At 72.9% G+C, this 230,686-nt stretch carries 179 protein-coding genes, 1 tRNA gene, 1 pseudogene and 1 riboswitch (1 of these 182 cut by a window edge); of the genes and pseudogenes, 76 read left to right on the top strand and 105 right to left on the bottom strand.

All coding sequences use genetic code 11. The features are described 5' to 3' along the window. Together ACIBTV_RS12075 and ACIBTV_RS12080 are read left to right on the top strand one after the other, a co-directional pair. Positions 1 to 353: transposase (locus ACIBTV_RS12075; RefSeq protein ID WP_396704035.1), on the top strand; the 353-nt coding region annotated here is incomplete at its 5' end. Positions 354 to 358: 5 nt separating this feature from the next. After that, on the top strand, positions 359 to 1,072 hold the full coding sequence (locus ACIBTV_RS12080) for a replication-relaxation family protein (RefSeq protein ID WP_396704036.1): 714 nt from the start codon (positions 359 to 361) through the stop codon (positions 1,070 to 1,072). 81 nt (positions 1,073 to 1,153) lie between these two features. Here ACIBTV_RS12080 and ACIBTV_RS12085 read toward each other — a convergent pair whose 3' ends face one another. From ACIBTV_RS12085 to ACIBTV_RS12095, 3 genes are read right to left on the bottom strand one after another with little or no spacing between them, the layout of a single operon-like run. Then, entirely contained in the window at positions 1,154 to 2,383 is a 1,230-nt protein-coding gene (locus ACIBTV_RS12085; protein ID WP_396704037.1) for a protein kinase, read from the bottom strand. Positions 2,384 to 2,434: 51 nt separating this feature from the next. After that, the gene (locus tag ACIBTV_RS12090) at positions 2,435 to 4,618 is read right to left on the bottom strand and encodes a UvrD-helicase domain-containing protein (RefSeq protein WP_396704038.1); all 2,184 of its coding nucleotides are present in this window, start codon (positions 4,616 to 4,618) and stop codon (positions 2,435 to 2,437) included. After that, entirely contained in the window at positions 4,615 to 11,043 is a 6,429-nt protein-coding gene (locus tag ACIBTV_RS12095) for a DEAD/DEAH box helicase (RefSeq protein ID WP_396704039.1), read from the bottom strand. Before ACIBTV_RS12095 ends, ACIBTV_RS12090 begins: the two co-directional genes overlap by 4 nt. A gap of 159 nt (positions 11,044 to 11,202) precedes the next feature. On the opposite strand from ACIBTV_RS12095, the gene ACIBTV_RS12100 reads away from it, so the two are divergent. Then, on the top strand, positions 11,203 to 11,757 hold the full coding sequence (locus ACIBTV_RS12100; protein ID WP_396704040.1) for a Uma2 family endonuclease: 555 nt from the start codon (positions 11,203 to 11,205) through the stop codon (positions 11,755 to 11,757). A gap of 310 nt (positions 11,758 to 12,067) precedes the next feature. Here ACIBTV_RS12100 and ACIBTV_RS12105 read toward each other — a convergent pair whose 3' ends face one another. From ACIBTV_RS12105 to ACIBTV_RS12130, 6 genes are all read right to left on the bottom strand, one after another. Continuing rightward, positions 12,068 to 14,134 (bottom strand): DUF262 domain-containing protein, encoded by a 2,067-nt coding sequence (locus tag ACIBTV_RS12105; RefSeq protein ID WP_396704041.1) that lies wholly within the window; start codon positions 14,132 to 14,134, stop codon positions 12,068 to 12,070. Between the two features lie 253 nt (positions 14,135 to 14,387). Then, on the bottom strand, positions 14,388 to 14,828 hold the full coding sequence (locus ACIBTV_RS12110) for an NUDIX domain-containing protein (protein WP_396704042.1): 441 nt from the start codon (positions 14,826 to 14,828) through the stop codon (positions 14,388 to 14,390). Between the two features lie 27 nt (positions 14,829 to 14,855). Next, on the bottom strand, positions 14,856 to 15,656 hold the full coding sequence (locus tag ACIBTV_RS12115; protein ID WP_396704043.1) for a protein phosphatase 2C domain-containing protein: 801 nt from the start codon (positions 15,654 to 15,656) through the stop codon (positions 14,856 to 14,858). Between the two features lie 14 nt (positions 15,657 to 15,670). Continuing rightward, entirely contained in the window at positions 15,671 to 16,672 is a 1,002-nt protein-coding gene (locus tag ACIBTV_RS12120) for a hypothetical protein (protein WP_396704044.1), read from the bottom strand. Between the two features lie 13 nt (positions 16,673 to 16,685). Then, complete coding sequence (locus tag ACIBTV_RS12125) at positions 16,686 to 17,408, bottom strand: TauD/TfdA family dioxygenase (protein WP_396704045.1); 723 nt, start codon at positions 17,406 to 17,408, stop codon at positions 16,686 to 16,688. A gap of 33 nt (positions 17,409 to 17,441) precedes the next feature. Then, the gene (locus ACIBTV_RS12130; RefSeq protein ID WP_396704046.1) at positions 17,442 to 17,801 is read right to left on the bottom strand and encodes a hypothetical protein; all 360 of its coding nucleotides are present in this window, start codon (positions 17,799 to 17,801) and stop codon (positions 17,442 to 17,444) included. Positions 17,802 to 18,063: 262 nt separating this feature from the next. Between ACIBTV_RS12130 and ACIBTV_RS12135 the strand changes: the two genes are divergently transcribed. The 4 genes from ACIBTV_RS12135 to ACIBTV_RS12150 all read left to right on the top strand — a co-directional run bounded on the left by ACIBTV_RS12135 (position 18,064) and on the right by ACIBTV_RS12150 (position 22,553). Beyond that, positions 18,064 to 19,488 (top strand): hypothetical protein, encoded by a 1,425-nt coding sequence (locus tag ACIBTV_RS12135; RefSeq protein ID WP_396704047.1) that lies wholly within the window; start codon positions 18,064 to 18,066, stop codon positions 19,486 to 19,488. A gap of 291 nt (positions 19,489 to 19,779) precedes the next feature. Next, a complete protein-coding gene (locus ACIBTV_RS12140) occupies positions 19,780 to 21,096 on the top strand; it encodes a hypothetical protein (protein WP_396704048.1) in 1,317 nt (438 codons plus the stop codon). A 388-nt stretch (positions 21,097 to 21,484) separates the two neighbouring features. Then, on the top strand, positions 21,485 to 22,366 hold the full coding sequence (locus ACIBTV_RS12145) for a helix-turn-helix domain-containing protein (RefSeq protein WP_396704049.1): 882 nt from the start codon (positions 21,485 to 21,487) through the stop codon (positions 22,364 to 22,366). Beyond that, positions 22,359 to 22,553, top strand: a complete 195-nt coding sequence (locus ACIBTV_RS12150; RefSeq protein ID WP_396704050.1) for a DUF397 domain-containing protein — start codon at positions 22,359 to 22,361, stop codon at positions 22,551 to 22,553. The genes ACIBTV_RS12145 and ACIBTV_RS12150 overlap by 8 nt, the downstream gene beginning before the upstream one ends. 61 nt (positions 22,554 to 22,614) lie before the next feature. Here the strand turns inward: ACIBTV_RS12150 and ACIBTV_RS12155 are convergent, their stop codons facing one another. From ACIBTV_RS12155 to ACIBTV_RS12175, 5 genes are all read right to left on the bottom strand, one after another. Continuing rightward, the gene (locus ACIBTV_RS12155; RefSeq protein WP_396704051.1) at positions 22,615 to 22,863 is read right to left on the bottom strand and encodes a hypothetical protein; all 249 of its coding nucleotides are present in this window, start codon (positions 22,861 to 22,863) and stop codon (positions 22,615 to 22,617) included. Positions 22,864 to 22,897: 34 nt separating this feature from the next. After that, positions 22,898 to 27,811 carry a class I SAM-dependent DNA methyltransferase gene (locus ACIBTV_RS12160; RefSeq protein WP_396704052.1) on the bottom strand — a complete coding sequence of 1,638 codons (4,914 nt, stop codon included), beginning with the start codon at positions 27,809 to 27,811 and terminating at the stop codon, positions 22,898 to 22,900. Then, positions 27,808 to 30,618: a helicase-related protein gene (locus ACIBTV_RS12165; protein ID WP_396704053.1), complete on the bottom strand. Its 2,811-nt coding sequence runs from the start codon at positions 30,616 to 30,618 to the stop codon at positions 27,808 to 27,810. The genes ACIBTV_RS12160 and ACIBTV_RS12165 overlap by 4 nt, the downstream gene beginning before the upstream one ends. A gap of 13 nt (positions 30,619 to 30,631) precedes the next feature. Further along, positions 30,632 to 31,696 (bottom strand): serine/threonine-protein kinase, encoded by a 1,065-nt coding sequence (locus ACIBTV_RS12170; RefSeq protein ID WP_396704054.1) that lies wholly within the window; start codon positions 31,694 to 31,696, stop codon positions 30,632 to 30,634. 145 nt (positions 31,697 to 31,841) lie between these two features. Further along, a complete protein-coding gene (locus ACIBTV_RS12175; protein WP_396704055.1) occupies positions 31,842 to 33,764 on the bottom strand; it encodes an N-6 DNA methylase in 1,923 nt (640 codons plus the stop codon). Positions 33,765 to 33,863: 99 nt separating this feature from the next. On the opposite strand from ACIBTV_RS12175, the gene ACIBTV_RS12180 reads away from it, so the two are divergent. The 10 genes from ACIBTV_RS12180 (at position 33,864) to ACIBTV_RS12225 (ending at position 43,631) form a co-directional block, all read left to right on the top strand. Then, complete coding sequence (locus ACIBTV_RS12180) at positions 33,864 to 34,412, top strand: DUF4352 domain-containing protein (RefSeq protein ID WP_396704056.1); 549 nt, start codon at positions 33,864 to 33,866, stop codon at positions 34,410 to 34,412. Between the two features lie 95 nt (positions 34,413 to 34,507). Further along, a complete protein-coding gene (locus tag ACIBTV_RS12185) occupies positions 34,508 to 36,283 on the top strand; it encodes a DUF6119 family protein (protein ID WP_396704057.1) in 1,776 nt (591 codons plus the stop codon). 90 nt (positions 36,284 to 36,373) lie between these two features. Next, entirely contained in the window at positions 36,374 to 36,949 is a 576-nt protein-coding gene (locus ACIBTV_RS12190) for a hypothetical protein (protein WP_396704058.1), read from the top strand. A 10-nt stretch (positions 36,950 to 36,959) separates the two neighbouring features. Beyond that, complete coding sequence (locus ACIBTV_RS12195) at positions 36,960 to 37,769, top strand: hypothetical protein (protein WP_396704059.1); 810 nt, start codon at positions 36,960 to 36,962, stop codon at positions 37,767 to 37,769. A gap of 42 nt (positions 37,770 to 37,811) precedes the next feature. Then, positions 37,812 to 40,412, top strand: coding sequence for an AAA family ATPase (locus ACIBTV_RS12200; protein ID WP_396704060.1), 2,601 nt, complete (start codon positions 37,812 to 37,814; stop codon positions 40,410 to 40,412). Further along, positions 40,409 to 40,825 carry a hypothetical protein gene (locus tag ACIBTV_RS12205; protein ID WP_396704061.1) on the top strand — a complete coding sequence of 139 codons (417 nt, stop codon included), beginning with the start codon at positions 40,409 to 40,411 and terminating at the stop codon, positions 40,823 to 40,825. Before ACIBTV_RS12200 ends, ACIBTV_RS12205 begins: the two co-directional genes overlap by 4 nt. Positions 40,826 to 40,857: 32 nt before the next feature. Further along, entirely contained in the window at positions 40,858 to 41,253 is a 396-nt protein-coding gene (locus ACIBTV_RS12210) for a DUF4190 domain-containing protein (RefSeq protein ID WP_396704062.1), read from the top strand. A gap of 320 nt (positions 41,254 to 41,573) precedes the next feature. Continuing rightward, complete coding sequence (locus ACIBTV_RS12215) at positions 41,574 to 42,539, top strand: esterase-like activity of phytase family protein (protein WP_396704065.1); 966 nt, start codon at positions 41,574 to 41,576, stop codon at positions 42,537 to 42,539. Positions 42,540 to 42,768: 229 nt separating this feature from the next. After that, on the top strand, positions 42,769 to 42,972 hold the full coding sequence (locus tag ACIBTV_RS12220) for a hypothetical protein (protein ID WP_396704067.1): 204 nt from the start codon (positions 42,769 to 42,771) through the stop codon (positions 42,970 to 42,972). A 59-nt stretch (positions 42,973 to 43,031) separates the two neighbouring features. Beyond that, a complete protein-coding gene (locus tag ACIBTV_RS12225; RefSeq protein WP_396704069.1) occupies positions 43,032 to 43,631 on the top strand; it encodes a DUF488 family protein in 600 nt (199 codons plus the stop codon). Here ACIBTV_RS12225 and ACIBTV_RS12230 read toward each other — a convergent pair. Further along, positions 43,616 to 44,263, bottom strand: a complete 648-nt coding sequence (locus ACIBTV_RS12230) for an ArsR/SmtB family transcription factor (RefSeq protein WP_396704071.1) — start codon at positions 44,261 to 44,263, stop codon at positions 43,616 to 43,618. The genes ACIBTV_RS12225 and ACIBTV_RS12230 overlap by 16 nt on opposite strands. Positions 44,264 to 44,327: 64 nt before the next feature. On the opposite strand from ACIBTV_RS12230, the gene ACIBTV_RS12235 reads away from it, so the two are divergent. The 3 genes from ACIBTV_RS12235 to ACIBTV_RS12245 all read left to right on the top strand — a co-directional run bounded on the left by ACIBTV_RS12235 (position 44,328) and on the right by ACIBTV_RS12245 (position 47,237). Then, the gene (locus ACIBTV_RS12235; RefSeq protein WP_396704073.1) at positions 44,328 to 44,915 is read left to right on the top strand and encodes a dienelactone hydrolase family protein; all 588 of its coding nucleotides are present in this window, start codon (positions 44,328 to 44,330) and stop codon (positions 44,913 to 44,915) included. Positions 44,916 to 45,084: 169 nt separating this feature from the next. Then, positions 45,085 to 45,921 (top strand): aldo/keto reductase, encoded by an 837-nt coding sequence (locus tag ACIBTV_RS12240; RefSeq protein ID WP_396704075.1) that lies wholly within the window; start codon positions 45,085 to 45,087, stop codon positions 45,919 to 45,921. 59 nt (positions 45,922 to 45,980) lie between these two features. Then, entirely contained in the window at positions 45,981 to 47,237 is a 1,257-nt protein-coding gene (locus ACIBTV_RS12245) for a hypothetical protein (protein ID WP_396704076.1), read from the top strand. Positions 47,238 to 47,365: 128 nt separating this feature from the next. On the opposite strand, the gene ACIBTV_RS12250 is transcribed toward ACIBTV_RS12245, so the two are convergent. Beyond that, positions 47,366 to 48,058, bottom strand: a complete 693-nt coding sequence (locus ACIBTV_RS12250) for an alpha/beta fold hydrolase (RefSeq protein WP_396704078.1) — start codon at positions 48,056 to 48,058, stop codon at positions 47,366 to 47,368. Between ACIBTV_RS12250 and ACIBTV_RS12255 the strand changes: the two genes are divergently transcribed. Beyond that, positions 48,043 to 48,765 (top strand): helix-turn-helix domain-containing protein, encoded by a 723-nt coding sequence (locus ACIBTV_RS12255; RefSeq protein ID WP_396704079.1) that lies wholly within the window; start codon positions 48,043 to 48,045, stop codon positions 48,763 to 48,765. The two genes, ACIBTV_RS12250 and ACIBTV_RS12255, sit on opposite strands and share 16 nt — an antisense overlap. A gap of 39 nt (positions 48,766 to 48,804) precedes the next feature. Here the strand turns inward: ACIBTV_RS12255 and ACIBTV_RS12260 are convergent, their stop codons facing one another. Next, positions 48,805 to 49,143, bottom strand: coding sequence for a TIGR04076 family protein (locus ACIBTV_RS12260; RefSeq protein ID WP_396704081.1), 339 nt, complete (start codon positions 49,141 to 49,143; stop codon positions 48,805 to 48,807). A gap of 226 nt (positions 49,144 to 49,369) precedes the next feature. Between ACIBTV_RS12260 and ACIBTV_RS12265 the strand changes: the two genes are divergently transcribed. The 3 genes from ACIBTV_RS12265 (at position 49,370) to ACIBTV_RS12275 (ending at position 52,783) form a co-directional block, all read left to right on the top strand. Then, a complete protein-coding gene (locus ACIBTV_RS12265) occupies positions 49,370 to 51,265 on the top strand; it encodes a sigma-70 family RNA polymerase sigma factor (protein WP_396704083.1) in 1,896 nt (631 codons plus the stop codon). A 23-nt stretch (positions 51,266 to 51,288) separates the two neighbouring features. After that, positions 51,289 to 51,951 (top strand): DUF305 domain-containing protein, encoded by a 663-nt coding sequence (locus ACIBTV_RS12270; protein WP_396704084.1) that lies wholly within the window; start codon positions 51,289 to 51,291, stop codon positions 51,949 to 51,951. A 271-nt stretch (positions 51,952 to 52,222) separates the two neighbouring features. Beyond that, entirely contained in the window at positions 52,223 to 52,783 is a 561-nt protein-coding gene (locus ACIBTV_RS12275) for a hypothetical protein (RefSeq protein WP_396704085.1), read from the top strand. A 4-nt stretch (positions 52,784 to 52,787) separates the two neighbouring features. Here the strand turns inward: ACIBTV_RS12275 and ACIBTV_RS12280 are convergent, their stop codons facing one another. The 15 genes from ACIBTV_RS12280 to ACIBTV_RS12350 form a co-directional block, all read right to left on the bottom strand. Next, the gene (locus ACIBTV_RS12280; RefSeq protein WP_396704087.1) at positions 52,788 to 53,831 is read right to left on the bottom strand and encodes an ABC transporter ATP-binding protein; all 1,044 of its coding nucleotides are present in this window, start codon (positions 53,829 to 53,831) and stop codon (positions 52,788 to 52,790) included. Between the two features lie 11 nt (positions 53,832 to 53,842). After that, complete coding sequence (locus tag ACIBTV_RS12285) at positions 53,843 to 54,985, bottom strand: ABC transporter ATP-binding protein (RefSeq protein WP_396704088.1); 1,143 nt, start codon at positions 54,983 to 54,985, stop codon at positions 53,843 to 53,845. After that, a complete protein-coding gene (locus ACIBTV_RS12290) occupies positions 54,982 to 55,959 on the bottom strand; it encodes an ABC transporter permease (protein ID WP_396704089.1) in 978 nt (325 codons plus the stop codon). Before ACIBTV_RS12290 ends, ACIBTV_RS12285 begins: the two co-directional genes overlap by 4 nt. 127 nt (positions 55,960 to 56,086) lie before the next feature. After that, complete coding sequence (locus ACIBTV_RS12295) at positions 56,087 to 57,826, bottom strand: ABC transporter substrate-binding protein (protein ID WP_396704091.1); 1,740 nt, start codon at positions 57,824 to 57,826, stop codon at positions 56,087 to 56,089. A 79-nt stretch (positions 57,827 to 57,905) separates the two neighbouring features. Continuing rightward, the gene (locus ACIBTV_RS12300) at positions 57,906 to 58,919 is read right to left on the bottom strand and encodes an ABC transporter permease (protein ID WP_396704431.1); all 1,014 of its coding nucleotides are present in this window, start codon (positions 58,917 to 58,919) and stop codon (positions 57,906 to 57,908) included. A gap of 918 nt (positions 58,920 to 59,837) precedes the next feature. Beyond that, complete coding sequence (locus tag ACIBTV_RS12305; protein WP_396704093.1) at positions 59,838 to 60,275, bottom strand: hypothetical protein; 438 nt, start codon at positions 60,273 to 60,275, stop codon at positions 59,838 to 59,840. A gap of 192 nt (positions 60,276 to 60,467) precedes the next feature. Then, complete coding sequence (locus ACIBTV_RS12310; protein ID WP_396704095.1) at positions 60,468 to 61,466, bottom strand: LLM class flavin-dependent oxidoreductase; 999 nt, start codon at positions 61,464 to 61,466, stop codon at positions 60,468 to 60,470. A gap of 49 nt (positions 61,467 to 61,515) precedes the next feature. Further along, a complete protein-coding gene (locus ACIBTV_RS12315) occupies positions 61,516 to 61,887 on the bottom strand; it encodes a nuclear transport factor 2 family protein (RefSeq protein WP_396704097.1) in 372 nt (123 codons plus the stop codon). A gap of 5 nt (positions 61,888 to 61,892) precedes the next feature. Then, entirely contained in the window at positions 61,893 to 63,572 is a 1,680-nt protein-coding gene (locus tag ACIBTV_RS12320) for a DUF885 domain-containing protein (protein WP_396704099.1), read from the bottom strand. Next, positions 63,569 to 64,807: an amidohydrolase family protein gene (locus ACIBTV_RS12325; RefSeq protein WP_396704101.1), complete on the bottom strand. Its 1,239-nt coding sequence runs from the start codon at positions 64,805 to 64,807 to the stop codon at positions 63,569 to 63,571. The genes ACIBTV_RS12320 and ACIBTV_RS12325 overlap by 4 nt, the downstream gene beginning before the upstream one ends. Positions 64,808 to 64,817: 10 nt before the next feature. After that, complete coding sequence (locus ACIBTV_RS12330) at positions 64,818 to 65,786, bottom strand: ABC transporter ATP-binding protein (protein ID WP_396704103.1); 969 nt, start codon at positions 65,784 to 65,786, stop codon at positions 64,818 to 64,820. Next, a complete protein-coding gene (locus ACIBTV_RS12335) occupies positions 65,783 to 66,760 on the bottom strand; it encodes an ABC transporter ATP-binding protein (RefSeq protein WP_396704105.1) in 978 nt (325 codons plus the stop codon). The genes ACIBTV_RS12330 and ACIBTV_RS12335 overlap by 4 nt, the downstream gene beginning before the upstream one ends. Position 66,761: 1 nt before the next feature. Continuing rightward, positions 66,762 to 67,679, bottom strand: a complete 918-nt coding sequence (locus ACIBTV_RS12340; protein ID WP_396704107.1) for an ABC transporter permease — start codon at positions 67,677 to 67,679, stop codon at positions 66,762 to 66,764. Then, positions 67,676 to 68,770: an ABC transporter permease gene (locus ACIBTV_RS12345; protein WP_396704109.1), complete on the bottom strand. Its 1,095-nt coding sequence runs from the start codon at positions 68,768 to 68,770 to the stop codon at positions 67,676 to 67,678. Before ACIBTV_RS12345 ends, ACIBTV_RS12340 begins: the two co-directional genes overlap by 4 nt. Positions 68,771 to 68,773: 3 nt before the next feature. Then, a complete protein-coding gene (locus ACIBTV_RS12350; protein ID WP_396704111.1) occupies positions 68,774 to 70,378 on the bottom strand; it encodes an ABC transporter substrate-binding protein in 1,605 nt (534 codons plus the stop codon). Between the two features lie 256 nt (positions 70,379 to 70,634). Between ACIBTV_RS12350 and ACIBTV_RS12355 the strand changes: the two genes are divergently transcribed. Together ACIBTV_RS12355 and sthA are read left to right on the top strand one after the other, a co-directional pair. Further along, positions 70,635 to 71,171, top strand: a complete 537-nt coding sequence (locus ACIBTV_RS12355) for a cupin domain-containing protein (RefSeq protein ID WP_396704113.1) — start codon at positions 70,635 to 70,637, stop codon at positions 71,169 to 71,171. Between the two features lie 117 nt (positions 71,172 to 71,288). Beyond that, positions 71,289 to 72,692: a Si-specific NAD(P)(+) transhydrogenase gene (gene sthA, locus ACIBTV_RS12360; protein WP_396704115.1), complete on the top strand. Its 1,404-nt coding sequence runs from the start codon at positions 71,289 to 71,291 to the stop codon at positions 72,690 to 72,692. Between the two features lie 13 nt (positions 72,693 to 72,705). On the opposite strand, the gene ACIBTV_RS12365 is transcribed toward sthA, so the two are convergent. After that, positions 72,706 to 73,974 (bottom strand): MFS transporter, encoded by a 1,269-nt coding sequence (locus tag ACIBTV_RS12365; RefSeq protein WP_396704117.1) that lies wholly within the window; start codon positions 73,972 to 73,974, stop codon positions 72,706 to 72,708. Between the two features lie 151 nt (positions 73,975 to 74,125). On the opposite strand from ACIBTV_RS12365, the gene ACIBTV_RS12370 reads away from it, so the two are divergent. The 3 genes from ACIBTV_RS12370 to ACIBTV_RS12380 all read left to right on the top strand — a co-directional run bounded on the left by ACIBTV_RS12370 (position 74,126) and on the right by ACIBTV_RS12380 (position 80,302). Beyond that, the gene (locus tag ACIBTV_RS12370) at positions 74,126 to 74,986 is read left to right on the top strand and encodes a LysR family transcriptional regulator (protein WP_396704119.1); all 861 of its coding nucleotides are present in this window, start codon (positions 74,126 to 74,128) and stop codon (positions 74,984 to 74,986) included. 109 nt (positions 74,987 to 75,095) lie between these two features. Further along, complete coding sequence (locus tag ACIBTV_RS12375; RefSeq protein ID WP_396704121.1) at positions 75,096 to 76,145, top strand: SEC-C domain-containing protein; 1,050 nt, start codon at positions 75,096 to 75,098, stop codon at positions 76,143 to 76,145. Positions 76,146 to 76,426: 281 nt separating this feature from the next. After that, complete coding sequence (locus ACIBTV_RS12380; RefSeq protein WP_396704123.1) at positions 76,427 to 80,302, top strand: S8 family serine peptidase; 3,876 nt, start codon at positions 76,427 to 76,429, stop codon at positions 80,300 to 80,302. Positions 80,303 to 80,354: 52 nt separating this feature from the next. Here the strand turns inward: ACIBTV_RS12380 and ACIBTV_RS12385 are convergent, their stop codons facing one another. Beyond that, positions 80,355 to 81,320 carry a helix-turn-helix domain-containing protein gene (locus ACIBTV_RS12385; RefSeq protein ID WP_396704125.1) on the bottom strand — a complete coding sequence of 322 codons (966 nt, stop codon included), beginning with the start codon at positions 81,318 to 81,320 and terminating at the stop codon, positions 80,355 to 80,357. Positions 81,321 to 81,600: 280 nt separating this feature from the next. Here ACIBTV_RS12385 and ACIBTV_RS12390 point away from each other — a divergent pair, with 280 nt between their 5' ends. Continuing rightward, positions 81,601 to 82,428, top strand: a complete 828-nt coding sequence (locus tag ACIBTV_RS12390) for a DUF72 domain-containing protein (protein ID WP_396704433.1) — start codon at positions 81,601 to 81,603, stop codon at positions 82,426 to 82,428. A gap of 155 nt (positions 82,429 to 82,583) precedes the next feature. Next, the gene (locus tag ACIBTV_RS12395) at positions 82,584 to 83,990 is read left to right on the top strand and encodes a carboxylesterase family protein (RefSeq protein WP_396704127.1); all 1,407 of its coding nucleotides are present in this window, start codon (positions 82,584 to 82,586) and stop codon (positions 83,988 to 83,990) included. Between the two features lie 66 nt (positions 83,991 to 84,056). Here the strand turns inward: ACIBTV_RS12395 and ACIBTV_RS12400 are convergent, their stop codons facing one another. Continuing rightward, positions 84,057 to 84,689 carry a transglycosylase family protein gene (locus tag ACIBTV_RS12400; protein WP_396704129.1) on the bottom strand — a complete coding sequence of 211 codons (633 nt, stop codon included), beginning with the start codon at positions 84,687 to 84,689 and terminating at the stop codon, positions 84,057 to 84,059. A 2-nt stretch (positions 84,690 to 84,691) separates the two neighbouring features. Beyond that, positions 84,692 to 84,877, bottom strand: a riboswitch (cyclic di-AMP (ydaO/yuaA leader). Between the two features lie 207 nt (positions 84,878 to 85,084). On the opposite strand from ACIBTV_RS12400, the gene ACIBTV_RS12405 reads away from it, so the two are divergent. The 5 genes from ACIBTV_RS12405 to ACIBTV_RS12425 all read left to right on the top strand — a co-directional run bounded on the left by ACIBTV_RS12405 (position 85,085) and on the right by ACIBTV_RS12425 (position 90,081). Then, on the top strand, positions 85,085 to 85,546 hold the full coding sequence (locus ACIBTV_RS12405; protein WP_396704131.1) for a TlpA family protein disulfide reductase: 462 nt from the start codon (positions 85,085 to 85,087) through the stop codon (positions 85,544 to 85,546). Between the two features lie 158 nt (positions 85,547 to 85,704). Next, positions 85,705 to 86,160, top strand: coding sequence for a DUF4395 domain-containing protein (locus ACIBTV_RS12410; RefSeq protein ID WP_396704133.1), 456 nt, complete (start codon positions 85,705 to 85,707; stop codon positions 86,158 to 86,160). A gap of 293 nt (positions 86,161 to 86,453) precedes the next feature. After that, positions 86,454 to 86,765 carry a hypothetical protein gene (locus tag ACIBTV_RS12415; RefSeq protein ID WP_396704135.1) on the top strand — a complete coding sequence of 104 codons (312 nt, stop codon included), beginning with the start codon at positions 86,454 to 86,456 and terminating at the stop codon, positions 86,763 to 86,765. Between the two features lie 169 nt (positions 86,766 to 86,934). Further along, the gene (locus tag ACIBTV_RS12420; RefSeq protein ID WP_396704137.1) at positions 86,935 to 87,678 is read left to right on the top strand and encodes an N-acetyltransferase; all 744 of its coding nucleotides are present in this window, start codon (positions 86,935 to 86,937) and stop codon (positions 87,676 to 87,678) included. Between the two features lie 204 nt (positions 87,679 to 87,882). Then, complete coding sequence (locus ACIBTV_RS12425; RefSeq protein ID WP_396704139.1) at positions 87,883 to 90,081, top strand: FUSC family protein; 2,199 nt, start codon at positions 87,883 to 87,885, stop codon at positions 90,079 to 90,081. Here the strand turns inward: ACIBTV_RS12425 and ACIBTV_RS12430 are convergent. The 3 genes from ACIBTV_RS12430 to ACIBTV_RS12440 form a co-directional block, all read right to left on the bottom strand. Beyond that, positions 90,078 to 90,701, bottom strand: coding sequence for an L-threonylcarbamoyladenylate synthase (locus ACIBTV_RS12430; RefSeq protein WP_396704141.1), 624 nt, complete (start codon positions 90,699 to 90,701; stop codon positions 90,078 to 90,080). The genes ACIBTV_RS12425 and ACIBTV_RS12430 overlap by 4 nt on opposite strands. A gap of 70 nt (positions 90,702 to 90,771) precedes the next feature. Then, positions 90,772 to 91,971, bottom strand: coding sequence for a hypothetical protein (locus ACIBTV_RS12435; protein ID WP_396704143.1), 1,200 nt, complete (start codon positions 91,969 to 91,971; stop codon positions 90,772 to 90,774). 198 nt (positions 91,972 to 92,169) lie between these two features. Next, entirely contained in the window at positions 92,170 to 93,396 is a 1,227-nt protein-coding gene (locus ACIBTV_RS12440) for a low temperature requirement protein A (RefSeq protein ID WP_396704145.1), read from the bottom strand. A 251-nt stretch (positions 93,397 to 93,647) separates the two neighbouring features. Here ACIBTV_RS12440 and ACIBTV_RS12445 point away from each other — a divergent pair, with 251 nt between their 5' ends. Together ACIBTV_RS12445 and ACIBTV_RS12450 are read left to right on the top strand one after the other, a co-directional pair. Further along, a complete protein-coding gene (locus ACIBTV_RS12445) occupies positions 93,648 to 94,340 on the top strand; it encodes an alpha/beta hydrolase (RefSeq protein WP_396704147.1) in 693 nt (230 codons plus the stop codon). A gap of 270 nt (positions 94,341 to 94,610) precedes the next feature. Next, on the top strand, positions 94,611 to 95,840 hold the full coding sequence (locus ACIBTV_RS12450; RefSeq protein WP_396704149.1) for a PucR family transcriptional regulator: 1,230 nt from the start codon (positions 94,611 to 94,613) through the stop codon (positions 95,838 to 95,840). Positions 95,841 to 95,886: 46 nt separating this feature from the next. Here ACIBTV_RS12450 and ACIBTV_RS12455 read toward each other — a convergent pair whose 3' ends face one another. After that, the gene (locus tag ACIBTV_RS12455) at positions 95,887 to 97,800 is read right to left on the bottom strand and encodes a Xaa-Pro dipeptidyl-peptidase (protein ID WP_396704151.1); all 1,914 of its coding nucleotides are present in this window, start codon (positions 97,798 to 97,800) and stop codon (positions 95,887 to 95,889) included. Between the two features lie 200 nt (positions 97,801 to 98,000). On the opposite strand from ACIBTV_RS12455, the gene ACIBTV_RS12460 reads away from it, so the two are divergent. Then, positions 98,001 to 98,840, top strand: a complete 840-nt coding sequence (locus ACIBTV_RS12460) for an alpha/beta fold hydrolase (RefSeq protein WP_396704153.1) — start codon at positions 98,001 to 98,003, stop codon at positions 98,838 to 98,840. Positions 98,841 to 98,927: 87 nt separating this feature from the next. Here ACIBTV_RS12460 and ACIBTV_RS12465 read toward each other — a convergent pair whose 3' ends face one another. Beyond that, complete coding sequence (locus ACIBTV_RS12465; RefSeq protein ID WP_396704155.1) at positions 98,928 to 101,357, bottom strand: M14 family zinc carboxypeptidase; 2,430 nt, start codon at positions 101,355 to 101,357, stop codon at positions 98,928 to 98,930. A 398-nt stretch (positions 101,358 to 101,755) separates the two neighbouring features. Between ACIBTV_RS12465 and ACIBTV_RS12470 the strand changes: the two genes are divergently transcribed. Continuing rightward, the gene (locus tag ACIBTV_RS12470; protein ID WP_396704157.1) at positions 101,756 to 102,763 is read left to right on the top strand and encodes a hypothetical protein; all 1,008 of its coding nucleotides are present in this window, start codon (positions 101,756 to 101,758) and stop codon (positions 102,761 to 102,763) included. 178 nt (positions 102,764 to 102,941) lie between these two features. Further along, positions 102,942 to 103,376, top strand: coding sequence for a hypothetical protein (locus ACIBTV_RS12475; RefSeq protein ID WP_396704158.1), 435 nt, complete (start codon positions 102,942 to 102,944; stop codon positions 103,374 to 103,376). A gap of 21 nt (positions 103,377 to 103,397) precedes the next feature. Here ACIBTV_RS12475 and ACIBTV_RS12480 read toward each other — a convergent pair whose 3' ends face one another. Further along, a complete protein-coding gene (locus ACIBTV_RS12480; RefSeq protein WP_396704160.1) occupies positions 103,398 to 104,330 on the bottom strand; it encodes a diacylglycerol/lipid kinase family protein in 933 nt (310 codons plus the stop codon). Between the two features lie 76 nt (positions 104,331 to 104,406). Beyond that, positions 104,407 to 106,320, bottom strand: a complete 1,914-nt coding sequence (gene htpG, locus ACIBTV_RS12485; RefSeq protein WP_396704434.1) for a molecular chaperone HtpG — start codon at positions 106,318 to 106,320, stop codon at positions 104,407 to 104,409. A 165-nt stretch (positions 106,321 to 106,485) separates the two neighbouring features. On the opposite strand from htpG, the gene ACIBTV_RS12490 reads away from it, so the two are divergent. Both ACIBTV_RS12490 and ACIBTV_RS12495 read left to right on the top strand, forming a co-directional pair. Continuing rightward, entirely contained in the window at positions 106,486 to 106,971 is a 486-nt protein-coding gene (locus ACIBTV_RS12490) for a winged helix-turn-helix transcriptional regulator (protein ID WP_396704162.1), read from the top strand. Positions 106,972 to 107,031: 60 nt separating this feature from the next. Then, positions 107,032 to 107,733 carry an SDR family oxidoreductase gene (locus ACIBTV_RS12495; RefSeq protein WP_396704164.1) on the top strand — a complete coding sequence of 234 codons (702 nt, stop codon included), beginning with the start codon at positions 107,032 to 107,034 and terminating at the stop codon, positions 107,731 to 107,733. 99 nt (positions 107,734 to 107,832) lie between these two features. Here the strand turns inward: ACIBTV_RS12495 and ACIBTV_RS12500 are convergent, their stop codons facing one another. Then, entirely contained in the window at positions 107,833 to 109,785 is a 1,953-nt protein-coding gene (locus ACIBTV_RS12500; protein ID WP_396704166.1) for a M28 family peptidase, read from the bottom strand. Positions 109,786 to 110,844: 1,059 nt separating this feature from the next. Here ACIBTV_RS12500 and ACIBTV_RS12505 point away from each other — a divergent pair. The 3 genes from ACIBTV_RS12505 (at position 110,845) to ACIBTV_RS12515 (ending at position 113,429) form a co-directional block, all read left to right on the top strand. Next, positions 110,845 to 111,498 carry a C39 family peptidase gene (locus ACIBTV_RS12505; protein ID WP_396704167.1) on the top strand — a complete coding sequence of 218 codons (654 nt, stop codon included), beginning with the start codon at positions 110,845 to 110,847 and terminating at the stop codon, positions 111,496 to 111,498. 327 nt (positions 111,499 to 111,825) lie between these two features. Beyond that, positions 111,826 to 112,719 carry a DUF1996 domain-containing protein gene (locus tag ACIBTV_RS12510; RefSeq protein WP_396704169.1) on the top strand — a complete coding sequence of 298 codons (894 nt, stop codon included), beginning with the start codon at positions 111,826 to 111,828 and terminating at the stop codon, positions 112,717 to 112,719. 32 nt (positions 112,720 to 112,751) lie between these two features. Then, the gene (locus ACIBTV_RS12515) at positions 112,752 to 113,429 is read left to right on the top strand and encodes a DUF305 domain-containing protein (RefSeq protein WP_396704171.1); all 678 of its coding nucleotides are present in this window, start codon (positions 112,752 to 112,754) and stop codon (positions 113,427 to 113,429) included. 167 nt (positions 113,430 to 113,596) lie between these two features. Here the strand turns inward: ACIBTV_RS12515 and ACIBTV_RS12520 are convergent, their stop codons facing one another. The 12 genes from ACIBTV_RS12520 to ACIBTV_RS12575 form a co-directional block, all read right to left on the bottom strand. After that, the gene (locus ACIBTV_RS12520; protein ID WP_396704173.1) at positions 113,597 to 114,418 is read right to left on the bottom strand and encodes an HpcH/HpaI aldolase/citrate lyase family protein; all 822 of its coding nucleotides are present in this window, start codon (positions 114,416 to 114,418) and stop codon (positions 113,597 to 113,599) included. Next, positions 114,418 to 115,620, bottom strand: a complete 1,203-nt coding sequence (locus ACIBTV_RS12525; protein ID WP_396704175.1) for a CaiB/BaiF CoA transferase family protein — start codon at positions 115,618 to 115,620, stop codon at positions 114,418 to 114,420. Before ACIBTV_RS12525 ends, ACIBTV_RS12520 begins: the two co-directional genes overlap by 1 nt. After that, complete coding sequence (locus tag ACIBTV_RS12530; protein ID WP_396704177.1) at positions 115,617 to 117,779, bottom strand: alpha/beta hydrolase; 2,163 nt, start codon at positions 117,777 to 117,779, stop codon at positions 115,617 to 115,619. The genes ACIBTV_RS12525 and ACIBTV_RS12530 overlap by 4 nt, the downstream gene beginning before the upstream one ends. Before the next feature lie 4 nt (positions 117,780 to 117,783). After that, the gene (locus ACIBTV_RS12535; protein WP_396704179.1) at positions 117,784 to 119,733 is read right to left on the bottom strand and encodes an SUMF1/EgtB/PvdO family nonheme iron enzyme; all 1,950 of its coding nucleotides are present in this window, start codon (positions 119,731 to 119,733) and stop codon (positions 117,784 to 117,786) included. Continuing rightward, positions 119,730 to 120,668: a ribokinase gene (locus tag ACIBTV_RS12540; RefSeq protein ID WP_396704181.1), complete on the bottom strand. Its 939-nt coding sequence runs from the start codon at positions 120,666 to 120,668 to the stop codon at positions 119,730 to 119,732. The genes ACIBTV_RS12535 and ACIBTV_RS12540 overlap by 4 nt, the downstream gene beginning before the upstream one ends. A gap of 28 nt (positions 120,669 to 120,696) precedes the next feature. Next, on the bottom strand, positions 120,697 to 122,049 hold the full coding sequence (locus tag ACIBTV_RS12545) for an ADP-ribosylglycohydrolase family protein (protein WP_396704183.1): 1,353 nt from the start codon (positions 122,047 to 122,049) through the stop codon (positions 120,697 to 120,699). After that, positions 122,046 to 123,209, bottom strand: coding sequence for an ADP-ribosylglycohydrolase family protein (locus ACIBTV_RS12550; RefSeq protein WP_396704185.1), 1,164 nt, complete (start codon positions 123,207 to 123,209; stop codon positions 122,046 to 122,048). The genes ACIBTV_RS12545 and ACIBTV_RS12550 overlap by 4 nt, the downstream gene beginning before the upstream one ends. A 4-nt stretch (positions 123,210 to 123,213) precedes the next feature. After that, complete coding sequence (locus ACIBTV_RS12555; protein ID WP_396704186.1) at positions 123,214 to 124,503, bottom strand: ABC transporter substrate-binding protein; 1,290 nt, start codon at positions 124,501 to 124,503, stop codon at positions 123,214 to 123,216. A gap of 36 nt (positions 124,504 to 124,539) precedes the next feature. Beyond that, positions 124,540 to 125,379: a carbohydrate ABC transporter permease gene (locus ACIBTV_RS12560; RefSeq protein WP_396704188.1), complete on the bottom strand. Its 840-nt coding sequence runs from the start codon at positions 125,377 to 125,379 to the stop codon at positions 124,540 to 124,542. 55 nt (positions 125,380 to 125,434) lie between these two features. Continuing rightward, the gene (locus ACIBTV_RS12565; protein ID WP_396704190.1) at positions 125,435 to 126,370 is read right to left on the bottom strand and encodes a carbohydrate ABC transporter permease; all 936 of its coding nucleotides are present in this window, start codon (positions 126,368 to 126,370) and stop codon (positions 125,435 to 125,437) included. Next, positions 126,367 to 127,563: a LacI family DNA-binding transcriptional regulator gene (locus ACIBTV_RS12570; protein ID WP_396704192.1), complete on the bottom strand. Its 1,197-nt coding sequence runs from the start codon at positions 127,561 to 127,563 to the stop codon at positions 126,367 to 126,369. The genes ACIBTV_RS12565 and ACIBTV_RS12570 overlap by 4 nt, the downstream gene beginning before the upstream one ends. A 664-nt stretch (positions 127,564 to 128,227) precedes the next feature. After that, complete coding sequence (locus ACIBTV_RS12575; protein ID WP_396704194.1) at positions 128,228 to 128,944, bottom strand: hypothetical protein; 717 nt, start codon at positions 128,942 to 128,944, stop codon at positions 128,228 to 128,230. 203 nt (positions 128,945 to 129,147) lie between these two features. Between ACIBTV_RS12575 and ACIBTV_RS12580 the strand changes: the two genes are divergently transcribed. The 6 genes from ACIBTV_RS12580 to ACIBTV_RS12605 all read left to right on the top strand — a co-directional run bounded on the left by ACIBTV_RS12580 (position 129,148) and on the right by ACIBTV_RS12605 (position 135,080). After that, the gene (locus ACIBTV_RS12580) at positions 129,148 to 129,744 is read left to right on the top strand and encodes a hypothetical protein (RefSeq protein WP_396704196.1); all 597 of its coding nucleotides are present in this window, start codon (positions 129,148 to 129,150) and stop codon (positions 129,742 to 129,744) included. Positions 129,745 to 129,842: 98 nt separating this feature from the next. Beyond that, a complete protein-coding gene (locus ACIBTV_RS12585; RefSeq protein WP_396704198.1) occupies positions 129,843 to 130,523 on the top strand; it encodes a response regulator in 681 nt (226 codons plus the stop codon). Positions 130,524 to 130,533: 10 nt separating this feature from the next. Next, on the top strand, positions 130,534 to 131,976 hold the full coding sequence (locus ACIBTV_RS12590) for an ATP-binding protein (RefSeq protein WP_396704199.1): 1,443 nt from the start codon (positions 130,534 to 130,536) through the stop codon (positions 131,974 to 131,976). Further along, a complete protein-coding gene (locus ACIBTV_RS12595; RefSeq protein ID WP_396704201.1) occupies positions 131,973 to 132,866 on the top strand; it encodes a Gmad2 immunoglobulin-like domain-containing protein in 894 nt (297 codons plus the stop codon). Before ACIBTV_RS12590 ends, ACIBTV_RS12595 begins: the two co-directional genes overlap by 4 nt. A gap of 156 nt (positions 132,867 to 133,022) precedes the next feature. Continuing rightward, entirely contained in the window at positions 133,023 to 134,522 is a 1,500-nt protein-coding gene (locus ACIBTV_RS12600; RefSeq protein ID WP_396704203.1) for an MFS transporter, read from the top strand. Between the two features lie 42 nt (positions 134,523 to 134,564). Further along, a complete protein-coding gene (locus tag ACIBTV_RS12605; protein WP_396704205.1) occupies positions 134,565 to 135,080 on the top strand; it encodes a pyridoxamine 5'-phosphate oxidase family protein in 516 nt (171 codons plus the stop codon). A gap of 264 nt (positions 135,081 to 135,344) precedes the next feature. Here ACIBTV_RS12605 and ACIBTV_RS12610 read toward each other — a convergent pair whose 3' ends face one another. After that, positions 135,345 to 135,872 (bottom strand): SDR family oxidoreductase, encoded by a 528-nt coding sequence (locus ACIBTV_RS12610; RefSeq protein WP_396704207.1) that lies wholly within the window; start codon positions 135,870 to 135,872, stop codon positions 135,345 to 135,347. Here ACIBTV_RS12610 and ACIBTV_RS12615 point away from each other — a divergent pair. Then, the gene (locus ACIBTV_RS12615; protein ID WP_396704209.1) at positions 135,811 to 136,080 is read left to right on the top strand and encodes a hypothetical protein; all 270 of its coding nucleotides are present in this window, start codon (positions 135,811 to 135,813) and stop codon (positions 136,078 to 136,080) included. The two genes, ACIBTV_RS12610 and ACIBTV_RS12615, sit on opposite strands and share 62 nt — an antisense overlap. A gap of 67 nt (positions 136,081 to 136,147) precedes the next feature. Here ACIBTV_RS12615 and ACIBTV_RS12620 read toward each other — a convergent pair whose 3' ends face one another. Then, complete coding sequence (locus tag ACIBTV_RS12620) at positions 136,148 to 137,347, bottom strand: RtcB family protein (protein ID WP_396704211.1); 1,200 nt, start codon at positions 137,345 to 137,347, stop codon at positions 136,148 to 136,150. A gap of 34 nt (positions 137,348 to 137,381) precedes the next feature. Continuing rightward, positions 137,382 to 137,455: transfer RNA gene (locus ACIBTV_RS12625), tRNA-Gly, on the bottom strand. Positions 137,456 to 137,875: 420 nt separating this feature from the next. On the opposite strand from ACIBTV_RS12625, the gene ACIBTV_RS12630 reads away from it, so the two are divergent. Next, positions 137,876 to 138,505, top strand: coding sequence for a helix-turn-helix transcriptional regulator (locus ACIBTV_RS12630; RefSeq protein ID WP_396704212.1), 630 nt, complete (start codon positions 137,876 to 137,878; stop codon positions 138,503 to 138,505). 67 nt (positions 138,506 to 138,572) lie between these two features. Here the strand turns inward: ACIBTV_RS12630 and ACIBTV_RS12635 are convergent, their stop codons facing one another. The 7 genes from ACIBTV_RS12635 to ACIBTV_RS12665 all read right to left on the bottom strand — a co-directional run bounded on the left by ACIBTV_RS12635 (position 138,573) and on the right by ACIBTV_RS12665 (position 146,731). Next, entirely contained in the window at positions 138,573 to 139,079 is a 507-nt protein-coding gene (locus ACIBTV_RS12635; RefSeq protein ID WP_396704214.1) for a DinB family protein, read from the bottom strand. Between the two features lie 82 nt (positions 139,080 to 139,161). After that, positions 139,162 to 140,082 (bottom strand): M15 family metallopeptidase, encoded by a 921-nt coding sequence (locus ACIBTV_RS12640; RefSeq protein WP_396704216.1) that lies wholly within the window; start codon positions 140,080 to 140,082, stop codon positions 139,162 to 139,164. A 12-nt stretch (positions 140,083 to 140,094) separates the two neighbouring features. After that, positions 140,095 to 141,087 (bottom strand): acetylxylan esterase, encoded by a 993-nt coding sequence (locus tag ACIBTV_RS12645; RefSeq protein ID WP_396704218.1) that lies wholly within the window; start codon positions 141,085 to 141,087, stop codon positions 140,095 to 140,097. A gap of 6 nt (positions 141,088 to 141,093) precedes the next feature. Beyond that, entirely contained in the window at positions 141,094 to 143,472 is a 2,379-nt protein-coding gene (locus ACIBTV_RS12650; protein ID WP_396704220.1) for a glycoside hydrolase family 3 N-terminal domain-containing protein, read from the bottom strand. A gap of 94 nt (positions 143,473 to 143,566) precedes the next feature. Then, on the bottom strand, positions 143,567 to 144,427 hold the full coding sequence (locus ACIBTV_RS12655; RefSeq protein ID WP_396704222.1) for a carbohydrate ABC transporter permease: 861 nt from the start codon (positions 144,425 to 144,427) through the stop codon (positions 143,567 to 143,569). Position 144,428: 1 nt separating this feature from the next. Further along, a complete protein-coding gene (locus ACIBTV_RS12660) occupies positions 144,429 to 145,427 on the bottom strand; it encodes a carbohydrate ABC transporter permease (RefSeq protein WP_396704224.1) in 999 nt (332 codons plus the stop codon). Beyond that, positions 145,424 to 146,731, bottom strand: coding sequence for an ABC transporter substrate-binding protein (locus ACIBTV_RS12665; protein ID WP_396704226.1), 1,308 nt, complete (start codon positions 146,729 to 146,731; stop codon positions 145,424 to 145,426). Before ACIBTV_RS12665 ends, ACIBTV_RS12660 begins: the two co-directional genes overlap by 4 nt. Positions 146,732 to 146,868: 137 nt before the next feature. On the opposite strand from ACIBTV_RS12665, the gene ACIBTV_RS12670 reads away from it, so the two are divergent. Then, positions 146,869 to 147,927 carry a LacI family DNA-binding transcriptional regulator gene (locus tag ACIBTV_RS12670; protein ID WP_396704228.1) on the top strand — a complete coding sequence of 353 codons (1,059 nt, stop codon included), beginning with the start codon at positions 146,869 to 146,871 and terminating at the stop codon, positions 147,925 to 147,927. 223 nt (positions 147,928 to 148,150) lie between these two features. Here ACIBTV_RS12670 and ACIBTV_RS12675 read toward each other — a convergent pair whose 3' ends face one another. Next, positions 148,151 to 148,561, bottom strand: coding sequence for a hypothetical protein (locus ACIBTV_RS12675; RefSeq protein ID WP_396704230.1), 411 nt, complete (start codon positions 148,559 to 148,561; stop codon positions 148,151 to 148,153). A 396-nt stretch (positions 148,562 to 148,957) separates the two neighbouring features. On the opposite strand from ACIBTV_RS12675, the gene ACIBTV_RS12680 reads away from it, so the two are divergent. After that, a complete protein-coding gene (locus ACIBTV_RS12680; protein ID WP_396704231.1) occupies positions 148,958 to 149,989 on the top strand; it encodes a LacI family DNA-binding transcriptional regulator in 1,032 nt (343 codons plus the stop codon). 62 nt (positions 149,990 to 150,051) lie between these two features. Here the strand turns inward: ACIBTV_RS12680 and ACIBTV_RS12685 are convergent, their stop codons facing one another. Next, positions 150,052 to 150,873, bottom strand: coding sequence for a peptidylprolyl isomerase (locus tag ACIBTV_RS12685; protein WP_396704233.1), 822 nt, complete (start codon positions 150,871 to 150,873; stop codon positions 150,052 to 150,054). A 208-nt stretch (positions 150,874 to 151,081) separates the two neighbouring features. Continuing rightward, positions 151,082 to 152,344, bottom strand: a complete 1,263-nt coding sequence (locus ACIBTV_RS12690; RefSeq protein ID WP_396704437.1) for a D-alanyl-D-alanine carboxypeptidase family protein — start codon at positions 152,342 to 152,344, stop codon at positions 151,082 to 151,084. Positions 152,345 to 152,550: 206 nt separating this feature from the next. Between ACIBTV_RS12690 and ACIBTV_RS12695 the strand changes: the two genes are divergently transcribed. Both ACIBTV_RS12695 and ACIBTV_RS12700 read left to right on the top strand, forming a co-directional pair. Further along, complete coding sequence (locus tag ACIBTV_RS12695) at positions 152,551 to 153,126, top strand: SUKH-4 family immunity protein (protein ID WP_396704235.1); 576 nt, start codon at positions 152,551 to 152,553, stop codon at positions 153,124 to 153,126. Between the two features lie 127 nt (positions 153,127 to 153,253). Further along, the gene (locus ACIBTV_RS12700) at positions 153,254 to 153,979 is read left to right on the top strand and encodes a class I SAM-dependent methyltransferase (RefSeq protein ID WP_396704439.1); all 726 of its coding nucleotides are present in this window, start codon (positions 153,254 to 153,256) and stop codon (positions 153,977 to 153,979) included. A gap of 199 nt (positions 153,980 to 154,178) precedes the next feature. Here the strand turns inward: ACIBTV_RS12700 and ACIBTV_RS12705 are convergent, their stop codons facing one another. The 3 genes from ACIBTV_RS12705 to ACIBTV_RS12715 all read right to left on the bottom strand — a co-directional run bounded on the left by ACIBTV_RS12705 (position 154,179) and on the right by ACIBTV_RS12715 (position 157,566). Continuing rightward, positions 154,179 to 154,598: a protein-tyrosine phosphatase family protein gene (locus ACIBTV_RS12705; RefSeq protein ID WP_396704237.1), complete on the bottom strand. Its 420-nt coding sequence runs from the start codon at positions 154,596 to 154,598 to the stop codon at positions 154,179 to 154,181. 481 nt (positions 154,599 to 155,079) lie between these two features. Further along, positions 155,080 to 155,667, bottom strand: coding sequence for a hypothetical protein (locus ACIBTV_RS12710; protein ID WP_396704239.1), 588 nt, complete (start codon positions 155,665 to 155,667; stop codon positions 155,080 to 155,082). A gap of 1,092 nt (positions 155,668 to 156,759) precedes the next feature. Next, positions 156,760 to 157,566, bottom strand: a complete 807-nt coding sequence (locus tag ACIBTV_RS12715) for a DedA family protein (RefSeq protein ID WP_396704241.1) — start codon at positions 157,564 to 157,566, stop codon at positions 156,760 to 156,762. A gap of 55 nt (positions 157,567 to 157,621) precedes the next feature. On the opposite strand from ACIBTV_RS12715, the gene ACIBTV_RS12720 reads away from it, so the two are divergent. Then, positions 157,622 to 158,347: a carbon-nitrogen hydrolase family protein gene (locus tag ACIBTV_RS12720; protein WP_396704242.1), complete on the top strand. Its 726-nt coding sequence runs from the start codon at positions 157,622 to 157,624 to the stop codon at positions 158,345 to 158,347. A gap of 235 nt (positions 158,348 to 158,582) precedes the next feature. Here ACIBTV_RS12720 and ACIBTV_RS12725 read toward each other — a convergent pair whose 3' ends face one another. The 5 genes from ACIBTV_RS12725 to ACIBTV_RS12745 all read right to left on the bottom strand — a co-directional run bounded on the left by ACIBTV_RS12725 (position 158,583) and on the right by ACIBTV_RS12745 (position 163,091). Beyond that, the gene (locus ACIBTV_RS12725) at positions 158,583 to 160,385 is read right to left on the bottom strand and encodes a protein kinase (RefSeq protein WP_396704244.1); all 1,803 of its coding nucleotides are present in this window, start codon (positions 160,383 to 160,385) and stop codon (positions 158,583 to 158,585) included. Between the two features lie 101 nt (positions 160,386 to 160,486). Further along, entirely contained in the window at positions 160,487 to 160,684 is a 198-nt protein-coding gene (locus tag ACIBTV_RS12730) for a hypothetical protein (RefSeq protein WP_396704245.1), read from the bottom strand. A gap of 2 nt (positions 160,685 to 160,686) precedes the next feature. Next, on the bottom strand, positions 160,687 to 161,742 hold the full coding sequence (locus ACIBTV_RS12735; protein WP_396704247.1) for a LacI family DNA-binding transcriptional regulator: 1,056 nt from the start codon (positions 161,740 to 161,742) through the stop codon (positions 160,687 to 160,689). A 98-nt stretch (positions 161,743 to 161,840) separates the two neighbouring features. Continuing rightward, positions 161,841 to 162,722 (bottom strand): helix-turn-helix domain-containing protein, encoded by an 882-nt coding sequence (locus ACIBTV_RS12740; protein ID WP_396704441.1) that lies wholly within the window; start codon positions 162,720 to 162,722, stop codon positions 161,841 to 161,843. 129 nt (positions 162,723 to 162,851) lie between these two features. Then, entirely contained in the window at positions 162,852 to 163,091 is a 240-nt protein-coding gene (locus tag ACIBTV_RS12745; RefSeq protein ID WP_396704249.1) for a DUF397 domain-containing protein, read from the bottom strand. A 257-nt stretch (positions 163,092 to 163,348) separates the two neighbouring features. Between ACIBTV_RS12745 and ACIBTV_RS12750 the strand changes: the two genes are divergently transcribed. From ACIBTV_RS12750 to ACIBTV_RS12760, 3 genes are all read left to right on the top strand, one after another. Further along, complete coding sequence (locus ACIBTV_RS12750; RefSeq protein WP_396704251.1) at positions 163,349 to 163,996, top strand: GGDEF domain-containing protein; 648 nt, start codon at positions 163,349 to 163,351, stop codon at positions 163,994 to 163,996. Positions 163,997 to 164,228: 232 nt separating this feature from the next. Then, positions 164,229 to 164,810 carry a hypothetical protein gene (locus tag ACIBTV_RS12755; protein ID WP_396704252.1) on the top strand — a complete coding sequence of 194 codons (582 nt, stop codon included), beginning with the start codon at positions 164,229 to 164,231 and terminating at the stop codon, positions 164,808 to 164,810. Further along, positions 164,807 to 168,130 (top strand): glycosyltransferase, encoded by a 3,324-nt coding sequence (locus ACIBTV_RS12760; protein WP_396704254.1) that lies wholly within the window; start codon positions 164,807 to 164,809, stop codon positions 168,128 to 168,130. Before ACIBTV_RS12755 ends, ACIBTV_RS12760 begins: the two co-directional genes overlap by 4 nt. A gap of 75 nt (positions 168,131 to 168,205) precedes the next feature. On the opposite strand, the gene ACIBTV_RS12765 is transcribed toward ACIBTV_RS12760, so the two are convergent. Both ACIBTV_RS12765 and ACIBTV_RS12770 read right to left on the bottom strand, forming a co-directional pair. Then, positions 168,206 to 168,475, bottom strand: coding sequence for a hypothetical protein (locus ACIBTV_RS12765; protein ID WP_396704257.1), 270 nt, complete (start codon positions 168,473 to 168,475; stop codon positions 168,206 to 168,208). A gap of 146 nt (positions 168,476 to 168,621) precedes the next feature. Beyond that, the gene (locus ACIBTV_RS12770) at positions 168,622 to 169,113 is read right to left on the bottom strand and encodes a type II toxin-antitoxin system PemK/MazF family toxin (RefSeq protein ID WP_396704259.1); all 492 of its coding nucleotides are present in this window, start codon (positions 169,111 to 169,113) and stop codon (positions 168,622 to 168,624) included. A gap of 134 nt (positions 169,114 to 169,247) precedes the next feature. Between ACIBTV_RS12770 and ACIBTV_RS12775 the strand changes: the two genes are divergently transcribed. The 3 genes from ACIBTV_RS12775 to ACIBTV_RS12785 all read left to right on the top strand — a co-directional run bounded on the left by ACIBTV_RS12775 (position 169,248) and on the right by ACIBTV_RS12785 (position 171,703). Continuing rightward, the gene (locus tag ACIBTV_RS12775) at positions 169,248 to 169,685 is read left to right on the top strand and encodes an OsmC family protein (protein WP_396704262.1); all 438 of its coding nucleotides are present in this window, start codon (positions 169,248 to 169,250) and stop codon (positions 169,683 to 169,685) included. Between the two features lie 42 nt (positions 169,686 to 169,727). Then, positions 169,728 to 170,252: an NUDIX hydrolase gene (locus ACIBTV_RS12780; protein WP_396704265.1), complete on the top strand. Its 525-nt coding sequence runs from the start codon at positions 169,728 to 169,730 to the stop codon at positions 170,250 to 170,252. A 209-nt stretch (positions 170,253 to 170,461) separates the two neighbouring features. Continuing rightward, positions 170,462 to 171,703, top strand: coding sequence for a hypothetical protein (locus tag ACIBTV_RS12785; RefSeq protein WP_396704267.1), 1,242 nt, complete (start codon positions 170,462 to 170,464; stop codon positions 171,701 to 171,703). 192 nt (positions 171,704 to 171,895) lie between these two features. Here the strand turns inward: ACIBTV_RS12785 and ACIBTV_RS12790 are convergent, their stop codons facing one another. From ACIBTV_RS12790 to ACIBTV_RS12835, 10 genes are all read right to left on the bottom strand, one after another. Next, on the bottom strand, positions 171,896 to 177,478 hold the full coding sequence (locus ACIBTV_RS12790) for an amino acid adenylation domain-containing protein (protein ID WP_396704269.1): 5,583 nt from the start codon (positions 177,476 to 177,478) through the stop codon (positions 171,896 to 171,898). Next, positions 177,478 to 180,597 carry an amino acid adenylation domain-containing protein gene (locus ACIBTV_RS12795; protein ID WP_396704271.1) on the bottom strand — a complete coding sequence of 1,040 codons (3,120 nt, stop codon included), beginning with the start codon at positions 180,595 to 180,597 and terminating at the stop codon, positions 177,478 to 177,480. Before ACIBTV_RS12795 ends, ACIBTV_RS12790 begins: the two co-directional genes overlap by 1 nt. Continuing rightward, the gene (locus ACIBTV_RS12800; protein WP_091589545.1) at positions 180,594 to 180,782 is read right to left on the bottom strand and encodes an MbtH family NRPS accessory protein; all 189 of its coding nucleotides are present in this window, start codon (positions 180,780 to 180,782) and stop codon (positions 180,594 to 180,596) included. The genes ACIBTV_RS12795 and ACIBTV_RS12800 overlap by 4 nt, the downstream gene beginning before the upstream one ends. After that, positions 180,782 to 181,735 carry a TauD/TfdA family dioxygenase gene (locus ACIBTV_RS12805; RefSeq protein WP_396704274.1) on the bottom strand — a complete coding sequence of 318 codons (954 nt, stop codon included), beginning with the start codon at positions 181,733 to 181,735 and terminating at the stop codon, positions 180,782 to 180,784. Before ACIBTV_RS12805 ends, ACIBTV_RS12800 begins: the two co-directional genes overlap by 1 nt. A gap of 25 nt (positions 181,736 to 181,760) precedes the next feature. Continuing rightward, positions 181,761 to 187,223 carry an SDR family NAD(P)-dependent oxidoreductase gene (locus ACIBTV_RS12810; protein WP_396704276.1) on the bottom strand — a complete coding sequence of 1,821 codons (5,463 nt, stop codon included), beginning with the start codon at positions 187,221 to 187,223 and terminating at the stop codon, positions 181,761 to 181,763. Positions 187,224 to 187,233: 10 nt separating this feature from the next. Beyond that, positions 187,234 to 190,761, bottom strand: a complete 3,528-nt coding sequence (locus ACIBTV_RS12815) for an amino acid adenylation domain-containing protein (protein WP_396704277.1) — start codon at positions 190,759 to 190,761, stop codon at positions 187,234 to 187,236. Continuing rightward, positions 190,758 to 193,067, bottom strand: a complete 2,310-nt coding sequence (locus ACIBTV_RS12820) for a lantibiotic dehydratase (protein ID WP_396704279.1) — start codon at positions 193,065 to 193,067, stop codon at positions 190,758 to 190,760. The genes ACIBTV_RS12815 and ACIBTV_RS12820 overlap by 4 nt, the downstream gene beginning before the upstream one ends. Beyond that, on the bottom strand, positions 193,064 to 196,252 hold the full coding sequence (locus ACIBTV_RS12825; protein WP_396704281.1) for a thioesterase domain-containing protein: 3,189 nt from the start codon (positions 196,250 to 196,252) through the stop codon (positions 193,064 to 193,066). The genes ACIBTV_RS12820 and ACIBTV_RS12825 overlap by 4 nt, the downstream gene beginning before the upstream one ends. Continuing rightward, entirely contained in the window at positions 196,249 to 199,716 is a 3,468-nt protein-coding gene (locus tag ACIBTV_RS12830; protein ID WP_396704283.1) for an AMP-binding protein, read from the bottom strand. The genes ACIBTV_RS12825 and ACIBTV_RS12830 overlap by 4 nt, the downstream gene beginning before the upstream one ends. Positions 199,717 to 200,039: 323 nt before the next feature. Next, positions 200,040 to 200,438 (bottom strand): DUF2267 domain-containing protein, encoded by a 399-nt coding sequence (locus tag ACIBTV_RS12835; protein ID WP_396704284.1) that lies wholly within the window; start codon positions 200,436 to 200,438, stop codon positions 200,040 to 200,042. A gap of 297 nt (positions 200,439 to 200,735) precedes the next feature. Between ACIBTV_RS12835 and ACIBTV_RS12840 the strand changes: the two genes are divergently transcribed. Next, positions 200,736 to 201,350, top strand: coding sequence for a methyltransferase domain-containing protein (locus ACIBTV_RS12840; RefSeq protein WP_396704286.1), 615 nt, complete (start codon positions 200,736 to 200,738; stop codon positions 201,348 to 201,350). Positions 201,351 to 201,380: 30 nt separating this feature from the next. After that, on the top strand, positions 201,381 to 201,986 hold the full coding sequence (locus tag ACIBTV_RS12845; RefSeq protein WP_396704288.1) for a class I SAM-dependent methyltransferase: 606 nt from the start codon (positions 201,381 to 201,383) through the stop codon (positions 201,984 to 201,986). A gap of 233 nt (positions 201,987 to 202,219) precedes the next feature. On the opposite strand, the gene eccB is transcribed toward ACIBTV_RS12845, so the two are convergent. Both eccB and ACIBTV_RS12855 read right to left on the bottom strand, forming a co-directional pair. Next, positions 202,220 to 203,623, bottom strand: a complete 1,404-nt coding sequence (eccB, locus tag ACIBTV_RS12850) for a type VII secretion protein EccB (protein ID WP_396704290.1) — start codon at positions 203,621 to 203,623, stop codon at positions 202,220 to 202,222. A gap of 152 nt (positions 203,624 to 203,775) precedes the next feature. Then, positions 203,776 to 204,411: a flavin reductase family protein gene (locus ACIBTV_RS12855; RefSeq protein ID WP_396704292.1), complete on the bottom strand. Its 636-nt coding sequence runs from the start codon at positions 204,409 to 204,411 to the stop codon at positions 203,776 to 203,778. Between the two features lie 316 nt (positions 204,412 to 204,727). Here ACIBTV_RS12855 and ACIBTV_RS12860 point away from each other — a divergent pair, with 316 nt between their 5' ends. Then, the gene (locus ACIBTV_RS12860) at positions 204,728 to 205,480 is read left to right on the top strand and encodes a spermidine synthase (protein ID WP_396704294.1); all 753 of its coding nucleotides are present in this window, start codon (positions 204,728 to 204,730) and stop codon (positions 205,478 to 205,480) included. A 115-nt stretch (positions 205,481 to 205,595) separates the two neighbouring features. Next, entirely contained in the window at positions 205,596 to 207,278 is a 1,683-nt protein-coding gene (locus ACIBTV_RS12865) for a long-chain-fatty-acid--CoA ligase (RefSeq protein ID WP_396704296.1), read from the top strand. A gap of 74 nt (positions 207,279 to 207,352) precedes the next feature. Here the strand turns inward: ACIBTV_RS12865 and ACIBTV_RS12870 are convergent, their stop codons facing one another. Further along, positions 207,353 to 208,105, bottom strand: coding sequence for a dienelactone hydrolase family protein (locus ACIBTV_RS12870; RefSeq protein WP_396704298.1), 753 nt, complete (start codon positions 208,103 to 208,105; stop codon positions 207,353 to 207,355). A 132-nt stretch (positions 208,106 to 208,237) separates the two neighbouring features. Beyond that, a complete protein-coding gene (locus tag ACIBTV_RS12875) occupies positions 208,238 to 208,921 on the bottom strand; it encodes a TetR/AcrR family transcriptional regulator (RefSeq protein ID WP_396704300.1) in 684 nt (227 codons plus the stop codon). Between the two features lie 60 nt (positions 208,922 to 208,981). Between ACIBTV_RS12875 and ACIBTV_RS12880 the strand changes: the two genes are divergently transcribed. Next, entirely contained in the window at positions 208,982 to 209,818 is an 837-nt protein-coding gene (locus ACIBTV_RS12880; RefSeq protein WP_396704302.1) for an alpha/beta fold hydrolase, read from the top strand. 97 nt (positions 209,819 to 209,915) lie between these two features. Here ACIBTV_RS12880 and ACIBTV_RS12885 read toward each other — a convergent pair whose 3' ends face one another. Together ACIBTV_RS12885 and ACIBTV_RS12890 are read right to left on the bottom strand one after the other, a co-directional pair. Beyond that, positions 209,916 to 211,799: a Xaa-Pro dipeptidyl-peptidase gene (locus ACIBTV_RS12885; RefSeq protein WP_396704304.1), complete on the bottom strand. Its 1,884-nt coding sequence runs from the start codon at positions 211,797 to 211,799 to the stop codon at positions 209,916 to 209,918. Between the two features lie 145 nt (positions 211,800 to 211,944). Next, positions 211,945 to 212,484, bottom strand: a complete 540-nt coding sequence (locus ACIBTV_RS12890) for an orotate phosphoribosyltransferase (RefSeq protein ID WP_396704306.1) — start codon at positions 212,482 to 212,484, stop codon at positions 211,945 to 211,947. 146 nt (positions 212,485 to 212,630) lie between these two features. Here ACIBTV_RS12890 and ACIBTV_RS12895 point away from each other — a divergent pair, with 146 nt between their 5' ends. Together ACIBTV_RS12895 and ACIBTV_RS12900 are read left to right on the top strand one after the other, a co-directional pair. Continuing rightward, positions 212,631 to 213,863 carry an epoxide hydrolase family protein gene (locus tag ACIBTV_RS12895; protein ID WP_396704308.1) on the top strand — a complete coding sequence of 411 codons (1,233 nt, stop codon included), beginning with the start codon at positions 212,631 to 212,633 and terminating at the stop codon, positions 213,861 to 213,863. A gap of 6 nt (positions 213,864 to 213,869) precedes the next feature. Continuing rightward, a complete protein-coding gene (locus ACIBTV_RS12900) occupies positions 213,870 to 214,814 on the top strand; it encodes a redoxin family protein (RefSeq protein WP_396704310.1) in 945 nt (314 codons plus the stop codon). A gap of 50 nt (positions 214,815 to 214,864) precedes the next feature. On the opposite strand, the gene ACIBTV_RS12905 is transcribed toward ACIBTV_RS12900, so the two are convergent. Then, the gene (locus tag ACIBTV_RS12905) at positions 214,865 to 215,248 is read right to left on the bottom strand and encodes a hypothetical protein (RefSeq protein WP_396704311.1); all 384 of its coding nucleotides are present in this window, start codon (positions 215,246 to 215,248) and stop codon (positions 214,865 to 214,867) included. A 274-nt stretch (positions 215,249 to 215,522) separates the two neighbouring features. Between ACIBTV_RS12905 and ACIBTV_RS12910 the strand changes: the two genes are divergently transcribed. Next, positions 215,523 to 215,990, top strand: a complete 468-nt coding sequence (locus ACIBTV_RS12910; protein ID WP_396704313.1) for a hypothetical protein — start codon at positions 215,523 to 215,525, stop codon at positions 215,988 to 215,990. 68 nt (positions 215,991 to 216,058) lie between these two features. Here the strand turns inward: ACIBTV_RS12910 and ACIBTV_RS12915 are convergent, their stop codons facing one another. Continuing rightward, positions 216,059 to 216,412: an HAD family hydrolase gene (locus ACIBTV_RS12915; protein ID WP_396704315.1), complete on the bottom strand. Its 354-nt coding sequence runs from the start codon at positions 216,410 to 216,412 to the stop codon at positions 216,059 to 216,061. Positions 216,413 to 216,556: 144 nt separating this feature from the next. Between ACIBTV_RS12915 and ACIBTV_RS12920 the strand changes: the two genes are divergently transcribed. Both ACIBTV_RS12920 and ACIBTV_RS12925 read left to right on the top strand, forming a co-directional pair. Next, a complete protein-coding gene (locus ACIBTV_RS12920; RefSeq protein ID WP_396704317.1) occupies positions 216,557 to 217,132 on the top strand; it encodes a hypothetical protein in 576 nt (191 codons plus the stop codon). A gap of 412 nt (positions 217,133 to 217,544) precedes the next feature. After that, positions 217,545 to 218,471: an alpha/beta fold hydrolase gene (locus ACIBTV_RS12925; protein WP_396704319.1), complete on the top strand. Its 927-nt coding sequence runs from the start codon at positions 217,545 to 217,547 to the stop codon at positions 218,469 to 218,471. Between the two features lie 67 nt (positions 218,472 to 218,538). On the opposite strand, the gene fxsT is transcribed toward ACIBTV_RS12925, so the two are convergent. From fxsT to ACIBTV_RS12965, 8 genes are all read right to left on the bottom strand, one after another. Beyond that, on the bottom strand, positions 218,539 to 222,423 hold the full coding sequence (gene fxsT / locus ACIBTV_RS12930; RefSeq protein ID WP_396704321.1) for an FxSxx-COOH system tetratricopeptide repeat protein: 3,885 nt from the start codon (positions 222,421 to 222,423) through the stop codon (positions 218,539 to 218,541). After that, the gene (locus ACIBTV_RS12935) at positions 222,416 to 223,660 is read right to left on the bottom strand and encodes a TIR-like protein FxsC (RefSeq protein ID WP_396704323.1); all 1,245 of its coding nucleotides are present in this window, start codon (positions 223,658 to 223,660) and stop codon (positions 222,416 to 222,418) included. Before ACIBTV_RS12935 ends, fxsT begins: the two co-directional genes overlap by 8 nt. Further along, positions 223,657 to 224,313, bottom strand: a complete 657-nt coding sequence (locus ACIBTV_RS12940) for a TIR-like protein FxsC (protein ID WP_396704325.1) — start codon at positions 224,311 to 224,313, stop codon at positions 223,657 to 223,659. The genes ACIBTV_RS12935 and ACIBTV_RS12940 overlap by 4 nt, the downstream gene beginning before the upstream one ends. Before the next feature lie 86 nt (positions 224,314 to 224,399). Further along, positions 224,400 to 225,242, bottom strand: coding sequence for an aminoglycoside N(3)-acetyltransferase (locus ACIBTV_RS12945; RefSeq protein WP_396704327.1), 843 nt, complete (start codon positions 225,240 to 225,242; stop codon positions 224,400 to 224,402). After that, positions 225,229 to 227,601 carry an FxsB family cyclophane-forming radical SAM/SPASM peptide maturase gene (locus ACIBTV_RS12950; RefSeq protein WP_396704329.1) on the bottom strand — a complete coding sequence of 791 codons (2,373 nt, stop codon included), beginning with the start codon at positions 227,599 to 227,601 and terminating at the stop codon, positions 225,229 to 225,231. The genes ACIBTV_RS12945 and ACIBTV_RS12950 overlap by 14 nt, the downstream gene beginning before the upstream one ends. A gap of 3 nt (positions 227,602 to 227,604) precedes the next feature. Next, positions 227,605 to 227,781, bottom strand: a complete 177-nt coding sequence (locus ACIBTV_RS12955) for a hypothetical protein (RefSeq protein ID WP_396704331.1) — start codon at positions 227,779 to 227,781, stop codon at positions 227,605 to 227,607. 194 nt (positions 227,782 to 227,975) lie between these two features. Beyond that, a complete protein-coding gene (locus ACIBTV_RS12960) occupies positions 227,976 to 228,266 on the bottom strand; it encodes a hypothetical protein (protein WP_396704333.1) in 291 nt (96 codons plus the stop codon). Between the two features lie 551 nt (positions 228,267 to 228,817). Further along, the gene (locus tag ACIBTV_RS12965; protein ID WP_396704335.1) at positions 228,818 to 229,294 is read right to left on the bottom strand and encodes a hypothetical protein; all 477 of its coding nucleotides are present in this window, start codon (positions 229,292 to 229,294) and stop codon (positions 228,818 to 228,820) included. A gap of 103 nt (positions 229,295 to 229,397) precedes the next feature. Here ACIBTV_RS12965 and ACIBTV_RS12970 point away from each other — a divergent pair, with 103 nt between their 5' ends. Further along, positions 229,398 to 230,018, top strand: coding sequence for a TetR/AcrR family transcriptional regulator (locus ACIBTV_RS12970; RefSeq protein WP_396704337.1), 621 nt, complete (start codon positions 229,398 to 229,400; stop codon positions 230,016 to 230,018). 95 nt (positions 230,019 to 230,113) lie between these two features. On the opposite strand, the pseudogene ACIBTV_RS12975 reads toward ACIBTV_RS12970, so the two are convergent. Continuing rightward, a pseudogene (locus ACIBTV_RS12975) lies at positions 230,114 to 230,686 on the bottom strand (IS630 family transposase) (its annotated part continues 26 nt past the right edge of the window); the annotation flags it as partial.

The following is a 230,686-nucleotide window of genomic DNA, read 5'->3' on the forward strand; positions in this document are numbered from 1 at the left end:
AGCGGACCCGGGGCAGCCTGCACGGGGCGATCATGCACACGGACCACGGCGCTCAATACACCTCCCGGGCCTTCGCCGCCGAATGCCAGGCCGCCGGAGTCCGGCAGTCGATGAGCGCGGTCGGTAGCTCCGCCGACAACGCCGCTGCGGAGTCGTTCAACGCCACCTTCAAACGCGAGACCCTGCAAGGCCGCCGCGCTTTCACCGACGAGCGCGAAGCACGGCTGACCGCGTTCCGTTGGCTGCACCGCTACAACACCGTCCGACGCCACTCCCGGCTCGGACAGCAGTCACCGATCACCTACGAGAAGAGCACCCGGCCAGCGCCAGCTACGCTGGCCCCGGCCGCATAACCCCCGTGTCCAGGATCAGGGGTCAAGCCCCCCGGGCCTACGGCGGCTCCTACCCCTACCACTACGTCCTGGACCAGCTCGGCTACCACCACGTTCACGCCCAACGCGGACTTGCCGCACCCCGCCGGGACCAGGCACGCCGCCGCAAACAGTCCCTGACATCGCGGCGAGACCTGCCACATCTGCTCGGCGGCAACCAGGTCTTCATCGACCTCGCCGCTCACGCCCGCACCCACCCCCACACCAGCCTGGACCGATGGCAGCCCGCTTCGGCCTTTCACAGCCCCGGAGTGTGGTACCGGGTCGGGGACGACCCACGGATGATGTCGCGCGGGCCAACAGGACTTCCTCGCCCCGACGGGGCCGGCGTCTGGACCGGTCACGGACGGACCGTGCCGTTCTTCCTCGAGTACGACACCGGCGGAGAATGCCTCGACATCCTCGTCGAGAAGGTCGCCAAGTACGAACGGTTGTACTCGATGACTACCTGGGCTTGGCCGGTCCTGTTCCACCTACCGTCCGCGCGACGGGAGGCGAACCTGCACCGTCGCCTCGCCGCCATCGCACCCGAGGCGACCATCGCCACCACCAGCGTCGAACTCCGCGCGGTACTCGGCGCCAGTCCAGCCGAGCCGGTCTGGCAAATCCGGGGCAGCGCCAGTCGGGTCCGGCTGATCGATCTGCCGCACACCGCAGACGATCGCGACACCGCATTCTGAGCCCCGCGCCTCACGGCTTACATGGCCGTGAGGCGCGGGCCCGCTGGGCGGTCAGCCCGGGCGTACCGCCGTATCTGCTGGCTACTCGCCGAGCTCCGTCTGGCAGAGCCGAGCCTGCTCCTGGCAGTGCTGCACCACGCTCTGGTCGCCGCCTGACCGCTGCAGCAACCGGGCCAGCTCGGTGAAGTCGTCCCGGGCGGCCCGATAATCTCCCGTCAGCATTCGGAGGTTCGCCAGGTCGAGTCGGATCGCCACACCCTGCGCGGCGTGTTCCGTTGGGCTCGTAGGCGCCGACGGCAGTAGTCGTTCGAGGAGCTCGATGGCTTGGGTGAAGCGCTCCTCCTCGGCGAGCGCCTGCGCGTACTGGTGCAGTTCGGCGAGGTCGCGATCCGAGCGGTGGAGGGGCGGCTGGGGCGGTGAGGTTTGCGACCGTCCCTCGGTTCCGCCGATTCCCCGGGCCGGTGTCGTGCGCTCATCGTGCCGGAACGGCGCGAGCAGGTGCGCGACCCTTTCGGCGGTTTCCGGCCGGTCCGACGGCTGCTTACCGAGCAGGCAGAAGATCAGGTGTCCGAGGTCGTCGGGGACGTCGGGGCGGTACTCGGTAAGGATGGGGATCGGTGAGTGCATGTGCTGGCGGAGCATGTCGGGCGCGTTCCTGGCCTCGTACGGTGGCTTGCCGGTGAGCATCTCGAAGAGGATGCAGCCGAGGGCGTAGAGGTCTGCCGCGGGCCCGGTGGCGGCGCCGGAGGCTTGCTCCGGCGCGATGTAGGCGGGCGTGCCCAACGTATGCCCCGTGGCGGTGAGACGGGACTGCTCGGCTGGACCGAGCAGCGCGGCGACACCGAAGTCGAGAACCTTCACCGATCCCGATGGCGTGATCATGATGTTCTGTGGCTTGAGGTCACGGTGCACCAGCGAGGTGGCGTGCGCCGCGGCGAGCACGGAGCAGACCTGTGTGGCGATCGAGACGGCTTCCCCGACGGTCAGTTGCTCCTGCTCGGCGATGAGGTCGGCCAACGGATATCCCCTGACGAGCTGCATGACGATGTAGAGGTCGTCGCCGTGCTCACCCAGGTCATGCACGGCTGGCACACCAGGGTGCTCGAGCCCCGCGGTCAGCCGGGCCTCGCGCCGGAAACGTTTGACCGCGACCTCTCGCTCGTTCTCCGGCACCTCCCGATGCCGGAGAAACTTGACCGCGACGGGCCTGTCGAGCCGCTCGTCGTAGCCGGCCCAGACCTGCCCCATCCCTCCGCGGCCGATCGGGTACGTCAGCTCGTACCTGTCGCCGATACGATCCCGCGCCTGCACCTACAGCCTCCCCCGGTCACACGCTGACCCCTGCTGAGCAGGGGCCGGCACTCAGGCTAGCTGTCGCTGTACGAGGCGCCCGGTCAGGAAGGGGCTGGGCGTGCCGTGCCAGAAGACCGCAAGTTCGTCGCGTGCACGGGTGGCCGCGACGAAGAGCAGGGAGCGGTCCCGCTGGCGCTCGCGCTGGTACCGCTTGGGGTCGGTGTCTCGGTACCGGCTGATCATCTGTCGCGGCACCAGGCCGTCACTGACTCCGGCGATGATCATGCGCTGGTACTCAAGCCCCTTGAACCGGTGCATCGTGCCGACGTGGACGCCGTCAGGTCGCTTCGGGCCGTCCGGGCCGATCTCCACCACCGACAACCCGTCGGCCTCCAGCCGGCTGATGACGTCCGCAGCCAGGTCCTTTGTCGGCACGCAGATGGCCACCGACCCGTCGGTCGGGTTACCCCAACGGTGCAACTGATCGACGATCAGGTCCCGCTCCTGCGCCCACGTCGCCGCGCCGTGGAAGACCGGGTGACCGCCGCGCAGCAGCGACCGGTAGCCGGCCAGGTCTTCCTCGCCGCCGTCGAGGTCGTCGTACACCTCCCCGGTCATGATCTGCAAGGCATCCGCGAGGATCTGCCGGGTGGTGCGGTAGCTCAGCGTGAGCCGCGAGGACCGACCGCGGATGTTGACGCCGAGGCTGCTCAACGTGACGTGGTTGTCGTAGATGCGCTGGTGGGTGTCGCCGGTGAGGAACATGTCGTCCGGGCCCGGGGCGACCATGGCGCGCAGCATCTTCCAGTGGGCGGCGCTCAGGTCCTGCGCCTCGTCGACCACCACGTGGCGGTAGCGCGGCCGGTAGAACCCGCCGGACGACTCTCCGGCGACGTCGGAGCTGTGCGCCGTGCGGTCCATCTCCAGACGGGCGGCGCGTTGTGCCACCTGGCGCCAGGTCCAGACGCCGCGGTTGTCCAGCCAGGTGGTGAAGCGTTCGGTCAGCTGCCAGATCTGGTCTCGCTCGATCCGGGTGAGACTGCGGCCGCGGTTGGGGCGACGGGCCTTGAAGTACTCCGTCCGCGAGTTGAGCACCTGGCCGAGAATCACCTGGTTCCACTCGGCGGCGAGGAACTCCGCCTCCCAGGCGGTCTCCCCCGTCTCGATGAGGAACTCGTCCCACAGCTCAGCGACGCGGCTGTCATCGACGACGCGCCGGCTGCCGCCCGCCTTCGCCTCGGCCACCACCCTGCTGGCCAGCCGGTCGATGTTCACGATGTCGACGCGGGCCACCAGGTCCTGCCCACCGAGTGCCATCAGTCGGGTGCGGAGATCAGCGGCGAGGTTCCGGTTGAAGGTGGTGAGCAGGATCGGCTTGTCCACCCCCGGCGGCAACTGCCGGGCAAGGTGCGCCACCCGGTGCAGGGCGACAATGGTCTTGCCGGTGCCCGGTCCGCCACCGACCCGGGCCGGTCCGTTGTAACGGCGCTCGACCAGCTTGCGCTGGGTGGGGTGCAGGAAGATCTGCCACCGCTCGAAGGCTTCGCCGAGCATCGCCTGCAGGGCCTCGTCGTCGGAGGTCACCTGGGTGGCGGGCCGCTCGACGGCGGCCTCGAAGTCCTCGAGATCGACCGGGTCGTCGGCGCGGACCGGGTCGGTGACCTGCCGGAGCACGTCGTCGTACGGGGTGCCGTCGAAGAGCGCGAAGAGCACGTCGGTGGTGAGCTGCGGTGCCCGGTCGAGCAGTTCCAGCAGCTCGACCTCGGTGGTCAGGTCCCGGATCTGCGGCAGCAACGGCTCGGAGACGCCGAGCTCCAGCAGTTGGGCGTCGGTGTACGCCTGGAACAGCGGCTTCTGCGCGGGCTCCGGCTCGACATCCGGCGGTATAACCCGGCCGATGATGCTGTCGCCGACGGGCGCCATGTCGATGACCTCGATGCCGCCGGTGACCCGGTTGATGCGGTACGCGTACCGGGTGAGGTCGTCATACACCTCACCGCGGTGCTTGACTGCGACGAGCAGGTAGTCGCCGCCGGTGATGTGCAGCAGCAGGGCGCGGTAGTCCTTGTTGACCCGGGCGGACATGAGCCGGGAGTCGCTGTTGAGCGCCTTCAGGTTGAGCCCGGGGTTGTCCGGGTTCTGCCGGAACTTGTGCATGAACTCGTAGACCGCACCGATGTCGGCGCGGCTGAGCTTCATGACCTCCTTGTCGGCGCGGGCCAGCATCCGCAGGGTTGTTGCTCCGGTGCTCATCGACGTTCTCCCCCGCTCGTCGCCTTGATTCTGGCCGCCAACTCGTCAGCCGACCATTCCCGAGCGGTACGGGCGTGCCAGCCCGCCTGCGCGTACGCCCTGTCGCGGTCTTCGGTCTCCGGGTCGTCGGAGGGGCCGGTGAGCACGATGGCGATCCGTCGCTCGGGCCAGGCCAGTTCGGCCTGCCAGCCCTGATCACCCAGCTCGTAGCCGACGACCGGTGCGGGCACGTCCTGCCGGGCCAGCTGCTGGACCAGCTGTTCCAGGGTGTTCTCGTCCGGGTCCAGGTAGCGCAGAATGTCCCGCCACGGTGATTCCTCGGCGAGGGTTTCGGGTTCGGCGCTCACCGGCTGCGCCGCGACGCCGAGCCACGTTGCCGTCTCCTCGTCCAGTGGCAGCGCACGCTGGGCGAGCACGAGCCCGGTGCCTTCGGTGACCGCCATCGAGGCCGGTTCGAAGACATCGAGGGTGGAGACGGCGAGTTGGCCGGCGTCACCGCCGCCACAGCCGAGGAACTGGATGACGTTGCCCCAGGCCAGCCACGCGGCCCAGCGGTCCTTGTGGCCTGCCCCAGCCACGGCGGCCGGTAGGTCGTCGAGGACGGCCAGCGCCGACCACGTCGGCAGGGGCTTGCTGCGCCCGTCGACGACGACGGTCAGCGGGCAGTCGGCGTTGTCCCGGGCCCGCGCGATCATGATGTGGCGGGCGTTCGGCTCGGGAAGCGGCTCTCCGCGCAGTGCGGCCAACAGCCGCTGCGCCACGCCGCCGGAGTCGGTGGCCGTGTTGTCCCGGGCCTGCTTGAGCAGGCCCGCCAGGGTCGCTTCGGCCCGTCGCTGCCATCGGGTCAGATCGGGGTCTGCCAGGAAGCGCATCAACTGCTCGATCGGGTTGACCCACACGGTCGCCTCGAGCTCGTCCGGGTCGGCGCCGGGAAGGAACGTGCGGTAGTTCTCCCGGGCGGCCTGCCTGCTGACGCCGCCGTACGGGGTCCACCGTCCCTGCCCGTCGGTGCTGCCCCAGGTTTTGACGTCGTCCCAGGTGGCGGCGAAGACGAGGTAGCCGTGCGCGCGCAGTCGGGCGCGCTTCTCCGCGTCGTCCGCGAGCCGGTTGTACTGGGAGGAGGCGTGGTATTTGAAGCCGTCGAGGTAGACGGCCACCTCGGGCGATGGCGCGTCGAGGCGCCTGAAGTGGACGTCGGGGCGCGTGCCGCGAACGGTGTTCTGCAGCTTCATCTGCCAGTGGGTGATGCTCTGACCGTTGTCGCGGATGAACCTCAGGTCGGCGATCCGGGCGCCGTCGTGGTCGGTGCGGCGGTCGATGCGCAGGCCCGAGTCGGGTGTCTCGCCGAGTGCGAGGAGCTTGGTGAGGAACCGCATCTCCAGCTCGCTCTCCACCTGGTGGATCAGCGAGATCTCGTCCGTTCGGGTGCCCTCCTCGACGTCCCAGCTGTCGAGGAGCTTGTCCAGCATGCCCAGCGCCTCATCACGGCTCATCAGGGCGAAGTGCTCGTTGCTGGCGTAGCGCAAGAGACAGCGGTGGCACACCGCCCTGCCTTCGTGTCGGCAGACGCAGTCGGCGATCCGCTGCCGGGCCAGCTCCAGGATCGCGCGGAACTCCTCGGGCTTGGCGAGGCGGTGCAGATAGCCGGTGCCCTGCGGCTGGGTGTCGAAGACGACCACGAAGTTGCGCGTCCCGTCGCTCTGCCCGTCCGGCATGGTGGCCGACTCGACCTGCAGGTGCGCGGGATCGCCGCCGTACTGGGCGGCGATACCGAGACGGATGGCGGCGGCGAACGACACGACGCGCTCCTGCACGACGGCGGTCGCCGCGGGGATGAGGATGCGCAGCGCCTCGGTCTGCAACTCGTGGGCCAGGATCAGGTCCACGTGGGTGTCCGGCGCGGCCGGTGAGCGGCGGTACGGGCACCAGGGGCGGTGGTGCTCGGCGCCCTGCACGACGGTCGAACCGGAGGCCTGCGCGGCGAGGTGTTGGCTCATCGCGGGCGCGCCGTCGACGGTGGTCCCACCGCAGGAGGTGCAGGTGTGGAACCGGTTGATGCGCACCTCGTCGCCGGCGAAGAGCTCCGCTGCCCGGTCGTAGCGCTGGGCGCCGAGGTTGAAGTGGCGGATCATCGCGTGCCGGCTGTAGTCGACGCCGAAGGTGTCGTGCGCATGCCGCCACGAGGAATCGACCTTGGCCGGGTCGATGTCGACCGCGATGGTGGTGGCGTAGAAGCGCCGGTCCCGGTCGTCGCTGTCGTCGCGGATGCGGGCGTCGTCGCGCTTGTCGCGGCTGAGCACCCGAGTCGGTTGCAGGACGTGGAACAGCCGCCCGTGATCGGCGATGCCCGGATCCGCACAGCGCGGGCACGGGCTGGTGTCCTCCTTGGCCAGGTGGGTGCGCACGTAGCCGCACTGGGCGCAGACACGCCACTGCTCGTAGGCCGGACGGTCCGCGGGGCCGACGTCGAGCCCCGAGATCTCATGTTTGTAGCCCCGCACGTAGTAGCTGTTGCCGGGGGCGATCTCAACCAGCGCCTGACGGGCGGGGCGGGCGTACTCGCGCAGCTCGCTGTGGAACCGGCGGTCGCCGTCGGTCTTGTCCTCCCAGGTCAGGGTGGCTTCCAGGTCGGTACGCGTGTCGATGAGCGCGTAGTTCGGCAGCAGGCCGAACTCGACGAGGGTGCCGTGCGCGGCGGCCGCGCTGACCTCCCGCAGCCGGCGACGGACCGCGCCCTCCTCGGCCTTCAACATTTTGATCTCGCGCGCGTGGTCGGGGTCGCTGGGCACCAGCGTGCCGCGGGCGGTGGCGAGTTCCTGGAGTCGGCGACGCAGGTCGGCCAGCCGGGCTTCCCAAATCTCGTCGGCTTCCTTGACCCGGTGGACGATGCCGTCCACCGCGAACTCACGCAGCTGGTCGGCGGCGGCCCGCAGGACCTTGTCGCCGAAGAGGATCAGAAAGTCCTCCACCAGCCGGGCGCCGTCGCGACGGCCCGCTTCGGCGAGGCCGGTCAGCCAACCGCTCGCACCGAACAGCACGTGCGCCCGCCGTGGCATCGGCAGCACTCCGGCGAGGCGGCCGCGAGCGGCCAGGTCGATCAGGTGGGCGAGGTACTGACGGCGCAGGATCTCCACGGCGGAGAGGAAACAGCCGGGGGGAACGATCTGACCGGCGATCATGTCGCGCGGATCGGCCAGGTAGTAGCGGTCCCGTTCGGTCCTCCCGACCAGGGTCAGCACCAGTGCGTTGCCGCTCTTGCGGCCGGCACGGCCGGCCCGCTGCACGTAGTTGGCCGGGCCGTGCGGCAGGGACGCCAGCACCACCGCCGAGAGGGCGCCGATGTCGATGCCCATCTCCAGGGTGGGTGTGCAGGAGAGCACGTTCGGGTCGGTGTAGCGCTCGCCGTCGCGGAACTGCTTCTCCACGGTTTCGCGCTGGGCCCGGGTGAGCATGCCGGTGTGTTCGCCGGTGACCACTCGAAAGACCGGGCTGTCCAGGTAGAGCCGCCGGTAGTAGTCGTCGGCGGCGGTGTCGTCCTGGGCGGCCTGGAGCCGACCTCGGCAGCGGTACTGCCGGCAGGGCTGACCGACCCAGTCGGCCACCCGGTCGGGGTGCTCGGTCTGCTGCCAGTGGCAGGTGTCGCAGCCGACCCCGGCCGCCGCGGCGGCCACGTCGTCGAGGCGGGTCACCCGCAGGTGACCGGGCATCAGCCCGTACACCGTGTTGCCGTCGTCGGTGTCGCCGACGGCGACCACGTCGGCGGCAGCGAGGGCCGGCAGCAGCCGGCTGAGGTAGCCAGCGGCGTCGCCGGGGTCGAGGCCGAGGCAGCGCGACGTCCAGTCCTGGTACCAGTTGCCACGCGCGGTGATCACGTCGAACTCCGAGCGGGCCTTCGGCGCCGCGAGCAGGAACGCGGGCGCGGACAGACCCCTCGGGAACGCGGGCATGCCGGCGGGGCGACCGCCCCAGACCTGCCATCGGGTGCCGCCGCGCTTCAGGTAGGGCACAAGCCACTCGTGGTACACCGCGCCGCGGGTGCGCAGCCGTTCCAGCAGACCCCGCAGGAAGGCGAGGTAGCGGGCCTCGTCCGGCGGCGTCCCGCCGATCTGGCCTGGGCCGGTGAGGTGCACGTCCCGGCAGATCGCGGCGGCTCGCGCCGGATCGCCGAGGGCGACCTCGACGGCGACGCTGCGGGTCAGCTCCAGGGTGCGGCCCTGGCGGGAGCGCAGCCCGGTCTCCATCACGGTGGCGAAGACGAGCCGTTCGCTGATCAGCTCCCAGGTCTCCCGGCTGCCGGTGTGCTCACCGGCGAGCAGGCTGTCGACACCGGGCTGGTCGTGCAGGTCCGGCGGTACGACGGTGGAGAGGATCTCCGGCTTGGCTGCCTCCTCAATCATTTTGACGAAGAGGTCGTCGAGCCCGATCGACTCACCGGCGGTCAGCCGGCCGGCGAGCAGGGAGCGCAGGGAGAACGAGTAGGACCGGTTGGCGACGAAACCGGCCCGGTGGGCGGCGTCCTGGACCGAGTCGTTGAACAGCAGCGTCTTCTTCTCGGCCTCGTCGAGCTCACCGCCGGTGAAGAGTTGGGTGATCGCCACCGAGGCGAGGGTGGCCAGGCCGGCGCCGAGGAAGCGGATGCCGTGGTCCAGCTCGCAGGAGGGGCAGCGATCCTTCTCGGCGCCGTCGATGTCGAGAACGTCGCCGAGCACGACGATCGCGTCGTCGGTGGGCTCCCGGTCGCGCTGCTCGTCGAAGGGGCGCACCCGACGGCCGTACTCCAGGACCAGCAGCCCCCGGGAGCGCTGGCGTACCTCGTCCTCGGTCGCGGCGATCAGCGCGCGGACCCGACGCTTGTCCCGACCGACGCTGGCCCGGTAGATCTTGTCCGGGTCGGTCTCCAGCTCCTGCGGGTCCTTCTCCGGCGACAGCGCCATCCAGCCGGAGCGGCCGCAGTGCCGGCAGTAGATCGCCGGCAACCGGGGGTAGCGGTTGTCGGCAACGACCACGTCCGCGTCGGTGGCGTACGGGTCCAGCTCGCGCGGCGCTTCGCCGTACCAGCCGAAGGCAGCCTGGTGCGAGGTGCCGCGCAGCAGGCGGGAGACGGCGCGTACCCACAGGTGGGTCTCGATGTTGAGCAGCGGGCGGCCGGGAGCATCCGGGTTCTGCGCGACCGAGAGCAGACCGACGAACCGGGTGAGGGCCCTGGCGGTGATCTCAGGCGGCGTCTTCATCACGCTGCCCCAGCCGGTGGCGTTCTTGCGCGGCAGCACGTCAATGATCTCGTCGAGGGTGCACGGGCGCGCCTGGAGCGAGTCGAGCACCGCCTTCGTCAACGGGTGCTGGCGCAGCAGCTCGCCGAGGCGGGTCGGGTCATCGAGGCAGCGCTCGCCGACGACCAGCTCGGCGACCTCGGCCATCATCAGCTCAGGGTTGCGGTCGTCGACCGCGGCAAGCTGCTCCGGACTGGGCAGCGGCAGGCTGAAGTCCTGGCGGGCGACGAACTCGCCGGCCTCGTAGCGGTCCTCCCCCACCAGCGAGTCGGCGTCGAAGGCGACGCCGAAGACCTGCTCGGCGACCTCACGGATCGCGGTACGACCGTCGCGGCCGCCGCCCTCACCGAGCGTGGCGGAGGTGGCGACGGGGCAGATCGGCCCGAGTGGCCGCTCCGGCTCGTCGAGGTCGAGCGCGGCGGCGAGCCGACGCAGCAGCATCGCCACGTCGGTGCCCTGCGCGCCGTCGTAGGTGTGGAACTCGTCGAGCACTACATACGCCGGCTCGGCGCCCTCCCAGAGCGGCAGGTCGTCGGCGCGCTGGAGCAGCAGGTCCAACATCTTGTAGTTGGTGATCAAGATGTCCGGCGGGGTGCGGCGCATCTCCGAGCGCTTGGTGAACACGTGCGCGTACTCGATGGCGGCGACGTCGCCGATGTAGAGACCGGCGGTGACCTGGCTGAGCGCCGGGTCGGCGAGCAGCTCATTGATGCGCTGGGTCTGGTCGGTCGCCAGGGCGTTCATCGGGTAGAGCAGGATCGCCTTGATCCCGGTTCTGCCCTGCTGCTTCTGCCGCCGGCAGTGGTCCAGCACCGGGATCAGGAACGACTCGGTCTTGCCCGAGCCGGTGCCGGTGGTGATCAGGGTCGGCTCGGCCGCCTTGCCCTTCGTCGACAACCGGGCGAACGCGTTCGCCTGGTGCAGGTAGGGGGTGAAGGAGGTCGGTGCCCAGTCCAGGTGCGCCCGCCAATCCCCTTCCGCCGGGCGGAAGGGGGTGCGAATCCGCAGGTACGGGCCGCGGAAGATGCCCTGCTCCGGGTGGGAGAGGAAGCCCTCCAGGCCGTGGCGGACGCCGTCCTCGGTCAGACCGAAGGTGGTGGTCAGGTACTGGGTGAGGGTCCGACGCAGGGTGTCGGCGGCGATGGTCGGCCTCATGAGCGGATCACTGCCGAATGCTACTGCACCCTCTACCAGCGCAGGGTCGACCGACAAGGCATGATCAGACAGCGAGTCGGCCTAGCGACACCCTCCGTAGCGGCGAACGGTCGCTCGCCGCAGCAGGATGCTGGCCTGCAGAGCCGGTAGGATGCGCAAATGGGCTCAGAGGCGGTTGGCAGGTACATGCCCCCTGTCGTGACGCTCGATGACCTCACCGCGATGATGGCCGAAGACGAGAACCACGGGTATGAGATCAGCCCCGAGGGAGTCGTCTCGATTCTGCCACCGCCGGGATATGCCCACGCGATCATCGCGAGCCGGCTCCTAGTGTGGCTCGCCCAGGGCGGTGTCCCGGGGGACAGGGTCGCCCAGGCGGTCGGGCTCCGCATCCCCGGTCGGGACGGCGGCGTTGGTGGACGCATCCCGGACCTGGTCGTGTGGAGCAAGGCTCAGGCAGACGGCGTCTGGCTGCCGGTCGCCGACGTGCTCCTCGTGATCGAGATCGTCTCGCCCGGCTCCGAGGGCGTCGACACGGTGATAAAGCGCAATGAATACGCCGCGGCAGGCATCCCCCAGTACTGGGTAGTCGACCGAGATACGGCGCAGACCGTCACCCTGCACCGCCTGAACGGCGGTGAGTACGTCGCCCGCGCGACCCTGCCGCTCGCCTGGGTCCTCAACACCGGCCTGGAGGAACACGACCTCGGCTGAGGGCGCTTAAACATCTCCTTCGTAATATTCACTGTCAGCGATGGCTACTGAATCCGTCTCGGGATTCTTTGGCTCACTGGATGCCCTTCCCGGGGGCGGAGCAACGTTCGGCGTCCTGAGCACTCGCACCCAGCGCGCCGAGACCGGACGAGCTCGCCAGCCATGAGACGGCACAGGCTGACCGCATCAGGAACGACCAGCTCGCCGACCCACGGAAGTGATTAGCAATCGCGGCCCAAGTCCGGCGGCGGGACGACAGCGAGTTGCGTCTAACCGTCGGTCGTGAGAGAGCACGCCATTCCGCGCGACTTCAGGCTCGGTTCTCCTCGTCCCTGTCGTCGCTGGTGTCTAGGCCAACCTCTCGCGCTAATTCGCTGGCGGTCATCCGTTGATCCGCTGCCGCGCGGCCGGCATGGTCGAAGCGCACACCTTCAGCTTCCAAGACGACCTTTGGATCGTCACGGCGTTGCGGGTCGGGCCAGCGGAAGTCAGCGGAGATCGCGCCGTCGATCTTCAGCACCCGGTGGGCGTTCGGGACCTGGACGCTGGCAAGTCGGCCGGCGACGGCACGATGGAACACGCCCACGACCTCCGCAATGTCCGAATAACTGGTCCAGCGACCAGCCGGAATACTGGCGAGCGCCTGGTTCATCAGTGACCAGCGAGGGCTGGGCGGGGTGGCCGCGGCTGATTCGTCGGGCCCCGGCCAGATGGCGAGGATCCGGTCGGCGAGGGCTCGGCCACGCGCAAGGATCTCCGCGCGACCCCAGCGCGGCGCATCAGCGATTTCACGGTTCATCGCCAAGCCACTGTCACGGAGAATCTTCTTCTTCGCCTCGAAGTTGTCGTTAGCCAGCTTGGGGTTGTAGGCGGTCAGGCTGAGATTTCCAAGGGTGTGCACCAGGGAGCTGTGCAGCTCCTCGACAGTCTCGTCGTTCTCCAGGTCGGGGTGAAGCATCTCCCGCCAGTCGTCCGTTAGAGACTGCGGCAGCACGTGTTCGATAGTGACCTTCGCGGTGTCGAAGTTGATGGGTTCCTTGTGCTCGAGGTCCTCCTCGATACAGCGCAGCACGTAGCTGCGCTGCGGGCCCCGACCCAGCCAGTAAAAGCTGTTAACCAACACGGCCTCCCGGATGTACTGGTCGGTGGGGAACTTCTTCCTCACCCCGGAAAGCGCTCGAGTAATCGCCTTGGCCGACGGGAGCTGCTCGCCCAGATCCTTGACAAGTGACATCAGGACCCGATTGGTGTTGGCGCTTGCGATGCCGGCGATCATGCGACGGACAAGGTAGCTCTCAACGACACGCAATGCATCAGCTGTCTCGGTGGAGCTGAGGCGACCGGCCTCATGTGCCAGGAGGACATGAAGTGCGATGGGGTGAACTACCGCCGCGCCCCAGCGGTCAAGTCGGTCCAACGCGCGCCGCAGGATTGGATCACTCACCTCGCTCGGCACCAAAATCATACGGAGCAATCGAGCCTTGTGATGGAGGTCAATGATCCACTCTTCGATCGCACTCTCGCCGGACAGTTGGCCGAGTCGCTGCTGCTGAGACTGGTAGATCGCCTCCTGAGTGGCACGATCGTCACCACGGAGCACGAGATCCAACCAGACCAGGTCTTCAAGCTGCTTGTCGGTGAGCAGTTCCTGAAGCGGCAGCCAGTGCCGTTCGTAGACGTGATCACCACGAGCAGGCAGGCGCATAAATAGGTAGTTCCGCAGCAGGTCCGCCTGGGTGAGCGGCTGGCCGGTGTAGTTAAGAGACTCGAAGATCCGGTGGACGTTGTCATCCGGATGCGCGGCGATCTCCACCAAACTCAGCCGTGCCGCCACCGCCTGCTCGATCCGGATGAGATCATGGTCGTCGTCTGGGTCATCGGCTTGCACGAGCGCAGCTCGAAAGAAGCGATATGCCTCTCCGATGCGGTCTTCACCGCCAGCACCCGGATCCCGTTCCACAAGCGCCAGCCAGGCCGCTCGGTCTGCCTTGGTGGGCAGCAGCGTGTACCGCTCCATTCCCGACGCGTACTTGTTGAACAGATACATATCGTCGATCTTGGCGGCCAGTTGCGCATCCGACTCATAGACGTGATCGCGAATCGCGCACAGGAGGATACTCAAGGTAGTCAGCCGCTGCTGGCCATCCACCACCAGCCAACTCTGCACGCCGGTTGGCGTATTGGCCGGACTGGGCGCCAGCACTACCGAGCCGAGGAAGTGCGTGGTGTTGTCGCCCACCTCCGTCACCCGCATCACATCGGCCCACACCTGCGCAAGGTCTCGACGCTTCCAGCTGTAGCGGCGCTGGTAGAGGGGAACGACGTACTGCTTCTCGCCCTGCAGCAGGTTACGGACGGTCGTCTCATTCGCCTTCAACTGTTCTCCCCCGGGGCCGGCACGGCGATGCAGTTCAACGATGCGGGCGCGAGCCGTGTACATACTGCTACCGCCCGGCTGCAAACGATGTCAACCGATCGAACAGAGGTGTCTACACCTTCCGCAGTAGAAGCGTCCGATGTGGATGATTTGCTGCGATGTTCCTGTTCGCGTGCGCTTGGAGGCCGTCGCACCTTTCCCGATCCATTGGCAACACCAGTACTCAAGCGGCAAATCCGCCCAGACCGGCCCGCTACGACAGCTGGCGCTCGCGCCATCGCTGGATGGTCCGCTTGTAGGGCTCGGGCATGTGCAGCCGAGGCACCTCGTCGTATGTGAACACGCCGAGTTCCTTGTGCTCGGAGGAGTAGACGAGTTGCTCGTCGCCGACGTAGGTGGCCCCGAAGCTCACGATGAACACGTGCCGGACCGGGGTAATCACGTAGACCCAGGAGTCGATGATGTCGACCTCGGTGATGGTCAATCCGAGCTCTTCGGCGACTTCCCGGCAGACGCCGTCCTCGGGAGTCTCACCCACCTCGAGCTTGCCGCCGGGCAACTCCCACTCGTCACGCTCGTTGCGCAGTAGCGGCACTCGACCGTGGTGATCGATCACGAGCTTGACCGAGATCGGCAGCTGGTACTCGAAGTACCCCGGATTTCTCTCCACCAGGTACGGCGGTCGCTCGGTCATACACGTGGTCCTTCCGTGGACGTGGCGTCAGTTCGGGGTCAGCAGGAGCGCCGCGACGTCATCGGCCCGCTTGAACCGGCCACTGCCATTGCCGGGCTGGCTTTCTGCGTCCCGGATCAGTTTCTCCAGATAGTGCAGCCCTCGATCGTTCGCGTCCCTGATCACCTCGGCCCACGAGCGATACAGCCCGTAGTCGGTGACAAGACGGGCGAAGCCGTCCGTACACAGCAGGATGCAGTCGATGCCTGTCCATTCACCGCAGACGGTGTGCGGGCGAAGCTGGCGGTGCGGGTGCCCGGAGAAGACCGATTCGACATCACCGGAGGTCATCGTGTACAGCCGGCGTCGGTGCATCGCCGCGACGATCCGGCCCGCGTCGCCCTCATTCGTCGCCACTGCCGCAGCTTCCCGTCGGTCGAAGTAACCGGTCGACAGCACCACCGGCCGATCGCCGTCGACCACGGCGGTGGCGTCGCCGATGCGGGCGAGGTCGTAGCTGGTGCCCTGGTCGACGCAGACCGCTATCGAGCAGGCGGGCGGCACCCTGCTGGCGGGGAATGCCAGGGTCGCCTGTTCGTCGGCCACGTCTGCGGCGATCGACGTCAGCAGTGCGGCGGCGCAGTCCCGGTAATCGTCAGCGCCGGCCTGAGTCAAGCGCTCACCAACGCGGTCGACAAGCCACTGCACGTCACTGTCTGCGGGAAGCACGGTGTCGTCGTAGAGGTCGGTGGCGCCATCGATGACCCAGGCGAGGGTGCCGCGGTGGCCGACACGGTCCTCGTTTACCCGCGCGCCTCCAGCGGTGGATATCGCTTCCGCCACCTTCATAGCTGGTCCAACTCTCATGACATCCACGAGGCCGGCACGAACATCCCCGCCCCGATCATGGCGCATCCGATGACGACCGCTGCGATCACCCGGCGAATGCGGCTGTTGTTGACGAGAGAGAACGTACCGAAAACGACTGCGATTGCGCCGGACGCCACGAGCATGAGGCGGAGGCCCTCGACGCCGGCGCTCTGGCTGGCGATGTTGCTGGCGGTGGCGATGAACGCCACCACGGCCGCCAGCAGACCCAGCAGTTGCAGCTGCTGGCCTTTGAACTCGGTCAACTCGGTGCGGAAGCGGGCGTGGGCCTGAGCCCATCGTGCGCGCTCCTGCATGAGATCGATCCGGATGCGGCTCGACTGGTACTGGGTCAACCGCCGCGGGTGGTCACGGGAGGTACGCGGTTCAAGTTCGATTGCCTGCGCCACGGCAGCCCGGGCGGCCTCGAACTCACCCCGCAGTGCCAGCACCCGCCCCTTGGTCTCGTAGTAGTGGGCGGCACGACCCTGGGTGAGGGTGATTGCCCGGTCGACGTGTCGTTCCACCTCGTCGAGGTCCCGCGCGGGGCCGGGGTCCTCCAACCGTTCGAGGTATTCGACCCAGAACGCCGCCAACTGATGAACCACCGCCGCCACGTTCGGCATCGCGGCGACGGCCTGCCGCGAGAATTCGACGGAGCTACGCAGCGAGGCGAGGTCACCCTTGGCCCGGGCCACGATCGCACGGAATGTGTGGAAGTAGGGCTCGGATCCGAACTCATCCTCGTGATGCCGGACGACCGAGGAGTACTCGGCGTGGCGCTCCTCGCGTCGCAACCGCAGCAGGAGCGCGTAGAGCGCCACGAACCGGGACCGGGTGCGGACGGCGTGATCGTCGAGAACGGCTCGCAGCAGCGGCTCGGGATCCGCGTACGCCTCGATGACCGCGCGGACCGCCTGCGGAAAGGCCGCGTCGGACGGCGACGGCACCGTCGACAGCGCGGCAATCAGGTGGGCGCGGCTCTTGGGCGGCGACACCGCCGGGCGTGGTTTAGGAACTCGCAATCGAAAACCCCCGGTTCAACCACGCGTACGGATGGTCGCTGTTGACGCTCGCCAAGAACCGCACCAGACGCCGATCGCCGGCAAACGCGGCTCGCCCGTGTAAGAAGCGGTGATTGTGTACGAGGTAACCGTCGCCCGCTCTCAGGCGCAGGGACCGAGTCATCTCGACGATCAGGCGACGGACGGCTGCCACGGGCTCCGTCCGTCCGTCGGTGCTGTACGGATGGGCGATGCAGTCGTTGCGGTACCGGATGCGGGCGTGGTCGGGGCTGAACTCGACGACCGGTGGGCCGAAGCGGCCGCTGGTCGTCCTCAGCCGCAGTCGGGCGATCTCAGCGTCCGAGGCACACCGGCGGGCGAGCGCCAGCACCCGGGCTCCGTCCACCAACGTGGCGCTTCCCCCGTCCCTGGCCGGTGCGAGCATCAGCGTGGCGAGCACGCTGGGTGGCTGCTCGTGCAGGCTGCGATCCGTGTGCGGCGACAGGGCGAGATCGGTGAAGCCGGCCTCGTTGTCGCTGTCATCGCTGCGCAGGCGAGGCGCGATGACCGTCATCCCGTCGATGACCTGGTGCGGATGGTCGACCGGGACCGTCCACCGGTCGAGCAGCGCCCTGACCTCGGCCACGGATCCCTGCTGGATCAGGACAGCGCCATCGCGGGCGAGAGTGACGGGCAGCAGATCCGGGCCGACCTCGACCTCGCACCCCACCTTTACCAAACGCATCGCCCGGCCGACCCGCGGTCAGTCCTCAGGTTCGTCCAGTGCGACGGCCGCCGGAAGCTCCGACCTGACGGGGGGCTGCACCGGGGCGGGATTGGGCAAGGCGCCCAGACCCGCGCGGTCCAGCGCGTCGTGCAGGTTCCCGACCAGCTCCTTGAGCACGTCCTCCCGCGCCTGGTTGTACGCGAGTTGAGCTGCGGCGCCGGCGGCGGCGCCCGCGCGCTCGTAACCGCCCCAGGTGTCCAGCCACTCGTAGGAGCCGTCGACACGACGCATGCGGGCGACCCAGTAGATCGATCCCTGTTTACGGACGGTCCAGTAGCTGCCATCGGCCGTGTAGTTCCGGTACGCCATGCCGACCAATCTATCGACGGAACGCATAGGTCGCCTCACCTTTATGGTCCACTTCGGACGACCAGCAAATTGGTGATGTTCATGGAGTCAGCCGGGCGGTATGCCATCTCTCGTCAATGGGAATTGCACGGCGGGGCGGGCAGAGAACACCGGCTTCGCACTGACTTGAGGGCAGCCAATGATCCACTGCTACTGCCCCACCGGCAGCTCCCACTCACATTGACACTCTGAGATTCTTCGATCACAGTGAGTGCCTGTCCCGTGCAGTGCGTCAGCACCGGGGGTGCGCGTGGAGATTGAATCCCTCGTCCAGTCGCTGAACTACCAGTCGCTGCTGGCGCTCGAATCCTCCGACCAGCTCGTCGACGACGTGCTCCGCTACGCCGAGACACACGCCAAGACGCGGCAGGCGTACTGGCATCACAAGAGGTTGACCCCGGTCGACGTCGGTAAAGGCGGGATGCGGACCACCCCGGCGCAGGTCCTGCACGAGCTGGGGGTGGCCACCACCCTGTTGACCGCATCCCCGCTGTCGCAGGTGGCCCGAAACTGGGCTGCGGTCCGCTACTGCGCCACGCTGACCAGGGTCGGCGGCAGACGACTCGCGCTGACGCCGGATGCCAACGAGGTCGTCTATCACCACAAGGTGACCCAGTCCGAGCAGCTGGGCATCGGGCTGGCCCTCGTCGTCGCCAAGCACCTTCTGCGCCGCCAGCACCGGGGGTGGACCTTCCACGCGGTCGACGCCGAGGTGGCGTTGAAGGCCGGCTTCGTGGACGGGGCCGGCGCGGTGGAGTCGGTCTCGCGCACCAAGAAGCGACCGGATTACATCCTGCTCGGCCACCACGCCACAAATACCCGCAGGCGGATGAAGATCGTGGTCCTGGAGTGCAAAGGAACCCACCAGCCGCCGAGCTTCATCCACGGGCAGCTCGCCCGGGCCGCCGTGCAGGTGGAGGCGCTGTCGGTGGGCGGAAGCCACCCGCCGTCGCTGATGGTCGCGTCGCACCTCACCCATGCCGGGATAACCGCTTACGTGCTCGACCCGCCCGGCGATGACGAGTTGTGGTCCGGCGATGACGAGGAGCTCGACGACCTGTTGAGCACCCGTCCCGAGGACCAGTTCTGGCGACCTCGCACGGCCACTCCTGATGAAGCCCCGGCGAGACATGCGCTGTCCGGCGTACCGTCCGCGGCCGATCAGGCCGCCCCGGAGCCGGACCTGGCTGACGAGCTACCGCCCGGCGCGCCTCAGGTCTTCGACATTCCTGAGCAGCAGCGTGGCTGGTTCACCCAGATTCTGACCCGCGCCGTGGCGGCCACCGCTCTGCTCTTCGCCGGAAATAGCGAAGCCGCCAGTGGCTATGCCACACCCCGCCAGCGCGGAACGGAGGATCCGAGATCGCAGCCGGGGCTTTTCGACCTGGACCCGGCGTGGGCGACGAGCAGCGCCGCGACGTTTGAGCTTCCCAACGGAATCGTCGCGGAGGGCACCCGGCACCGCGCCCCCTTGGGGCGCGGTAGGACGTTGGAGGTGTTCCGAGGTGTGGAGAGCCGCCTCTACCGGGAGCTGGCCGAGGGCCGGGTCGGCGCCTATCTGCGGGAGGCGCCGAGTTTCGGCAGGAACGCGACGCTGCCGGCCGACGGCGGTGTGTACTCGTTCGGCCGCGACGGCACCGTCCTGGTCGTCCGAGTCCTCGATCGCAGCGGTTGACACCGACTCCTACGTGCCACCGCGACCGACGCCCCGACCGCAGCGTTAATGGGTACGAATGGCGACCCGCACCACCCAACTCCAGCCGCTCGACACCGCGACCTCCTGCCGTTGATTGCAGTGAAGGCTGGGCGTCATACCGGCGCGCCGACGGACCGCGCGAACGGGCGTCAGCCACCGCATAGCGAATAGCGGCGACAATCTGGGCAATGGTCACGTCGCCGACCTGAGGATGTTGTTGGCGTCGCTACCACCGCTTATGGTGATGCGCAGTCTCAGGAGGGACAAGACGTGACCGCTGATGGCAACGCCGCTGTGCCGGTATGGACACTCGCCACGGACGCCGTGAGCGTGCCGGACGTGCTGGGTGATGGGGGCATGACACCGGCTCGACTCGCAGAGCTGAGGACCGTCCTGGCTACGCTGGCGGATGCCCCGATCGCCACGCTGGAAGCGTATCCGATCTCGACCAAGCGTGACCGGAATGACGGAATTCCCCTGCATGCGGCCAGTCCGCTCGCTCAGCAGTTGTCGCAGCTCGTGACGCAGACCGCGAAGTCGGCGCCTCCGACGGTGAACGTCGCCGCTACCGGTGAGGTGCTCTACCGGATGGTGGTGCCGGCGAAGGTCGCCGCACAGGTCGGCAAGGGACTTGTCCGACCCATGGCCGCGAAGGCGGCCACGGGAGCTGTTCGCGGCCCGCTGGTCAACTCGGCTGGCCGCATCGTCGCCGGTGCCACGTTCCATCCCGTTACCGGCAAGGCCGCTGTCGCGGGTGCCGCCACCGGTTCGGCCACCACGGCCGGTGTGGCAGTGGCCAGCGCGGGCGCGTTGACAGTGGCCGCGCCGCTGGTGCTGATGGCCGTCGCGGTCGGCGTCAGCGCCCACGCCGATCACCAACGCCAAAGGGCAATCGAGCGGATCAACGACCTGCTGGAGCAGCTGCACGAAAACAGCCTCGAGACCGAACGCAGCGAGTTGGACGGTTGCCGTGACGCGATCGACAAAGCGACGTCGATTCTCCTCGACCAGGGCCGGGTCGGCCTGTCGCTGGGGCTGGACTCCTCGTCGTACGCGATCAGCACGGCGATCGAACGAGCGAAGCGTCGGCTCGTCAAGTGGCACGATGCGCTGGCTGCGCTGCCCGACGGGCCGGTGGAGGTCGGCGCCCTGACGACTGCCTTCCCCGGCATCAACGAGGAGGGTGGTGTATTCCGCGCGCACCTGGAGCTCGCGCGACTCGCCATCGCTCTCAAGCGCCGAGTGATGGTGCTGCAAGCAGTTGAGCACGCTCAGCTGGCGGGCACGAGCAATCCGTTCAAGAGCTTCGTCGGGACGTTGCACGACGACGAGCGCCGCGTCGACGAGCTGGAATCAGGGATCAACGGAGTCCTGCTGAGGCTGTCGACTCTGGAGTTGAAGCGTAACGGCGGCTTCCGAAGCATCATGTTCACCCAGGGCGAGGTCGACGAACTACTCAAGGCTGCATACCGCCTCCGCGCCTTCGGCGATGACCTCAACCTGGGAATCCATCAAGCCGACGTCGCGATCGAGATCGAGCGACGCAACGACGGATCTCTCGTGGTGTTCCCCGGGGTCGCCGCCTGAGGGACGTTGTCCCTGGTGACCGACCCACATCCGCCCACCGGCCCGGCACGGGACATCTGCCGGGCCGGTGGGTGCGGACCCATCAGGCGGCTCGGGGTGGTGCGGCATCGCCCTCGCGTACGGGCCGCACTCGTCCCGATGATGGTCTCCAACGGCCTTCGGCCGAGCAGACCTCCCGCCACACCATTGCACCCTCGGTAGCAGGCCGATCAGGCGCGCGTATCAATGGCGCGTTCATGGCTCCTGTCGGGGGCGTCTTGTATGGTCGGAGACGCAATTGACCCGCGTGATAGTCGCCCGGGGAATTGATTCCCGGGGGCAACAGCAGCGCGTTTCACCGATGGCGTCCGGATGTAACAAAATGCAACTTGCGAGAGGACGGGAGCTGATGGCCGACGATATGGGATCGACAGTGCCGCGACGGCAGCTCGGTCGGGCGCTGCGGGAGCTGCGCACCGAAGCCCGGATGACGCTCGACGGCGTGGCGGAGGCACTGCACTGCAGCCGGCAGAAGATGTGGCGCATCGAGACCGGCCTCGGCCCGGTGCGCGCGCTCGACGTCAAGGCCATGTGCGAGCTCTACGGGGCGACGCCCGACCTGGCCGGCGCCCTCACCGCCCTGGCCGCCGAGACCAAAGCCAAGGGCTGGTGGCACTCGTACGGCGACGCTATCCCCGACTGGTTCGAGCTCTACGTCGGCCTGGAATCCGCCGCCTCGCGGCTACGGGAGTATGAGGACACTCTGGTGCCCGGGCTGCTGCAGACCCGCGCCTATGCTCGTGGCGTCTATCAGCACCGTTCACGCATCACGCAGGACGATCGTGAACGGCTGGTCGAGGTCCGTTTGCAGCGCCAGGCCCTCCTAGAACGTCGCCTTCCACCCGCACCCCAGTTCGAGGCGATCCTCTCCGAGGCAGTCCTCCTACGGGTCGTCGGCAGTCCTGCCACGATGGCCGAACAGCTACGGCACCTGCTCAACGTAGGCGCGTTCCCCCACGTCTCGATCCGGGTGCTCCCCCTCAGCGCCGGTCTGCACTTCGGCGCGGTGGCCGGCCCCTTCGTCATGCTGGACTTCCCGCTCCGCAACCGGGTCGAGCCCGATCCGTCCCTCATCTATAGCGAGTCGCTGACTGGAGCGCTCTACCTCGATCGCAAGGAAGAACTCGCCATCTATGAAGAAGTGTGGGCGAGCCTCACGTCCCTGGCCCTCGATGAGCAACAATCGAGGCAACTGATCAACAAGATCATCGGAGAGGTCCATCATGGCTGAGCTGACTGGCGCCCGTTGGCGCAAGAGCACCCGTAGCGGCGACAACGGCGGGAACTGCGTGGAGGTCGCCGACAACCTGCCGGGCCTCGTTGCGGTACGGGACAGCAAGGACCCGAGCGGGCCCGCGCTCACCTTCTCCCCCGCCGCGTGGACCAGCTTCGTCCGAGCCACCAAGTCTGGGTACTGAGCCACACAAGACGGGAGCGCAGCCGGCGGCCACGCCAGAGGCGCTCCCGTCGCGCAGTCAGTCAGGAGGCGGCGTCCCCGACCGCAGGCTGGGCCACGTCATCGAAATAGTCGATCGACATCGCCGTCATCTTGTCGATGTCCGCGATCATCCAGGTGCCCTGCGCGGCGACCTGCACAGCGGCCGTCCTACCGTTGATCGTCACGAAGGTTTGCGCACCGTGCAGGCTCGCCGAATGGCCCTGTAACAGGGCCTCAGCCACCGCGAGGTGCCGCCCAGCCTGGTGCTTCTGGTGGTTGCTGGGAACCATCTGCTCTCCTTCGGTGTCGAAGAGGGGTAACGGGCTACGACGGCTGCCAGCCCGCGTCGATCGCGTCCTGAAGCCGCTTGCTGAACACAGCATGTGCCTGCCGATACTCGTTCTCCCGATCTGCCTTGTAGAACGGCGCGGTGTAGCCGTCGGGCACCGGGTGGCGCTGCGGATCATCGAGGTACACCATCAGCTGCTCGTAGTGCTGCTTCGTCTGCCCGAAGCCGAACGCATACGAGTCGGCCGCGAGGCGCCGCCCAGACGCGTCGAACCACATCTGGTCCTCGCGTTCGGTGAGGATCCGGAATCGCGCCCGCACCATCGCCAGCAACTCGTCGATACCGATCCCCAGCCACACCGCGACCAGGGCGTCGATCTCCACCAGCGCTGCTCGCCGCTCCCGCTCACCGCGCAACGCGGTGGCGGCTGTCCACGCCGGCTCCACCTCGCCGAGCGGGCCGAGGCCGGGCCAGGCCGTGGCCCACCGATCGAGCGACCAGTCGGCGTCGAACAACCCGTTCCACAGCGGGGCGTACGCGTTGGTGACGCAGTTGAGCCGCAGGGTGCGCAGCAGCAGGTGCGACGCCAACGGGTGATCGGCGCTCGGCGCTGGCATCACCCGTGCCTCGCCCGGTTGGAGGTGCGACCGGCCAGTGATGCGGAGCAGGTAGTCCAGCGGCAGGGCGGCCCAGAAGCCGGCCGACAGTGCGGTCGTCCGATCGTCAGCCAGGGCCATGCTGTGCACCGCGTGAACGTGTGCCGGTCCGGGCGGGATCAGCGCGGCGAACAGCGAACGCTCGGTGTTGAAGGCGATCATGCACCGCCACGCCAACCGGTACCGCTCGGTGTACCGCACGCCGTCCCAGACGTCCTGCGCCTTCTTGGTCTGCGCCTCGGCACCGGCGAGCACGTAGTTGGTGCCGGGAACGAAGTCCGGCGGCATTGTGGTGAGATCGAGCGCGTCCCAGTCGCTGTTGGTTCGACAGGGAACACGCGGCTGCTTGGCGAAGGGTGTGGCGACGCCGAGATGCGGCCCTTGCAACACCAGCCCATCGAGTGAGTCGGGCTGGCCTTGATGCCAGCGGATCAGACCGTCCTTCTTGCCGTTCGCCTCGTGGTAGCCAGGACTGATGCGCAGATCCCCGTCGCCCAGGCGGCGCTTCGTGGCGGTGAGGGCGGCGATCGCGTGCTCCTCCTCGACGGTGACCGGATGCAGCAGCGCGGCGCGACCCGCCGCAGTGTCCGCACCGCCCCGCAGCCCATGCCACAGAGCAAGCTTGGCGCCGTCCACCTCAATGACGCGAGACCGGTGCGGCCGGAGGTCCCAGCTCCCGTTGTGACGCTGACCCGGGACCGGGCCGCTTCCATCGTGGTCGAGCGAGTCGGCCAGCACGCGGGCCCCGTAGAGTTCGCTGAGGTGCTTGAAGCTGACCTCGCTCGGCGGAGCGTAGATGTGGACGCCGAACTCAACGGTACGACCCGCGTCGTCGAAGGCCCAGTTGGCACCATTGACGAAGCCAGCGTGGATGCGGAGGTGACGGTAGGCCGCCTCCCTCAGCGCGCCTTCCCTCGCTCCCCCGAAGTGGGTGTCCGGGTGGATCAGACCCGCCGTGCCTGACCGGCCAAGGTGTGACCAGACCCGGCACACCATCGCCCGGTAGAGGTCCGGCTGCGTGCCGACCAGCAGCGGATAGCTGCCCGATTGCGTCAGCGACGCGACCAACCCGGCGTTGCTCGTCAGCTGCCCAAGGAGATCCGATCGGGTGACCCCGCTGGCGAGCTGCGCAGACTTGCGCTCCCGCCACAGCTCGACCGGTGGCTTCTCGGCCAGCCGGAACCACGGCTCGTGCTCGGCGAGCACCACATCTTCCATCCAGCGGGGCCGCACCCAAGGCGGGTTGCCGACCTGGAGGTCGAAGCCGCCTTTCGCGAACGCGTGCGCGAAAGTCAGCTCCCAGTGGAAGAAGCCCTGCTGGTCGGCGATCAGATCAGCCGCAAGGAGCCAGGGAAAACGGTCAGAGAGGGTCCAGGGTGAGTCGACGCCGATCACGCCGTCGAGCTTCTGCTCGAAATCGCTCATCTCGCTCAGGCTCGTGAACGTCAGGCCGTAGAACCGCTCGGCGTTCTCGTCCAGGTCAGTCCGGCCGATGAGCGCCTCTGCGAACGTCAGCCAGTCGTCCAGGCTAGACAGCGGCACCTGCTGACGGAGCTGTTCCGCCACCGTCATCCGTCGGCTGCCGGTCGCCTTCGTCGGCATCTTTATCTGCTGCGGCTGCACGTTGCCGAATATGTCCGCCGTCTCGTAGACCACCGGTTCCTCGTACGCCGGCTCGTCCTTGATGTGCGAGACCTGTACGGACGCGGCAGGGTAGGCCGGGTCGGAGCCGTCAAGCAGCCCGACCTTGTCCAGTGGCCAGAACCACAGCGCGCACCAGACGTCCATCAGCGTCTTGAGTCGCCAGTAGGGCGTGCCCGGCGCGGTCAGGTCGGCGAGGATCTCCTCGCGGGGCACCGCCTCAGTGACCGGCGGCAGATCGTCGGCGCCCCAGACCTTGATGTCGCGGCGGATCTCCCGCTCCGAGATCTCAAGCCGCTGCTGCACCAGCCCCCACAGGAACTCAACCCGTCGGGCGAGCGCCTGCAAGCGCTGGACCTGCGAATTCTTCCCCTTGGCCGACGGCGTGCGCTTCATCGCCGTACGCCAGGCTTTCAATCGCGCGGTCTCGGCCGGCGCCAGCTCGCGGGCCTCCTTCTCCCCCGCGACCGCACCCCAGCCGTCGGCGGGGAGCAGGAAGTGGTGGATGCTGCCCTCATCGATCGGCCCGTCCCGGAAGGGCTGCTCCTTCGGCGCGGTGGTCAGCCACGACTTGTCGGCGAGCTGCTTCGAGGTGTAGGTCTTACGACCGCCGCCGATGAGCGAATTGCCGCGCTGCAGGTGCAGGCCGAACCAGGGGGCTTGGAGGCCGGCGTGCATGACGTTGAGCCAGAGCGACACCTCGGCCAGCTCGACGGCGGTGCGGTTGAGGTCGACGCCGTAGCTGTTGTGCAGGGCGATGTACGCCTTCACCCGCTGGAGTTCGAGGTGATAGTCCTCCGGGTCGAGGGTGACCTCCAGTTCCTTCTGGCGGCGGCGCAGGTATTCGGCGGCGACCTGGTTGATCGCCTCGTTGAGGAACGCGCCGGAGCCGAGCGCTGGCTCGCAGATCGTCCAGTCCAGCAGCTCACGGGCCGGGGTGACCGTGTCGTCCTGGTCGAGCCGGTACTTGAGGGCGAGTTGGACGGTGACCTCGGTCAGCGACTGCGGCGTGTAGTAGGAGGCGCTGGTCTGCCGGTCCCGGCCGGCGAGGCGGTAGACGAACTGGCCGGGCTGGTAGCTGACCCGGCTGCGGACACCGGTGTAGGGGTCCTCCTTGTAGACGAAGACGGTGTCGTCGTACTCGTCGACCTTGGAGGCTGGGATCATCCACGAGCCGTCCTTCGGGTCGCCGTTCTTGGCGACCTCGTAGAGCTGCTCGGTGGCGACGAAGCCGGTGTAGGACATCAGGCCCTCGTAGACCGCGCCGAGCTGGTTGATGCCGAGCTGGGCGTAGGAGATGAAGCCACCGCGGCGCTTCTTGCCGCCCTTGGTGAGCATCAGCCGGCGCAGCACCTCGTAGAGGACCTTGTTGCGCAGCCGGGTGTCGATCTTCGGGGCGTCCTCGTCGTCGGGGTCGCTGCCGGGCACGGGGATCAGCCGGCCGATGAGCTTGGTCTTCTCCGGCAGGAACAGGTCTGACTTCATGGGCTCGAAGCGCAGCCCTTCGCCCTCGCTGGCCTTGTCGGCGATCTCCGCGCCGCCGCGCGCCCGGTGCCCCTCGTTGACCATGCGGAACAGCAGGTCGAGGGATTCGTAGAGGTGGTAGCGGCCTTCGGCGGAGGGGGCCATCCGTCGGGAGACGAGGTCACCGAGGCGGGCCAGGCTGTAGCCCTCGACGTACTGGGGGTCGTTGACGGGCAGCACGCCCAGCTCGGGACGAGCCTCGGCGTAGAGCAGGAACAGGATGCGGTAGAGGTAGCGCAGCGACTCCCGGCCCAGCTCCTTGGCGAGTTCGTCGAGCTCCATCACCTGCTGCGGCTGGTAGCCGGCCTGCCGGATCTGGTCGAGGACCTCATTGGCGATGAGCTCGACGGAGACCTTCAGACCCTCGCGCAGTTCGCTGGAGACGCCGACGGCGTGCTGGCGGGAGCCGGCGACCAGGTCGGCGAGGGGTTCGGCGCCGCCCTCGGCGGGCGGGCGTAGCGAGTCGGCGCCGAAGAGCGCGGCGACGACGTCGAACTCCTTGTCGTCGTTGCGGGCGTAGGCGGTGTCGAGGCTGACGGCCAGGTAACGGCCCTCACCCCAGACGGTGCGGTCGGCCAGGGTGATCACGCCGCCGCTGAGGATCAGCACGTAGCGGGGCTTCGGGCTGTCGGCGGCGAAGAGTAGGGAGGCGAGCTTGGCGCCCGTCTCGATGGTCTCGGTGCTGGACAAGGTGAGCGGGTCGAGCAGGCGGCCGGCGTCATCCGGGTCCTGGGCCGCCTCGGTGTCGACCGCCCAGCCGCAGTCCAGGGCAATGACCCCGTGCGCGGTGCCCAGTTCGGCGTGGGCGACGCGGACCTCGTGCTCCTGGCCGGCGCGCTCCACCGTGATGGTCTGCGGCCGCGGGTCGAAGCCGAGCGCCCGCAGCACGTCCTGGTGCTGCTTACGCAGCCGCTCCGGGTCGAAGAAGTCGGCGTCGGTCAGCTCCGTCTTCGCGTCGAAGTACTGCCGGCGCATGCCGCGCAGCCCGGCGCGGGGCGTTACCCGGCCGGACTTCTCATCCTCGGACCACTGCTTGAGCAGGCCGCCCTTGAGGGTGGTGGGCAGGATTTCGGCAAGATAGTGCGCGGAAAGGTACTCGCCGCGATTCGTCAGCGACTCGAAGCTCATGCGGCACTCTCCTGCGACGGTACGAGGACGGCGAGCACCCGCAGCAGCGGGTCGCCGGCGGTTTCCAAGCGGTCGAGCAGGTCGTGCTGCTCCTGGACGGTGGCGTCGACGCGTTGGCGTCGCCTCTCCCGGTGTGCGCCGGGCAGCTCATCGAAGAGGCTTGCCTGCTGGAAGGCGCTCAGCTGCTCGCGGTACCTGCGCAGCGGCTCGGCGTGGGCCTCGGTCCACTCGTCGCGCCTGTCTTCCAGATACTGGCGGGCGGCGTCGACGGCCTGCGGCAGGAGTGCCTTCAGCGGGTCGATCGCGATGGTCTCGGCGCGGTTGACCATCGCCGGTCCGACGTTGGCCTCCCGCAGGACCTCGTCCATCGGCCGGACGCTCGGCGAGGCGGGCAGGTCGGAGACGGCCATCCACTGCACGACCGTGGGTTGGCCGAGGCGGTTGGCGTAGACGCCCTGGATCAGGAACGTCGGCGCGGTGACGTCGGCGGTGAGCACCGGGGCCTGCTGGCGGCCGAGCCGGATCAGGACCTTGTCGACCAGCCAGTCGACCATCGGGTGCACGTCGCTGAGGAAGGCGATCTCCGGCCACATCGGGGTTCTGCTCTGCCGGGCCTGGTCGAGTTTGCGCTGGGCGAGCGCGCGGTCGAAGGTGACCTTGAGCCGCAGGTCCTCGCCCTCGCGGTGCGCCCGCAAGTAGGAGCGGGGCAGGTCGGTGAGCCGGTGCACCAGGTCGTCGGGAGCCAGGAAGGTCAGCAGCTCGTCCTCGCGGCGCAGGTCGATGTGATCCTCGGGCCGGTCCTCGTAGATCTCGTAGAGGGCGGTGTCGATGAAGTCCTGGGTGGAGTTGAAAAGCTTCGGCACCCGCGCCCGGGGCACGTCCGCGCTGACCGGCGCCGTGCCCACCTCGGCGAAGAGACCGGCCATCACATCGACCTCGGTGTGGGCGGCCTCGTAGGACTCGTCCACCGACTTGCCGGCGAGCAGGTCGCGGACCAGCCGGTCCTCCTCGGCCTTCGCGTCGTAGAGGCCCGTCGCGGCCTCCACGCTGCCGAGGCTGCGGTGGGCGGTCTCCTCCCGATTGAGCAGCTTCTCGGAGACCGTCCGGTCGTCCTTGGCGTCCTCACGGTCGGAGGTGAGGATCAACGCGCGGAACTGCGGCCGGTGTTTCTGCCCGTAGCGGTCGATGCGGCCGTTGCGCTGCTCGATCCGGATCAGGCTCCACGGGATGTCGTAGTGGATCAGGTGGTGGCACTGCTGGTGCAGGTTGACGCCTTCGGAGGCGACGTCGCCGGTGAACAGCAGCCGGACCTCACTGCCGGCCAACTCGAACTCCTGGAGGATCTTCTGCTCGTCGGAGTCGGCCACCCCGCCGTGCAGCACCCGGATCGCGTTGGGCTTGAGTCCGAGCATGCCGGGGACGACCTCGGCGAGCCACTTGATGGTGGGTACCCGTTCGGAGAAGACCACGGCCCGGGTGTCGCTGTTCTTGCCGACGCCGATCTTGCGCAGCTCGTCGACCAGGCCCTTGAGCTTGCTGGAGTCCTGGTCGGTCATCGCCGAGGTCAGCTCCGCGAGCCGGTCCAGAGCTGTCCGCTCGACGCGGGTGACGTTCTTACCGTTCTTGCGCCGGTTGGCCACCGTCTCGTGCAACGCCCGGTGCGAGGAGAGGAACGACTTCAACAAGGTGTACGGGAAGAGCCGGTGCTGCCCGGTGATCGCCTCGTCGGTCCACTTGCCGGCCAGCCACACGTCGGTCAGCTCGTCGAAGATCTGCTCCTCGATCGGAGTCGCTGCGCAGTGCACGGCCTCGGACGGACCGCGGTCGGCCCAGCGGTCGCCGATCTGGTCGCGTACCTCCGGGCTGATCTTCGTGCGGCGCAGGTAGAGGTGGGCGATGTCGCTGGCCTGGTAGTCCTTCTCGTTAGCGATCGCCGCCGGGTCGAGCAGCGAGATCAGCTGGGCGAAGGATTCCTTGTCGCCGTTGTGCGGGGTGGCGCTGGCCAGCAGCAGCGCGTCGGTCTTCGCGGCCAGGCGGCGGGCCAGCTCGTTGCGCTGGGTGCCCCGGTTGATGAGGTTGTGCGATTCGTCGATGACGACGGCGTCCCAGGTCGTGGCTTCGAGGTGGTGGCCGAACTGGCCGGCGTCCTTGAGGGTGTCGACCGAGATGATGGCCCGTTTGAAGTAGGTGAACGGGTTACGCCCGGCGGGGATTTCCTGCTGGATGCGCTGGATGCCCGTCGAGTCGAGTCGGACGAGCGGGATCGCGAACCGGGTCCAGAGTTCGCGTTGGAACTGCTCCAGCACCTGCTGCGGGGAGACCACCAGGATGCGTTCACCGCGGCCCCGGCGGATCAGCTCGGCGAGGATCAGCCCGATCTCCAGGGTCTTGCCCAGGCCGACCACGTCGGCGAGCAGGATCCGCGGCCGCAGGCCGGCCAGCGCCAGCTCGACGGGGCGCTGCTGGTAGGTCAGCGGGTCGAGCAGGAACCGGTCGGCCAGGGCCAACCCCCGTTCGGTGCGGGGTAGCGGAGTACGCCGCAGCACCGCTTCGAGGAAGAGGCGGCTCTGCCGGAAGCGCGACGAGGTGTCCTGGACGAGTTCTGTGTCCTCGGGCACCAGCGGCGTGATGTCCTCGAGCGCGGTGAAGAACGTGGCCTCGACGTCCTGCACGAACTCGGATACGCCGACCGCCTTCACCATCGTCCCGTCGGCGGTGCCGGTCTTGACGCTGCGGATCAGCCATTCCTCGTCGCGCACGACGATGCGGGAGCCCGGGGCGAAGGTCGCGGCCTGGGTGGTGGTCATCGGTGGTGCCTTCCTACAGCGTCGAGCGGCGGGCGTACTGGCGGCGCATCTTGTCGACCAGCCAGGTGACGTCGGCCCGTGGATGGGTCGGCGGTGCAGGATCGGGCGTCCCGCCATCGGGCTCCGGGCCTGGCGGAGGATTCTCCTCACCGACGGTCGTGCCTTCTGGGTCGCGCTGCGGGTCGTCCAGCTCCGGCGGAACCGGCTCTTGCCGGGCAGGGTCATAGGTAAGCTCCGCGACCTCCTGCCGCAGGTCCAAGACGCTCTTACCGCTGGTGGCGGTGGCGACGGCGAGCAGGCGGGTGCGGACGTCGTCGAGCCCCGGCCGGGCGCTGGGGTCGAACGCGAGCATCGCGCCGAGCAGGCCGACCAGCTCGCTCGGCACACCGGAGAGGTCGGGCAGGTCGCCGGGCTCGGCGATGCGCAGCAGCAGATTCCAGGAGTTGGTCGACGGGTAGAGCCCACGTGCGGTGAGCGCGAACACCAGCGTCGCGGCGAGCCCGTAGACGTCGACGGCGGGTGTCAGGTCACGTTCGCCGCGCACCTGCTCGGGCGACATGTAGGCGGGTGTTCCCACCAGGGCACCGGGCGCGGTCAGAAAGTCGTCCCGCTCGACAAGGACCGCCAAGCCGAAGTCGATGACCTTCGGTCCGTCCGGGCCGAGGATGATGTTCTGCGGTTTCAGGTCGCGGTGCAGCAAGTGGACCTGATGCACCCTGGCCAACCCGTCGGCGAGCATGGCTCCGACCATGGCGGCCCGCGGCAGCGACAGCGGGCCGTGCGCGTCGACGTGCTGGCGCAGGGTGGCTCCGGGGACGTACTCCACCGCCAGCCAGGCCGGGTCGCCGTGGGCGTCGGCATTCTCCAGCCGTGCCACCCGGGAGCCGTAGACCAGCTTGAGGCTCTCCACCTCGGCGGCGAACCGCTCGCGCACCGTTGGCGCCTCGATCAGATGCTGCTTGATCACCTTGATCGCCACCGGGTCGGCGGTCGGCGAGATCGCGAAAAAGACCTCGCCCATCCCACCCGAGCCGAGCGGCTTGACCAGTTGGTAGCCGCCGATGCTGCCCAGCGTCACCAGTTCTCCCTCACGATGCCCCCGCACCCCATCGCACCCGTCGTGATCGGCCCCACGCCTGACGGACGCCCGACCGTACAGCGTTGGACGCTCAACGAGACACCATCCGATCGGCGCGTTCCGCCCCACCGACCAGCAGCGCAGATCACGACGACTCGACCGCAGGGCGAATTATGCCGCCCGCCAGGCCGTCCGCGGTGAGCTGGACCAGCTCGGCGCCGAGCGACGCCGCCTGTCGGATCGCCGACTCGAACGCGTCGAGGCGGCGGAACGCCTCCCCGTGCGTTCGCTGTTCGTCGAGCGGCAGACGCCGCACCTGGGCGCGCCGGACGTCGAAACGCAGCGTTCCCGACAGGCTCGAGGCCTGCTTCTCGTTGGCTGAGGTGCGCAACTGCCCGGCGAGGAACCACGGATCGAGCGCTGCCGGGTTGGGGCGCAACAAATAGAGATTGCGACCCAGCAGTGTCCCGTCCGTGGTGACGACTCGTGCCGTGAGCGTGCGGGCGATCATGGGCACCACCACGTCGCCCACCGTGAGCGGGATCTCCTGGCCGAGCCGCTCATCGACCGAGCCTGAGGCGTCGACGCCGGCAAGCACGTCGGGCACGGTGAGCACGGGCGCGCCACCGGTCGGCCCGCCCCCTTCCGCGGTGGCACCGCCCCGGACCGGGCCGATCAGCTCCAACGCTCCGGTGCGGGCCAGCTCAGCGACCGTGACCACCGGCGACGTTGTCCCGGTGGGCGCGGGCATGACCTGTGGCATCAACGCCGGCAGGTCACCCACGACGGCCGCCAAGCGGTCTCTGGTGCGTACCAGGTGTTCGCCGGTCTGCTCACCGTCGGCGACGGGCTGCCGGCGGGCCGGGGTGAGGTCGACCTCTTCGTCGAGTAGTTCGATGAGGGGCACGGCGCGGGCAAACCCCACCTCCTCGACCTCCCCATCCGGCGCGGCGATGAAGGCGTCCCAGGAGGTGCGGATCCGCGCGGAGAGGTCGGGAAACTCGCCGTCGGCTGCGTCGACCAGCAAGGCCCGGGCCGGTGCGGGCGCGTCAGCCAAAGGTCGCCGCAACACCCACAGGTGCAGCGGCACCCCGTGCGGCGCGGCAGCCCCGCTCGGTAACGCGATGACGGCACGCAGCGCGCCGTGGCGCAGCAATTCGGCGCGGATGCGCCGGCCTGCCCGCCGCCCGGCCGCTGCCGGTGGCATGAGCAGGACGGCATGTCCGCCGGGTCGTAGGTGGGCAAGGGCGTGCTGCACCCAGGCCAACTCCGGTTCGGTGCGCGGCGGCGCCCCGTACACCCAGCGGGGGTCGTAGCCGAGCTCCTCACTGCCCCAGGTAGTGATGCCGAACGGTGGGTGGCAGATCACCGCGTCGACGCTGCGGCCAGCGAAGGCGTCGGCGCGTAGTGAGTCGCCGAGGCTTACCTCGCCAGGCACCTCGCGTAGGGCGAGCCACAGCCCAGCCAGGGTGCCGAGATCCTCGTCCAGCTCCTGCCCACAGGCGGAGGTGCAGCCGGCCCGGACGGCCGCGCGCAGGATCGCACCGGTGCCCGCGGCCGGATCGAGGACGGAGCCGCCGTCGGCGCCGACCCCGGTGAGCGCGACCATCAGGTCGGCCAGGTCGTCGGGGGTGGCCCAGGGACGGCCGGGGCCGGGCGCGGAGAAGCGTTGCCAGAGTTCGTCGAAGGCCGCCTGCGGGCCGAGTTCGTCGGCCAGCGCGTCGATCTCCGCAAGCATGTCGGCGACGGGTGTGTCGATGCGCCCTGGACGGTCGCCGCGTCGCCGGGCCAGCAGCACCGCCCCGACGGCGGCCAGTGCGGTGGCCGGACGCTCCGAGACCGCGGCGAGGTGGCGCCAGAGCCGGTCCGCCCGAGACAACTCGGGGAGCTTGTTCTGTCTGCGCAACCACTGTTCCACCTCGGCAAGGTCGAACTCGGGGCTCGCGCTGGTGCCGCCGACCGGTGTGGGGAAGTCGGGGTGCCGCTTTCGCCAGTTGCTGACCGCGGCACGACCCACCCCGGCGAGCCGCGCGATCTCTGCTGCCGTGATGGTCGGGTTCACCTGCATCTCCGGAGTGTGTCACACCCGTCAAGCATCATGTCCGTTGACAGGATTCACAGACAATGCTCTCATTGACGCCGACACGTTCACATCTGGAGGACAACGATGCGCAAGACCACGACCTTCGCCCTGATCGCCACCGCCGTCGTCGCGCTGGGTTGCAGTGCCGGAGCGACCGACAACGCCAGCAGCTCCAGCGCCGACGCCGCCAGCGACAACGCGGCCGACGCCAAGAGCGAGGAGAAGCCGGCCAAGACCGCGAAGATCGGCCAGCCCGCCCGTGACGGCAAGTTCGAGTTCACGGTCAAGTCGGCCAAGTGCGGCGTCGCGAAGATCGGCACCGACCTGCTCGGCGCGAAGGCGCAGGGCCAGTTCTGCCTGGTCACCGTCAACGTGAAGAACATCGGCAAGGAAGCGCAGATGTTCGACGGCAGCAGCCAGAAGGCGTACTCCGCGGACGGCACCGAGTACTCCGCCGACGGCGGCGCCGCCATCTACGCCAACAAGAACGCCGAGACGTTCCTCAACGACATCAACCCCGGCAACCAGGTCAACGGCGTCGTCGTCTTCGACATCCCCAAGAACGTCAAGCTCACCAAGCTCGAGCTGCACGACTCGCCGTTCTCCGGCGGCGTCGACGTCACCCTGAGCTGACCACCCACGTCGAGGGCGGGACCCGTGAAGCCCGCCCTCGACGCACCCCTTCCCCGCACCACCGCCACCCCGATTCTCGACGCGAGGAGATCGACGTGCGCCGTGCGAGCCAGCCGACCACGACCAGAAGCACCACGACCAGACCGACCAACCGCCGTGACGTCCGCACGGGCGTCACCCGTCCGCCCTTCGACGCACCCACCCTCTTCAATCTCGACCTGCCCGAGCGGCCAGAGGGCACCTATCTGACGTCGGTCTACCAGCTCGAACGGGTGACGCCGACTGTCGAGGGTCTGCATGACGCGGTGAACCACCGCTACGTGCGTCAGCACGACTTCATGGTCGAGGAGCGCCTGGTCGCCGGTGCGCCAGCGCTGCTGGTGCACGGTACGGTGCCGCGCCAGCGGGCCGACTGGTGCGATGTGCTCGCCTCGCTGACCGGACAGACGACCGACCTGGGGTTCAGCAGTGGCGGTGCCGTGCTGCTCGTCGCCGTCGACGAGCACGTCTACGCGCTCGCCTACGGCACCGTCGGCCGCCACATGGTTGACCTGGACCTCGCGAACTCCGGCTTCGGGATCGGCTTCGCCGTGCGCTCGCTCGCGCCCGACGAGATCAAGCAGGTACGACGGCGGGTGTTCGGCACCACCGGCCGGGTCGACCGCAACATGGTGCCGGGCGGTCAGCACATCCGGATGTACGGCATCGACAAGTGGGGCGAGATCGTCGGCCAGGTGTGCGGGCGGACATTCAACCCGAACCTGACCGTCTGCCGGTCCACGGGTAAGGCCACGCCCGTCGAGGGCAGCGACACCCTGCGCATCCACCTCGGCATCGAGCCCGCGAGCCTGCTCGCCGACCTCCGGGAGATCGACCGGGTCTGCAAGCAGGTAGCGCCCTTCGCTGACCTGGAGTTCATCACCCAGATCCGACCGGTGTCGGCTCGGGACCCCCGGCTGTCGACGGTGGAGGAGCAGCTGGACCGGCTGCTCCGGCTACCGGATCCCGCGGACGTCGGGCTGGCCGTGCCGGGCCGGGTCGTCAACGAGATCGAGCGGGTCCAGTCGTACAAGCTGCGTGTGCCGAAGTCGGGACTCCCTCCGGCGCGCCTGGCGGAGCTCACGCTGGCAGACGTGCTCGCGCAGACCGAGGGCGTTTCGGACGGCGAGCGGTGGACGTCGCTCTGCAACGGGCGCGTCACCCTCTACGCGGACACGGCCGGCGACGAGGTGATCGACTCCACGGCCGTGTCGCGGTGGCTCACCGCGCAGCTTCCCCACGGTGCGAGTCAGCTCCTGCTGCACGAGGGCGGCTGGTACGAGATCGGCGACCAGCACCGCACCTTCCTCCGCGACGAGATCGGGCAGATCCTGGCCGGCCCGGCCAGCTTCGCGCTCCCGGCATGGACTGCCGATCTGCCGGACGAGGAGAAGTACAACATCCGCGCCGCGAAGGTTTGCGGTCTCACCCTGCTGGACCGGCGGCTGCTGCGAACCAACCAACACCCGCGCGGCATCGAGGCCTGCGACCTGCTCGGCCCCAACGGCGAGCTGATCCACGTGAAGCGGGCGACCGGCAGCTCGGCGTTGAGCCATCTCTTCGCTCAGGGCGCCGTCTCGGTCGACGCGCTGCGCTACGAGGCTGACGCCCGCAACGCTCTCGTCGAGATGGTCAAGCGGCAGCCGTCGGGGCGAGTGATCGACCTGAATTTCCAGCCCCGCAAGGTCATCTACGCGATCGCCCTTGGCTCCGGCAGGCCGCTGACCGTGGACTCGCTCTTCACCTTCGCCCAGGTCGCCCTCTATCGGGCGATGAAGTCCCTACGGAACGAGGGCGTCGACGTCGAGGTCGTCAGCATCCCGTCCGCCTGAGGCGGGTCACCCGCCCCAGGCACCCACGAGACCACATCACCCGGCTCGCCGGGCCTGTTCCCCTGCGCACTCCCAGCCGAGGAGAGACCCATGACCCAGCCCGAGTTCCCGCCCCCCGCCGACGTCCCGCACGACCCGTCGGAACTTCCCCAGCCCGTCGCCTCCCGGAGGCGCCCGATCGGATGGATCGTCGGTGGCGCCGTCCTGGTGCTGCTGCTCTTCTTCGGCGGCTGCGGCGCCCTGCTGGCCGCGACCGACGACGGAGACCCGGCGAAGCCCGGCACGGCCGCCGCGTCGGCCACGTCCGTCGCGCCGACGACCGCCGCGGCCGCCCCGACGACCAGGGCTCCGGAGCCGCTGCCGGTCTACGACACGCCCACCAAGCGCGACTTCACGTTGGCGGTGAAGATCCTCCGCAAGCAGTGCTTCGGCAGCGCGGGATGCAACGTCACCTACCGGATCGACGTGACCTACACCGGGGACGGCGACCTCGACCCGGCCAAGACGTACGAGGTGACCTACCAGGTGAAGGGCGCCGAGGATCCGATCATCAACACCTTCGAGGTGAGCGGCGACTCGGCCTCCGTGCAGCAGGAGGAGTCGGCGAGCACCCGCCGCTCCGGCGACAAGCTGACCGCCGTCGTCACCGACGTTTCCGAGTTCTGAGGTGGTGGTCATGCGTCCCGACGAGTTCCTGCACGCCGTGGAGTTGCTCCCCGCTCCCCTGCACGACCGGGTCCTCGCCCTGCGCACCTACGTCAAGGCGCGGCGCTGCGAGTCCTGCACCGCCGTCGGCGACGTCGTCCGGCTGGCGCTGGCCGCCGCCCGCTACGACGAGTTCGGTGAGGCGGCGCGGCTGCTCGACACCGCCGACCGGCTCGCCGCCGGGCATGACCTGGCCTGCCGGCCGGAGCAGGCGCCGGGCCGGGGTCAGGTCCGCCGCTGGGCGACGGCGGCCGGGCCGCTGGTCGCCGCGACCGACGCCAGCTGGAAGGGGCGCGCCGGGGGGATCGGGTACGTGGCCAGCGACGGCCGTTACGGCCTGCGCGGCCGGCGTCCGGGTCGGGTGGACCCGACGGGCTGCTCGCGGGTGCTGGTCAGCGAGTTGCGGGCGGTGGAGTTCCTGCTCACCGCGTACGACACGCCGCCGGTCGGCATGACGGTGCTGGTGGACAGTGTGCCGGCGCTGGGGTACCTGCATCGCTGGCAGCGCGGCGAGACCGACGCGATGCCGGCCGGCTACGACCTGCGCCCCCGACAGTCCGGCATGGAGCCCACCCTGGTGCGGCTCGCCGGGCTGGTCGCCGAACGTCCGGGCCTGACGTTCACGCACGTGAAGGCGCACGCCTATCACGCGCTCAACGAGGCCGCCGACAGCCTGGCCCACATGGCGCGCCGCCGCGTCGAGGAGCCCTTCGACGTACGTCTGCGGGCGCACGACCTGGTCGAGGCGTTCCTGCGCGACTGGCACGCGCTGGCGGCCTGACTCCACGCCCTCCCCCGCCCCCCCTGTCAGCCGGAGGTCCTGATGACCCACACCGATCCCCTGGTCGAGCTGATCTTCAACCGGCTCGCCGACGACGACACCGTGGCCACCGACACCGCCGAACTGGTCCTCGCCGCTCTCGGCGGCGAGGACGACCTGGCCGCCGCGCTGCGCGGCGACACCACGAGCCTGCGCCTGACCGACCCGGCCCCGGCCGAGCCGCCGCCGCGGATCTGGCTCTCCTCGATCACCGTCGCGGGGTTCCGGGGCGTCGGGCCGGAGCGCACCCTGCCGATTGCTCCGGGGCCGGGCATCACGCTGGTGGTGGGGCGCAACGGCTCCGGCAAGTCGAGCTTCGCCGAGGCCGTCGAGCTGGCGTTGACCGGGGACAGCGCGCGCTGGGCCGACCGCAACAGCGTCTGGCGTACGGGGTGGCGCAATCTGCACACCCCCGACCCGTGCGGGATCGACGTGCGGCTGCGCGTCGACGGTGTGGCCACGCCGGTGACGGTGTCCCGGTCGTGGCCGGTGGGGGCGGCGCTGGCCGACGCGGAGGTGACCGTCGCCAGCGAGCGGGGCCGCCACCGGGACCTGGCCGAGCTGGGTCTGGCCCGGCCACTGGCCCTGTACCGGCCGTTCCTCACCGCCGCCGAGCTGGGTCGGCTCGCCGCCGGTACGCAGAGCCAGCTCTTCGACGCGATCTCCGCGATCCTCGGACTGGAGGCGATCACCGAGGCCGACCAGCGTCTGCTGGCCGCCGCGCGGCCCGTCGAGGCCGCCATCAGGGAGGTACGCGCGCAGCGTGCCGCCCTCGCCGCCGCCCTGACGGAGGTGGGCGACGGGCGGGCGGTGCGGGCCGCCGCTCTGCTGGCCCGGCGGGGTGCGGTCGACCTCGCGGAGCTGACCGCGATCCTCGACGAGTCGGACGACGACCCCACGGACGGGCCGCTGCTGCTGTGTCGGCGGGTTACCGGGCTGGACGTGCCGGACCCGGAGCAGGTGTCGCGCCTGGCGGCCCAGCTGACCGAGGCCGCCGACGCGGCGCGGCGGCACGACGGCGGGCGGTCGCGGGCGGCGCTGCGCAGCGCGGAGCTGCTGCGCCTGGCCATCGAGCACCACGAGGAGAGCGGCGACGGCCCGTGCCCGGTCTGCGCCGCCGGCAGCCTCGACGGGGGTTGGCGGACGACCGCGACGGCGTCGCTGGCCGAGCTGCGGGACCGCAGCCTCGCCGCGCAGGCGGCCACCGCCCGGCTGACCGCGCTGCTGCGACAGGCCCACCACCTGGTCGACGACCTCCCGGAGCTCGACGCCGCCGACCTCGCCACCGCTGGCGACACGGACGCGACGCCCGGCGACGGAGCGTGGGAGCTGAGCGAGGACGGGCCGGCGACCGACCGTGACCGGACGGCGGGTGACGCCGACGCGGCGGCCGGGGACGCGACGCCGGGCGCAGGGCGGCCGGAGGAGCTGGCCCCGCTGCGGGAGGCGCTGCGCGCGTTGCGGGAGGCGGTGGCCGTGCTGCGGAAGGTGCCCGGTGAGCCGGCGGAGTTGGCGGCGCACCTGGGCGCCCGCTACCCGGCGGTGGTGCGGGCGGCGCGGGCGGCGCGCGCGTACGCCGAGGAGTTCCTGCGCCGGCGCGACACCGGCTGGCAGCGGGCGGCGGCCGAGCTGCGGGCCTGGGTCGACGCCGCCGGTGCGCTGTCGCAGCGGGAGGCGACGCTGGCCCGGCTGAAGGCGGCGCGGAGCTGGCTCAGGGCGACCGCGGTCGGGTTGCGTAACGAGCGGCTGGCGCCGTTCGCGGAGCACTCGCAGCGGATCTGGGCGCAGCTGCGGCAGGAGAGCAACGTCGAGCTGGGCGCGATGACCCTCGAAGGCAGCACCACCCGTCGGCGGGTGGCCTTCCCGGTGAGCGTGGACGGCGCCGACAACGGCACCGCGTTGGGGGTGATGAGCCAGGGTGAGATGCACGCGCTGGGGCTGGCCACGTTCCTGCCGCGCAGCTGCGCGCCGGAGAGCCCGTTCCGGTTCGTCGTCGTCGACGACCCGGTGCAGAGCATGGATCCGGCGAAGGTCGACGGGTTGGCGCGGGTGCTCGCGGAGCTGGCCGAGGACCGTCAGGTGGTGGTGTTCACCCACGACACCCGGCTGCCGGACGCGGTCCGTCGGCTGGACCTGGGCCGGGCCCGGATCGTCGAGGTGACCCGCGCGGAGCGGTCGGTGGTGACGGTGCGCGCCGCCTCCGACCCGGTGAGCCGGCACCTGGACGACGCGTACGCGCTGGCGCGCAACGAGGAGATCCCGAGCGAGGTACGGGGTCCGGTGGTCGCGGAGCTGTGCCGCTCGGCGCTGGAGGCCGCCTGCCACCGGGTGATCTGGCGTACGCGGGTGGGGCGGGGTGTGCCGCACGCCGACATCGAGCGGGCGATCGAGGACGCGTCGCGTCGACTCACCTCCACCGTCGCACTGGCGGCGTTCGACGACGCGGAGCGCGGTGGTGACGTGCTCGGCTGGCTCGGGCGGCGGCACGGGCGGCGGGCGGTCGAGGCGTACCAGGCGTGCCGGGGCGGGGTGCACGGCGCGTACCTGACGGACCTGCCCGAACTGGTCGCGGACGTCCGCCGTCTCGCGGCGGCGCTGTCGTGACCGCGCCGACGCCGCAGCGCTGCCTGGCGGCGGCCGACCAGTTGCTGCGCGGCGCCGGCGCGCTCGGCGCCGCCGCCGTGACCGCAGGCTGGTGGCCGCGGGCCTGCGCGTGCCTGATCCGGCTCGCCCTGGAGGGCGGGATCGACGCCTACTGGCGGCAGGTGAAGCCGACCGTGGCGGCCTGCCGGCAGGGCCGCGCCAAGCAGCTGATGCTGCGCGGCCGGCTCGGCCCGGGCGCGGAGACGGCCCGGCGGGTGGCGTACGCCTGGGCTGCGCTGTCCGCCGCGACGCACCACCACTGCTACGAGTTGGCGCCGACGGCGGTCGAGCTGCGTCGCCTGCACGCCGAGGTGGACGCCCTGCTCACCCGGCTGCAGCCGGGCGGCGGCGCGCACACCCCCACCACGAGCTGAACTTCCCACCCACCGACCGCGAGGGATACGCCATGTCCTACCAGTCCGGGTACGACCCGACCCGCCCGCAGCCGCCGATCTCGGCGGTGCCCGCCAGCCCCTACCCGCCGGCCCTCTACCAGCCGCCGCCGCAGGTGGTGGTGCACGCGCCGCCCACCTCCGGCACCGCCACCGCGTCGATGGTGCTCGGCATCCTCGGCGTCCTCGGTGGTTGGTGCCTGTTCGGCCTGCCCTGCGTCGTCGCCGTCATCCTCGGTCACGTCGGCCTGCACGAGACCCGCAACGGCAGGAAGTCGGGGCGGGGCATGGCCGTCACCGGTCTGATCCTGGGCTACCTCTTCGTCGGCCCGATGATCGCGTTCACCGTGCTGCTCTTCTTCGGCAGCGTGCTCGGCGCCGCCACCCCGACCGCCACGCCCGGCCCGTGAGACCGGCGGCCGGCACCGGGCGAAGCGGCGCGGACGGCGATGTCGACGGTGAAGTCGGACAGGCCGTGGGAGGTGCGGACCTCGTGGCCGCGTTCGCGCAGCGTCGCGGCCACCTCGTCGCGGATACGGCTGCGTCGCTCGGTGCGGTCGGTGGCGAGGTCACCGAGGCGGTCACCGGACGCACCAGACGTCCCGAAACGATGCCGCGACGACGGCGAACGCTCACGAACTGAACCGCGCTGGTGGTCATCCGTTGTGGACAGTGAGAGCAAGTCGCCGCCGGGTCTGCGACGGCAAACTTCGACGAACGGGTGCGTTACATGCAGGAGAATGGTCGCTCGAACGGTCACGTCACCCTCGAGAGCTTCACCGACCATCTGGACAAGACGACTTTCCAAGGGGAATTCGTCGGCAATTTCTCGGGCCTGAGCCGGGACCGTGACGGACGGATCGCGGCCCTCTCCGACCGCTCCGTCCTCTACTACCTCGACCCCGAGACGCTCAACCCTGTCGAGCTGATCAAGCTGCGAGACGAGTTGCGTCACCCGCTCGACGGCGAGGCGCTCGTATTCGACGGGGGAACCCTCCTGGTCGCCACCGAACGGCCGGAGATCTTCCGGTTCGACCGGGCCGGGAACCTCCTCGGCGTTCTGCCGATGCCCGGCCAGTACCGCGTCACGCCGCTCGGCGACGCCAAACTGAACGAGGCATTCGAAGGAATGACCATGGCCGACGAGCGGACGCTGATCGCCTCGATGGAAAATTCGCTGCTCAGCGACCAGGACGGCTTGGTGCGCTTCCAGTGCTGGGAACGGAGCGAGCCCGACGACGACTTCAAGCCCGGCACCCAGTTCGCGTACCGGATCGAACCCAACCTGCTGGTCTCCGACATCGCGGCGGTCGACGACGACTGGCTCCTGGTCCTGGAGCGGGGCTTCGACAGCAGCGGAAACCGGGTCCAGCTCTACGTCGCCGACCTGCGCGGGGCCGCCGACGTGAGCGCCATCGACAAACTCGACGCGCACTCGCCGACCCTCGACAAGCGGCTGCTGGTCGACATGGCGGACCTGCCGCCCTCCGGAGCCGTGGCCAAGCAGCCCCAGACCAATCCGCTGCTCGGCAACATCGAAGCGATGACGATCACCGACCGCGACCCGGACGGTGAGATCCACCTGCTGCTGGCCACCGACGACAACGGCAGCGAAGCTCAGATCACCCGCCTCTACCGCCTGCGGGTGCGCCTGCCGGAGCGACCCGACCGCGACAGCCGGTTGACCGCCGTTTAGCGTGCCTCCCCACCGCACCGCAGGTGACGGCACCACCCTCCGCGCGACGGCCAGCGCTGCCTGGCCGCCGCGCGGCACCTGAATCAGCGGTCTGCCCAACGCCGGACCGCCACCTGAACAAGTAGCGCCGGCGGCCCGAGGCCAAGAGATACTGTCATCTCGCGACGCCGGGCGTCCGACCACCGGTTGGCGACTGCGCCCCGGCGACACGGTGGTCTTCACCGGGGCCATGGAGCCACCGCGGTCGTGGTGGGAAGAGGACGCACGGGCCGCAGGGCTGCACGTCGGCGACAACGTCACCAAGAAGACCCGGCTCCTGGTGGCCGCCGACCCCGATTCGCTGTCCGGCAAGGCCAAGAAGGGCCGCCAGTACGACATCCCGATCGTGCACCCCGTCGCCTACCAGCGCATGCTCGCCGACCTCGACGGGTGACGCGTCGAGGTCGGTGAAACGGCGTGCGGTCCGGCCGTCGGTGCGGTTGTCTGGGCGTCATGGCGGAGGCGCTGCTCACCGTCGGCCACGGCACCGCGAGCCAGGCCCAGTTCACCGCCCTGCTCGGTGACGCGGGGGTGACCCGGCTGGTCGACGTGCGGCGCTATCCGGGCAGCCGGGCCCATCCGCACGTCGGCCGGGACGCCCTCGCCGAGTGGCTGCCGACGATCGGCGTGGACTACCGGTGGGAGCCGCGGCTGGGCGGGCGGCGGCGCGTGCCGGCGGATTCGCCGGACCGGTGGTGGCGGGTGGCGGCGTTCCGGGGCTACGCCGCCCACATGCGTACGCCGGAGTTCGTCGCGGCCGTCGACGACCTGCTGGCCGGCGTCGTCCTCGCCGCACCGTCCACGGCCGGCGCCGCACCGTCCACGGCCGGCGCCGCGCCGTCCGCCGCCGGGGCGCGAGACCCGCGGACGGTGATCATGTGCAGTGAGAGCCTGTGGTGGCGGTGTCACCGGCGGTTGGTGGCCGACTTCGTGGTCGGTGTCCGCGGTGTCGAGGTGTGCCACCTGGACCATCGCGGCCACCTCACGACTCACACGCTCGCCGCCGGTGCCCGGCTGACGCCCGAGGGGACGCTGGTCTACGACCGGGACTGAGGGTCACCCGCACCGCCGGGGCCGGGGGAAGCGTCGGACAGGGCGGAAGCGTCGGGGACGGCGGAAGGCGCGGGGAGGGTGGAGGCGTCGGTCGGGTAGAGGCCGGCGACGAAGCCGTACACCTGGTCGCCGGCGCGGGGGATCTGCGCGAACCTGCGGGCGAGGGCCTGGACCTCGGCCCAGAAGGCGCGGACGTCCTCGCGCGGGATGCGGGCGTGGACGAGGGTGCAGCGTAGGTCGTCGGCGGCGTGCGCCGCGGCGGATTCGGCGGCGGCCTGGGCGAGCCCGTTGATGGCGGCGACGGTCTGCTTGTCCTCGGGGCGGTGCAGCGCGCCGACGTAGAGGGTGCGGGCGACGCGCCCGTAGTAGCGCTCCTCGATGGCCCGGACGCGGCGGGTGCGGACGACCTTGAGCAGGCCGGCGTCGACGAGGAGGTTCACGTGGTAGGCGACGCTGCTCTTGGGCCGGTCGACGGCTCGGGCCAGCTCGGTGACGGTGGCGGCGCGTTCGAGGAGCAGTTCGAGGAGGGTGTCGCGCAGCGGGTCCGCGAGGGCGCGCAGCTGCTCGGGCGCGGTGACCACGAGCATCTCGTCGAGGTCGTAGTCCGGGATCTGCTGCTCATTGACCGACATTTCTCGACCGTTCTAGAATCATGGATCATTCGATCATTGCCGTCCGAACTTCGGAGTGTATGAGATGGCCGACGTCGTCCTCTTCCACCATCTGCTGGGTCTCACCGACGGCGTGCGCGCGTTCGCCGACCAGTTACGCGCCGGCGGGCACACCGTGCACACCCCCGACCTCTTCGACGGCGAGCGACCGGCGACCCTTGATGAGGGATTCGCGCTGATGAAGCGCCTCGGCGCCGTGCTCGACGACCGCGCGGACCGGGCCCTGGCCGACCTGCCCAAGGACCTGGTCTACGCGGGCTTCTCCTACGGCGCCGGCATGGCGCAGCAGCTCGCGCAGACCCGACCGGGTGCCCGGGGCGCGCTGCTCTACGAGGCCTGCCTCCCGGTCACCGGCGAGTGGGCGGTGGGGCCGTGGCCCGACGGACTGCCGGTGCAGGTCCACGGCATGGAGAAGGACCCGTTCTTCGGGCTGGAGGGCGACATCGACGCCGCCCGCGAGCTCGTCGACCTCGCCGGGCCGGACCGGGCCGAGCTGTTCGTCTACCCCGGCGACCAGCACCTGTTCACCGACAGCTCACTGCCGTCGTACGACGCGGAGGCGACCGCGCTGGTGGTGGCGCGCTCGCGCGCCTTCCTCGACCGCCTCGCCTGAGGGGACCGGCCGGCCCGGCCGTCGAGACCGCGCCGGGCCGGTCAGTGTGGACGAGTAGGGTCCAGGGTGCGCCCGGCCCCCGAGGCGGCCGCGGCGCACAGGCGCGGCGCGACCGGCCCCGAGGTCATCCCGGCCGGTGGCGCGCGGGGCGACGGAGAGGCGGACCAGCATGGCGATTCCCCAGTTGACGGCGGCGGACGGCACGACGTTGCCGGCGGTCGGGCTCGGCACGTACCGGCTGAACGGGTCGGCGGGCGTCGAGGCGCTCGGTTCGGCGATCGGGGCGGGCTACCGGCTGCTCGACTCCGCCGTGAACTACGAGAACGAGGGCGCGGTGGGTCGGGCCGCGCGCGCCGCCGGGGACGTACGCGACGAGCTGATCGTCACCTCGAAGCTGCCGGGCCGGCACCACGACTTCGACGCGGCGCTGACCACCATCGAGGAGAGCGTCTACCGCACCGGCCTGGACCGGATCGACCTGTACCTGATCCACTGGCCCAACCCGAAGGTCGACCGGTACGTGCAGGCGTGGCGGGCGCTGATCGAGGCCCGCGAGCGGGGGCTGGTGCGGCACATCGGGTTGTCCAACTTCCTGCCCGAGCACATCGACCGGCTGGTGGCCGAGACCGGCGTCGCGCCGGTGGTCAACCAGATCGAGGTGCACCCGTACTTCCCGCAGGAGGAGGCCCTCGCCTACCACCGGGACAAGGGCATCCTCGTGCAGGGCTGGAGCCCGCTCGGCCGGGGCAACGACCTGCAGCAGCACCCGGCCGTCGTGGAGATCGCCGAGGCCCACGGGATCAGCCCGGCGCAGACCATCCTGGCCTGGCACGTGGCCCGTCAGGTGATCCCGCTGCCGAAGGCCGCGTCCCCGCAGCGGCAGAAGGAGAACCTCGACATCTTCGACGTCGGTCTCACCGACGACGAGGTCGCGGCCATCACCGCGCTGGGCCGCCCCGACGGGCGCCTCGCGGACCAGGACCCGGCGGTGTACGAGGAGTTCTGAGCTATCCGCCCGCGCCGGCCCTGCCCCCACGCCGCCGCCGCATCGGGAGATCATGGGGCGTGCTCGACGGACTCGACGACATCGACTGGGCGCGGCTCGGTCACGCGTACGGGGCGGCCGACGACCTGCCCGGTCACCTCCGGGCGCTGCGCTCCCCCGACCCGGACACGCGCGACGAGGCGCTGGTCGAGCTGTACACGAGGATCGTCCACCAGGGCGGCCGGTTCGAGGCGAGCGCCCACGCGGTGCCGTTCCTGCTGGAGTTGCTCGCCGACCCGGGCACCCCGGACCCGTCGGCGGTGCTCTGGCTGCTGACCGGCGTGGCCATCGGCTCCGACGAGGCCGTGCTCCCCGACGGTGTTCCGGTCGCCGCACACCGCCGGGCCGCCGAGGGCGGGCGCGCGCTGCTCGCCGCGAAACCACCGCCGTGGTCCGGCGAGGACGAGACGAAGAAGGAGTACGTCGAGTACGCGTACGTCCAGTCCCTGGACGCGGCGGACCAGGCGCGGCTGTGGGCGTACGTCGAATTGGCGGCGTACGACGCGGTGCGCGCCGGGGTGCCCCTGTTCCGTGCGCTGCTGGCGCACCCCGATGCGGGGGTGCGGACCGGGGCGGCGTACGCCCTGGCGTGGTTTCCGGAGGAAACCGAGGGCAGCGTCCCGGCGCTGGCCGACGCGCTCGACGCGGCCTCGTCGCCCGCCCCCGGCGCGGCGGTGACGCCCGCCGAGGTGGCCACCCTGCTGGTGGCGTCGGGGCTGCTCGGCGCCGCGCCCGACCAGCGGTGGCTGACCGACCCGCGCCCGATCATCCGGTGCGCCGCCGCCATCGGCCGCGCCCGGGTGCTGGGCCCGCAGGCTGACCCGGCGACCGTCGACGAGCTGATGAGGTGGGCGGCGATGCCGGGCGACACCGACCCGGCCACGCCGGATGAGCCGGTCGAGGGCGAGTGGGTGCCGTTCCTGGGTGGCGACCTCGCCGGTTACGCGGGCCTCGCGCTGCGGCAGCTCGGGCCCCGGCACGCCGCGCGCGGCCTGGACGCGCTGCTGGTCCGGCTGCCCACGGTCAGCGGCGACCAGTCGTTGACCGTGCTCGGCGCGGCGTTGCGCCTCGCGTTCCCGGCCGGCCCGGTGCCGTCGGGCACCCCCGTCTCGGCGTTGACGCCCGGGCAGCGCCGGCTGGCCGAGGTGCTGGGCCGGTCGACCGCGCCGTGGCTGATCGACGGGCAGGAGTTCGGCAACGTCGCGATGCTCCTGCGCGAGCACGGCCTGCCGGACGACCGTGAGGCGATGCGCGCCTACCTCACCGCGCCCGGCTGAGGACGGCCGGACGCCGAACCGCTTGTGGACGGGCTGGACGCCGAGATGCTGCGGGCGGCTCGACGCCGGACCAGCGCAGGACGGCTCGCCGCCGACCCGGCTGGCGGTGCCGGCGACGAGCAGCGCCGTCAGCGTCGCGCCAGGATGGCGGCGACCTCGGCCGGCCAGGCCAGGTGCGGGAAGTGCCCGCCGCCGGGCAGCACGGTGATCCGCACCTCGGGCAGCGCCGACTCCAGCCAACTCCGGTACGCCGGCTTCGGCTCCGACCCGGTCACGTAGTCGTAGCCGACGCCACGGTCACGGATCGCGACCAGGTCCCGGGTCCGCTGCTCGGCGATGTGCTCCGCGGGCGTCACCAGGACCTCGTTCCAGTAGCCGAGCAGCAGGTCCGGCCGGGGCGTGGTTCGGGTGCGGACCAGCTCCTGAGCCGCCGGGGGTAGCTGGTCGATGCCCATGCCGGCGGTCATCCGGTCCCACGCCTGCCGCCAGTCGGGGCCGCGCAGGACCGGTTCGAGGCGGCGCAGCACCTCGCCGAACCCGCCGACCAGCAGCGGCTGGTCGAGGTTGACCACGCGGCGCGCCGGGTGACGGGCGGCGTAGATGGTGGCGAGCACCCCGCCCAGCGAGTGGCCGACGATCACCGGCGCGGCGAGCCCTTCGGCCGTGACCGCGTCGTGGACGAGGTCGGCGACCTCCATCGGCAGCCGGCGGGGCGGGTGTCCGTCGGCGCCCCGCAGCCCTCGGCACGTTCGATACGATCGAACACCGGCTGCGTCAGCCCCTTCCGCCACCCCAGGAGGACCCTGTGCGTACCTCGGCACGCCCGGCCCGGCCGGTCGACCCCCAGCCGAGCCTCGTCGGCGCGCGGATGCGGCAGTTCCGCACCGAACGCGGCCTGACGCTGCGTGGCCTCGCCGCCCGCGCGGGCCTGTCCATCGGCTTCCTCTCGCAGGTCGAGCGGGGCGTCTCGTCGATCGGCCTGACCGCGCTCAACAGCGTCGCCGCCGCCCTGGACCGGCCGGTCGCCGAGTTCTTCGAGAGCGGCCCCGCCCCGATGCCGGCCGACGCGGCGCCCGCCGAGGCCGATGCGGCACCCGCAGCCGTCGGCGCGACACCCACCGGAGCCGCGACGACACCGAGGCCGGTCGCTGCCGCGGCGTCCGAGGTCACGGCGGCCGTGCCGCGCCCGCCACACTTCACGCTGACCCGGGCCGAGAGCGGCGCGACCGAGTACGTGTCGGGGCAGCAGACCTACCGCATGCTGTCCGACCGGGGCGCCAACCTGGTGCTGGAGCCGATGCTCGTGCACATCGCACCGGGTGGCCGCCGCGAGGAGGCGTACGGACACGAGGGCGAGGAGTTCGCCTATGTGGTGCGCGGGCAACTGCTCTACGAGGTCGACGGGGAGGAGCACCGGCTGCACCCGGGCGACAGCGTTCACCTGCGCTCGTCGGTGCCGCACCGGCTCTACAACGACACCGACGAGGTGACGACGGTCGTCTCGGTGGTCACGCCCCGGCTGTTCTGACTGTGCCGGCGCGGTCAGCGACCCGGCCGGTGGCGCGGTTCAGGTGAGGTCGGCGGAGTTCATGCGCCGCCGACAGGTGCGCTCGACCCGCATCACCAGCCGTTCCTCCGGGTCGGGGCAGGCGAACAGGCTGTCCTGCGCCAGCCAGTCGCCGGGCGGCACGTCCCGCTGCTTCGCGGCGAGGAACGGCAGCACCGACGCCAGGGCGTACACGCAGAAGTGCTGGCCCGCCGGCAGCTTCAAATGGGCGCTGTCGGTGAGGTCGAAGTGGTCACCGACCGCCATGCCGCACACCGAGCGGCCCTCGATGCGGTCGACGGTGACCCGCAGGTCGTAGATCTCCATGTCCCCGTCGTCCGAGGTCACGTCCTCGCCCACGCCGTTCCTCCCTCGCACCCGTCCGCCCGCTGCCGGTGTTCTATCAGACTGAACAGCCGTGAACAAGAGCGGCGGTCGCGTTCACCCCCGACCCGGTTCACATCCACGTCATCTGGCGGCCCGAGAATTTCCGTAATCTGCCCCGCCGCCGCAGGTCTCCGAACAGGTGGCGGCCGGGCGCACGCGGCTCGGGCGCCCAGCGGACGAAGCACGAAGGAGTGACCCCATGTCGTCAACCGGACGGGCCCTGGCCGACACCGGGCTGGTCGTCGCGGCCCGGCAGGGCGACCAGCACGCCCTCAACGAGGTCGTCGCCGCCTCACTCCCGCTCGTCTACAACATCGTCGGACGGGCGCTGCGCGGCCACGCCGACGTCGACGACGTCGTCCAGGAGACGCTGGTGCGGGTGATCCGGCACCTGCCCGCCCTCAACGACCCGGCCGCGTTCCGGTCCTGGCTGGTGGCGATCACCATCCGCCAGGTGCGCGACTGGGAGCAGCGCCGGCGGGTCGCCCTGCACCGCGACGCGGGGCTGGAGACGATCCACAACGTGCCGGACCCGGCGGCCGACTTCGCCGCGGTGACCATCCTGCGGCTGGGCCTCACCGACCAGCGACGGGAGGTCGCCGAGGCGACCCGCTGGCTCGACCCGGACGACCAGGAGTTGCTCTCCCTGTGGTGGCTGGAGGAGACCGGCGCGCTGACCCGCAACGAGGTCGCCGACGCGCTCGGCCTCTCCCCCGGGCACGTCGCGGTGCGGGTCCACCGGATGAAGGAGCAGATCCAGAGCGCCCGCGCCGTCGTACGGGCCCTGCGCGCCCGCCCGGTCTGCCCCGAGCTGACCAGCGTCGCGGCCGGGTGGAACGGCGTACCCAGTGCGCTGTGGCGCAAGCGGCTGGCCCGGCACGTCCGCGACTGCGCCACCTGCTCGCGCGCCGGCAGCAGCCTGCTGCCGATCGATCGGCTGCTCGCCGGCCTGCCGATGCTTCCGCTGCCGGCCGGCCTCAGCGCCCAGTTTCCGAGCGCGGCCGTGCCCCCGGCCGCCTCGGACGCCGTTGGGTATCACCCTCCGGACCCGACGGCCGGGCACACCGCCGGGACGACCCCACCCGGCGGTGTGCCCACCACGACCGACAGCGGCGTGGGTCTGGTCGACCTGGTGGTCAACGGGCCCCGGGGCCTGCTGACCTCGATCGGTGCCGGCGTCGCCGCGGTGGTCCTGGCCGTGACCACCACCGTCGTGGTGACCCGGCCCGACGAGCCACCGGCGCCCCCGGCGGCCGCCCCGGCGCCCACCGCGACCGCCACCCCCGGCGCGCCGCCGTCGAGCGCGCCGCCGAGCGTCCGACCGACGGTGCGGGCCCTGGCCGCCCCACCGGCCGTCAGTTCGCCCCGCAAGGGCGTCGGCGTGTGGGACTTCCCCGGGGTCAGCCAGGCGTTGGCGAACTCCAAGGCCGGCTGGTACTACACCTGGGGCACCCAGCACCGGGGCATCACCACTCCGCGCGGGGTGACGTTCGTACCGATGATCCGCAGCGCGGAGAACGTCACCGACGCCGATCTCGCCCGGGCGAAGGCGAACGGGCCGTACCTGCTCACGTTCAACGAGCCGGACATCCCGGAGCAGGCGAACATGACCGTCCAGCAGGCGTTGGACCTGTGGCCGAAGCTGCAGGCGACCGGCAGCAAGCTGGGCAGCCCGGCCGTCGCCTGGGGCGGCGCGGACCCGGGCCGCTGGCTCGACCAGTTCATGTCCGGTGCCGAGGCGCGCGGCTACCGGGTCGACTTCATCACGCTGCACTGGTTCGGTGCCGAGTTCGCCACCCAGGCGGCGGTGCGCCAGCTCAAGGAGTACATCCAGGCCGTGTACGAGCGCTACCGCAAGCCGATCTGGCTGACCGAGTTCGCGCTGATGCGCTTCCACGGCGACGGGCCGCGGTTCCCCAGCCAGGAGCAGCAGGCCGCCTTCCTCACCTCCGCGACCACCATGCTCGGTCAGCTGCCCTACGTGCAGCGCTACGCCTGGTTCGGCCTGCCCGCCACCGACAAGGACCGCTCCGGCCTGTTCCGCACCGCCACCGACGCGACCCCGGTCGGGCGTGCCTTCCAGGCCGCGCGCTGAGCGGGCGAGGAATGGACGAGGTCATGAGCGGCCGTACCACCCGCCGGGCCCGCGCCTGGCGGATCGTCGGCGCCGTCACGAGCCTGGCCGTCGCGGCGCTGGCGGTCGGTGTCACCCAGCATCGGGGCCGACCCGACGAGCCGGCGGCGGCGCCCACGCCCGCCGTCACACCGTCGGCGGTCGTGGCGTCGCCGGTGGTCCTCAACGGCACCGACAACGCCTTCATCCAGCTGCTGATCCCCATGAACGAGGGCGCGCTCACCCTCTTCGACTACCTGGACACCCGGCCGGCGGAGACCGACCCGCCGCTGCGCGCCGCCGTCGAACGGATCCGCGCCGCGCACCGCGGCGAGGTACGCGAGATGCGGGCGCTGCTGGCGGCCGCCCAGATGCCGGAGGAGAACATCCACGAGGGGCATCAGATGCCCGGCATGGTGACCGACGCTCGGCTGACCGAGCTGCGGGCTGCGCCGACGGCCGAGCTGCGCTCCCGCACGGTGGCGCTGATCCGGGCTCACCTGGAGCAGACCGTGGTGCTGTGCCGGGGCGAGCAGGCCAACGGCGCCAGCCCGGAGTTGAAGGCGGTCGTCGCCCGCATGCAGCAGGCCCGGGCGGCCGAGCTCGGCGAGCTCGCACGCCTGTCGGATCCGCTGGCCGCCGGAGGGCCCGCCGATGCGGATGACTGATCCGCACACCACCGGCCACCGTGCCGGCGGCGCCCGATCCGCCGAACGGCCCGACCAGCTCGACCGGGGTGGCTCTCCGGTCCGGCGCGGCACCGGCGCCCGCCACCGCTCGGACGTCCCCGATCACCCCCCGGCCCGCTCCCGGCAAGCGGCGGCGGCCCCGAATGTTCCCGCCTGGTCGCCGGTTCCGACCGCTCCGGCCCGGTCACCGCGGCCGATGAACCCCGCGACCCGGGACACCCGCACGTCCCGGGGGGCCCGGCCGACCGAAATGACTCCGGTCGCCCCGACCGCCGGCTGGCGCGGCGGTCACCGTCGGCCCGCCGGCCGGTCCGTGGTCGCCGCGGCGATCCTGACGATGACCGTCGCCTGGCTGGTCGCGATCCTCGCCGCGCCGCACATCACCCTCTCCCCGGCCTGGCGTACGGCGGCGCTCTTCTGCCACCTCACCTGCCTGGTGGTGGGTTTCGGGGCGGTGCTGACCGTGGACTGGTTCAGCCTGCGCTGGCTGCTGCGCCGCGAACCGCTGGGCACGGTACTGACCACGGCCCGCGGCGCCCACCTGCTCATCTGGTCGGGGCTGGTGGGTCTGCTGGTCAGCGGCGCCGCGCTGGGGCCGAACACGTCGTCCGGCCTGGTGTGGGTCAAGCTGCTGGCGGTGCTGACGGTCGGGATCAACGGCCTGTTCCTCGGCCGGGTCAGCGACCGCCTCGCCGCCCACGAGGGCCGGCCACCCTGGTCAGCTCTGCTGCCCGGCGTGGCCAGCGCCACCGTGTCCCAACTGGGGTGGTGGACCGCCACCCTGGTCGGGTTCTGGAACTCGCAGAACTGACCGGTCAGGCCGCCGGCACCGCGCCAGCCGGCGCCGCCTCGGCGAAGTGGCAGGCCGCCGCCTGCCCGCCGCCCAGGTCGACCAGCGGAGGGGCGGTGGTGGCGCAGATGTCCTCGGCCTTCCAGCAGCGGCTGCGGAAGCGGCAGCCCGCCGGCGTGTCCGTCGGGCTGGGCACGTCGCCGGTCAGCCGGATCCGCTCCTTGGGCTGCGCGCCGCGCGCCACGCCCAGGTCGGGGACGGCGGAGAGCAGCGCCTGGGTGTACGGGTGCGCGGGCGTGTCGTACAGCGGGTCACGGTCGGCGATCTCGGCCACCCGGCCGAGGTACATCACCGCGACCCGGTCGCAGAAGTGCCGGACGACGCCGAGGTCGTGGGCGATGAAGACGAACGCGATGTTGAACTCCTTGCGCAGGTCCTCCAGGAGGTTCATGACCTGCGCCTGGATCGACACGTCCAGGGCGCTGACCGGCTCGTCGGCGACGATCACCTTGGGTTGCACGGCGAGCGCCCGGGCGATGCCGATGCGCTGGCGCTGGCCGCCGGAGAACTCGTGCGGGTACCGGTTGTAGTGCTCGGGGTTGAGGCCCACGACCTCCAGCAGTTCGCGTACCCGGTCCAGCTCCCGGCCCTTCGGCACGATGTCGTGCACCCGCAGCGGCCGGCCGATGATCGTGCCCACCGTGTGGCGGGGGTTCAGCGACGAGTACGGGTCCTGAAAGATCAGCTGGAGTTCACGCCGGTACGGGCGCAGGTCCTTCTCCTTGAGGTGGCTGATGTCGGTGCCCCGGTAGAGGACCTGCCCACCGGTCGGCTCCAGCAGGCGGGTGATGAGACGCCCGGTGGTGGACTTGCCGCAGCCGGATTCGCCGACCAGGCCGAGCGTCTCGCCCGCCCGCAACTGCAGCGACACCCCGTCCACCGCCCGGATCCGCAGGCCCTCGCGGCCGAACCAGCCCTCGCCCCGGGCCGTGAAGTGCATCTGAAGGTCCCGAAGCTCCAGCAGCGGCACGTCGGCGGGCACGGTCGCGGTGTCGGCGGTGGTCGTCATCTCGGGTTCCTTCACGGCAGTCGGGGCAGGATCTCGGTCGCGAAGACCTGCGCCGGGTCGGACAGGTGGCAGCGGGAGGACCGGGCGGCGTCCGCCGTGCGGGGACGCAGGTCGGGCAGGTCGGCGGCGCAGGCGCCGCCGGGCACGCGACCGGCGAACTCGCAGCGCGGGTGGAAGGAGCAGCCGGTCGGCAGCGCGAGCAGGCTGGGCGGCGCACCGGGGATCGGGTGCAGCCGGGTCGGCGCGCCGGAGACGGCCGGGATGCTCTCCAGCAGACCCCACGTGTACGGGTGCAGCGGACGGCCGAGAATCTCGTCGACCGCCCCGTGTTCGACGGCGCGTCCGCCGTACATCACCAGGACGTCGTCGGCGATCTCGGCGACCACGCCGAGGTCGTGGGTGATGAACAGCACCGCCGACCCGAAGTCCTGCTGGAGGTCCATGATGAGATCGAGGATCTGGGCCTGGACGGTGACGTCGAGCGCGGTGGTGGGCTCGTCGGCGATGAGCAGCTTCGGGTCGTTCACCAGGGCCATCGCAATCATGGCGCGCTGGCGCATGCCCCCGGAGAACTGGTGCGGGTAGTCGTCGAGCCGGCGGCGCGGGTCGGGGATGCCGACCCGGCCGAGCAGGTCGACGGCGCGGTCGCGGGCCGCCCGCCGGGACACCCGGTGGTGCGCCCGGTAGGCCTCGGCGATCTGGTCGCCGACGGTGAAGTACGGGTGCAGCGACGACTGCGGATCTTGGAAGATCATCGCGGCGGTGGCGCCTCGGTGCCGGCGCAGGTCGGCAGGGGACATGCCGACGATCTCCTGCCCGCCGAGCCGGATCGAGCCGGTCATCCGGGTGCTGCGCGGGTCGTGCAGGCCCATGATGGCCATGCTGGACACGCTCTTGCCGGAGCCGGACTCGCCGACGACGGCGAGCGTGCGGCCCAGCGGCAGGGAGTAGCTGAGCCCCTGGACCGCCCGGACCGGAGCGTCGGTGGTCGGGAAGGTGACGGTGAGGTCGCGCACCTCCAGGTACGGCGCCTCGGCGGCACGGTCGTCGCCGCCGCGACGGCGGGTACGGGCCACGGTCTCCGGCTGCCGTCCGGCGGGTGCGGACGGGCCGACCGCCGGCTCGTGGTCCGGGGTCGCCAGCAGTTCGGTCATGCCAGCCTCACTCGCGGGTCGAGGATCGTGTAGAGGATGTCGACGAGCAGGTTCATCGCGACCAGCACCACCGAGCCGATCAGCACGCCGCCCATGAGCACCGGCAGGTCGTACTGGTTGAAGGCCCGCAGGGTCAGCACGCCCAGGCCGGGCAGGCCGAACAACGCCTCGGTGAAGATGGCGCCGGTCAACTGGAACGCGAGGTCGAGCCCGAAGATCGTGGCGACCGGGGTGATCGCGGCGCGCAGGCCGTGGCGGTAGACCACGCGGCGCTCGCTGATCCCCTTGGCCCGCGCGGTGCGGATGTAGTCCTCACCGAGCGTTTCGATCATGGAGGCCCGGGCGTAGCGGGTGTAGGAGGCTGCGTTCGTCAGGCCGAGCGTCAGCCAGGCGGCGAGCAGTCCGCTGGCCCAGGTCAGCGGATTCTCCAGCAGCGGGTGGTAGCCGGCGTGCGGCAGGAACGTCGCGTAGAGGGCGACGAGCAGCGCCACCACGAAGTACGGCACGGCGTTGATGCCGAGCGAGGTGCCGACCATGATCCGGTCCAGGTAGGTGCCGCGTCTTCGGGCCGCCACCACGCCGGCGAGGATGCCGGCCACCAGGTAGACCACCGCCCCGCCGAGCACGATCGAGACGGTGATCGGCAGGGCCTGCCCGATCAGCTTCGTGACCGGCTGGCCGAGGGTGTACGAGTAGCCGAGGCAGGGGGCGTCGCAGTCGATGGTGAGCCCGCCCGAGTGGTACGTCCGACCGACCACGATGCCCTTGAGGTACTCGCCGACCTGCTGCGCCACCGGCTCGTCGAGGTTGAGGCTGGCGCTGATGTCGGCGTAGCGCTCCGGGGTGCAGCGCTGGCCGCAGATCGTCCCGGCCGGGTCGGTGGGGGCGACGAAGAACAGCCCGAAGCTCGCGACCAGCGTCACGATGATGACGGAGATCGCGCTGACGACCCGTCGCAGGATGTAGAAGAGCACCGCCGAGGCTCCTGGTGGCAGCGGGCCGGGGCCGGGGCCCACAGCCGGAACGGGGAGAGGGGGTGGACGCCGGCCGGCACAGTGCCGGAGGTCCGGCCGGCGTCCACGCTGGGGTGATACGAGGGGATCAGTTCTTCAGGAACATGTTCAGGTAGAACGGCTCACCCGCGGAGGCGTCGCCCTCGGCGCCACCGATGTTGCTGCCGACCACGAAGGCGAGCTTGCCGTAGTAGCGCGGCAGGGCGATGTACTGGCCCAGGATCTCCTTGTCCAGCTCGCCCCACTTGGCGGCGGCCTGCTCGGCCGGGAGCTTGCCGACCTCGTCGATCTTGGCGTCCAGCGCCTTGTCGCTGAGCATGCCCCAGCTGGTGCCGTCGGTGATGCTGTGCGACTGGAAGAGCACCGGGAACCAGCTGCCGCCGCTGGGCCAGTCGGAGCACCAGCCCTGCGGGGCCTGGCCCATGTTGACCGGAGCGTCGTAGTCGGCGATCTTGGAGCGCAGCTCGGCGGTGGTGACACCGATCGGCTTGACGGTGAAGCCGGCCGCCTTGAACGCGTCGACCCGAATCTGGTTGGTCTGCTGCGGGACCGGCTTGGTGTTGTCGTAGTACCAGCTGAGCTCGAAGCCGACCTTTCCGGCCGCCTCCAGCATCGCCTTCGCGCCGGCCGGGTCGCCCTGGCCCTTACCGGAGAGGTCGGGCAGCGGGTCGTACTTGGTGTAGCCGGGCACGCTCGGCGGCAGGATGGTGCTGGCCGGCTCGGAGTTGTAGCTGTTCAGACCGCCGGCCTTGTTGACCTGGTCGTACGGGTACGCCTTGGCGATCGCCTTGCGCACCTCCAGCGGGATCTTGCGGGTGTCGAGCTGCACCGAGTAGGTGCAGGGCTGCTCGCCCTGGATCAGCTGGGCCTTCTTGTCCCCGTTCAGCTGCGGGATCAGCGAGGCGTCGACGGGGCCGTAGTTGAGCGCGTTGGCGTCCTCGCCGGCGCTGTTGAGGACCTGCTGCTGGGTCTTCGGGTCCTCACCGCCCCACTTGAAGTCGAAGCCGTCCGGGTACTGGTGCCGCACCGCGTCGGTGTTCGGGTCCCAGTGCGGGTTCTTCTTCAGCTTCAGCTCGGTGCCCGGGGTGTAGGTGTCGAACTGGTACGGCCCGGTGGCGAGCGGGTTGTTCTTGTAGTTCTCCTTCGTGTCCTTGGCCTTCGGGATCGGCGTGAACGCCGGGAAGGACAGGTAGAAGGGCAGGTCCGGGTACTCCTGGGCGAGGTGGATGACCAGCGTGGTCGCGTCCGGGGTCTCCACGCCGGCGAAGGTGTCGCCGCTGACGTAGGGGCCCTTGTACTTGTCGCCGTCCTTGAAGGTGGTCAGCTGGTACGTCGGGCCGTTGGCGAAGACGTCGTGGGCGAACGAGCGCTTGATCGCGTACGCCAGGTCCTCGACCTTGACCTCGCTGCCGTCGGCGTACTTGATGCCCGGCTGCATCTTGAACGTCCAGGTCAGCTTGTCCGACGAGACGGTGCCCAGGTCGGTCAGGTCGGGCACCAGCACCGGCTTGCCGCCGCGGATCGCGAACTGGGTCGGGCTGCGGAAGATCAGCCTCTCGATCGCCAGCGCGTCGGCGTAGTAGGTGTCGGTCGGGTCGAACGTGTTCGGGGTCACCTGGGAGTAGACCGTGATGACGCCGCCCTTCTTGGCGCCGGGCACCTCGGCCGCCGGGCCCTTGGCGGTCGGGTCGAGCGCGGTCTGCTGCGTCTCGATGCCCTTGGCGTCATCCCCGCCGCTGCTGCCGTTGTTCGCCGAGGGGCTGCCGCAGGCCGCCACCGCCAGACTGGCGGCCAGCGCGACGGCGAGACCAACCTTCACTTGCCTCACAGACGTACTCCTGTCTTTGTTCCGGTCTGCGGACCCCCGACGTGCGGGGTCCGCGGTTCTCCTCCAGCCCAGGGCGTCCTCATCGACGGGTCCGGGGATCGAAGGCATCGCGTACGGCGTCGCCGAGCAGGCTCAGGGCGAGCACCAGGATCGTGATGCCGAGTACGGGCAGCCACAGGTAGAGCGGGTCGGCCCGGTAGTAGGTGGTGGCGGCGGAGATGGTCAGCCCCCACGACGGGGTGGGCTCGATCAGCCCGGCGCCGAGCACGGTCAGGCCGGCCTCGGCGACCACGTAACCCGGCAGCGCCAGGGAGACCGAGACGACGATCGGCGCCACCAGGTTGGGCAGCAGCTCCTTGAACAGCACCTGCCGGGTGGGGATGCCGAGCACCCGGGCGGCGGCGACGAACTCGCGCTCCCGCAGGGACAGCACCTGTCCCCGGACCAGGCGGGCCAGGCTGGCCCAGCCGAAGAACGACAGCACGCAGATCAGCGACACGAACCGGATGCTCGCCACCTGGTCGGCCGACGCGCCGCCGGCCCCGCCGAAGATCGCCACCAGCACCGCGGAGCTGGCGATCGCGAACAGCAGGTACGGCAGGCTGAGCACCAGGTCGATGAGCCAGGACAGCGCGCGGTCCACCCACCCGCCGGAGAAGCCGGCGATCAGGCCCACCACCACCCCGACGACCGTGGTGATCGCGGTGACGGCGCCCGCGACGATGAGCGAGGGTCGGGCTCCGTAGACCCAGCGGGCGAAGAGGTCGCGGCCCAGCCGCGGCTCCACGCCGAACCAGTGCTCACCGGTGGGGCCGATGGTCGGGAAGCCGAACTCGTCGATGAGGTTCTGGTGCAGGTCGGTGGGGTTCTGGCCCTCGATGCGGGCGAGCAGCGGCGCGAAGACCGCGATCAGCAGGTACACCGCGCAGATGACCGCGCAGACCATCGCGACCCGGTCGCGGCGCAGCCGGGCCAGGGCGATCCGGGTCGGCGACTTGCTGACCGTCCGGACCGGCGCGCCGCTCGACTGCGACCCGGCTGCGGGCACACCCGCCGGCTCGCCGGCACGGGTTGCCGGGGGCTCCACGACCATCGGCTCCACGCGGGACGACCTCCTCACCCAACTGACACGTCGCCGTTTCCGGACGGCGTTCCGTCTGTCCGGCGGCTCTAGGGCGGGAAGGTTAATCACGAATGATTTCTTCGTGAGTCAGCTTTGTTACAGGCGCATTTCGTGACCGCCGGACTCGCCTTCCTTGCTTCTCGCGATCATTGTCCGGCCGGCGTCATGCGCCGTCGGGCTCCCCCTCCCGTTCACAGGGAGTTAGCCGATCCGTGACCGAGTCGGCCGAGGTCGCTGCGGTGGTGATCTATATTTCGCGAGGTGGCAGCGCATCTGCACGAAGAGCCGCGACGACATCACGTCGATCGCCGGACGACCGGACCCGACCCGCCGGTGACCGTCGGTAAGTTCGTCAATCGCTCCGACTCCCGTCGGCCCACCATTTAGCACACCACTTTCAATGACGTTCAACAATTGCGCGCCCACCCCGCAGCGGAGCTGCTTCCACTCGTTCCGCCCTGACGATCCGTCAATTTTCACGACGAATTCGACAGCCTTATCGAGCCGTAATCAGGTCGTGCCCTCTCCGGGGCGCGCGGCGCGGCACTCCGACGCTCCCGAGGGCGCCTCGCCCGGGCGAGGCGCGCCCGCAGCGCTCACCCGAGCGTGACGCGCAGTCGGGACGAGTCAGGGATATCCGCGCGCTGGATTGACGCCCGCGGTTGCCGTCCCGCCCCGTGCGGACCCACCCTCACCGGTCCGCGCCCGCGCCCCGACGTCCGATGAGGTGGGGGGGGAGATGATGGCGCCCAGACGGTTTGGCAAGGCAACCAATTTCCGGTGAGGCGGCCGAGATGATGGTGCCCAGATAGTTCGGCAAGGCAACCATTTTTCCGCGAGGAACGATGCGCGGAAGACATCCCGCCGCCCCCTGCGGATGTCGTTCGGTCAGGCCCGAGCGCGCCGCCGGCGTACGAGCAGCACGGCCGCCACACCGACCAGGGCCAGCCCTCCGGCGGCGCTGGCCGCGCCGACCCAGACCGGGGTGACCACGACGGCCTGGTCGCCCCTGACGCGCAGCGCCACCGCCTGCCCCGGCACCGCGCCCGCGCGGTCAAGCTCGACGCTGCCGGTGTGCGCGCCGTCGGCGGCCTGCCAGGTGACATCGCAGGTGTGCACGGTCCGGCCTCTCGACGACGTGGTGGGTTCGACCCGCACCGTGCAGGTCTGCACGGTGCCGGTGGCCCGGTCCCAGCTCTGGCTCGCCAGCAGCCAGCCGCCGACGATGAGGAAGACCAGGCCGATCAGCCCCAGCAGGAACAGCCCGGCGCGACGCAGCGCCCGGACCTTCCGGGCGACCGTCGGCGGAATGCTGTCCTGAGTCATACCGGCACCGTACGGATCTCGGCGCGGCCCCGGACCAACCGTCCGGCCGGTTGGGGCCCCCGATCGTCGCCGGGCCGACACCGGGGCGGGCCGAGTTGGAGGACGCCATCCGCGCTTCCTCGCCGGGATCGACCCGGCCACCGGCTACCTCGCGCAGTAGCCGGTGCCGGGAGCCGGACCCGACGTGACGGGTCAGCCGCGCAGCAGCGGCAGCACCCGCCGGCCCAGCAGGTCGATCCCGTGGTGCGGGGTCAGCCCGTGCGGGGTGCCGAACTCCACCCGGCTCGCCCCGGCGTCGAACACCGCCGCGGCCTGCGCCGCCACGTGCTCGGGGGTGCCGGAGAAGGCGAACAGGTCGAGCAGGTCGTCCCCGATCAGGGCACCGGCGAGGTCGTCCTCGCGGCGGCCGACGTGTTGCTGGATGCGGGCCAGGAGCTCGGGGTCCACCTCGACGGTGGGGTCGAGGGCGGCGACCACCGCGACGTACATGGCCACCTCCCGGCGAGCGACCTGGCGGGCGAGCGCGCCGTCCTCGTCGACGACGGTGACCGCGCCCAGCACCACGCCGGTGTGCCCGCTCCCCCGCGCCGCCTCGTCCAGCCAGGCGCGCATCGTGGCCGCCATCGCCGGGTTCGCCGAGCCGCCGACCTTGACCTCGGCGGCGTACGCGGCGGCGGAGTGGGCGGTGCGCTGTCCCCAGGTGCCGACGAGGACGGGCACGTCGGGGCGGGCCGGGGTGTAACGCAACCGGGTGCCCGGCGCGACGGTGAACTCCCGGCCCTGGTAGCCGCTGTCGTCGCCGGCGAGCAGCAGCCGGACGACGTCGACCGTCTCGGCGATGCGGCGCAGCGGGCGGGCCTGCGGCACGCCGACCTGGTCGAGCCACGTGCCCCGGGCCAGCCCGAGATACGCCCGGCCGTGCGAGGCGAGGTCGAGGGCGGCGACCTGACCGGCGACCTCCACCGGGTGGAGGGTGAACGGGTTGAGGCAGGCCGCGCCGAGGCGGATGCGACGGGTGTGCCGCGCGGCGACGATCAGGGGGAACAGCGGCGGCTGGTACATCAGGTCACCGAAGACCGACAGCACGTCGAAGCCGTGCCGCTCGGCGAGTTCGGCCAGCTCGGCGTACTCGTCGGCGGACTTGTCGGACTGCAGCCCGAGGCCGACCAGCCGCTGCGGCGCGGCGCTCACGCCGGCCCTCCGGCGGGGACCCGCAGCGGGCGCGACGAGGTGATCGTGCTCATCGGACGGCCTCCGCGTGGTGGTGGACGATCCGCCAGGTGTCGCCGTCGCGGCGCAGCACGTCGGTGACCCGGAAGCAGTCGTCCGGTCGGTCGTCGCCGTGCCGGGCCCGCAGCACGTACCGCACGAGACCGGTGTCGCCCCAGCTCTCGGCGTGGAACCGTTCCGGGGCCACGCTGACCGGCGGTGGGCCGGACCGGTGCGACGCCCGCCGGTCCCGCAGGTCGTGCAGGGCCGCCAGCCCGGTCAGCAGGTCGTCGGCGTCGGATTCCCAGATCGTCAGGTCGGGGTGCAGGTGGGCGTCGAAGGCGGGCCGGTCGCCCAACGACCGGTACATGGCGCTGATGGTGCGGGTCAGGTCGTCGGTCATCGCGGTCACTTCCGGTCGGCGGGCTGGGGTGCGGCGGACGGTGGGGACAGGTCGGCGAGGCGGGCGCGCAGCGGGCCCAGTCCCATCGGCCCGAGCGCCAGCGCGGTGTGGTGGAACCGCTTGCGGTCGAAGCCGGCGCCGGCCTGTCGTTCGGCGTCACGGCGGGCCTGCTGCCACATCCGCGCCCCGACCTTGAAGGCCAGGGCCTGCGCCGGCCAGCCGAGGTAGCGGTCGACCTCGAAGCGGGCGGTCGCTGCGTCCAGCCCGGCGACGCGGGTGAGCAGCTCCACGGCGGAGTCGGGGGTCCAGCGCCGCGCCTCGGTGAACCCGTTGCCGGCCGGGATCGGCAGGTCGAGGTGCAGGCCCAGGTCGACCACGACGCGGGCGGCGCGCCACATCTGGCCGTCGAGCATGCCGAGCCGTTCGGCGGGGCCGTCATAGAGGCCGAGCTCGTCGGCGAGCCGCTCGGCGTAGTGCGCCCAACCCTCGGCGTACCCGTGGACGTGGCACAGGGTGCGCTGCCACGGGTGCAGGTCGGCGGTGGTGTACGTGAGAGCGTGCTGGAGGTGGTGGCCGGGCAGCCCCTCGTGGCAGAGGGTGCCCACGTGCCGCCACACCGCGACGGTGCTCTCGCCGGGCGGCGTGGACCACCAGATCGCGCCGGGCCGGGTGAGCCCCGGGTCGGGCGGGGTGTAGTACATGACGCCGGAGGCGGTCGGGCTGATCCGGCAGCGGACCTGCCGGGTGGCGGGCGGGATGTCGAAGTGGCTGCCGTCGAGCGCGTCGGTCAGCCGGGCCGTACGCCGCTGGAGCCACTCCTCAAGGGCGGCGCCGACGGACACCCGGCCGGCGGGGTCGGCGTCCAGGGCGGCCCGCGCGGCCGCCACGTCGGGGTGACCGCACTCGGCCGCCGCCGCGTGCAGCTCGGTCGCGGTGCGCCGCAGCTCCGCCCAGCCGTACGCGTACAGCTCGTCGAGGTCGACGGTGGCGCCGAGGAAACTGCGCGCGGTCACCCGGTAGAGGTCGCGGCCGACACCGTCCACGTCGGCCGCGACCGGGGCCAGCTCGGTGCGCAGGAACGCGGCGAACGCGGCGGTGGCCTCGGTGGCCAGTCGCGCCCCGCCCTCCAGCGCGGCGCCGAGCGCGCCGCCGGGACGGTCGGCGACCAACCGGCCGTAGAAGTCGGTGGTGACCCAGTCGGCGCACTGGTCGGCGACCACCAGCACCTGCCGGCGGGCCACGAGCTGACCGTGTCGCGCCGAGCGGCGCAGCGTCGCGGCGTACTGGTCGAGGGCGGTGGGCACCCCGCGCAGGTGCGCGGCGACGACGGCCCAGTCGTCCTCGCCGGCGCGGGGCAGCGAGTCGAAGACCTGCCGGACGAGGTGGACGGGGGTGGCCAGCGGGGCGAGCAGCCGGGTGGTGAAGCCGGCGTCGTACAGGTCGATCTCGCTGTCCAGCCGGTCGATGAGGGCACCCGCGAGGGCCCGCTCGGCCGGGGTGCGGGCGGTGGCGGTGGCGGCGTGCGCCGCGGTGCGGCGGGCGAGCCGCGCGCGGGCGTCGAAGCCGTCCGGGGAGAGGTCCGGCAGGAGCGAGTCGGGCGTACGCCCGGCCGCCTGGGCCGCGTCCGGGTCGAGCTCGGCGAGGGCGTCGAGGTAGTCGTCGGCGACGCGGGTCACGCCGGTCATCGGGGCTCCCGCAGACGGCAGTGGTCGTCGCGGTAGACGACCCCGCCCTTGATCACGGTGTGCAGGGTGCGCAGGGCGGAGACCGAGCGGGTCGGGTCGTCGCGCAGCACGAGCAGGTCGGCGTGCCGGCCCGCCGCCACGGCGCCGAGAGTGTCGGCCTGACCCAGCCACTGCGCGGGGCGTACGGTGGCGGCCTTCAACGCGTCCGCGACGCTCATCCCGGCGTCCACCATGAACTCCAGCTCCCGGACGGTGGCGCTGGTCTCGTCGTAGCCGGCGTGCGGCGGCATGTCGCTGCCCAGCGCGATCGGTACGCCGTTGCGGATGGCGTGCTGGAGGCTCTCCCAGTGCCGGGGGCCGGCGGCGAGGGCCCGGTCCATCAGCCAGCCGGGCACGCCCGAGTCGCGGAAGAACTGCTCGCAGCGGCTCACCACGATGGTCGGGACGTACCAGACGTCGCGGGCGGCCATCAGTCGGGTGACCTCGTCGGTCAGCTCGTAGCCGTGCTCGACGCAGTCGAGCCCCAGCTCGACGGCGCGGCGCACCGAGTCCGCCGGGCCGGCGTGGGCGGTGACCTTGCGGCCCCAGTCGTGGGCGACCTGGATGACCGCGGCCATCTCGTCGTCGTGCAGCTGCGGGGTGTCGATCGCCTCGAACTGGCCGGCGATGCCGCCGGAGATGCACACCTTGATCAGGTCGGCGCCGGCGCGGATCTGCTCGCGGGTGGCGCGTCGGAAGCCGTCCGCGCCGTCGGCCTCCAGGGCGTCGGCCTCCCAGCCGTGCCCGCCGGTGCAGCACAGCGCGTGCCCGGCGGTGAAGATGCGGGGCCCGTCCACCGCGCCGGCCTCGATGCCCCGGCGCAGGGCGAAGTCGGCGTAGCGGCTCTCCCCCACCAGTCGAGCGGTGGTGACGCCGGCGTGCAGGGTGCGCCGGGCCGAGTCGGCCATGAGCAGCACCAACTCGGCGAGGTTGGCGCGGTGGACCGTGTCGGCGAGGTGCCCGGGCAGGCCGAGCGAGAGGTGGACGTGCATGTTGGTCAGGCCCGGCATGACGTGCTCGCCACCCAGGTCGACCACGGGGACGTCGCCGGCCTCGGCGAGCACGTCGTCGACCTGCCCGACGGCGCGGATCAGGCCGTCGGCGCCGATCCAGACGCCCCGGTCGGGCTGGAGAGCGTCGTCGACGCCGTCGTAGAGGGCGAGGTTGACCAGGACACGTTCGGTGGGGCGGCGCATGGCGGGATCCTCAGCGGGAGGCGGTGGTCGGTGCCACCGTCGGGTCGGTGAGCCAGCAGGCGGCGCTACGGCCGCCCAGGTCGGCGGTGGGTGGCTGGTCGACGCAGGCGTCGAAGGCGTGCGGGCAGCGGGGACGGAACCGGCAGCCGGTCGGGGCGTTGGCCGGGTCGGGCACCTCCCCGGCCAGGATCGCGGGCAGGCGGGGCGCCGGGCCGATCTGCGGCACCGCGTCGATCAGCGCCCGGGTGTACGGGTGCCGGGGTGACCGCCACAGGTCGCGGGTGGGTGCGGTCTCGACGATCCTGCCCAGGTACATGACGGCAGTGACGTCGGCGATCTCGTGCACCAGGGCGAGGTCGTGGGAGATGAACAGCATGCCCATGTCGAGGTCGCGGGCCAGCCCGACGAGGAGGTTGACGACCTGGGCCTGCGACGAGGCGTCCAGGGCGGTGACCGGCTCGTCGGCGACGATCATCCGGGGTTCCGGGGCGAGCGCCCGGGCGATCGCGAGTCGCTGCCGCTGGCCGCCGGAGAACTGGTGCGGATATCGCTCGGCGGTGGCGGCCGGCATGCCGACCCGGTCGAGCAGCTCGTGGACGCGGTCGCGGCGAGCCGCGCCGGTGACCGTGGCCGGCACGCCGTCGAGCAGTTGGGCGCCGATCGTCCGCCGGGGGTTCAGCGAGGCGTACGGGTTCTGGAAGACCATCTGCAGGGCGACCTGGTCGCCGGGGCGGCGCCGCCACCCGAGCGGGGTGACCGGCCGCCCGTCGAACGTGACGGTCCCGGCGCTCGGCGCGGCCAGCCCGACCGCGACCCGGGCCAGGGAGGATTTGCCGCAGCCGGACTCGCCGACGAGGCCGACGACCTGGCCGGGCCGCACGTCCAGGCTGACCCCGGCGACGGCCCGCACCCGGCCCCGTCCCCGGGACCGGTACTCGACCTCCACGTCGCTGATCCGCAGCACGCCGGTGGTGCTCACGCGGCTACCTCCAACCTCGGACGGACGACGCAGGCCACCGACCGGTCCGGCCCGGCGGGGGCGAGCGGCGGCGGCGCCGTCCCGCAGGCCGGTTGGGCGTACCCGCAGCGGGGTTGGAACGGGCAGCCGGGCGGCGCCTCGCCGGGGGCGGGTGGGCCGCCGGGGATGGGCCGCAGCGTCCCGACGGCCTGGGTGCCGTGCGGGCGCGCGCCGAGCAGCGCCGCCGTGTACGGGTGGGTGGGCGCGGTGAGCAGCGCCCCGGTCGGGCCGGTCTCCACCACCCGCCCGGCGTAGAAGACGTAGCCCCGGGTGGTGAGCGCGCTGAGCACCCCGAGGTCGTGGGTGATGAACGCGACGGCCAGCCCGGTCTCGGCGCGCAGCCGGTCCAGCAGGGCGAGGATGCCGGCCTGCACGGTGACGTCGAGCGCGGTCGTCGGCTCGTCAGCGATCAGCAGCCGGGGCCGGGCGGCCAGGGCGATGGCGATGGCCGCCCGCTGCCGCATGCCGCCGGAGAACTGGTGCGGGTAGGCGCGCAGGGCGCGCTCCGGGTCGGGGATGCGGACCTGATCGAGCAGCTCCACCGCGCGGCGGGTGGCGGCCCGGCGGTCCATCCGCAGGTGAACCCGCATGTGTTCGGTGAGCTGCCGGCCGATGGTGAGCATCGGATGCAAGGCCGCGCTGGGGTCCTGGAACACCATGGCGATGCCCGCGCCGCGTACCCGCTGCCAGCCCCGGGTGTCGAGGCCGAGCAGGTCGGTGCCGGCGAAGCGGGCGGAGCCGCGGACCGTGGCGCCGGGGGGCAGCAGCCCGAGCAGGGTCTGCGCGGTGAGGCTCTTGCCGCAGCCGCTCTCCCCGGCGATGCCGACCAGCTCGCCCTCGTCGACGGTCAGCGACACGTCGTGCAGGATCGGCAGCGGCCCGCGCGGGTGGGGCAGGGTGACGGCGAGGGAGTCGACGTCGAGCAGCGGCGCCATGTCAGCGTCCCTTCGCGTAGCGGGGGTCGAGCCGGTCCCGCAGGGCGTCGCCCAGCACGTTGAAGGCCATGACGACGGTGAGGATGGCCAGGCCGGGGAAGACGCTGACCCACCACATGGTCAGGTCCTGCGCGCCGAGGGCGACCATGGAGCCCCACTCGGCGGCGGGTGGGCGGGGGCCCAGGCCGAGGAAGGACAGGGCGGCGAGCAGCAGCACCGCGTTGCCGAGTTCCAGGGTGGCCAGGACGATCGCCGGGCCGATGCTGTTGGGCAGGACGTCGCGGCGCAGCGCGCGGACCGGTCCGACGCCGAGCAGCCGGGCGGCGTCGACGTAGTCGTCGCCGCGCATGCTCAGCACGGCGCCGCGGATGACCCGGGCGTAGACCGGCCAGGAGACGATGACCAGGGCCAGGACCGCGTTGCGGGTGTTCGGGCCGAACGCGGCGGTCACCGCCATCGCCAGGATGATCTGCGGGAACGCGAAGACCAGGTCGGTCAGGCGCATCAGCGCCTCGTCGACGAACCGGCCCACGTAGCCGGCGACGAGGCCGAGCAGCCCACCGACGAGCAGCGCCAGCGACACGATGGCCAGCGCGAGCGGGATGGACAGCCGGGCGCCGTACAGGACTCGGCTGAACACGTCCCGGCCGAGCGAGTCGGTGCCGAACCAGTGCGCCGCCGACGGGGCCGCGTACGCGTCGGGGCTCTGCCGCAGCGGGTCGTACGGGGCGAGGACCGGGGCGAGCAGCGCCACCAGCAGCCATCCGCCGAGGAGGACCAGGGCCGCCACGGCGATCGGCTGCCGCCAGATCGGGCGGGCGGTGGGGCCGCCGCGCAGCCGCGCGAGCCAGCGTCGCCGGCCCAGCGCGCGCACCGCCTGCGGGTCCGGCGCCACCGGATCGGGTGCGAGTGTCGTCATGACAGGCGGATCCTCGGGTCGATGAGCCCGTACAGCAGGTCGACGGTCAGGTTGACCAGCGTGTAGACCAGCGCGACGAACAGGCTGACGCCGAGGATCGCGGGCAGGTCCAGCGCGGTGGCGCTGCGGTAGGCGTACTGGCCGAGGCCGGGCCAGCCGAAGATGCTCTCCACCAGCACCGTGCCGGACAGCAGCGAGGCGAAGGCCAGGCCGGACACGGTGACCACCGGGACGAGACCGGCGCGCAGCAGGTGCCGGCGAAGGACGACCCGGGTCGGCAGGCCCTTGGCGTACGCGGCCCGGATGTAGTCCTGCTGGAGCACCTCGAGCATGGCGGAGCGGACGAACCGGACCAGCATCGCCACTGTCAGCGAGGTCAGCACGAGGACCGGCAGGGTCAGGTGCTGGGCGGCGTCCCAGGCGACGTCCCACTGGCCGGCGAGCATCGCGTCGACCGTGTACATGCCGGTGACCGTGGGCGGCGGGCTGAAGTCGGTGGAGAGGCGACCGCCGCTGGGCGACAGGCCCAGTTGGTAGAAGAAGACGTAGAGCACGACGAGGGACAGCCAGAACGGCGGGGTGGAGAGCCCCAGCAGGGCGCCGACCCGGACGAACTGGTCGGCGATCCCGCCGTTGCGGACGGCCGCGAGCATGCCGATCGCGGTGCCGATGAGCAGGGCGAGCACCATGGTGGGGATGGCCAACTCCAGGGTCGCGGGGACGTACTGGAACAGGTCGTCGAGCACGGCGCGGCCGGTCTGCTGGGAGGTGCCGAGGTCGCCGTGCAGCAGGTTGCCCAGGTAGTGCAGGTACTGCGCCCACAGTGGCTGGTCCAGGCCCCACTTCTCCCGGAAGGCGGCCACCGCGGCGGGGTCGTTGAGCGCCTGGTCGGAGAGGTTGGCGGTGACCGGGTCACCGGGTACCACGTTGACCAGTCCGAACGTCACCACCGTGACGCCGAGCAGCAGGCCGGCGGTGATCGCCACCCGCTTGGCGAGGAACGCCAGCAGCGGGTGGGCGCGCCGCCGGCGGGGCCGGGACGCGGTCTCGGGGACCGCGCCCGGCTCGCCGGTGTGCACTGTCGTCGTCATGTCTTACTTGCGGCCGACCGCGGCGAGGTCGACCTGCCAGCCGGCGGCGGTGTAGTCGGTGCCGGTCAGGTCGGCGGTGGCCACGACGATGGAGGAGTTGCTGGCCAGCACGATGTACGGCGAGGAGGCGTTCATCAGCCGCTGCCACTCCTGCATGGCGGTGGCGCGGGCGGCCAGGTCGAGGGTCTCGGTGACCTTCTTGCCGGCGGCGACGACGGCCGGGTCGGCCCGGTCGAGCGTCCAGCCGGAGCGCAGCGCGGTGGCCTGTCCCGGCGCCATGTTGTTGATCAGCGAGTCGGCGACCGGGTAGTTGAGGCTCTGCGGGGTGAAGCCCAGGGCGGACTTCCCGCTGCGCATCTCGTCGAGGAAGGTGGTCAGCGGCTGGGGGTTCAGCTCCAGCTTGATACCGGCTTCGGCGGCGTCGCCCTGCACCTTGGTGGCGACCGTGCCGAGGTCGACGCCCTTGTAGGTGATGGCCGGGTAGGTGAACTTCACCGTGGGGTTGGTGAGGCCGGCCTCGGCGAGCAGCGCCTTGGCGCGGGCCACGTCCCGCGTGGACTCCTCGGCGGCGGGCAGCGCGCCGGCGAAGGCGGGGGCGACCAGCCCGGCGCCGGGTGCGGCGCCCTTGCCGTAGAGGGCGGCGACGCCCTGGTAGTCGATGGCGGCGCGCAGGGCCCGGTTGAACGTCGGGTTCGCGGCGACCGGCGAGACGGCCGGGTCGGCGTTGAGGAACAGGAAGTAGACGGTGTCCTGCACGCCGGAGGTCAGCAGCGTGCCCGGCAGTCCGTCGAGGAGCTTGCCGGAGATGTCGAGGGAGATCTCGGCAACCTGGGCGCGCTGCATGGTGAGCTTCTGGGTCTGCGCGTCCATGTTGCGCAGCACCACCCGGGCGAACTGCGGCTTGGTGCCCCAGTACTTCGGGTTGGCCTCCAGCACCACCTGCGACGACGGGTCGTACGACTTCAGCACGTACGGGCCGCTGCCGAGCGAGGTGGTGTCCAGGTACTGCTGCGCGGTGTCGCCCTGCGCGGCGTCGGCGCCGTCCTTGGCGCCGTGTTCCCGCGCCGCCTTGGCGTTGACCACGCCGGTGGAGGGCATCGCCAGCACGACCGGCACGTTCGGGTCGGGGGTGGCGGAGGTGACGACGACGGTGCTCTCGTCGGTCTTGCTGACGGTCAGGCCGCTGACGGTGACGGCGGGGCTGCCCTTGATGTTCTTGAGCCGGTTGAGCGAGAAGACGACGTCGTCGGCGGTGAGCGGGCTGCCGTCGGAGAAGGTAACCCCCGACCGCAGCTTGAAGGTGAACGTCTTCGCGTCCGGCGACACCTCGTACGACTCGGCGAGGGCCGGCACGGGCTTGCTGACGTCCGAGCCCTTGAAGGTGAGCAACGTGTCGTAGAGGGCGTGGACGGCGGTCAGGCCGGTCGCCTCGTAGACCCGTCCGGGGTCGAGGGTCTTGAGCACGAACGACGTGTTCACGGTGAGGGTCTTCGTGCCACCGTTCGCGTTTCCGCCGCTGCCGCCGGCGCTGCACGCGCCGGTGGAGATGATGGCCAGCGTCGCCAGAGCGAGCGCTCCGACGCGGAGCCGGCGGGGGGACACCGACATGCTGTTCCTACCTTCGTATGGCGCGGCACGTGGCGCGGGACCGCGTCGACGGCCGGGGCGGACGCCTCCACCGGGGGAGCCGGGCGGCGTGGTGGCGGCGTATCGGTTTTCGGTGGCGGCGGCTGAGGGTGGGATGGGGAGGAAACGCCCTGTCCAGTCCGGCCGAACAGAACGGGTCTGACGTTCAGCGATGCTAAACAGGCTCGTATAGTTTGGTCAAACATTTTCACCCTCACTGTTTCGGAACGAGGACCACATGCTCGGTGACCGGCTCCGGGAACTGCGCCAGCAGCACTCGCTCACGCTGCGCCAGCTCGCCACAGCCGCCGACGTGTCACCCGCGCTGCTCAGCCAGATCGAGAACGGCGCGACCGATCCCAGCCTGGCCACCCTGCGGAAACTCGCCCAGGTCTTCGACACCTCCATCGCGGCGCTGTTCACCGAACCCGAGGCGCCGCCGGTGCACATCAGCCGAGCCGGCGCCCGGAGCCGGCTGGCCGCGCCCCCGGGCCAGATCACCTACGAGCGGCTCACCCCCGGCCGGGGCGACCTGGAGGTCCTCCAGGCCCACCTCGCTCCCGGCGACGCCAGCTCCGCCGAACCGTGGGCCCACCCGTCGACCGAGTGCGCCATCGTCGTCAGCGGCGAGGTCGTCGCCGAGATCGGCGGCGAGTCGTACCGGATCACCGCGGGCGAGGCCGTCACCTTCGACTCGCGCCTGGCCCACCTCTACCGCAACGCCACCGACGAGCCCGCCCATCTGATCATCGCGGTCACCCCACCGACACCCTGACGGGTCGACACGGGTCGCCACTGCGAGCCCACCGGCCCCGGGCGGCGACCTCGGCGTCGCACCGCCTGCCCGGACGGGCACTGGCGCCGGCCGCGACATCTTGCGACGCTGATCCACGTGTATGACTACGACCTGTTGGTGCTGGGCTCGGGGCCCAGTGGGCAGAAGGCCGCGATCGCCGCCGCGAAGCTGGGCCGGCGGGTCGGCATCGTGGACCGGCGCGACATGATCGGCGGGGTGTGCATCAACACCGGCACGGTCCCGTCCAAGACCCTGCGCGAGGCGGTGCTCTACCTGACCGGGCTGAGTCAGCGCGACCTCTACGGCAGCAGCTACCGGGTCAAGGAGGAGATCACGGTCAGCGACCTGGCCGCCCGGACGCAGCATGTGATCACCCGGCAGACCGACGTCATCCGCAACCAGCTGGCCCGCAACCGGGTCGCGATGATCACGGGTACCGGGCGGTTCGCCGACGCGCACACGGTCTGGGTCGACGGCGGCTCCGGCCGCGAGTCGAAGGTGACGTTCGACAAGGCGATCATCGCGGCCGGCACCCGACCGGCCCGGCCCGACAGCGTCGACTTCGACGACCGGACCATCGTGGACTCCGACGGGGTGATCAACCTCCAGGCGGTGCCGCGCAGCATGGTGGTGGTCGGCGCGGGTGTGATCGGCATGGAGTACGCGTCGATGTTCGCCGCCCTCGGCACCAAGGTGACCGTGGTGGAGCGCCGCGACCGGATGCTCGACTTCTGCGACGAGGAGGTCGTCGAGTCGCTGAAGTACCACCTGCGCGACCTGTCCGTGACGTTCCGCTTCGGCGAGGAGGTGGCGGCGGTGGAGAAGCACCAGACCGCCGCGCTGTGCCTGCTCAAGAGCGGCAAGAAGATCGCGGCGGACACCGTCATGTACTCCGCCGGGCGGCAGGGGCAGACCGACGACCTGGCGCTGCCCGCGGCCGGCCTGGAGGCCGACCGGCGCGGCCGGATCCCCGTGGACGCCCACTACCGCACGGCCGTCGACAACATCTACGCGGTCGGCGACGTGATCGGCTTCCCGGCGCTGGCGTCCACGTCGATGGAGCAGGGCCGGCTGGCGGCGCAGCACGCCTGCGGCGAGCCGGTACGCGAGATGCACGGGTTGCAGCCGATCGGCATCTACACCATCCCGGAGATCAGCTTCGTCGGGCAGACCGAGGAGCAGTTGACGGAGAGCTCCACGCCGTTCGAGGTGGGCATCGCCCGCTACCGGGAGCTGGCCCGCGGCCAGATCGTGGGCGACTCGTACGGCATGTTGAAGCTGCTCGTCTCACCGGAGGACGGCCGGCTGCTCGGTGTGCACGTCTTCGGCACCGGCGCCACCGAGATCGTCCACATCGGGCAGGCGGTGATGGGGTGCGGCGGCACGGTCGACTACCTCGTCGACACCGTGTTCAACTACCCGACGCTCGCGGAGGCGTACAAGGTCGCCGCCCTGGACGCCTCCAACAAGATCCGCAACATCACCCGCATCGACGGCTGACCGCCGCCGCCGTTCACACCTCACCGGTCTGTGTGGGCCTCGCGAGCAGCGGCCGGACGGCCACGACGAGCAGCGCCAGCAGGACGGCGGCGAAGCCGATCAGCGCGCTGCGCGGCGACAGGTGCTGGGTGGCCAGGCCGAGGCCGAGCACCGGCACCGCCAGTCCGACGTAGCCACCGAGGAACAGCCCGGCGAGCGCCTCGCCGCGAGCACCCGTCTCGGCCACCGTGAACACGGTGGCGACGGAGCCCTTGAAGACCGCCCCGGCGCCGGCGCCGCTGAGCACCCCGCCGACGACGAAGAGCGCGAGGCTCGGGAGCCACACCCCGGCGACGAGGGTGCCCAGCCCCGCGGCGAGCAGGGCGAGCCCGATGCGCAGCTGGCGCCCGAGGGCCGACCGCAGGGTGAGCACCTGGCCGGCGACGCCGGACGCGAACACCGCGAAGGCGACCAGCCCGGCGACCGCGTGGGACCGCTGGTGGAGGGTGCCGACGAGGAAGCCGGGGGCCAGCGAGGTGAACAGGCCGAAGACGGCGAAGGAGACGAATCCGGTGGCGCACGCGGCGAGGTACCTGCGGCGCGACGCCGCCGGCACCGCCACGCGCTGCGGCCGGTAGCGCAGCGGCACGCGGGACACCGTCTCCGGCAGCAGCGCCGCACCGATCAACCCGAGGGCCAGCAGCACCTCGAACACCACGAACGGCGTGGTCAGCGGGTGGGGGGCGTACTCGGCGAGGAGGCCGGCCAGCAGCGGCCCCAACCCGATACCGCCGATGTTGGCGGCCGTGCCGACCAGGTCGGCCCGCCGACGGGAGGCGTCGGGCCGCGCCGCGGCGTGCAGTTCGGTGAGGTACGCGGTGGCGGTGGCGGTCACCACGCCGATGCTGATCCCGGAGATGAACCGCGCCACCAGCAGCGCCGGCACCCCCGGGACGCCCGGCAGCAGGAACACCACGCCGGCCAGCATGTTCAGCGCCACGGCCGGCAGCAGCAGGCGTCGCCGCCCGACCTGGTCGGAGAGGTGACCGACGGTGAAGAGGCTGACCACGACGCCGACGGCGTACGCGGCGAAGACCAGCGTCACCGTGAACGGCCCGAACCCGTCGCGCTGCTGGTAGAGCACGTAGAGGGGGGTCGGCGCGGCGGAGAACGCCATCATCACGGCGAAGCCGTACGCCAGCAGCCAGAAGCCCCGACCGTGGCGGACCCGGCGCCGTGGCGCCGCATCGGTCGGGGCGGGTGCGCCGGTGCGGTCCGGCAGTCGGTGGACGTCGGTCGTCATGTGTTCCCTGCTCCTTGCTCGGCACCGGTCGGGCGGTCGCACGGTGCGTTCCGACCTGGGCCAACAGCCGACGTCCGGAGCTGCTTCCCGGCGCTGGGAGATAGCTTGAGATGACGGTAATCTCTTCCGGAGATAGCACAGGGACGGTGCCATGGACCTCCGGCAGATGGAGTACGTCGTCGCGGTCGCCGAGGAGGGCGGGTTCAGCGCCGCCGCCCGACGGCTGCACGTCGTGCAGTCCGCCGTCTCCGGGACGGTCCGGGCGGTGGAGCGCGAGCTGGGGGTCCAGCTGTTTCACCGGACCACCCACCGGGTCTCCCTGACCGCGGCCGGCCAGGCGTTCGTGTCGGCGGCCCGGACCGCCCTGCACGCCGCCCGACAGGTCCGCGTCGCCGTCGACCTCACCAAGGGCGAGCTGGGCGGCGAGCTGCGCGTCGGCGTCATGCAGGGCGTGTTCACCGCCCTGGACGAGGCACTGGCCGCCTTCCACGAGCAGCACCCGGGCGTGCTGATCCGGCTCCGGCAGGCACCCGCCGACACGATCGGGCCGTCGCTGCGCGACGGCGCCCTCGACCTGGCGATCGTCGCGCTGGACCAGCCGCAGCCGCGCGGCCTGACCACCCGCCTGCTCTTCGAGGAGGAGATGGTGCTGGTCACCGCGGCGACCGGCGCCCTGCCCGACGACCGCCCGGTGACCGTCCCCGAGGTGGCCCGGCTGCCCCTCGTGGACTTCACCGCCGGCTGGGCGATCCGACACGCCGTCGACCGTGCCTTCCGCGCCGCCGGGGTCGACCGGAGCACCACCTTCGAGGTCAACGACCTGCTGACCGCGGCCGACCTCGTCCGCCGCGACCTGGGGGTGTGTGTCATGCCGGAGTCGATCGCCGCCCGCTTCCCCGACCTCACCACACGGCGGTTCGCCGACCACGCGCCGTTCTGGACCGTGCGGGTGGTCCGCCCGGCGGGTGAGCCACCGCCGGCGGTCGCCGCGCTGCTGCGCCACATCCGCTGACGCCCGCGCCGCCCGACCGGCATGCCGTCCGGCACCCGAACCCCCGCTGAGATCGGCGTAACAGGTGATCAGCCGGTGCTACGGCCCGGCGCCGACGTACCGTGAGACCGTGCCGACGAAGAACGTGATCACCAGCGCCGACATCGCCGACCTGCGCCGTACGGCGCTCGGGACGGCCAACCCGCTCGGCGTCGCCGCCGACCTCGCCGACGCGGTCGAGACCGGCCGCCTCGCGGAGCCCGGCGACGCCGGCGACGCGCTCACCCTGGCCGCGGAGATCGCCGAGGTCCGGGCCCGGCTCGACGCCGCCCTGCGCTACGCCGACCGGGCCGTCGCCGCGTATCCGACCACCGACGACCCGAGCGCCGGCTTCGCCCGCGCCCTGCGCGCCCGGATCATGTTCCGGGTCGGCGGCCGCGACGACGAGGCGCTGGCGGAGCTCACCGCGCTGCGTCCGCTGCTCACCGAGCAGCCCGAGGCGCCCTCCTACGTGAGCGCCGCCCTGGACGCCGGAAACCTGTCGAGGACCGCCGACGAGTGGCTCAGCGAAGCCGTCGAGACCCTGCTCGGCCAGCGCGCCACCCCGGCCGCCGAGCCCGGGCAGACGGTGCCCGCCGCCGAGCCGACCGTGGAGGTCGGGCCGCCGGAGGCGCCCGGCGTCCTCTTCTTCCTGCTGCAGCAGCGGCACCGGGTGCGCCGCAACCTGAACCTGCCGCACGACCGGCACGACGACCTGGCCGACCGGCTGGAGAACCAGCTCCTGCGCCGGGCCGCCGAGAACCAGGGCGGCGAGTCCGACCTGCTCTTCTTCCCCCGCGCCGAGTTCGACCGCCTGCTGTCCGAGCAGCCCGGCCTGACCGACACGTACGGGCCGGACTGGGACGCGCACCGGGCCCGGCTGGAGCGGGAACTGGTCCGCCTGACCAACACCGGCCGGGCCGGGCTGAGCGTGCTGTCCGCCACCGTGGACGGGCTGACCGGGCTCGCCGGCCGGCGCGGCGGTGAGCCGACGGACCCGAAGATCCGCACGGACTACGCGGGCGAGCTCGCCGCCCGCCCCGACGTGAAGATCTCCTGGCCGCCGGAGCGCAACGACGCCTGCTGGTGCGGCTCCGGCCTCAAGTACAAGAAGTGCTGCCTGCCGCGCTCGCGCGGCTGACGTCCACTCCTCCTCGGCCGGCCGAGCGCCGGCGGTCCGCGCCCCGCCACGACGGGCCGTCCGGGTTCACCGACCCGGGCGGCCCGTCGTCGTATGACGATCGGATTACCCCTGTGTGACGGCAATGACGGGGGGATGTCGACGCGGCCAACCGGAGGTGGCGGAGATCCGCCATGTCCGTGCTCCGCCAGGGATCGAGACGATCAACCGGGCACCGGGCGACTGAGAATCCTCGACGGCGGCGCCGGCTCCTCGGCGACCGCCCGGAGGAGGAAGTCGTCATGTTCAGATCCAGGCACGGGACAACCCGTGTGACGGCCGGCGTCGCCGCGGCGCTGGCCGCTTTGATAGCGCTGCCCACACCGGCGGCGGCCGCCGCGCCCACCGTCGTCGCGCCGAACGCCGCCGCGGCGGACCCGCTGCGCAAGGTGGACCCCCAGGTGCTGGCGGCGGCGCGCACCGGCACCGGCACCCGCTTCTTCGTGGAGGTGGCCGGCGAGGCGCGGCTGGACCAGGCCGAGCTGGACCGCGTCGAGCGCTCCGCCGCCGGCCGGGCCGGTCGGGTCGCCCGCACCAAGCGGGTCTACGAGACCAAGGTGGCGCAGGCCGAGCAGGCCCAGCGGGGGCTGCGGTCGCTGCTGCGGGACCGGCACGCCACCTTCACCCCGTACTGGATCGCGAACGTCGTCGAGGTGACCGGCGGCCTGGACCTGGTGACCGAGCTGGCCCGCCGCTCCGACGTCACCCGGATCACCCCGATCGGCGCGATGACGCTGACGGAGCCGGTCCGCACGGCGGGCGCGGCGGCCGACCCCGGTCTGCTGTGGAACCTCACCTCGGTCGGCGCCGACAAGGTGTGGAACGAGTACGGCGCGCGCGGTGAGGGCGTCGTCGTCGGCAGCCTCGACTCCGGGGTGCAGTACGACCACCCCGCGCTGGTGCGCCAGTACCGCGGCAACAACGGCGACGGCACCTTCACCCACGACTACAACTGGTTCGATCCGACCGGGTTCTGCCTGTACGGCACCCCGTGCGACAACCAGGGCCACGGCACGCACACCATCGGGTCGGTGCTCGGCGACGACGGTGCCGGCCACGTCACCGGCGTCGCCCCGGGTGCCACCTGGATCGCCGCCAAGGGCTGCGAGGCCAGCTACTGCACCAACGACAGCCTGCTCGCCGCCGGCCAGTGGATGCTCGCGCCGACCGACCGCGACGGCAACAACCCCCGCCCGGACCTGGCACCGGACATCGTGAACAACTCGTGGGGCGGCGTCGACGACGGCAACAGCTTCTACGACCAGATCATCGACACCTGGGTGGCGGCCGGCATCTTCCCGGTCTTCGCGGTCGGCAACGAGGCCGACGAGGCCGACGACCCGTGCGGCACCGCCGGTTACCCGGGCAGCAACCCGCTGGCGTACGCGGTCGGCGCCACCGACTCCGCCGGCACGGTCGCGGCGTTCTCCAGCCGTGGCCCGGGCCGCGACGGCGCGGTGCGACCGGACATCACCGCGCCGGGCGTGCGCATCCTGTCCACCCTGCCCGGTGGCGAGTACGGCCTGATGGACGGCAGCTCGATGGCCGCGCCGCACGTCGCGGGCGCGATCGCGCTGGCCTGGTCGGCGGTGCCGAACCTGCGCCGGGACCTGGTCGGCACCCGGGAACTGCTCGACCGCACCGCGCACGACGTCGCCGACCTCCAGTGCGGCGGCACGGCGGCCGACAACAACGTCTACGGCGAGGGCCGCCTGGACGCGTACGACCTGGTGACGCAGGCGTCGACGGCGCAGCTCGGCGGCGTCGTGGTGCACGCCGTCGGTGGCGGCAACCCGCTGGCCGGCGCGCGGATCACCCTCACCTCCGAGCTGGTCACCCGCACCGCCCGCACCGACGCGCGGGGCACCGTGCAGCTCGGCCGGGTCCCCGCCGGTGACTACACGTTGACGGCGACGTTCTTCGCGCAGCGTACGCAGCGGCGCACGATCAGCGTGTCGACCAGCGGGACCGTCAACCTCACCCTGGACCTGTCCGAGTCCGCCCCCTGGCAGCCGGTCGCGGGACGGGTCACCGACCCGGCCGGCAAGCCGGTCGCCGGGGCCCACGTGACCCTCGCCGACGAGACGTTCCCCGGCTTCGTGACCGGCAAGGACGGCCGCTACACCGGCATGCTGCCGGAGGCCGACTACGACCTGCGGGTCGAGTACGGCCGCTGGCTCGCGCCGAAGACGGTCGCGGTGACGGTGGACGGGCCGGAGACGGTGGACGTGGCGCTGGCCGCCAAGGCCGACCGGCACGGCTACACCGCCGGGATCGCCCGCGCCTCGTGGGTCGACGGCGGCGCGGTGCTGCCGCTGACCGGCGACACCGCCGGCCGGGCGGTCGAGCTGCCGTTCCCGATGACGTTCTACGGCACCACGTACGACCGGATCGCCGTGCACACCGACGGCTACCTGACCTTCGGCGCCGACTCGGCCGGTTCGGTCGGCGACAACGGTCCGCTGCCCGCCCCGGCGGTACCGGCCGCGGCCGTCTACGCGTTCTGGGACGACCTGGTCCTCGACCACGCCTCGACGGTGCGGACGAAGACGACCGGCAGCGGCATGAACCGCCAGTTCGTGGTCAGCTGGACCCGGGCCGCGTTGAAGAGCGCGCCGAAGACCCGGGTCGATGTTCAGGTGCGGCTCAGCGAGAACGGCACCGTGACCATCCAGTACCGCAAGCTCGGCGACGGGTCGGCGGCGGCCGGCGGGTCGGCGACGGTCGGCATCGAGGACGCCACCGGCCGGGACGCGGTGACGTACTCCCGGGACGAGGCGGTGCTCGACGAGGCCACCGCCGTCACCTTCCGGGTGCCGGGCCGGGGCCTGCTGCGCGGCACGGTCCGCGACGCGAACGACCGCCAGCCGCTGGCCGGCGCCACCGTGCGCGTCGAGTCGCCGGACGCCCGCCAGCCCGTCACCGCGGTCACCGACGCCGACGGCTTCTACCAGCTGGAGGCGCCGGCCGGTGAGGCCTCGCTGAGCGCCCTGCAGCCCGGCTACGAGCTGCCGGCCACCGCCGTGACGATCGCCGAGACGAAGGTGCGCAAGCAGGACCTGGCGCTGCGTACGCCGCTGCTGCTGGCCAACCGGGACGCGGTCGAGGTGAGCGCGCGGGCCGGGACGACCAAGACCGCGACGGTGACCCTGACCAACAAGGGTGACCTGCCGGCCACCTGGCTGGCTCGGGAGATCAACTCGCCGACCCCGCCGACCGGGGTACCGGGCAAGGTGCTCAGCTCGTTCGCCACGCCGGACCTCTACAACGCGTTCGGGGTCGGGTACCGCAACGGCGAGCTCATCGTCTCCAACTCGTACCTGTTCGGTCAGCTCCAGAAGTTCTCCACCGACGGTCGGTCGCTCGGCAAGGGCGTGCTGGACATCGGCGGCTGGCCGTCGGACATGGCGTACGTGGCGGCCCGGGACCTGATGTGCGCGCCGAAGATGACGTTCATCGGGGACCTGCCGATCGTCTGCTTCGACCCGGACACCCTGGAGGTGAAGGAGACCATCACCGGGCCGTGGGCGGACAAGCTCTCCTACGGGCTCGCGCACCGCGCCTCGGACGACACCTTCTACCTGGCGGCCGGTGACGGGAAGATTAAGCACCTCGCCGGGTTGTCCCACCCGCAGCCGGGTGCGGTGCTCGACGAGTGCACCCCGTCGATCCCGTGGATCACCGGGCTGGCGCTCAACGAGAAGCACAACGTGCTGTGGGGCATCAACCAGGACTCCAAGGAGTCGATCTGGGCGCTCGACCCGCAGACGTGCCAGGCCCTCGCCTCGGTGCCCGACCCCGACCCCAACCCGCTCACCGGGGCCGGCCTGGACCTCGACGAGCAGGGCAACCTGTGGGTGCTCGCCGGAGCCACCAACCGCCCGTACCGCGCGAAGGTCTACCACGTCGACGGGTCGCTGCCGGCGTACAGCGACGTGCCGTGGCTCTCCGCCGCCGCCTCCGGGCAGGTGGAGCCGGGGGCGAAGCAGCAGCTGACCATCACGGTCGACACCACCGGCCTGACCCCGGGCCGGTACGCGGCGACGCTGCTGGTGACCAACAACGGCGCCAAGGGCGGATCCACGCCCGTCACCGTCACCGTCACGGTCACCCGGTGATCCGGGGGCGCCGCCGGCCCGCGCCGGGCCGGCGGCGCCCACCGGCCCCGGTTCAGAGCCAGTCGTTGCGGGCGGCGTACCAGCCCAGCTGCATCCGGGTCGCGCTGCCCGTCACGTCCATCAACTGCCGCAGCCGCCGCTGGACGGTACGCAGGGAGATGCCCAGCTGGGAGGCGACGGCCTTGTCCGGCAACCCGGTCATCAACAGGGACAGGATCCGCAGGTCCGTCGGCGTGGGCACCGCCCAACGGTCGACGTCGTCGAGCACGGTGCTGGACGGGGCCAGCCGCAGCGGCGTCGCCCGGTCCCACACCTCGGTGAAGAGCGCCACGAGCACCTCCACCCAGGTCTCGCCCCGCACCATCAGCGCCCACGGCTCGGCGCTCTCGGTGCGGCCCGGGAACGAGAGCAGGGCGATCCGCCGGTCGGCGACGGCCAGCTTGCCGGGCACGTTCACCGCGACCCGCGCCTGCTCGCCGGCCGCCAGGAACCGCCCGATGTGGGCGGACGCGCCGGGCCGCTCCAGGGCGCGCCGGTCGTACACCACGCGGAAGCCCACCCCCCGGCCCAGCAGCTCCAGCTCGGTCGGATTGTCGTTCATATCGGCCGCGTACGGCGGGCACTCGAAGCCGAGCACCTCCTCCTGGGCGCCGCGCAGGAACTGGTCGAACGCCTGCATGATCGCGGGAACCCCGACCACCATCTGCACGCCGTGGTCCACCGGGTCGGCCGCACGCCGCCGCCGCAACCACTCCCCCAGGCCGGTGCGCGCCTCCTCCAGCTCGCGGACGCGCTGGGTCAGCAGCGAGTCGATGGCCAGGTCGGGCGGTGCGGCCTCGGCGCGGCCGGCGACCAGGCGGACCAGCCCGAACCGGGCGAGCCCGGCCAGCGACTCCTCGACCTCGCCGGCACCGAGCGTCAGCCGTTCGGCGAGCTCGGCGGCGGTGCCCGGTCGGCCCCCGACCAGTTCCAGGTAGACCTTCTCCTGCGGCTTCGTCAGCCCGAACGCGCCCAGCACGTCGCCCCCCGCATCCCCCTACGGCCGCTTACCTGGGCCGACCGACCTGATCTTGAAGCGCTCCCAGCAGCGCGTCAAGCATCCGCGCACCCGTCGAACGGCGGGGAGCCGCCGCGGCCGTCCCCCGCCGTCGCCCGCTACGGTGTCCGCTGCGGCCGACGTGCCGGACCAGCCCGGCGACGACGACCCCCGAACGGACGACGGCCCCGGGCGACCGACGACGGCCCGGGACGACCGCGCGGACGGGAGGGGCGAGATGCGGCTGCACGTGGGATGCGCGATGTGGACCCACCGGGCGTGGCCGGGTCGCCTGCTGGCCCACCCGCTGCCCGCGCACGAACGCCTGCGGCACTACGCGGCCTGGTGCACCGCGGTCGAGGGGAACACCACGTTCTACGCGACCCCGTCCCGGGACACCGTCGCGTCCTGGGCGGCGCAGACCGACCCGGACTTCCGGTTCGTCCTCAAGCTGCCCAAGGCCGTCACGCACGAGCGCCGGCTCAGCGACGCCGCCGAGCCCCTGCACGCCTTCCTCGACGCGATCGAACCCCTCGGGCCACGGGCCCACGCCCTCTGGCTGCAACTGCCCGGCTCGTTCGCCCCGGCCGACGTGCCCGTGCTCGCCGGCTTCCTCCGCAGGCTCCCCGCCGCCCACCGGTACGCCGTCGAGGTCCGCCATCCCGCCTTCTTCACCGACGCCACCGCGGCCCGGCTGCTCGAAGAGGCCCTGGCCACCGTCGACGCCGAGTGGATCCCCTTCGACACCACCGCGTTCTTCCGCACCCCACCGACCAGCGACGCCGAACGGGACGCCTGGACCAAGAAGCCCCGCATGCCGCTGCGCACCCGGGCCCGCACCGACCGACCGATCGTCCGCTACCTCGGGCGCGACGCCACCGCCGAGACGGTCGAGGGCTGGCAGCACTGGATCGACGTGGTGGCCGGGTGGCTGCGGGAGGGCCGGTCGCCGACCGTCTTCGTGCACACCCCCGACAACGCCGAGGCGCCCGTGCTCGCCCGCCGCTTCCACGACGAGGTCCGCGACCGCGTACCCGGTCTGCTTCCGCTGCCCGAGCCGATCCCCGTCGGGCCGCTGACCCTCTTCTGACCGAAGGGCCCGATGGCGTACGTCTCGTCGGCGCGACGCCGCTGGTCGGGCGTCCCCGGCCGGCGCTACCGTGGCCCGGCCCCGTCTGCCCGGCGGGGCCGTCACCGCCCCCGGTCGGGCGACGGTGGCGGTGCCGACGGAAGGCAGGGTCGCCCGTGACGTCCGGGTCGTTCACTCAGGACGGCGTCGCCGTCGAGGGCGCTGCGCCCGCCCCGGAGCCCGTCGACGGGACGGACGTCCTGGTCACCGTGCGCGGGGGCACACTGCGCGGCGAGCGCGCGGACGGGCTGACCATCCTGCGGGGCGTGCGCTACGCGACCGCGGACCGCTTCGCCCCGCCGGTGCCCGAGCGACCCTGGTCCGGCGTACGCGACGCGCGCCGGCACGGCGGCGTCAGCCCGCAGCCGCCCACCCGCTCGACGGCGACGGGCGGCCGGTCCGAGGTGGGGGTCGAGTCGGAGGACTGCCTCAACCTGACCATCGTCACCCCGGCGGCCGACGCCCGACACCGACCGGTGGTGGTCTGGCTGCACGGTGGGTCGTACCGCTCCGGCGCCGGCTCCTGGGACCGGTACCGCACCGACCGGCTCGCCCGTGAGGGCGACGTGGTCGTGGTGAGCGTGACCTACCGGCTCGGCGCGCTCGGCTACCTGTACGCCCCGGGCGTCTCCCCCGGCAACCTCGGGCTGCGCGATCAGATCGAGGCGCTGCGCTGGGTCCGCGACAACGCCGCCCATCTCGGCGGCGACCCGGAGAACGTGACCGTGATCGGGCAGTCGTCCGGCGCCCACTCGCTCGCCTGCCTGCTGGGCGTGGCGCAGGCCCGGTCGCTGTTCCGCCGGGCCGTGCTGCAGAGCCCCCCGCTCGGCCTGGGGCTCGGCGACCCGACCACGGCCGGTCGGGTGGCCCAGCGGTTCCTCGCGCGGCTCGACCGGGACCCGCACGACGCGTCGCCGGCCGAGATCGTCACCGCCCAGCGGGCCGCCGAAAAGGACCTCGCCGCGCGACTCGGGTTCGGGCTGGTCCCGGCGTACGGGCCGGTCGCCGGCGTGGACCCGCTGCCCGACCTGCGCGGCTGGCAGGAGGCGACCCGCTCCGGCGCGGACGGGCTGGAGGTGGTGCTGGGCACCACCCGCCGGGAGATCGCGTACTTCCTGGCGGACGGGCCGCTGTCACGGCGCGTACCGCTGCTCGGGCGGGCCGTCGAGGAGGGGCTGATCGGAGCGGCGACGCGCCGCGTGTTCCGCCGCCCCACCCTGCGCTTCGCCCAGCGGTTGGCGGCGGCCGGGGCGCGGGTGTTCGCCTACCGGATCGACGAGTCGGGCTCCACCTCGGCGCACCGGGCCTGCCACTGCAGCGACCTGCCGATGCTCTTCGGTGACGAGGCGGCCTGGGATGGCGCGCCGATGCTCGCGGGGCGGACCTGGGCGGAGGTGACCGATCGCGGTGCGCCGCTGCGTGCGGCCTGGCTGGCCTTCGTGGCCGACGGCGCGCAGGCGCTGGCCGGCCGGGGCTGGGCGCCGTACGCGGGCCGCGGCGGCCACGTCCACTCCTTCGGATAGCCGCGACACGACGGTGGCCCCGGCCCGTTGGCGAACCAGCGGGCCGGGGCCACCGTCAGCGGTCGGTCAGAGGCTGAGCCGCTGACCCGGGAAGATCAGGCCCGGGTCGGCGCCCACGACCTTGCGGTTGCGCTCGTAGAGCGCCTCCCAGCCGCCGGCCACGCGGTGCGCGGCGGCGATCTCGGACAGCGTGTCGCCGGGCTTCACCACGTACGCCCCACCGGTGGCCGGGGTGGTGGTACGCCGGTCGCCGGTCGACCGCTCCGACCGGGTCTTCGACGTGGCGGTCGACTTCGACGTGGACTTCGACGTCGTGCTCTTCGGCTTCGTGGTGGAGCCGGCCTTCCTGCCGCAGGTCGGCCAGGCGCCGATGCCCTGACCGTCGAGGACCTTCTCGGCGACCGCGATCTGCTCGCCACGGGTGGCCAGGTCGGCGCGGGCGGCGTACCGGGTGCCGCCGTAGCCCTTCCAGGTGCTCTGCGAGAACTGGAGCCCGCCGTAGTAGCCGTTGCCGGTGTTGATGTGCCAGTTGCCGCCGGACTCGCACTGGGCGATGGCGTCCCAGTTGACCGCCGCCTGTGCGGGGGCCGCGGCGCCGAAGAGGGCGACGGCGCCGGTGACCGCCCCGGCGGCCAGGGTGCCGACGGCGACCCGGCGGGTGGTCACGGCTCGGTGTCGTGCGTGATACGCAGATGCCATGGTGATACGTCCTCCACGCCGGCGAGGTGAGCTGTCGGGTTCGGGCTGAGGTGCCCGGCCGCGTGTGGCGGCTTCACCCCGAGGCGCCCCGAGCGTCCTGCGCTGGGCACCGAGGAACGGTGGGTCCCCCGCTCCCGCCTGGCTGACGAATGCCGACGACCGGCGGCGGGATTTGGCGTTACCGGTCTCGGTGTCCGCGTTCGCGAACTCGATCGACGTTAGGCACGGTCGGCGTCGATCGCCCAGTTCGTGTGAACCTCTTCACCGGTCCACGCGGGACGGTCGCGCCTGCGGTTGCGGATTCCCGGCGATCCGCTATGGGGAGCGCGACGCGGTGGCGCACGTCACCCCGGCGGCCCGGATCCGTTGCCGCAGCCCTGTGGCAGGCTGGCCCCGTGGCGCAATCTCCGCTGACCGGCGTGCTGGTGGTCGTGGGTGTCCTCACGCTCGCCACCGCGTTCGGTTGGTGGCGGCGCCGACGCGACGGCCGGCTGCGCGTCGTCGCGGCGGCGACCCACCCCGCGCACCCGGCGGACGAGACCGCCGCCGTGCTCGCCGCGCTCGGCGTACGCCCCGGAGGCGTCACCCTGGTCCAGTTCTCCTCCGCGGTCTGCGCGCCCTGCCGCGCGACCCGACGGATCCTCGACGACGTCGAGCGCCACGTCGACGGCGTACGCCTGCTGGAGGTCGACGTCGAACACCACCTCGACGCCGTTCGGGCGCTCGACGTGTGGCGTACGCCCACGGTGCTGGTGGTGGACGCCGACGGGCGGGTCGTCCGACGCGCGTCCGGCGTGCCCGTCCGGGACGAGCTGGTCGCCACGGTCCGGCCGCTGCTCGCCGGGGCGCCGCGGTGAGGGGCGTGTGGCTGACCCGCCGCCGGATCGTGGACCACGGCCGGACGGCGACGAGTCTGTGTCGCGCGGTCCGTTCCGCCTGACGACCCGCCCGCCGCCTCTCCCCTCTCCCCGGTCACCCCCGCCTTCCGCGGGTCCCGCCGAAACGGACGTCCGCCATGCTGCTCGACCCTCGCGCGCCGCGCTTCGCCGCCGCCGTCACCACCGTCGTCCTCGCCGTCGCCCTGATCACGGCGTCCGCCCCGCTGCTGCTGGCCCAGGCGGCCGTCTTCGCGGTGACCGCCGCCAGACCCCGCCTCGGCCCGTACGGCCAGCTCTACCGCGCGCTCGTGGCGCCGCGCCTCGCTCCGCCGACCGAGCTGGAGCCGGTCGCGCCGGTGCGGTTCGCGCAGCTCGTCGGGCTGGCCTGCACCGTGGTGGCGGCGATCGGCCTGCTCGCCGGCGTGCCGGCGCTCGGTCTGACCGCGACCGGCGTCGCGCTGGCGGCCGCGTTCCTCAACGCCGCGTTCGACCTCTGCCTCGGCTGCGAGGCCTACCTGGCGCTGCGGCGGTTGACCGGCCGACCGATCTCGGCCCGGGTGCCCGCCCCGTCCTCCTGGCCGTCCCGCCCCTGATCCTCCGCCGTCGGCGGCGTCGCCCGTGCTGGGGCCTGGGCCAACGGGCACTCGCCCCGGCCGATGGCAACGCGCCGGAGCTGTCCTGTCACGTGCCGTGACCACACGTCCCCGTGCCGGCCATGGTTTGGTGACGCCTGCGACACGTCGACGAACGGCGTGCGGGTTGGCCGCCGGCCTCGGCGAGAATCCGGGTACGGGCAAGACAGCCCAGGGCCGCCGCGCCACCGATGTTTACCGGGGGGTCGCACGGGTGAAGGTACGGCGGCACCGTATCCGAGGGGGAATCCACCATGTCCGAAACAGGCCACGTCGACGGCAGCACCGACCGTCCCGACGGGGTGACCGATCCGCTGCTGTGGAAGCTCGCCCTGGGGGTGGCCGACGCGCACGAGCCCGACGGCGAGGGCGGGTGCCGCAACCTGCTGTGCGCCGGCGAGGCGTGGCCCTGCACGCCGTGGAACAACGCCCAGCTGGCGCTGCGGCAGGCGCAGGTCACCGAGCCGGTGCGGCCGACGTCCGCCGGCTGGTCGGCCAGCGTGGTGCCGGCGGCCCGGCGAGGCATGCCGACCCGCGACGTGGAGAACACCGCCTCCGCGGCGTGAGGCCGCACCGGGGCGGGCCACGGATCGCGCGGCGACGTCGGAGCTGAACGGCGACCGCGCGTACGGGTCACGCCCCGGTCGGCTCGGCGGCTCGGCGGCTCGGCGGCTCGGCGGCTCGGCGGGCGAATATGACGTGCGGGCCGCGGCCGCGCCCTCTAGCGTTCCGGCCGTGACCCTCGACATCATGTCCCTGGCGGACCGCCCCGACCTCCGGCCGCTGCTCGACGAGGACTTCGAGGGGGCCTGGCCGCCGTTCATGCTCTGGGACCCGATGGGTTCGGTCTACTACAGCGTCGCGCACGACCTGTACCCGGAGTTCGTCTTCGCGGCCGTCGACTCCGACGAGCCCGGGCGCGCGGTGGCTCGCGCGTACGCGGCCCCGTTCCGGTGGGCCGAGGGCGAGCTGCCCGACGGCGGCTGGGACCGGGTGATCCAGCGGGCGACCATCGACCGGCTCACCGGGGCCGCCCCGACCATCGTGTCGGCGTTGGAGATCTGCGTCCGCCCGCACCGGCGCGGCACCGGGCTGTCCGCGCTGATGCTCGACGCGATGCGTCAGGCGGTCGCGAAGCAGGGCTACGACACCCTCGTCGCCCCGGTGCGCCCCAGCGGCAAGCACCTCCAGCCGGACCTGCCGATGACCGAGTACGCCGCCCAGGTCCGCCCCGACGGCCTGCCGGTCGACCCCTGGCTGCGGGTGCACGTCCGCGCGGGCGGGCGCATCGAACGCGTCGCTCCCCGGTCCATGGTCGTCACCGGCACCCTCGCCGACTGGCGCGGCTGGACGGGTCTGCCGTTCGACACCAGCGGCCCGGTGCACGTGCCCGGCGCCCTGGTGCCGGTGCAGGTCGACGTCGTTCACGACCACGCCGTCTACGTCGAGCCCAACGTGTGGGTCCGGCACCGGCTCTGACCGGACCGGCCGCCGCCGAACCCTGAGGCCGTCCGGCCGGGAGCCTGTCCGGCTCCAGACCGGCACCGAGCCCATCCGGCTGTGCGGCCGGCTGGGCTGTGCGGCCGGTCGTCTTGCCGGCGAAGCGCGCCCGGGCCGGCATGTTCCCGGGAACAATGGAGGACCGGGGATGAGAGCCGCGCACGAGAGACCCGGGGGCCGAGCGTGCTCGCAACCAGCCTGGCGTGGCTACGCCGCCGCGACCCCGGACACGTCGCGCTGCGGCGTGCCGTCCGGCTGACCCTCGTCGCGTCCACCGTCTTCTACGCCGGCCGGTACGCCCTGCACAGCGTCAACCTCGCCACGTACGGACTCTTCGGCGCGGTCGCCGCCGGGGCGTTCGCCCAGCTACCCGGATCGGCGCGGGAGCGGGCCGGCAGCCTGCTCGCGGCGATGCCGGTGGCCTGGGCGCTGGTCGCCACCGGCACCGCGCTGGCCGGGAACACCTGGGCGGCGGCCGGCGGGATGCTCGTCATCGGCTTCGCCGTGGCCTTCGCCGGGGTGGGTGGACCCCGTCTGGTCGGCCTGGCCACCGCGCTCCAACTCTTCTACATCCTGGCGTCGTTCCCGCCGTACCAGCCGGACACGCTGGTGGAGCGGCTGGGCGGGGTGACCCTCGGCATCGGCCTGATCGCCCTCACCGAGGTGCTGCTCTGGCCCGACCCCACGCCGGTGTCCTACCCGCGTCGCCTCGCCGAAGCGGCCGGGCTGCTCGCCACGTACCTGGACGCGACGGCGGCGACGGTGACGGAACCGGCGGCCGCCCAGCGCGACCGGAGCCGGCTGCGCGCCGCCGCCGGCGAGGCGGTCGACCAGCTGCGCCTCGCCCGGCTGCCCGCCCCGCAGCGGCCGACCGCGGCCGGGATCCGGGACCGGGCGCTGCGGGTGTGCGGGGCGGCGCTGCGGGAAGCCCTCGCCGAGGCCGACCAACTGGCGGCAGGGACGCCCCCACGGTCGGCGCCAGCAGCCGAGGCGGGCGCGCTGCTGCGTTGCTGCGCCGACACGGCACGCGCCGCCGCCCGGGGCCTGCGCACCACTGCGCCACCGGTCGACCTCGCCGCGCTCGACGCGGCCGTGCGGCGGGCCGAGTCGGCGTACCCCGACAGACCGGCCGTCGACGGTCTCGACGTGCCCCGGCTGTGCCGGGACGTGACCGCGTTGACCGTCGCCGACCAGGTCCGCATCGTCGCCGTCGCCGCCCGGCTGGCCGTCGGCGCGCCGGTGCGGGGAGCGGCCGACGCCGGGGCGTACCGGGAGTTGTTCGTCGACGCGGGCCGGTCACCGTGGGTGCGCTACGGGCGGCAGTTCCGCGCGTACCTGTCGCCCTGGTCGGCGCCGGCGCAGTCGGCGCTGCGGGTGGCGGTGGCGTTGGCCGCGGCGCGGGTGGTCGCCGGAAGCCTGGACCTCATGCACGGCTTCTGGGTGCTTCTCGCGACCCTGACCATCCTGCGGACCTCGGCCGTGGACACCCGCACGGCCCTGCGGCCGGCCGTGCTCGGCACGGCCCTGGGCGCCGCCGCCAGCGGTCTGCTACTGCTCCTGGTCCGTGACCCGGTCATCTACGTGGTGGCGCTGCCGGTCACCATGGTGCTGGCGTTCACCGTCGGCCGGCTGTGGAGCCAGCTCTGGGCGCAGGTGATGTTCACCCTGCTGCTCACCTTCGTCTTCGCCCAGTTGGCGCCCGCCGATTGGCGCCTCGCCGAGGCCCGCCTGGAGAACGTCCTGATCGGCGGTGCGATCGGCATCCTCGCCGGGGTGCTCATGTGGCCGCATGGCGCGAGCGGCGACCTGCGCCGCAACGCCGCCCGCTACCTGGCGGCGAGCGGCGACGCGGTCGTCGCGACGGTCGAGGCGGTCCTCGGCGGCGGGCGACCCGACTCGGCGTTGATCCGGGCGCGGGCGGCGATGAACCTCACCACCGCCTCGTACCACCAGTTCCAGTCGGAACGCCATGACCTCCGGACCCGGCACGTGGACTGGGAGGCCGCGATGGCCGCCGGCCAGCACGCGGTGTACGGCGCGGAGGCGCTGCTGCGCCGCAACCCGCCCGGCTCACTGGCCGGGTGGGCGCGGGTGGACGCCGCGCTGCGGGACGCGGCCGGGGCCGTCCGCTCGTCGTACGTCCTGGGGTCGGAGCAGGTCGCGCGCGGGAGGTCGCCGCACGTGGAGGTCACCCGCGGCGGCTGCGTGGACCAGATCGACCGCCTCAGGCCGCTGGTCGACGGGGAGACCGGGCCACCGGTGCGCCACCTCGTGGAGGTCGACCTGTGGCTGACCGGCCTGACCCGCCGGCTCGCCCGGATCCGGCCGCCGCACGACGCCGGCCCGACGCCCGCCGACCCGCGCCCGGAAGGGGACGTCTAATACTCGAAGCGGGACGGGTCGCCGGCGCCCCGGCGCAGCACCTCCGGCTCGTCCTGCGACAGGTCGACCACGGTGGTCGGCTCCTTGCCGCACTCGCCGGCGTCGACCACCGCGTCGACCAGGTGGTCGAGGCGTTCCTTGATCTCCCATCCCTGGGTCATCGGCTCGTCGTCGCCGGGCAGGATCAGCGTGCTCGACACCAGCGGCTCCCCCAGCTCGGCCAGGAGCGCCTGGGTGACCGCGTGGTCCGGCACACGCACGCCGACGGTGCGCTTGCGCGGGTGCAGCATCCGGCGCGGCACCTCCCGGGTGGCCGGCAGGATGAAGGTGTAGCTGCCCGGGGTGGACGCCTTGACCAGCCGGAACACCGCGTTGCTGACCTTGACGAACTGGCCGAGCTGGGCGAAGTCCCGGCAGACGAGGGTGAAGTGGTGGCGCTCGTCGAGGCGGCGGATCTCGCGGATCCGGTCCAGGCCCTCCTGGTTGCCGAGTTGGCAGCCGAGCGCGTAGCAGGAGTCCGTGGGGTAGGCGACCAGTCCGCCGGAGCGGATCAGGTCGACGACCTGTCCGACGGCCCGGGGCTGCGGGTTGTCCGGGTGCACGTCGTAGTACCTCGCCATGCGCCGAGCCTAGTGCGGCCGACCCGGCGGCGTACCGGCCCGGGTCGCGGGCCGGTACGCCGAACGGGTGTCAGGCCGGGTAGCGCGGGATGGTCGGCGTGTCGTTGACGTCCGGGCCGAAGAAGGTGAAGACCACCAGGTCGGTGTCGCCGGTGTTCTCGATCGTGTGCGGCGCGGTCGCCACGTCGTGGCTGATCAGCAGCTCGTCCCGGTCGGCGTCGCCGCCCTGGACGTCGTGGCCGCAGTACCGGCCGCTGCCGGACCATACAAGCAGCGAGTAGACGCCGTTCTCGACCGCGGTGTGCCGGCCGCCCGGCGGGACGACGAGCTTCTTCCCGCTGTACTTCGCGGTGTTGTAGAAGATCCACGACTCCTGGCCGCCGCCCGACCCGTCGATCGGCTGGGGCGTCAGGTGGTTGTTCTCGTAGAAGAACGGGTCGCCGTTGAGCTCCCACTCCACGAAGTTGAGCGGGAACCGCTCGCCGTGCTCGCCGCGGTCCTCGGCGCGTACGTCGTGGAAGAGCAACTCCTTGTCGATGATCCGGCCGGCGTTGAGGGCCTGGAACATCGCGAAGACGTCCGAGTCCTCCTGCAGCTCCAGGGTCAGCGCCGTGCCCGGTCCGTGCAGCACGCCCGACGGCACCTGGAAGCCCTCGTCCGGCACCTGCAGCTCGGCACGCGAGTGCCGCAGGATCAGGTTGCTGTTCCAGTCGACGAGGTACGGCAGCAGCACGTCGTACTTGCCCTCCCGCACGATCCACGGGTGCACCCCGAAGAACGTCTCCGGGTGGGCGCCCATGTCGACGCCGGCCGGGAAGTAGTAGGCCTCGTCCTTCGAGCGGCGACCGACCAGCTCGGCGAAGCGCTGGGGCGGGTGGATGTGGAACGGGATCCGGTCGCCGTAGTCGAGCAGCTTCGCCAGCCGTCCGAGGCCCGCGGGGTGGGCCGACGCGTACGCCGCACCCATGATCGCTCCCGGGTCGGCGGCGACCGCGTCCCGCAGGGTCATCCGGGGCCGCCCGGTGGAGTCGACGATGTGGCTGAGCCCCTCGTCGGCCGGGCCGATCCGGTTGTCCGCCTTGGTCGTCGAGCCGAGCCACCGCTCGCAGATGTAACCCCGCTCGCCGAGGTCGTACGCGTCCTCGGGCAGGCCGAACCGCCGGCCCGGCGGCACCAGGTCCCGGGCGACGAAGGCCGGCGCGAGGCGCAGCACGCCGCCGCCGTCGTTCAGCAACTCCTCGACCAGCTGCCGGGGCGATCCGTCGGTCATCCCCGCACCTCGCTCGGGAAGGCGCCCGGGGCGACCCGGAACCGCGACACAGTGACGACCATGGGCAGCGTGACGACGGCCGAGCCCGGAGCCCGGTTCCGCGACGTCCGAATCTTGATCACGCATCATGCTAGGCCGAGCCGATGGCGGCGTTCGCCCGAACCGTCGATCACTGTGTCGTCCCCCACGCGGTGCCGCTCAGGGCCGGGGAACGGGCAGTTCCGGTTCCCGTCCGCGCGCCCGCCGCAGGTCCGCCAGGGCGACGCCGAGCAGAACGGCGGTCGCCACCGCGCCGGCGGCCAACGGCGGTACCCGCCACAGCACCGGCACCAGCGCGCCGAGCAGCACGAACCCGGCCGTCCGTGACCGGGAGACCCGGCTGTACATCTGGAACTCCAGGCCCGCCCGTCCGGCCAGGAAGAGCCCCGGGCCACCCAGGATGGCGAGCAGCCACATCGGTTCGGGCGCCGCGAGCGGCTCGGAGATGACCAGTTCGTAGCCGACGCCGGAGAGCACGATGCCGACGATCATCGGCAGGTGGGCGTAGGCGGCGGAGAAGCCGATGATCGACGGTCGCCGGGCGGCGCCGATCGCCTCCGTCAACACCCGGCCGGCCCGCTGGAAGTAGATCTGCCAGAACAGCACCGTCGCGCCGATCCCCAGCGCGAACCCGACCGTCTCGGGCAGCAGGAACGGGCCGCCGCTGAACGCCACGCCGATGGTGAAGATGACCTCGCCCAGGGCGATCAGCAGGAACTGCTGGTACCGCTCGGCCAGGTGGCCGGCCGCGACGGGTTGGTCGGCGATCCGGTCCCGGCCGTACCAGGGAACCGGGTAGCCCAGGGCCCAGGCCGTGTACTGCACCAGCAGGCCGGCGGCCCACAGGGCGGCGCGCGCCGGCTCCTGCGGAATCAGGGCGCCCACGATCCACAGCGGCGCGGCCAGCCCGGACCAGAAGAGGGAGCGCAGCGCCGACGGGGCGCCGCCCGACCGGCGCGTCGCGAGGCCGTAGTAGACGACCCGGGTCAGCTGGACGCCGACGTACGCCACCGCGAAGACGAGCGCGTGGTCGGTGAAGCCGCGCGGCACGGCGACGGCCATCACCATGCTGCCGACCATCGTGATCAGCAGGACCACCCGGATCACCGGGACCTCGGGATCCAGCCAACTGGTGGACCACACGGTGATCAGCCAGGTGAGCCACAGCGCCAGCAGGAGAAGCAGCGTCTCCCCGATCGCGGCGAAGGGCAGCCGCGTCGGCGCGGCCACATCGTCGATCAGGCGTTGGGAGACCCGGGTGAGCGCGAAGACGTACACCAGGTCGACCAGCAGCTCCAGGAACGTCGGCCGCTCCGGGCTGCCCGCCGTACGCACGACGGAGAGCGCCGTCACCGGCGGGCCCCGGCCCCGGCCCCGGTCGGGCATCCCACGGCCACCACACCCCTTCCGCACGGTGATCCCACCGGGGTGAACGAGTCACCGGCCGACCCGCAGCGCGGGCCGGGCCGCGCGTGGTGCGCGGACCGGCGGCCCGGGTGGGCCGGATCACCCGTCCCTGTCACCCGGCCCGCGGCCCTGCTAGCGTCGGACACACTGTCCGACGCAATGTCCGACAGAGTTTCCGGACACCGGTTCGCGCCCTCCCCGCGGACCGGGCCACCGACGGAGGTACGACGATGACCACAGGTTCCGGCCGCCCGACGGTCGTGCTGGTGCACGGCGCCTGGCACCGCCCCTCGACCTGGGACGCCACCCGGAGCGCGCTCACCGCGCTCGGCTACGAGACCCGGGTGGTCGCGCTGCCCAGCGCCGGCCGGGACCCGGCGCCGACCGCCTCGATGTACGACGACGCCGCGGTGATCCGCAAGGAGCTGGACCAGGTGGACGGGCCCGCCGTGGTCGTCGCCCACTCGTACGCCGGCATCCCCACCAGCGAGGGCGTGACCGGCGCGACCAACGTCGCGCACCTGATCTACGTGGCCGCGTACCTTCTCGACGACGGCGAGTCGATGTACAGCCGCCACGGCATGGCGGTGCCGGCGGACACCACCGGGCTCTTCCCGCTGATGGACAGCCCCGGCGAGGCCCTCTACCACGACGTGCCGCGGGACGTGGCGGCCCGGGCGGTCGCGGACCTGGTCGACCAGAGCCTCCTGTCCTTCACCGGCACCGTCACGCGCGCCGCGTGGCACGACATCCCGTCCACGTACGTCGTCTGCGACGACGACCGGACGATCCCGCCCGCCCTGCAGGAGACGATGGCCGCGCACGCCACCGCGACCCGCCGCTGGCCCGGCGGCCACTCGCCGTTCCTGGCCGACCCGCAGCGGTTCGCCGCGCTGCTGGACGAGATCATCCGCTCGCGCTGACCCCCTCCTCCGCAGCCCCGGTGCCGGTCGCCCAGCCGACCGCACCGGGGCTGTCCTCGTTGGACGAAACCTCCCCGCCCGCCGCCCGGTCGGCCCGGTGCGTCGCAGCTGACCACGGCCGGAACCTTGTCCCGGCCCACGCCGGGCAGCATGATCGTTCTGTGCCGTGGTCCCTCGACCTGCCAGGTCGTGGCCGCGCGTGCGACACCGAGGGCACAACGGGGTACCCGAAGAGGTGACGGTCCGCCGACGAGCCGACGGGAGGAACTCGTGCAGGGTGAGCTGCAACGCCTTGTGGACGCTCTCGCCGCCTACGCCGGCCGCCCGGCGCTGATCGAGGACCGGCGACAGCGGGTGGTCGTCTACAGCGAGCACACCGGCCTGATGGACGACGTGCGCCGGGCCTCGATCCTGCGCCGGCAGTCGACCCCGGAGGTGATGGCCTGGTTCCGCAACACGGGGATCATGGACGCCCGCGCGCCGGTGCGCACGCCGGCCTCGGCGGAGCTGGACCTGCTGCCGCGGGTCTGCGTCCCGATCCGTCACCAGGACCTGCTGCTGGGGTTCGTCTGGTTCATCGACCCGGACGGCACGATGGCCGACGCGGACCTCGCCGCCACCGGCCTGATGAGCGAGCTGTCCCTGGCGCTCTACCGGGAGAACCTCCTCGGCGAACTGGCCTGGAAGCGGGAGACCGAGGCGACGCGGACGCTGCTGTCGGACAACAGGGCGACCCGGACGCAGTCCATGCGGACGCTCCGCGAGGCCGGCATGATCACCGGCGACGGACCGGCCACGGTCCTCGTCGCGCACCTGGTCACCCCGGATGACGACCTGCCCGACGAGGTCGCCCGCCTCGCGCTGGAGCAGGCGCTGGTCGCCACCCGCCGGTGGATCGGCACCCGCGAGGCGCTGCACCTGGTCCGCGACGACCACGGGGTGCTGCTGCTCTGCGGCGGCCGGGGCGGTGGGCGCCCCTCCCCCGAGGTCGCCGCGAAGCTGCTCGAGGACAACCTGCGGCACGCCAGCCGCGGGCTCGACTCGGTCGAGCGCGCCGTCGTCGGCATCGGGCAGACCCGACCGGGGCTGGCCGAGGCGTTCGGCTCATACGGCGAGGCGTTGCAAGCGGCGCGCGTGGGCGCTCGGCTGTCGGCGCTCGGCCCCGTCGTCTCCTGGGCGGGGCTCGGCATCTACCGGGTGCTGTCCCGGTTGGAGGGTCGGCATCTCGACATGGCCGATGTGCACCCGGGGCTGGAGCGGCTGCTGCGCGACCAGCCGAACCCGGTGCTGCTGCAGACGCTGGAGCGCTACCTGGACCTGGCCGGCAACGCGCACGCGACCGCGGAGCAGCTCCGGCTGCACCGCACCACCCTCTACTACCGGTTGCAGCGCATCGAGGAGCTGGCCGAGACCGACCTGAAGGACGGCAACGAGCGGCTCTGCCTGCACCTGGCGTTGAAGCTGGGCCGGCTCACCGGCGCGTACCGGCCCGAGGACTGACCCGGGGGGCGGGCGGGACGCCCGCAGGCGCCCCGCCCGCCCGCCGTCACAGACCGGCCCGGGCAGCCGCCGACCGGCCGCCGACGATCGGCAGCTCGATGCGGGTGCTGTCGAAGTGGACGGTGATGTCGGCCCGGTTCTGCTTGGCCCGGCTGCTGTAGCCGGAGTACGAGCCGAGCAGCACCACGCCGATCTGGTTGCCGGCCGCGAAGACGTAGTCCTCGGGCAGCAGCGGCATCTCCACCGCGTTCTTCTTGCCGGGCGCCAGCGGGGTGGTCACCGACAGGGACTTCAGGTTCTGACCGTCGAGGATCCCCTTGGTCACCAGCTCCTGCGGGTCGGTGGCCACGACCTTCTCGGTCTCCCGGTAGCAGGCGTTCTCGGCGAAGCCACCCCAGGTGGCCTGCTCGCCCCAGCAGTCCTCCGGGGTGAGGGTGCGGATGCCGTCGCCGGAGGTGCCGAACCGGGGCCGGGTGCCGTAGTCGACCAGCAGGCCGGCGAAGCTGGTGTCCTCGCCGTTGACCGACGCCTTGATCCGCACGATCGGCGTCCCCGACAGGTGCAGCGGCGCCTTCAGCGGCTCGGACAGGAACACCAGCCGGTTCTGGGTGTTGGCCTGCGGGTCCGACGGGTGCCGGATCGCGTTGGCCTGGCTCATCGTCGGGGTGTCCTGGAACGTCCGGGACGTGTTGCCGCGCTCCGGGTGCAGCGACAGGGCGCCGGCCGCGCCGTCGGCGCCGGGCCGCAGCCACACCTGCGTGGCGCTGGTGCCCGGGACCGGCCAGTCGCCGTGGGTCTCCCAGACGTCCGGCGCCCGCTCGATGTCGACCCTCGGCTCGGCCATGATGTCGTTGCGGACGCCGTACAGCCAGTAGTCGAACCAGCGGTGCAGCGTGTCCACCCACTCGCCCCGGCGGAAGTCGAACGGGTCGACGTGCCCGGTGCCGGTCATCCAGAGCTTGCGCGGCACGTTGTGCGCGGCCAGGGCGTCCCACCACTTGCTGAAGTGGTCCGGCCGGACGTTGTTGTCGTTGATGCCGTGCACCACGAAGACGCTGGCGCGCACCTTGCCGGCGTCCGGGACGTAGTCGCGCTCCGCCCAGAAGGGGCTGTAGTCGCCGGTGACGTCGTCGCCGTCGACACCGAGCTGCTCCCGCACCGCCGCGCAGTGCTCCCGCCGCTCCGGGTTGGTGACCGTGTTGGCGAGGCTTCCGGAGTAGTTGTTGGCGCGGGTGACCAACCCGTTGCTGCGCGAGTAGTCGTACCAGCTGGAGATGGCCGAGATCGGCACGATCGTGCTGAGGCCGCTGACGCCGGTGGCTGCGGCCGCGTTGGCGAGCGTGCCGTCGTACGACTTGCCGATCATGCCGCTCTTGCCGTTGTGCCAGGACGCGTAGACCCGCTTCCCGCTGGCGTCGGTGCCGGTCCGCCGGCCGTTGAGCCAGTCGATCGCGGTCGGCGCGCTGATGTTGTCGGCGCGGCCACCGGTGACCGGGCAGCCGGTCGAGTTGTTGGTGCCGATCATGTCCAGGAGGACGACCGCGTAGCCGCGGGGGACGAAGTAGTTGTCGTAGAAGAGCGGCCACTGGTCGTTGAGACCGTCGCCGTCCACATCGGCCTTGCACTCGCTCTCGTTGCCCCGGCAGACCGTCGAGTAGTACGGGCTGGCATCCATGATCACCGGTACGCGCAGCCCCTGGTCGCTGGCCTTGGGCCGGATGATGTCCATGGCCACGACGTCCCGCGCCCCGTCGGCGTCCGTGTCGACGTCGGAAGTGACGAACACCCGCTCGCGGATCGCGTCGGCGTACCCGTACACCGGTTGGGTCACCCCGTTCTGAACGACCGGCCCGAGACGGTCCGCCGGCGGCTTGGCCGTCGCGACGCCCGCCGGTAAGCCGACGGCGACGGTCAACGCGACCACCGCCGACACTCGCCACCAGCTCCTTGTGGTTCGCATCGTGCTCCTCCCCTTGTCCGGCACCGGCCATGGACCCGCTCGTCCCGCAGGGGCGAGCGCCGCCGGTGCGGCGGTTGCCTCGCACCCTAGGAACCCGCAAGCGGTGGGTCATCGGACAGGTGCGGGAGGTGATCGTCGTCGGCTCCTACGTCTGTCGTATACAGCTCGCCCGATGAGGACACGGTGCGTAGGCTCCCCCGGTGGACACCTTCCCGAGCGACGACGGCACCCGGCTCGCCTACCACCGGATCGGGAACGGCCCGCCGGTGGTGTGCCTGCCCGGCGGCCCCCTGCTGCCCTCGTCCTACCTCGACGACCTGGGCGGACTGTCCGCGTACCGCTGCCTGGTGCGGCTGGACCTGCGCGGCACCGGCGGCTCCGCCGCGCCGGCCGACCCGGCAAGCTACCGGTGGGACCGGCAGGTCGGCGACGTCGAGGCGCTGCGCACCCACCTCGGGCTCGACCGGCTCGACCTGGTCGGGCACTCGGCCGGGGCGTCGCTGGCCCTCGCGTACGCCGCCCGGCACCCCGATCGCGTCAACAGCCTGGCCCTGGTCACGCCGAGTCCTCGACCGGTCGGGGTGGAGGTGACCGACCAGGACCGTCGCGCGCTCGCCGAGCTGCGCCGGGGCGAGCCCTGGTTCCCGGCCGCGTCCGAGGCGTTCGGTCGGATCTGGTCCGGTGACGCGACCGAGGCGGACTGGACGGCGATCGAACCGTTCAGCCACGGCCGGTGGGACGCGGCCCACGAGGCGTACTGCGCCCGGATGGACGCCGAGCGCGACAGCGCCGTCGCACCGCTCTACTACGCCCCCGGCGCGCCCGACCCCGCCGCCGTCCGATCCGCCCTCGCGCAGCTCCCGGCCCCGGTGCTCCTCCTCGCCGGCGGCTACGACGTGGGGCTTCCGCCGACCTGCGCCGCCGACTACGCGAAGCTGTTCCCCCACGCCCAGCTGGTGGTGCAGCCGGGAGCCGGGCACTTCCCCTGGCTCGACGACCCGGAGTCGTTCGTGGCGACGATGGCCGACTTCCTGCGCTGAGCCGTCTGACCGGGCGGGTCCCGCCCGGTCGGGAACCGGCGGCCACGACGCGGGACGGTGCGCCGCGGCCGCCGGTCGACGGCCGGATCAGCCGGTGGTGAGGACGGCCTGGGCCTTGCGGTAGTTCTTGCCGCGACCGTCGGGCTGGTAGTTCTGCTCGACGTTGCCCGCCGCGTCCACCGAGAACCAGTGGATCCGCGTGCCAGCCGGGACGGTCACCGTCTCGCCGCCCTCCCGGATGCCGGCCGAGCCGTACAGGGTGGACTCGTAGGTCGGCGCGCTGCCGTCGAGGGTGTAGAACACCGCCGCCGGCTCACTGGTCCCGAACGTCACGTTCACCATGCCCGGCGTCGAGCTGGCGGTGACCGTCAGGCCGCTCTCCGGGCGGCTCTTGTCCTTCGCGAAGTCGCGGGCGACCCGCATCAGCTCGACGAGGCCGTTGGAGAACTCCATCGTCTCGGCGTGCGCCTCCTCCCAGTCCGGCTGGAAGGACGTGCCGACCTCGAAGTTCCAGGCGTAGATGCCGTACTTGTACCAGAGCATGTCGCCCGAGTTGCCCGCCGCCGAGTAGAGCACGTCGGAGATCGGGCCGGTGCGCGCCGGCGTGACCGCCATGTTGCGGTGCTGCTTGATGGCGGTCAGGATCCGCGAGGAGGCCCCCCAGAAGAACGACTCCTGGGCGAGGGTCGGGCGCGGCGCCGAGGTGCGGTCCGGCAGGGCGTACGCACCCGGCGACCACATGAAGTAGTTGCCGGACGAGTGCAGGTTCATCGAGAACTTGATGTTCGGGCGGGCCGCCAGCCAGTCGAGGTTCTTGTTCTCCGGCTCGGACAGCTCGCTCGGCCCGGCGTAGGTGCCGCTGGTGCAGCTGGTCGACGCCCCCGAGTAGCCGTCGAAGAGGCTGTACTCGGTGTAGTTGCGGTTGTTGTCGACGCCCCACGAGTCCCGGCCGAGGAAGTCCGCGGAGCCGGTCAACGGGCAGTGGTTGGTCATGTTCTTGCGCTGCGAGTTGAAGTCGTAGAACGAGTAGTGGCCGCCGTCGGGGTTGACCGACGGGGCGATCCAGATGTCCAGGTTGTTCAGCAGTTGCTTGGTCTGGCCGTCGTGCGCGTAGTTACGCAGCAGCCGCTCGGCGGTCTCGACGGCGACCAGCGGCGGCACCCACTCCCGGGCGTGCTCCTGCGCGTACGCGAGCACCCCCGGCTTGGAACCGTCGCGGACCTTGCCGATGCGGATGGCGTACACCGGGTGCGGCTCACGGGAGACGGTGGCCGGCGCGCTGAGGTCGTCGGTGAGCGCGGTCCGCGCCGCCGGCGCGACCACACCGCTGCCCGGGCTGCCCCGATAGGTGTACGCCCGGATCAACGACCCGGCCGCCGAGTTGAGCGCCGCGACCACCTGCGCGGCGGTGCTGGTGACCGCGCCCGAGCCGTCGGTGGCCAGGTCCACCCGGATGGCGGTGCCGGTGACCGTCACGGCCAGGGCGGCGTTGCCGGCGCCCGGGTTGGCGAGTTCGACGGAGATGTCGTTGCCGCCCTGGTGGCCCCAGGCGAGCGAGTCGACGGCGACCCGGCTGTTGTTGGCGGTGCCGAGGACCGCCTGGGCGTGCCGCCGGTAGCCGTTGGTCTTGTACGGCAGCTCGACGATCTCGGCCAGGTTCGGGAACTCGGCGGCAAGCTGCTGGATCCGCGCGTACAGCTCGGTCGGGGTGAGGTAGCTGGTGACGAAGTCCTTCTGGTAGCCGGGCCCCTCGGGGCTGGTCTCCGGGGTGGGCAGCCACTCCTGCACCTTGGCCACGGCCACGTCGCCGGTCGGGCTGGTGATCCGGATGTACTCGGGCCGGCTGGTCACCGAGGCGGCGCCACGGTGGTAGAGGTAGACGCCGGCGTCGACGAAGCGGGAGATGGTCTGCGTCCCGCCGGAGCCGATCGCGGTGCCCGGGCCGCTGTCCCGCTCGACGGTCAGCGTGTCGGCCGCGCTCTGACCCTGCGCCCACTTCGCCTCGACGGAGAGCACCTGCCCGGTGCCCGAGGTGTAGTAGTCCGCGCGAATGATTTTGATGTCGGAGACGTCGGGGGCGGTCGGGTCGGCCGCCGCGGCGGCGAACTCCCGGTTCTCCGCGACGTGCTCGGCGATGGTCGCCTCCCGCTCGGCGATGCGGGCCTGCGCGTCCTGCGGCCGGTGCAGCACCCGGCCGAGGGTGAAGCCGGCGGCGGTCAGCCGCGCGGCCTCGCTGGGCGTGATGACCGCGTGCGCGACGACGCCGTTCTCGGTGCGCTCGACGTGGTGGTCCAGGTCGACGCCGGTCGCGACCAGCGCGTCCAGCTCGGCGGTGCCGGCGAGCTGGACCTCGACGACGTTCGCCGGCTCGCCGGCGACCGGGCCGGGATCGGCGGGCGGGGCCTGCGGCACGGTCGCCGAGGCCGGCGTGACCAGCAGCGCGACGGCCATCGTCGCGGCCAGGCCGGCCGCCATCGGGAGGCGACGTCGCCGCCGCACGGACAAGGGTTTCGGCATGGGTTGTCTGCCCTTCTGGCTACTCGGCCTGACGGCCGACGGAGGTGGCCGAGGGGCGCGCTCGGGGTCTGCGAGCTCCATCCGGTGGGTCGCGGGCGGTCGTTGCGGCAACCGGGCACGCGACACGGTGAACGGGACAGGTGGTGAAAGCCGACCACCGGACGGACGCCGTGGCATCGCCGAAGTGCGACAGCATCCCGTGTTGGTGCGGTGGCGGTCGGTGAACTGAGGCCATCCTCAGCGCCGACAGATCATCTGTCAACCTCCACCGACCCCCGGTCAGCTCGGTCGCCACGTCGGGGCAACCCCCGTGACCCGCCGCGTTCACGGACGGCGCGTGGTGACCGACCTAAGGTTGGCGACGGGGCGCCAACCTCCCCGCCCCGCTGGAGGTGCTCGTGGACCGGCCCGTACTCACCATCGACGAGGTCGCCGCCTGGTCGGGGCCACCGCTGATCCTCTTCGTCGGGATCGACACCGGCGGCTCCCTGGTCCACCAGGTGTTCGGGCGGTGGGCGCGGGAGCTGGGCCAGCCGTGGACCCTGCGCGGGGTCGACCTGCCGCCGGACACGCCGCCGACGACGTACCGCCGTCTCGTGCGGGCCATGCGGGACAACCCGGCGGTGCGGGGTGGGATCGTCACCGCGCACAAGCTCCGCATTCACCGCGCCTGCGCCGGTGAACTGGACGGCGCCGACCGGCTCGTCGGCCTCACCCACGAGGTGAACACCCTCGCCACGGCCGACGGGGCCGTCACCGCGTACGCCCGCGACGCGGTCTCCCTGGCCCGCGTCCTGCCGCGTCTGCTGACGCACAGTTCCGCCCGCGACCGCACCGGGTTGCACGTCCTCTGCCTCGGCGCCGGCGGCGCGGCGACCGCGCTGCTGCTCACGCTGCACCTCGACATCGACGCCGTCGCGGGCGCCCGGGGCCCCGTCGACCCGCCGGCGCGGATCACGTTCACCGACACCCGTCCCGAGGCGCTCGACGACCTGCGGCGCGTCGCCGAGCGCGCCGGCGTCGCGAACGCGCGGCTGTCGTACGTGCCGGTCGGCGCACCGGCCGACCACGACGCCCTGCTCGCCGACCTGCCCACCCCGGCGCTGGTGGTCAACGCGACCGGCCTGGGCAAGGACGCGCCGGGCAGCCCACTCACCGACGCCGCGCCGCTGAGCCCCGACACGGTGGCCTGGGACCTCAACTACCGCGGCGACCTCACCTTCCTGCGGCAGGCCGTCGAGGCGGGGGCGCACCCGGTGGACGGCTGGGACTACTTCGTGGCCGGCTGGGCCGGTGGGCTGACCGCCGTCGCCGGGATTCCGCTCACCGGTGAGCTGCTGGCCCGGCTCGCCGACGCCGCGGCCGCGCACCGCCCGCACCTCGCCGGCAGCACGACGTCCCGGTAGTCGCACCCGGCGACCGACCTCGCCGACGTCGCGCGTGGCCGCCGGTAGCCGCCGCCCGGGTTTGCCGGCGCGGGTCGGGGGAAGACCCGCGCGACCGGGGCGGCCGCACCGAGGGACCCGCCGCGCCCGGCGTCCGGCGACGCTGACCGTGCCGGGGCACACCGGAGGAGGAGCGAGGATGACCGCAGGCAGGAGCGCCGTACCGGCGGGCAGCCGACCGACCGGGGCCCGCAAGTCCACCGGGGCGAAGAAAGCCCCGATGAGCCGGAAGGCGGCCGCGAAGAAGGTCGCCACCGCGACCAAGCGGGCCAGCGGGGCGAGCGCGGCGAAGAGTCCGGGCGGAAAGCCCACCGCGACCACCGCGCGGGTCGCGCGGAAGAAGGACACCGCGGCGACCACCGCCACGCCGACCCGCAAACCGACCGCGAAGGCGGCCACGGCGAAGAACGCCCCGCCGAAGAAGGCGACGGCGACCCGGGCGGCGACGAAGAAGGCCGCGGCGAAGAAGGCGGCACCGGCCCGCGCGCGTACCACGTCCGCCACGCGGGCACCGGCGAAGAAGGCGACCACGATGGAGTCCTTCGGCAACCGGCGTACGCCCCGCAAGGCCTGACCCGGGCGGGGCGCGGGCCGGTCAGGCGGTCGGCTCCGGGCAGCAGACGGTCAGCGCACCGGGCACCGACCGCACCTTGAGCTTGCGGACCGCGCCGCGCGCGCCGCCGTCCAGCTCGTACGTGCGTGGCGCGGCGAAGCGGACCGTCACCTTGCGGCCCCGGGTGATCCGGACGAAAGGTGACTCCTCCGACCGGCCGGCGGCCATCCGGCTCAGGGTGCGGGCCCAGTCGATCGCCCCGTTGGCCGTCGACACCCCCACCTCCAGGCACCCGTCGTCCGGGCGGGCGTCGTCGAAGGCCGGGATGCCGCCGGTGATCGTGCCGACGTTGCCGAACAGCACGCAGCTCGCCTCGCCTTCGAACCAGGTGCTGCCGTCCACCCGGATCCGGGTCGACACCAGTTCGCCGCGCACGTGCCGCAGTCCCGTCCAGACGTACGCCAGCCGGCCGAAGCGGCCCTTGAGGTCCCGGTCCGCCTCACGGATCAGGTCGCCGTCGAAGCCGGCCCCGGCCATCACCGCGAAGTGCTCGCCGTTGACCCGGCCGAGGTCGAGCCGGCGGCGCCGGCCGTGCAGGCCGATCCGCACCGCCTCCGCCAGGTCCTCGGGGATGCCGAGGTTGGCGGCGAAGAGGTTCGCGGTGCCGGCGGGCAGGATCGCCATCGGGGTGCCCGAGCCGGCGAGCGTGTCCGCGCAGCGCTGCACCATGCCGTCCCCGCCCCAGACGAAGACCAGCTCGGCGCCCTTCTGCACCGCCTTGCGGACCTTCTTCGGCGCCTTGCGGCTCTTGGGCACCTCGTACCAGAGCAGGTCGTCCACGCCGGCGCCGGCGAGGGTGGCGCGCAGCTCGTCGAGGCCGCCGCCGAGACTCTTGCGGCGGTGGGCGACGACCGCGACCGTGCCCAGCCGGGCGGTGGCGGTGGGGGGCGTCGTGGGAGCGGTGCTCGTGCTCATGGCCGCCGGTGTTACCCAGACCGCCGCCCGTCCACGCCTGGGCCGGTGGGAGGCACCCACCGGCCCGGGCGGTGGATCAGAGGGTACGGGCGAGCCGGTCGGCGAGGATCCGGGTGAACCGGGACGGATCGTTCAACTCGCCACCCTCGGCGAGCAGCGCCATCCCGTACAGCAGCTCGGCGGTCTCCCGCAGCTCGGCCTGCTCGCCGCCCTGCTCGTGCGCCTTGCGCAGGCCGGACACCAGCGGGTGGCCCGGGTTCAGCTCGAGGATCCGCTTCACCGACGGCACCTCGTGGCCCATGGCCCGGTACATCTTCTCCAGCGTCGGCGTGAGGTCGTGGGCGTCGCCGACGACGCACGCCGGCGAGGTGGTCAGCCGTGACGACAGCCGGACCTCCTTCACGCTGTCGGCCAGGGCGCCGCCCATCCACGTCAACAGCTCGGCGAAGTCCTGCCGCTGCTGCTCCCGCTCGGTCTCGGCCTCCTTGCGCTCCTCGTCGGTGTCCAGGTCGACCTGGCCCTTGGCGATCGAGCGCAGCGGCTTGCCGTCGTACTCGCCGACCCGCTCGACCCACACCTCGTCGACCGGGTCGGTGAGCAGCAGCACCTCGTGGCCCTTGGCGCGGAACGCCTCCATGTGCGGGGAGTTCTCCAGCATCGCGCGGGACTCACCGGTGAGGTACCAGATGTCGCTCTGGCCGTCCTTCATCCGCTCGACGTAGCCGCGCAGGTCGGTCGGCTCGGCCGGGTCGTGGGTGGACGCGACGCTCACCAGGTCCAGGAGGGTGTCCCGGTTCTCGGTGTCGTCGATCAGGCCCTCCTTGACCACCGCGCCGAACTCCGTCCAGAAGGTCCGGTAGCGCTCGGCGTGGTTGGCCTTGAGGTCCTTGACCGTCGCGAGGATCTTCTTGACCAGGCGGCGGCGGACGACCTGGATCTGCCGGTCCTGCTGGAGGATCTCCCGGGAGATGTTCAGCGACAGGTCGTGCGCGTCCACCACGCCCTTGACGAAGCGCAGGTAGCCCGGCATCAGCGCCTCGCAGTCGTCCATGATGAAGACGCGCTTGACGTAGAGCTGGACGCCGCGACGGCCCTGCGGGGCGAAGAGGTCCAGGGGCGCGTGCGACGGGATGAACAGCAGCGCCTCGTACTCGAAGGTGCCCTCGCCCCGCATGTGCACGATCTCCAGCGGATCGGCCCAGTCGTGGCTGACGTGCTTGTAGAACTCGTGGTACTCCGCCTCGTCGACCTCGTCACGCGGACGCGCCCACAGGGCCTTCATCGAGTTGAGCGTCTGCGTCTCGGCGGTGGTGGCGCCGTCCTCGCCGGGCCGCTCGACGGTCATCCGGATCGGCCAGGCGATGAAGTCGGAGTAGCGCTTGACGATCTCCCGGAGCGTCCACTCGGCCGTGTAGTCGTGCAGGTTGTCCTCGGTGTCGGCCGGCTTGAGGTGCAGGGTCACTGCGGTGCCCTGCGGGGCCTCGTCGACCGCCTCGACCGAGTACGTGCCCTCGCCGGTGGAGGACCAGCGGGTGCCGGTCTCCTCGCCCGCCTTGCGGGTCACCAGCTCCACCCGGTCGGCCACCATGAACGCGGCGTAGAAGCCGACGCCGAACTGGCCGATCAGCTCCTGGGACGCGGCGGCGTCGGCGGACTCCCGCATCGTCCGCAGCAGCTCGGCCGTGCCGGACTTGGCGATGGTGCCGATCACCGAGACGACCTCGTCGCGGGTCATGCCGATGCCGTTGTCCCGGACCGTCAGGGTGCGTGCGTCGCGGTCGACCTCGATCTGGATGTGCAGGTCGGAGGTGTCGACGTCGAGGTCCTTGTCGACCATCGAGGCCAGGCGCAGCTTGTCCAGCGCGTCCGAGGCGTTCGAGATCAACTCACGGAGGAAGACGTCCTTGTTCGAGTAGATCGAGTGGACCATCAGCTGGAGCAGCTGACGCGCCTCGGCCTGGAACTCCAACGTCTCGACCCGGTTGCCCAACACCGTCTCCCTTCTCCTCGCATGGGGGGTTCGCGCACAGGATACGAGCCGTCACTGCCGCCGCCCGCGCCGGCATCCGGCGTCCTATTCCCGCTCACGGCACGTCCGGTGGAGTGAGGTAGCTGACTTTGCTGTTCCTAAGTCAGCCTCGGTAGCGTGGCCGGCATGACGGACTACCTCGCCGACCGGGACGCCTGGCTGACGACCAACTGCTCCATCGCCCGGACGCTGGACGTGGTCGGCAACCGCTCGACGCTCCTGCTGCTGCGCGAGGCGTCGATGGGCACCCGACGCTTCGACCAGTTCGCCGCCCGGGTGGGCATCAGCGAGCCGGTCGCCGCCGCCCGCCTCAAGCAGCTCGTCGCCGACGGGCTGCTGGAACGGCGCCCCTACCGGGAGCCCGGCCAGCGAACCCGGGACGAGTACGTCCTCACCGACAAGGGCGCCCAACTCGTGCCCGTCCTGGTCGCGCTGCGGCAGTGGGGCGACACCTGGGCGGCCGACGAAGCCGGCCCGTCCGTGCGCGTCGAGCACCACGACTGCGGCGCCGAGGTCCACGCGGTGCTGCGGTGCGCCGCCGGGCACGACGTGGCAGCGGACGGCATCGACGTACGACCGGGGCCGGGCGCACTCCGCGCGGACCGGACCTGACTCTCCGCGGACGGCGACCGCCGACCCCCGCAAACCTTGCGAACAACCAGGAGCACACGCATGAAGATCGCCGGAAGCACCGCCCTCGTCACCGGAGCCAACCGCGGCTTCGGCCGACACCTCGCCGCCGAACTCGTCGCGCGGGGCGCGACCGTCTACGCCGCCGCGCGCCGGCCGGAGACCATCGACCTGCCCGGAGTCACGCCGGTCCGCCTGGACATCACCGACCCCGCCTCGGTCGCCGCGGCCGCCGCCCTCGCCAACGACGTGACCCTGCTGGTCAACAACGCCGGCACCGACACGCACGCCGACGTGCTCGACGCCGACCACCTGGACCGGGTCCGGCTGGAGATGGAGACGCACTACTTCGGCACGCTGTCCATGGTGCAGGCGTTCGCGCCCGTCATCGCCGGCAACGGCGGCGGATCGATCCTCAACATCCTCTCCGTGCTGTCATGGATCAGCCTTCCCGCCTCCGGCGCGTACAGCGCCGCCAAGTCGGCCGAGTGGGCGCTCACCAACGCCCTGCGGGGCAAGCTCGCCGAGCAGAACGTCCGCGTCGCCGGCCTGCACGTCGGCTACATGGACACCGACATGGCCGCCCACGTCACCCAGCCGAAGTCCGACCCGGCCGAGATCGCCAGGATCGCGGTGGACGCGATCGAGGCGGACGCGTACGAGGTCGTCGCCGACGACATCAGCCGAAAGGTGCAGGCGGGGCTGGCCGGCGGCGTCGCCGCCCTCTACCCGAACCTGCCCTGACACTCCGCGCCACGCAGGATGCCCGACCCCGACCACGTCGGGGTCGGGCGGCTGTCGTCGGGGCGGGGTGGGCGCGACAGCCACCCCGCCCCGCCTCCCTCAGCTCGCCTGGAGCGTCACGTCGTCGATCACGAAGCTGGTCTGGAGCGACGCGTCCTCGACACCGGTGAACGTCAGCGTCAGCGTCTGCCCCGCGTACGCCCCCACGTTCAGCGTGCGCTGCTGATAGCCGGCGGCGGCGTCGAGGTTGGACCACGTCACCAGCGTCGTGGTGCCGAGCCGGACGGTCAGCCGGTCGTACGCGGTCGACGTGGTCGTCTCCGCCGTGTCGATGTGCAACCAGAACGACAGCGTCGAGGCGGAGCAGCCGGCCGGCAGCGTCACCGACTGGCTCAGCGTGTCGGTGCGGCTGCGCCCGTACCCGTCGAGCCACGCCTTGTAGGAGCCGGTCCGCGCCGGCTGGCTCGACGAATTGGTGATCACGCCGGAGCTGGCCGTCCACGGGCTGGCGCCGCTCTCGAAGCCGCCGTTGCCGATCAGCTGCCCACCCGCGCAGCCACCCGTACCGGTCACCGTGAGCGTGTACGTCGCCGACCGGGTCACCGAACCGGTGCCCGTCACGGTGAGGGTGAACGTCCCGGTCGCCGCCGACGCCGACGCCGACATGGTCATCGTCGCCGACCCACCCGAGGTCACCGACGAGGGGCTGAACGAGACGGTCACCCCGCTGGGCGCACCCGACGCCGACAGCGCCACGGACTGCGCCGACCCCGCGGTGGTGGCGGTGCTGACCGCCGCCGTACGGGAGCCGCCCCGCGCGACACTGCCCGAGGTGGGGCTCAGCGCGAGAGAGAAGTCGTTGCCGGGGGTGCCGGTGCTGACCGCGAGCTGCCAGATGGCGTACGCGACACCGTCCGCGGCCCGGTTCAGCACGGTCGCGCTGACGTTGGCCGTGGTGTCGCAGGAGCGGTGATAGCACGGGTCGTACGCCGAGTTGGCCGTGCCGCCCCACTTGGTCGCCTGCGCGCTCGTCTTGCGGGCGCTGGCGCCGGCCGCGTACCCGGAGGTGGGGATGCCGGCCTGCTGGAACGAGTAGTCGTCGGAGCGGCCCTGACCCTCGACGTTCTCCTCCGGCTGCAACCCCAACGAATCCCAGTACGCCTTCAGCGGCGCCGCGGTGGTCGAGGTGATCCGGTTGATGAAGTACCCGCCGTTGGTCGACCCGACCATGTCGAAGTTGTAGTAGCCCTTGATGTAGCCGCGCTGGGTCGAGGTGAGCGAGTTGACGTAGAACCGCGACCCGTTGAGCCCCTGCTCCTCATCCGTCCACCAGGCGAACCGCACCCGTTTCGTCATCGTCGGGTTCTGCTGCGCCAGCACCAGCGCGTTCTCCAACAGTGACGCCGAGCCGGTAGCGTTGTCGTTGATGCCCGGCCCCGCCGACACGCCGTCCAGGTGCGCCCCGAACATAACCACCTGATCGGCCGGACCACCCGGCCACTCGGCGATCAGGTTGTTCGACGGGTACGTGCAGGACGAGCAGTACTGCTCGGAGACCGTGTAACCGGCCGCCTGGAGGCGGCTCTTCACGTAGGTCAGCGACGCCGTGTAACCGGCCGAACCGGCGCGACGGTTGCCGCCGTTGCTACTGGCGATGCTGCCGAACTGGGCCAGGTGGGCCTGCACGTTCGCGACGGCGATGTCCGGCGCCGCCAGCGCGACCGCGTTCGCCGCGGCGGAGGCGTACGCCGGCGCCGCGGCGTAGGCGCCGAGCCCGGCCCCACCGGCATCCGCCTCGGCAGCGGCGGCGTTCCGCTTGGCCGCAGCGGCGTATTGCTCGCCAGCAGCGGCGTTCCGCTCGGCCGCGGCGGCGTCTTGCTCGCTCGCGGCGGCGTCTTGCTCGCTGACGATCGGCTCAGCCGGGGCGGCGATCGACCGCGCGCCGGCCGCGCTCGCGGGCGGGGACGCCACCGCCGGGTGGGCGGCCAACGCCACCGCCAGTGCGGTGGACACGACGAGTGCGACACGCACATCGGATGTGCTGCGTCTCATGGAGACTCCTCGGATGTCGGAGGAACCTAGACAATGACATATGTCAATGAGACGCGGCACCGGTCGTTCGTCCGGAACCACGCCGGTTCGGCGACCGCGAGACACACCCCTCCGCCGCCCGCGAGCCGCCAGGCCCCTCCACATGCCGCCCGATGGCGGTGATCCACTCCGAATCCCGAACACCGGGGTCTCCCCACACCCGAACACCCCGCCACCCTGAAACCCGAGTCGATCACTCCCCGCGCACACCCCCGCACCACGCGGGCGGAGGCACCGCGCGCGGCTGAGGTGCGCGGAGAACCCGCACCCGCACCCGCACCCGCACCCGCACCCGCACCCGCACCCGGCGATCATGCAGTTGTGGTGCCCGGAACGGGCACATTCGCGCCCTTCGTGAGGCACCACAACTGCATGATCAACGCCGGTCACCAGCCGGAGCGGTCGTCCGGCCAGACGGGCCAGTAGATCTTGGTAAGTTGTGGCCCCCAGAGGGGCACTAATCGTCCAAGATCCGCGAGCGCCCTCCGCGTCGACCGTTCCGCGCGTGCCTCGTGTCCGGTTTTGGGTGGGTGGGGTGTCCGGGTTTGGGGGTTCGGGTCCCGTGGGCGGGGCCACCCTGGGGACGGAATCGTGGGCCCGGCCGGGTCGTTGAACATGGCATGCCGCGCGGCCCCGAGCCGCCGGCCCCGCCGGACCACCGGCCGACCCGGCCGACCGGACCCCCGTCCAGGCCACCGGCCCGGATCCGGGAATCACCGGCCCACCCCGGTCGTTGAACACTCCCGACGCCACGAGCCCCCGGCCGTGACCGTCACCGACCGACCGGCCCCGGGAATCACCGGCCCACCCCGGTCGTTGCACCCCCGACGCCGCCAGCCCCACAGGCGCGGCCGTCACCGACCGACCGGCCCCGGGAATCACCCGCCCAGCCCGGTCGTTGCACACCCCCGGAGCCACCAGACAGGCCACACCGCCGCCGGACTCCACCCCCCGAATCTCTCCCGGCACCCGCCCCCCCTTGCGGGCCGCCGCGCACCCCCGAACAGAGAGGCACACACCATGCGTACCGATCTGATCCGCAAGACCGTCCTCACCGCAGCCGGAATCGCCGCCGCCGGCGGCGGCATCGCCGGCCCCGCCATCGCCGCCCACGCCGCCGAGGCCAAGCCCACCAGCCAGGTCCAGGACCGCAAGAACACCGGCGGCGAGCGTGAACTCAACGTCCGCTACGAAGCCCAGCCCAACTTCTACTACTGCGGCCCCGCCGCCACCCGCAACGCCCTCTCCGTCCAGGGCAAGGACATCAACGTCGACGCCATGGCCAAGGAAATGGGCACCACCGAAGCCGGCACCAACTCCATCAACGACATCACCCCCGTCCTGAACAAGGAAACCGGCAGCAACGCCTACCACTCGGTGGAGATCTCCAACCCCAACGCCAACGACAAGCAGACCGACAAGCTGCGCCAGGACATCGTCCGCACCATCAACGACGGACGCGCCGTCGTCGCCAACATCGCCGGCACCACCACCGACACCGACGGCAACACCCACTCCTTCGAAGGCGGCCACTACATCAGCGTCATCGGCTACCGCGACGACGGACACACCGTCACCATCGCCGACAGCGCCGACCCCAACATGGCCTCCTACCGAGTCAGCGTCGACAACCTCGCCGACTGGATCGCCACCCGCGGCTACTCCACCAACTGACCCCAAACAGCACCACAGCAGAAACCGACAGGGCCGGCCCCCACCACGGGGGCCGGCCCTTCGTCGTGTCCGGGTCCGCCGGACAGCCGGCCCGTCCGGCTCAACCCGCCGTCGTCGCCGAGCCGGCCATCGCACGCGACCGCCGGCCTGACGCCCCCGGCCGGGAGGCGCGTATTTCACCAACCGGACACGTATTGACAATCGTCGACGTCAGTCGGAGGCTGAGCGTGAGAGCGCTCTCCCACCACCACTCCAGCCAGGGACCTCCGTACGCCTTCGGCGGCGGCGACGGACCGCACCCTGGCCCGCCCCGACAGGAGTCACGAGATGGACAGGGCCGCACCCCTATCCGGCATCCGCCACCGGTTCCGCGTCGCCGCGGCGATCGGCGCTCTGCTGGTGCTCCTCGGCACCTACCTCACGTCCACCACCGCTCGGGCCGACGCCGACCCGGGCCCCACCGTCATCCGGGTCGCCGAGTTCCCGGCCGACTGCACGTACAGCCACCGCCTGCCGGACGACCCGATCATCTTTCCCGGGCTGCCCGGCGCCTCGCACATGCACAGCTTCTTCGGCGCCACGGTGACGAACGCCCACACCACGCTCCCCGCCCTGGTGACCTCGCCGACCACCTGCAATCCACGGGTCGACGTCTCGTCGTACTGGGTGCCGACGCTCTACAACAACAACGTGCCGGTGGAGCCGGCGATCTCCACGTTCTACTACCTCGGTGAGGGCGTACGCGCCGACGTCGTCGCGAACACCCAGCCGCTCCCGCTGGGGCTGCGCATCGTCGCCGGCAACGCCCGGGCCACCGGGCCGAACGACAGCATCGCCCGCTGGTCGTGCCTGCACGCCGGGCACGTTCCGCCGTCGAAGAACTTCGTCACCTGCCCGGCCGGCACGATGCTGGAGTCGTACCTGGACTTCCCGCAGTGCTGGAACGGCCGCGACCTGGACTCGCCGGACCACAAGAGCCACATGGCCTACCCGGTGAACCAGGCCTGCCCGTCGACGCACCCGGTGCACGTGCCGAAGCTGCGCCAGGTGCTGCGCTATCCGGTCAGCGGTGACCCGGCGCAGTTCCGGCTGGCCTCCGGACCGGGCTACACGATGCACGGCGACTTCTTCAACGCCTGGCCGGTCGCGGAGATGGAGCGTCGCGTCCGCGACTGCATCCGCCCGGTCGTCAAGTGCGGGCACGACGGACGACCGCTCTGACCCGACGTCCCCTGCGTCAGGGAGCGGGCCCGATGGCATGGGGCCCGCTCCCGCCGGGCGGAGAGGAGACCAGCGTGCGCGCGGCGATCACCGTACCGTCGCTGCTGCTCGTCGCGGCGCTGCTCGTCGCGGGCTGCGCGACGGGCGCGGGGCCGCCCACCCCGGCCGCGACGAACGCCGACGGCGCGACGGCCGCCGGCGCACCGGCGGCGACCCCATCCGGCGGTACGACGAGTCCGGCGTTCAGCCCCACTGACGTCGCCTGGCTGCAGTTGACGGTGGCGATGGCCGAGCGGCTGCTGCCGGTGCTCGCCCTGGCGGCGGAGCGCACCACCGACCCGGCCTGGCGACGGCTCGCCGCCGAGGTCGCGGACGCGCACCGCGCCGACCTGGCCCGCGCCCGAGGGCTGCTGGCCGAGTCGGGCGCACCGGCGAGCAACCCGCACGAGGGTCATGACATGCCGGGCATGGTCACCGCGGAGCAGCTGACGGCGCTGCGCGCCGCGACCGGGGGGCGGTTCGAGCGGCTGGTCGCCGAGTACCTGCGCGCGCACCTGACCCAGGCCGTGCGGATCGCCCGCGCCGAGCAGCGGGGCGGCGGCAACCCGGCGGCGATGGCGCTCGCCGCGCGGGTGGTCCGCGACGGCAGCGCCGAACTCGCCCGACTCGCCCGGCTCGCCCCGGCACCGGCGACCACGCCCACCGGCTGAGCTTCCCGCCGCGCCGCGCACGACGGGTCGGCCCGGTCCCCGCAGGCGATCCAGTGGGTCAGCCACCGCCGGGCCAGCCACCGCCGAGGACGGCCGGCCACCACAAGGGTCGCCGTCAAGGACAGCCACCGCCGAGGGCAGCCACCCGTCAAGGACAGCCACCTCGGTCACCCGTCGTAGCGGGCGGCCAGGTCCACGACACGTCGGGCGGCGGCGACCATCGCCCGGTCGGCGAAGCGCCCGTCGGGCAGCACCACCGTCCCGGAGTCCCGGCGCTCGGCCTCGGCCACGGCGGCGAGCAGCTCCGCCGCGCGGGTCACCTCCCGCTCGGCGGGACGGAACGCCGCCACGATCACGGGCAGTTGACGCGGGTGGATCGCCGTACGGCCGAGGAAGCCCAGCCGTCGGCCCACCGCGCACGAGGCGGCGAGACCGTCGGTGTCGGCGACGTCGGCGTACACCGACATGGCGGGCGGGGGCAGACCGGCCGCGCGGGCCGCGACCACGACGCGGCCCCGCGCCCACAGCAGGCCGTCGTCGTCGCTGACGCCGAGGTCGGAGCGGAGGTCGGCCTCGCCGAGCCCGATGGAGGCGACCGCCGGGTGGGCGGACGCGACGGCGTACGCGGCCTCCACCCCGAGCGCCGACTCGACCAGCGGGTGCAGGGGCGCGTCGACCCGGGCGGCGAGCCCGGCCACCGTGGCGGCGGACTCGACCTTCGGCAGCCGCAACCCGTCCAGCCCGGGTCGGCCGGCGACCGCAGCCAGGTCGGCGTCGACGTCCGGCCCGGTCAGCTCGTTGACCCGCACTTGCACGGGCACCGGGTGCGGCTCGGCGAGGAAGTCGGCGACGGCGTCGCGCGCGTACGCCTTCCGGCCGGCGACGACCGCGTCCTCCAGGTCGAGAATGACCGCGTCGGCGCCGGACGCGACGGCCTTGGCGAACCGGTCCGGCCGGTCACCGGGCACGTAGAGCCAGGTGAGCCGCATCAGACGACACCCCGCTCGCGCAGCGCGGCCAGTTCGTCGGCGGTCAGCCCGAGCGCCCCGAACACGGCGTCGGTGTCCTGCCCGTGCCGCCGCCCGGCGTGCCGGATCTCGCCCGGTGTCTCGGAGAGCCGGAACGGCACGTTCTGCATCCGCACCTCGCCCAGCTCCTCGTCGGGGACGGTCCGGACGGTGCCGAGCGCCGCGTACTGCGGGTCGGCGAGGATGTCCCGCACGTCGTAGACCGGGGCGACGGCGGCCTGCGCCGCCTCGAACGCGGCCACCACCTCGTCCCGGTCCCGCTGCGCCACCCAGGCGCCCACCGCGGCGTCCAGCTCGTCGGCGTGGGCGGCGCGGCCGCTGCCGGTGGCGAACCACGGTTCGTCGACCAGCTCGGGTCGGCCGACCAGCCGCAGCACCCGTTCGGCGATGCTCTGCGCGCTGGTGGACACGGCCACCCAGCGCCCGTCCGCGCACCGGTAGGTGTTGCGGGGGGCGTTGTTGTTGGACCGGTTGCCGAGCCGGGGCTGCACGTAGCCGAGCTGGTCGTACCAGGTGATCTGCGGGCCGAGCATCGCCATGATCGGTTCGATGATGGCGAGGTCGACCACCTGGCCCGCGCCGGTGAGGTCGCGGGAGCGCAGGGCGAGCATCACCGCGTACGCGGTGGCGAGCGCGGTGACCGAGTCGGCCAGCCCGAACGGGGGCAGGGTCGGCGGGCCGTCCGGTTCGCCGGTGGCCGCCGCGAAGCCGCTCATCGCCTCGGCGAGCGTCCCGAAGCCGGGCCGGCGGGCGTACGGGCCGACCTGCCCGAACCCGCTGATCCGGGCGATCACCAGCCGGGGGTTGACGGCGTGCAGCTCGGCGGGGCCGAGCCCCCAGCGTTCGAGGGTGCCGGGGCGGAAGTTCTCCACCAGCACGTCGGCGTCGGTGAGCAGCCGGCGCAGCAGCGCCGCGCCGTCGGGGTCGGAGAGGTTGAGGGTGACGGTCCGCTTGTTGCGGCCGAGCACCTTCCACCAGAGCCCGACGCCGTCCTTCGCCGGGCCGTGCCCCCGGGACGGGTCCGGCTTCGCCGGGTGCTCCACCTTCACCACGTCGGCGCCGAAGTCGCCGAGGAACGCGGCCGCGAGCGGCCCGGCGAACAGCGTCGCCAGGTCGACCACCTTCACCCCGTCGAGCGGGCCACGGCCCGCCCCGGGCGTCACGGCGTCCCCTTCGTGGGGTCGACCGCCGCGAGGAACACGTCGCCGTTGCCGAGCGTCCCACCGCCCACCGGCGCGCCGGCGGTGAGCCCGCTGACCCGCAGCCGGCCGTCGATGCCGAGGGTGGCGTACACGTTCTCCTCGCCGAACGCGTCGGCCGCGTCGTCGCGGGCGGAGCCGTACTGGGCGACGCCCAGCTGCCGGCCCCGGGAGTCGAGCCGCAGGGTGAGCACGTCGGCGCCACCGACCGGCAGGCCGAGCCGGCTGGCGGTGAAGCCGACCACGACGACCGCACCGTCGGGCAGGGGCACGACGTCCGCGCCGGCGTCGGCACCCGCGCCGCCGGTGACGGTCCGCCACCGCTGCCGGCCCGCCGAGGTGTACGCGACGGTCAGCACGTCGGTGCCCCCGGCGGTGGCGTCGCCGCCGGTCGACCCGGTGGCCACCACCGTGCCGTCGGCGGTGATCGCGACCCCGCCGAGCAGGTCGTCGCCGGTCCCACCGACGGCGGTCACCCAGCCTCGGGTGCCGTTCGGGTCGAACCGGGCCAGCCAGCCGTCGCCGCCGCCGAGCCCGGTGGCGCCGGGCAACCCGGCCGACGTGCCGCCGGCCACGTACACGCCGTGCGCGTCGGCGGCGACGGCGTACGCCTTGTCCTCGCCGGGGCCGCCGAGTTGCCGGCTCCAGGCGATCCGGCCGTCCGGACCGACCCGAACTAGCACGGCGTCCTTGTCCCCGGCCGGGGTCTCCCCCGCGAACGAGCCGCTGGTGTAACCGGCCAGGTAGGCGCCGCCGTCGGGGGCCGGCGCGACCGCGTAGAAGCGGTCCGCCTTCGCGGGGTCACCGGCCTGGGCGAGCCAGGCGCGCTGCCCGGTGGCGGTCAACCGCGTCACGAAGGCGTCGTCGGCCGGGCTGCCCGGGTGCGCGCCATCGAGGTCGCCGCGGGTGTAGCCGGCCGTGATCACGCCGCCGTCGGCCAACGGCACCACCCCGTAGAGGCGGTCGTTGGCGGCGGTGCCGAACTGGGTCGTCCAGCGGGTGCCGCCGTCGGCGCCGAGCCGGGTCACCACCGCGTCCAGTCCACCGGCGTACGGCTGGCCGGCGACCGGGCCGGACGCCGCGTAGCCGAGGGTGGTGGCCCCGTCCGGGTGGGCGGCGACACCGCCGGCCCAGTCGGCCCCGGCGGTGCCGTGCAGCGGCCCGGGCAGCCCGGCCGGCGGGTTGACGCTCAGCGTGCCGGCGAGGTGCTTCAGCCCGTCCACGAAGGCCGGTCGCCAGACGTCCCAGTCGTGTCCCCCGTCGAGCACCCGGAACTCGGCGGCCACCGCGTCGGCGCGGCGCACCGTGTTGTAGAGGGTGGCGGCCTCGTAGTCGAGGTCGTGGGCCGCGTCGGCCGGGTCCGGGTTGGCCCACTCGTCGTCGCCGACCGCGATGTACATCCGCACCGGCGACTCCGGATCCAGGCCGGGCAGCAGGGCCGGGTAGTTCAGCCGCTGGTACACCTCGTCGGAGAACCGCTGCGCACCGGAGCCGAACGCGCCGAATTCGCGGGCCGACGAGTCGGCGGGCGGCAGCGGCCGGTACACCGCCGGGCTGAGCACGAGCGCGTTGGCGAAGAGGTCGGCGTGGGCGAGGGCGTAGCGCAGGGCCCCGGCGCCGCCCATGGAGTAGCCGCCGACGAGCCGGGCGCCCCGGTGGGCGGCGGTGCGGTACGTGGCGTCGACGTGCGCCACCAGGTCCCGGGTCAGCGCGGTCTCCACCGGTTGTCCGGGGTCGTCGGCGCCGGTGTAGGCGGAGTCGACGTACCAGTTGCCCCGGCTGCTCCACGGCGCGTCGGGCAGCACGGCGATGACCGGCGGCACCTCGCCGTCGGCGATCATCCGGTCCAGATCGGCCTTCACCCGGGTCCACGCCTGCATGGTGTCGCCCCGTCCGTGCAGCAGGTAGAGCACGGGGTAGCGGCTGGTCGCCGCCGCGTAACCGTAGGGCAGGTAGACGGTGTAGTCGATGCTGCCGCCCAGCGCGGGGGACGGTGCGGTGGCCGTGGTGAGGGTGCCCTCCCGGGGCTTCTTCGCGTCGGCCACGCCCGGCACCGCGCCGGTCAGGCCCAGCGCCAGGAGCAGGGCGGCCACGCCGCCGCCGATCCGCCATCGTCTGCTCATCGGGTCACTCCTCGGGGGTGGGCAGGTCGGCCGCGCAGCGGAAGCCGACCTGGTCGGAGCGGGTGAGGCCGGCACCGGTGAGCAGCAGCTTCACCGACACGTCGGGGGGTTGGGGGCCGCCGTCGAGATACCAGTCGGAGCCTTCCGCCCGGTACGCGGCGCCGCCCTTGAGGATGGCGAAGCGGGTACGTCCGTCGGAGTGTTCGCTCTCGGTCAGGTTCCACACCAGGGGTTCCCGGCGGGCGAGCAGCCCCGCCTCGGCGGCCACCTGCCACTCGTCCTCGGTGGGCAGCCGCAGCCCGGCCCAGGCCGCGTACGCGCGCGCGTCGGCCAGCTCCACGCCGGTGACCGGGGCGTCGGCCGGCCCCTGACCGGCGGTGAACCGCTCGGGGCGTACCGGGCGGTAGCCGGTGGCGCGCAGGAACGCGGCGTACTCGCCGTGGGTGACCTCGTGGGTGGCGATGGCGAACCGGCCGAGCCGGGCGCTGCGCCGCAGCGTGGCGGTGTGGTGCAGCCGGGGCGGCAGCGGCTTCCACTCGTCGACGTACGGCGTCTCGCCGTACAGGCCGGTCTCCCGCACCCGGTGCCGGACGGTCAACTCCCGACGGCCGCCGTCGACGGCCACCAGGCCCGCCGGCACCTCGGTGCGCGGCGCCCACGGGGTGCGGACGCGCACCGCGGCGCGGGCCGGGAAGGACGGATCGCCGACCGGCGACTCGTGCCGTGCGACGGGCGCGTCGGTGGCGACGACGGCGGCGATGGCGCCGGCCGGCAGCGGACCGCCCACCGTCACCCGACCGTCGCCCGCCTCGGTGACGGTGAGGTCGGCGCCGGTGACCAGGTCGACGAAGCGCCGGCCCGGACGGGCGTCGGTGACCAGCCACGGCCCGTCGTGGTCGCCACCGCGGTTCACCACCGTCCACAGCGGCTCGCCGTCGTGGGTCCAGCGCGACGCGTACACCTGGCCGTCGCCGGGGTGGTCGGCGAGCGGGACCCAGTCCTCGGCGCGCAACCACGCGGCGTGGCCGGCCTGCACGCGGCGCATGGCCCGCAGCACCGCACGGTCCCGCTCGTTCCAGCCGACCCAGACGCCGAAGACGCTCTCCCAGACCAGCACACCCACGCCGTTGAGCCAGGCGGAGTGCAGCTCGTCCAGGTGGTCGCGGTGCCAACGCCGGGTGTGGTGCAGCACGTGCCGGCGCTCGAACCACTTGGCCCGCAGCACGCCGGGCACGTCGGAGTCGGCGAACCACTGCGCCCAGGACATCGCGTGGTCGGCGATCCGGGCCAACGGCACGCGGCTCTCGCCCTCCAGGACCATCCCCGGGCGTACGGCGTCGAGCGCGGCCCGCAGCTCCCCGGCGCCCTCCTTCAGGGTGTCCAGGAAGACCCCGTCGACGCCGAGCTTGCCGGCCAGCGCCGCGACCTCCTCGGCGTCGCTGCCCGCCTCGCGCCGGGTGCCGGTGTCCCAGGGGTTGTAGTCGACGAAGACGCGGACACCGCGCGCCTGGAACGCCCGCACCACCTCGGGCAACTCGGGGATGTCCCGGTACCAGTCGAACTGGTTGCGGTCGTCCAGGCCGATCACCGGGTACGCGTGCCAGAGCACCACCCCGTCGAAGCCGCCGAAGTCCCGAGCGGCGGCGTCGAGGAACTCCTCGACGGTGAAGACGCCCCGCTCGTGGTCGTAGAGCGCCTCGTCCCACAGCCAGGCGAGGCAGACGGTGAAGCAGTCGCCGGTGATCGCGTCGTAGTGCCGGCCGGTGTAGCCGGTGCGGGTCCGCGCGTCGGCGCGCCAGCGGGTCAGCTGCTCACGCCAGGCCGGCCAGTCGGCGGGGTCGTCCGGCGCGGCGAAGATCTTCGCCTCGTCCAGGGTGGACAGGTCGGGGTGCCCGCCGAGCGGCACCTCGGTCGGCCGGTCGATCGGTCGGGGCACGTACGGGTTGAAGCTCACGGGGTACCTCGGTAGGTCGCGTCGTGCAGGGCGTCGATGGCGGCCCGCTCGGGCAGGGCGGTGGACGCGCCGGGGCGCTGCGCACAGGCCGCGCCGGCGGCGCACGCCCAGCGCAGGCTCGCCGTGACGGTGTCCTCGTCGCGGGCGCCGCCGCGCTCGGCCCAGCCCACCGCGAACGCGCCGGTGAACGCGTCACCCGCCGCCGTGGTGTCCACCGCCGCGATGACCGGGGCGGGGACACTCAGCCGCAGGCCACGGCGGTCGGCGTACGCGGCGCCACGGGCGCCCAGCGTCAACACGACGCGGGGCACCAGCTCCAGCAGGGCGTCGAGCAGCTGCGCCGGATCGTCGGCGAAGACCCCGGCGACGATCGCCGCCTCGTGCTCGTTGACCACCAGCACGTCGACCAGGTCCAGCAGCTCGGCCGGCAGCGGCGCGGCCGGGGCCGCGTTGAGCACCACGGTGGTGCCCCCGGCGCGGGCCCAGTCGGCCGCGCGGACCACGGTGGGCAGCGGCACCTCCAGCTGCAGCAGCAGCACGTCGGCGCCGGCGATCGTCGCCCGGTCGTCGGCGTCGAGGTCGGTGAGGGCCGCGTTGGCGCCCGGGGCGACCACGATGAAGTTCTCCGCGGCCCGGTCCACCGCGATCAACGCGACACCGGAGGCGCCCGGCACCGTCCGCAGGCCCCGCACGTCCACCCCGGACCCGGCCAGGCTCGCCCGCAGCTGACCGCCGAAGTCGTCGTCGCCGACCGCGCCGACGAAGTCGCAGGCGGCACCGGCCCGGGCCGCGGCGACGGCCTGGTTGGCGCCCTTGCCACCGGGGACGGTGCGGAAGTTCTCGCCGAGCACCGTCTCGCCGGGCTTCGGCAGCTGCGGCGCCGTCACCACCAGGTCGAGGTTGGTGCTGCCGACCACCGCCACGCGTGCGCTCATGCTGTCCTCCCGTCCGTCCCTCGCCCGCTCACGACCCCGCCCCCGCTTCGGCCAGGGCCTGGGTCCGCCGCGCCAGCTCGTCGAAGCCGATCCCGTCGAAACCGGCGATGCTGCTGGCCAGCCGGTTGCGCAGCGGCGCGACCCAGCGCTCGGGCAGCGCCCGCGCCCCGGTGAGCGCGCCGGTGACCGCGCCGACGGTGGCCCCGGTCGAGTCGGTGTCCCATCCGCCGCTGACCACCGCCGTGATGGACCGTTCCAGGTCGCCCCGCCCGTACGCGAGGGCGGCGGCCACCAGTGCCGCGTTGTTGCGGACGTGCACCCAGTGCAGGTGGCCGTGCCGCGCGTACAGCTCGTCGACCACCCGCTCCCAGTCGTCGGCGCCGGCGCCGAGGGCGCGCGCCTCCCGGACGGTGGCGGCGAAGCGGCTGCGCGGCGGCAGCACCGCCTCGGCCGCGTCCAGCACCTCGTCGACGTCGGCGGCGACCGGCGCGGCGGCGGCCAGGGCGGCGGCCCACAGCGCGCCGTGCACCCCACCCCGGACGTGGCTGACGACGGCGTCGCGCCAGGCCAGCTCGGCGGCGCGGCCGGGGCGGCCGGGGTTGACCCACCCGTACACGTCGGTGCGGATCTGCGCGCCGATCCACTCGCGGAACGGGTTGTGCCGTCGGGCGCTCTCCGGTGGCGGGTAGCCGAGCAGCAGGTTCCGGTACGCCACCCGCTCGGCGGTGAAGACCCGCCCGCCGGGCAGCCAGTCCAGCCACAGCTGCGCCACGTCGGCGCTGGTGAAGTCCCGCCCGCGGGTCTCCAGGACGCGCAGCGCCAGCAGCGCGTAGTTCAGGTCGTCGTCCTCGGGCATGCCCGCGATGTTCTCGGCGAGGCTGGTCGGCGCGCTGCGCCGGTTCCACGGCCAGCGGGCCGCGACGTCCTCCGGCAGCCCCTTCGCGGTGAACCAGTCGCGCAGCGGCCACCGACCCGTCGCGGTGAGGATCTCGCGGATCCCCTCCCGGGGGATCTTCTCCACCGGCTTGCCGAGCAGGCAGCCGACCGCGCGGCCCAGCCAGGCGCCGTGCAGCCGGTCGTAGGACACGTCGGTCGGCAGCGCCCAGGCCGCCGGCCAGGTGGCCCGCAGCGCATCCAGGTCGTCCGGTTCGTCGTCGGCACGGGCGGGGGGCAGCGCGTCGGCGGCGTCCAGCAGCTCGGTGGCGAGCATCCGCAGCCACGGGGTGGCCGGCGTCGCCGACGCCCCGCTGACCGGCGGGGTGGGGTCGCCGCCGGCCGCCGTCCACCGCCGGGCGAGGTCGGCCACGTCGCGTCCCTCGTCCCGGCTGGCCGCCAACTCGTGCGGGAGCAGGTCCTCCGGCTGGACCCAGGTGATCCTCACCGGGCCGGCTCCCGGTCCTCCGCACCGGCGGCCAGGCCGGCGAAGCGCTCCGCGCGGCGGGCGAACCGGGCGCGGTCGCGGTCGAAGACCTCGGTGGCGACCTCCGCGAGGACGCGCGCCGGCTCCACCAGGTCGGTACGCGACGCGCTGGCCACCGCCTCGGACCACTCGGTCGGCACCGCCGCGGCACCGCCCAGCGCCCCGGCGATCGCGCCGGCCATCGTGGCGGTGGAGTCGGCGTCCCGGCCGTAGTTCACCGCGCCGAGCACCGCCGGGCGGAACTCGCCGCCGGCCACCACGAGCATGCCGATGGCCACCGGCAGCTCCTCGATGGCGTGCAACCGGCTGGGCCGGCGCGCACCCAGCCCCGGGCTGCGGTACTCCTCCCCCACCGTGTCGTAGGGGGCGACCGCGGCCCGCAGCGCGGGGATCGCGGTCTTCCAGTCGTGGTGCCCGCGGGCCTCCTTGACCACCGCGTCGATGGCCGCCCGGGTGCCGTCGCGGGCCAGGTCCAGCGTCGCCGTGACCACGTCCTCGGCGCCCGCGCCCGGGGTGGCGGCGGCGGCGACCGCGGCGGCGAACACCGCCGCGGCCTCCCGCCCGTAGCTGTGCTGGTGCGCCCCGGCGACCTCCACCGCCTCGGCGTACGCACCGGCCGGGTCGCCCGCGTTGACGATGCCGACCGGTGCCATGTACATGGCCGCGCCGCAGTTCACGATGTTGCCCACCCCGGCCTCACGCGGGTCCGCGTGGGCGTGGTGCAGGCGGGTGACCAGCCACCGCTCGGCGGCCGCGAGCCGGTGGAAGGTCACCCCCTCCCGCTCCAGGTCGGGGATGTAGACCACCCGCTCGATGAGGTCGGGGACGAGCAGATCCACCACGTCGTACGCGTCGAGGTGGTCCCGCTTGGCCGCGTAGGCCCGGACCAGGGCGTGGGTCATCAACGTGTCGTCGGTGATGTGCCCGTCGCCCTTGTGGTACGGCGCGAGTGGCCGCGCGGTGGCCCAGTCCGCGTGGTACGGGGGCACGATGCCCTCGACCCAGCCGCCGAACCGGGAGCGGATCTGCTCCGGCAGCGCCGTCTCGGTGGCGCCCCCGAGGGCGTCCCCCACCGCGGCGCCGACGAGGCAACCGACCGAAGTGTCGAGCAAGAGTGACATTGTTCTACCTCAGAACCTGCTTGCCACCGTCGACCAGCTGCGTGGCGAGCTGGTCCAGGGTGATCTTGTTGGCGAAGTACTGCTGGAGGGCCGGGGTGGCGTACTTGGTCTTCCACTCCGGGTAGCCGTCGGCCATCTGGAACGGGGCGACGGTCAGATCCTGGGCGCTGTCCGCGGCCACGTCCCAGCCCTGCTTGCCGCCGGTGAGCTTCACCAACTCCTCGTTGGCCTGCTTACCGGTCGGGACGAGCCAGTCACCCTTGGCCAGGGTGGCCATGTTGGTCGGGTTCAGGAAGTACTCGAGGAACTGCGCGGCCTGCTTCTTGTGCTTCGAGTCCGCCGAGACGGACAGCGTCTGCGGGTTCGCCGCCTGCTTGGCGGAGAGCCCCTTGACCGGCGGGAGGGTGACCCACTCGAAGCCGGCGGGCGCCTGCTCGACCATCTGCTGACGCAGCGAGACCGAGCCGGGCAGCATCGCGTACTTGCCACCGAAGAAGCCGGGCAGGGTGTCCGCGCCGCTCATGCCGAGCGCCTCCGGGGAGGCGGACTTCGACGTGTAGATCATGTCGTGGATCCGCTTCGGGATCTCCTTCTCCGGGTCACCGACCTTCACCTCGGTGCGGCCGCCGTCGGTGTAGAAGAACTTCCCGTCGTAGTTGAGCGCCAGGTTCAACACCCGGTTGGTCGGGGACTTCAACGCCCACGCCACGCCGAACTGGCCGGGCTTGGTGAGCTTCTGCGCGTTGGCCTGGAACTCGTCCCAGGTCCAGCCGCCGTCGGCCGGCGGCACCGCGACACCGGCGGCGTCGAGCAGCTTCTTGTTGGCGATGACGACCTGCGACTCCAGCAGGAACGGCACACCGCTGACCTTGCCGTCGTACGTGACGGTGTCCCAGACGCCCTGGTCGATCTGACCCTTCAGGTCGTTCGAGATCAGCCCGGACAGGTCGGCCAGGTAGCCCTGCTTGGCGAACTCGCCGATCGCCGACGCCTCGTAGTGCACGATGTCCGGCGCGTCGCCGCCCTCGAACGAGGTCAGCAGCTGGTCGTGCACCGAGTTCCAGTCACCCTGGACGTACTCGACCTGGATGTCCGGGTGCTCGGCGTTCCACTTGGCGACCAGGTCCTTGTTGGCCTGCAGCGACTCCTTCTGCCAGGCGAGGCTGAGGAAGCGCAGCTTGACCGGACCGGAGGTGGCCTCGTCGTCGCCGCCACCGCAGGCGGCGAGCGCGCCGAGGCCGACGACCGCGACCGCGGTGGCCGCGGCGAGTCGACGGAATCGGGTACGGAGCATGGGGGAAACCCTCCTTGGTGGTGGTTGGGGGACGGTTCAGCCCTTGACCGCGCCGGCGAGCGACCCGGACGAGAGCCGGCGTTGCATGAACGCGAAGAAGATCAGGCTGGGCAGCGTGGCCAGCAGTGAACCGGCGGCCAGCGGCCCGAGGCGGGCGGTGCCCTCGATGCCGACGAACCGGGCCAGCGCGACCGGGAGGGTCGCCAGCTCCGGCGTCTTGATCAGCACCAGGGCGAAGAAGAACTCGTTCCACGCCGAGATGAAGGAGAACAGCGCGGTCGCGACCAGGCCGGGGGCGAGCAGTGGGAACACCACCCGACGCAGCACCTGCACGCGGGTCGCGCCGTCGACCGAGGCCGCCTCCTCCAGCTCCCGCGGGATGTTGCGGACGAAACCCTGGAGCATCCAGAGCGCGAACGGCAGCGCCCAGACCACGTAGATCAGCACCAGCCCGGCGTGCGTGTTGGCCAGGCCGACCTGCCGCAGCACCAGGAAGATCGGGATGATCAGGAGCACGAACGGGAACAGCTGGGACAGCAGCACCCAGCCGAGCGCGGCGGTGCCGAGCTTCGAGCGGAACCGCGCCAGGGCGTACGACGCGGGCATGGCGACCAGGACGGTCAGCACCGCCGAGGCGAGCGAGACCTGGAGGCTGTTCCACGCCGCCCGGCCCAGCTCCTGCTCGGTGAACGCCTGCACGAAGTTCTGCACGGTCGGGTTGTCGGGGATCAGCGTCGGGTGCAGCCGCACCAGCTCGCGCGGCGGTTTGAACGCCGTGGAGACGAGCCAGACCAGCGGGAACCCGAGGAAGACCAGGTAGCCGGCGAGCGCGACGTACTGCAACGTCCGCCCGGTGCGGCTCGGCTTTCCGAACATCACTGCCCTCCGTTCGGGACTGCGGGGCTCGCCAGCTCACTCCTCGCACCGACCATCAGTTGGCCTCCCTCAACCGGCGGCGGAGATAGACGGCGAGCAGCGCGACGATGATCACGACCATGACGTTGCCGAGTGCGGCGGCGTAGCCGTAGTTGCCGTAGCGGAACGCCTCCTCGTACGCGAAGAGCATCGGCAGCATGGTCTTGCCGCCCGGTCCACCGGCGGTCAGCACGTAGACCAGGCCGAACGAGTTGAAGTTCCAGATGAAGTCGAGGGACGTGATCGCCACGATCACGGGCGCCAGGGCGGGCAGGGTCACGTGCCGGAACCGGTGCCAGGTGCTGGCGCCGTCCACGGCCGCCGCCTCGTGCAACTCGCGGGCCACGCCCTGGAGGCCGGCCAGCAGCACCACGGTGGTCTGCGGCATGCCGGCCCACACGCCGACGATGATCACGGCGGGCAGCGCGGTGCTGAAGTCGCCCAGCCAGTTCGTCCGCAGGCCGTCCGCGCCGATCCGGTGGAAGAACTCGTTGAGCAGGCCCGCGTCCGGGTGGTAGACGAGCTTCCAGAGGATGCCGACCACGACCGGCGGCATCGCCCACGGCACCACGGCCAGCACCCGCGCCACGCCGCGGAACCGCAGCTGCTGGTTGAGCAGCAGCGCGAGCCCGAGGGCCAGCACGAACTGGAGCACGGTCACGCCGAACGCCCAGAGCAGACCGATCTTGAAGGAGTTCCAGAACAGCTCGTCGTGGAGCAGCTCGCGGTAGTTCTCCAGACCGGTGAACGAGACGTCGACGTTGCGGCCGGCGCGCGCGTCGGTGAAGCCCAGGTAGATGCCGCGCAGCAGCGGGAAGACCGACAGCACCAGGATCGGCAGCAGCGAGGGCAGCAGCAACAGGTAGATGGCGGTGCGGTCGGAGCGGGACCGCGTCGGGCGGCGGGACTTCCCGGCCCGCTCGACGTCCGGCCGCTCGGCCAGCGTGGTCATGGCGTCGCCCCTTCGCTGGACGGGTGGGAGGGCGCCGCTTCGGCACCCAGGTCGGCGGTGCGCGCGCCTTCCGGGCCGGTGCTGCCGGCGGTGCTCACGCTCTCCGGGCCGGTGCTGCCGGCGGTGCTCGCGCTCTCCGGGTCCGTGGCGGTCCGGGGCGCCGGCGGGGTCGCCCGGCTGGAGGCGCGGACGACGAGGTGTGGTGGGACCTGCTCGCGGCGCGGCGGCAGGGTCGGGTCCGCGATGCGCTCCAGGAGCAGCTCGGCGGCCCGGCGACCACGCTCGGCCGAGCCGAGCGAGACGCTGGAGAGCTGGGGGAACATCATTCGCGCGAGGTCGGTGTCGTCCATGCCGACCAGGGCGACGTCCTCGGGCACCCGGCGGCCGGCGGCCAGCAGGGCGTGCAGCGCGCCGACCGCGATCAGGTCGTTGGCACAGACCAGGGCGTCCGGTTCGGTGCGGGCGAGCAGTCGTTCGGTGGCGGCCCGGCCGGCCGCGTACTGGAAGTCGCCGACCTCGACCAGATGCGCCTCGAGGGCGATGCCGTGCCCGGCCAGCGCCGCGCGGAAACCGGCGTCACGGGCGGTGCCCGGCACGGTGTCGAGCGGACCGTTGACGAAGCCGATCCGGCGCCGGCCACCGGCGACGAGGTGGTCGACGGCGAGCGCCACACCGTGGCGGGAGTCGGTACGGACGTTGTCCACCGGCGCGTCCGCGCCGAGCTGGCCGACCACCACCACCGGCACCGGGCTGTCCACCAGCGCGGCGAGGTGATCGTCGGTGACCCGGATCGGCGACACGATCATGCCGTCGACGTAACGGTTCGCCAGCCGGCGCAGCAGCGCCGTCTCGTTGTCGATACGTCCGCCGGTGGCGTGCACGAGCAGTTGACGGCCGGACGACGCGACCACCGACTCGATGGCCCGCATCATCGCCACGTAGACCGGGTTGCCGATGTCCTCGACGGCGAGCGCGATCAGGCCGGTGCGCTGGGACTGCAGCGAGCGGGCGATCGCGTTCGGCACGTACCCGACCTCGGCGGCCGCGGCGCGCACCTTGCGGATGGTCTCCGGGCTGCCGCCGACGCCGTTGAGCACGCGCGAGGCGGACGCGATCGACACGCCGGCGCGAGCCGCGACGGTGTGGACGGTGGGTCGCCCGTCCGCCGGTTCCTGTAAACGTTTACGGCCCACACCAGCACCTCCGCCCGATCGGTTGTAAACGTTTCCGGGAGTCTGCGCCGTGATTGACGAAGAGGTCAAGGGCTCGTTACGAAAACGTTTCCAACCACCGCCCGCCCCCGCGAACCCCCGCCCGCTCACGCCCGCACCACCGCCGCGCGCCCCGCCTCGCGCCCCGCCGCGCGCCCCGCCTCGACGCGCGTTGATCAGGAGATTTGCGTCAGGATCCGGCTCCGGGTGGACGCAAACCTCTGATCACCGTGGGCGGTTCCCGGAGGGCGTTGTGGGCGTGTCTCGGCTAGGGGCGGTCTCGCGAATGAGCGCGATGACTGAGAGGCATATTTATGCCTCTCGGTCATCGGGCTCATCGGCGGGAGTGCCACCTCAGGTCGTCACGCAGAGTAGAGGCCTCCGACGAGTCGTGGGGCAAGGGACCCGGGCCCGGTCGGCCGGCGCCGGCGCCGGGGCCAGGCCAGGGCTGGGCTGAGTTAGGCCAGGGTTGGGTTAGGCCAGGGCGGGCTGGGCTAGGCCAAGGCTGGGCTGGGCCAGGGCTCGGGCTGAGGCCAGGACCAGGCTCGGACCAGGACCAGGCTGGGACCAGGCATGGGGGACGGGACTCGCGCCTGGCTGGGGACGGGCCGGGTCCCGTCGAGGCCGGGTCGGGTCGGGGCGGGGCTCAGGATCCGCGTTCGCGCTCCTGGGCGAGCCGCTCGTCGAGACGGCCCAGCTCGTAGATCGCGTTCAGGTTGGTGGGCAGCCGGGTCACGTTGTCGCCGGTGACGTCCAACGCGGTGGGGGCCACCGGCCCTCCGGCCACGGGAGCCGCGGCGACCGCCGGCGCGGGCCGCCCCCGGCGTCGGCGGACGAGCAGCATGATCTGGACCGCCAGCACGGCGACGCCGAGCCCGATCATGGTGATCCGGAACAGCGCGTCGTCGTTGACGGCCGTGGGCGCGGCGAGCCCGTCCGGGCCGGTCGGCGCGGGGGCCCGCCCGTCGGGCGCCGGGGGCACGGGCACCCCGACCGCCGGGTCGTCGGTGTCGCTCCAGGACCCGACGCGGGCCGGGACGCCACCCCGCGCTCCCGGCGTTCCCGCCGTCGCTGCGCCCGTGGGCGCGCCCGGCGCCACGCCACCCGGGGCGACCGGCGCGCCCGTCGCGGGCACGCCGGTTTCGGGGATCGACGTGGCCGAGGGTCCCGGTCCGGGCGTGGTCGGCTCGACGCTGGGGCTGGTGGTCGACGAACCGCCGCCCAGGCCGAGCAGGCCGTCGACGACTTCGCCGAGGCCACCGAGTAGACCGGTCACCGGCCCGGGCGGTGCCGACGGGGACGGCGACGGGGACGGCGCTGGAGCCAACGCGAGGGTCAGTGCGAGCGCGGCCACGGCAGGCATGGGTCACCTCTGCAGGTTCGAGATGTGAGGCACCGTACCGCACCGACCTGGAGACGAGGACGCCCCGGGAGGCGGGCGCGCCGTCGATGCTGTTACCCAGGCGTTACGGCACGGCGAAGCTGCTGCCGTGCGCAGTCTCCACCGTGGATCCCACCTCACCGGCGACGCGGCCGGACACCGGAACGGATTCAGGGGAGACGATGATGAGGATCAGGAGCGCACTGACGGCACTGGCCGTCCTGGCGGCCGGACTGGTGGCCGGGGCGGGCAGCGGCACCGCGGCCACCATCGGCACGGCCGGCGCGGCTCGCGCGGTGACCACCGGTTCGCCGTACTGCGGGATCACCTGGGGCAGCGGCGAGAAGACGGCCGGCACGCTGAGCAGCGCCCCGCTGATCGAGGTACGCACGGGCCGGCACGAGTGCCACGACCGGGTGGTGTTCGAGTTCGACGGGCCGGTCAGCGGTTACTCCGTCGGCTACGGCGAGACGTGGACCGAGGGTGAGGGGCTGCCGCTGTCGCCGTACACGGCGGGCGGCGCGCTGCTGCGGGTCTCCCTGCGGGCCCCGGCGTACGACGAGGCGCACGCGGCGACCGTGCCGTACCGAGTCGGTGAGCACGCCGCCACCGTGCTGCGGTACCAGACCCTGCGGGACGTGGTCTTCGGCGGCAGCTTCGAGGGCTACTCGACCTTCGCCCTCGGGGTGCGGGCCCGGCTGCCGTTCCGGGTGTTCGTGCTCGCCGGCCCCGGCACGCACAGCCGGATCGTGGTGGACGTGGCCCACCAGTGGCAGGAGTGAGGCCCCGCGTGGCCGAGGGCCCGGCGCCGGCCGGGCCCTCGGTGTCGTCCGTTGCGCCAGGACTGTCCACGCTCGCCCACCGTTACGCTGGTCGTGTCATGGACGGCCGCGTGCTGGTGGTCGAGGACGATGCCTCCATCAGGGAGGTCACCGCCCTCGGTCTGCGGCGGGCCGGGTTCCGGGTCAGCACCGCCGTCGACGGCCGGGAGGCGCTCGCGGTCTGGCGCGCGCGGCCGGTGGACCTGATCGTGCTCGACGTCATGCTGCCCGGGCTCGACGGCCTGGAGGTCTGCCGGGAGGTCCGCCGCAGCAGCCAGGTGCCGATCCTCATGCTCACCGCCCGCACCGACACCATCGACGTCGTCGTCGGCCTGGAGTGCGGCGCGGACGACTACCTGCGCAAGCCGTTCGACCTGCCGGAGCTGGTCGCGCGGGTGCGGGCCGTGCTGCGCCGGGCCACCGCGCCGACCGTACGGACCGTGCTCACCGTCGGCGACCTGGAGATCGACCCGGGCAGCTTCGTCGTCCGCCGGGGCGGGACGGAGCTGCCGCTGACCGCCACGGAGTTCCGCCTGCTGCTGGAGCTCGCCCGCCACCCCGGCCAGGTCTTCACCCGCGAGCTCCTGCTCGACCGGGTGTGGAGCCACACCTACCTCGGCGACTCCCGACTGGTCGACGTGGCCGTGCAGCGGCTCCGCGCGAAGATCGAGGACGACCCCGCCCACCCACGGCTGGTCCGCACCGTCCGCGGCGCCGGCTACAAGCTGACGACGTCGTGAGCGTGACACCGTGGGCGCGGACCGCGTACCCCCGGGCCGGCTCCGTCGGCGGCTGACCGTCGCGTTCGTCCTCGTCGCCGCGGTCTCCGCCGGGGTGCTCGCCGGCGGGTCGTACGCGCTGCTGCGGCAGGCCCGGCTGGACGCCTCGGTGCAGCAGGCCGCCGCCGACGCCCGCTACCAGCTCGTCCTCGCGGGACAGTTCCGGCCGTTGACCGACCAGCGGCGCGCCGAGCTGCTGCGCAGCTTCGAGGCCAGCGGCCGGCACGTCCTGCTGGCCGACGGGGACGGCGTGTCGGCGTCCAACGTGGCCTTCGCGCCGCCGCTGGGTCCGGCGCTGCGGGCCAGCGTCGCCTCCGGTCAGCTGGCGTACGAGCGCACCGCCCCGGCGGCCCGACCCCGCCTGCTGGTGGTCGGCGGTCGGATCCCCGCCGCCGACACCGAGCTGTACGTGGTGACCGTCGAGGAGGATCTGCTCGCCGACCTCGACCAGCTGCGCACCGCGCTGCTGGCCGGCTGGGCGCTCGTGGTGCTCGTCGCGGCCGGGATCGGGCACACCCTGGCCCGGCGCACCCTCGAACCCGTCGGCCGGGCCAGCCGCGCCGCGCGGGCCGTCGCGGAGGGCCTGCTCGCGACCCGCCTGCCGGTACGCGGGCGCGACGAGTTCAGCGACTGGGCCGCCTCGTTCAACGAGATGGCCGAGGCCCTGGAGGCGAAGATCGAGGCACTGTCGCAGGCGCAGGCCCGGGAGCGGCGGTTCACCGCGGACGTCGCCCACGAACTGCGTACGCCGGTGACCGCCCTGGTGGCCGCGGCGTCGCTGCTGCGCGACCACACCGACCAGCTCCCCGGCGACGCGCGACGCGCGGCCGAGCTGCTGGTCGCCGACGTGGTCCGGCTGCGCCGGCTGGTCGAGGACCTGATGGAGATCTCGCGCCTGGACGCGGGGCAGGAGCCCCTGGGGGTGCGCACGGTCGATCCGCTCGCCCTGCTGCACGCCCTGGTCGCGGCGCGCGGCTGGCGCGACCGGGTCGCCGTGGACGGCGTCGGCGTCGCGCTGCGCACCGACCCTCGGCGGCTGGAGCGGGTGCTGGCCAACCTGGTCGGCAACGCGGTCGAGCACGGCGGCGGCGAGATCCGGGCCACCGTCGAGCGGGCCGGACCGGACGTGGCCGTCGACGTGGTCGACCACGGGCCGGGCATACCCGCCGAGCACCTGTCGCGGCTCTTCGACCGGTTCTACAAGGTCGACCCGGCCCGCTCGGGTCGGGGCAGCGGCCTCGGCCTGGCGATCGCCCGGGAGAACGCCCGGCTGATCGGCGGCCGGCTCACCGTCCGCAGCGAGCCCGGCCTCGGCACCCGCTTCCGGATCACCCTGCCCGCCGCCCGCCCGCCGACACCCGACGGGGAAGCGTCGGGCGGGGTGCCGGCGACCCTTCCCGGGGAGGCGCGATGAGACGACGACTGGCCGCCGTCCTGCTGGCCGCCGCGTTGACGGCCGCCGCGTGTGCCCCGCCCCGCTCCGGCTCGCTGGGGCCGGCGCCGACCGCGGCCCCACCCTCGGCGGCCCCCACCCCGACCGCCCCCGTCACCGGCGTGACCTCGGCCGGCCCCGGCCCGGCCACGTCGGCTCCCGGCCCCGCGCCGACCACCTCGCCCCCCACCGGCGCGCCGACCGTCACCGTCACCCTCGAACTCTGGTTCGTGCGGGACGGGCGGTTGGCGCCGACCCGACGCACCCGCCCCGGCACCCCGGCCACCTCGCGGCTCGCCCTCACCGAACTCGCCGCCGGCCCCACCGCCGTCGAGTCGACCGCGGGCCTGACCACCCTGATCCCCGGCGACACCGAGCCCGTCGGGGTGGCCGGCGGCGTCGCGACCGTCCGGCTGGCGGCCGCGCCCGCGGCGACCCGACGCCTGCGGGAGGCGCAGGTTGTCTGGACCCTCACGCAGTTCCCGACCGTACGGCAGGTGCGGTTCGATTCGCCGGGCGCGGACGGGCCGGTCGACCGCGCCGACTACGCCGACCTCCTGCCACCCGTCGTGGTGACCAGCCCCGTCATCGGGCAGCGGATCACCAGTCCGTTGACCGTGACCGGCACCGCCGACGTGTTCGAGGCGACGGTCAGCGTCCGGCTCCTCGACGCCGGTGGCCGGGAGATCGCGACGACCTTCACCACCGCGAGCTGCGGCAGCGGCTGCCGGGGCGACTACCGGACCGCCCTCGGGTGGCGGGTCGCGGCCGAGCAGCGTGGCGCTCTGGAGGTGTACGAGGTGTCCGCGCGCGACGGCTCCCGGATCAACCCGGTCCGGGTGCCGGTGACCCTGCTTCCCGGCCGGGGCTGAGGCCGACGACCCCGTACGGGTGACGCACCGGGGAGCCGCGGCGTCGTTCTCGCAAGCCGCTGCGCGGGGTGAACGCCGCCAACTAGCGTCGAACGCGACATCGTTTCGCAGATCCCGCGCACCGCCCGCCATCGAGCCCGCACGGGAGGCCTCACCATGCCCGGAACAACCTCGGCCAGCCCCGGCGCGTCCGGCGCCCCCGGCGGCGAGGCGGTCGCCGCGGCACACCCGCGGCGCTGGGTGGCCCTCGCGGTCATCGCGATCGCCCAGCTGATGGTGGTGCTCGACGCCACGATCGTGAACATCGCCCTGCCGCACGCCCAGACCGACCTGGGGATCAGCGACGCCAACCGGCAGTGGGTGGTCACCGCGTACACGCTCACGTTCGGCGGGCTGCTGCTGCTCGGCGGGCGGATCGCCGACTACTGGGGGCGGAAGCGGGCGTTCCTGGTCGGCATGGTCGGGTTCGCGTTGGCCTCCGCCGTCGGCGGCCTCGCCAACGACGGCGCGATGCTCTTCGCCGCCCGCGCGTTGCAGGGCGCGTTCGGCGCGCTGCTCGCCCCGGCGGCACTGGCCCTGCTCACCGTGCTGTTCACCGAGACCCGGGAACGGGCCAAGGCGTTCGCCGTGTACGGCGCGATCGCCGGCGGCGGCTCGGCCGTCGGCCTGCTCCTCGGTGGCGTGCTCACCGAGTACGCCTCCTGGCGCTGGTGCCTGCTGGTGAACATCCTGATCGCCGCGGTGGCGGTCGCCGCCGCGCTCCCGCTGGTGCCGGAGAGCCGGGCGCACGGGAACACCCGGTACGACGTGCCCGGCGCGGTCGCCGTCACCGCTGGCCTGGTCCTGCTGGTGTACGGCTTCACCCGGGCGGCCGAGAACGGCTGGAGCGCCGGCAGCACGCTCGCCTTCATCGCGATCGGCCTGGTCCTGCTGGCCGTGTTCGTGGTGATCGAGCTGCGTTCCCGGCATCCGCTGCTGCCGATGCGGATCCTGCTGGACCGCAACCGGGGCGGGGCCTATCTCACCTCGACGCTGATCGGCGCCGGCCTCTTCGGCGCGTTCCTCTTCCTGACCATCTACTTCCAGGTGGTGCTGCGGTACACGCCGCTGGAGGCGGGGTTGGCTTCGCTGCCGGTGACCGCCGGCGTGCTGATCGCCGCGGGCGGCGCGAGCCAGCTGCTGCCCCGGATCGGGGCGAAGCCGCTGATGCTCTCCGGCGCGGTGCTGGCGGTCGCCGGCATGATCGCGCTCACCCGGGTGGGCGTGGACACCTCGTTCGTCGCCCTCCTGCTGCCCGCCCAGTTCATCCTCGGCCTGGGGCTCGGCTTCACCTTCGTGCCGCTGTCCAGCCTCGCCCTGTACGGGGTGCCCGAGCACGACGCGGGCGCGGCCAGCGCCACCCTCAACGCCACCCAGCAGGTCGGCGGCTCGCTGGGCACCGCACTGCTGAACACCATGTACACCAGCGCGGTGGCGGACTACCTGGTGTCCCGGGTGCCGTCGCCGCAGAACCAGGTCAACGCGTTGATCCACGGCTACTCCACGGCCTTCGTCTGGGGCGCCGGCCTGATCCTGCTGGCCGGCCTGGCCACCCTCGTGTTGATCCGGGTGCGCCGGGAGGACGTACCCACCGGCGGCGCGGTGCACATGGGCTGAGTGCCATCGCCGGGCTCCGACCCGCATGGCTTAAGGTTGATCATGCCCGTGACCAACCCCTGGCTGGCCGGCCCGGCGCCGACCACCCGGCTCGACCGGCACCGTCTGGAAGAGCGCATCCTCAACCTGCTGTCGTCGCAGAACATGTGCGTCCTGGCGACGTCCGGCCCGGACGGGCCGCTGGCCACGCCGGTGCGCTACTTCCACCTCGACTTCGCGCTGATGTTCACCGCGGCGGCGACGTCACCGAAGATGCGCAACATCGCCGTCGACCCCCGGGTGTCGCTCGGCGTCTTCGCGCCGCTGGTCGGCCAGGCGAGCAGCCGCGGCGCCCAGGTGTTCGGCCGGGCCCGGGTGCTGCTCCCCGGCGACCCCGAACGGGAGCACTACTGGCCCGCCGTCCGCTGGCAGTCCGACTACGTGGAGCGGTCCCGGTCGCTGGACGAGCCGCCGGCCGACCCGCTGGTGGTGGTGGAGGCGGACCGGATCGTCTACACCGAGCACTGGCTGCGCCGCGACGGGTACGCGCCCCGCCAGTTCTGGCGGCGCGCTGCCTGATCGCTTCTCCAGCTCCCGACGGTCACCGCGATCCCGGGGGCGGTGCCGGCCGTCGGCTGCGGATTCCCATGCCACGACGTCGATGATCGTGCCGTCGTCGTCCTGCGCGATGCGACGCCAGCGGAAACCGGGCTGGCGCCGGAGATAGTCGTCGATGTCCGTGTTGGCCGCGAGGAAGTCGGCCTAGCTGAGGCCGGCGACGAGCCGGAACGTGGTCACTTCGAGCGCTTCAACCATTGTCGTGCTTCCCTCTGATGGACGTCGTCAGCTCAGGGCGGTGGGGTGGACGACCAGCTCGTTGACGTCGACGTTGTCGGGCTGGGCGACCGCGTAGCCGATCGCGTCGACCACTGCGGCGGCCGGGATCGCCAGGCTGTCGGAGGCGGCCCGGACGGCGGCCCGCACCTCCGGGTCGCCGCCACGGTCGAGGAGTTCCGAGCGGGTGTAGCCGGGGCTGACGACGGTGACCCGGATGTCCGGATTCTCTTGCCGCAGACCTTCCGACAGCGCGCGGACGGCGAATTTCGTCGCGCAGTAGACCGCTGCGGTCGGGTCGACCCGGTAGGCGGCCGTCGAGCCGACGTTGACGATGTGGCCCGCGCCCCGGGCCCGCATCAGCGGGAGGGCGGCCGCGATGCCGTGCAGGGTGCCCCGCAGGTTCACGTCGATCATGTGGTCCCATTCGTCGACCCGCCCGGCGTCGAGCGTCGAGAGGGGCATCACGCCGGCGTTGTTGATCAGGACGTCGATTCGCCCGTGCCGCTCGTGCGCCCCGTCGACGAAGGCTCGCACGCCTCTGTGGGACGACCAGACCGTCAGCGGGCTGAACCGGCTGTTCAAGGTCTTCGTCCACCCCGAGGTCGGTCGGGTCGAGCTGACCTACCAGAGCTTCGACGTTCGCGACGCGCCCGGTCAGCACCTGCTCGTCGGCACGCCGGAGCCGGGCAGCCGCAGCGCCGAGGCTCTCGCCTATCTGGCCGCCATGCACGTGGCGGCCTGACCAGGCCGGTCCTCGACCGACCTGGTCCACCGCTGCCCCAACCCGGAAGGCCCCACGGCCACCGGCCTCACCCCTTCACGCAGACCACCTGCTTGAGGTGCGCGACCACCTCGACCAGGTCCTCCTGCTGCGCCATCACCTCGGTGATGTCCTTGTACGCGCCGGGGATCTCGTCGACCACCCCGGCGTCCTTGCGGCACTCCACCCCCGCCGTCTGCGCCGCCAGGTCCTCCGTGCTGTAGGTGCGCTTCGCCTGCGCCCGGGACATCCGCCGCCCCGCCCCGTGCGACGCCGAGCAGTAGGCGTCCGGGTTGCCCTTGCCGCGCACGATGTACGACCCGGTGCCCATCGACCCGGGGATGATGCCCAGGTCCCCCCGACCGGCCCGGATCGCGCCCTTGCGCGTCACCAGCACGTCCACCCCGCCGTAGCTCTCCTCGGCCACGTAGTTGTGGTGGCACGAGATCGGCTCGTCGTAGCCGACGTGCGGGAACCGTTCGCGGACCACGTCGCAGAGCACCGCGACCATCACCGCCCGGTTGCGCCGCGCGTACTCCTGCGCCCACCACAGGTCCCGGCGGTACGCGTCCATCTCCGGCGTGCCGGCGAGGAACACCGCGAGGTCCCGGTCGGGCAGGTCGGCGTTGTGCGGCAGCCGCCGGGCCACCGCCATGTGCCGCTCCGCCAACTCCTTGCCGATGTTGCGGGAACCGGAGTGCAGCATCAGCCACACCCGGCCCTCGTCGGCGCCGCCCTGCTCCAGGCAGACCTCGACGAAGTGGTTGCCGCCGCCGAGGGTGCCCAGCTGCCGCTGGGCCCGTACCTCCAGCTGCGCCACCCCCCGGTCGAGGTCGGCGAACCGACGCCAGAAGTCGTCCCAGCCGCGCTGCTCCAGGCCACGCACCCGACGCGGGTCGATGGCCCGCTCGCGCTGCGCGAAGCCGACCGGGATCGCCGCCTCGATCGCGGAACGCAGCCCGCCGAGGTCGTCGGGCAGGTCGGCGGCGGTGAGCGAGGTCCGGACCGCCGACATGCCGCAGCCGATGTCGACGCCGACCGCGGCCGGCGACACGGCCTGCCGCATCGCGATGACCGATCCGACGGTCGCGCCCTTGCCGAAGTGGACGTCCGGCATCACGGCGACGCCCTCCACCCAGGGCAGCGCCCCGATGTTGCGCAGCTGCCGGGCCGCCTGCTGCTCGATGGCGTACGGGTCGGTCCAGACCCGCACCGGCGCCCGGGTGCCGGCCAGTTCGGTGAAGCCCATGCTGGTCTCCTCGTGTCGTACCTGAACGTGTCGGAGCGGCTGGCCGGATTCGAACCGGCGACCTTCACCGTGGCGGGGTGACGCGCTGCCAGGCTGCGCTACAACCGCGATGCGTCGACGACGCCGCAGACGCCGTCGGGTGGACCGGACCGTGCCGCCCGGTGCCGGGGCCCGGGGACGAAAAAGCCGCCCGGACCCCGGCGGGGTGGGCGGCCGCGCGTACGCGCTGGCGCGTCAGTCGCGCCGCCGCCTCCCCCGATACCGGTCCTCAGTAGACCGGCGCTGGCCCGGGGCTGGTTGACCGCCGAGCAACAGGGCACCCCCACACGGCATGGGCCGCGTGGTTCGGGTGATGGTGCGCTGCGACACGGTGTGCTCCCTGGATCCGGTCCGTTGACCTTGCGCGGAGAACGGTATGCGGCCCGGTCGACGGCCGCAATGGATATTCACCGCCGCCTCGGTGCGGTGGGCCGACGGCGTGCGCCGGCCCACCGCCGGTCAGCCGCGGGCGTCGAGCACCTCCAGGTAGTGCGGGTTGCCCGGCTGCGGCACCGGGTGGACGCGTTGCGGGCCGCCACCGTCTCCGCCGCCACCGGAGGGCCGACCGTGGACGCGGCCATCCTGACCACGGTCGCGTCCGCCATCCACCGCCGCGAGCGGCTGCGCTTCGACCACGTAGGGCACGACGGCGCGGACAGCGTCCGCACCGTGGAGCCGAACCGGCTGGTCTACACCGGACGCCGCTGGTACCTGCTCGGCTGGGACACCGAGCGGGCGGACTGGCGCACGTTCCGGGCCGATCGGATCCGGCCCCGCGTGCCGACCGGCCCGCGCTTCCCGCCCCGGGAGCCGCCCGGCGGCGACGCCGTCACGCACGTGCTGCGCAATGTCGGCTCGGCGGCCTGGCCACGCCCCGCACGCGTACGCGTGCACGCCCCGGCGACCACCGTGGCGCGGCGCCTGCCGGCGACGGCCGGGCTGGTGGAGGCGGTCGACGAGCAGACCTGCCTGCTGCACACCGGCGGCGAGTCCCTGACCAACCTGGCCGCCTTCCTCGGCACCCTCGACGTGCCCTTCGAGGTGCTCGACCCGCCGGAGCTGCGTGACCTGCTGGGCCGGCTGGCGCAGCGGTACGCCGCCGCCGATCCGACGACGTGACGGTCGGCGTGGCGGGCGCACCCGCCCCGTCGGCGCTGCGGGCAGGTCGCGGCGGACGAACCCCGGCTCAGGCGCCGACGGTGCCGTCGATCGCCTCGCGGAGGAAGTCGGCGTGCCCGTTGTGGCGGGCGTACTCGTGGATGAGGTGCAGCATCACCAGCCGCAGCGACACGTCCGTGCCCCACCGGGCGTTGTGCGCGACGACGTCCAGCGACTCGGCTTCCCGCTCGATCCGGCGGGAGTGCTCGACCTCCCGCCGCCACGCCGCGAACGCCTCCGCGCGGGTCGACGCGCTCGCGTCGTACGCCTCCTGGAAGTCACCCTCGGCCGACCACACCAGCGGGAGGTCCTGCCCGTCGATGACCCGCCGGAACCACTGCCGCTCCACCTCCGCCATGTGGCGTACGAGGCCGAGCAGCGACAGCGTCGACGGCGGCGAGGACTGCTGGCGCAGCTCGTCGTCGGAGAGCCCGTCGCACTTCAGCGCGAGCGTCGACCGGTGGTAGTCCAGGAAGGCCCGCAGCATCTCCCGCTCGCCGCCGATCAGCGGCGGATCGATCCGTTCGGTGGTCACTGTCGTCCCTCCCCGTGGGCGTACGTCAAGGCTCCCGCACCCGACCGCACGCCTGATCATGCCGTACCGGTCGGTGGGCCTCTCACCCCACCGACGACCGCGCGACCGGGGCGTCGAAGAAGGTGTCCGGGTAGGGCTCGTTCCGGTAGGAGTAGTGCCACCACTCCCGGTCGTAGTTGACGAACCCGGCGTCGGTCATCAACCGTTTCAGCAGCTGCCGGTTGTCCCGGGCGGTTCCGGTCACCCGGGGGTCGGCGGTGTGCGCGAGGCTGTCGAAGCAGTCGAAGCCGGTGCCCATGTCGACGCTGTTGTCCGGGAACCGGTCGGCGCGCGGCGCCGTGCACGCCACCAACGGCTGGCCGGGCACGTACGGCGGCTGCGTCGCGGCGGGCACCGCCACCAAGGTCAGGTCCAGGGTGCTGCCGCGGCTGTGCGCGGTGGGCGCGCCGATGTAGCCGTCCGCGAAGAGCCGCGACTTGGCCAGGTGGGGGTAGAACTCGGCCTTCGTCTGCTGCTCGCCGGGGCGCTTGGCCCAGTCGACGAAGTCGTTCACCGCCGGCACCGGCCGGTAGCAGTCGTACACCTTCAGGGTGTGCCCACCGGCGAGCGCGGCGTCCTCGACGCGGCGCAGCGCCTCGGCGGCGCGCCGGGTGAGCAGACAGAGCGGCTCGCGGTATCCGGTGATCGGCCGGCCGACGAAGTTGTGCGGGGTGGCGTACCGGATGTCGGTGAGGATGCGGGGGTCCACGTCGCCGAGCACCACGAAGCCGGGCAGCGCCGGCCGCGCCGGGGCGGAGGTCGACGGGGCGGCGGTCGACGGAGCCGGGCCGGACGAGGTCGGGCCGGCGGGGGTCGGCGCCGGGCGGGGCTCCGGCCGGGAGCAGGCGGCGAGCACCGTGGCCAGCGCGAGCAGCGCGACCACGGCCCGGACCGGCGACGGGCCCCGGCGGGCCGGCGCCACGCCCGGCCGCCGTGGCTCGCCCGACCGGCCTGACCTGCGCACCCGTCCTGTCTATCAGGCCGGACGGGCCCCCGGGTCCGAGTCGAGCGCCAGGTGTTCCCGGAGGAACCGCAGCGCCGCCGCGTCGTCGTCGATGCCGCCCGCCTCGTGGCCGTTGTAGCGCCACACCGACAGCTCGGTCGGCCCCGCGTGCGCGTTGACGGCGGCGTAGACGGTCGACGGCGGCACGATCTCGTCCATCAACGCCACCGAGTAGCGCGCCGGCAGGTGGCAGCGGCGGGCGAAGTTCACCCCGTCGACGTACGCCAGGGTGGCCAGGACCCGCTCCTCGGCGTCCCGGTGGACCGCCAGGTAGTCGCGGACCTCCCGGTAGGGGCGGGCGTCGGTGACCACCACGCCCCGCGGGATGTCGCAGAGGAAGGGCACGTGGGCGACGACGGCCCGTACGCCGGTGGCGAGCGCCCCGGCGGCGAGCGCCAGTCCGCCGCCCTGGCTCTGCCCGAGCACCGCCACCCGGTCGGGGTCGACCATCGGCAGGGTCCGGACGGCGTCCACCGCCCGGACCGCGTCGGTGATCAGCCGCCGGTAGTAGTAGGTGCGCGGGTCGGCGATACCCCGGGTCATCACCCCGGGCGCCTCCGGGCCGGCGGTGGCCGGGTCCGGGGTGTCGCCACGACTCCAGCCGGCACCCTGACCGCGGGTGTCCATCTGCAGGTGCGCGAACCCGGCCGCCGCCCAGAGCAGGTTCTCCAACGGGTGCCCGCGCCCACCGCCGTAGCCGGCGTACTGCACGACGGTGGGCAGCGGCGTCGACGCGTCGCGGGGCTGGCGCAGCCACCCCCGGACGGGCTGGCCGTCGAAGCCGGAGAACGTCACGTCCAGGACGTCGACGGCGGCCAGCCCGGCCGCCACCGGCTCGGCGCGCACGGCCGAGCCGGCCGCGCGCGCCTGCGCCAGCGTGTCCCGCCAGAAGCCGTCGAAGTCGTCGGGCTCGCGCACCGCGCTGCGGTGGGCGCGCAGCTGCTCCTCCGGCAGGTCCGTGAACACGGGCGGTCAGCCCTGCGACGGGGTGACGGTGAACCGCGGGTGCAGCCGCCGGGTGTGGTCGACGTGCCGCGCCGGCCCCTGCAGCGTCGCCGTCGCGGCGAGGCGGACCTCGGCGCTGGACGCGGAGAGCCGCAGCTCCACCTCGCCCGGCTCGACCACACGCCGCCCGTCCCGTCCGGTGAACGAGAACAGGTCGGCGGGCACGTCCACGTCGATCCGGCAGGCCGCGCCGGCGTCCAACGGCACCCGCAGGTAGCCGATGAGCCGCTGGACCGGCTGCACCACCGAGGCCACCGGGTCGTGCGCGTAGAGCTGCACCACCTCGCAGCCCCACCGGTCGCCGGTGTTGCGCAGGGTGAAGCCGAGGCGCAGCTCGCCGTCGGTTTCCGCCACCGCCCGTTCGGCCGTCAGCTCCGACCAGTCGAACCGGGTGTAGCTCAACCCGTGCCCGAAGCCGTACGCCGGGGTCGGGTCGAGGTTGGACACGTCGTTGACGTGCCCGAGCCGCGCGGCGAGGTAGGTCGTCGGCTGGCCGCCCGGGGTGCGCGGGACGCTGACCGGCAGCCGCCCCTGCGGCTCCAGCCGACCGCTGAGCACCCCGGCGATCGCCGGCGTGCCCTCCTCCCCGGGGAAGAAGGACTGCACGATGGCGGCGGCCTCGTCGACCGCGCGGCCCAGCGCGTACGGGCGACCGGCGACGAGCGTCACCACGACCGGCGTGCCCGTGTCGAGCAGCGCGTCGAGCAGCTGCTGCTGCACCCCGGGCAGGACGAGCGACTCGACGTCGCAGCCCTCGCCGCTGGTGCCACGGCCGAACAGCCCGGCCCGGTCGCCGAGGGCGACGACCACGACGTCCGCGCCCCGGGCCGCCTCGACGGCCGCCGTGAACCCGGTGGTCTCCGTGCCGTCGACGGTGGCGCCCAGCTCGACGACGATCTCGCTGTCCGGGAACTCGGCGCGCAGCGCCTGCGCCAGGGTGGGCAGCTCGATCCCGAGCGGCACCTCGGGGTGGCGGGGGCCGACGTGCAGCGGGAAGGAGTAGCAGCCCAGCGTGGCGGTGCCGTTCTCGGCCTGCGGCCCGACCAGTGCGATGCGGGCGGGCCGGGCGAGCGGCAGGGTGCCGTCGTTGCGCAGCAGGACGACCGCCTGCTCGGCGACCTGGCGGGCCAGCGCCCGGTTGCCGGGGGTGTCCAGGTCGATGGTGCCGCGCAGGGCCTCCGGGTCGGTGAGGTCCACCCCGCGCAGGGCCGGCGGCACCGGGTCCCAGTCGACGTCGAGGAGCCCGAGCTCCGCCTTCTGCAGCAGCACCCGGCGCACCGCCCGGTCGACCAGCGCCTCGGGCACCTGACCGGCGGCGATCGCCGCGCGCAGCGGCTCCCCGAAGGTCTTCACCGTGGGCAGCTCGACGTCCACCCCGGCGGCGAGGGCGGTGGCGGCCGCCTCGGCCCAGTCGCCGGCCACGCCGTGCAGCGCGTGCAGGAAGGCGATGCCGAAGTAGTCGGCGACCACCGTGCCGGTGAATCCCCAGGTCTCCCGGAGCAGACCGGTGAGCAGCTCCCCGTCGGCCGCCGAGGGGATCCCGTCGGTGTCGGTGTAGGCGTGCATCACCGACCGGACGCCGCTCTCCATCACCGCCATCTCGAACGGCGGCAGGATCACGTCCGCCCGCTCCCGGGGGCCCATGCTCACCGGCGCGTGGTTGCGGCCGGACCGGGAGGCGGAGTAGCCGGCGAAGTGCTTGAGGGTGGCGACCACCCCGGCGTTCTCCAGCCCCTGGATGTAGGCGGTGGTGATCGTGCCGACCAGGTAGGGGTCCTCGCCGACGGTCTCCTCGACGCGCCCCCAGCGGGCGTCGCGGACCACGTCGAGCACCGGCGCGAGCCCCTGGTGCACACCGAGGCGGCGCAGGTCCTCCCCGATCGCGTCGGCCATCCGCCGGACCAGCTCCGGGTCGAAGGTCGCCCCCCAGGACAGCGGCACCGGGTACGCGGTGGCGCCCCAGGTGGCGAAGCCCGCCAGGCACTCCTCGTGGGCCAGGGCCGGAATGCCGAAGCGGTTGGCGGCGACGATCCGCTGCTGGCTGCGCAGCAGCGAGAGCGCGCCGAGCGCCGGATCCACCGGCGCGGTGCCGAACGGCCGGGTCAGCTGGCCGAGGCCGATGCCGAGGAGGGCCTCCAGGTCGACCGGGTCCTCCATCTCGTGCTGGTACGGCGCGACCTCGCCGCCGTCGGCGGAGGCGCCCACCCAGACCCCGTAGAGCTGGGCGATCTTCTCCGAGAGGGTCATCGCGGCGACCAGGGCGTCGACGCGGGTCGGCAGGTCGTAGGAGGGGTCGTTCCAGATGGCGGTGCTCGGTTCGGTGTCCACGGTCACGGTGTCGGTCACTTTCCTCCGCCCGTCGGCCCCCACAGGGGGGCCGACCGGGCGAACAGGTAGACGGTCATGCGGTGTTTCGCCTCTCTGCGCGTGCCGGTGCTGCTCAGCCCTTCACCGCACCCTGCAGGCCACCGACGATCTGCTTCTCGGCGAAGGTGAAGAAGAGCAACGCCGGCAACATCGCCAACGACGTGAACGCGAGGATCCCGGCGGTGTCGGAGGTGTACTGGCTGGAGAAGTTCTGCACGCCCAGCGGCAGGGTGTGCAGGTCGGCGTCGCCGAGCACGAGCAGCGGCAGGAGGAACGCGTTCCAGCTCGCCACGAACGCGAGCACCCCGACGGTGACCAGCGCGGGCCGGGACAGCGGCAGCATGATGCGCCAGAGGAAGCCGAGCCGGCCGGCGCCGTCGATCGCCGCGGCGTCCTCCAACTCTCGGGGGACGGCGGCCAGGAACGGCCGCAGGATCACGATCGTGAGCGGTAGCGAGAAGGCGACCTGCGGGAGGATCACCGCGTAGTAGGAGTTGATCAGGTCGAGGTCGCGCAGCATGAGGTAGAGCGGCAGGATCGCCGCCCCGGAGGGGAAGAGCAGGCCGAGCGTGAAGAAGGTGTAGAGCGCCTCGCGGCCGCGGAAGGCGTACCGGGCGAGCACGAACGCGGCGCAGACGCCGAGCACCACGACCGCGACCGTCGTACCGATGGCGATGACCGCGCTGTTGAACGCCTGGTGCCAGAAGTCGCTCTGGGTCAGCACGCGGGCGTAGTTGTCCCAGACCCACGGGTCGGGCAGCCCGGCCGGGTCCGCGATGATCTCCGGGGTGGTGCGGAAGCCGCCGACGATCACGTAGACCACCGGCGCGATCGAGATGGCGGCGACGGCGAGCGCCAGCGCGTAGGTCAGCGGACTGCTCCACGCGAACGGTTTACGCGAGGGGGATGAAGCGGGGACGGCGTTGGCGGTCACGTCAGTTCCTCCTTCCGGTGACGGCGCCCTCGATGTCGCGACGCAGGAGGAACCGCTGGAACAGCAGCGCCGCGATGAACGAGATGACGAAGAGGATCACGGCGACGGCGTTGCCGTAGCCCCACAGCCGGGCGAAGAAGCCGTTGTCCACCATGTAGGTGGCCATGGTGGCCGAGGCGCCGAGCGAGCGGACCGCGGGCACCGAGGTCACCCAGATCACCTCGAAGGCCTGCAACGAACCGATCATCGACAGGAACATCCAGATCCGGAACGTGGGTCCCAGCAGCGGGAGCATGACGTGGCGCTGGGTCTGCCACCAGCTCGCGCCGTCGATCGCGGCGGCCTCGGTCAGCTCGGGCGGCACGTTCGACAGGCCGGCGAGCAGGAGGATGATCGCGAAGCCGACGTACTTCCAGGTGAGGACGAACAGCATCGTCCAGATCACGACGTCGAGGTCGGCGAGCCACGCCTGCACGAAGCTGCCCAGACCGAGCTGCCGGAGCAGCGCGTCGACGGTGCCGTCGCCGGTGAGGAGCAGCTTCCACATGATGCCGACGGTGACCTCGGCGAGGACGTACGGCACGAACACCAGCAGCCGGAAGGCGGCGCGTCCGCGGAAGCGTCGATTGAGCAGCAGTGCCACGGCCACGGCGATGGGCCCCTGGATCACCAGCGACCCGACCACGATGATGGCGTTGTTGCGCAGCGCGTCGAGGAAGATCGGGTCCTGGAAGGCCAGGACGTAGTTGTCGTAGCCGACGAAGTCGGTGGGCGGCCCGATGCCACGCCAGCGGAAGAGGCTGTAGTAGACCGCGAAGCCCATCGGCACCAGCACGAACATCACATAGACGGCGATCGCCGGCGTGGTGAGCCCGATGATCTCGTACCACTTGCGTCTGGTCTCGGCCGCCCGGGCGGACGAGCGCCGGGCCGGCCGGGCGCCCGCCGGCGGCGCGTCCGCGCCGCCGACGGGGATCCGGGTCGGGTTGGTGGAGGTCACTTCTTCGCGGCCGCCTTCATCGCCTCGACGACCTTCTCCGGCGTGCCGTTGCCGGCGAAGATGGCGACGACGCCGTCGTTCATCGCGGTGCCGACCGTGCTGCCGAAGGCCGTGTCCAGCCAGAGCTGCGTGTAGGTCGCACTGGAGGTGGCCTCCAGAACCGACTTCAGGGAGGGGTCGACGACGCCGGACTCCGCCCCCTTGGCGACCGGCAGACCGGTGCCGGTTTCGGCGTAGCCCTTCTGCACCTCGGGGCTCACGATGTACTTGAGGAACTCGACGCACTCGGCCGGAGCGTTCTTGGCGCAGGCGAACCCGTCGCCGCCACCGAGAGCCGCCTTCGGGTCACCGGCGGAGCCGCTGATGGCCGGCACCGGGAACCAGCCGAGGAACTTCGTGAGCGCCTCCGGGTTCGCGGAGACGGTCTCCAGGGTGCCCCGGTTCCAGTCGCCCATCAGCTCCATCGCCGCCTTGCCATTGGCGAGCAGGCCGTTGGCGCTGGTCGGGTCGTTCTGGCCCGGCGTGGCGATGAAGTTGGGCTGGAACGGCTTGGTGTCGATGAAGGCCTTCAGGTCCTGGCCGGCCTTCACGAAGCACTGGTCGTCGAAGACCAGGTCGACGGAGGCCTTCTTCAGCGTGTCGACGGAGCAGGCGCGCAGCGCGAAGTTGTACCACCAGTGCGCGGCGGGCCACTTGTCACCGGCGCCGAGGGCGATCGGGATGACGTTGATGGCCTTGAGCTTCGTGACCGCCTGGTTCAGCTCCTCGAACGTCGTCGGCGGAGCGGTGATGCCCGCTTGCGCGAACATGTCCTTGTTGTACCAGATGCCCTCGATGCCCATCCGGTACGGCAGGCCGTACTGCTTGCCGTTCACCTGCCAGATCTCGGTCGCGCTGCCGATGTTGGCGACCTCGGTCTTGACCTGGTCGGTGATGTCCTTGAGGTAGTCGGCCTCCACCTGCTCGCGCATCTCGCCGCCGCCCCACGCCTGGAAGATGTCCGGCGGGTCGCTGCTCAGCAGCGCGGCGGGGAGCCGGGTGCGCTGGAGTTGGTTGGTCTCGATCGCCTCGATCTGGATCGTGACGGTCGGGTGCAGTGCGGAGAAGTCCTTGGCGACCTTCTCCCAGTACGTCTTGCCAGGCCCGTCCTGGGAGGCGTTGTGCCACCAGGTCAGGGTCACCGGGTTCTTGTAGAGCTCGTTCTCGGCGGATTCCTCGCTGTCGCCGCCGTTACACCCGGCGACGAGCAGTGCGGTGGTCGCGAACAGCGCCAGGGCGCCCTTCGCACGGTGCTTCATCGCCATCGACACGTCTCCTCGACTAGCAGTGGCGGAATTAGGTGCGGCGAGTTTTACAGTCCTGTAACGGGGTGTCAACCGTTGTCGATAACGTTTTCGACTCCCTCGCGAACGGGCCCCTCTGGCCCTCTATCATCGTCGGCGTGACCTTCCCCGAGCGTGTCAAGATGTCGGACGTGGCCCGTACGGCCGGCGTCTCGGTGGCCACCGTGTCGAAGGTCGTCAACGGTCGTTACGGCGTCGCCCGGGCGACCGTGGAGCGTGTCCGGGAGGTGATCCACCAGCTCGGCTACGAGGCCAGCCTGGGCGCGCAGAGTCTGCGCAGTCACCGCACGAACGTCCTGGGCATCCTGGTCGCCGAGTTCGAGCCGTTCTCGACCGAGCTGCTCAAGGGCGCGTCGAAGGAGGTCGCCGGCACCGGCTACCAACTGCTGGCCTACTCCGGCGGTGACGGCGACGGCACCGCCGTCGGCTGGGAGCGGCGCTCGCTGGCTCGCCTGTCCGGGACGCTCATCGACGGGGCCGTGATCGTCACCCCGACCGTGGTCGAGACCAAGCAGGGCTTCCACGTCGTGGCCGTCGACCCGCACACCGGCCCGTCCGGGCTGCCCACCGTCGACTCCGACAACTTCGCCGGGGCGGTGCTCGCGACCAACTACCTGCTGTCGCTGGGGCACCGCCGCATCGGCCACATCAGCGGTCGCGCGGACCTCGAGTCGGCGCGCCTGCGCGAGGCCGGCTTCCGGCGCGCCATGGCCGACGCGGGCGTCGCGGTCGACGAACGGCTCGTCCGGGTCGGCGGCTTCCGCGTCGAGAGCGCCGCCGCCACGGCCGCGGACCTGCTGGGACTGCCCGACCGGCCGACCGCCGTGTTCGCCGGCAACGACCTCTCCGCGATCTCCACGATGGACGTCGCGCGGGCCATGGGACTCACCGTGCCCGACGACCTGTCCGTGATCGGATTCGACAACATCCCCGAGTCGGCGCTGGTCACCCCGCAGCTCACCACGATCGCGCAACCGCTGCAGCGGATGGGCGCGGAGGCGATGCGAATGCTCATCGACCTCGTCGGCGGCATCGAACGTGACCCGCACGTCCGGCTGCCGACCGAACTGGTCGTCCGAGCGTCCTGCGCCCCCTACCCGCCGACCCGGCCCGCACCGCGTCGGCCCCCGACGGGGCGAGCGGCTAGCAGTGCGTGAGGGTCGGGTCAGTCGGATCAGGCCGTCGAGTGGCAGCTGGGCGTCGAGCAGGAGGTCGACATGCTGACGAAACGGCTCAATCCTCACCCTTGAGGCCGTCCGGGCCGGGCTGGACATCGGCCTTCAGGCGGGTGCGGCCGAGGGTGTCGAGGTGGGCCGTTGAAGACGGATCCTCGACACCCTTCGGCCATGCCCACTCCTCAGGGCGTTGGCCTCTCGTCGTCTAGACGTTCGGAAGCCTTACCACGCGTCCACCGTCTGCCGTCGTTCCCCGTGCGGCCAACTTGTACCCGTACAAGTCGGGCTTCGTGTCCAGCCCGTAGATCCAGAAGCTGCCGCTCTTGGTGTTGTACTTACCGAACACGTTGATCACCGTGTACCGGCTGTCGCGCACGATGTTCCAGGTCGCGCAGCTGCCGGGTGCCACGTCGGGGCTCTGTACCGACTCCCAGGCGCCAGTGGGCGACGACATCGTCAGATACGCGGCGTAGTTTCCTTGCGCACAGAGTTGGATCCGCCCGGTTCCGATGGATGCCTGGGCCGCGGACGTAGGGCCGGCAACGAGAGCACCTGCGGCAACCCCGAGGGCGATCACAGTCGATGCCACCCGTCGAGCCGCACCGGCAATTCGCATCTTGAGTCCTTTCGGCGCCCGCACCAGGGACGCCACGGAGAAGGGAGGAGGAAGTGCCGACGGGCGCGGGCAGTGCCGTCGACAGCTAGCGATGCACCGCGAGCTACCGTAATAACGTTGGCTACGGCCCGGAGTTCAGCTGTCATCGAAAGTTCCTAACCTGCGGAGGGGCCGCCGCACCGATGGATGCCATCGGAGATGGCTTGCCCTGTGGGTGGGCTGGACGGATGCCGCTGTGCCCCAGCCTTACGTCCGGAACCACACCGGAGCTCGAGCGCGCTTCGCCATGTCGCCAGCTGCCCGACCGGTGCGGCAAGATGACCGGGACGGGCAGTGGCGGCGGGGCTTCCGGCAACGGCGCCGCCGGTCCGGCCCCGAGCGGGGAGGGAGACGCCGGTGGACGCCGACGAGGGACGCAGGGTGACCATCACCGCCATCGCGCGGGAGGCCGGGGTCTCGGTGCCGACGGTGTCGAGGGTGCTCAACGGACGGTCGGACGTCGCACCCGGCACCCGGGAGCGGGTCGAGGAGCTGTTGCGCCACCACGGCTACCGACGCCGGGTCACCCGCGCGGTGCGCAGCCCCGGCCTGCTCGACCTGGTCTTCAACGACCTCGACAGCCCGTGGGCCGTGGAGATCATCCGCGGGGTGGAGGACGTCGGCCACGGTGCGGGGCTCGGCACCGTCGTCTCGGCGATCCACCGCCAGAGCACCGCGGCCCGGCAGTGGTTGCAGAACCTGCGGGCCCGGGCGACCGACGGGGTCATCTTCGTGACCTCCCACGTCGACGCCCCGCTCTACGCGCAGCTGCGCCGGCTCAACGTGCCGGTGGTGGTGGTCGACCCGGCCGGCGTGCCGTCCATCGACGTGCCGACGATCGGCGCCACCAACTGGGCCGGCGGGCTCGCCGCGACGGAGCACCTGCTGTCGCTGGGCCACCGACGCGTCGGTTTCGTCGCCGGTCCCACCCACCTGCTGTGCAGCCGGGCCCGCCTCGACGGTTACCGGGCCGGGCTGGAGGCGGCCGGCGTGCCGCTGGACGACCGGCTGATCCGCCCCGGCGACTTCTACCACGCCTCCGGCTTCGCCGCCGGCACCGCGCTGCTGGACCTGGACGCGCCGCCGACGGCGATCTTCGCCGCCAGCGACCAGATGGCCTTCGGCGTCTACGAGGCCATCCGGCAGCGGGGCCTGCGCGTCCCGGACGACGTGAGCGTGGTGGGCTTCGACGACCTGCCCGAGGCGCGCTGGGCGTCGCCGCCGCTGACCACCGTGCGGCAGCCGCTGGTCGAGATGGGCCGCCTGGCCGCCCGCACCGTCCTGCGGCTGGCCCAGGGCGAGGGCATCGACTCGCCCCGCGTGGAGCTGGCGACCGAGCTCGTCGTCCGGGACAGCACCGCGACACCCCCGGGCGGGGCGCACACCTGACCGAGGCGGCGCCGGGCCGTCGCCACGCCGGGCACGCCGGCCGGCGCGGCGACGGCAACCGGTCAGTGGTGGTGGCGTACGGCCGTGCGGATGTCCACCGGCAGCGCGGGCGCGCCGTCGACCGGGGCGGGGTCCTCCTCGGTCGGCGCGATCCCGCCGGCCGCGATGCGATCGAGGGTGGCCAGCCCGGAGGCGTCCACCGAGCCGAAGACGGTGTAGTTCGGTCGCAGCGCCGAGTCGGCGTAGACGAGGAAGAACTGGCTGCCATTGGTGTCCGGGCCGGCGTTGGCCATGGCGAGGGTGCCGCGGGCGTACAGGCGGCGGACGCCGGTCGGGTCGGTGGGCGCCGGGGGCAGGTCGGTCGGCAGTTCGTCGCGGTAGCGGTAGCCGGGCCCGCCGGAGCCGGTGCCCGACGGGTCACCGCACTGCAACACGCTCAGCGTCGGATACGCGGTCAGCCGGTGGCATGACGTCCGGTCGTAGAAGTGGTGCCGGGTCAGGTGCAGGAAGCTCTGCACGGTGCAGGGGGCGGCCGCCCGGTCCAGCGTCAACCCGATCGGGCCGTGGTTGGTGCGCAGCGTGACCCGCACGGTGCCCCGGTCCGGCGTACGCCGAGGGTCGGGCGGCAGCGGGACCGGCCGCGCCGCCGGTTCCTCGGGCGTCGCGATGTAGCCGCAGGGGCCCTTGGTGGTACGCGGCCCGTCCGCACCGCCGACGGCGGCCGGCGCGACGGTCGGGGCGGCGGCACCCGGGGCGGCGACGGCGGCGGTACCGCCGGCGGTGACCAGCACCCCGGCGATCAGCGCGGCGCCCGCGAGGCGGGTCAGCGTACGGGCCGGGCTCGGCGGGGCGGGCACGGACAGCGGTCGGGGTTCACGCGACACGGTCATCCTCCTGGACTCGTGGTACCAGAGCGACCGGAGTCTATGGATGTCGTCGACCGTTGTCGATCCGCACGACCGCGACGGCGACGGCGACGGTCGAAGCCGATGCGACCCGCACCAGCTACCCGCAGCGGGTGACCCGGCGACGAGGATCCCGGCGGATGGCCCGGCGGTGGACGTCGCGGCGCGTGGCCCGGCGGGTGGTCCGTCAGCGGGTGCTGCGGCGGGTGGCTCGGCGGCGCCAGAGCAACCCGGCCAGCAGCAGGACGACGCCAGCAGCGGCTCCCGCCACCGTCCACCACGTGCCGGCCACGTCGACGCGGGCCGGCCGGGTGGCCGCGGCCGGTCGGGGCGCGGCGGTCACCACGGGCGCGGACGGCTCGGCCGAGGCAGCGGCCAGCAGCTCGCCCGGCTGGACCAGCCGCCCGACCTCGGCCGATCGGGGCAGCGCGAAGCCCCAGTCGAGCAGCGCCGCACCCTGCTCCCAGCCCCGCTTCGGCTGCGGTTCGGCGCCCAGCAGGGTGACCACCAAGCGTCGGCCGTCGCGTTCCGCCGCGCCCACGTAGGTGTGCCGGGCCAGGTCGGTGAAGCCGGTCTTGCCGCCCAACGCGCCCGGGTAGCGGTAGATGAGCTGGTTCTCGTTCTGGATCTGGAAGCCCTTGGTCCGCTTCGCCGGCTGGGCCGGGATCTGGGTGCGCTCGGTCAGCGCGTACCGCCGGAACGTGGGATCGGCGAAGCAGACGCGGGCGATCAGCGCGAGGTCGTACGCGCTGGTGAACTGACCGGGCCCGTCGAGCCCGGAGGGGGTGACGGCGTGCGTCTGGAGCGCGCCCAACTGCTGCGCGTACTCGTTCATGGCCCGCACCCCGCCGGCCACGCCGTCGACTCCCCCACCGAGTCGGGCGAGCACGTTGGCCGCCTCGTTGCCGGAGTTGAGCAGCAGGCCGAGCCAGACCGTCTCGACCGTGTACCGTCCCCCCTCGACCAGGCCCACCGCCGACGACCCGGGCTCGATGTCCATGTCCTCGTCGGTGACCGTGACGACCTGCTTCGGGTCGAGTCGGGGCATCATGGTGGCCGCCAGGAGCAGCTTCTGCACGCTGGCCGGGGTGCCGTACTCGTGTGGGCCGCAGCCGCCGAGCACCTGGCCGGTGTCGAGGTCGGCGACGAGCCACGAGACCGCGGTGGTCGCCGGTGGGGCCGGCGCACCGGCGGGCGCGACCAGCCCGGCCGTGGCCAGCGCCGGGCCGCCCACGAGCCGGTCCTCGGGCATCCCGGGCGGCGGGACCGGACGCGGCGGTCGGGAGACCTTCGGCGCCGGCATCCGGGGGCAGGCGACGGCGGTGCTGGTGGCGGGAGCGGCGCCAGCGGGTGTCGTCCCCGGCGCGGGTGCCGCCTCCGTCGCGGGTGCCGTCCCCGTCGCGGCTGCCGGCGTGACCGCGAGGGCCGCGGCGACCGTGCGGGCCGGTATGACCGTGCGGGCCGGCGTGGCCGATGCCGGGACGGCCGGCCCGGTGGTGAGGAGGACCGCGGTCGCCACGCTCGCCAGCAGCCGGACTCTCATGCCCGCCACCCTAATCGGCGGGCGCGGACCGCTCTGGGCGGACCAGGGAGGAGCACGCGCGCGGTCGCGGGGTGGGCGCGCCGCCGGGTGACCCGGGTGGCAGAGTTGCGGCGATGAGCGCTCTGGTCGACCGAGCCGCGCTGGAGTCGGTGTTCCACCCGGACGAGCTGGTGACGCTGACCGAGGCGACGCTCGTCGTCGTCGCCCACGAGCCGACCCGGGTCTTCCTGCGGGACGTGGGTCTGCCGGATCAGGTGGGCTGGTTCGAGGTGGCCCAGGACCTCCTCGACGGCGACATCCGGATCGGTGGCCCGGCGTGGCAGGCCGTCGCGGCGCGCCACCCGCGCTGCCCGTACGACATGTCGACCTGGCTGACCCTGGGCGGGATCGGCATGGACGACGTCGTCGTCGACGTGGCCACCGGCATCGTCTACTGCGTCCCGGAGGACGGCGGGCCGCACCTCCTCAACAGCAGCGTCGACGCGCTGGCGTTCTTCCTGCGCGAGTTGGAGAAGGAACGGCCCGAGTACGACCCCGAGGCCGCCACGGACGAGGGAGTCGACCCGGACGGGGCCGCGGATCGGCTGCTCCGCCGGATGCGTTCGGCCGATCCGTCCGCCGTGGCCGACCCGGAATCGTCCTGGTACGCGGTGCTGCGGCTCGTCCGGCGTCTCCTGCAGAGCTACTGAATCGTTGCGCGGCCCGGCCCGTCCCGCAGATCGTCCGGGTCACAACCCGTTGCCAGCGAGTCACCGTACGACTAGAACGAGGGGACGATCGCGCGGGTGTCCCGACGACGGTGGCGAGGTGATGAGCGTGGCCCTGATCTCCTACGACGACACCGACGCGGCGGCTTTCGCCGCGACCCGGGAACTGCCCCACAGCGGGCTGCACCGCTGGCGGCACGCCGTGCAGCAGCACCTGCGGCCGCGTACCGGCACAGTGCTCGACCTCGGGGCCGGCACGGGCGCCTGGGCGGCGGCCTTCACCGACTGGTACGGCGTACGGGTGGTGGGCGTGGAGCCGTCGGCCGCGATGCGGTCCCGCGCGTCGCACCGGCCGCTGCTCGCCGGGGACGCCCTCCGTCTTCCGCTCCGCGACTCCACCATGGACGCCGCCTGGCTCTCCACGATGATCCATCACATTCCCGACCTCGACGCGGCCGCCCACGAGCTGCGGCGGGTGCTGCGGCCGGGCGCCCCGGTGCTCGTCCGCTCGCCGTTCCCCGGCCGGCACCGGCGGATCAGCCTGTTCCGGTGGTTCCCCGAGGCCGTACGCGTCCTGGACCGCTATCCCGACGTGGCGCGGGTCCGGTCGGCGTTCGCGGCGGCCGGGTTCCCGGTGAGCACGATCGAAGCCGTGGCCCAGACCAGCGCGCGCTCCCTGGCGGAGGCCGCCGCGCACCTCGACCGACGGGCGCACACGCTGCTCCAGCTGATCACCGACGACGAGTACGAGACGGGCCTGGCGCGGCTACGCGCGGCGGCCCGGGACGACTCCGGCCCCGTCGTCGACCACCTCGACCTACTCGTGCTGCGCTGACTGTGAGGGGCACGGACACGGACGCGAGGCGCAGGCCGGAGGCACGAGCGCGGAGCGCGTGCGCGAGCGCGGGGCGCGAGCGCGGGGCGTAGGGCGCGAGCGGCCGGGGAGCGTCGGCGGGTGCGGCGGCCCGTCCGCGGCTGCCGGTCGGTGATGACTGCTCGATCCCCTGGCTGCCGGCCGGTCGCCGTCAACGCTGTCAGGTGAGGCGCCGCAGCCAGCGCCGCTGCCAGGGCGTCTCCACCGCTCGCGGGCGGTAGTTCGCGCGTACCCAGTCGACGGCCTGCGCGGCCGGCAGCCCGTCCAGCACGGCGAGCGCGGCCAGTGCCGTCCCCGTACGACCTTGCCCGCCGCGGCACGCCACCTCCACCCGCTCACCGGCGCGCGCCCTGCGCAGCGCCTCCCGTAGGGCGTCCAGCGCGTCCTCACGGTCCACCGGCACCCAGAAGTCCGGCCACCGGATCCGCCGGTGCGGCCACTCCGGGGTCGGGCCCGACGCCAGCAGCAGAGCGAAGTCCGCCGCCGAGACCGAATCGGCGATCCGCCGGCCCCGCACCGCCGCTCCACTCGGCAGTACGACCACACCCGGCTGCCCACTCCACGATGCCTCGACGCTCATCCCGGCATTCTCCCCGCTCGGCATCCGCCCAAGGCCCCGCCCACCCTGATCCGCCGTCAGATCTTGTGACCCTCCGGGGGGGGTCCCGGTCTTTCGGGGGTCTGGGCTGGAGGGGTGGGGTGCCGGGTAGACAGCGCCGCCCCCGACCGGGTGGTCGGGGGCGGCGCTGGGGTGTCGGTGTGCAGGTCGCCTCGCGGCGAGTGGCACGAACGCGGCTCCAGCCGAACGGTAGTCCGCGACGGCATTTATTAGGTGAGGCCCGGGGACACTGGGCACACCGACACTGCACACAACCTACCCGCGCCCGCCCTTGTTCCCACCCGCCGATCCTCGGCTTTCCTCCGGCCGCACCGCCCCGGATCGCCGGTGCAGGCACCTGCCACCGGCCGGGCCGCAGGAGCAACGATGCGGGGTGCGGATAGGCCGCTGGCCGGCACCCCTGTGGTGGGGTGCCGGCCAGCGGCTGTGGTTCTTGCTGTGGTCAGCTGTTCCAGTAGTGGGCGACCAGGTCGGCGGCCTGCTGCTCCCACTGGGCGTAGGCGTCCGGGTAGGCCGACACCTGCACCGTCTGCGCGGCCTCGGTCAGCGGCATGTCCTTCCAACCGTCGACCTGCTTCAGACCCTTCAGGAACGCCTGGGTCGAGTAGATCGGGTCAGTGATCTGCTCCGGCGTGCCCCAACCCGAGGAGGGGCGCTGCTGGAACAGACCCAGCGAGTCATGGTCGTTACGGTCGCCGAGGTGGCCCAGGTTCTCCAGCTTCGACTCCTGCAGGCTCGTCGCGACCGAGATGACCGCGGCCCGCTCGTCCATGCCCGACTTCTTCGTGGCGGCGATGATCGCCTTCACGTTGCCGACCTGCTCATCGTTGAGGTCGATGTGCGACTGCGCGCCCTGCACACCATGCGGGATCAACTTCGCCGCATCAACCTTGTCGGTCTGCACCACCGCGACGGGCTTCGCGTCCACCGCCGGGGTGGCGGCGTGCGCGGCGATCGGACCACCGGCGATCCCACCGGCGAAAGCCAGACCAGCGATACCAAGAACGCTCTTACGCATGATCGTGTTCATGACAGAAGCTCCAATGCTCGGGGGAGCCCACACCGACCAGGGGGAAAGGATCGGCACAGGGACGGCACCGGGGAACCGGCGCCCTGAAAAGCAAGGGGGAAAGTCTTGGGTGGTCGAAGGGGGCTCGTCCGGGCGACGATCCGCACCTGACCGGGTTGGCCGGGAGCCAGCGCTCACCGTGACCAGAATTCTCCGGCGGTTGGCCGAGCCGGGGGGCTCACCGCGCCGGGTCCCTATCCAACGACCGCCAGCCCACCATCATTCCCGGGGCCCCGCCGATCGCCGGGTCCATGTCCAACGACCCGCAGCCCACCGTCATTCCCGGGGGCCCGCCGATCGCGTGGTCCATGTCCAACGACCGAGGCGGGGGGCCATCATTCCGGGCCGCTCACCCGCACCCACCAACCCAGCGGGCCAGCGGAACCAGGGCTGCTACCTCGGCCGTCAGAGACTGTTCAACGCCCCCGACCCAGCCACCATTCCGACCCCACCGTGGCCCCGACCACAGGACCCCACGCCACAAACCCCGACACCCCACCCACCCGAAACCAGACAAACACCCAACCAGCCACCACCACCGGCCAGGCACCAAGTGCAGATCTTGGACGATTGAGGCCCCCAGAGGGGCCACAACTCACCAAGATCTACAGCCAACTCCTCCCGATCCACCGTCCGGATCACAACGCGACCCGTTGATCCGCAGCAGGGGCGGCCGGGCCCTGTACGCCCCGACCCGATCCGACCCGAAGCCGGACAAATCCGGCTCAACGTCACGGCCGGCACCAAGCGTCCCCGCCGCCAGGGCCAACGGGGCCGACGCGATCCAACCCAGGCCCCTATCCTCCGATTCGGCCCCCGAGCCCTCCGGCCGGCCTGCGGCTGGCCACCCGGCCCGACCCATCCCGCCCAAACGCCCCCAACGCCCACCGCCCGCCGCCCGCCCGCCCACCGTCCGACGCGCTGATCATGAACTTATTGCCCTCGGCGCCGACGTGTCGGCGCAATAGCTTCATGACCGCCGGGCGGAGCGCCCGAACGCGCCGGCGCCGAACGGGCCCACCGCCCGAACGCCCGCCCGCCAGGTGGGATGTGTCAGTGCGTTCCGCCGCGGGTCCGCTCCTCGTCGGCCCACCCGCCGCTGCGGTAGATGGTGCCGCGACCGCTCGGGTCGGGGACGCCGTACGCCGGCCCGGTCGGCGTCGCAGTGGCGTCCTCCCCCGGTGCCCGGGCGGCACGTCGGGCACGGCGCACGCGAGTCACCACGAACCAGCCGGCGGCCGCCACGCAGACCACGATGACGACGTTCTGCAGGGCGCCGACGTACCCCTCGACGAGGTGCCAGTTGTCGCCCAGTAGGTAGCCGGCGAGCACGAACGTCGTGTTCCAGATCAGGCTGCCCAGCGTGGTGTAGAGCGCGAACGTGGCCACCGGCATCCGTTCGACCCCCGCGGGGATGGAGATGAGGCTCCGGAAGATCGGGATCATCCGCCCGAAGAAGACGGCCTTGATGCCGTGCTTCACGAACCACGCCTCGGTCTTGTCGACGTCGCTGAGCTTCACCAGCGGCAGCCGCGCCGCGACCGCACGGATCCGGTCCCGACCGAGCCACGCCCCGACCCAGTAGAGGGCCAGGGCACCCACCAGCGACCCCAGCGTGGTCCAGAAGATCGCCCCGACCACGCTCATCCGCCCCTGCCCGGCGACGAAACCGGCGAGCGGCAGGATCACCTCGCTCGGGATCGGCGGGAAGAGGTTCTCCAGCGCCACCGCCAGGCCCGCGCCCGGCCCGCCCAGCCGTTCCACCAGGTCGCTCACATAACCGACGATCCCGTCCTGGGGCGGCTCGGCGTCCGCCGCGAGGCTTCCGGTGGCGAGCAGGACGTGCGACGTTCGAATCATGCCCCCACGCTACGAACCCATCCTGAGAGTCGACCATGGGGCGAGCCCCACGACCGTGACGCGGAGCCGCACAAGCCCAGGTACGCGAAATCGCACCCCGCTGCGGCTCGCGGTCGCGCAGCCGCCGTGCGTACCGCGCGACGTCGCGGCCAACGCCCGGGCGCACGCCGCCGCGGTCCGGGCGGTGGCGGCGCGGGTGGTGGTCTTCCCGGAACTGTCCCTGACCGGGTACGAGTTGGCGGCGCCCGTCGTGGCGGAGGACGATCCCCGGCTGGCGCCACTGGTCGAGGCGTGCGCCGAGACCGGGACGCTCGCGCTCGCCGGCGCGCCCGTCCGGGGCGAGCACATCGGCGTGCTCGCGGTGGACGCGGGCGGCGCGGCCGTGGCGTACCGGAAGATGTGGCTCGGTGAGGCGGAGCAGCGCCGGTTCGTGCCGGGTGACCGGCCCGTGGTCCTCGCGGTGGACGGCTGGCGGCTGGGCCTGGCGGTCTGCAAGGACACCGGGGTGTCGGAGCACGCCGAGCGGACGGCGGCCCTCGGCATGGACGCCTACCTGGCGGGGGTGGTCGAGGCCGCACGGGACACGGCGGTGCCGGAGCAGCGGGCGCGGCGGGTCGCCGCCTCGCACCGGGTCTGGGTGGCGGTGGCGAGCTTCGCCGGAGCGACCGGCGGAGGGTACGCCGAGACCGCCGGACGGTCGGCGATCTGGACGCCGGACGGGGTGCTCGTCGAGCGGGCCGGCACCGAGGTCGGCGGGATCGCGCGCGCCGTTCTGCACTGAGGGCCGGACGTAAGAACGCCCGCGGCAACCGGGGGGATGTGCCGCGGGCGTCGACAGATGCAACGCCCCTCACCACCCCCCGATTCCCCCGCCCGCCCCGCCCCGCACCGCACCGCACCGCACCGGCCCGGCGATCATGCACTTGTGGTGCCTCGCAAAGGGCGCAGAAGACCCGAAGTCCGGCACCACAACTGCATGATCGACCGGAACGAGGGGGCCGGGGACCGGGGAGGGGTTAGTCGCGGGGGGTTACGGAGTCCAGGTGGGTCAGGAGGGTGTCCAGTTGGGCGGCGGTCCTGGCGGAGAGGCCGTCGCGCTCCACCGCCTCGGTGATGCGTTCGCGCAGGTCCTCGATCCGCTTCTCGCGGTCCTTCGGCTTGCCCCGCCCGAGATCGGCCAACTCCTTCCGCAGGTCCTCGGCGGTCCGGCGGTCGACCTCGCCCCGGATCTGGGCCTGGGCGAGGATCGCGGCGAACTCGACGCCCAGTTGGCGCAGGCTGACCGTCGCGGGCCCCTGGGTGCTGGGGGTGGGATCCGGGCGCGGCGGGTTGGTGTCGGAGGCTTCCGGGCTCGGCGGCGCATCCGTGGCAGAGCTGTCGGGTGCAGCGGCGGGCGGGTTCACCGGGTCGCGGTCGCCGAGCGCCACCAGCGCGCCCAGTCCGAGGAGGAGGACGAGCCCGACCGCGACGAGCGCGGCGACCGGGCCTCGGGACCGCCGCGCCGCGCGCCGGGCGGCGACATCGGCAGCATCGGTCGGCCACGACGCGACCGGGGCGCGGTCGATGAGGGTCGGCGGGTGCGCGGCCGGGACGGTCGCCCGGCCGGCCGGCCAGGTCGGCCGGGTCGGACGCCCGGCGGACGGCGCCGCGGCGCCCGACCCGGCCGGCGACGTCGGCGCGGCCGCGTGCCCCGTCGACGACGCCGGCGCGACCGGCCCGCCAACCGGCGACGTCGGCGCGAGCGAACCCCCAGCCGGTGACGTCGGCGCGAGCGGGTACCCCGACCTCGACGTCGGCGCGAGCGGCCCGCCAGCCGGCGACGTCGGCGCGACCGGCCGCCCGGACGACGCGAGCGGACCGGCCGGCGACGTCGGGGCGATCAGGTGTCCCGGCGGCGCGAGCGGCCCCACCCCGACTCCCCCGCCACGGTGAGCGGCCGGATCGACCGGTGCGGTGGGCAGGATCGCGGCGGGCAGGTCGACCGGCTGGGCGGCGGCGAGCCGGGTGGCGAGTTGCGCCGCCGTCGGCCGTCGGGCCGGATCGGCGCGCAGGGCGGCGAGGATCATCTCGGCGATGTCGAAGGGCAGGCCGGGGACGCGCAGCGGCGGTACGGGCGTGTTCCGCTGGTGCACCTCCAGCGCGTCCTCCCACGTCTGCACCGGCAGCGGCCCGTGGCCGGTGAGGGTGCGGTAGAGGAGCGCGCCGAGGGCGTAGACGTCGCTGGCCGGGTCGGGCGGGCCGGGGGTGAGACGTTCCGGCGCGAAGTACGCCGGGGTGCCCATCAGCAGCTCACCGGTCTGCCCGGCGACCGGGTGGTGCGGGCCGGCGAGCGCGGCGATGCCGAAGTCGAGCACCTTGGCGCCGGACTCTGTGATCATGACGTTGCCGGGCTTGACGTCGCGGTGCACGACCCCGATGCGGTGTGCGGTGGCGAGCGCGGCGGCGACCTGGGCGGCGACCCGGACCGCCTCGGGCCAGGCGAGCGGGCCGTCGGCGAGCCGGTCGGCGAGGCTTCGCCCCTCGACGAGCTCCATCACCAGGTACGGCACGACGGTGCCGCTGCCGAGGGTCGCCTCGCGGTAGTCGTACACCCGGGTGATGTGGGGGTGGGTCAGCCGCGCGGCCGCGCGGGCTTCGCGCTGGATGGTGGCCCGCAGGTACGGGTCGACGGCGAACTCGCCCGCCAGGGCTTTGACCGCGACGGGGCGCCCGAGCACCTCGTCGTCGGCGCGCCACACCTCGGACATGCCGCCGAGCCCGATGCGCTCCCGCAGGACGTACCGGTCGTGCAGGCGGAGGGTGGGCGTGAGCGGCGACATGGGCGTCCAGTGTGCCTGGCCCGTGCCGCCGCCCACCAGTCGCGACGCCGGTTTGCGCACGTCCTGGCGGGTGCCGTGCCCGAATGGGCGGTTCCCGGCGGTCAGGAGCAGCGGGGCGTGGCGGGCAGCGGCCGGGGTTGGATCCGGTCGGCGAGGCGGCGCAGGGCGCTGGCCGCCGCCAGGCGGGTGGGGGCGAGCCGCGCCGGTCGCTCGACCTGGACCGGCGCGTGCGGCCGGGCCGAGTTGACGTGCCGGTCGACCGCGTCGAGGGCGAAGATGAGGCCGCTGGACTGTTCCATGGTCAACTCCTCGGGACAGGTCCGGTGGAGGTCCGGACGATGAGTTCGGTGGGCAGGAGCAGGTGGCCGGCCGCGGGATCGGCGGGCGGGTCGAGCAGCAGTTCGCCGGCGAGGCGGCCCTTCTCCTCGGCCGGCTGGCGCACGGTGGTGAGGCCGACCGCGGCGGCCTCGGCGATGTCGTCGAACCCGGTCACCGACACCGGTGGGCCGCCCGCCGCGCGCAGCGCGTCGAGGGCGCCCAGCGCGAGCACGTCGGAGCAGGCCAGCACGGCGGTCGGCGGGTCGGGCAGCGTGCGCAGGGCGGCGACGGCCTGGGCGGCGGCGGACCGGTCGTTGCCGGCGGCGGAGAGCACGGTGAGGGCCGACCAGGGCACCCCGGCCTCGGCGAACGCGTCGGCGAACCCGGCGAACCGGCCGCGGGTGGTCGGGCTCGGCACGTCGTCCGGTGTGGACAGTGCAAGCGGCCCGGGCGGCGCGCCGGGCAGCACGCCGTCGCCGAGCAGCGCCACCCGCCGGTGACCGAGGTCCGCGACGTGGGCGGCGATACTGCGCGCCGCGGCCCGTTCGTCGATGCCGACGTAGCGATGCAGCGGGCCGGCGTCCGCGCGGTGGGCGGTGGTGACGTAGGGCAGACCCCGGTCGCGGATGGCGTCGAGCACCCAGGTCTCGTCGCCGACGCAGTAGATGCAGAAGCTGTCGACGGCGGCGTTCTCCACCGCCCGCCGGGCCTCCGCCAGGTCGGCCGAGAGAGGCACGAGCAGCAGGCTGGAGCCGTGCCGCTCGGCCGCCGCGCTGACGCCGGTCAGGAAGCGGATCGCGAAGGGGTCGGTGAAGGCGTACGACAGCTGGGAGGTGAAGAGCACCCCGATCGCGCCGACGAACCCGCGGCGCAGCGAGCGGGCCGTCGGGTTCGGACCGGGGTAGCCGATCGCCTTGGCCGTGTCGAGGATCCGCTGGCGCAGCGCCGCCGAGAGCTGGTCGGGGCGGGCGTACGCGTTGGACACCGTGCTGCGGGAGACCCCGACGGCGTCGGCCACGGCCTGGAGGGTGGGCTTCACCGGTCCTCCGTTCTGAATCGATTCAGATTCTGGATCGATTCAGAGACTATCCAACACGTCGATGCCGGTCAACATGGAACGGCGGCACGCGGGGGGGGTCAGGCGCCCTTCAGCTCGTCCCGGAACCGCTCGAGCAGCTCCGCCGTACGCTCCGGCGGCTCCGCCTCGACGCAGAGCCGCTCCATCGCCAGCGCGTAGTAGTCCAGGTCGTCGCGTTTGTCGAGGTAGAGCGCGCTGGTCAACTGTTCGATGTAGACGATGTCGGGCAGGTCCTGGTCGCCGAAGCGCAGGATCGTGAAGGCGCCGCCGGCGGCGGCGTGACCACCGGCGGCGAACGGGATCACCTGGAGCCGGATGTGCGGTGAGCGCGTCGCCTCGATCAACGCGGTGAGTTGACCGCGCATCACCTCCGCGCCGCCGATCGGGCGGCGCAGGGCCGCCTCGTCCACGACCGCCCACAGCTGCGGCGGATCCGCCCGCCGCAGCAACTCCTGTCGGCGCATCCGCAGGTCGACGCGGCGGGAGATCTCGGCCGGGTTGGCGGTGTCATGGCCGAGCAGCACGACCGCCCGGGCGTACTCGGGGGTCTGCAACAGCCCGGGGACGAACTGCACCTCGTAGCTGCGGATCAGCACGGCCGCGGCCTCCAGGCCCAGGTAGGACTGGAACCAGGTGGGCAGCACGTCACCGTAGCGGTGCCACCAGCCGGGGTTGTTCGCGTCGTGCGCGAGCTTGAGCAGCACCGCCCGTTCTTCGGCGTCGCTGACGCCGTAGAGGGTGAGCAGGTCGGCGACGTCGCGCTCCTTGAACCCGACCCGACCCAGCTCCATCCGGCTGATCTTCGACTCGGAGGCGCGGATCTCCCAGCCGGCGCCCTCGCGGGTGACGCCACTGGACTCCCGCAACCGGCGCAGCTGGGCGCCGAGCAGCATGCGCAGCACGGTCGGCCCGGTCGCCGGGCCACCCTCGGCGGAAACCATCGTCACGTGCCGCCCTCCGCGTACCGCGCACGGCCAGGCGGTCCGGCCCGGCCGACGTGTAAGCATGCCATGGACCGACAGTGAGATGAACTCCTCCGGGCCGGCGGTTCGGCCGACCCGGACGAGGGGTCAGGCGATCAGATGGTCGAAGTCTCCGTCGCGGGCACCGAGCACGAAGGCGGCGATCTCGTCGACCGTGTAGATCAGCGCGGGCCCGTCGGGGTGGCGGGAGTTACGCAGCGCGATGCCGGCGCCGTCGGGCAGTTCGGCGAGCTCCACGCAGTTGCCGCTCGGGTTGCTCCGGCGGCTCTTCTGCCAGGTCAGCGGAGGGAGCTGGGTGACGGGAACGCCGTTGTCCGGCTGTTGCATGTGGTGCGGTCCTTCGATTCAGGAGTCGGCCGATGCCGTGGGAGGAGCGGTGGCGGCGCGCGGGGGATGTCGACATCGGACGGTGCTGCACGTGCATCTGCTATTGCATCTGCATCGGACGGCGAGCATGATAACGCACGTGTGCGGTACCCGACCGATCACACGGAGTCACCAAACCTGGCTCGCCGCCGGGCGGACACAGGGGCCCGACCCCGCGCCCGTGGCGGTCCACGAGCGATCGCGCGATGGGAGGGCTCGTGCCGGATCCGATGAGTGTCGCGTCCGGCGTCTGCGCCGCCGGCGCGCTGCTCTCCACCTGGCACCTGCGCCGCCGGGCCCTGCGCGCCGAGGCCGAGGTCGGGCACCTGCAGGCCGAGCTCGCCGCCGAGCGGCACGCGGCCAGCCACGACCCGCTGACCGGCCTGCCGAACCGTCGCGCCTTCTACCGGTTGGCCGCCACCCTGCTCACCGACGCCGCCGGTCGACCGCTGATCGCCGTCATCGTCGACCTGGACGACTTCAAGCAGGTCAACGACCGTCACGGGCACGCGGCGGGTGACCAGGTGCTGATCAGCGTGGCGGAGCGGCTGGCCGCCTTCGCGGGCGACAACCTGGTGGCGCGGCTCGGCGGCGACGAGTTCGCCGGGCTGTTGACGAGCCCGACGGTCGACCCGCGCTGGATCGACCACGCCACCCGGCGGCTCTGCGAGATGCTCGCCGCGCCCATCCCGCTGGGCGGGCTCTCGCTGCGGGTGACCGCCTCGGTCGGGCTCGCGCCGGTCCCCGGCCCGACCCAGCTCACCGAAGCCCTCCGGCAGGCGGATGCGGCCATGTACCGCGCGAAGAGCCTCGGCGCCGGCCGACCGGCCCGCCAACTCGTCGACATCGCCCACCCGACGGAGTGACCGGCCGGGCGGGAAACGGCGTCACCGGGAAGGTGAGGTGGCCTCCCGTCCGCCGCCGGACGTTTCACCTTCTTCGCGCCTGTCGTCACCGGTGTCCGTGAAAGCGAGATAATTGGGCGTTCGGGCCTCATCGCCGTCGTTCATCCAGTTGTGCGGAATATGAAATCCCGGCCATGACCGGAAGTCCACAAAGTGGACATAAGCGGCTTATGCCCTCCCTAGCCTCGTGCGGGTGGTCGTTCACATTCACGACGGCAACTCGCCCGCTGACAGCGCCGTTCCCCACCTCCCGGCCCCCGCGCCGGTCTTCGTCGACGTCTCCGGACGACGCGCGCGCCTGATGCGCTGGTGCGGGGTGCTCCTTTCGGCGGTCGCCCTCGGGTATGTGCCGATCGTCGGTCTCGCCGTCCTGACCGGACCGCCCGCCAATCGCACCGCGCCGCTCCTCGACGAGGAGGCCGGCCTGGAGACCGGCGACCAGCCCGCCGCGGCGGAACGCCCGCTCGAACCGGCGATCGTCACCGACCTGGCGGGCGCCGACCTCGCACCGCCCGGCCACACCCCCGCGCAGCCGGCCCGGCCGATTCCCGTGCCCACACCCGGACCGGAACACCACGACCCGGTGCCGGCCCGGCCTCCACAGGAATCCACCACGGAACCCTCTCCGCCGTCTCCCACGACCGTCGGGCCCACCGAGCCGTCGGAGTCACCGACCGGCCCGGAGCCGAGCCCGTCGTCCCAGACGCCGCCGCCCGCCCTGGCGCCGCACACGGCCGCCCTTCTCGACGCCGAGCGGAGGCTGCTGACCCGATGACCGTCACGACAAGGCGTCCGAGGCCCGCCGCGCCCCGGAGGCGACACCGCGTGCGCTTCCCGCTGCGCACGAGCTGGGTGGTCTACGGGATGCTCGTCACCGTCGTGCTCAGCGTGCTGCTCGTCGAGGCGTACGCGAACGCGGAGTTCGCGCCGGACCACGTCCGGGAGACCGGCGACCAGAGGACGGTGCCCGCCTCGATCACCTCCGGCGGGCCGGTCATCGACACCACCGACGGCCGGGCGCGGTCCTACCGGATGCCGCCGCGCACCATCGCCCTCACCTTCGACGACGGCCCCGATCCGGTGTGGACGCCCCGGATCCTCGACGTGCTGCGACGCCACCGGGCGCAGGCGACCTTCTTCGTCGTCGGCAGCCAGGTGGCGCGCCACCCCGACCTGACCGGACGCATCGCGGCGGAGGGACACGAACTGGGGGTACACACCTTCAGCCACCCGGACGCGACCCTGCTGCCCGGCTGGCAGCGACGCCTCGAGTACGCGCAGACCCAGATGGCCGTCATGAACGCCGCCGGGGTCCGGACGACCCTGCTGCGCTTCCCGTACTCGTCGCGGGCGGACGCCGTCGACGACGACGCGTGGAAGGCCATCCAACAGGCCGGTCGCCTCGGCTACCTCACGGCGGTGAACGACACCGACAGTCAGGACTGGGCCAGGCCCGGGGTCGACGCGATCGTCCGGAACATGACGCCACCGGCCGGCCAGGGCGCCGTCGTGCTGCTGCACGACGCGGGCGGCGACCGCGCCCAGACTGTCGCCGCCCTGGAACGGTTCATTCCCGCGATGCGAGCCCGCGGCTACGACTTCATCACCGTCGGAGACGGCGTCAACCGGACCCGGGACGAGGACGACGACGACGGCACGGCGATGGTCCCGGCGAACCAGCCGGTGGCGGAGTCGGCACGCTGGCGCGCCGGATCGGTGGTGATGGCGGTGCAGATCGCCGACCTCTTCATCGCCGCGCTCCGCGTGCTGTTCGTGGTGGTCGGGCTCCTGATGCTGGCCCGTACGGCGCTGCTGCTCGTCCTCGCGCCCCGACTGGCCTGGCGCCGCCGTCGCGGGTACTGGGGGCCGCCGGTCACCGAACCCGTGTCGATCATCGTGCCGGCGTACAACGAGCAGGCCGGGATCGCCGCGAGCGTACGGTCACTGGCCAACGGCGACCATCGCGGCATCGAGGTCATCGTCGTCGACGACGGGTCGACCGACGGCACCGCCGACCGCGTGGAGGCGCTCGGGCTGCGCAACGTACGCGTGATCCGCAAACCCAACGGCGGCAAGCCGAGCGCCCTCAACACCGGCGTCGCGTACGCCAGTCACGAGATCATCGTGATGGTCGACGGCGACACGGTCTTCGAGCGGGACTCCGTCCGCCGGCTGGTGCAGCCCTTCGCCGACCCGTCGGTGGGCGCGGTGGCCGGCAACGTCAAGGTCGCCAATCGACGGGGCCCGCTCGGGTGGTGGCAGCACATCGAGTACGTCATCGGCTTCAACCTGGACCGCCGCCTGTACGAGACGCTCGGCTGCATGCCGACCGTGCCCGGCGCCATCGGGGCCTTCCGGCGCCGGGTGCTGCTCGCCGCGGGCGGCATGAGCAACGACACCCTCGCCGAGGACACCGACATCACGATGGCCGTCCTCCGGGCCGGCTGGCGCGTGGTGTACGAGAAGCGCGCCCGCGCCTGGACCGAGGCCCCCGCGACGCTGACCCAGCTGTGGCGGCAGCGGTACCGCTGGAGCTACGGCACGATGCAGGCGATGTGGAAGCACCGCCGCGCGGTGTTCGACGGCGGTCCGTCCGGGCGGTTCGGCCGCTTCGGTCTGCCCCTGCTCGCCCTCTTCGGCGTGGTGCTGCCACTGCTCGGGCCCGTGCTGGACCTGATGGCCCTCTACGGCCTGTTCTTCCTGGGCACCACCGAGACGGCCGTGGCGTGGCTGCTGATGCTGGCCGTGCAGTGGGTCGTCGCGCTGGTCGCCTTCCGCCTGGACCGTGAACGCCTCCTGCCGCTGCTGGCGCTCCCGCTGCAGCAGTTCGCCTACCGGCAACTGATGTACCTGGTCCTGCTCCGGTCGACGGTGACGGCGCTGACCGGCACCCGGCTGCGGTGGCGGAAGCTGAAGCGCGCCGGTGACCCACCGACCGGTCAGGACGCCGTGGTCGACGCGGGCGCGGTGCCGCCGGCGCCGATCGGTGGCACCGCGGTCGGGGCCGGCACCGGCCGCGACCGGTGGTTCGACACACTCCGGGCGCTCGCGCTCACCCGGGTGATCGCGTACCACATGTGGGGTTACGCGTGGCTGAGCTTCGCGTTCCCCGCCATGGGCGTCATGTTCGCGCTCGGCGGATCGCTGATGGCCCGGTCCCTGGACCGGGCACCCACCCGGGCGGTCAACGGCCGGCTGCGGCGACTGCTCCCCGCACTGTGGATCTTCGGCGCGGTGCTGGTGCCGGTGATGGTGTGGCACGGCTGGCCCGACCGGCCGCAGTGGCCGGGGTTGTTGACCTGGCTGGTGCCGATAGCCCAGCCGGCGGGCAGCGCCTGGGCGCAGGACGTGACCGGGGTGCTGTGGTACCTGGTCGCGTACCTCTGGTTCGTCCTGCTCTCCCCCGCGCTGCTCGGGCTCTACCGCCGGTGGCCGCTGCCGACCGTGCTGCTGCCGCTGGCCGTCGTCGTGCTGCTGCAGACCACCGCGCCGCTCAACGGTCACGTCAACTCCGTCGTCTCCGACCTGGCGACCTTCGGCGCCTGCTGGCTCGTCGGCTTCGCCCACCGCGACGGGGCACTGCACCGCGTCCCCCGGGCGGCCCTGCTTCTCGCGGCGGCACTCTGCGTGGGAGTCGGCGTCGGCTGGACGGTGACGCATCCCGTGGACGGGTTCGACCTGAACGACATCCCGGTGGCCCAGGCGTTCTACTCGCTCGGCTTCGTGCTGGTCCTGCTCCGGGTGCGCCCACGGATGGCCTGGCTGGCCCGGGCCCGACCACTGGACCGGCTGGTCACCTGGCTGAACAGCCGGGCCCTGACCATCTACCTCTGGCACAACGCGGCCATCGCGGTCTGCTTCGTCGTCGGCGACCGGGTCGACGCCTGGCGACTCGGGAAGGTCGGCTACCTGGCCGTCGCGCTCGTCCTGCTCCTCGCCGTCGTGCTGCTGGTCGGCTGGGTCGAGGACGTCAGCGCCCGACGGCGTCCCCGGCTGGTCGGTTGGCCGACCCGCACTCCCACGGCGACCACGCGCACCCGCCGCGCCACGGTCGCCGCCACAGCGCGGCAGGTCCGGGCGCACACCCGGACCTGACCACGGGTCACAGCAGGAAGGAGGTGCGGGGGGGCGGGGCCGGCGGCTGAGGAACCGGCGGCCCCGCCCGATTGGTCAGAACGACCGGCGCGGCCGGGGCAGCCAGCCGGTGAACCGCTGCTGCAGCGCGGCCACCGGCACGCGGCGCAACTGGTCGGACGCCACGGCGAGGCAGGCGGCCAGGTAGACCCCGAGCGCGGCACGATCGCGCTGGTACTCGTCGAGCAGGCGGCGCCGCTTCGTCGCGCAGGGCCAGTCCGCGCCGCACGTGGCGCAGGTCCAGTCCGGAGTGACGGGCAGGTGGTCGTCGGGGAGAGCAGGGTGTCGTGGCACGCCACCGTTCATCGTCGCGGTCCTCTCCGGTCCGAACGACGCCGCGACGACGCCGTTCCCCTGCGGTGCGGAAACCGGTGCGACTCCCCAGTGGCATAGTGTGCAGCGCCCGGACGGGGTTTCGCGTTACACCCCGCGCATCACTGCCCGACCGGCGGTCAGCGCCAGCCGTAGCCGGCGCGCAGCGCCCGACCGATCCGGTCGAAGCGGGCCCGGTCCAGCACCGCGCCCTCGCGGCGGATGCTGTCCTCCCGCATCGTGAGCACCCGGTCCAACCGGATCCAGCTCGGCCGGTTGTCCCGGTCCCAGGCGCCCGGCCCCAACGCCAACCAGTGCCGCTGACCGTCCCGGTCGCTCTGGCTGGAGAGCATCAGACCGAACAGGGTGCGGCTGTGCCGGCCCACCACCAGCACCGGGCGGTCCTTGCCCTGCCGGGGGTCGTCCTCGTACGGCACCCAGGTCCACACGACCTCGCCCGGGTCGGCCTGCCCGTCGAGCTCCGGGGCGTACGTCAATTCCCGGCGCTGCAGCGCGGCGACCTGGCGCCGACGCGCGACCTGGGCCGGCGTCGGCCCAGACCGGCGGGGAGACGGGACGATGGCGCCGACGCGGCCGATGCGCGCCGCGACATTCCTCAACAGACCTGCCACGGCGGGCAGCCTATCCGTGTCCCCGGCGGGCACCCGGCGGGGGCCGGGGTGTCGCCCGCCCGGCGGACGTGCTCCCCGGCTGTCCATGCTTGACTGGACGCGTCGGTCCGGTACGACACGGAAGGCGGTCACGGATGACCATCGAGGTACGCACCCGCTGTCTACCCGGGCAGCCGGCCGCGATCGGCTCGGCCGGGCCGTACACGCTGGTGGTGGACCGGCCGGCGGACGCCGGCGGCGACGGGCTCGGGTTCAACGGCGGCCAACTGCTCTACCTCGCCGTGGCCGGCTGCGTCTCCAACGACCTGTTCCGCGAGGCCGCGGCCGCCGGCATCGACCTGCACCGGGTCGAGGTGACGGTACGCGGCGACTTCGCCGGCGACCCCGCCGTGTCCGGTGAGGTGACCTACGACGTCCGGATCGAGGGCGACGCGCCGACCGACGAGCTGCGCGAACTGGTCGACCGGGTCGACGCCATCGCCGAGATCCCCAACTCGCTGCGCGGGGGCACGGCGGTCACGCTGCGTCGGGCCGAGGTGACCGGCATCGACCGGGCCGGCCCCGGTGTCTGAGCCACGCCGCGCACGGCGATCCACGGCGATCGGGGCGGGTCCGTGCTGACCCCGCCGGACCTGCCGCCGGACCTGCCGGTCATCGAGCGTCGCGCCGTGCGGCTGGTGGTGCGCGACGTCGACGAACGGGTGCTGCTGTTCCACACCCGCGACCCGGACCACCCCCGCCTCGGCGAGTGGTGGGAGCTGCCCGGTGGCGGGCTGGACCCGGGCGAGACGTACCTCGACGCGGCGGTGCGCGAGCTGCGGGAGGAGACCGGCATCGTGGTCGCGCCGGCCGAGGTCGGGGCGCCGACCTGGCGGCGCCGGGCCAGCTTCATCCACCGGCACCTGCGCCACGTGCAGGATGAGGTCATCGTGCCGGTACGACTGCCGGGGCCCGGACCCGACGTGGACGAGGCGCAGCGACTGGACTACGAGCGGGAGGACTACTTCGACTTCCGCTGGTGGCCGGTGGCCGAGGTGGTGGCGAGCACCGACCGCTTCTACCCGGGCCGCCTACCGGAGCTGCTGACCGCGTTCCTCGCCGGCCACGACATCGACGAACCCTTCGAACTCTGGTCCTGACCCCCGTCCCACCCCGCGCCCCCTCGCCCCGCCCCGCCTCGCCCGCCCCGCCCGCCTCGCCCCGTCGATCATGCAGTTGTGGTGGTGTGCGAAAGGTGCGAACCATCACACGACGGGCACCATAACTGCACGATCGACCGGAAGGCGGCGGGGGCGGTGGGAGGGCGGGTGGGGTGGCGGGGGTGGGGGGTGGCGGGCAGAGTGGGGTGGTGATTGTTCTGACCGGGCCCGTGACCCGTTACGCGCAGCGCCTGCACGACCTCGTCGGCTCCGGCCACCACGTCGCCTCTCCGCTCGGCGCGTGGCTACTCCTGGCCCTCGTCGGTCCCGCCGCCACCGGAGCCGCCCGCGTCGACCTGGAGGAGGCGCTCGGCGTCGACGTCGAGACCGCCGCGGCGACCGCCCACGCGCTCCTGGACGATCCACACCCGCTCGTCGCGTCGGCCAGCGCCCTGTGGGAGCGGGCACCCCTCGACGAGCTGGCCGGCTGGCGGGCCACGCTGCCGGCGAGCACCGAGAGCGGGCCGCTTCCCGACCAGGCGACGCTGGACGAGTGGGCACGCGAGCGCACCTCCGGCCTGATCAAGCGCTTCCCGCTCACCGTCGACCCGGCCACGCTCCTGATCCTGGCCACCGCCCTGGCCACCCGCGTGTCGTGGGCGACGCCGTTCCAGGTCGCCTCCGCCGACGCGCTCGGGAGGGGCAGCGCCTGGGCGGGCCGGGTTCGCCGGGTGTTGCGTACCCCGGAGTACGACCACCACTGCTGGATCGCGGGCACCGCGCAGGCCGGGGACGTGGCCGTACACGCCACGGCCGCGCGGTCGGAGCGCGTCGAGGGCCGCGAGGCGGGGATGCTCGTGGTGTCGGTCGCGGCGGCACCGGACGTCGCCCCGGCGCAGGTCCTCGCCGCCGCCCACGAGCTGGCGACCGATGCCGCGACCATTCCGACCGGTGTCGGCCGGCGCTCCCTGTTCGACCTGCCGCTCGGTGAGACTCCGCTGTGGACGATCGAGGAGGTGCCGACCCGGGCGTGGGGCGGCCGGGAGGAGCGGGTGTCGGCCGTGCTGCCCTGCTGGTCGGTGGAGAGCCGGCACGACCTGACGGCGGACGGCCTCGGCTTCGACGCCGCCGCACGCGCCCTCGGCGAACTGCTGGGCCGGGCCCGGCTGCCCTACCAGGCGGCCCAGGCCGCGATGGCCCGCTACGGCCGGTACGGCTTCGAGGCCGCCGCGGTGACCGGCTTCGCCATGGCGACCGGGCTGCCCCCGGAGGGCGTCGCCCGGGTCGCCGAGCTGCGCTTCGGCCACCCGTACGCGGTCGTGGCGGTCGCCACCGACCGGCGCGGCGGGCAGGTCGGGCCGTGGCACGGCCTGCCGGTCTACTCGGCGTGGGTGGCGCAGCCGTCGGAGCTGCCGGAGTCCGACCTGGCGGAGCGTGTCGCCGCACCGTGAACCGGCACCGGCTCACGGCCCGCCCGCCCGCAGGGCAGGCCATGCGGGGCAGACCCGCCGGGCGGGCCGTGAGCCGGGCAGGCCGTGAGCCGGGCGGGCCGTGAGCCGGGCAGGCCGTGAGCCGGGCGGGCCGTGAGCCGGGCAGGCCGTGAGCCGGACGGGGCCTCCGGGTCGACCGGAGGCCCCGCGCCGTCACGCGGGGACCGGCACCTGCTCGGCCTCTCGCTCGGCGGCGCGGGCGGCGAGCCGCCGTTCCCGTTCCTGCGCGCCGATCAGGTCGTCCGGCAGGGAGTCCTCCACCTCGATGTCGAAGCGGCGCAGCAGCCGGATGGCGAACCCGCCGAGGGTGATGAGCACCAGGGCCGCGCCGAAGCAGACGTACGCGAACCCGATGCCGCGACCCGGACCGGTGCCGATGACCGCGCCCACCGACCCGGCCAGTGCCCCGCCCGGGGCGAGCATCGGCTCGAAGAGGCTGGTGGCTCCCGGCGCGAGCAGCGCGAACCCGATCGGCAGCGTCGACCAGGAGATGGTCTGGTTGAGGCTGAACACCCGGCCGTGGAAGCGCTGCGGCACCTTCACCTGCACGATGGTCGCGTAGACGGACTGCGCAGTGGTCATCGCCATGGCCAGCCAGAACGCCCCGACGCAGATCATCGCCACGGAGGCGTCCAGGCCGATGAGGACGCAGCCGACCGCCGTGCCGAGGTTGCCGACCAGCACGCCGATCATCCGGCGGTGGCGGGGGCCACCCCAGAGCGACATCAGCACACCCCCGGCGACCGCCCCCAGCGCCTCGGCGAGCGCCACCTGGGCCACCTGGGTGGCGGTGCCGAAGGCCAGCACCAGTGGGGTGACCAGCACCAGCGCGGGGGCCAGGAAGATGTTGCCCAGCGCGAAGTAGCCGAGCATCAGCCGGAACCCGCGGTGCTGCCACGAGTAGCGCAGCCCGTTGGCGATGGCCACCAGCAGCCGCTCCCGGGGCCGCCAGCCGAGGGTGTCGGGGAAGCGGACCAGGGCCAGGGTGAGCACGGCGATCACGTAGCTACCGACGTCGAGCAGCAGGATGCCCTTCAGCTCGATGGCGGCGAGCAGACCGGCGGCGAACACCGGCATCAGCAGCATCGCGAAGCCGTTGGAGAGCTGGGTGATGCCCATCGCGTGGCCGAGGTAGCGTTTCGGCACGAGCTGCGGCACGGCCGACTGGAACGCGATCCGCTGGAACGACCCGGCCACCTGGCTGAGCGCCACGAGGCCGTAGATGTGCCACAGCGCCAGGTTGTCCGTCCAGAGCAGCGCGGCGAGCACCACCTGGATCGATCCGGCGCTACTGCTGGCGATCATCATGATCTTGCGCCGGCTCACCCGGTCGGTGATCGCCCCGGCCACCGGCAGCATCAGCACACCGCAGATCAGCGCGAGCGCCCAGAGCAGACCCAGGTCGGCCACCGAACCGGTCTGGGTGAACAGCCAGATCGGCAGCGCGAACGCGGTCAGCGCCGACCCGGTGGTCGAGACGAGCTGCCCGGCGGTGACCGCCACGAACCGGGTCATGCTCGGGCGGACCGTGGCCCGCTGCGGCGCGTCGTCGACGCCGACCCGGAGGGTGTCGTGGACGGCCCAGCCGGCGTCCTCCCCGCGCGCCTCGCGGGTCAGCTCGGTGACGTCACCGGCGGCCACCGCCCGGTGGGTGCCGGTGACGATCTCCGCCAGCTCCTCGGCCCGGTACTTGAGGAAGAAGTGCCCGGCCTGGTCGAGGACCACCAGCGCGAGGCGGTCGCTGAGGAACCGCCACTCGGCGTACCGCTCGGTGTGGTAGTCGGTGACCGGGTCCTCCGAACCCACCACCGAGACGATGGGCGCACGCAGCTTGGTCGCCTGCCGGTCGAGCAGACCGGTGAAGTACTCCTCCGACGCGCGCGAGTCGGCACGCATGTTGCTGATGATCCGGTCGGCCTGCTCCGGGTCCAGCTCGTCGGTGTCCACGCCCATCGACTTGAGCCAGCTCGCGTAGTGCTTGTTGCTGCGCAGCTTCTCCAGCCGGGCGCGGGCGGCGGCGAACAGCCCCTTCGGGCGGGCGAACGGGAACATCGCCCCGATGTAGAGCGCCGCAAGCTCGCGGCCGGCGGCCTCCACCTTGCGGGCCACCTCGGTCACGATGGCGCTGCCCACCCCGCAGTGGCCGTAGAGGACGAGGGGGCCCTCGACGCGCTCCAGGATCTCCTCGGCCACCCGTGTGGTCAGCTCGTCGAACGGCACCGCGTCCTCGCTGAGCCCGACATCGTGACCGGGGATGGCCAGCGACCAGAGCGCGTGCCCGGTGGGCAGCGCGTCGGCGAGCGGCTGGTAGACGATCGCGCTGCCGCCGCCGTACGGCACGCAGACGTAGCTGACCACCCGCTGCGCCGCCGGGATCGGCTTGGTCAGCTCGTAGAGCAGCCGGCGCGGCCCCTCCTCGCCGACGGTGCCGGACATGAACGCGGCCAACTCCCGGACGGTCCGCTGCTGGAACAGGTCCATCACGCCGACCGCGCGGCCGCCGTGCTCCGCCTTGCGGATCTTCGCGACCACCTGGGTGGCGAGCATCGAGTGCCCGCCCAGGTCGAAGAAGTCGTCGTCGATGCCGAGGGTCGGCACGCCGAGCACCTCGGACCAGATCCCGGCGAGCAGCCGCTCGGTGTCGTCGCGCGGCTCGACCAGCGTCACCGACGCCTCGCGGCTGACCACCGGCGCGGGCAGGGCCCGGCGGTCCAGCTTGCCGTTGGGGCTCAGCGGCAGCGCGTCGAGCGTGACGAACGCGGCGGGCACCATGTACTCGGGCAGCGTCTCCTTCAGCGCCGCCCTCAGCGGGGCGTGCTCGGCCGGCCCCACCACGTACGCGGTCAACCGTTTGTCGCCCGGGCTGTCCTCCCGGACGATCACCGCGGCCTCGGTGACACCGGGCAGCTCCCGCAGCGCGCTCTCGATCTCGCCCAACTCGATCCGCAGCCCGCGCAGCTTGACCTGGTGGTCGATGCGACCGAGGAACTCGATGACGCCGGAGGGACCACGGTCGCCCGGTCCGCCGGCCCCGGCCAGGGCGACGCCACCAGACGCGGCCGACGTACCGGACCCGGCGGGCACGCCGGGCGCGACCCGCCAGCGGGCCAGGTCACCGGTGCGGTACAGCCGCGCGCCGGGCTCACCGGAGAACGGGTCCGGCACGAACCGCTCGGCGGTCAGGGCCGGCCGCCGGTGGTAGCCGCGGGCCAGGCCGACCCCGCCGATGTGCAGCTCGCCGGCCACGCCGACCGGGCACTCGTTGCCGGCCGCGTCGAGCACGTGCAGCCGCAGGTTGGCGATCGGCGCCCCGATCGGCACGCTCGTGAGCCCCGCCAGCAGCGCCGGCTCGCAGTGCCAGGAGCTGACGTCGATGGCGGCCTCCGTCGGGCCGTACAGGTTGTGCAGCCCGCACCAGGGCAGCCGGGTGGTGAAGTCGGTGGCGGTGGCCAGGGGCAGCTCCTCGCCCGAGCAGATCACCCGGCGCAGCGCGGTGGCCGCCTCGACGCCGTCCTCGGCGAGGAAGACGGTCAGCATCGACGGCACGAAGTGGGTGGTGGTGACCCGCTCGGCGACCAGCAGGTCCCGCAGGTAGCCGGCGTCCTTGTGGCCGCCGGGCTTGGCGAGCACCAGCCGCGCGCCCTCCCGCAGCGGCCAGAAGAACTCCCACACCGACACGTCGAAGCTCGCCGGGGTCTTCTGGAGCACCGCGTCGTCGGGGCCGAGCCGGTAGGTCCGCTGCATCCAGTCGAGCCGGTTGACGATGCCCCGGTGCGTGTTCGGCACGCCCTTGGGTCGGCCCGTCGAGCCGGAGGTGTAGATGACGTAGGCCAGGTGCGCGGGGCCGGCCAGCGGGGCCGGGTCGGTGTTCGGCTGGCCCGCCCACACCCGGTCGTCGTCGAGGGTCAGCACCGTGGCGCCGGTCGGCGGCAGCACGTTCCGCAGGTGCTCCTGCACCAGCACCACCGGCGCGCCCGCGTCGCCGACCATGAACGCCAGCCGGTCCGCCGGGTACTCCGGGTCCAACGGCAGGTAGGCGCCGCCGGCCTTCACCACGCCCAGCAGGGCGGCGACCAGCTCGACGGAGCGCTCCGCACAGACCCCGACCAGCGTCTCCGGCCCCACGCCGGCGGCGCGCAGCCGGTGCGCGATCCGGTTCGCGGCGGCGTTCAGCTCGGCGTACGTCACCGAGCGGCCCTCGAAGCGCAGCGCCACCGCGTCCGGGGTGCGCGCCGCCCGCTCCTCGACCGGCCCGTGCAGCGTCTGGGTGCGCGGGAAGTCCGCCGCCGTCTCGTTCCACCCGGCCAGCAGCTCCCGCTCGCTCGGGGCGAACACGGCCGGCGCGGAGACCGGGGTGTCCGGTGCGGCCACCACCGCCCGCAGCAGCGCGGTGAGCCGGCCGGCCATCCGCTCGACCGTGTCCCGGGTGAACAGGTCGGTGTTGAAGACCAGCTTCCCCCAGAGCCCGTCGACGGTCTCCACCGCGTGCAGCTCGAAGTCGAACCGGGTGGCGCGCAGCTCCATCGGCGTCCAGTCGAACGTGACGTCGCCGGTGGCGGGCACGTCGGCGTACCGGCCCATGTCGTAGTTCTGGAGCACGAACATGGCCTGGAACACCGGCGAGCGGCTGACGTCGCGGGGCAGCCCCAGCTCGTGGACGACGCGGGCGAACGGCACGTCGCCGTGCTCCAGCGCCTCGAGCACGCCGCGCCGGGTGCGCTCCAGCAGCTCGCGGAAGGTCGGGTCGCCGGCCAGCTCGGCGCGCAGCGGCAGCATGTTGACGAACATGCCGACGACGTTCTCCAGCTCCGGCGCGGACCGGCCGGCGACGGAGGCGCCGACCGCGAAGTCGTCCTGGCCGGCGTGCCGGGCGAGGAAGACGTGGTACGCCGCGAGCAGCGTCATGAACAGGGTGCCGCCGTGCGCGGCGGCGAGCGCGTTCAGCCCGTCGGTGCTCGCCTTGTCCAGGGTGAACTCGACGAAGTCCCCCCGGTAGGTCTGGGTGGCCGGGCGGGGCAGGTCCAGCGGCAGCTCCAGCGGGGTGATGCCGTCCAGCCGCTGCTTCCACCACGCCACGTGCCGCTGGGCCTGCGGCCCGGCCAGCTCCCGCGCCTCCCAGGCGGCGAAGTCGCCGTACTGGACGGGCAGCTCGGGTGGCTCACCGCCGCGGTAGAGGGTGACCAGGTCACGCAGCAGCACGTCGACCGACCAACCGTCGCCGACGATGTGGTGCTGGCCGAGGAAGAGCACGTGCTCCGCCGGCCCGAGCCGGATCAGCAGGGCGCGCAGCAGCGGCCCGTTCGCCAGGTCGAACGGTTCGGCGGCCGCCGCGTCCACCAGCTCCTGCGCGGCGCTCGCGTCGGCGGCGTCCACGATGGTCAGTGGCACCTCGACCGCGTCCTCGATCACCACGGTGGGACGGCCGTCGGCGTCGGCCGGGAACCGGGTCCGCAGCGACTCGTGCCGCCGGGTCAGCCCGTCCAGTGCCCCGCGCAGCGCGGCCAGGTCCAGCGGGCCACGCACCCGCAGCGGCACCGCGATGTGGTAGGCCGCCTCGCCCGGGGCGAGCTGGTCCATGAACCAGACCCGCTCCTGGGCGTACGACAGCGGCACCTCGGCCCCCGACGGACGTGGCACGATCCGCGCGGCCGGCGCGGCGGCCTGCCGCCGCCGCAGCCGTTGCGCGATGAGGGCCTGCCGGGCGGCGTCCCGCGCCGGATCCTTCAGGTCGGTCATCAGGGACTGTCCTTCTCCGCCGCGAGCAGCGCGGCGAGCTCGGCGTCGGAGAGCTCGTCGAGTTCGGCGGCGATCCGCTGTTCGATCTCGGCGGCCAGGTCTGCCACGACCGGGCTGGTGAACAGGGCCCGCATCGGCAGCTCGACCTCCACCTCGGCGCGGATCCGGGCCATCGCCCGCATGCCGCGCAGCGAGTTTCCGCCGAGGGCGAAGAAGTCGTCGAGCGCGCCGACCTTGTCCACCTGGAGGATCTCGGCGTAGACCTCGGCGACCAGGGCCTCGGCGTCGGTGCGCGGGGCCACGAAACCGCCCGCCTCGGCGGTGGCCGCCGGCGCCGGGAGCGCCGCCGGGTCCAGCTTGCCGTTCGGGGTGAGCGGCAGCGCGTCCAGCCCGACGAACGCGGCCGGCACCAGGTGCGCGGGCAGCTCCCGGGGCAGGTCGGCGGCGAGGGTCGCCGGGTCGGCGTCGCCGACGACGTACGCGACCAGCGCGGGCTCGCCGGAGTCGCCGCGCACGACCACCGCCGCCTCCCGTACGTCGGGGCGGGCCAGCAGCACGGATTCGATCTCGCCCAGCTCGATCCGCATGCCCCGGAGCTTCACCTGACTGTCCCGGCGGCCCAGGTACTCCAGCGCGCCGTCTGCCCGGCGGCGGGCCAGGTCACCGGTGCGATACATCCGTTCGCCCGGCGCCCCGTACGGGCAGGGCAGGAAACGCTCGGCGGTGAGCGCCGGCCGACGGTGGTAGCCGCGGGCCAGCTGCGCCCCGGCGACGTACAGCTCGCCGACGACGCCCGGCGGCACCGGGTTCAGGGCCGCGTCGAGCACGTACGTCCGGGTGTTCCAGGTGGGGTGCCCGATCGGCACCGGCCCCGCGGGCACCGGCTCCCCCGGCGCGATCCGGGCGGCCACGCAACCGACCGTCGCCTCGGTGGGCCCGTACTCGTTGACGACCGCGACCGGCGCGTGGCCGGCCCGCCAACCGGCCAGTTGCTCGCCGCCGAGCGCCTCGCCGCCGATCACCAGGTCAGTCGTGGGCGACAGCTCCGGTTCGAGCAGCGGCAGGTGACTCGGGGTGATCTTGAGGAAGGTCGGTCGGCCGCCGGCCCGGGCGGCGGCGTCGTCGAACGCGGCCAGCCGCACCGTGCCGCCGGCGGTCAGCGTGCCGAGCAGGCCGGTGACGGTGAGGTCGAACGAGACCGGCGAGTGCAGCAGGGCCGTGCCGGTCAGGCCCGGATAGGTGTGCCGGGCCCAGGCGAGGTACGCGGCGAGCGCCCGGTGCGCGACCACCACGCCCTTGGGGCGGCCCGTCGACCCGGACGTGTAGAGCACGTACGCCGGGTGCGCCGGGCTCAGCGGGGCGAGCCGGTCGGCGTCGGTCAGGTCGGTGTCGGCCAGGTCGGCGCCGGTGCCGGCGTCGACCGTGAGCGCGCCCGCCAGGACCAGCCGCGCGGTCTGCGCGGTGGCCAGCACCAGCGACGGCTCGGCGTCCTCGATCAGGTACGCGATCCGGCCGGCGGGGTAGCCGGTGTCCACCGGCACGTAGGCGGCACCGGACTTGAGCACCGCGAGGATCGCCACCACCAGCTCCGCCGAGCGGGGCAGCGCGAGCGCCACCCGGGTCTCCGGGGCGGCGCCCCGGGCGACCAGTGCCCGGGCCAGCCGGTTCGCGCGGGCGTTCAGCTCGGCGTACGACAGCGGCACCCCGTCGTGGACCAGGGCGGTGGCGTCCGGGGTGGCTGCCGCCCGCCGCTGCACCTCGTCCACCACAGTGGTGGTCGGCACCTCGTGGGCCGTGTCGTTCCAGGTGTGCAGCACCCGTTGCCGCTCCGCCTCGTCGAGCAGCGGCAGGGCGGAGACCCGCCGCTGCGGCGCGGCGACGGCCGCGGCGAGCAGCCGCGCGTACCGGGCGGCGAGCGTCTGCGCGGTGGCCCGGTCGAACAGCGCCGTCCGGTAGACCAGCCGGCTGGTCGTGGTGGTGATGTCGAAGGCCAGGTCGTCCTTGGTGGTGCCGAGCGCCACCGGGTCCAGGCCGGAGTCGGGGATGAAGTTCAGCGCGGTCTGGAAGATCGGCTGCACGGCCGGGTCACGGTCCGGCGCGACCGCCTCGACGATCCGCTGGAACGGGGTGTCGCCGTGCTCCATCGCGTCGACCAGGCCGTCACGGACCCGCGCCAGCAGGTCGGCGAAGGTCGGGTCGCCGGTCAGGTCGCAGCGCAGCGCGACCGGGTTGACGAACATACCGATCAGCGGGGCCAGCTCGGGGTTGTCCCGGCCGGCGGTGGAGACGCCGACGACCACGTCCTCGTCGCCGGAGATCCGGGACAGCAGCGCGGCGAACGCGGCCAGCAGCACCATGTACGGCGTGGCCGCCGCCTCGGTGGCCAGCTCACCCACCTCGTCGAGCAGGCCCTCGGGCAGGTCGAAGTGGACCTCGTCGCCGCCGAAGCCCAGCTGCGCCGGGCGGGGCCGGTCCAGCGGCAGGGCGGTCACCGGCGGCGCCCCGGCCAGGTGGTCCCGCCAGAAGGTGAGCTGCCGGTCCAGCTCCTCCCCCACCAACTGCTCGCGCTGCCACACCGCGTAGTCCGCGTACTGGATGGGAAGCTCGGGCACGTCGGCGGGCGCGCCGGTCGTCACGGCGCGGCTGATCGCGGCCAGCTCGGCGGCGAGGAGCACCGCCGAGCGGCTGTCGAACACCGCGTGGTGCACCACGAACATCAGCGCGTACCGGTCGTCGCCGAGGCGGGCGAGCCGGGCGCGCCACAGCGGCGGCGCGTCCAACGGGATCGGCGTACGGCCCAGCTCGGTCAGCGCCTCGTCGAACCGCCGCACCTGGTCGGCGTCGGAGAGCCCGCGCAGGTCGATCTCCGGCAGGTCGACCGGCTCGGCCGCACGGACCACCTGCACGAGCACGCCGTCGTCGACGCGCAGGTGGGTTCGGAGCGACTCGTGCCGGTCCACCACCCGCTGGACCACCTCGACGGCCTGCTCCCGCGTCGTGCCCGTGGGGAAGCGCCACGGGTTCGAGACGTTGAAGACCGGCGAGTCGGCGTCGAGCTGGTTGGCGATCCACACCCGCTCCTGCGCGTATGACGCCGGGAAGGTCCACTCCCGGATCATGGGGTCGCCTCCCGCACCGACCGGGGCCGCATGTCCGTCCACACGGTGTCGATGTGCGCCAGGCACTCCTCGCGGTCACCCGCGAACCCGGTCTCGTGCCAGCCCGCCGGCAGCTCCCGGTCGGCCGACCAGATGGAGTACTGCTCCTCATCGTTGCGGACGACGAGGAATCGGGTTTCGGCCATCACTGCTCTCCGTTGCTCTCAGGGGTGTGCGGTTCCGCCATCGCGACGGCGATCTTCCGGGCGCCGGTGAACGGCTCCCGCCCGTGCGCGGCGGTCATGTTGTCCACCACCAGCACGTCGTCGCGCTGGTAGTCGAATCGGACGGTCGCGGCCCGGTAGGCGGCCCGCAGGTGGTCCAGCACGTCGGCGGGGATTTCGCCCCCGTCGCCGTAGTAGGTGTTCGACGGCAGCCCGTCGGCGCCGAACATGGCCAGCAGGCCCTCCTGGTACTCCGCCGGGAGGGTGCTCACGTGGAAGAACGTCGCGTGGTTGAACCAGCGCGGGGTGTCCGAGCCGGGACGCCGGTGGACGACGTCGCGCACCGCCCGGGTACGCAGCCCGTCCGCGCCGCGCCACTCCAACTCGATGCGGTTGGCCACCGCGTACGCCTCGACCTCGGCCCGGTCGTCGGTGTTGAACACGTGCTGCCACGGGGTGCCGAAGTCGGCGTGGAAGTTGCGCACCAGCATCCAGCGCCGCCGGACGAACTCCTCCCGCACCGCGGGGTCGATCTCCCGGTAGACGCGGCGGACGTCGGCGAGCGGCGTCGCGCCCAACGTCTGCGGCGGGGTGATGCAGTAGAAGAACAGCGTCAACGGCCAGCGGGCCTGGTACGAGTTCTCGTTGTGCAGGAAGATCTCCTCGTCCGGCGGATAGTCGGTCGAGGTGTAGACCCGACCGGAGATGGCGTGCCGGGGTGAGGACCGCTCGGTGTAGATCAGCGGCTCCCCGGACAGGGCGCGCACCACCCGGTCGAAGCCGTCCACCCCACCGACGTCGAAACCGCGGAACAGCAGCCCGCCGTGCTCGGCGAGCGTGGCGCGCAGCTCCGCGCGCCGGTCGGCGATGAGGTCGGTGAGAGGCCGGCCGTCGTTCTCGACGACCACCGGGAGCGTGGCGATCGCGTCGCTCATGGTTCGGTTCTCCTGGTTCTCGGGGTCAGGCGCGGGGCAGCCGCGGAATGGCCGGGATGGCCGCCGCCGCTGCCGGTTCCTCGGCCGTGGCTGCGGTCGACCGCAGCTCCTCGATACGGACGGCGAGGCCCGCCACGGTGGGCGTCTCGAAGAGGCTGCGCATCGGCAGCCGGACGCCGGTGGCCTTGCGCACCGCCGCGATCAGCTGCACCGCCACCAGGGAGTTGCCGCCGAGGGAGAAGAAGTCGTCGTCGACCCCCACCTCGGCCACCCCGAGGGCGTCGCGCCACACCTGCGCGATGGCGATCTCCAGCTCGCTGGTCGGCGCGGCCGAACCGCCGCCGACCGCGCCCGGCGAGGCGGCCGTCGACTCCGGCTCCCCCTCCAGGCTCTCCGTGGTCACCCGGCCCGCGCGGTCGCGGATGTCGGCCACCGTGCGGGTGGCGATCACGACCTGAGCGCCCAGCCCGGCGGTGAGGCTGCGCCGGAACGCCTCCGCACCGTCCACCGGGCGGATGTCCTCGCCCGACGCGGCGGGCGCGCCGTCGGGCGCGGCCGCGGTCAGGCCGCCGGTGACGGCGCCCTGGTCGACCCGGCGCAGCACGAAGTCGCTGATCGCGACCAGCTCCCGGCCGTCGCCGTCACGCAGGCTCAGGTCCGCGGCCACCACCTCGTCGGTGGCGCTGGGCCGGTGCCGCAGGTGGCTGGTGAAGTGTGCCGGCAGCGGCCCGCGCACCACGATCCGCCCGTACGACAGCGGCAGGTAGGTGCCGGAGCCCTGGCCACGGCCGAACGCGGTCGCCACGTCGAGCAGGGCCGGGTGCAGACCCCAGGCGGCCAGGTCGGCGGCGACCTCGGCGGGCGCCTCGATCCGGGCCAGCTCCTCGCCGTCGGCGAGGTGGTGCTCGCGCAGCGCGTTCCAGCGCGGCCCGAACGTCAGCATGCTGGTGCGGCCCCGGCCGAACGAGGCGTCGTCGTCGACCCGCCGGCCCGCGACCGTCGCCGCCCCCACCGGTGGCGCGGCCTCCCGCGTCCAGCCGGCCGCGCCCCGCACGTGCGTACGCTCCACGCCGCCGGCGAGGCTGCGGACCGCGAAGTCCACCCCGTCCTCGGCCGGCGTCAGCTCGACCCGGTACTGCGCCACCGTGCCGTCCGGCACCGCGAACGGCTCCAGGAACACCACGTCGCGCAGCTCCACCGCCGCGTCCCCGGCGGGGGCGGGAACCGCCGCCGCGACCGCCGCCCGCACCGACTCCAGGTGCGCGGTGCCCGGCACCACCGGCACCCCGCCGATGCGGTGCTCGTCGAGCACCCAGTGGGTGGCCGCGGAGACCAGGCCGTGCAGCACGGTGCCCTCCGGCGCGGACACCCGCGTGGTCAGCACCGGATGGTCCACGGCGGTGGTCACGGTGTCCCGTCCGGCGGCCCGGAAGCCGGCCGGCGCGACGGTCTCCACCGCCATGCCCACCTCGGCCCAACCGCCCCAGTTCTGCGACAGCACCGGCGCCCGCCAGCCCTGCCCGGAGCGGGCGTGCGCGTCGAGGAAGGCGTTCGCCGCGCAGTAGTCCACCTGGCCGAAGCCGCCGACCACCGCGGTGATCGAGGAGCAGAGCACCACGAAGTCCAGCGGCAGGTCACCGAAGACCTGGGCCAGGGCGAGGGTCCCGGCGAGCTTCGGCGCGAGCACCCGCTCGGCCTCGGCCCGCTCCTTGATCTCGGCCATGCCGCCGCCGGGCAGGCCCGCCGCGTGCACGACGCCGTCGATCCCGCCGTACGCCTCCTCGGCCGCCGCCCGCACCCGGCGCAGGTCGGCCGGGTCGGTGACGTCGGCGGCGAGCACCAGCACCTGCGCGCCGGCGGCCTCCATCCGGCGGATCGCCGCGATCGCCCGGCCGCTGCGGTCGTCGCTGCCGTGCACGGCGAGGTGCTCGTCCCACTGGTCGCGCGGCGGCAGGCCGGAGCGGGCCAGCAGCACCAGCCGCGCCCGGGCCCGCCGGGCGAAGTCCTCGGCGAGGGTGATGCCGATGCCGCCCAGGCCGCCGGTGATGACGTACCGCCCGCCCTCGCGCAGCGCGCCCGGCTCCCCCTCGGCGTCCAGGGTGACCTGCTCGTAGTCGGCCAGCCAGCGGCGACCGCCGCGCAACGCCACCTCGGCGCGGCGCGCGTCGCCGGCCCGGCGCAGCTCAGCGAGCAGCGCCCGCCCGCCGTCGTCGGTCGGGTCGGCGTCGACCAGCCGGACCGTCAGGCCGGGCAGCTCGGCGGGGAGCACCCGGGCCAGACCGGCGAGCGTGGCGTGCTCCGGCCGGACGAGGTCGTCGCCCCGGACGTCGCCGACCCCGGCGGTGACCAGGTCCAGGTGCAGGTCGCCCTCCTCGGCGGTCAGGCCGGCGCCGGCGAGCGCCTGCACCAGGTGCAGCGCGCTGAAGAAACCGGCGTCCTGCGCCGCCCAGGCGGCCGCGATGTCGGTGCCGGCCGGAACGCCGTCCAGGGTGGACGCGTGGATGAGCCGGGTCGGCATCCCGTCGGCGGTGAGTGCGGCGACCAGCGCGTCGTAGTCCTCGCGTACGCCGGGGCGCAGCCGGTAGCCGCTCCCGGTGGCCGCGAAGGCGTCACCGGGGCGTACCTCCAGCGGCTCGGCCCCCGCCTCCCGCAGGCCGGCGAGCAGTGCGTCGCCGCGCGGACCGGCGGTGAACACCAGGCAGCGGCCGAGCGGACCGGTCCCCGGTTCGGCGGCCGCCTGCCGCCACACCGGCACGGCGAACCACTCCGCCAGCGGACGCGGCCCGGTCGGCGTCGTCGCCCGCGGCTGCTCCGGGTCCGGGTCGACCCAGTAGCGACGCCGTTCGAACGGGTAGGTGGGCAGCGGGACCCGCCGGGCCTGCGGGTCGGCGCCGAGGCGGACCGGGACGCCGCCGCACCAGAGCGCCGCGGCCGCGCCGAGCAGGGTGGCCAGGTCGCCGGTGGCGTCGCCCGGCCCGGGCAGGCTGCCCAGCGGGGTCAGCCGGCGCTGCTCGGCGGAGGCCTTGGCGACCTGCATCCGGGCCAGGTTCGCCAACTGCTTCCCGGGCCCGCACTCGACCAGCTGCCAGGTGCCCTCCCCGAGCAGGGTGCCCACGCAGTCACCGAAGCGCACCGGGCGGCGCAGGTGGGCGGCCCAGTACGCCGGGTCGGTGGCCTGCGCGTCGGTGATCCAGGTGCCGGTGACGTTGGACAGGAACGGCACCGCCGGCGGGCGCAGGGTCACCGACGCCATGAGCGCGGTGAACTCGTCGAGGATCGGCTCCATCATGGGCGAGTGGAAGGCGTGCGAGGTCCGCAGCGCCTTGCTCTTGCCCTTGAGCAGCTCGGCGAAGGCGGCGACCGCCTCGGTCTCCCCGGCGACCACGCAGGTGCCCGGCCCGTTGACCGTCGCGATCGACAGGCCCTCGGGCAGCCGCTCGGCGATCGCCGACTCGTCGAGCGAGACGGCGAGCATCGAGCCGGCCGGCAGCGACTGCATCAACCGACCCCGGGCGGCGACGACCCGCAGCGCGTCGGGCAGGTCGAGGACGCCGGCGACGGTGGCGGCGACGTACTCGCCGATCGAGTGGCCGATCATCGCCGCCGGCCGGGCACCGGCGTCCTGCCAGAGCCGGGCCAGCGCGTACTCGACGACGAACAGGGCGGGCTGGGTGTAGCGGGTCTCGGTCAGCCGCTCCCCCGCGTCCGGCTCGCGACCCAGGATCAGGTCACGGATGTCGAGCCCCAGCTCCGGGCGGAGCAGCTCGGCGCACTCGTCGACCACGGCCGCGAACCCCGGCTCCTCGGCGTAGAGCTGCGCACCCATGCCGGCGTACTGCGCGCCCTGGCCGCTGAACAGGAAACAGAGCCTCGGGGCGGGGCCGTCGGCCACCCCCCGGTGTCCGCGCCGCGCGTCGCGCAGGGCCGCGGCCGCCGTCGGCAGGTCGGTGGCGACCACGGCGGCGCGGTGCGGATACTCCCGCCGGCCCACCCGCAGGGTGTGCGCGACGTCGGCGAGGTGCTCCGGCCCGGCGTCCGCGGCCTCGGTGAGGCGCGCGGCGAGCCGCTGCACCGCCGTGTCGAGCGCGGTGGCGGTCTGGGCCGAGACGTGCAGCAGCTGCGCCGGCCGCACCCGCCGCGGCGCCCGGTACGCCGCCGGCGCCTGCTCCAGCACGACGTGGGCGTTGGTGCCGCCGATGCCGAACGAGCTGACCCCGGCCCGGCGCGGCCCGCCGTCGGTGTCCCACTTGGTGAGGGTGTTCGCCACGTAGAAGGGGGTGTCGGCGAACTCCACCGCCGGGTTGGGGGTCTCGTAGTTGATCGTCGGCGGGATCAGCCCGTGTTCCATGGCGAGCACCGTCTTGATGACGCTGACGATGCCGGAGGGCTGGCTGAGGTGGCCGATGTTCGACTTCACCGACCCGATGCCGCACCAGCCCCGGTCGTCGGTGTCCCGCAGGTAGACCGCCGAGAGCGCGGCGACCTCGATCGGGTCGCCCATCGCGGTGCCGGTGCCGTGCGCCTCGACGTAGCTGATGGTGCGCGGGTCGACGTCGGCCATCGCGACGGCCTGGGCGATCGCCTCCATCTGGCCGTCGATGCTCGGGGCGGTGAAGCCGACCTTGCCGGCGCCGTCGTTGTTGATGGCGTTGCCGAGCACCACGGCGCGGATCGCGTCGCCGTCGGCGATCGCGTCGGAGAGGCGCTTGAGCAGCGTCACGCCGACGCCGCTGCCCCACACGGTGCCGTTCGCGCCGGCGTCGAAGGGGCGGCACCGCCCGTCGGGCGAGGTGAAGCCCTCCATGCCGAGGTAGCCGACGTGCGGCAGCTCGATGTTCACCCCGCCCGCGAGGGCCATGTCGCACTCGCCGTTGCGCAGCGCCTCGCAGGCCAGGTGGAAGGCGACCAGCGACGTCGAGCAGGCGGTGTGCACGGTGAGGCTCGGCCCGCGCAGATCCAACCGGTACGACACGTTGGTGGCCACGTAGTTCGGCGAGTTGCCGGTGGCGATCGACACGGCGCCGTGCGGGCTGCCGCCGACCCGCTTGTTACGCAGCACGTAGCGGTGCAGGTAGGTGTTCCCACCGGTGCCGGCGTAGACCCCGACGGCGCCGTCGTAGCGGGACGGGTCGTAGCCGGCGTCCTCCAGGGCGGTGTGGCAGGTCTCCAGGAACAGCCGGTGCTGCGGGTCGGTGATCTCCGCCTCCCGGCTGGTCATCCCGAACAGCCCGGCGTCGAACTCGTCGTACCCGTCGACCAGGGGCGCCCGGTTGACCCAGCCGGGGTCGTCCACCTCCTCGGTGGTCGCGCCCCGGGCCAGCTGCTCCTCCCGGGTGAGCTCGGTGACCGACTCCACCCCGTCGACCAGGTTGCGCCAGAACTCGTTCACGTCGGCCGCCCCGGGCAGGCGGGCGGCCAGCCCGACGATCGCGATCGGCTCGATGCCGTCGCCGTCGCCGGACAGTTCGGTTGCGGTCGAATCGTCCATCACGTGTCCTTCAGTGCGCGGTGCCGCCGGGGCGGCGAGGTGGGTTACGGCGGGTACGACTGCGTCGGGCCGCGGCGCGGAGGGCGGCGCGGGCGAGTTCCGGTCGATCGGCGGCGCCGTCGAGGCTGGCGGCGAGACTCCGGATCGTGGGGTGGCGGAACAGGTCGAGCATCGCGATGGAACGCCCGGTCGCGGCGGTGAGCCGGGCGTGGACCGCGGCCAGGGCCAGCGAGTGACCGCCGATGTCGAAGAAGTTGTCGGTGACACCCACCCGGTCGCGTTCGAGGATTTCCCGCCAGATGCCGGCGATCAGCTCCTCCGTCTCGGTGAGCCCACCCGGGCCCGCCGGCAGCGGCGACCGCGGCGTCTCGGTGGCCGCGACGGTCATCGCACCGAGCTGGGCCACCCGGACGGTCGGCCGGGGCAGCTCCACGGCCACCGCGCGCGCGGGCGCGTCCGGGTCGGCGGTGAGCGCGCCGACCAGGGCCGCCAGGTCGGCGAGGAGCGCTTCGACCCGCTCGCCGTCGAAGAGGTCCGGGTTGTGCACCACCTCGACGCCGACCCGGCCGGCCCGCTCGACCACGTAGACGGTGATGTCGAACGGTGAGCCCGGTTTCGGCACCGGCACCGGCTCGCCGGCGAGCCCGGCCAGCGTCAACCGGGGCGGCACGAAGTTGAGCACGTTGAACAGCACCTGCACCAGCGGCGCCCGGGAGGTGTCCCGGCCGACGCCGAGCGCCTCGACGACCCGTTCGAGCGGTGCGCCCGGGTGGGTCGTCACCTCGTGCAGCTCGGCGGCGCACCGGTCGACCAGCTCGGCGAAGCTCGCCCCGGCGGTGCGGACCCGCACCGGCACGGTGTCGATGAAGAAGCCCACCACGTCGTCGAAGGCGGCGAGCCGGCGGTCCGCGACGATCGCGCCCAGCACGTGGTCGTCGCCGCCGGTGAGCCGCGCCAGCAGCTCGCCGAAGCCGGCCAGCAGCACGGCCGCGACGGTCGTCCCCCGCCGCTCGGCGAGGGCCCGCACCGCACGGTCGGTCTCCTCGGTCAGCCGCACCGCCGCCTCGGCGCCCGCGTACGTCTGCACCGCCGGGCGCGGACGGTCCCGGGGCAGGTCCAGCACGGTGGGCGCCCCCGCGAGGTGAGCCGTCCACCAGGCCAGGTCCGCCTCGCCCCGGTGGGCGTCGCGCTCGGCCCGCCACACCGCGTAGTCCGCGTACGTGGCCGGCAGCGCCGGCAGGCGCGGCACCCGCCCCGCCACCGCCTGGGCGTACGCGTCGGCGACGTCGTCGTAGAGGACCGCCTCGGACCAGCCGTCGAAGACCGCGTGGTGCAGGGTGATCGCCAGCACGTGCTCGTCCGGGCCGAGCCGGTAGACGGTCACCTGCCAGGGCGGACCGGTCGCCAGGTCGAACGCGTGGCCGGCCCCGGCGGCGAGCATTCGGGCCAGCTCCGCCTCCCGGTCGACGCCGCCGGTCAGGTCGACCACCGGCACGGCCACGTCGGTGGGCTCCTCGCGGACCGCGTACGGCACACCGCCGGTCTGCGGGATCCGCCAGCGCAGCACGTCGTGCCGCACGGCGACGGCGCGCAGCGCGGCACCCAGCGCGGCGGTGTCGAGCGGGCCGTGCAACCGGTGCGCCACCGCGATGTTGTAGGGCGCGCTGGACGGGGCGAGCTGGTCGACGAACCACAGCCGCCGCTGCGGCGGGGAGAGCGTGGGCGGGTTGCCGGTGGTGAGCCCGTCCGCGTCGGCCGTGGCGGCGGCGGTCACCCGGCCGACCAGACCGGCGAACGTGCGCTCAGCGAAGACGTCCCGCGTGTCGACGTGCCGGCCCAGCTCGGCGCGGAGCGCCGCGACCAGCCGCATCGCCGCGATCGAGTTGCCACCGGCGGCGAGGAAGTCGGTGTCCGGGCCGGGCGCCCCGCCGAGCAGCCGCGTCCAGATCCGGGCCACCGCCGCCTCGACCGGCTCGTCGGGCCGCGGGTCGGCCGCCTCGTCCCGGGCGGGACGGTCCACGGTGGCCAGCGCGCGCAGCGCCGGCCGGTCCAGCTTGCCGGTGGTCGGGCTGACCGGCAGCGCGGCGAGACGCCGCACCCGCGCGGGAAGCATCGCGGCGGTCAGTCGGGACGCGGCGTACGCCCGCAGCCGCTCGTCGTCGGGCGCGTCGGTCGGGGTGAGGAACGCGACCAGCTCGGTGCCGGCCGGGCCGGGCACCGCCTCCACGGCGACCCGGTCGACGCCCGGCAGGTCGGCCAGCACGGCCTCCACCTCGCCCAGCTCGATGCGCTGACCCCGGATCTTGACCTGGCGGTCGGCCCGTCCCAGGTAGACGATCCGTCCCCGGGCGTCCAGCCGGACCAGGTCGCCGGTGCGGTACAGCCGCTCGCCGGGCCGCTGCGCGAACGGGTCCGGGACGAACCGCTCGGCGGTCAGGCCGGGCCGGTTGAGGTAGCCGTCGGCGAGCCCGGGCCCCCCGATGAGCAGCTCGCCGGTCTCCCCCGGCGGCACCGGGTGCAGCCGCTCGTCCACCACGTACGCCCGGTGGTTGGGCAGCGGCACGCCGATCGGCACCGGGTCGGTCTCGGTGGCGGTCAGCGGGCCGCTCACCGCGAGCACCGTGGTCTCCGTCGGCCCGTAGCCGTTGAGCAGGGTGCGCCCGGGCGCCCAGCGGGCGGCCAGCTCCGCCGGCACCGCCTCCCCGCCGCAGAGCACCACCCGCCACGCGGGCAGCTCCGCCGGGTCCAGCATGGCCAGCACCGTCGGCGTGATGAATCCCCAGTTGACCTCGTGCGCGGCGATGAACCGGGCCAGCCGCACCGGGTCGGCCCGGTCGTCCGCGCCGAGCAGCTGCACGGAGCCGCCGAGCAGTAGCGGGACGAACAGGTCCATGGTGGCGGCGTCGAAGCCGAGCGAGGCGATGCCGAGGCTGCGTACGCCCGCGTCGGCGCCGGTGAGCGCGACGACCCCGTGGACGAACTCGACGGCGTTGCGGTGGGTGGTGAGGACGCCCTTCGGGCGGCCGGTGGAGCCGGAGGTGAACAGCACGTACGCCGGGTCACCGGGTCGGGCTGGGCCGGGCGTCACCGGTGCCGGCACCGCCACCGGTGCGGGCAGCGGCAGGGCCACGACCCCGGGCACGTCCGCGAACTCGACCTGGGCCGCGTCACCGACCACCACGGACACACCCGCGTCGGCGGCGATCTCCCGCAGCCGCCGGCGGGGACCGCCCGGCTCCAGCGGCACGTAGCAGCCACCGGCGAGCAGCACCCCGAGCACCGTGGCGACCAGCTCCGGACGGCGGTGTCCGCAGACCCCCACCCGGGTCTGCCGGCCGACGCCGTGCCCGCGCAGGGCGGCGGCCACCGCGGCGGCCCGGTCCAGCAGCTCCCGGTAGGTGAGCCGGGCGTCCCACTGCCGCACGGCGACCGCGTCGGGCGTACGCGCGGCCCGCGCGACGATCAGCTCCGCCAGCGTCGCGTCCGGCCAGGGCAGCGTCTGCCCGTGCACCGCGCTGATGGACAGGATGTCGGTCACCCGTTCTCTCCCCGGTAGCTTCTCGGATCGGTGATCTGCAGGCGCACTTCGCTGACGTGCCCGCGGCCCTGCGCGTCGGTCACCCAGCTGTCCTCCGGCGCCGGCAGCAGCTCGCTGACGACCACCGGCACGTCCGGGCCGGTCCGCGCCGCGGCGGCGACCAGTTGGCAGAGCGACTGGGCGTGCAGCGGGCCGGTCAGGTCGACGTAGCAGGGCTTGACCTCGGTGCCGGTCTTCACGAAGACCCGCTCCGGCAGGCCGAGCCGTCGTCGCCAGCGGCGGACGGCGAGGAACCGTTCCGCGTCGCCGGTGACCTCGGCCAGGCCGCTCTCCCCGGCCGTGGTCCGCCACGTCCGGCGGGCCACCACCAGCCGGTCGATGGTGATGCGGGGCGTGTGCGGGGCCGGCGCGATCAGCTTGAAGCTGTCCAGCAGCAGCGAGCCGAGCAGGTGCGCGAAGATCTCCACGAGGGGCCAGCGGCCCCCGTCGGGCAGCACCGCGGTCAGCTCGCCGTCCACCGGCTCGACTCGCACCTCGGTGGCCGGGACGAGCGCGTCGACGTCGGCGCCACGCGCGGTGTCGATGCCGAACTGCCGGTCGGCCGGGCCGGTCGACGCGTAGGTGGTGCGGGTGGTGACCCGGGGAAAGCCCTCCGGGTAGAGCACCCGGGCCCGGGCCGGGCCGAGGTCGGCGTCCAGCCCGGCACGCAGCGCCGCCGGGTCGGGGTGGAACGGCGCGAAGACCACGCCGTCGAACGGCGCGTACGCCGGGTGCAGCTCGCCGAGCACCAGCAGGAAGTCGCCCCGGTTGACGGCCGCCACGTCCGGGGCGACGATCTGCACGTCCGGGCTGTGGATGCGGGCCGACGGCCAGCCGGGCCCGGTCGCGGCGAAGAGCCGGGCCGCCCGCTCGGCCAGGGCGTCGCTGCGCAACCGCAGCTCCGGCTGGTCGGCGGCGACCGCGTCGAGGCCGAACAGCTCCGTCCAGCGGGCGGTGAACCCGGCGCTGGCCCCGGCGAGCGGGCCGTCCGGGGCGAGCAGCAGCCCCTGCGCCAGCGCCCAGATGTCGGCCAGCCGGACCGGGCCGTCGCCGCGCAGCTCGGCGTGCAGCTCGTCGAGGACGCCCCGCAGCGCCGCACCGACCTCGGCGGTGAGCCAGCGGGCCGCCGCAAGGACGATCGCCAGCGGCGGCGCGAGGGCGTCCAGCACACCCGCGCCGATGGTCGCCGTCAGGTCCCGGGCGGTCTCCTCGTACAGCACGGTGCGGCCGGCGTACATCTGGCCGTCCTGGCGGGTCGCGGGCCCGCCGGTGGCGGCGGTGAACTCGGCGTCCAGCGCGGCGAGCGCGGCGCGCAGCCGGTCCGCGTCGCCGGCCGCCGCGGCCACCGCGTCGCGGGCGGCACACAGCCGGTCGAAGCCCTCGGTCAGGGCGGTCCGGAGGGCGGGTTCGCCGACGGCGGCGAGCCGGTCGCGCAGCACCCGTTCGGCCCGCGGGCTGACCGGCAGGGCCGCGTCCCAGCTCAGCAGGCCCCGCCCGACCAGCCGGTCGAGCAGCAGGTAGCCGTCGTCCGCGCTGCGCAGCCCGGGCTCCGCGTCGGCGCGGGCGCGCTCCACGACGGTCACGGCGGAGGTCCGCCCGTCGCAGTACGACAGCAGGCGCGCCTCGGCGGCGGTCAGCTCCAACGGTGGGTGCAGCGGCCGGCGCAGCTGCCGGCCGGCGACGCTCAGGTGCGGGGGCAGCGCGGGCGCCCACCACCGGCGCACGGCCAGGTCCTCGGCGAGCCGGTCGGCGTACGCGATCAGCGCCCACGCCTCGAAGTGGACCTCCCGGCGGGACACCAGCGCCGGGCCGGGGTCGAGCCGGGTCTGGGCTGAGTCCGGGTCGAGGCGCACCCAGCAGACCGGCCCGAAGAAGCCGATCGTCTCCGCCTTGCCGCAGTAGCGCTGCCAGTACCGCAGCAGGCGGCCCTCGCGCTCACGGCGGCGCCAGTTGCGGGCCGTCGGGTCGGTGCGCCGCAGGCCGTCCAGCGCGGTCAGCATGCCCGGGTTCTGCCAGGCGACCGCCTCCCGCAGCAGCGGGTCGCCGGCGAGGGCGTCGGCCTGCGCGGAGGTGTCGAGCAGCGCCGCCCGGAACGCCTTGTCGAACAGCTCGTCGGTGCCGTCGCCGGCGAGCAGCGCGTCGGCGGCGGCCGCGGCGTCCGGCGCGGTGAACGCCGCCAGCCCGGCCGCCGGGAACCCGGCCGTACGCAGCACCGCGTCGCGCCACAGCCACCAGCCGGTGTCGCCGAGTGGGATCCGGTGGCTCATCGGGCCACCGCGGGCTCGTCGCCGTCCACGATGTGCAGCCGCAGCTCGCTGAAGTAGCGCCGGCCCTGGGCGTCGGGCACCCACGCGTCGTCGGGGGTCGGCAGCATCTCGCTCACGACCAGCGACACGCCGTCGCCGCCGCCGACGCGGGCGGACCGGACCATCGCGCAGAACATGTTGGCGAACGCCGGGCTGCCCAGGTCGACGAAGCAGGGCTTGGTCTCGGTGCCGAGCTTGATGTAGACCCGCTCGGGCAGCCCGAGTCGCCGGCGCCAGCTCCGGATCGCGAGGAACCGCTCCCGCTCGCCGGTCACCGTGCCCAGGCCGCTCTCCCCGACCGTGGTGCGCCACGTCTGCCGGGCGACCACCAACCGGTCCAGGGTGATCCGCGGCGTGTACGGCGCGGCCGCGACCAGTTTGAACCCGTCGACGGCGTGCGCGGCGAGCAGGCCGGCGAAGATCTCGGTCAGCGGCCAACGCTGCCCGTCCGCCGCGGTCGCCACCAGCCGGCCGTGCTCCTCGGTGACGGTCAGCGCGACCGTCGGCAGCACCCGCTCCGGGTCGGCGCCCGGCGCCGGCAGGAACGCGAGTTGCCGGTCGGTCGGGCCGACCAGCGCCTCGGCGACCCGGCTGGTGCGCCGGGGCCAGTCGGTGGGGAACAGCAACCGGATCCGCCGTTCGCCGAGGTCCTCCGCGAGGGCGGCCCGCAGCCGCTCCACGTCCGGGTGCGACGGGGTGAACACCTGGCAGTCGAACGACGGCCAGGCGGCGTGCAGCTCGCCGAGCACCACCGTGTAGTCGCCACGGGCCAGCGCGTCCGGGTCGGTCGCGCAGATCTGCAGGTCGGGGCTGTGCAGCCGGGAGTTCGTCCACTCCGGACGCACGTGCGGGAAGACCTCGGAGACCCGCCCGGCGAGCTCCTCCACCCGCAGCCGCACCTCGGTCGTGCCGGCGGGCAGGGTGTCCAGCCCGAACAGCCCGGCCCACCGGCCGGCGAACTCGGTGGCCACCGCGTCGACCGGCCGTTCGCCGTCGCCCCAGAACATCCCCTGGGCCAGGAACCACAGGTCGGACAGGGCCACCGGCCCGTCGCCCGCCTCCGCGCGCAGCTCGTCGTAGAGCTCCCGGAACACCGTCCCGTACGCGTCCTCCAGCGCACCGGCCAGCCAGCGGGCCGCCTGGAGCAGCACGCCCAGCGGCGCGGCGATGCCGTCCAGCAGCGGCGCGCCGAACACCACGTCCAGGTCACGGCTGGTGTCCTCGTAGCAGAGGGTCCGGCCGGCGTACATCTGACCCTCGCGGCGGCGCGGCGGCTGACCGGTCAACGCGGTGAACGTCTCGTCCAACCCGTCCAGCGCCGCGCGCAGGGTGTCGGGGTCGCCGGCCGCCGCCGCGACGGCGTCCCGCGCCGCGCGCAGCCGCGCGAAGCCGTCCCGGGCGGCGGCCCGCGCCTCGGGGTCGCCGACGGACTCGATCCGCTGCGCCAGCACGTCCTCGGCGGCCGGGCTGACCGGCAGGCCGGCGTCCCAGACGACCAGCTCCCGCTCGACCAGCCGGTCGAGCAGCGCGTACCCGTCCTCCGGCCGGCGCAGCCCGATCTCCGGGTCGGTGACCAGGTCACCGGCGCAGCGGTGACCGTCGGCGGCGGCGAGCAGCGCCGCCTCCACCGGGGAGAGCGGCACCGGCGGCCGGCCGGGCCGCCGCACCGCCCGGCCGTCGAGCCGCAGGTGCGGGGCGAGCCGCGGCGGCCACCACCGGCGTACGGCGAGGTCGGCGGCGAGGTGCTCGGCGTACGCGGTCAGCGCCCACGACTCGAACCACACCCAGCGGCGACGGGTGAGGGCCGGACCGGGGCGGACGTCGGCGGCGTCCGGCCGGCTCGGGTCGAGGGTCGCCCAGCAGCTCGGGCCGAAGAAGCCGACGGTCTCGTTCTTGCCGCAGTAGCGCTGCCAGTACTTGAGCAGGGCGCGTTCCCGGTCCCGCCGACGGACGTTGCGCGGCGCGTCGGGGCCGCCCTTGCGCAACCCGTCGAGCGCGAGCAGGGCCCCCCGGTTCTGCCAGGTGATCGCCTCACGCAGCAGCGGGTCGCCGGCCAGCTCGGTCAGCCGACGGCCGGCGGCGGCGACCGCCTCGGCGAACTCCTTCTGGAACTGCTCCTCCCCGGCGCCGGTGGCCAGCAGCTCGTCGGCGGCGGCCGCCGCCTGCGGGGCGGCGAGCATGGTGAGCCCGTCGGCGGGGAATCCGGTGGTGCGCAGGATCGCGTCGCGCCACACCGACCAGCCGGTGTCGCCCAGCGGCACCCGGTGGCCACCGCCCACGGGGGCCGGGCCGGCGGCGGTCGCAGGCACGTCCTCGGCGACCGCCTCGTCGGCGACCGCGGCTGACGCGGCGGCGGTGGCGGTGGCGGTGGCGGCGAGGACGGTGGCCGGCGCGGCGGGCGGCTGGTCGGTGCCGGCCAGGGCGGCCGTCAGGTCGGCGCGGATCGCGGCGGCCAACTCCGGCAGCGCGTCGTGCAGGAAGAAGTGCCCGCCGTCGATCTCGCGCAGGGTGAAGCCGGCCACGGTGTGCTGCCGCCAGGCCTCGCTGTGCGCGCGGGTCACCGCCCGGTCGTGCCGGCCGGCGAACGCCACGACCGGCACCGGCAGCGGCTCACCGGGGGCGTAGCGGTAGCTGTCGACCCGCCCGAAGTCGGCGCGGAGCAGCGGCAGCAGCAGCTCCACCAGCTCCGGATGGTCGAGCACCTCGGCGGGGAGGCCGCCGCCGCTGCCGAGCCGGCGCAGCAGCTCGTCGTCGTCCACGGTGGACAGCCCGTCGAAGAGGCTGGGCGCGGTCACGTGCGGGGCGCGCGCCCCGCCGACATACAGCCGCAGCGGCAGCGGCTCGCCCTCCCGGCGCAGCTCGCGGACCACCTCGAACGCGACCCGGCCGCCCATCGAGTGCCCGTAGATCGCGTACGGGCCGGTGACCCGTCCGGCGATGGCGCGGGCCACGTCGGCGACCCGGAACCGGGGATCCTCGGTGATGCGGTTCTCCCGCCCGGGCAGCTGCACCGGCAGCACCTCGACGGGCGCGCCGATCGCGTCCGGCCAGTGGCGGAACGCGCTGGCGCCGGCGCCCGCGTACGGCAGGCAGAAGAGTTGGACCGGCGCCGCGTTCCGGGCTCCGGCGGAGACGAACCAGTTCACCGCGCGCCTTTCCGAGTGGGGTCGATCCAGTAGCGCTGCCGCTGGAAGGGGTAGGTGGGCAACCCGGTGCGGCGGACCGTGCCCTCCGGATGCAGCGCCGCCCACTCCACGTCGCCACCGGTCACCCACGTGGCGGCGAGCTCGCACAGCTCCGCCGGCGCGCCGGCCACCCGGGCCCCGGACTCCAGCAGGTCGTCCAGGGCGGCGACCGCGCCGGCCAGGTCGGTCGCGACCACCGCGGCCCGGTGGTCGAACGCCTTGCGCCCCAGGGCGAGGGTGGCGGCCACCTCGGCCAGCGCCGGGGCGGCTCCGGCCAGGTGCTGCCGCAGCCGGGTCAGCGCGTCCCGCAGCGCCGCCGGCGTACGCGCGGAGACCGGCAGCAGGTGCGCGGCGGGAGTCCCCTCGGCCGGGTCGACCGGCGGTGGCTGCTCGACGACGACGTGCGCGTTGGTGCCGCCGAGGCCGAACGAGCTGACCCCGGCGACCCGGCGCGGCGCCTCCGGCCAGTCCCGCGCCTTCGTCGGCACGTAGAAGGGACCACTGGCCAGGTCGATCTCCGGGTGTGGTCGGGTGAAGTGCAGGTTGGGCGGGATCACGCCGTGCTGCACGGCGAGCACCGCCTTGATCAGGCCGGCGATGCCGGCGGCGGCGTCCAGGTGGCCGATGCCGGTCTTGACCGAGCCGAGCGCGCAGGTCTCCGCGGGGCCGCCGGCGTACACCTCGTGCAGCGCGGCGACCTCGATCGCGTCTCCCAGTGGGGTGCCGCTGCCGTGCGCCTCGACGAACCGGACCTCGCCGGGGGCGACCTCGGCGGCGGCGAGGGCGCCGGCCACGGCGGCGGCCTGCCCGGCGGGGCCGGGCACGGCGAAGCCGGCGCGGTCGCGGCCGTCGTTGGTGACCGCCCAGCCGGGCAGGATCGCGTAGATCCGGTCACCGTCGGCCTGCGCGTCGGCGAGTCGGCGCAGCGCGACCACCCCGACTCCGGAGCCGAAGCCGGAGCCGTTGGCGGCCTCGTCGAAGGCGCGGCACCGGCCGTCGGGCGACGCGAGCCCGCCGGGGGTGTGCCGGTAGCGGGGCCAGGTGACGTTGACGCCGCCGGCGAGCGCGATGTCGCACTGGTAGTCGGCCAGGCTCTGCACGGCGAGGCAGACCGCGACCAACGAGCTGGAGCAGGCGCTCTGCACGGCGACCGCCGGCCCGGTCAGCCCCATCCGGTACGCGACCTGCCCGGGCAGGTGGTCGGTGAACTGGCGGCCGACCAGCCGGGCCTCCCAGTCGTCCGGGTCCACGTCGCCGACCACGGCCGGGTTGTCCATGAGGTGGAACAGGAAGTAGCGGTTCGCGGAGGTGGCCGCGTAGACCCCGACGAGGCCGGGGAAGCGGTCCGGATCGTGGCCGGCGTCCTCGAGCGCCTCCCACGCGGTCTCCAGGAACAGCCGGTGCTGCGGGTCGGTCCGCGCCGCCTCCTGCTCGCCGAAGGCGAAGAACTCGGCGTCGAAGTCGGCGACGCCGTCGAGCCGGCCGGCAGCGCGGACGTGCCGGGGGTCGGCGCGCAGCCCCGGGCCGATGCCGAGCGCGGCCAGTTCGGCGTCGGTGTGGTCGTGGACGGCGTCCACGCCGGCGCAGAGGTTCCACCAGAACGTGGCGAGGTCGGGTGCGCCCGGGAACCGGCCGGCCAGGCCGACCACGGCGATCTCGTCGCCGGTGTACTCGCGGGCGGCCACCGGCGGGGCGGGCGGGGTGGCGAGCGTCGGCGCCCGGTCGGTGGCCGCCGGCTCGTCGATCAGGCGCGCCTGCGCGGCCACCGTGGGGTGCGCGAAGAGCCGCAGCATGGGCAGCCGCACGCCGAACCGCTCCGCCAGGCGCTGCTGCACCTGGCCGAGGAGCAGCGACTGGCCGCCGACGTCGAAGAAGGAGTCGGCGCGGCCGACTGCGGCCCGGCCGAGCACCGCGCACCAGATGTCGTGCACGGCCCGCTCGGTGGGGGTGGTCGGCTCCGCGCCGGGCGGCACCGCCGGCTCGGGGTCGGGCAGCGCCCGCTCGTCGATCTTCCCGGTGACGGTCAGCGGGAACTCGTCGACCGGCACGACGGCCCGGGGCAGCGCGTAACCGGGCAGCTGCCGGGCGAGCGCCGCGCGCAGGGCGGCCGGGTCGATCGGGGCGCCGGCCGGCCGGACGTACGCCAGCAGCTCGCCGTCGCGGGCGATCGCGCGGACCGCGCCGACGCCCGGTTCGGCGGCGAGCACGGACTCGATCTCGGTCAGCTCGATCCGGAATCCCCGCACCTTGACCTGGCGGTCGAGCCGGCCGAGGCAGCGCAGCTCGCCGCCCGGCAGCCGCTCACCGAGGTCACCCGTCCGGTACGTGGGCACCCCGTCGGGGTCGGTGGCGAACCGGTCGTCGTCCCGGTCGAGGTAGCCGGGGGCGAGGTGGGCGCTGCGCACCACGATCTCGCCGTTCTCGGCCAGCCGCAGTTGGTAGCCGGGCAGCGGGGTGCCGATCGGCAGCGGACCGGTGGCGTCGGAGTCGGCCTCGGCGAGCGGCAGCGCGTGCCGGGCGGCGAACGTCATCTCGGTTGCGCCGTAGCCGTTGACCAGGAGGCAGCCGGGCGCGAAGCGGCCCCGGCCGCGGGCCACGTCGGCGTGGGTGGCCTGCTCGCCGCCGAGCAGCACCACCCGGACCTGGTCGAGCCGTTCGACGCCCGGGGTGTCGAGCAGGAAGCGGTAGACCGTCGGCGTGGAGTGGTAGATCGTCGCGCCGTGCTGGGCGAGTTGCTCGACGGCGTGGGCGAGCCCGTGCCGGCGCAGGTCGACCGGGATGACGGCCGCGCCGCTGAGCAGCGCCGGGTAGAGGTCGGGGATGGCCGCGTCGAAGCTGAACGAGGCGAGCAGACTGAGGCGGTCGGCCGGGCCGATGGCGAGGGTGTCGATCTGGTTCCGCACCACGTGCAGGAGGTTGCGGTGGGTCTGCCCGACGGCCTTCGGCGCGCCGGTGGAGCCGGAGGTGAACAGCACGTACGCGAGCGCGTCGGGGTCGGTCGGCACGGGCCGCAGCGGGGCGGGGCGCACCTCCTCCACGCGTACGCTGCGCAGGCCGGGCCGCTCGGCACCGAGCCGGCGGGCCAGGTCCTCGTGCTCGGCTCCACAGAGGATGACGGAGGTGCCGGCGGCGTCGAGCATGTGCCGCAGCCGGCGGTGCGGGAAGCTCGGATCCAGCGGCACGTACGCGCATCCGGCGGCGAGGGCGCCGAGGATGGCGGCGATGGTGCGGGCCCCGTGTGCGGTCAGCAGGGCGACCCGGTCACCCGGTCGGGCTCCGGCCGCCGCCAGCGCGTCGGCGTAGCCGCCGGCCAGGCCGGCCAGCTCGGCGTAGCTGAGCTGGTGGGTCTCGCCGAGGACGGCGGGCTGGTCGGGACAGGCGGCGGCGACATCGCCGAAGCGATGGATCAGGGTCTCGTGCGCCATGTCAGGAGGCGGGCACTGCACCCGCGATGGGCGCGCAGCATTCGACAAACGTGATCATGACCCCCCCAGGACTTCACATTGAGAGCAGCATATGGCTCGATGTCCTGGTGCAAAGATCATCAATGAGAGTCCGGCCGAAGAGCCGATCGTCGCCTCGGACAACGGACGTCAGAATTAGTCCGATCATCCCTCTAGCGCATTGATCTATTACCGCCTAGATGGCTCGCGGCAAGCAATCCTACGGCGAACAAGGCCCATGACAGTCAAATTTCCTACAAGTGGGCTGATGTCCGATCTTGGGCGGGATGGGAGGGCTCCCGGGCTCAGCCGTCGTACGGGGCCGGCGGGCGAGGCTCCACACCGCCGTCGAAGCCACGCGGCAGCCGCGCCACCATCTGGTGGAACTCGCCCACCGTGACGGCCTCGCGCAGGGTCGCGAACACCGCGGCCGTGCCCGCCCGCACGCTCACCTCGTCGACCCCGGCCCGCTCCCCCACCCGGCGCAGGAAGTCGGCCGGGCCGGCCGCGGCGTCCGGGGTTCCCGGGCCCGAACCGGCCAGGTAGCCGTCCAGGTCGTCCGGGAGGTGCCCGGCGAGATCGTCCGTCTCGCCGGTGACCCGCTCGGCCATCGTCTGGAGCACGGCGCGAGCGACGGCGACGGCCTGCTCCGGCGGCAGCCCGGACCGCCGGGAGACCGCGTCGATGAAGCGGGGAAAGCGCACGCCGCCCCTCCTGTCGTCACACCGGCCCCGCGCTTACCCCGGCGCCGTGCCGGCAAACGACGGCGCCGGCGACCCCACCGGACCGGGGCGACCGGGTGCCGCGGCGCCAGGACACGGTGAGAGCCCATTGTTGACCAGGACTCCCGTCGCGTACCGACGAGTTCCGTGCTAGAACCAGAAACGATCGTCTGACATACCGATCGGCCCCCAGGGGCCCTCGCGGAGATGCGGCACAGCTCGGGGGACGTCTCCGGTCCGACACCACGCACACTCGGAGACCGTCAAAGGAGCCGGCAGATGAGTCGCGCAGATCAGCGGCGCCCGACCGAGACCGTGGGCGAGGAGTACACCCGGCGGCTGCAACGACTCGGCGGCGCCCGGTGGAAACGGGCCCTCGACGTGCAGGCGCCCTACCGGTGGAACCTGCGCCGGCTGCACCTGGGCCGGACCCTCGACGTCGGTTCGGGGCTCGGCCGCAACCTCGCGAACCTCGACGGCAACGGCGTCGGGGTGGATCACAACCCGACCTCGGTGGCGCACACCCGGGCGGCCGGGTTCGAGGCGTACACGATCGACGAGTTCCACCGCTCCCCGCACGCCCGCCCGGACGCGTTCGACTCGCTGCTCGCCGCCCACCTGCTCGAACACCTGCCGGCCGACGAGGCCAACGACGTGATCGCGTCGTACCTGCCGTACGTCCGGTCCGGTGGCACCGCCGTCTTCATCACCCCCCAGGAGCGCGGCTACCGCAGCGACGCCTCGCACGTACGCTTCGTGGGGTTCCCCGAGGCCGCCGAGACCTGCCGCGCGCTGGGCCTGACCGTGCTGCGGCAGTACTCGTTCCCGTTCCCCCGCGCCCTCGGCCGGGTGTTCACCTACAACGAGTTCGTGACGGTGGCCCGACTGCCCTGACCGTCCGAGTGGGGTGGCTACGGTGGGGGCATGCGCAACCCGACCCGCTGGGCCACCGACACCGGCCCCGAGCACTCGCAGTGGTACGTCGACCGGTTCCGCCGGCTCGCCGCCGAGGGGGTCGACCTGGCCGGCGAGGCTCGCCTGGTGGACGCCCTGGTCACACCGGGTTCACGGATCCTCGACGCCGGCTCCGGCACCGGTCGGGTGGGCGCCGAACTGGCCGCCCGGGGGCACACGGTGGTCGGGGTCGACGCCGACCCGGTGCTGGTCGAGGCGGCCCGGGCCGACCACCCCGGTCCGCGCTGGCTCGTCGCCGACCTGGCCGAACTGGACCTGGCGGCGCTCGGCGAGGAGGAGCCGTTCGACGCGGCCGTGCTGGCCGGCAACGTGCTCGCCTTCGTCGCTCCGCGCACCGAACCGGAGGTGCTGCGCCGGCTCGCCGCGCACCTGCGCCCGGACGGCGTGCTGGCCGTCGGCTTCGGCACCGCCCGGGGCTACCCGCTGACCGCGTTCGACGCCGACGCGGTCGCGGCCGGGCTGCGCCTGGAACACCGCTTCGCGACCTGGGACCTGCGCCCCTGGCGGGACGACGCGGACTTCGCCGTGAGCCTGCTGCGCCGCCCGGCTTCCTGAACCACGCCGCGGCCAGGGTCGGTGCCGTCGAGCCTGTCGAGCTGCCCCAGATCTGGGGCACGTCGCACCGGAGGGGGCTCTGCGGCGGCACGGCGCGGCGTCGGACGTCGGCCTCAACCCGGTGCGGCGCCCCGCCCAGGTCGAGATCATGAGCACGGCGCGGCGTCGGACATCGGCCTCAGCCCGGTGCGGCGCCCCCGCCCAGGTCGAGGTCATGAGCACGGGTCACCCGGTCACCTCCGCCCGGCATCCTGGCCGGCGACGGTGCGGGCCGCCGCCGGGTCGAGCGTCGCACCGGCCGGCACGAGGCTGACCAGGCCCGCCGGCAGCCGGACCGGCCGCACGTCCCGGTAGCCGAGCATGCCCAGCACGGTCGGGTCGGGCAGCGCGTACCGCCGCCCCAGGTCGGTGACCACGGACACCGCGCCGCCGGACGCGCCGGGCGCCGCGACCGCCTCGACGACCACGCCGCGGCCGGGCTCCACCACGACCTGGTCGGCGCGCACGCCGCCCCCGGTGGTCGCGCCGGCGGTGCGCGGCGCGGCAGCGAGGTCCGGCAGCGGTACGCCGACCCGGACCTCCGCCACCCCGGCGTCATCGCCCACCAGGGCGCAGATCCCGCCCGCCGCCACCTCGGCCAGCCGCGGCGGGACGGGCGGCGGGGCGCCCGGACCCTGGGGGGCCAGGTCGGGTGCGGCGGGCAGCCCGGCGAACCGGCCGAGCGCGATCGGCTCCGGCTCCCCCTGGCCGGTGCGGGCCAGCAGCAGGGCGGCCTGCAACTCGGTGACACCGGCCAGCCCGTCGCGGACCACGGCCGCGTACTGCCGCCCGCCGCCGGTGTTGCGCACCACGTAGACGTCCCCGATCCGCGCGTCGGGCACCCGCTCCGAGGTCCGCCCGAGCCCGGGCAGGTCGGGCGGGGCCAGGTCCACGCCGGCCGGCAGCGTGTTGAGCAGCGCCGGCGCGACCGGCACGGCCCGCGCCGGGGTGGTGGCGAGCGCGGCCAGCACCCGGCCGACGTCGCGCACCCGGTGACGGCGCTGCTGCCAGACCAGGTGCAGCCCGCCGTCGGGGTGCCGCAGCAGCAGCGCGTCGCCGCCGAGGGGGCGGCCGCCGGCCGACCCGGTGCCGACCAGCAGCACCGAACGCGGGCCGGACCGGTCGGCGCTCTGCGGCGGCGCCGAACACACCGTCCACGGTGCGGCCGACAGCCGCCCCGGCGCGGGCAGCGAGTCGGGCGCGTCGGCGATGCCCAGTGGTAGGCCGCGCGGGACACCCTCGATGGACCGGCGGGAGACCAGCACCGTCCGCGCCTGCTCCGCGCCGACGATCAGCAGCGCCGACGCGTAGTTGAGCACCGGGTGCAGCTTCTGCTCCCGGTAGACGTACCGGGCACCGGACTCCTTCTCCACGATCACCGCGCCGGTGTCGCGCCAGCCCGTGCCGCCGCCCGCGAACAGCCCGTACAGCGCGAACGCACCGAGGCCGATCGCCGCGACCAGCACGCTGGCCAGGCCCGCACCGGCCAGCCGCCGAAACGGCGACTGCGCCGGGTCGGTCTCCCGCATGACCAAGGCGGCGACCGCCCGCTGGACGGTGAACTGGTACGAGTGCAGCTGGTCCTGCCGCGACGGCATGGGGTCCCTTCCGGTGGGTCGGCCGGGCCACAGGATATGCGCTCCGTCGATGTCCCGAGGACCCTGCGTGTCCGACCACCGTGGACGGGCGCGGTCGCCGCGTCGCCGTCGCTGCTGCTGACCTGGCGGGCCTGACCGCACGTCGTCGGCCGTCAGCGTGACGCCCGGTCGAGCCGGTGTGGCATCTCCCACCCCTCGGCGAGCCGCGACGGGTGGACGTTCCGCCCACCGCCGAAGAACTCGCAGAACTTCATGATCAGCGGGTCCCAGCCGACCGGGTCCACGTAGTGCGTGCCCGGGATCAGCAACTCCTCCTCGACGTGGGCCCGCAGGACCTCGACCTCGAAGGAGGTGGCGTTCGCCGTGCCGGCGAGCGGATGCACCGCGGCGACCCGGCACTCCAACTGGACCGGGCACTCCGCGACCCGGGGCGGCGACACGAGCTCCGACGCCTGCTCGGTCAGACCCGCCACCGCGAACTTCTCCGGCTCGTACCGGTAGCCCTGCCGCGCCTTGCGCTCCGGGACGACCGGCCGGGCGGTGGTGAGCGCGAGCCGGTCCACGGCGTCGACCATCGCCGACGACGGCAGGTTGAGGACGCACTCCCGCTCACGTCGCAGGTTCGCCGACGTCTGGCTGCTGTCGCCCAGGCCCAGCACGCAGGTCTGGTCGAGCCACCAGGCGGAGGACATCGGGGCGAGGTTCGCGGTGCCGTCCTCGTTGCGCGAGCTGATCAGCACCACCGGGGTCCCGAAGTAGAGCACCTTGAGACCCGGAACGACATGCATGATTCGTTCACCTTCCGCGCTTCACGGCACTGGAACGGCGCGCCCTCGGCGGGCGAGCCGCCGTCAACTCTGCGCGGATCGAGCCGGGAAGGCTCGCGGCATTCGGACGTGACGTTACGAGCCGACCCGCGGCCGCGGCGGCGGGGCGGCATGATCCGCACACTTTCGCTGTTGTTGCGGTATCCACCCGGCCTGGACACCGCAATGTCAGGGAAACGGATTGGATCAACCGACGGGAGCCGTCAACGTGACCCCGGGGTCGGTGGTGTGCTGGTCGGTAGCATGCGGCGGGCGGGACGACGGAAAAGGGGACGACGTGGGCGCACGCTTCGAGGAACTGGCCTGGCGGGAGACCCCGATCGGCGCCATCAGCCTGCGCCGGCGACGCGACCCCGCGCTCCAGGTCGACGTGTACGAGGTCAAACTCGACGACGACTTCCTCATGTCCAGCCTCTTCCCCGTCGCGGAGATCGAGCTGGCCCGGCTGGGCCTGGCCGCGCTGAGCGACGAGGACGCGCCCGACGGAGACCAGCCCGACGGCGAGCACACCCTCGACGTGGTGGTGGGCGGCCTGGGCCTGGGCTACACGGCGCGCACCGCGCTCGACGACCGGCGGGTCGGGTCGCTGCTGGTGGTGGAGGCGATCGAGGACGTGATCGACTGGCACCGACGTGGTCTGTTGCCGTTCGCGGCCGGGCTGGCGGACGATCCGCGTACCCGCTTCGTGCGGGCCGACTTCTTCGCCGCCGCCGGTGCGGACGGCTTCGACCCGGACCGGCCCGGTCGGCGGTTCCACGCGGTGCTGCTGGACGTGGACCACTCTCCCCGCAACGTGCTGCACCCGAGTCACGCCGCCTTCTACACGCCGGACGGTCTGCGCCGCCTCGCCGTTCACCTACGCCCGGGCGGGGTGTTCGCGCTCTGGTCGGACGACCCGCCGGACGAGGACTTCTCCCGCGTCCTGGCCGAGGTGTTCGACGACGCGCACGCCCACGTGGTCACGTTTCCGAACCCGCTGACCGGCGGCAAGTCGGCGAACACCGTGTACGTGGCACGGCTCGCGGCCTGACCAGGCGCTCGCTCGGCTGCCGATCGCCGGTTCGGAGACCTACGGTACCGTAGGTTACTGACCCGTAATAGCAGCGAAGGGCGGCCGGCCGCCCGTGGCAGCGAGGAGAGAGCGGATGGACCTGACCGCCGAACGGCCCTGGCTGCGCAGCTACGCCCCCGGGGTGCCGGCGACGATCGACCCGTCCGACGAGTCGCTGGTCGACCTGCTCGCCGACGCCGCCCGCCGCTTCGGCTCGCGTACGGCGCTCGACTTCTTCGGCGCCACCACCACGTACGCCGAACTGGCCGACCAGGTGGACCGGGCGGCCGAGGCGCTGCGCCGCCTCGGCGTCGGCCGGGGTGACCGGGTGGCGCTGGTGCTGCCGAACTGCCCGCAGCACGTGGTCGCCTTCTACGCGGTGCTGCGGCTGGGCGCCGTGGTGGTCGAGCACAACCCGCTCTACACCCGGCAGGAACTGGCCCACCAACTCGCCGACCACGGCGCCCGGGTGGCGGTGGCCTGGGACAAGGTGGCGCCGTCGGTCCTCGGGGCGGCCGAGGTCGAGACCGTGCTGGCGGTCGACCTGACCCGCGCCCTGCCGCGGCCCAAGCGCTGGGCGCTGCGCGTGCCGCTGCCCCGGGTGCGGGAGACCCGCGCGGCGATGACCGGACCGGCGCCCGGCACCCGCTCGTTCGAGCGGCTGCTGGCCGCCACCGGGCCGCTCGCCGCCGACCACCCCGCGCCGGGTCCGGACGACACCGCGCTGCTGCAGTACACCGGCGGCACCACCGGCACGCCGAAGGGCGCGGTGCTGACCCACCGCAACCTGCGCGCCAACGCCGCGCAGGGCCGCGCGTGGGTGCCGGGTCTGCGCGACGGCGCCGAAACGGTGTACGCGGTCCTGCCGCTGTTCCACGCGTACGGGCTCACCCTCTGCCTGACCTTCTCGGTGAGCATCGGCGCGACGCTGGTGCTGTTTCCCCGCTTCGACGTCGACCAGACCCTGGCCGCGGTGCGTCGCCGCCCGCCGACCTTCCTGCCCGCTGTACCGCCGATCTACCAGCGGCTCGCCGACGCGGCCCGCGAGCGTGGGGTCGACCTCGGCTCCGCCCGCTACGCGATCTCCGGCGCCATGGCGCTGCCCCCGGCGACGGTCGAGGTGTGGGAGTCGGTCACCGGCGGGCTGCTGGTCGAGGGGTACGGGATGACGGAGACCTCGCCGGTGGCACTCGGCAATCCCGTCTCCCCGGCGCGTCGCCCCGGCACCGTGGGCGTGCCGTTCCCGTCCACCGAGATCCGGATCGTCGACCCCGAGGACCCGTCCCGGGACCGGGCCGTGGGCGAGCCGGGCGAGCTGCTGATCCGCGGACCGCAGGTGTTCGCCGGCTACTGGCGACGACCGCGGGAGACGGCCGCGGTGCTGCTGCCGGACGGGTGGCTGCGCACCGGCGACATCGTCGTGATGGACCCGGACGGGTTCGTCACGGTGGTCGACCGGATCAAGGAGCTGATCATCACCGGCGGGTTCAACGTCTACCCGTCGGAGGTGGAGGAGGCGCTGCGCCGGGTCCCCGGGGTCCGGGACGCGGCGGCGGTGGGCCTGCCCGGCGACGGCGGCGGCGAGGAGGTGGTGGCCGTGGTCGTCCTCGACGAGGGCTGCACCAGCGACCCGGACGGCATCCGGTTCGCCTGCCGTCGCCACCTCACCGGCTACAAGGTGCCGCGCCGGGTGGTGGTCGTGGACGACCTTCCCCGTTCGCAGATCGGTAAGGTGCTGCGCCGCCAGGTCCGCGACGGCCTCCTCACCGGCGACTGAGCCCGGGCGTCGCCGCTGCCGGTGACCGCCGGCCCGGCGGGGTTCCGCCGGGCCGGGCCGTCAGGGCGTCCCGTTCAGCGCGGGAAGGTGCGGTCGAGCAGGTCGAACACGGCCTTCCAGTGCCGTTCGGTGGCCGACTCGTCGTAGTGCGCGGTGTCCGACATCGTGAAGCCGTGGGCAGCGCCCTCGTACAGCTCGGACCGGTAGCGCACGCCGGCGGCGTCGAGCGTCCGCTCCAGCTCGGCGATCTGCTCGGGGGTCATCGACGCGTCCTGGTCGGCGTGGGCGAAGTACAGCTCACCGGTGACCGAGCCGACCCCCCGGTGCGGGCTGTCCGGCGCGTCGGTGACGACCCGGCCGGCGTGGAAGCTGGCGAGCGCGGCGATCCGGTCCGGGTACGCCTCGATCGCCCGCAGCGCGTTCGTGCCGCCCATGCAGTAACCCACCGTGGCGACCGGCCCGGCCGCGACGTCGTCGCGGGCGGCGAGGAAGTCCAGGTACGCGCCCGTGTCGCGGGTGACGACCTGCGGGGTCAGCTCCCCGATGAGGGGCATGATCTGGTCGAAGATGGCGCCCCGCTGGTCCGGCTCGGCGAGCCGGGACAGGTCGAACAGCGGCGCCCGGCCGGCCCGGTAGAACAGGTTCGGCGCCAGGACCAGGTAGCCGCGCTCGGCGATCCGCTCGATCATCTCGGCGAGTCGGGGGCGCAGCCCGAACGCGTCCATGAACAGCAGCACGGCCGGGAAGGGGCCGTCGCCGTCGGGTCGGGCGAGGTACGCGTCCGCCACCCCGTCCTCGGTCTTGACGTCCACCGTCGTCGTACGCACCCGCAGCCTCCTTCGGTCGCACCGTCCCGTCCGCCGGCGAACGTTACTCCCCCACTAGTTGCCTCACGCAACGAGTCCGGCGGGATCCCATCGCGCCACCGCCGGTCCCCCGTCTGCCCGGCCCGCGCCGCCTCACACCCCGCTGAGCAGCCCGGCGAGCAGGCTGCGCAGCGTCCGGTCGAAGAGGTCCCCCGGGGGCGCCGGGGCCGACGGGGTGGTGAGCGCCGCCGCCAGGTGCGGATACGCCGTGAGGTCCACCGCGGTGAAGCCGACCGGCGGGGCGGCGGTCTCGGTGCGGGCGAAGAGGCTGACGACCCCGGTCATCATCGCGATCGCCTCGAACTTGGCGCTGGCCGCGCACGGCAGCGGCTCCAGCGTCCCGAGGCAGGCGTCGAACCAGGCCAGGCCCTCGGGCCCGATGCCGGAGGGCCGATGGATCACCTCGACCAGCCACGGATGGCGCCGGAACAGCTCCCGTTGCCGGCGGGCCAGCAGCAGCATCCCGTCCAGCCAGTCACCCTCCCCCGTCGGGTGGGGCCGCAGCTCGCCCACCGTCCGGTCGGTCATCAGGTCCAGGAGGTCGTCCCGGGAGGACAGGTAGCGGTAGAGCGAGGCGGCGCTGGCGCCCAGGGCGGTGGCGACGGCCCGCATGGAGACGGCGGCGAGCCCTTCGGCGTCGGCGAGGGCGATGGCCGCGGCGACGATCTCGTCCCGGGTGTGCGTCGGGGTGGGCCCCCGGCTGCCCCGCGCCGGCCGTCCCCAGATCGGCTGGCGGCCGGCACCGCCCTCGCCCGAGTTCGTGGATGCGTCGGTCACCGGACCACTGTAAACTGCAAACGGCGTTCGCAGTTTTAGTTCAGCCGAGAGGGAGTGGCCATGAAGCGGATCACCGCACACGACGGCGCGAGGCTCGCGCTGCACTCGACCGGGGCGGGGCCCGGAATCGTCGTGGTGCACGGCGGCGGGGTGACCATCGACGTCTACCGCCGGCTCGCCGCGCGGCTGGCCGACCGGTTCACCGTGCACCTCTACAACCGGCGGGGACGGGCCGACGCCCCGCCGCGGGTCGAGCCGTACACGCTCGACCAGGACATCGACGACCTCGCGACGGTCCTGAAGCACACCGGCGCCCGCAACGTCATCGGGCACAGCTCCGGTGGCCTCATCGCCCTGCGCGCCGCGCTCCGGCTGCCGATCGACCGGCTCGCGCTCTACGACGCGGCGGTCTCCGTCGACGGCGGCTTCCCCACCGGCTGGCTCGAGGCCGCCCGCGCGGCGCTGCGCGCCGGCGACACCGCCCGCGGCCTGGCCATCTCCGCCGCCGGCATCAACCCGCAGATGCCCGGGTCACGGCTTCCGCTCACGGTCCAGGTCGCGATCGTCCGACTGTTCCTGCGTACGTCGATCGGCCGGACGATGGGCGACCTGCTCCCGATGACCCTGGACGAGACCGAGCAGGTCCGACGCCACGACGGGCCCGCCGCGCAGTGGGCCGGAGTGACGGCCGAGGTGCTCCTGGCCTGCGGCGCCGACGGGCCGCCCTACTACGTCGACCTCGACGAGGCGTTGGCCCGCGCCCTGCCCCACGCCCGGACCGTGCGGATCCCCCGCGGCGGCCACGACGCGATCAACCGGGCGCCCCGCGGGCTGGTCGACACGTTCGCCGCGTTCTTCGCGGCCCCGGTGTCACCGGAGCGGACGGGTCAGCGATGAGGTGTCGCCGCACAGACTGATGGGCGGCCCGACGTGTCGGGCCGCCCATCGCGATGTCGGCCGGCCCGGGGTCGGCGACCCCGGGCCGGCACCCCGGTCAGAAGCCGAGGACGTCCCGGCCGCCCACGACGGGCAGGCGCAGCTCACTGTCGTGCGTCGCCACCCGCAGGGCGGTCCCGCCCAGCGGCAGCAGCGTGTACTCCTGGTCACTGGAGAACACCACCACGCCGATGCGGTGCCCCGCCGGGAAGACGTAGTCCTTCGGCTCCAGGGTCCACCGGTAGTCGTACAGCTTGCCCTGCTTCACCGGCTCGGTGCGCGACACGCTCTTGCGGTTCTGCGGGTCCATCCAGCCGCGGGTGACCACCGTCGGCGCGGCGGTCGACCCGGCCGGGCCGTAGTCGACCAGGTAGACGGTCAGGTTCGCGTCCGGCTTGTTGTCGATCGCCATCCGCAGGCGCATCTCCGGCCGGCCGGAGATCCGCACGTCCTGGCTGAGCACCGGCGAGCGGTACGCGAGCCGGTTGGCGCTCGCCGCGTCCGGGTCGGCCACCAGGGTGTCCGGGTGGATGGTCCGCCCCTCGTCGACGAAGCTCTGCTCGGCCGTGCCCTTCGGCCGCTTGCCGGTGGTCAGGATGCCCGGCTCGGTGGCGCTGGTCGCGCCCAGCTTCACCGCGACCTCGCGGGCCGCCGGGTCCGGCCAGTTGGCGTACGTGGTGTAGACGCGGTCCTCCCGCTGCAGCACCGCGGTCGGCTCATCCATGATCCCGTTGCGGACGTTCCACAGCCAGTAGTCGAACCAGCGGTTCTCCGTCTGCTTGTACGTCCAGGTGCGACCGTCCGGGAGGGTCACCGACGCGTTGTTGCCCGGCCCGCCGTGCCCGCCCTGGTGCAGCCAGATCTTGCGCGGAACGTGCCGCTTGGCGAGCTCGTCCCACCAGCCGGCGAAGTGCTCGGTCTTCACGTTCCAGTCGTTGAGGCCGTGGACGACGAAGACGCTCGCCTCCACGTTCTTCGCGTCGAGGTAGTCCCGGTCCTGCCAGAACGTCGAGTAGTCGCCGGTGACCCGGTCCTGCTCCTCGGTCAGCGCGGCCAGCTCGTCGGCGCAGCGGCCCTCCGCCCGCGCCTGCCCGGCCGTGTACTTCGCCAGGATGTCGGTGTCCTCACCCTGGTAGGTCCCCGGCGCGACGACCAGACCGTTGGCCCGGTAGTAGTCGTACCAGCTGCTGATCGCCGAGACCGGCACGATCGTCTTGAGCCCCCGGACCCCGGTGGTGGCGACCTGGTTCGGCAGCGTCCCGTTGTAGGAGACACCGGTCATGCCGACCGCGCCGGTGGTCCATCCGGCGGTCACCGGGGCGCCGCTGGCGTCGTACCCCGTCGCCCGGCCGTTCAGCCAGTCGATGACCGCCTTGGTGCCGAGCGTCTCGGCCTGGTCCCCGCTGGTCGGGCAGCCGTCCGAGTCGCCGGTGCCGACGCTCTGGCCGAGGACCACCGCGTACCCCCGCGGCACGTAGTAGTCGTCCAGCGAGCCGGGCAGGTTGGCCTTGGCCACCGCACGCTGCGCCTCGACCTCGGTCGCGCGCAGGCCGGACCGGCCGGTCACGCCGTTCTGCGGCAGCTCGTCCACCAGCACGCTCGGGTAGGGCACGTCGCCCCAGGTGCCCTTGCGGTACGGGCTGTGCTCGAAGATGACCGGCACCTTGAAGCCCTGGGTGGCGGTCTCGCGGGGGCGGGAGATGTCGATCGCCACCCGGTCGAGGCGACCGTCGTGGTCGGTGTCGACCGGAGTCTGCACGTACACCCGCTCCTCGATCGCGTCGGCGAGCGAGAAGACCGGCTGGGTCATGCCGTCGGCGACCACGATGCCGGGCGTCGCGGCGGGCGCCGGCTGGGGCGCCGCCGACACCGGTGCCGCGCTCAGCACCAGTGCGCCGGACACGCCGACGCCGAGTAGTGCCAGATAGGGGGTTCGACGCATCCGCGTCTCCCTTCGGTCGGGCTGGTGGCCAGGGTCGGCCAGGGGTGGATCGAAGATCCACTCGCCCGATGCTAGAGGCGGCGACCGCTCCCGTCGATCCCCATCGCAGTCATGCGGACGAATGGTCCACACCGGACCGATCGCGTCACCGCCCCGCCCGGCGGCCGTGGGTCTCCAGGTCGGCACGGGTCAGCAGGGCACGCAGCGTGATGCCCTCGGCGGCCAACGTCTCACTGCCACCCTCCTGCCGGTCGATCACACAGACGGCCGCGTCGACCCGCGCCCCGAGCCGGCGCAGCTCGCCGGTCGAGAGCACCACCTGCCCACCCGAGGTCACCACGTCCTCGATGACGAGCACCCGTCGACCGGCGACGTCCGCCCCCTCCGCCAGGCGGGCGGTGCCGTACGGCTTCGCCGCCTTCCGGACGAACGCGCACGGCAGCCCGGTGTGCCGGCCGAGCGCGGTCACCACGGCGATGCCGCCCATCTCCAAGCCGGCCAGCACCTCGGTGCCGGGCGGCACGAGGGCGACCATCCGCTCGGCGAGCGCGTCCAGCAGGACGGGGTCCGCCTCGAACTGATACTTGTCGAAGTACTCCTCCGCCACCCGTCCGGACCGCAGGACGAACCGCCCACGGAGGCGAGAGGTGGCATCGACCTGACGGGCGAGATCAGCAAGCGTCACGCGGGGATCGTGGCACGCGTACCGCGGGCCCGGGCGCCGGCCCTCCCCCGCCGGCCGGCGCCCAGCGTGTCCGTCCGCGTTTATCGCCACGGAAGTGTGGAAAGCGTCGCGAGCTTCGAAACGGGGCCCTGGAGAGGGAGGCAGGAATGGCGGTCAAGACCGAAGCGCGGCCACGCACCGCGGAGATCCGGCCGTTCACCGTGCAGATTCCCGACGCCGACCTCGCGGACCTGCGCCGGCGCATCGCGGCCACCCGATGGCCGGAGAAGGAGACCGTCCCGGACCAGTCGCAGGGCCCGCAGCTGGCGACGGTCCAGGCCCTCGCGCGCTACTGGGAGAAGGAGTACGACTGGCGCACGGTCGAGGCGCGACTGAACGCTGTGCCGCAGTTCCTGACCGAGATCGACGGGCTGGACATCCACTTCATCCACGTCCGGTCGAAGCACGAGGACGCGCTGCCGCTCATCGTCACGCACGGTTGGCCCGGCTCGATCATCGAACAGCTGAAGATCATCGGGCCGCTCACCGACCCGACCGCGCACGGGGCGAGCGCCTCGGACGCGTTCCACCTGGTCATCCCGTCGATGCCGGGCTACGGCTTCTCCGGCAAGCCGACCCAGCCGGGATGGGGGCCCGAGCACATCGCGCGCGCGTGGACCGAGCTGATGAGGCGCCTCGGTTACACACGGTTCGTGGCGCAGGGCGGCGACTGGGGCGCGATCATCACCGATCTGATGGGCGTGCAGGCGCCGCCGGAACTGGCCGGCATTCACGTCAACATGCCCGGCGCGGTGCCACCCGACATCGACGCGCTCTTCCAGTCCGACACCACCGGGGCGAACAACGCGTCCGGCAAGCTGCCGTCGGGGCTCTCACCTGAGGAGAGACGCGCGTGCGAGCAGTTGGACTTCGTCTGGAAGCATGTCGCTTACGGGCTCATCATGGCGACGCGCCCGCAGACGCTGACCGCGCTCGCGGATTCGCCAGTCGGTCTCGCGGCCTTTCTGCTCGACCACGACGCGGCCAGTCTCGCGCTGATCTCCCGGGTGTTCGCCGGGCAGTCCGAGGGCCTCACCCGCGACGATGTTCTCGACAACATCACGCTCTTCTGGTTGACGAACACGGCTGTCTCCGCGGGACGTCTCTACGCCGAGAACAAGCTCTCCTTCTTCGCCACGAAGGGGGTGTCCCCCACCGTCCCCGTCGCCGTGAGCGTCTTTCCCGACGAGCTCTACCAGGCCCCGAGGAGCTGGGCCGAGCAGGCATATCCCCAGCTCATCCACTACAACAAGCTCGACCGGGGCGGGCACTTCGCGGCCTGGGAACAGCCGCGGCTGCTGTCCGAGGAGATCCGCGCCGGCTTCCGGTCGCTGCGCTAGGCGACCATGGCCAGCCCGCACCTGCCACGACTCGACGGGGCGACCGGATGGCTCAACTCGCCGCCGCTCGACCCCGCCCAGCTGCGCGGCTCCGTCGTCCTGGTGAACTTCTGGACCCTGACCTGCATCAACTGGCTGCGTCAGGAGCCGTACGTCCGTGCCTGGTCGCAGGCCTACCGGGACGACGGGCTGGTGGTCGTCGGCGTCCACACGCCGGAGTTCTCCGTCGAACACGACGTCGACCAGGTGCGCCGGGCCATCGCGGCCCGCGGCATCGACTATCCGGTCGCGATCGACAACGGGTACGCGGTCTGGAACGCCTTCGACAACCAGTACTGGCCGGCGCTGTACTTCGTCGACACCGACGGGGTCATCCGGGACGAGCACTTCGGCGAGGGGCGCTACGACGAGTCGGAGCGGGTCATCCAGCGGCTCCTCGGCATCGAGCGCTCGCCCGTCCCGGTGCGCGGTCTCGGTGTGGAGGCGGAGGCCGACTGGTCGCACCTGCGCACGCCGGAGACGTACCTGGGCTACGCGCGCGGTGAGCACTTCGCCTCACCGGACGGCGTCGCGCACGACGAGGGCGCCACGTACGCGCCGCCCGACGAGTTGCCCCGCAACCACTGGGCCCTCGCCGGGGTGTGGACGATCGGCGCCGAGCGGGCGGCGCTCGACCGGGCCGGGGGCAGCGTGGCCGTCCGCTTCCACGCCCGCGACGCGCACCTCGTGCTCGCGCCCGCCGGGCCGGCGCCCATCCCGTTCCGGGTGCTTCTCGACGGCGAGCCGCCGGGCCCGTGTCACGGCGTCGATGTCGACGAGAACGGCGTCGGCCAGGTCGAGGACGCCCGCCTCTACCAGCTCGTCCGCCAACGGGACACGGTCCGAGATCGGACTTTGGAGATCACCTTCCAGGGGCCGGGCGTCGAGGCGTACGCCTTCACCTTCGGCTAGCCGGGTGCGGGCCCGCCGGCCCCGGGGCTCGTCACGGCGGGGCCCCCGGATCAGAAGTTGACCGTGACTCCGGCGGTCTTGCACGCGGCGGTCAGGTCCGTACCGGCCTTCTCGAACGCGGGGTTGTCGGCGGCGGCCGCCGGGTCACCCGCGGCGGCCGCCTTGGCCGCCTCCGCGCCCATCCGGTTCAGGGCGTCAGCCACCTTGCCGTCGCCGCCACCGGGCGTCAACGCCGCCAGCTTGTCGTGGAGGTCGGTCAGCATCTTCCGGTACACCTCGGCCGACGGCTCGTTGCCGGACTGCACGGCGGCGATGAGCGCCTTCTTCATGTCCTGCCCCGCCTTCTCGGCAGACTCGCAGAGCGTCTTCTCGTCCACCGTGACCGGTGCCCGACCCGCCGCCGGGGAGGACGCCGCCGCCGAGGGGGAAGCCACGGCCGAGGTGGGAGCGACCGCGGATGCGGAGGCGGACGGCGACGACGCCGCTGGGGTCGCGGCCTCCTCGCCACCACAAGCGGCGAGAGCCAGCGCGGCGGCGGAGATCAACGCGATCGAGACAAGGCGAGAGCGATTCACGGACGCGGACGCTAGCCGATGTTCACGTAATGATCAATTCCCGGCCACCCTGCGCCCACCCCGCCCTCCTCGGCGTCCCCGCCACCACTCCATTTCAGTTGCGGCACGGGGTGGTGGCGGATCGAATACCGACATGAGCAGATTCGCGGAAGTCGTCGTACTGGCCGCCGACGCGCACGAGGTCATGGCCCCGCTGACCCGCGACAACGACGGCACCCGTCCGTGGCACAACGTCTTCGTGCCGATCGAGAGTCAGTGGCCGGGCTCGTTCGGCCGGGGCTGGGCGGCCGAGTTCACGCACCGACGCCACTGGACCGGGCTGCTGGACCACCTCGAGACACTCCCCTGGCCCCGCCCGGAGTCCGTGCAGGTGCTGATCCACGACGAGGAGGACGACTGCTTCGGCCTCTGGATGATGTACGACGGCAAGCTGGTCGAGGTGCCGCTGCCGCGCACCGAGCGGCACGGTCAGGGCACGACGGCGAGTTGCGACTCGGTCCTGTACCGGACCGACGGCAGGGCCGGTGTGCCCGCCGAGCCGGCCGTGAGCCACTCCGGCGAGCGACCCCCCGGTGGCGATCGGCGCGAGCAGCAGCGGTGACGCCGGGGCGTTCGATCGACGTGCGGGGTGCCCCATGCCGCCGGTGTCCGTCGTCGGCGACGGGCCCGTCAGACGTCTGGGCGCAACCTCGGATCAGCGGACTCGCACAGCAGAGCGGGCAGGTCGGCGAGGCTGGCGATCGTCGGCCCACCCCAGCTCGGGTCGGTGTCGTTGTGCTCCGTGGTCCGCAGGACGGTCATGCCGACCGCCGCCGCACCGGCCGGCTCGCCGTCCGCGCCGTCACCCACGTAGACGCACTCCGCCGGCGCGACGCCCAGCCGCCCGGCCGCGGCGTGGAAGATCGCCGGATCGGGCTTGGCCAGCCGGACCTCGGAGGAGAAGACCGCGACGTCGAAGCGGCGGGCCAGCCGGCTCCCGCCGGGACATCCTAAAGGGATCGTCACCGCGGTCGAGCTCGCCATGCGTCTGACATCGGAGGATGGGCGAGCCCGCGGAGATGGAGATGCGGGCCGCCGCCCACCGCGGCGGGCACGGGCTCGCGAGGCTGGGCGAGTCTCGGTCGCATGGCAGACTGGTGGCCGGTCTGGCCTCGATGGGAGCGTGACGTGACAGCGGCCGTGATCACCGCCAGCGCGAGCATCGTGGTCGCGGTGCTGGCCTTCGTACTCAATCAGCGTGCCCAGATCCGAGCCGATCGTCGGCGGGCGAGGTCCGATCGAGTCGCCGGCCAACTGCGCGACCTCTACGGTCCGCTGCACGCCCTTGTCGACGTCAACGAACGTCTCTGGCAGGCCCTCCACGCGGTCGACCTTCCGGGCCGGGAGCAGCGTCGATCCGACGGCGCCCTGACCCACGACCAGCAGGAGCAGTGGACGCGCTGGCTCCATCACGCGCTCATGCCAGCCAACATCAAGATGCGCGATCTCATCATCGGCCACGCCGACCTGGTGATCGAGGACGGCATGCCGGAGCCGCTGCGGGCGTTCTGCGCCCACGTCGCCGCCTATGAGGTGATGCTGTCCGATCGGGAGTCGGCTGTCGGTGAGCGGCGGCAGGCTCTGATCGGGCACCCTGGCGCCCCGTACGTCGACTATGTCCGACGGTCGTTCGAGGCATTGAAGCGTGAGCACCACCAGCTGATGGCGACGCCACGATCCCGCGAGGACACCGCCGCCGGTTGAGCGCGGCACCAATTGTCCGCCGCGCCGGATCAGTGCCGATAGTTAGCTGTGTCTGATTGCCCAGCATGGGCATTGCGGGACGCCTCCGCGCCGGCCTCCCGCAGCGAGAATCCGCCTGTCAGCGGCCCGCAGCGCGCTGCCGCCACGAGCGGTGGAGGGACCCGGATCACGCTCCGCTGATCCACGAGATCCCGTTCGTATCCCCTGGTCAGCAGGGCAGCGGTACCGGCCGCACCCACCCGGAACCGGTGTGGCGTGTCTCTCCGGTCTGCTGGTGCACCAACCTCGATAGACGATACGCTGACCCCCCTGGGGTCGGTCCGTCGCAATCGACGGGGAGCCTCAGCCGAGGCGGTGAGTGCTGGTGTGCCCACCGACACCGCCTCCCAGGAGGTTCGAGGGAGGGCACCGGGTGTCACAGGAGCGGCCGACTGAGTGGGACGTCCCACTGGACGACCGAACCCTCGCCGTCGAGACCTCCGGGAAAGCGGACGGTTTTCCCGTCTTCCTGATGCACGGGATGCCCGGCAGCCGCAGCGGCCCGAAACCGCGGACCATGATCCTGCACCTGCTCGGCATCCGGCTGATCTGCTACGACCGGCCCGGCTACGGCAGGTCGACCCGTCATCCCGGGCGACGCGTCGCCGACGCCGCCCTGGACGTGCGGGCAATCGCCGACCACCTCGAGTTGGACAGATTCGCCGTGGTCGGCCGTTCCGCCGGCGGGCCGCACGCCCTCGCCTGCGCCGCCAGTGACCTGTTCACCGACCGGCTGACCCGGGTCGCGGTCCTGGTCTCCCCGGCTCCCACCGACGCACCCGGCCTGGATTGGTACGCCGGCATGGCCCCCTCCAACGTCCAGGCGTACCGGGAGGCGATGTCCGATCGGCGCCGGCTGATCGAATCGCTGACGATCCGGGCCGACCGCACGAGGCGGGACCCGGCGAGCGTGGTCAGCTTCATCGACGGCGAGTTGAGTGCCGCCGACCGCAATGTGGTCGAGGATGTCGCGCTGCGCCGCCAACTGATCGAGAGCTACGCCGAGGCGGTGCGGTTCGGCGCCGACGGGTGGATCGACGACGCGCTGGCGCTCAGCCAGGACTGGGGCTTCGTCCCGTCGTCGATAAAGGTGCCGGTCCGGCTCTGGCACGGCGCCGAGGACGCTTTCTCGCCGGTCACCCACACCCGCTGGCTCAAGTCGCAGATCCCGCACGCGGAGTTCGAGGAGCAGCCCGGGGTGGGCCACTTCGCCGCCATGCTGATCCTGCCGGACATCCTCGCCTGGCTCGCCACCCCGCAGCCGGAACTGGTGGACGCCCGCCCGGCGCACCCCGCCTAACCCGAGCGACCAGGCCGCCCCGACGGGCCCGGGCGGTCCGACGTCCACCCGGGCCGGCAAAGGCGGATCAGAAGGGGTGCGGGTCCAGCACCCGGTCGAGCAGCTTGCGGTGGCCCAACGCCCGCACGTCCGGATGGCTGCCGCCGATACGCTCGGCCAGCTCCGCCACGGCCGACTCCAGCTCCTCCGACCCGGAGTCCGGCTCGCGCAGCCTCCGGATCACCGCCAGGTTGCCCGCCGCACGCAGAGTGTCCGGGTGCCGGGGGCCGAGCACCGTACGCATCACCTTGTGCAGGTTGGCGACCAATTCGAACGCCTCGGCGAGATCGCCGGTCTCCGCCTTGCAGATCGCCAGGTTCATCTGGGCGGCGAACACGAACGGGTGCTCCGGGTGCAGCATCTCGCTCAGTCCGCTGACCGCGACCTGGGCGGACGTACGCGCGGCCTCCCGGTGCCCCTGCGCCCGGGCCGCCGCCGACAGGTTGTTCTCGCAGATCAACGTATGCGGGTGGCGGGGACCGAGCAGCGCCCGGTAGACGGCCTGCACCGCCCGCAACTCCTCCTCGGCACCAGCGGCGTCGCCGAGCGCCAGCCGGTTCGTCGCCCGACTCAGCCGGGCCGCCAGCGTGTCCGGGTTGTCCTCGCCGTACGTCGCGCGCAGCGCGTCGTACGCGGGGTCGAGCAACCGCGCCGCCTCGGCCGACCGGCCGACGGCTCGCAGCGCCACCCCCAGGTTCGTCTGCGCGCCCAATGTGGCCAGCGCGTTCGGCCCGGACAGGCTCTGATAGTCGGCCAAGGCCTCCTGCGACTGCACGAGCGAACGCTCGTACTCACCGGCCTCACGCAGGTCGCGCGCCAGGTTCACGGCGGAGGCGAGGGTCCAGTGGTTGATGCGGTTGCGCGACCTCCGGCGCAGCTCGTATACCTGCTCGTCGAGCCGCTGCGCCTCCGTCACCTGGCCCGCCAGCCGCATCGAGGTGGCGAGGTTGTTCAGTGCGGTGACCGCACGCGGGTGAGTTTCCCCGTAGTACCGCGCCCACATCCGGTAGGTTTTCTGGTCCCGGTTCAGGGCCTCGCCGTACCGGCCCAGGCCGCGCAGGTCACCGGCCAGGCCACCCGCGGTCATCAGCGCGTCCTCGCTCGTGTCGCCGAGCAGCTCCTGCTGCTCGGCGAGGGTCTCCTCGTCGTACGTGTGGGCCTGCTGGAAGTGGCCCTGGGAGCGCAGGATGTTGCCGTAGTTGAAGCGCAGCCGCAGCAGCGGCGGGCGCAGCATCCCGCGCTCCTCGGCATCGGTGCTCGACCCGAGCCGGTCGGTCCACGCCGCGAGGATCCGCTCTGCCAGGTCGCGCGCCTGGCCGAACACGCCCCGCAGCCAGATGTAGCGGACCCGCTCGACCAGCAGCTCCAGCACGGCCGGGTCGTCGGAGTCGAGCGCGGCGCGCATGGCCTCCTCGGACTCCTCCAGGTGCGGCCAGAGCATCCGGAACCGCTCCCAGCTGTCCACCACGTCCACGTCGCTGTCCGGACGGGCGGCGGCCAGGGCGCTGATCACCTGCCGGCGGATGGTCTGCTGCTCCTCCTCGGTCATCCGCCGCTGCACGGCGTCGCGCAGGAGCCGGTGGATCTCGACCTGCTGGGCCCGGTCATCCACCCGTAGCAGCGCCAGCTGGTTGATGCGCTGGATCAGCCTCGCGGCACCCGACCGGGTCGGCACCGACGGGTCGGTCCGCCGCAGCAGCTCTCCGATGCCCCTGCTGTTCAGCAGTTCGATGGAGACCTTCACCGACAGCACCGAACAGATCTCCAGCAGACGGTACGCGCCCGGCGAGTCCTGCTTGAGCCGGTCCAGCGACGGCCCCCAGGTGTCCAGGGAGGCACCCTGCTCGGCCAACTGGGCCAGGTAGTCGTCCACCCGGATGCCGCTGTCCGCCATCAGGGCGCCGCCGAGGGAGAGCGCCAGCGGCAGGTCACCGAGAGCTTCGGCGACCCGATCGGCGTCCCGCCGGGAGATGCCGCGCACCTGCTGCTGCAGGTGCGCGATGCTCTCCTCCCGGCTGAACGGAATGATCTCGACCGTCTGCGCGCTCTCCTCCCAGGTCTTCTCCCGGGCGGTGATGATGATGTGGCCCCGTCCGCCCTGGGGGAGAAACTTCTCGATCGCCCGGTAGTTCGCGACGTTGTCGAAGACCAGCAGCCAGCGCGGGTAGCGGTCGCCGCGGACCAGCGTGTCATGCACCTGGCGGATCGCGGCCGGGATGTTCGCCGCCTCGGGCAGGCCCATCCGCTCGCCGAGGTCGACCAGCGTCGAGTCGACGAAGATCTGGGGATCGGCTTCGATCCAGAACACCAGGTCGTACGCCGTCCGGAAACGGTGAACGTACTCCAGGGCGATCTGGGTCTTGCCCACGCCACCCATCCCCCGCAGCGCGACCAGCGAGTAGCCGCGGCTGGCGCCGGACTGGAGCAGGTGCCGCAGCCGGCGTAGGTCCTCGTCGCGCCCGGTGAACTGGACGTTGACCACGGGCGTCTTCTGCAACTCCGGGCCGATGCCGGGGTAGCGGGCGCCGGTCGCCGTCATCGCCTCGTCGGCGGAGAGCTCGACCCGGCCGACCAGCCGCAGCAGGCTCGCCGCCGCGTCACTCGCCCTCGTCAGCCCGTTGAGGAAGACCGACGTCTCCGCCGCGAACTCGGGCAGCGGCATGACATCGTCCACGTACACGGCGAGCGGGGTGCCCGAACCCGGGCGCTCGGCCGGCGGCAGCGCGCCCGGCGGGGTCTCCGCGTACGCCGTCGAGACGACGGTCAGCGTCCGGGTCGGGCTGCCGTCCCGGCCGGCATTCGTCGTTCCGCCGTCGATGACCTGGATCCCGACCAGGGAGAGGATCCGCTCGATCCACTCCGCCCAGGCCTGGTCCTTCGGGGCGTACCGCAGCAGAATCTCCCCCTGCGGCAGGAACCGCTTGCGCTCGAACTGGGACCGGAGCTGGACGCGCGCGGCCTCGTCCAACCGCGGCAGCGACCGGACCCCACCCTCCGTGATGGCCGAGGTGAGTCGCTCGTACGCCGAGAGCATCGCCCGGTCCGTGCCGAACGTCGCCAGCGTCTCCTCGTAGGCGTAGTAGGCCACGTACGGCACCTCGACCTCGGCCCAGTAGTCGCGCCGGTCCGCCTCGCTCAGCCCGGCGGGCAATCCCGCGAAACGGTGCATGGCGAGCGCCCGTCCGGCGTTGGCCTTGTCCTGCTCGGCCGGGTCCACCCGCATCGGGGCCGGCAGGACGCGGATGCGCCGGTTGGTGTACCGGTTCGTCACCTCGCGGGCCACCCGCGCCGCACCCTCGATCCCCTGGTCGCTGAAGGTGAAGCAGTCCACCAGCACGTCCGGCAGGTGGATGGTGCAGATGCTGGCCACGTCGCTGAGCCCGGTCCGGCTGTCGATCAGCGTGTAGTCGTAGTTGCGCCGCATGTCCGCGCGCAACGCGTCGATGAACGCCGCCCCGCCCAGCCCGTCGTAGAAGACGTCCCAGTCCAGCCCGCTGATCCCGGCGGCATAGTCCTGGTTCTGCCGGCCCGCGGAGAGGAAGTCGAGGCTGCCCCCGCCGGGGAACGTGTAGTTCAGCGAGAACGCGAAGTGCCGCACCCGCGCGAACTCCGCCTCCCAGCCGTCGGGCAGGGACCGGCTCTTCGGCAGCCCGTCGGCGTCCTTCGCCGAGGCCTGGTTCTCGAAGCCGCGGATCATGTCGATGACCCCGCCGGTGCCGGGCAGGACGGTCAGGTCGATGAACGGGTGGTAGAACCGGTGCAGACCGGGAGACTCCAGGTCCCAGTCGGCGACCAGCACCCTCTTGCCGTTCGCCGCCAGGATCCAGGCCACGTTGGCCAGCGCCATGGTCCGGCCGGTGCCACCCTTGAACGAGTAGAACGTGACCACCTGGCCGTTGCGATCGTCAGTCATCGTTCCTCTTCTGTGCCGGGGACGGGCCGTCCGACGGTTCGGGCCGGGCAAGCTGCGGTCGCCGGACCCGGGGCCGGTCCGACGGAACGACGGGGGCGTTCTTGAGGAACTGACGGCGCGCCTCGGTCACCAGCTCCGGCATGATCTGGACGAACTCCGGCAGCTGGGTGACCCGCTTCGCCGGCGGCCGGTTCGCCACCTGGAGCATCCGTGCGACCCGGTCGGCGAAGCGGCTGCCCTCGGCGGCGGTCAGTGGATCGTCCCCGTTGAGCACCATCAGCGGGATCACCCAGCGGGGCAGACGCTTCAGCACGAGAGCCAGATCGTGCTCACCGGCGCTGTCGCTGACGATCCACGGGTCGATGAGCAGCACCGACGGACAGCGGGCCATCAGGTCACCGGCGGCGGCGAAGCTGGTGATGTGGGTGGCCAGACCAAGCCGCTCGGCCGTACTGGCCACGTACTTGGCGGCGGGCAGCGCCTGGTCCTCGCCGAACGGACGCCACTGCTCGCTGTGCTCCGCGTAGACCCCGGGCTCCCGGTCGGCCGGCACCTCGGCCCGGGTCGGCGCGGCGACGACGGCGACGAACTGGGCGTCCGCCCGCGAGGTGTGGCGCGCCTCGGCCACCTTCGGCACCACCGAGGGGGGCAACGGGTGCCGCTGCGCGATCTGGGTGACCTCCGTCGCGATCCGGCTCAGGACCTCCTCGTACGCCGGACGGTAGCCGGCCAGCATGCAGAGCGCCCGCAGCCCGTTCTCGGCGTAGCCGGCGACGTCACCGGCGAGCTCGAGCGCTTCGCGGGTCTCGGCCGTCTGGTCCCAGGACGGGAGCGGGATCCACAGCACCGGGACGATGTGCCGGTACTTCTCGGCGACCGGAGACGCCTTCAACCGGCGACGGAACGCCTCCAGCTCACCGAGCGGCCAGGAGTTGCTGAGATAGGCGGGCGAGTAGAGCGGCACGAAGACCTGGGTGTTGCCGAGCGCGGCGGTCAGCGTCTGCTCCCAGTCGGCGCCGGAACCCAACTGCGCGTCGAAGAACCCGACCTGCCGGTCGTCCGGTGCGGAGATCCGACCGCGGATCGCGTCCGACAGGTCGTCGAAGAAGACCTTGACCCACCGGTCGGGATCCAGGCGGGGATCCTCCAGCATGGGCGCCGAGTGGGCGTAGCTGAGGAAGAAGTAGGTGCCCTGCTCGATCGCCACCGGTGCCGCGGCCGCCCCGATCCCGGTCATGTGCCCCTCCTGGAGAACTTCCGGGCGAGCCCGTTGGGTGCGGTCAGGACCCGCGGCTCGACCCAGTGCGACCGGGACAGCTCGACGATGCGCTGGGCAAGCTTCCAGATCACGACATCGCTGGCGTCGTCCTTCATGGAGAGGAGCCCGTACAGGCCCTCCTGGTGGTAGCTCGGGACCACGTTCTCGTCGGGAGCGCCGTCGGGAGCGAACCATTGGAGGCGGTCGGGCGGCTCGCAGGAGTCCGCGGGCGCCCAACTCACCGGCAGGATGCAGGACTCGTGGGTGGGCCGGCCGTCGCGGCGCACGATGGCGCGGCTGGCGAACAGGTTCCACTCCATCGCGCACCACTCACTGTCCAGGTAGGCCGGAGACAGCAACGCGACGAAGACCTGACAGGTGCCGACGGCCTCCAGCAGCTCCGGGGTCCACCGCTCGCCGCCGCGCATGTTCCGGTTGATGAAACCCGGGTCGGCACCCGCCGGTCGGCTCACCAGGGCGTTCACGTGGATCGACAGCTCGGTGAAGAGGCGTAGGGCATTCGTGTTGGCCTCCCGCCGGCCACCCGTCGCCCGCGTCGGCGGCTTGATCACGGCATAGCTGACGAAGAACAGTGGAGCGAACGGATCGTCCACCACCCTGCCGTCGTCCAACTGCCGTTCTCCCGCCCTCGACCGCGGGGTTCACCCGCTCCCGTCGCCCAAGGTAAGCACACCGGCACCGGCGGGTCTATACCGCTTTACGGTCGGCGATGCCCGGCCATCCAGGTTGTCGCGAAATCAACCGCGGCGCGAAGATCAAGAAGCCTCGACGGCGCGGCCCCCACGAGGCCGTGGGCGACCGGCAGGTGAGCCTCGATCGCCGCCCCGAGCTCGGGAAAATCCGTCGCGTCGAGTGTCGGTGCGCGGAAGTCCCGCCGCTCCCGGCTGCCGTCCACCAGCACGTAACAGCGGTACGCCCGCTCCGGCGGCGGGCCGGGCGGCCGGCGCGCCCCGGGCCGGTACTCCGCCAGGTGCAGCGCGGTGCACCGGTCGTAGCCCACCCCGAGCAGCAGGACGGCGGCGCCCCCGGCGTAGAGGCGACCGAGTGGGGACCGCTCCCCGAGGTGGCAGTCGAGGTCGTGCACCTCGGTGAGCTCGGCCGCGCGCCGGCCCAGCGCGGCGAAGGACGTGATCGGATGGTTGCTGCGCGCCGCACCGGGCTGCCGTCGGACGTGTTCGGCGAAGACGCCCATCCCCTCCGATGGTGTGGTCATCGGATCGAACCCGGCCAGTCGCGCCTCGTACGCGGCCCGGCCCGCCGCGTCCATCCCTTCGGTGGCGGCGCGGAACACCGGACCCGTCGGCGAGGTGCCGACCGTCTGCGCCGGCACGACAACCGTCGCGTCCGGGCCGGCCACCCGGCGCAGCGCCGCCAGCAGCGTCGCCGGGCCGCCCGCCACTGGGCCGATCCGCCGCATCGAGCAGTGCACCAACAGGTCCTGACCGGCCCGTACGCGCAGAGCGGCCAGGTCGCGGGCGAGCCGGTCGACGTCCCGGGGATCGGCGTGACCGACCCGGGCCAGCGGATCAGTGCGCGTCATCGGGCCACGATTCCACGGTCTCGCGCATGCGCCGGACGAACCGGTCCCCGTGCCCGGTGAGCGCCCCGGTCGCGGCCAGCTCGTCGAGCGTCCGCAGCGTCCACCCGCGATACCGGCGGTAGTGCCGCGCGGCCTCGGTGCCGGGCCGGGCTCGCCAGAGGTCGGCGACGGCCAGATGCGCGTAGGTGCCCTGGAGCGCACCCTCCAGCGGTCGCGGCTCCTCCCGCCACGGCACGACGAGCCGCCGCCGGTACGCCGGGTCGTACAGGACGCTCACATCCAGCAGGCCGCCGAGCTTCACGTGTTGGAACTCGTGCACCAGCAGCTCCGCGAGCGGGTCGGGGTCGGCGGGCACCGTACCGAGCGCCCCGAAGGCGTCCCGGGAGGCGGCGCTGCGCAGCCCGCCGGCGGGCGGGAGCCGCAACGGTGCGACGGCCCGCAGCCCGACCCGAAGACCCGGGACCTGACCGGGCGCGAGGCGCTGGATCCGTGCCCACGCCGCGGCCAGCGACCGCTGCCAGAACGCCAGCTGGGCCGGGTCGAGACGGCCCGTCACCGGCCACTGGTAACAGTCCCGGTACGGGTCGAGATCCTCGACGAGCACGTCCCAGCCGCCCAGATCGACGCGCCGCACCGGCAGCCAGGCCGTCGGCGGCGGCCCGGTGCTCGCCGCCGGCACGGTGACCGTGGATCGGCCGGTGCGGGCGGTGAGACCGCCGCCCGCGATCGACAGCCTCGCGCCCCGCGCCCCCGGCTCGTCGAGCGCGAGCGCGCCGAGACCGGGGAGGTGGAGCAGACCGGACCGCAGCGGCACCTCGATGTCGGCGTCGGCGCCGGCGCGCATCGCCGCGGCCGCGGCCAGCGCGCCGAGGTGCGCCCAGTCGGGTGGCTCGCCGGCGGGCGGGGCGAGGCAGTGCCGCGCCCACCGCCGCACGTAGGGGTGGGCGAAGGTGGCCGACACCGCGTCGGCCGCCTCCTCGTCGAGCCGGACCATCAGGTCCCAGGCCGCGGCTGTCGGGGTGCCGGCGACCCGGTCGGCGATCTGGACCAGCAACCCCCGGACGTAGGCGACCTGGGTGGCGGCGAGCCGCCGCAGGCCGGCCGCCGAGCCGTGGCCGGTGCCGAGATCGTCGAGCAGGTCGTCGGCCGGCAGGCCGTCGAGCAGCAGGTCCCCGCCGGGCCCACCCGGGTCGGGCCCTCCGCCGGTACGCGCGGCGGCGGTCGAGGATTCATGGTTGATCGAGGTGATCAGCTCCTTCAGGTCGGCGCAGTAGACCGACGGGTTGTCGAACCCGCCGGCGTCGGAGTAGCGGTGCGCCCGGAGCCCGCCACCGCACTGGCCGACGACGGGGCAGTCCCGGCAGGTCCGGCAGAGCTGGTTCAGGCCCCGCTGGCTACCGGCGAACTCCGGATGGGCGGCCACGGCGTCGGCCGAGTGTCGGAAGACGTCCAACCCGGTGCCGGCCGCGCCGTCGAACGCGGTCTTCATCGAGTCGGCCAACTCCCAGGCGCCGTCCGTCTCGATCACCGCGAGGTCCGCCGGGTCCAGGCCGACGGACTCGGTGCCGCTGCGTCCGCCCGCCGCGGCGGCCAACAGCGAGTCGAACAGCCGGATGTCGACCGGTGTGCCGCCGCGGATCCACTCCCGGTAGACGCGCAGCAGCCAGTCGGCGTACGGCGTGGCCGCGCCGTCGGGCCGCGGGGGTGGATCGTTCCAGGTGGCGTGTGGAAGCAGGAAGTCGATCCGGGGCGGCGCCTCGGCCAGTAGGGCCTGGTAGACCCGAATCGGGTCGTTGCGCACGTCGACCGTGCAGAGAATGCCCGCGTAGCTGTGGCGGTACTCGGGACGGCGGAGCAGGGCCAGCGCCCGCCGTACCTGGGCGTGGCTGCTCGCCCCGCCGGCGAAGCGTCGGTGCCGATCGTTCGCGGCGGCGTCGCCGTCCAGTGAGATCCCGATCTGCACGCCGTGCTCCACGAGCAGGTCGCACAGCTGCGGGGTGAGCAGCACCCCGTTGGACTGCATCCGCAGGTCCAGTTCGGCGACCGGCTCGATGACCGCGCGCAGGCGGGTCAGCACCATCGCCAGTCCGGCCACCCCCAGCAGCAACGGCTCACCGCCGTGCAACACCAGGTGGACCCGGCGCAGCCCGTGGTGTCGCGCGTGCTCGGCGATCCGGTCGGCGGCGGCCGCCACGGTGTCCGGGGCGATCTCGCGCGGCCGGCCACGCCAGCTCTGGTCCGCGTGCTCGTAGACGTAGCAGTGGTCGCACGCCAGGTCACACCGGCTGTGCACCTTGAGGACGTACTGACTCAGTGGTCGCGGCCGGACCTCAGATGCGCCGGGCGTGGTGGACACCACGCATCAGATCGACGATTGGAACGCCGCCACATCGACCGCCTCGGAGCGGTTGCGATCCTCGACGATCCGCCGGACGAACGGACGAACCTGCTCGGCGGTGAGCTGGCGCAGTGGGGTACGCAGGAGCGCGGTGAGATCGGTGGACGTCTGCTGGGCCTCGACGGGTGCGGCATGGGCCACGGCGATTCCCCCTCAATGCCGGTGCACGCGGACGGATCGGTCGACGACAGAGCGACGAGCTTCACTCCACCTAGCAGCATAGAGATGACCTGCCCTCATGTCATCCGGCCTGAATCCGACCGGCTGGCGGCCCCGGCGCCCGGGCGCCGTACGCCCGGCCGGCGCCGGAGCGGGGACCCGTGGCTATCGGCCGGTCACTCGACCGCGTCGGCGAGCACCCGCCAGACCTGGGTAGCGAGCCAGTCGTTCAGTTGACTCAGGCTGACCTCCTCCTGGTGGTCGAACCACCAGATGACGCCGGCGTCGACCATTCCGACGACGACAGCGACCAGGTACGCGGGCAGGTCCGCCCGGTAGCCGGCGGCCCGCAGCCCGACGACGGCGGCCCCGGTCAGCTCGGGGACCACCTGCGCGGCGCCCTGCCGGGCCCGGAAGCGGTAGAGGTTCGGGTGGGCCGCCGCCCCGCTCAGCACCCGGCCGATCATGCCGTGCACCACCGCGTACGGCGTGTTCGGCGCCGGCGCCGGCGGGCGGATCCACGCGCTCAGCAGGCGTACGACGTGCCCGGCGACCGCCTGGTCGAGGTCGTCCTTGCCGGTGAAGTGGCGGTAGATGCGGCCCGGGCAGCCCGGCCCGGTCGGCCACCACGGTCAGGCCGGCGTCGGGTCCGTACTCCTCGATGGCGCGGGCCGCGGCCTCCGCACCACCAGGCTGTTCGGCCGCGGTGACGGCGGGTTAGTCACGTGGCGGTACGACGGAGTACTCGACGAGGCCCGCTCGTCGATTTAGCCTGTTCCGAGACACGAGGAGCGGCGCCCGCACCGGCCTCGGGGCGAGCGGGTGGAGCCGGAGGGTGGCGGTGTTCTCGGCGGGTGCCTGGTCGAACTCGTTGCGGTTGCGGAGGATGTCGCTCTGGTGGCCACGGTCCCAGTACACGAGCCCGTCCATGGATCGCTCAGCGAGCGGCCGAGCGGCGTCGGGGCATAGTCGGGGGGACCCGGCCCGCGGGAGAGTCCTCCACGCGGGCCAGGCTCCTTCATGCCCGCGGGTAGTACTGGTCGAAGGCTTCGGACTCGAGCTGCCAGCCAAATGACCGGCTGATCTTTCCGTCGGAGATCTCGTAGACGTAGAGCCGTGGCACGACCAGCTCCGGCCGGCCTGGGCGAGCGTGCCGCTCGTTGACCACGAGCGCGACGACGGCATCGCCGGCGAGGAGGATGGTGGGCGGTGCGGCGAAGGTGATGTTGCCGCCGCTGAGCTCCTGCAGGCGTCGCATGACCTTCAGCGACTCCTCCGGGCTGTTCGTCTCGCCCGAGAGCTCCGAGTTGCCGGCGGTGTAGCTCGGCTTGTTCTCGGCGTAGAAGCTGGCCATTCGCGCCAGCCCCTCCGCACCGCCATCACCGTAGGCCGCGTAGTAGTCGATCAGGAGCTGATAGTTGGCGGCGGCGGCGGTCGTCGTGTCACGGCTTCCGGTCGCACCGCCTGTTGCCCGAGCTGCCTGTCGAGCAGTCATCTTGACTCCCAAGATAGAATTCCTCGTGAAACTGGGGACTCTCCCCACATCGGTATGTGGGGAGAGTCCCCAGATATGCAAGTGGCACCGGGAGGTCGACGAGATGGCGGCGAAGCGGGCGCTCCGCGCTGATGCCCAGCGCAACCGAGAAGCGATCCTGGCGGCCGCGCGTTCCGTCTTCGAACGCGAGGGCATCCGCGCCCCCACGGATGCGATAGCCACCGTCGCAGGGGTCGGTAATGCCACGTTGTACCGCAACTTCCCCACGCGCGACGACCTTCTCGCATCCGTCATGGTCAGCAGCGTGCAGGAGGTTCTGGAACAGTCGATCGAGGTTGAACGCCGCCTGCCCCCCGCGGAAGCACTTCGCGAGTGGCTGTACCAATTGGCGTGGCGGCTTCGCATCTGGAACGACCTGCCCAGCTCGATCGCAGCCGCCATCCACGACCACGCGTCGCCCATGCAGATCGTCTGCGGGCCGCTCATCAGCCGTACTGAACAACTCCTGACGCGAGCGCGCGAGGAGGGCGTGGTGACACATAGCGTCACGGCACCGCAACTGTTCGAGCTGATCACGACTGTGTCCTGGGGCATCGACCGCTTTGGAGACGATCCCGAGGGTGCTCGCGCTCGGGTCGATCTTGCCGCCGGCGGCATCTTCACCGGGAGGTCGGACGTCGAGCCAACTTCGAGGAGCGGGTCGATCGGGGCGAGAGACATGTAGTTTCGCGGCGGCCGGACCAGGCATCGGAGGTCGCGTTGTGGCCAGGCTGAGGAAGGCTTCGTGGATGTCGTCGCGGCGTTCCCAGCGGATGCGTAGCCGTCGGCGTTGTTGAACGCGGCGAACAGGCTGGTGATGTCGTTGCGGGCGTAGTCGTGGGTGCGCCGTTCGGGCATGCCGGGCATCATCGGCAGCACGGGTTGTGCGCGGTCCAGGGCCTGGATCTGGGATTTCTCGTCCACGCACAGCACGACGGCCCGTTCGGGCGGGCTGTGCCAGAGGCCGACGACGTCGACGACCTTCTCGATGAGCTGCGGGTCGGTGGACCGCTTGAACGTGTCCGCCCGGTGCGGTTCGAGCCCGAAGTCCCGCCAGATCCGGCCGATTGTTGACTTCGACAGCCCTGACCGCTCGGCCATCGACTTACGGGACCAGTGGGTGGCGTTGCGGGGCGTCTGCTCCAGGGTGGCGATCACCACCTGTTCGACCTGGTCCAGGCTGATCGATGGGGGCCGGCCCGGGCGCTGCTCGTCGATCAGCCCATCGAGGCGCTCGGTCAGGAACCGCCGCCGCCATCTGCCCACCGTGGACAAATGACACTCAAAGCCGTTGCCACGTCTGTGTTCGACGCACCTCCCGCGCACACGCGAATGATCTTCGCGCGCATCCCT

The organism is Micromonospora sp. NPDC049366 (assembly GCF_044466625.1).
Classification (GTDB): Bacteria; Actinomycetota; Actinomycetes; order Mycobacteriales; family Micromonosporaceae; genus Micromonospora.

What these genes read in the sequence shown, in the direction of transcription:
- ACIBTV_RS12090 (WP_396704038.1), bottom strand. Translation starts at nt 4,618, where the DNA reads ATGAGCACCGGAGCAACAACCCTGCGGATGCTGGCCCGCGCCGACAAG.
- ACIBTV_RS12095 (WP_396704039.1), bottom strand. Translation starts at nt 11,043, where the DNA reads ATGAGGCCGACCATCGCCGCCGACACCCTGCGTCGGACCCTCACCCAG.
- ACIBTV_RS12100 (WP_396704040.1), top strand. Translation starts at nt 11,203, where the DNA reads ATGGGCTCAGAGGCGGTTGGCAGGTACATGCCCCCTGTCGTGACGCTC.
- ACIBTV_RS12110 (WP_396704042.1), bottom strand. Translation starts at nt 14,828, where the DNA reads ATGACCGAGCGACCGCCGTACCTGGTGGAGAGAAATCCGGGGTACTTC.
- ACIBTV_RS12115 (WP_396704043.1), bottom strand. Translation starts at nt 15,656, where the DNA reads ATGAAGGTGGCGGAAGCGATATCCACCGCTGGAGGCGCGCGGGTAAAC.
- ACIBTV_RS12130 (WP_396704046.1), bottom strand. Translation starts at nt 17,801, where the DNA reads ATGCGTTCCGTCGATAGATTGGTCGGCATGGCGTACCGGAACTACACG.
- ACIBTV_RS12145 (WP_396704049.1), top strand. Translation starts at nt 21,485, where the DNA reads ATGGCCGACGATATGGGATCGACAGTGCCGCGACGGCAGCTCGGTCGG.
- ACIBTV_RS12150 (WP_396704050.1), top strand. Translation starts at nt 22,359, where the DNA reads ATGGCTGAGCTGACTGGCGCCCGTTGGCGCAAGAGCACCCGTAGCGGC.
- ACIBTV_RS12155 (WP_396704051.1), bottom strand. Translation starts at nt 22,863, where the DNA reads ATGGTTCCCAGCAACCACCAGAAGCACCAGGCTGGGCGGCACCTCGCG.
- ACIBTV_RS12160 (WP_396704052.1), bottom strand. Translation starts at nt 27,811, where the DNA reads ATGAGCTTCGAGTCGCTGACGAATCGCGGCGAGTACCTTTCCGCGCAC.
- ACIBTV_RS12165 (WP_396704053.1), bottom strand. Translation starts at nt 30,618, where the DNA reads ATGACCACCACCCAGGCCGCGACCTTCGCCCCGGGCTCCCGCATCGTC.
- ACIBTV_RS12175 (WP_396704055.1), bottom strand. Translation starts at nt 33,764, where the DNA reads ATGCAGGTGAACCCGACCATCACGGCAGCAGAGATCGCGCGGCTCGCC.
- ACIBTV_RS12180 (WP_396704056.1), top strand. Translation starts at nt 33,864, where the DNA reads ATGCGCAAGACCACGACCTTCGCCCTGATCGCCACCGCCGTCGTCGCG.
- ACIBTV_RS12190 (WP_396704058.1), top strand. Translation starts at nt 36,374, where the DNA reads ATGACCCAGCCCGAGTTCCCGCCCCCCGCCGACGTCCCGCACGACCCG.
- ACIBTV_RS12195 (WP_396704059.1), top strand. Translation starts at nt 36,960, where the DNA reads ATGCGTCCCGACGAGTTCCTGCACGCCGTGGAGTTGCTCCCCGCTCCC.
- ACIBTV_RS12200 (WP_396704060.1), top strand. Translation starts at nt 37,812, where the DNA reads ATGACCCACACCGATCCCCTGGTCGAGCTGATCTTCAACCGGCTCGCC.
- ACIBTV_RS12210 (WP_396704062.1), top strand. Translation starts at nt 40,858, where the DNA reads ATGTCCTACCAGTCCGGGTACGACCCGACCCGCCCGCAGCCGCCGATC.
- ACIBTV_RS12215 (WP_396704065.1), top strand. Translation starts at nt 41,574, where the DNA reads ATGCAGGAGAATGGTCGCTCGAACGGTCACGTCACCCTCGAGAGCTTC.
- ACIBTV_RS12220 (WP_396704067.1), top strand. Translation starts at nt 42,769, where the DNA reads ATGGAGCCACCGCGGTCGTGGTGGGAAGAGGACGCACGGGCCGCAGGG.
- ACIBTV_RS12225 (WP_396704069.1), top strand. Translation starts at nt 43,032, where the DNA reads ATGGCGGAGGCGCTGCTCACCGTCGGCCACGGCACCGCGAGCCAGGCC.
- ACIBTV_RS12230 (WP_396704071.1), bottom strand. Translation starts at nt 44,263, where the DNA reads ATGTCGGTCAATGAGCAGCAGATCCCGGACTACGACCTCGACGAGATG.
- ACIBTV_RS12235 (WP_396704073.1), top strand. Translation starts at nt 44,328, where the DNA reads ATGGCCGACGTCGTCCTCTTCCACCATCTGCTGGGTCTCACCGACGGC.
- ACIBTV_RS12240 (WP_396704075.1), top strand. Translation starts at nt 45,085, where the DNA reads ATGGCGATTCCCCAGTTGACGGCGGCGGACGGCACGACGTTGCCGGCG.
- ACIBTV_RS12265 (WP_396704083.1), top strand. Translation starts at nt 49,370, where the DNA reads ATGTCGTCAACCGGACGGGCCCTGGCCGACACCGGGCTGGTCGTCGCG.
- ACIBTV_RS12270 (WP_396704084.1), top strand. Translation starts at nt 51,289, where the DNA reads ATGAGCGGCCGTACCACCCGCCGGGCCCGCGCCTGGCGGATCGTCGGC.
- ACIBTV_RS12275 (WP_396704085.1), top strand. Translation starts at nt 52,223, where the DNA reads ATGACTCCGGTCGCCCCGACCGCCGGCTGGCGCGGCGGTCACCGTCGG.
- ACIBTV_RS12280 (WP_396704087.1), bottom strand. Translation starts at nt 53,831, where the DNA reads ATGACGACCACCGCCGACACCGCGACCGTGCCCGCCGACGTGCCGCTG.
- ACIBTV_RS12285 (WP_396704088.1), bottom strand. Translation starts at nt 54,985, where the DNA reads ATGACCGAACTGCTGGCGACCCCGGACCACGAGCCGGCGGTCGGCCCG.
- ACIBTV_RS12300 (WP_396704431.1), bottom strand. Translation starts at nt 58,919, where the DNA reads ATGGTCGTGGAGCCCCCGGCAACCCGTGCCGGCGAGCCGGCGGGTGTG.
- ACIBTV_RS12305 (WP_396704093.1), bottom strand. Translation starts at nt 60,275, where the DNA reads ATGACTCAGGACAGCATTCCGCCGACGGTCGCCCGGAAGGTCCGGGCG.
- ACIBTV_RS12315 (WP_396704097.1), bottom strand. Translation starts at nt 61,887, where the DNA reads ATGACCGACGACCTGACCCGCACCATCAGCGCCATGTACCGGTCGTTG.
- ACIBTV_RS12320 (WP_396704099.1), bottom strand. Translation starts at nt 63,572, where the DNA reads ATGACCGGCGTGACCCGCGTCGCCGACGACTACCTCGACGCCCTCGCC.
- ACIBTV_RS12325 (WP_396704101.1), bottom strand. Translation starts at nt 64,807, where the DNA reads ATGCGCCGCCCCACCGAACGTGTCCTGGTCAACCTCGCCCTCTACGAC.
- ACIBTV_RS12335 (WP_396704105.1), bottom strand. Translation starts at nt 66,760, where the DNA reads ATGGCGCCGCTGCTCGACGTCGACTCCCTCGCCGTCACCCTGCCCCAC.
- ACIBTV_RS12340 (WP_396704107.1), bottom strand. Translation starts at nt 67,679, where the DNA reads ATGACGACACTCGCACCCGATCCGGTGGCGCCGGACCCGCAGGCGGTG.
- ACIBTV_RS12345 (WP_396704109.1), bottom strand. Translation starts at nt 68,770, where the DNA reads ATGACGACGACAGTGCACACCGGCGAGCCGGGCGCGGTCCCCGAGACC.
- ACIBTV_RS12350 (WP_396704111.1), bottom strand. Translation starts at nt 70,378, where the DNA reads ATGTCGGTGTCCCCCCGCCGGCTCCGCGTCGGAGCGCTCGCTCTGGCG.
- ACIBTV_RS12355 (WP_396704113.1), top strand. Translation starts at nt 70,635, where the DNA reads ATGCTCGGTGACCGGCTCCGGGAACTGCGCCAGCAGCACTCGCTCACG.
- ACIBTV_RS12365 (WP_396704117.1), bottom strand. Translation starts at nt 73,974, where the DNA reads ATGACGACCGACGTCCACCGACTGCCGGACCGCACCGGCGCACCCGCC.
- ACIBTV_RS12370 (WP_396704119.1), top strand. Translation starts at nt 74,126, where the DNA reads ATGGACCTCCGGCAGATGGAGTACGTCGTCGCGGTCGCCGAGGAGGGC.
- ACIBTV_RS12380 (WP_396704123.1), top strand. Translation starts at nt 76,427, where the DNA reads ATGTTCAGATCCAGGCACGGGACAACCCGTGTGACGGCCGGCGTCGCC.
- ACIBTV_RS12390 (WP_396704433.1), top strand. Translation starts at nt 81,601, where the DNA reads ATGTGGACCCACCGGGCGTGGCCGGGTCGCCTGCTGGCCCACCCGCTG.
- ACIBTV_RS12400 (WP_396704129.1), bottom strand. Translation starts at nt 84,689, where the DNA reads ATGGCATCTGCGTATCACGCACGACACCGAGCCGTGACCACCCGCCGG.
- ACIBTV_RS12410 (WP_396704133.1), top strand. Translation starts at nt 85,705, where the DNA reads ATGCTGCTCGACCCTCGCGCGCCGCGCTTCGCCGCCGCCGTCACCACC.
- ACIBTV_RS12415 (WP_396704135.1), top strand. Translation starts at nt 86,454, where the DNA reads ATGTCCGAAACAGGCCACGTCGACGGCAGCACCGACCGTCCCGACGGG.
- ACIBTV_RS12430 (WP_396704141.1), bottom strand. Translation starts at nt 90,701, where the DNA reads ATGGCGAGGTACTACGACGTGCACCCGGACAACCCGCAGCCCCGGGCC.
- ACIBTV_RS12435 (WP_396704143.1), bottom strand. Translation starts at nt 91,971, where the DNA reads ATGACCGACGGATCGCCCCGGCAGCTGGTCGAGGAGTTGCTGAACGAC.
- ACIBTV_RS12440 (WP_396704145.1), bottom strand. Translation starts at nt 93,396, where the DNA reads ATGCCCGACCGGGGCCGGGGCCGGGGCCCGCCGGTGACGGCGCTCTCC.
- ACIBTV_RS12445 (WP_396704147.1), top strand. Translation starts at nt 93,648, where the DNA reads ATGACCACAGGTTCCGGCCGCCCGACGGTCGTGCTGGTGCACGGCGCC.
- ACIBTV_RS12455 (WP_396704151.1), bottom strand. Translation starts at nt 97,800, where the DNA reads ATGCGAACCACAAGGAGCTGGTGGCGAGTGTCGGCGGTGGTCGCGTTG.
- ACIBTV_RS12465 (WP_396704155.1), bottom strand. Translation starts at nt 101,357, where the DNA reads ATGCCGAAACCCTTGTCCGTGCGGCGGCGACGTCGCCTCCCGATGGCG.
- ACIBTV_RS12475 (WP_396704158.1), top strand. Translation starts at nt 102,942, where the DNA reads ATGACCGCAGGCAGGAGCGCCGTACCGGCGGGCAGCCGACCGACCGGG.
- ACIBTV_RS12480 (WP_396704160.1), bottom strand. Translation starts at nt 104,330, where the DNA reads ATGAGCACGAGCACCGCTCCCACGACGCCCCCCACCGCCACCGCCCGG.
- ACIBTV_RS12490 (WP_396704162.1), top strand. Translation starts at nt 106,486, where the DNA reads ATGACGGACTACCTCGCCGACCGGGACGCCTGGCTGACGACCAACTGC.
- ACIBTV_RS12495 (WP_396704164.1), top strand. Translation starts at nt 107,032, where the DNA reads ATGAAGATCGCCGGAAGCACCGCCCTCGTCACCGGAGCCAACCGCGGC.
- ACIBTV_RS12500 (WP_396704166.1), bottom strand. Translation starts at nt 109,785, where the DNA reads ATGAGACGCAGCACATCCGATGTGCGTGTCGCACTCGTCGTGTCCACC.
- ACIBTV_RS12505 (WP_396704167.1), top strand. Translation starts at nt 110,845, where the DNA reads ATGCGTACCGATCTGATCCGCAAGACCGTCCTCACCGCAGCCGGAATC.
- ACIBTV_RS12510 (WP_396704169.1), top strand. Translation starts at nt 111,826, where the DNA reads ATGGACAGGGCCGCACCCCTATCCGGCATCCGCCACCGGTTCCGCGTC.
- ACIBTV_RS12515 (WP_396704171.1), top strand. Translation starts at nt 112,752, where the DNA reads ATGGCATGGGGCCCGCTCCCGCCGGGCGGAGAGGAGACCAGCGTGCGC.
- ACIBTV_RS12520 (WP_396704173.1), bottom strand. Translation starts at nt 114,418, where the DNA reads ATGCGGCTCACCTGGCTCTACGTGCCCGGTGACCGGCCGGACCGGTTC.
- ACIBTV_RS12530 (WP_396704177.1), bottom strand. Translation starts at nt 117,779, where the DNA reads ATGAGCAGACGATGGCGGATCGGCGGCGGCGTGGCCGCCCTGCTCCTG.
- ACIBTV_RS12540 (WP_396704181.1), bottom strand. Translation starts at nt 120,668, where the DNA reads ATGAGCGCACGCGTGGCGGTGGTCGGCAGCACCAACCTCGACCTGGTG.
- ACIBTV_RS12550 (WP_396704185.1), bottom strand. Translation starts at nt 123,209, where the DNA reads ATGTCACTCTTGCTCGACACTTCGGTCGGTTGCCTCGTCGGCGCCGCG.
- ACIBTV_RS12555 (WP_396704186.1), bottom strand. Translation starts at nt 124,503, where the DNA reads ATGCTCCGTACCCGATTCCGTCGACTCGCCGCGGCCACCGCGGTCGCG.
- ACIBTV_RS12560 (WP_396704188.1), bottom strand. Translation starts at nt 125,379, where the DNA reads ATGTTCGGAAAGCCGAGCCGCACCGGGCGGACGTTGCAGTACGTCGCG.
- ACIBTV_RS12565 (WP_396704190.1), bottom strand. Translation starts at nt 126,370, where the DNA reads ATGACCACGCTGGCCGAGCGGCCGGACGTCGAGCGGGCCGGGAAGTCC.
- ACIBTV_RS12575 (WP_396704194.1), bottom strand. Translation starts at nt 128,944, where the DNA reads ATGCCTGCCGTGGCCGCGCTCGCACTGACCCTCGCGTTGGCTCCAGCG.
- ACIBTV_RS12580 (WP_396704196.1), top strand. Translation starts at nt 129,148, where the DNA reads ATGAGGATCAGGAGCGCACTGACGGCACTGGCCGTCCTGGCGGCCGGA.
- ACIBTV_RS12585 (WP_396704198.1), top strand. Translation starts at nt 129,843, where the DNA reads ATGGACGGCCGCGTGCTGGTGGTCGAGGACGATGCCTCCATCAGGGAG.
- ACIBTV_RS12595 (WP_396704201.1), top strand. Translation starts at nt 131,973, where the DNA reads ATGAGACGACGACTGGCCGCCGTCCTGCTGGCCGCCGCGTTGACGGCC.
- ACIBTV_RS12600 (WP_396704203.1), top strand. Translation starts at nt 133,023, where the DNA reads ATGCCCGGAACAACCTCGGCCAGCCCCGGCGCGTCCGGCGCCCCCGGC.
- ACIBTV_RS12605 (WP_396704205.1), top strand. Translation starts at nt 134,565, where the DNA reads ATGCCCGTGACCAACCCCTGGCTGGCCGGCCCGGCGCCGACCACCCGG.
- ACIBTV_RS12620 (WP_396704211.1), bottom strand. Translation starts at nt 137,347, where the DNA reads ATGGGCTTCACCGAACTGGCCGGCACCCGGGCGCCGGTGCGGGTCTGG.
- ACIBTV_RS12665 (WP_396704226.1), bottom strand. Translation starts at nt 146,731, where the DNA reads ATGGCGATGAAGCACCGTGCGAAGGGCGCCCTGGCGCTGTTCGCGACC.
- ACIBTV_RS12675 (WP_396704230.1), bottom strand. Translation starts at nt 148,561, where the DNA reads ATGCGAATTGCCGGTGCGGCTCGACGGGTGGCATCGACTGTGATCGCC.
- ACIBTV_RS12695 (WP_396704235.1), top strand. Translation starts at nt 152,551, where the DNA reads ATGAGCGCTCTGGTCGACCGAGCCGCGCTGGAGTCGGTGTTCCACCCG.
- ACIBTV_RS12705 (WP_396704237.1), bottom strand. Translation starts at nt 154,598, where the DNA reads ATGAGCGTCGAGGCATCGTGGAGTGGGCAGCCGGGTGTGGTCGTACTG.
- ACIBTV_RS12710 (WP_396704239.1), bottom strand. Translation starts at nt 155,667, where the DNA reads ATGAACACGATCATGCGTAAGAGCGTTCTTGGTATCGCTGGTCTGGCT.
- ACIBTV_RS12715 (WP_396704241.1), bottom strand. Translation starts at nt 157,566, where the DNA reads ATGATTCGAACGTCGCACGTCCTGCTCGCCACCGGAAGCCTCGCGGCG.
- ACIBTV_RS12725 (WP_396704244.1), bottom strand. Translation starts at nt 160,385, where the DNA reads ATGTCGCCGCTCACGCCCACCCTCCGCCTGCACGACCGGTACGTCCTG.
- ACIBTV_RS12730 (WP_396704245.1), bottom strand. Translation starts at nt 160,684, where the DNA reads ATGGAACAGTCCAGCGGCCTCATCTTCGCCCTCGACGCGGTCGACCGG.
- ACIBTV_RS12740 (WP_396704441.1), bottom strand. Translation starts at nt 162,722, where the DNA reads ATGGTTTCCGCCGAGGGTGGCCCGGCGACCGGGCCGACCGTGCTGCGC.
- ACIBTV_RS12745 (WP_396704249.1), bottom strand. Translation starts at nt 163,091, where the DNA reads ATGCAACAGCCGGACAACGGCGTTCCCGTCACCCAGCTCCCTCCGCTG.
- ACIBTV_RS12760 (WP_396704254.1), top strand. Translation starts at nt 164,807, where the DNA reads ATGACCGTCACGACAAGGCGTCCGAGGCCCGCCGCGCCCCGGAGGCGA.
- ACIBTV_RS12765 (WP_396704257.1), bottom strand. Translation starts at nt 168,475, where the DNA reads ATGAACGGTGGCGTGCCACGACACCCTGCTCTCCCCGACGACCACCTG.
- ACIBTV_RS12775 (WP_396704262.1), top strand. Translation starts at nt 169,248, where the DNA reads ATGACCATCGAGGTACGCACCCGCTGTCTACCCGGGCAGCCGGCCGCG.
- ACIBTV_RS12790 (WP_396704269.1), bottom strand. Translation starts at nt 177,478, where the DNA reads ATGACCGACCTGAAGGATCCGGCGCGGGACGCCGCCCGGCAGGCCCTC.
- ACIBTV_RS12795 (WP_396704271.1), bottom strand. Translation starts at nt 180,597, where the DNA reads ATGATCCGGGAGTGGACCTTCCCGGCGTCATACGCGCAGGAGCGGGTG.
- ACIBTV_RS12800 (WP_091589545.1), bottom strand. Translation starts at nt 180,782, where the DNA reads ATGGCCGAAACCCGATTCCTCGTCGTCCGCAACGATGAGGAGCAGTAC.
- ACIBTV_RS12805 (WP_396704274.1), bottom strand. Translation starts at nt 181,735, where the DNA reads ATGAGCGACGCGATCGCCACGCTCCCGGTGGTCGTCGAGAACGACGGC.
- ACIBTV_RS12810 (WP_396704276.1), bottom strand. Translation starts at nt 187,223, where the DNA reads ATGGACGATTCGACCGCAACCGAACTGTCCGGCGACGGCGACGGCATC.
- ACIBTV_RS12820 (WP_396704279.1), bottom strand. Translation starts at nt 193,067, where the DNA reads ATGAGCCACCGGATCCCACTCGGCGACACCGGCTGGTGGCTGTGGCGC.
- ACIBTV_RS12830 (WP_396704283.1), bottom strand. Translation starts at nt 199,716, where the DNA reads ATGGCGCACGAGACCCTGATCCATCGCTTCGGCGATGTCGCCGCCGCC.
- ACIBTV_RS12840 (WP_396704286.1), top strand. Translation starts at nt 200,736, where the DNA reads ATGAGTCGCGCAGATCAGCGGCGCCCGACCGAGACCGTGGGCGAGGAG.
- ACIBTV_RS12845 (WP_396704288.1), top strand. Translation starts at nt 201,381, where the DNA reads ATGCGCAACCCGACCCGCTGGGCCACCGACACCGGCCCCGAGCACTCG.
- eccB (WP_396704290.1), bottom strand. Translation starts at nt 203,623, where the DNA reads ATGCCGTCGCGGCAGGACCAGCTGCACTCGTACCAGTTCACCGTCCAG.
- ACIBTV_RS12855 (WP_396704292.1), bottom strand. Translation starts at nt 204,411, where the DNA reads ATGCATGTCGTTCCGGGTCTCAAGGTGCTCTACTTCGGGACCCCGGTG.
- ACIBTV_RS12865 (WP_396704296.1), top strand. Translation starts at nt 205,596, where the DNA reads ATGGACCTGACCGCCGAACGGCCCTGGCTGCGCAGCTACGCCCCCGGG.
- ACIBTV_RS12880 (WP_396704302.1), top strand. Translation starts at nt 208,982, where the DNA reads ATGAAGCGGATCACCGCACACGACGGCGCGAGGCTCGCGCTGCACTCG.
- ACIBTV_RS12885 (WP_396704304.1), bottom strand. Translation starts at nt 211,799, where the DNA reads ATGCGTCGAACCCCCTATCTGGCACTACTCGGCGTCGGCGTGTCCGGC.
- ACIBTV_RS12895 (WP_396704308.1), top strand. Translation starts at nt 212,631, where the DNA reads ATGGCGGTCAAGACCGAAGCGCGGCCACGCACCGCGGAGATCCGGCCG.
- ACIBTV_RS12900 (WP_396704310.1), top strand. Translation starts at nt 213,870, where the DNA reads ATGGCCAGCCCGCACCTGCCACGACTCGACGGGGCGACCGGATGGCTC.
- ACIBTV_RS12910 (WP_396704313.1), top strand. Translation starts at nt 215,523, where the DNA reads ATGAGCAGATTCGCGGAAGTCGTCGTACTGGCCGCCGACGCGCACGAG.
- ACIBTV_RS12915 (WP_396704315.1), bottom strand. Translation starts at nt 216,412, where the DNA reads ATGGCGAGCTCGACCGCGGTGACGATCCCTTTAGGATGTCCCGGCGGG.
- fxsT (WP_396704321.1), bottom strand. Translation starts at nt 222,423, where the DNA reads ATGACTGACGATCGCAACGGCCAGGTGGTCACGTTCTACTCGTTCAAG.
- ACIBTV_RS12935 (WP_396704323.1), bottom strand. Translation starts at nt 223,660, where the DNA reads ATGACCGGGATCGGGGCGGCCGCGGCACCGGTGGCGATCGAGCAGGGC.
- ACIBTV_RS12945 (WP_396704327.1), bottom strand. Translation starts at nt 225,242, where the DNA reads ATGACGCGCACTGATCCGCTGGCCCGGGTCGGTCACGCCGATCCCCGG.
- ACIBTV_RS12960 (WP_396704333.1), bottom strand. Translation starts at nt 228,266, where the DNA reads ATGATCGGCCGGGTGCTGAGCGGGGCGGCGGCCCACCCGAACCTCTAC.
- ACIBTV_RS12965 (WP_396704335.1), bottom strand. Translation starts at nt 229,294, where the DNA reads ATGACTGCTCGACAGGCAGCTCGGGCAACAGGCGGTGCGACCGGAAGC.
- ACIBTV_RS12970 (WP_396704337.1), top strand. Translation starts at nt 229,398, where the DNA reads ATGGCGGCGAAGCGGGCGCTCCGCGCTGATGCCCAGCGCAACCGAGAA.